The 230686-nt window shown below is 50.4% G+C and carries 219 protein-coding genes and 4 tRNA genes (2 of these 223 cut by a window edge); 127 read left to right on the top strand and 96 right to left on the bottom strand.

All coding sequences use genetic code 11. The features are described from left to right. Window positions 1-13, top strand: the 3' end of a protein-coding gene (gene dnaJ, locus GQ52_RS02575) for a molecular chaperone DnaJ (protein WP_024929426.1). 1112 nt of this gene lie to the left of the window's left edge; 13 of the gene's 1125 nt are visible here — the last part of the coding sequence; its start codon lies off the left edge, out of view; the stop codon is at window positions 11-13. Window positions 14-469: 456 nt separating this feature from the next. Beyond that, on the top strand, window positions 470-1261 hold the full coding sequence (locus tag GQ52_RS02570; RefSeq protein WP_047514886.1) for a ParA family protein: 792 nt from the start codon (window positions 470-472) through the stop codon (window positions 1259-1261). Between the two features lie 4 nt (window positions 1262-1265). Here GQ52_RS02570 and corA read toward each other — a convergent pair whose 3' ends face one another. After that, window positions 1266-2357, bottom strand: coding sequence for a magnesium/cobalt transporter CorA (gene corA / locus GQ52_RS02565; protein ID WP_047514883.1), 1092 nt, complete (start codon window positions 2355-2357; stop codon window positions 1266-1268). A 120-nt stretch (window positions 2358-2477) separates the two neighbouring features. On the opposite strand from corA, the gene aroC reads away from it, so the two are divergent. Together aroC and GQ52_RS02555 are read left to right on the top strand one after the other, a co-directional pair. Next, on the top strand, window positions 2478-3569 hold the full coding sequence (gene aroC / locus GQ52_RS02560; protein WP_047514880.1) for a chorismate synthase: 1092 nt from the start codon (window positions 2478-2480) through the stop codon (window positions 3567-3569). Window positions 3570-3626: 57 nt separating this feature from the next. Beyond that, window positions 3627-4799 (top strand): MFS transporter, encoded by a 1173-nt coding sequence (locus GQ52_RS02555; RefSeq protein WP_047514877.1) that lies wholly within the window; start codon window positions 3627-3629, stop codon window positions 4797-4799. A gap of 65 nt (window positions 4800-4864) precedes the next feature. Here GQ52_RS02555 and folE2 read toward each other — a convergent pair whose 3' ends face one another. The 9 genes from folE2 to GQ52_RS02510 form a co-directional block, all read right to left on the bottom strand. Next, window positions 4865-5671 (bottom strand): GTP cyclohydrolase FolE2, encoded by an 807-nt coding sequence (gene folE2, locus GQ52_RS02550; RefSeq protein ID WP_019881342.1) that lies wholly within the window; start codon window positions 5669-5671, stop codon window positions 4865-4867. Between the two features lie 49 nt (window positions 5672-5720). Continuing rightward, on the bottom strand, window positions 5721-7565 hold the full coding sequence (gene dxs / locus GQ52_RS02545) for a 1-deoxy-D-xylulose-5-phosphate synthase (RefSeq protein WP_047514873.1): 1845 nt from the start codon (window positions 7563-7565) through the stop codon (window positions 5721-5723). A 2-nt stretch (window positions 7566-7567) separates the two neighbouring features. After that, window positions 7568-8458 (bottom strand): polyprenyl synthetase family protein, encoded by an 891-nt coding sequence (locus GQ52_RS02540; protein WP_047514870.1) that lies wholly within the window; start codon window positions 8456-8458, stop codon window positions 7568-7570. A gap of 27 nt (window positions 8459-8485) precedes the next feature. Continuing rightward, window positions 8486-8731, bottom strand: a complete 246-nt coding sequence (xseB, locus tag GQ52_RS02535; protein WP_024929433.1) for an exodeoxyribonuclease VII small subunit — start codon at window positions 8729-8731, stop codon at window positions 8486-8488. A gap of 83 nt (window positions 8732-8814) precedes the next feature. Continuing rightward, complete coding sequence (locus GQ52_RS02530) at window positions 8815-9465, bottom strand: alpha/beta hydrolase (RefSeq protein WP_047514867.1); 651 nt, start codon at window positions 9463-9465, stop codon at window positions 8815-8817. Window positions 9466-9541: 76 nt separating this feature from the next. Next, window positions 9542-9895, bottom strand: coding sequence for a prepilin-type N-terminal cleavage/methylation domain-containing protein (locus GQ52_RS14300; RefSeq protein WP_047514864.1), 354 nt, complete (start codon window positions 9893-9895; stop codon window positions 9542-9544). Between the two features lie 94 nt (window positions 9896-9989). Next, window positions 9990-10346: a type IV pilin protein gene (locus tag GQ52_RS14295; protein ID WP_047518481.1), complete on the bottom strand. Its 357-nt coding sequence runs from the start codon at window positions 10344-10346 to the stop codon at window positions 9990-9992. A gap of 459 nt (window positions 10347-10805) precedes the next feature. Then, entirely contained in the window at window positions 10806-11351 is a 546-nt protein-coding gene (locus tag GQ52_RS02515) for an SRPBCC family protein (RefSeq protein ID WP_024929436.1), read from the bottom strand. A gap of 157 nt (window positions 11352-11508) precedes the next feature. Next, complete coding sequence (locus tag GQ52_RS02510) at window positions 11509-12495, bottom strand: beta-propeller fold lactonase family protein (RefSeq protein WP_047514861.1); 987 nt, start codon at window positions 12493-12495, stop codon at window positions 11509-11511. Between the two features lie 229 nt (window positions 12496-12724). Here GQ52_RS02510 and GQ52_RS02505 point away from each other — a divergent pair, with 229 nt between their 5' ends. Continuing rightward, on the top strand, window positions 12725-13447 hold the full coding sequence (locus tag GQ52_RS02505; protein WP_047514859.1) for a hypothetical protein: 723 nt from the start codon (window positions 12725-12727) through the stop codon (window positions 13445-13447). A gap of 152 nt (window positions 13448-13599) precedes the next feature. Further along, the gene (locus GQ52_RS02500) at window positions 13600-14148 is read left to right on the top strand and encodes an RNA pyrophosphohydrolase (protein ID WP_024929439.1); all 549 of its coding nucleotides are present in this window, start codon (window positions 13600-13602) and stop codon (window positions 14146-14148) included. 1 nt (window position 14149) lies between these two features. On the opposite strand, the gene msrA is transcribed toward GQ52_RS02500, so the two are convergent. Further along, window positions 14150-14665, bottom strand: a complete 516-nt coding sequence (msrA, locus tag GQ52_RS02495) for a peptide-methionine (S)-S-oxide reductase MsrA (protein WP_047514856.1) — start codon at window positions 14663-14665, stop codon at window positions 14150-14152. 163 nt (window positions 14666-14828) lie between these two features. Here msrA and gap (GQ52_RS02490) point away from each other — a divergent pair, with 163 nt between their 5' ends. Both gap (GQ52_RS02490) and GQ52_RS02485 read left to right on the top strand, forming a co-directional pair. Next, window positions 14829-15830, top strand: a complete 1002-nt coding sequence (gap, locus tag GQ52_RS02490; RefSeq protein WP_019881355.1) for a type I glyceraldehyde-3-phosphate dehydrogenase — start codon at window positions 14829-14831, stop codon at window positions 15828-15830. 99 nt (window positions 15831-15929) lie between these two features. After that, window positions 15930-17123, top strand: coding sequence for a phosphoglycerate kinase (locus tag GQ52_RS02485; protein WP_047514853.1), 1194 nt, complete (start codon window positions 15930-15932; stop codon window positions 17121-17123). A 39-nt stretch (window positions 17124-17162) separates the two neighbouring features. Here GQ52_RS02485 and GQ52_RS02480 read toward each other — a convergent pair whose 3' ends face one another. Next, a complete protein-coding gene (locus GQ52_RS02480) occupies window positions 17163-18152 on the bottom strand; it encodes a sensor domain-containing diguanylate cyclase (protein ID WP_024929442.1) in 990 nt (329 codons plus the stop codon). 146 nt (window positions 18153-18298) lie between these two features. Between GQ52_RS02480 and gap (GQ52_RS02475) the strand changes: the two genes are divergently transcribed. From gap (GQ52_RS02475) to ppa, 4 genes are all read left to right on the top strand, one after another. Continuing rightward, complete coding sequence (gene gap / locus GQ52_RS02475) at window positions 18299-19360, top strand: type I glyceraldehyde-3-phosphate dehydrogenase (protein ID WP_047514850.1); 1062 nt, start codon at window positions 18299-18301, stop codon at window positions 19358-19360. A 102-nt stretch (window positions 19361-19462) separates the two neighbouring features. Continuing rightward, entirely contained in the window at window positions 19463-20362 is a 900-nt protein-coding gene (locus GQ52_RS02470; RefSeq protein WP_047514847.1) for a phosphoribosylaminoimidazolesuccinocarboxamide synthase, read from the top strand. 27 nt (window positions 20363-20389) lie between these two features. Continuing rightward, the gene (locus GQ52_RS02465; RefSeq protein WP_024929444.1) at window positions 20390-20686 is read left to right on the top strand and encodes a YkvA family protein; all 297 of its coding nucleotides are present in this window, start codon (window positions 20390-20392) and stop codon (window positions 20684-20686) included. Window positions 20687-20757: 71 nt separating this feature from the next. Next, window positions 20758-21306, top strand: coding sequence for an inorganic diphosphatase (gene ppa / locus GQ52_RS02460; RefSeq protein WP_019881361.1), 549 nt, complete (start codon window positions 20758-20760; stop codon window positions 21304-21306). A 65-nt stretch (window positions 21307-21371) separates the two neighbouring features. On the opposite strand, the gene GQ52_RS02455 is transcribed toward ppa, so the two are convergent. Together GQ52_RS02455 and GQ52_RS02450 are read right to left on the bottom strand one after the other, a co-directional pair. Beyond that, window positions 21372-23402 carry a sodium-translocating pyrophosphatase gene (locus tag GQ52_RS02455; protein WP_047514844.1) on the bottom strand — a complete coding sequence of 677 codons (2031 nt, stop codon included), beginning with the start codon at window positions 23400-23402 and terminating at the stop codon, window positions 21372-21374. A gap of 163 nt (window positions 23403-23565) precedes the next feature. After that, complete coding sequence (locus GQ52_RS02450; RefSeq protein ID WP_024929446.1) at window positions 23566-24012, bottom strand: DUF721 domain-containing protein; 447 nt, start codon at window positions 24010-24012, stop codon at window positions 23566-23568. Window positions 24013-24108: 96 nt separating this feature from the next. Here GQ52_RS02450 and GQ52_RS02445 point away from each other — a divergent pair, with 96 nt between their 5' ends. The 3 genes from GQ52_RS02445 to GQ52_RS02435 all read left to right on the top strand — a co-directional run bounded on the left by GQ52_RS02445 (window position 24109) and on the right by GQ52_RS02435 (window position 28147). Further along, window positions 24109-25041: a M23 family metallopeptidase gene (locus tag GQ52_RS02445; RefSeq protein ID WP_047514840.1), complete on the top strand. Its 933-nt coding sequence runs from the start codon at window positions 24109-24111 to the stop codon at window positions 25039-25041. A 135-nt stretch (window positions 25042-25176) separates the two neighbouring features. Further along, the gene (gene secA / locus GQ52_RS02440) at window positions 25177-27909 is read left to right on the top strand and encodes a preprotein translocase subunit SecA (RefSeq protein WP_047514838.1); all 2733 of its coding nucleotides are present in this window, start codon (window positions 25177-25179) and stop codon (window positions 27907-27909) included. A 52-nt stretch (window positions 27910-27961) separates the two neighbouring features. Beyond that, a complete protein-coding gene (locus GQ52_RS02435) occupies window positions 27962-28147 on the top strand; it encodes a DUF1289 domain-containing protein (RefSeq protein ID WP_019881368.1) in 186 nt (61 codons plus the stop codon). 64 nt (window positions 28148-28211) lie between these two features. Here GQ52_RS02435 and GQ52_RS02430 read toward each other — a convergent pair whose 3' ends face one another. The 9 genes from GQ52_RS02430 to GQ52_RS02390 all read right to left on the bottom strand — a co-directional run bounded on the left by GQ52_RS02430 (window position 28212) and on the right by GQ52_RS02390 (window position 33548). Next, the gene (locus GQ52_RS02430) at window positions 28212-28679 is read right to left on the bottom strand and encodes a MarR family winged helix-turn-helix transcriptional regulator (protein ID WP_029512308.1); all 468 of its coding nucleotides are present in this window, start codon (window positions 28677-28679) and stop codon (window positions 28212-28214) included. A 176-nt stretch (window positions 28680-28855) separates the two neighbouring features. Further along, window positions 28856-29617: a DUF2063 domain-containing protein gene (locus tag GQ52_RS02425; protein WP_047514836.1), complete on the bottom strand. Its 762-nt coding sequence runs from the start codon at window positions 29615-29617 to the stop codon at window positions 28856-28858. Continuing rightward, the gene (locus GQ52_RS02420; RefSeq protein WP_047514834.1) at window positions 29617-30495 is read right to left on the bottom strand and encodes a DUF692 domain-containing protein; all 879 of its coding nucleotides are present in this window, start codon (window positions 30493-30495) and stop codon (window positions 29617-29619) included. The genes GQ52_RS02425 and GQ52_RS02420 overlap by 1 nt, the downstream gene beginning before the upstream one ends. A gap of 18 nt (window positions 30496-30513) precedes the next feature. Continuing rightward, window positions 30514-30855, bottom strand: a complete 342-nt coding sequence (locus GQ52_RS02415; protein ID WP_047514832.1) for a hypothetical protein — start codon at window positions 30853-30855, stop codon at window positions 30514-30516. A 37-nt stretch (window positions 30856-30892) separates the two neighbouring features. Beyond that, window positions 30893-31141 (bottom strand): zf-HC2 domain-containing protein, encoded by a 249-nt coding sequence (locus GQ52_RS02410; RefSeq protein WP_024929453.1) that lies wholly within the window; start codon window positions 31139-31141, stop codon window positions 30893-30895. A 25-nt stretch (window positions 31142-31166) separates the two neighbouring features. Then, the gene (locus tag GQ52_RS02405; protein ID WP_019881374.1) at window positions 31167-31709 is read right to left on the bottom strand and encodes a sigma-70 family RNA polymerase sigma factor; all 543 of its coding nucleotides are present in this window, start codon (window positions 31707-31709) and stop codon (window positions 31167-31169) included. Between the two features lie 20 nt (window positions 31710-31729). Further along, window positions 31730-32179, bottom strand: a complete 450-nt coding sequence (locus GQ52_RS02400) for a DUF1841 family protein (protein WP_047514829.1) — start codon at window positions 32177-32179, stop codon at window positions 31730-31732. A 2-nt stretch (window positions 32180-32181) separates the two neighbouring features. Further along, the gene (nth, locus tag GQ52_RS02395) at window positions 32182-32841 is read right to left on the bottom strand and encodes an endonuclease III (RefSeq protein WP_047514826.1); all 660 of its coding nucleotides are present in this window, start codon (window positions 32839-32841) and stop codon (window positions 32182-32184) included. A 29-nt stretch (window positions 32842-32870) separates the two neighbouring features. After that, complete coding sequence (locus GQ52_RS02390) at window positions 32871-33548, bottom strand: RnfABCDGE type electron transport complex subunit B (RefSeq protein WP_047514823.1); 678 nt, start codon at window positions 33546-33548, stop codon at window positions 32871-32873. A 169-nt stretch (window positions 33549-33717) separates the two neighbouring features. Between GQ52_RS02390 and dapA the strand changes: the two genes are divergently transcribed. Genes dapA through GQ52_RS02375 form a run of 3 tightly spaced genes read left to right on the top strand, consistent with a single transcriptional unit; the run spans window position 33718 to window position 36673 of the window. Continuing rightward, a complete protein-coding gene (gene dapA, locus GQ52_RS02385) occupies window positions 33718-34596 on the top strand; it encodes a 4-hydroxy-tetrahydrodipicolinate synthase (protein WP_047518479.1) in 879 nt (292 codons plus the stop codon). Between the two features lie 40 nt (window positions 34597-34636). After that, a complete protein-coding gene (gene bamC, locus GQ52_RS02380) occupies window positions 34637-35893 on the top strand; it encodes an outer membrane protein assembly factor BamC (RefSeq protein WP_047514821.1) in 1257 nt (418 codons plus the stop codon). Between the two features lie 12 nt (window positions 35894-35905). Beyond that, the gene (locus GQ52_RS02375) at window positions 35906-36673 is read left to right on the top strand and encodes an MBL fold metallo-hydrolase (RefSeq protein ID WP_047514819.1); all 768 of its coding nucleotides are present in this window, start codon (window positions 35906-35908) and stop codon (window positions 36671-36673) included. Window positions 36674-36686: 13 nt separating this feature from the next. Here the strand turns inward: GQ52_RS02375 and GQ52_RS02370 are convergent, their stop codons facing one another. From GQ52_RS02370 to yajC, 11 genes are all read right to left on the bottom strand, one after another. After that, window positions 36687-37019 carry a P-II family nitrogen regulator gene (locus GQ52_RS02370; RefSeq protein WP_019881385.1) on the bottom strand — a complete coding sequence of 111 codons (333 nt, stop codon included), beginning with the start codon at window positions 37017-37019 and terminating at the stop codon, window positions 36687-36689. Between the two features lie 38 nt (window positions 37020-37057). Next, complete coding sequence (locus GQ52_RS02365) at window positions 37058-40159, bottom strand: efflux RND transporter permease subunit (protein WP_019881386.1); 3102 nt, start codon at window positions 40157-40159, stop codon at window positions 37058-37060. 3 nt (window positions 40160-40162) lie between these two features. Beyond that, window positions 40163-41314: an efflux RND transporter periplasmic adaptor subunit gene (locus GQ52_RS02360; protein WP_024929460.1), complete on the bottom strand. Its 1152-nt coding sequence runs from the start codon at window positions 41312-41314 to the stop codon at window positions 40163-40165. Window positions 41315-41324: 10 nt separating this feature from the next. Then, a complete protein-coding gene (locus GQ52_RS02355; RefSeq protein WP_235272930.1) occupies window positions 41325-42575 on the bottom strand; it encodes a TolC family protein in 1251 nt (416 codons plus the stop codon). A 106-nt stretch (window positions 42576-42681) separates the two neighbouring features. Next, the gene (locus GQ52_RS02350) at window positions 42682-43017 is read right to left on the bottom strand and encodes a hypothetical protein (protein ID WP_024929462.1); all 336 of its coding nucleotides are present in this window, start codon (window positions 43015-43017) and stop codon (window positions 42682-42684) included. Window positions 43018-43222: 205 nt separating this feature from the next. Continuing rightward, window positions 43223-45478, bottom strand: a complete 2256-nt coding sequence (clpA, locus tag GQ52_RS02345; protein WP_019881390.1) for an ATP-dependent Clp protease ATP-binding subunit ClpA — start codon at window positions 45476-45478, stop codon at window positions 43223-43225. 327 nt (window positions 45479-45805) lie between these two features. Beyond that, the gene (clpS, locus tag GQ52_RS02340; RefSeq protein WP_019881392.1) at window positions 45806-46117 is read right to left on the bottom strand and encodes an ATP-dependent Clp protease adapter ClpS; all 312 of its coding nucleotides are present in this window, start codon (window positions 46115-46117) and stop codon (window positions 45806-45808) included. Between the two features lie 82 nt (window positions 46118-46199). Continuing rightward, a complete protein-coding gene (locus GQ52_RS02335) occupies window positions 46200-47471 on the bottom strand; it encodes an HlyC/CorC family transporter (RefSeq protein ID WP_019881393.1) in 1272 nt (423 codons plus the stop codon). Window positions 47472-47569: 98 nt separating this feature from the next. Beyond that, window positions 47570-48514, bottom strand: coding sequence for a protein translocase subunit SecF (gene secF, locus GQ52_RS02330; RefSeq protein WP_047514816.1), 945 nt, complete (start codon window positions 48512-48514; stop codon window positions 47570-47572). A 44-nt stretch (window positions 48515-48558) separates the two neighbouring features. Continuing rightward, window positions 48559-50388: a protein translocase subunit SecD gene (gene secD, locus GQ52_RS02325; RefSeq protein ID WP_019881395.1), complete on the bottom strand. Its 1830-nt coding sequence runs from the start codon at window positions 50386-50388 to the stop codon at window positions 48559-48561. 45 nt (window positions 50389-50433) lie between these two features. Continuing rightward, window positions 50434-50748, bottom strand: coding sequence for a preprotein translocase subunit YajC (gene yajC / locus GQ52_RS02320; protein ID WP_019881396.1), 315 nt, complete (start codon window positions 50746-50748; stop codon window positions 50434-50436). Window positions 50749-50938: 190 nt separating this feature from the next. On the opposite strand from yajC, the gene GQ52_RS02315 reads away from it, so the two are divergent. Then, entirely contained in the window at window positions 50939-51586 is a 648-nt protein-coding gene (locus tag GQ52_RS02315; RefSeq protein WP_047514814.1) for a hypothetical protein, read from the top strand. A 726-nt stretch (window positions 51587-52312) separates the two neighbouring features. Here GQ52_RS02315 and GQ52_RS02310 read toward each other — a convergent pair. Beyond that, window positions 52313-53503, bottom strand: coding sequence for a tRNA guanosine transglycosylase (locus tag GQ52_RS02310; protein ID WP_047514811.1), 1191 nt, complete (start codon window positions 53501-53503; stop codon window positions 52313-52315). Window positions 53504-53660: 157 nt separating this feature from the next. On the opposite strand from GQ52_RS02310, the gene pssA reads away from it, so the two are divergent. From pssA to GQ52_RS02290, 4 genes are all read left to right on the top strand, one after another. Further along, window positions 53661-54449 (top strand): CDP-diacylglycerol--serine O-phosphatidyltransferase, encoded by a 789-nt coding sequence (pssA, locus tag GQ52_RS02305; protein ID WP_019881400.1) that lies wholly within the window; start codon window positions 53661-53663, stop codon window positions 54447-54449. Window positions 54450-54588: 139 nt separating this feature from the next. Next, window positions 54589-56121 carry a 2-isopropylmalate synthase gene (locus tag GQ52_RS02300; protein ID WP_024929466.1) on the top strand — a complete coding sequence of 511 codons (1533 nt, stop codon included), beginning with the start codon at window positions 54589-54591 and terminating at the stop codon, window positions 56119-56121. A gap of 91 nt (window positions 56122-56212) precedes the next feature. After that, on the top strand, window positions 56213-57106 hold the full coding sequence (gene yedA, locus GQ52_RS02295; protein ID WP_024929467.1) for a drug/metabolite exporter YedA: 894 nt from the start codon (window positions 56213-56215) through the stop codon (window positions 57104-57106). A gap of 39 nt (window positions 57107-57145) precedes the next feature. Further along, a complete protein-coding gene (locus GQ52_RS02290) occupies window positions 57146-57814 on the top strand; it encodes an HAD family phosphatase (protein WP_047514808.1) in 669 nt (222 codons plus the stop codon). Window positions 57815-57819: 5 nt separating this feature from the next. On the opposite strand, the gene GQ52_RS02285 is transcribed toward GQ52_RS02290, so the two are convergent. Together GQ52_RS02285 and GQ52_RS02280 are read right to left on the bottom strand one after the other, a co-directional pair. Next, complete coding sequence (locus GQ52_RS02285; RefSeq protein WP_235272929.1) at window positions 57820-58914, bottom strand: porin; 1095 nt, start codon at window positions 58912-58914, stop codon at window positions 57820-57822. Between the two features lie 149 nt (window positions 58915-59063). Continuing rightward, entirely contained in the window at window positions 59064-59897 is an 834-nt protein-coding gene (locus GQ52_RS02280) for an inner membrane protein YpjD (protein ID WP_019881405.1), read from the bottom strand. Window positions 59898-60038: 141 nt separating this feature from the next. Here GQ52_RS02280 and ffh point away from each other — a divergent pair, with 141 nt between their 5' ends. Continuing rightward, entirely contained in the window at window positions 60039-61400 is a 1362-nt protein-coding gene (gene ffh, locus GQ52_RS02275; protein WP_019881406.1) for a signal recognition particle protein, read from the top strand. Between the two features lie 138 nt (window positions 61401-61538). After that, window positions 61539-61614: transfer RNA gene (locus tag GQ52_RS02270), tRNA-Lys, on the top strand. 45 nt (window positions 61615-61659) lie between these two features. Here GQ52_RS02270 and GQ52_RS02265 read toward each other — a convergent pair. Together GQ52_RS02265 and GQ52_RS02260 are read right to left on the bottom strand one after the other, a co-directional pair. Next, window positions 61660-62205, bottom strand: a complete 546-nt coding sequence (locus GQ52_RS02265; protein ID WP_047514801.1) for a hypothetical protein — start codon at window positions 62203-62205, stop codon at window positions 61660-61662. A 400-nt stretch (window positions 62206-62605) separates the two neighbouring features. After that, window positions 62606-63928, bottom strand: coding sequence for a DUF5623 domain-containing protein (locus GQ52_RS02260; protein WP_047514796.1), 1323 nt, complete (start codon window positions 63926-63928; stop codon window positions 62606-62608). 378 nt (window positions 63929-64306) lie between these two features. Between GQ52_RS02260 and GQ52_RS02255 the strand changes: the two genes are divergently transcribed. From GQ52_RS02255 to GQ52_RS02240, 4 genes are all read left to right on the top strand, one after another. After that, window positions 64307-64996 carry a PEP-CTERM sorting domain-containing protein gene (locus GQ52_RS02255; RefSeq protein ID WP_047514791.1) on the top strand — a complete coding sequence of 230 codons (690 nt, stop codon included), beginning with the start codon at window positions 64307-64309 and terminating at the stop codon, window positions 64994-64996. Between the two features lie 394 nt (window positions 64997-65390). Further along, the gene (locus tag GQ52_RS02250) at window positions 65391-66389 is read left to right on the top strand and encodes an alpha/beta fold hydrolase (protein ID WP_047514790.1); all 999 of its coding nucleotides are present in this window, start codon (window positions 65391-65393) and stop codon (window positions 66387-66389) included. Between the two features lie 108 nt (window positions 66390-66497). Further along, window positions 66498-66971 (top strand): hypothetical protein, encoded by a 474-nt coding sequence (locus tag GQ52_RS02245; protein ID WP_047514787.1) that lies wholly within the window; start codon window positions 66498-66500, stop codon window positions 66969-66971. 415 nt (window positions 66972-67386) lie between these two features. Continuing rightward, window positions 67387-68025 (top strand): PEP-CTERM sorting domain-containing protein, encoded by a 639-nt coding sequence (locus tag GQ52_RS02240; protein ID WP_047514784.1) that lies wholly within the window; start codon window positions 67387-67389, stop codon window positions 68023-68025. Window positions 68026-68166: 141 nt separating this feature from the next. Here GQ52_RS02240 and GQ52_RS02235 read toward each other — a convergent pair whose 3' ends face one another. Next, entirely contained in the window at window positions 68167-68598 is a 432-nt protein-coding gene (locus GQ52_RS02235) for a lysozyme inhibitor LprI family protein (protein ID WP_047514781.1), read from the bottom strand. A gap of 59 nt (window positions 68599-68657) precedes the next feature. After that, window positions 68658-68816 carry a hypothetical protein gene (locus tag GQ52_RS14150; RefSeq protein ID WP_200884038.1) on the bottom strand — a complete coding sequence of 53 codons (159 nt, stop codon included), beginning with the start codon at window positions 68814-68816 and terminating at the stop codon, window positions 68658-68660. A gap of 215 nt (window positions 68817-69031) precedes the next feature. Here GQ52_RS14150 and rlmF point away from each other — a divergent pair, with 215 nt between their 5' ends. From rlmF to GQ52_RS02170, 12 genes are all read left to right on the top strand, one after another. Further along, a complete protein-coding gene (rlmF, locus tag GQ52_RS02225) occupies window positions 69032-69949 on the top strand; it encodes a 23S rRNA (adenine(1618)-N(6))-methyltransferase RlmF (RefSeq protein WP_047514776.1) in 918 nt (305 codons plus the stop codon). An 89-nt stretch (window positions 69950-70038) separates the two neighbouring features. After that, window positions 70039-72237 (top strand): OsmC domain/YcaO domain-containing protein, encoded by a 2199-nt coding sequence (locus GQ52_RS02220; protein ID WP_047514774.1) that lies wholly within the window; start codon window positions 70039-70041, stop codon window positions 72235-72237. Between the two features lie 226 nt (window positions 72238-72463). Next, window positions 72464-73966 (top strand): DEAD/DEAH box helicase, encoded by a 1503-nt coding sequence (locus tag GQ52_RS02215; protein WP_047514771.1) that lies wholly within the window; start codon window positions 72464-72466, stop codon window positions 73964-73966. Beyond that, on the top strand, window positions 73966-74451 hold the full coding sequence (locus tag GQ52_RS02210) for a YaiI/YqxD family protein (protein ID WP_019881433.1): 486 nt from the start codon (window positions 73966-73968) through the stop codon (window positions 74449-74451). The genes GQ52_RS02215 and GQ52_RS02210 overlap by 1 nt, the downstream gene beginning before the upstream one ends. A 237-nt stretch (window positions 74452-74688) precedes the next feature. Next, window positions 74689-75279 carry a PEP-CTERM sorting domain-containing protein gene (locus GQ52_RS02205; RefSeq protein WP_047514768.1) on the top strand — a complete coding sequence of 197 codons (591 nt, stop codon included), beginning with the start codon at window positions 74689-74691 and terminating at the stop codon, window positions 75277-75279. A gap of 244 nt (window positions 75280-75523) precedes the next feature. Continuing rightward, entirely contained in the window at window positions 75524-76669 is a 1146-nt protein-coding gene (locus GQ52_RS02200; RefSeq protein WP_047514766.1) for a GGDEF domain-containing protein, read from the top strand. A gap of 140 nt (window positions 76670-76809) precedes the next feature. Then, window positions 76810-77625, top strand: a complete 816-nt coding sequence (locus GQ52_RS02195; protein ID WP_047514764.1) for an HD-GYP domain-containing protein — start codon at window positions 76810-76812, stop codon at window positions 77623-77625. A 145-nt stretch (window positions 77626-77770) separates the two neighbouring features. Further along, window positions 77771-80386: a bifunctional diguanylate cyclase/phosphodiesterase gene (locus tag GQ52_RS02190; RefSeq protein WP_047514760.1), complete on the top strand. Its 2616-nt coding sequence runs from the start codon at window positions 77771-77773 to the stop codon at window positions 80384-80386. Window positions 80387-80588: 202 nt separating this feature from the next. Next, window positions 80589-81809 carry a nidogen-like domain-containing protein gene (locus GQ52_RS02185; protein ID WP_047514756.1) on the top strand — a complete coding sequence of 407 codons (1221 nt, stop codon included), beginning with the start codon at window positions 80589-80591 and terminating at the stop codon, window positions 81807-81809. A gap of 193 nt (window positions 81810-82002) precedes the next feature. Further along, window positions 82003-82215 (top strand): hypothetical protein, encoded by a 213-nt coding sequence (locus GQ52_RS02180; protein ID WP_232410995.1) that lies wholly within the window; start codon window positions 82003-82005, stop codon window positions 82213-82215. Between the two features lie 13 nt (window positions 82216-82228). Beyond that, window positions 82229-82498 carry a hypothetical protein gene (locus GQ52_RS02175; protein ID WP_051502152.1) on the top strand — a complete coding sequence of 90 codons (270 nt, stop codon included), beginning with the start codon at window positions 82229-82231 and terminating at the stop codon, window positions 82496-82498. Window positions 82499-82538: 40 nt separating this feature from the next. Continuing rightward, on the top strand, window positions 82539-82766 hold the full coding sequence (locus tag GQ52_RS02170) for a hypothetical protein (RefSeq protein ID WP_228519697.1): 228 nt from the start codon (window positions 82539-82541) through the stop codon (window positions 82764-82766). Window positions 82767-82829: 63 nt separating this feature from the next. Here GQ52_RS02170 and ppk2 read toward each other — a convergent pair whose 3' ends face one another. Then, window positions 82830-83804 (bottom strand): polyphosphate kinase 2, encoded by a 975-nt coding sequence (ppk2, locus tag GQ52_RS02165; protein ID WP_047514753.1) that lies wholly within the window; start codon window positions 83802-83804, stop codon window positions 82830-82832. A gap of 153 nt (window positions 83805-83957) precedes the next feature. Here ppk2 and GQ52_RS02160 point away from each other — a divergent pair, with 153 nt between their 5' ends. Continuing rightward, window positions 83958-85586, top strand: a complete 1629-nt coding sequence (locus GQ52_RS02160; protein ID WP_047514750.1) for an inorganic phosphate transporter — start codon at window positions 83958-83960, stop codon at window positions 85584-85586. A gap of 118 nt (window positions 85587-85704) precedes the next feature. Here GQ52_RS02160 and GQ52_RS02155 read toward each other — a convergent pair whose 3' ends face one another. Further along, complete coding sequence (locus GQ52_RS02155) at window positions 85705-86142, bottom strand: MarR family winged helix-turn-helix transcriptional regulator (RefSeq protein WP_019881447.1); 438 nt, start codon at window positions 86140-86142, stop codon at window positions 85705-85707. Between the two features lie 279 nt (window positions 86143-86421). On the opposite strand from GQ52_RS02155, the gene GQ52_RS02150 reads away from it, so the two are divergent. After that, complete coding sequence (locus tag GQ52_RS02150) at window positions 86422-87813, top strand: 3'-5' exonuclease family protein (RefSeq protein ID WP_047514747.1); 1392 nt, start codon at window positions 86422-86424, stop codon at window positions 87811-87813. Between the two features lie 46 nt (window positions 87814-87859). Here the strand turns inward: GQ52_RS02150 and ccoG are convergent, their stop codons facing one another. Together ccoG and GQ52_RS02140 are read right to left on the bottom strand one after the other, a co-directional pair. Beyond that, window positions 87860-89284 carry a cytochrome c oxidase accessory protein CcoG gene (gene ccoG, locus GQ52_RS02145; protein WP_047514744.1) on the bottom strand — a complete coding sequence of 475 codons (1425 nt, stop codon included), beginning with the start codon at window positions 89282-89284 and terminating at the stop codon, window positions 87860-87862. A 101-nt stretch (window positions 89285-89385) separates the two neighbouring features. Continuing rightward, entirely contained in the window at window positions 89386-90795 is a 1410-nt protein-coding gene (locus GQ52_RS02140; RefSeq protein WP_047514739.1) for a PLP-dependent aminotransferase family protein, read from the bottom strand. 116 nt (window positions 90796-90911) lie between these two features. Here GQ52_RS02140 and GQ52_RS02135 point away from each other — a divergent pair, with 116 nt between their 5' ends. The 7 genes from GQ52_RS02135 to GQ52_RS02105 all read left to right on the top strand — a co-directional run bounded on the left by GQ52_RS02135 (window position 90912) and on the right by GQ52_RS02105 (window position 95965). Further along, entirely contained in the window at window positions 90912-91256 is a 345-nt protein-coding gene (locus GQ52_RS02135; protein ID WP_047514737.1) for a hypothetical protein, read from the top strand. A gap of 135 nt (window positions 91257-91391) precedes the next feature. After that, window positions 91392-91706 carry a 50S ribosomal protein L21 gene (rplU, locus tag GQ52_RS02130; RefSeq protein WP_019881452.1) on the top strand — a complete coding sequence of 105 codons (315 nt, stop codon included), beginning with the start codon at window positions 91392-91394 and terminating at the stop codon, window positions 91704-91706. 28 nt (window positions 91707-91734) lie between these two features. Beyond that, window positions 91735-91992 (top strand): 50S ribosomal protein L27, encoded by a 258-nt coding sequence (gene rpmA / locus GQ52_RS02125; protein ID WP_019881453.1) that lies wholly within the window; start codon window positions 91735-91737, stop codon window positions 91990-91992. Window positions 91993-92110: 118 nt separating this feature from the next. Then, on the top strand, window positions 92111-93163 hold the full coding sequence (gene cgtA / locus GQ52_RS02120) for an Obg family GTPase CgtA (RefSeq protein ID WP_047514734.1): 1053 nt from the start codon (window positions 92111-92113) through the stop codon (window positions 93161-93163). Window positions 93164-93168: 5 nt separating this feature from the next. Next, window positions 93169-94290, top strand: coding sequence for a glutamate 5-kinase (proB, locus tag GQ52_RS02115; RefSeq protein WP_047514731.1), 1122 nt, complete (start codon window positions 93169-93171; stop codon window positions 94288-94290). Between the two features lie 35 nt (window positions 94291-94325). Then, on the top strand, window positions 94326-94820 hold the full coding sequence (purE, locus tag GQ52_RS02110) for a 5-(carboxyamino)imidazole ribonucleotide mutase (RefSeq protein WP_047514728.1): 495 nt from the start codon (window positions 94326-94328) through the stop codon (window positions 94818-94820). After that, window positions 94817-95965 carry a 5-(carboxyamino)imidazole ribonucleotide synthase gene (locus GQ52_RS02105; RefSeq protein WP_019881457.1) on the top strand — a complete coding sequence of 383 codons (1149 nt, stop codon included), beginning with the start codon at window positions 94817-94819 and terminating at the stop codon, window positions 95963-95965. Before purE ends, GQ52_RS02105 begins: the two co-directional genes overlap by 4 nt. A gap of 135 nt (window positions 95966-96100) precedes the next feature. On the opposite strand, the gene rpsT is transcribed toward GQ52_RS02105, so the two are convergent. Then, window positions 96101-96472 carry a 30S ribosomal protein S20 gene (gene rpsT, locus GQ52_RS02100; protein WP_019881458.1) on the bottom strand — a complete coding sequence of 124 codons (372 nt, stop codon included), beginning with the start codon at window positions 96470-96472 and terminating at the stop codon, window positions 96101-96103. A gap of 207 nt (window positions 96473-96679) precedes the next feature. Here rpsT and murJ point away from each other — a divergent pair, with 207 nt between their 5' ends. Genes murJ through GQ52_RS02075 form a run of 5 tightly spaced genes read left to right on the top strand, consistent with a single transcriptional unit; the run spans window position 96680 to window position 102852 of the window. Then, window positions 96680-98224 carry a murein biosynthesis integral membrane protein MurJ gene (gene murJ, locus GQ52_RS02095; RefSeq protein WP_019881460.1) on the top strand — a complete coding sequence of 515 codons (1545 nt, stop codon included), beginning with the start codon at window positions 96680-96682 and terminating at the stop codon, window positions 98222-98224. Between the two features lie 16 nt (window positions 98225-98240). After that, window positions 98241-99134: a bifunctional riboflavin kinase/FAD synthetase gene (locus GQ52_RS02090; protein WP_019881461.1), complete on the top strand. Its 894-nt coding sequence runs from the start codon at window positions 98241-98243 to the stop codon at window positions 99132-99134. Between the two features lie 52 nt (window positions 99135-99186). After that, window positions 99187-102045, top strand: coding sequence for an isoleucine--tRNA ligase (ileS, locus tag GQ52_RS02085; protein WP_047514725.1), 2859 nt, complete (start codon window positions 99187-99189; stop codon window positions 102043-102045). Further along, complete coding sequence (gene lspA / locus GQ52_RS02080; RefSeq protein ID WP_047514722.1) at window positions 102038-102520, top strand: signal peptidase II; 483 nt, start codon at window positions 102038-102040, stop codon at window positions 102518-102520. The genes ileS and lspA overlap by 8 nt, the downstream gene beginning before the upstream one ends. Before the next feature lie 14 nt (window positions 102521-102534). Beyond that, window positions 102535-102852 carry a DUF1905 domain-containing protein gene (locus tag GQ52_RS02075; protein WP_047514720.1) on the top strand — a complete coding sequence of 106 codons (318 nt, stop codon included), beginning with the start codon at window positions 102535-102537 and terminating at the stop codon, window positions 102850-102852. Here the strand turns inward: GQ52_RS02075 and GQ52_RS02070 are convergent. Then, window positions 102824-105157 carry a bifunctional diguanylate cyclase/phosphodiesterase gene (locus GQ52_RS02070; protein WP_235272927.1) on the bottom strand — a complete coding sequence of 778 codons (2334 nt, stop codon included), beginning with the start codon at window positions 105155-105157 and terminating at the stop codon, window positions 102824-102826. The two genes, GQ52_RS02075 and GQ52_RS02070, sit on opposite strands and share 29 nt — an antisense overlap. Before the next feature lie 47 nt (window positions 105158-105204). After that, the gene (locus GQ52_RS02065; protein ID WP_047514714.1) at window positions 105205-106101 is read right to left on the bottom strand and encodes a DUF808 domain-containing protein; all 897 of its coding nucleotides are present in this window, start codon (window positions 106099-106101) and stop codon (window positions 105205-105207) included. A 62-nt stretch (window positions 106102-106163) separates the two neighbouring features. Between GQ52_RS02065 and GQ52_RS02060 the strand changes: the two genes are divergently transcribed. From GQ52_RS02060 to GQ52_RS02045, 4 genes are all read left to right on the top strand, one after another. Further along, the gene (locus GQ52_RS02060) at window positions 106164-106598 is read left to right on the top strand and encodes a DUF2946 family protein (protein WP_235272924.1); all 435 of its coding nucleotides are present in this window, start codon (window positions 106164-106166) and stop codon (window positions 106596-106598) included. Window positions 106599-106661: 63 nt separating this feature from the next. Next, window positions 106662-106910: a helix-turn-helix transcriptional regulator gene (locus tag GQ52_RS02055; RefSeq protein ID WP_019881469.1), complete on the top strand. Its 249-nt coding sequence runs from the start codon at window positions 106662-106664 to the stop codon at window positions 106908-106910. 72 nt (window positions 106911-106982) lie between these two features. Further along, on the top strand, window positions 106983-109049 hold the full coding sequence (locus tag GQ52_RS02050) for a TonB-dependent receptor (RefSeq protein ID WP_047514710.1): 2067 nt from the start codon (window positions 106983-106985) through the stop codon (window positions 109047-109049). Between the two features lie 78 nt (window positions 109050-109127). Then, entirely contained in the window at window positions 109128-110645 is a 1518-nt protein-coding gene (locus tag GQ52_RS02045; RefSeq protein WP_047514707.1) for a PepSY domain-containing protein, read from the top strand. 60 nt (window positions 110646-110705) lie between these two features. On the opposite strand, the gene GQ52_RS02040 is transcribed toward GQ52_RS02045, so the two are convergent. Together GQ52_RS02040 and GQ52_RS02035 are read right to left on the bottom strand one after the other, a co-directional pair. Next, on the bottom strand, window positions 110706-111989 hold the full coding sequence (locus GQ52_RS02040; RefSeq protein ID WP_019881472.1) for an HD-GYP domain-containing protein: 1284 nt from the start codon (window positions 111987-111989) through the stop codon (window positions 110706-110708). Further along, window positions 111982-114924 (bottom strand): EAL domain-containing protein, encoded by a 2943-nt coding sequence (locus tag GQ52_RS02035; RefSeq protein WP_047514704.1) that lies wholly within the window; start codon window positions 114922-114924, stop codon window positions 111982-111984. The genes GQ52_RS02040 and GQ52_RS02035 overlap by 8 nt, the downstream gene beginning before the upstream one ends. A gap of 144 nt (window positions 114925-115068) precedes the next feature. Between GQ52_RS02035 and GQ52_RS02030 the strand changes: the two genes are divergently transcribed. The 5 genes from GQ52_RS02030 to GQ52_RS02010 all read left to right on the top strand — a co-directional run bounded on the left by GQ52_RS02030 (window position 115069) and on the right by GQ52_RS02010 (window position 120335). After that, window positions 115069-116244, top strand: a complete 1176-nt coding sequence (locus GQ52_RS02030; RefSeq protein WP_047518470.1) for a sialidase family protein — start codon at window positions 115069-115071, stop codon at window positions 116242-116244. 120 nt (window positions 116245-116364) lie between these two features. Next, window positions 116365-118947, top strand: a complete 2583-nt coding sequence (gene clpB, locus GQ52_RS02025; RefSeq protein WP_047514701.1) for an ATP-dependent chaperone ClpB — start codon at window positions 116365-116367, stop codon at window positions 118945-118947. A 91-nt stretch (window positions 118948-119038) separates the two neighbouring features. Next, window positions 119039-119560 carry a hypothetical protein gene (locus GQ52_RS02020; protein ID WP_019881476.1) on the top strand — a complete coding sequence of 174 codons (522 nt, stop codon included), beginning with the start codon at window positions 119039-119041 and terminating at the stop codon, window positions 119558-119560. A 62-nt stretch (window positions 119561-119622) separates the two neighbouring features. After that, window positions 119623-120042 carry a secondary thiamine-phosphate synthase enzyme YjbQ gene (locus GQ52_RS02015; RefSeq protein ID WP_019881477.1) on the top strand — a complete coding sequence of 140 codons (420 nt, stop codon included), beginning with the start codon at window positions 119623-119625 and terminating at the stop codon, window positions 120040-120042. Between the two features lie 29 nt (window positions 120043-120071). Continuing rightward, window positions 120072-120335, top strand: coding sequence for a hypothetical protein (locus GQ52_RS02010; RefSeq protein ID WP_047514698.1), 264 nt, complete (start codon window positions 120072-120074; stop codon window positions 120333-120335). Window positions 120336-120344: 9 nt separating this feature from the next. Here GQ52_RS02010 and GQ52_RS02005 read toward each other — a convergent pair whose 3' ends face one another. The 4 genes from GQ52_RS02005 to gpmI all read right to left on the bottom strand — a co-directional run bounded on the left by GQ52_RS02005 (window position 120345) and on the right by gpmI (window position 125336). Beyond that, on the bottom strand, window positions 120345-120773 hold the full coding sequence (locus GQ52_RS02005) for a hypothetical protein (RefSeq protein ID WP_047518468.1): 429 nt from the start codon (window positions 120771-120773) through the stop codon (window positions 120345-120347). Window positions 120774-120916: 143 nt separating this feature from the next. Continuing rightward, window positions 120917-122125, bottom strand: a complete 1209-nt coding sequence (locus GQ52_RS02000) for a C2 family cysteine protease (RefSeq protein WP_047514695.1) — start codon at window positions 122123-122125, stop codon at window positions 120917-120919. Between the two features lie 260 nt (window positions 122126-122385). Beyond that, a complete protein-coding gene (locus tag GQ52_RS01995; RefSeq protein ID WP_235272921.1) occupies window positions 122386-123675 on the bottom strand; it encodes a murein hydrolase activator EnvC in 1290 nt (429 codons plus the stop codon). Window positions 123676-123785: 110 nt separating this feature from the next. After that, window positions 123786-125336 carry a 2,3-bisphosphoglycerate-independent phosphoglycerate mutase gene (gpmI, locus tag GQ52_RS01990; RefSeq protein ID WP_047514689.1) on the bottom strand — a complete coding sequence of 517 codons (1551 nt, stop codon included), beginning with the start codon at window positions 125334-125336 and terminating at the stop codon, window positions 123786-123788. 146 nt (window positions 125337-125482) lie between these two features. Between gpmI and GQ52_RS01985 the strand changes: the two genes are divergently transcribed. The 4 genes from GQ52_RS01985 (at window position 125483) to GQ52_RS01970 (ending at window position 127818) form a co-directional block, all read left to right on the top strand. Further along, window positions 125483-125893, top strand: coding sequence for a rhodanese-like domain-containing protein (locus GQ52_RS01985; RefSeq protein ID WP_047514686.1), 411 nt, complete (start codon window positions 125483-125485; stop codon window positions 125891-125893). Window positions 125894-125931: 38 nt separating this feature from the next. After that, window positions 125932-126189 carry a glutaredoxin 3 gene (gene grxC, locus GQ52_RS01980; protein WP_047514683.1) on the top strand — a complete coding sequence of 86 codons (258 nt, stop codon included), beginning with the start codon at window positions 125932-125934 and terminating at the stop codon, window positions 126187-126189. A gap of 96 nt (window positions 126190-126285) precedes the next feature. Beyond that, window positions 126286-126762: a protein-export chaperone SecB gene (gene secB / locus GQ52_RS01975; RefSeq protein ID WP_019881488.1), complete on the top strand. Its 477-nt coding sequence runs from the start codon at window positions 126286-126288 to the stop codon at window positions 126760-126762. A 63-nt stretch (window positions 126763-126825) separates the two neighbouring features. Next, window positions 126826-127818, top strand: a complete 993-nt coding sequence (locus GQ52_RS01970) for an NAD(P)H-dependent glycerol-3-phosphate dehydrogenase (RefSeq protein ID WP_047514681.1) — start codon at window positions 126826-126828, stop codon at window positions 127816-127818. A gap of 63 nt (window positions 127819-127881) precedes the next feature. Here the strand turns inward: GQ52_RS01970 and GQ52_RS01965 are convergent, their stop codons facing one another. From GQ52_RS01965 to groES, 3 genes are all read right to left on the bottom strand, one after another. After that, a complete protein-coding gene (locus GQ52_RS01965; protein ID WP_047514678.1) occupies window positions 127882-128496 on the bottom strand; it encodes an FKBP-type peptidyl-prolyl cis-trans isomerase in 615 nt (204 codons plus the stop codon). A gap of 241 nt (window positions 128497-128737) precedes the next feature. Further along, the gene (gene groL / locus GQ52_RS01960; RefSeq protein WP_019881495.1) at window positions 128738-130375 is read right to left on the bottom strand and encodes a chaperonin GroEL; all 1638 of its coding nucleotides are present in this window, start codon (window positions 130373-130375) and stop codon (window positions 128738-128740) included. A gap of 46 nt (window positions 130376-130421) precedes the next feature. Then, window positions 130422-130709 (bottom strand): co-chaperone GroES, encoded by a 288-nt coding sequence (gene groES / locus GQ52_RS01955; RefSeq protein ID WP_019881496.1) that lies wholly within the window; start codon window positions 130707-130709, stop codon window positions 130422-130424. Between the two features lie 450 nt (window positions 130710-131159). Between groES and GQ52_RS01950 the strand changes: the two genes are divergently transcribed. The 7 genes from GQ52_RS01950 to ada all read left to right on the top strand — a co-directional run bounded on the left by GQ52_RS01950 (window position 131160) and on the right by ada (window position 141278). Next, window positions 131160-131834, top strand: a complete 675-nt coding sequence (locus GQ52_RS01950; protein WP_047514675.1) for a response regulator transcription factor — start codon at window positions 131160-131162, stop codon at window positions 131832-131834. Next, window positions 131827-133089 (top strand): HAMP domain-containing sensor histidine kinase, encoded by a 1263-nt coding sequence (locus GQ52_RS01945; protein ID WP_047514672.1) that lies wholly within the window; start codon window positions 131827-131829, stop codon window positions 133087-133089. Before GQ52_RS01950 ends, GQ52_RS01945 begins: the two co-directional genes overlap by 8 nt. Before the next feature lie 110 nt (window positions 133090-133199). Next, a complete protein-coding gene (locus GQ52_RS01940; protein WP_047514669.1) occupies window positions 133200-135368 on the top strand; it encodes a TonB-dependent siderophore receptor in 2169 nt (722 codons plus the stop codon). Window positions 135369-135930: 562 nt separating this feature from the next. Next, window positions 135931-138255, top strand: coding sequence for an FdhF/YdeP family oxidoreductase (locus tag GQ52_RS01935; protein WP_047514666.1), 2325 nt, complete (start codon window positions 135931-135933; stop codon window positions 138253-138255). Window positions 138256-138331: 76 nt separating this feature from the next. Next, window positions 138332-138559: a hypothetical protein gene (locus GQ52_RS01930; RefSeq protein WP_235272920.1), complete on the top strand. Its 228-nt coding sequence runs from the start codon at window positions 138332-138334 to the stop codon at window positions 138557-138559. Window positions 138560-138642: 83 nt separating this feature from the next. After that, window positions 138643-140097, top strand: coding sequence for a PLP-dependent aminotransferase family protein (locus GQ52_RS01925; protein ID WP_024929523.1), 1455 nt, complete (start codon window positions 138643-138645; stop codon window positions 140095-140097). 107 nt (window positions 140098-140204) lie between these two features. Continuing rightward, entirely contained in the window at window positions 140205-141278 is a 1074-nt protein-coding gene (gene ada / locus GQ52_RS01920) for a bifunctional DNA-binding transcriptional regulator/O6-methylguanine-DNA methyltransferase Ada (protein ID WP_047514659.1), read from the top strand. A 38-nt stretch (window positions 141279-141316) separates the two neighbouring features. Here ada and GQ52_RS01915 read toward each other — a convergent pair whose 3' ends face one another. Together GQ52_RS01915 and GQ52_RS01910 are read right to left on the bottom strand one after the other, a co-directional pair. Then, complete coding sequence (locus GQ52_RS01915) at window positions 141317-142501, bottom strand: EAL domain-containing protein (protein ID WP_047514657.1); 1185 nt, start codon at window positions 142499-142501, stop codon at window positions 141317-141319. Window positions 142502-142773: 272 nt separating this feature from the next. Then, the gene (locus tag GQ52_RS01910; protein ID WP_047514655.1) at window positions 142774-144684 is read right to left on the bottom strand and encodes a bifunctional diguanylate cyclase/phosphodiesterase; all 1911 of its coding nucleotides are present in this window, start codon (window positions 144682-144684) and stop codon (window positions 142774-142776) included. A gap of 369 nt (window positions 144685-145053) precedes the next feature. On the opposite strand from GQ52_RS01910, the gene GQ52_RS01905 reads away from it, so the two are divergent. The 19 genes from GQ52_RS01905 to GQ52_RS01815 all read left to right on the top strand — a co-directional run bounded on the left by GQ52_RS01905 (window position 145054) and on the right by GQ52_RS01815 (window position 163736). Beyond that, window positions 145054-145554 carry an RNA polymerase sigma factor gene (locus tag GQ52_RS01905; protein WP_047514652.1) on the top strand — a complete coding sequence of 167 codons (501 nt, stop codon included), beginning with the start codon at window positions 145054-145056 and terminating at the stop codon, window positions 145552-145554. Between the two features lie 11 nt (window positions 145555-145565). After that, window positions 145566-146606 (top strand): FecR domain-containing protein, encoded by a 1041-nt coding sequence (locus tag GQ52_RS01900; RefSeq protein ID WP_235272919.1) that lies wholly within the window; start codon window positions 145566-145568, stop codon window positions 146604-146606. A 155-nt stretch (window positions 146607-146761) separates the two neighbouring features. Continuing rightward, window positions 146762-150454, top strand: coding sequence for a TonB-dependent receptor domain-containing protein (locus GQ52_RS01895; RefSeq protein WP_047514646.1), 3693 nt, complete (start codon window positions 146762-146764; stop codon window positions 150452-150454). Window positions 150455-150646: 192 nt separating this feature from the next. Then, window positions 150647-151630, top strand: a complete 984-nt coding sequence (locus GQ52_RS13735; protein WP_052178999.1) for a hypothetical protein — start codon at window positions 150647-150649, stop codon at window positions 151628-151630. 91 nt (window positions 151631-151721) lie between these two features. After that, entirely contained in the window at window positions 151722-152537 is an 816-nt protein-coding gene (locus GQ52_RS01885; protein WP_152604409.1) for a hypothetical protein, read from the top strand. A gap of 45 nt (window positions 152538-152582) precedes the next feature. Further along, on the top strand, window positions 152583-153002 hold the full coding sequence (gene gspG / locus GQ52_RS01880; protein WP_047514640.1) for a type II secretion system major pseudopilin GspG: 420 nt from the start codon (window positions 152583-152585) through the stop codon (window positions 153000-153002). 19 nt (window positions 153003-153021) lie between these two features. Beyond that, a complete protein-coding gene (locus GQ52_RS01875; protein ID WP_047514637.1) occupies window positions 153022-154212 on the top strand; it encodes a type II secretion system F family protein in 1191 nt (396 codons plus the stop codon). 13 nt (window positions 154213-154225) lie between these two features. Then, window positions 154226-155941 (top strand): GspE/PulE family protein, encoded by a 1716-nt coding sequence (locus GQ52_RS01870; protein WP_047514635.1) that lies wholly within the window; start codon window positions 154226-154228, stop codon window positions 155939-155941. Next, window positions 155922-156824 carry a hypothetical protein gene (locus GQ52_RS01865; RefSeq protein WP_047514632.1) on the top strand — a complete coding sequence of 301 codons (903 nt, stop codon included), beginning with the start codon at window positions 155922-155924 and terminating at the stop codon, window positions 156822-156824. Before GQ52_RS01870 ends, GQ52_RS01865 begins: the two co-directional genes overlap by 20 nt. Then, on the top strand, window positions 156824-157339 hold the full coding sequence (locus tag GQ52_RS01860) for a hypothetical protein (RefSeq protein WP_047514630.1): 516 nt from the start codon (window positions 156824-156826) through the stop codon (window positions 157337-157339). The genes GQ52_RS01865 and GQ52_RS01860 overlap by 1 nt, the downstream gene beginning before the upstream one ends. After that, a complete protein-coding gene (locus tag GQ52_RS01855) occupies window positions 157327-157875 on the top strand; it encodes a hypothetical protein (RefSeq protein WP_235272916.1) in 549 nt (182 codons plus the stop codon). The genes GQ52_RS01860 and GQ52_RS01855 overlap by 13 nt, the downstream gene beginning before the upstream one ends. After that, entirely contained in the window at window positions 157875-158357 is a 483-nt protein-coding gene (locus tag GQ52_RS01850; protein WP_235272914.1) for a hypothetical protein, read from the top strand. Before GQ52_RS01855 ends, GQ52_RS01850 begins: the two co-directional genes overlap by 1 nt. After that, window positions 158354-160342, top strand: coding sequence for a tetratricopeptide repeat protein (locus GQ52_RS01845; protein WP_052178996.1), 1989 nt, complete (start codon window positions 158354-158356; stop codon window positions 160340-160342). The genes GQ52_RS01850 and GQ52_RS01845 overlap by 4 nt, the downstream gene beginning before the upstream one ends. 1 nt (window position 160343) lies before the next feature. Continuing rightward, window positions 160344-160823, top strand: a complete 480-nt coding sequence (locus tag GQ52_RS01840; protein WP_047514622.1) for a type II secretion system protein — start codon at window positions 160344-160346, stop codon at window positions 160821-160823. Then, on the top strand, window positions 160813-161199 hold the full coding sequence (locus tag GQ52_RS01835) for a type II secretion system protein (protein WP_019881525.1): 387 nt from the start codon (window positions 160813-160815) through the stop codon (window positions 161197-161199). Before GQ52_RS01840 ends, GQ52_RS01835 begins: the two co-directional genes overlap by 11 nt. After that, window positions 161186-161680, top strand: a complete 495-nt coding sequence (locus GQ52_RS01830) for a type II secretion system protein (RefSeq protein ID WP_047514619.1) — start codon at window positions 161186-161188, stop codon at window positions 161678-161680. Before GQ52_RS01835 ends, GQ52_RS01830 begins: the two co-directional genes overlap by 14 nt. A 195-nt stretch (window positions 161681-161875) precedes the next feature. Continuing rightward, window positions 161876-162514: a MotA/TolQ/ExbB proton channel family protein gene (locus GQ52_RS01825; protein WP_304413259.1), complete on the top strand. Its 639-nt coding sequence runs from the start codon at window positions 161876-161878 to the stop codon at window positions 162512-162514. Window positions 162515-162518: 4 nt separating this feature from the next. Beyond that, on the top strand, window positions 162519-162932 hold the full coding sequence (locus GQ52_RS01820) for a biopolymer transporter ExbD (protein WP_024929551.1): 414 nt from the start codon (window positions 162519-162521) through the stop codon (window positions 162930-162932). Between the two features lie 3 nt (window positions 162933-162935). Beyond that, a complete protein-coding gene (locus GQ52_RS01815; protein WP_047514613.1) occupies window positions 162936-163736 on the top strand; it encodes a TonB family protein in 801 nt (266 codons plus the stop codon). A gap of 150 nt (window positions 163737-163886) precedes the next feature. Here the strand turns inward: GQ52_RS01815 and GQ52_RS01810 are convergent, their stop codons facing one another. Further along, window positions 163887-164795, bottom strand: a complete 909-nt coding sequence (locus GQ52_RS01810) for a LysR family transcriptional regulator (RefSeq protein WP_047514610.1) — start codon at window positions 164793-164795, stop codon at window positions 163887-163889. Window positions 164796-164913: 118 nt separating this feature from the next. Here GQ52_RS01810 and GQ52_RS01805 point away from each other — a divergent pair, with 118 nt between their 5' ends. After that, window positions 164914-165672, top strand: a complete 759-nt coding sequence (locus GQ52_RS01805; protein ID WP_047514608.1) for an SDR family NAD(P)-dependent oxidoreductase — start codon at window positions 164914-164916, stop codon at window positions 165670-165672. 52 nt (window positions 165673-165724) lie between these two features. Here GQ52_RS01805 and GQ52_RS01800 read toward each other — a convergent pair whose 3' ends face one another. Both GQ52_RS01800 and GQ52_RS01795 read right to left on the bottom strand, forming a co-directional pair. Further along, entirely contained in the window at window positions 165725-166255 is a 531-nt protein-coding gene (locus GQ52_RS01800) for a YMGG-like glycine zipper-containing protein (protein WP_235272913.1), read from the bottom strand. Window positions 166256-166265: 10 nt separating this feature from the next. Beyond that, window positions 166266-166739, bottom strand: a complete 474-nt coding sequence (locus tag GQ52_RS01795; RefSeq protein WP_047514605.1) for a hypothetical protein — start codon at window positions 166737-166739, stop codon at window positions 166266-166268. A 197-nt stretch (window positions 166740-166936) separates the two neighbouring features. Between GQ52_RS01795 and GQ52_RS01790 the strand changes: the two genes are divergently transcribed. The 6 genes from GQ52_RS01790 to GQ52_RS01770 all read left to right on the top strand — a co-directional run bounded on the left by GQ52_RS01790 (window position 166937) and on the right by GQ52_RS01770 (window position 171661). After that, a complete protein-coding gene (locus GQ52_RS01790) occupies window positions 166937-167512 on the top strand; it encodes a hypothetical protein (protein ID WP_047514602.1) in 576 nt (191 codons plus the stop codon). Continuing rightward, the gene (locus GQ52_RS01785; protein ID WP_047514599.1) at window positions 167512-168570 is read left to right on the top strand and encodes an aldo/keto reductase; all 1059 of its coding nucleotides are present in this window, start codon (window positions 167512-167514) and stop codon (window positions 168568-168570) included. Before GQ52_RS01790 ends, GQ52_RS01785 begins: the two co-directional genes overlap by 1 nt. Before the next feature lie 33 nt (window positions 168571-168603). Next, window positions 168604-169701, top strand: coding sequence for a phospholipase A (locus GQ52_RS01780; protein WP_235272908.1), 1098 nt, complete (start codon window positions 168604-168606; stop codon window positions 169699-169701). 39 nt (window positions 169702-169740) lie between these two features. Next, window positions 169741-170916, top strand: coding sequence for a Na+/H+ antiporter NhaA (gene nhaA, locus GQ52_RS01775; RefSeq protein ID WP_047514593.1), 1176 nt, complete (start codon window positions 169741-169743; stop codon window positions 170914-170916). Window positions 170917-171016: 100 nt separating this feature from the next. Next, window positions 171017-171088 carry a pyrroloquinoline quinone precursor peptide PqqA gene (pqqA, locus tag GQ52_RS14290; RefSeq protein ID WP_081624291.1) on the top strand — a complete coding sequence of 24 codons (72 nt, stop codon included), beginning with the start codon at window positions 171017-171019 and terminating at the stop codon, window positions 171086-171088. A gap of 345 nt (window positions 171089-171433) precedes the next feature. Beyond that, window positions 171434-171661, top strand: coding sequence for a DUF2171 domain-containing protein (locus tag GQ52_RS01770; protein WP_019881543.1), 228 nt, complete (start codon window positions 171434-171436; stop codon window positions 171659-171661). A 42-nt stretch (window positions 171662-171703) separates the two neighbouring features. Here the strand turns inward: GQ52_RS01770 and GQ52_RS01765 are convergent, their stop codons facing one another. Together GQ52_RS01765 and GQ52_RS01760 are read right to left on the bottom strand one after the other, a co-directional pair. Then, the gene (locus tag GQ52_RS01765; protein WP_019881544.1) at window positions 171704-171958 is read right to left on the bottom strand and encodes a hypothetical protein; all 255 of its coding nucleotides are present in this window, start codon (window positions 171956-171958) and stop codon (window positions 171704-171706) included. A gap of 125 nt (window positions 171959-172083) precedes the next feature. Next, window positions 172084-172548 (bottom strand): PA2169 family four-helix-bundle protein, encoded by a 465-nt coding sequence (locus tag GQ52_RS01760; protein ID WP_019881545.1) that lies wholly within the window; start codon window positions 172546-172548, stop codon window positions 172084-172086. Window positions 172549-172796: 248 nt separating this feature from the next. On the opposite strand from GQ52_RS01760, the gene GQ52_RS01755 reads away from it, so the two are divergent. Further along, window positions 172797-173402: a YIP1 family protein gene (locus GQ52_RS01755; protein WP_047514591.1), complete on the top strand. Its 606-nt coding sequence runs from the start codon at window positions 172797-172799 to the stop codon at window positions 173400-173402. Here the strand turns inward: GQ52_RS01755 and GQ52_RS01750 are convergent, their stop codons facing one another. From GQ52_RS01750 to GQ52_RS01740, 3 genes are read right to left on the bottom strand one after another with little or no spacing between them, the layout of a single operon-like run. Then, a complete protein-coding gene (locus GQ52_RS01750) occupies window positions 173403-174059 on the bottom strand; it encodes a response regulator transcription factor (RefSeq protein WP_047514587.1) in 657 nt (218 codons plus the stop codon). A gap of 30 nt (window positions 174060-174089) precedes the next feature. Next, window positions 174090-174899 carry a hypothetical protein gene (locus tag GQ52_RS01745; protein WP_235272905.1) on the bottom strand — a complete coding sequence of 270 codons (810 nt, stop codon included), beginning with the start codon at window positions 174897-174899 and terminating at the stop codon, window positions 174090-174092. A 25-nt stretch (window positions 174900-174924) separates the two neighbouring features. Further along, window positions 174925-176214: a cyclopropane-fatty-acyl-phospholipid synthase family protein gene (locus GQ52_RS01740; RefSeq protein WP_047514581.1), complete on the bottom strand. Its 1290-nt coding sequence runs from the start codon at window positions 176212-176214 to the stop codon at window positions 174925-174927. 302 nt (window positions 176215-176516) lie between these two features. On the opposite strand from GQ52_RS01740, the gene GQ52_RS01735 reads away from it, so the two are divergent. The 5 genes from GQ52_RS01735 (at window position 176517) to GQ52_RS01715 (ending at window position 179353) form a co-directional block, all read left to right on the top strand. Then, window positions 176517-176840: a hypothetical protein gene (locus GQ52_RS01735; protein WP_019881551.1), complete on the top strand. Its 324-nt coding sequence runs from the start codon at window positions 176517-176519 to the stop codon at window positions 176838-176840. A 41-nt stretch (window positions 176841-176881) separates the two neighbouring features. Then, window positions 176882-177745, top strand: a complete 864-nt coding sequence (locus GQ52_RS01730; protein ID WP_047518460.1) for an SDR family oxidoreductase — start codon at window positions 176882-176884, stop codon at window positions 177743-177745. A 188-nt stretch (window positions 177746-177933) separates the two neighbouring features. Further along, window positions 177934-178485: a c-type cytochrome gene (locus GQ52_RS01725; protein WP_047514578.1), complete on the top strand. Its 552-nt coding sequence runs from the start codon at window positions 177934-177936 to the stop codon at window positions 178483-178485. A 114-nt stretch (window positions 178486-178599) separates the two neighbouring features. Then, on the top strand, window positions 178600-178905 hold the full coding sequence (locus GQ52_RS01720; RefSeq protein WP_235272904.1) for a hypothetical protein: 306 nt from the start codon (window positions 178600-178602) through the stop codon (window positions 178903-178905). Window positions 178906-179014: 109 nt separating this feature from the next. After that, the gene (locus GQ52_RS01715) at window positions 179015-179353 is read left to right on the top strand and encodes a four-helix bundle copper-binding protein (protein WP_047514572.1); all 339 of its coding nucleotides are present in this window, start codon (window positions 179015-179017) and stop codon (window positions 179351-179353) included. Between the two features lie 75 nt (window positions 179354-179428). Here the strand turns inward: GQ52_RS01715 and GQ52_RS01710 are convergent, their stop codons facing one another. From GQ52_RS01710 to GQ52_RS01700, 3 genes are all read right to left on the bottom strand, one after another. After that, a complete protein-coding gene (locus GQ52_RS01710; RefSeq protein WP_047514570.1) occupies window positions 179429-180880 on the bottom strand; it encodes a phage tail sheath C-terminal domain-containing protein in 1452 nt (483 codons plus the stop codon). Window positions 180881-181040: 160 nt separating this feature from the next. Continuing rightward, window positions 181041-181349: a BON domain-containing protein gene (locus tag GQ52_RS01705; protein ID WP_019881558.1), complete on the bottom strand. Its 309-nt coding sequence runs from the start codon at window positions 181347-181349 to the stop codon at window positions 181041-181043. 124 nt (window positions 181350-181473) lie between these two features. Next, a complete protein-coding gene (locus GQ52_RS01700) occupies window positions 181474-182382 on the bottom strand; it encodes a nuclease-related domain-containing protein (RefSeq protein ID WP_235272903.1) in 909 nt (302 codons plus the stop codon). Window positions 182383-182514: 132 nt separating this feature from the next. Here GQ52_RS01700 and GQ52_RS01695 point away from each other — a divergent pair, with 132 nt between their 5' ends. After that, window positions 182515-183264 carry an alpha/beta fold hydrolase gene (locus GQ52_RS01695; protein ID WP_047514564.1) on the top strand — a complete coding sequence of 250 codons (750 nt, stop codon included), beginning with the start codon at window positions 182515-182517 and terminating at the stop codon, window positions 183262-183264. A gap of 55 nt (window positions 183265-183319) precedes the next feature. Here GQ52_RS01695 and GQ52_RS01690 read toward each other — a convergent pair whose 3' ends face one another. Further along, on the bottom strand, window positions 183320-183853 hold the full coding sequence (locus tag GQ52_RS01690; protein ID WP_047514562.1) for a carboxymuconolactone decarboxylase family protein: 534 nt from the start codon (window positions 183851-183853) through the stop codon (window positions 183320-183322). Between the two features lie 103 nt (window positions 183854-183956). On the opposite strand from GQ52_RS01690, the gene GQ52_RS01685 reads away from it, so the two are divergent. The 3 genes from GQ52_RS01685 to GQ52_RS13820 all read left to right on the top strand — a co-directional run bounded on the left by GQ52_RS01685 (window position 183957) and on the right by GQ52_RS13820 (window position 185770). Then, window positions 183957-184766: an AraC family transcriptional regulator gene (locus tag GQ52_RS01685; RefSeq protein ID WP_047514559.1), complete on the top strand. Its 810-nt coding sequence runs from the start codon at window positions 183957-183959 to the stop codon at window positions 184764-184766. 75 nt (window positions 184767-184841) lie between these two features. Further along, entirely contained in the window at window positions 184842-185429 is a 588-nt protein-coding gene (locus GQ52_RS01680; protein WP_047514556.1) for an RNA polymerase sigma factor, read from the top strand. A 32-nt stretch (window positions 185430-185461) separates the two neighbouring features. Continuing rightward, window positions 185462-185770, top strand: coding sequence for a hypothetical protein (locus tag GQ52_RS13820; protein WP_081979302.1), 309 nt, complete (start codon window positions 185462-185464; stop codon window positions 185768-185770). A gap of 82 nt (window positions 185771-185852) precedes the next feature. Here the strand turns inward: GQ52_RS13820 and GQ52_RS01675 are convergent, their stop codons facing one another. Next, window positions 185853-186752 carry a LysR family transcriptional regulator gene (locus tag GQ52_RS01675; RefSeq protein ID WP_047514553.1) on the bottom strand — a complete coding sequence of 300 codons (900 nt, stop codon included), beginning with the start codon at window positions 186750-186752 and terminating at the stop codon, window positions 185853-185855. Between the two features lie 116 nt (window positions 186753-186868). Here GQ52_RS01675 and GQ52_RS01670 point away from each other — a divergent pair, with 116 nt between their 5' ends. Beyond that, a complete protein-coding gene (locus GQ52_RS01670) occupies window positions 186869-187624 on the top strand; it encodes an SDR family NAD(P)-dependent oxidoreductase (protein WP_047514551.1) in 756 nt (251 codons plus the stop codon). 290 nt (window positions 187625-187914) lie between these two features. Here GQ52_RS01670 and GQ52_RS01660 read toward each other — a convergent pair whose 3' ends face one another. From GQ52_RS01660 to ychF, 6 genes are all read right to left on the bottom strand, one after another. Next, window positions 187915-188571: a hypothetical protein gene (locus GQ52_RS01660; protein ID WP_047514545.1), complete on the bottom strand. Its 657-nt coding sequence runs from the start codon at window positions 188569-188571 to the stop codon at window positions 187915-187917. Between the two features lie 12 nt (window positions 188572-188583). Then, window positions 188584-189771, bottom strand: a complete 1188-nt coding sequence (locus GQ52_RS01655) for a hypothetical protein (RefSeq protein WP_161792007.1) — start codon at window positions 189769-189771, stop codon at window positions 188584-188586. 186 nt (window positions 189772-189957) lie between these two features. Next, window positions 189958-190030, bottom strand: a tRNA-Ile gene (locus GQ52_RS01650). 65 nt (window positions 190031-190095) lie between these two features. Then, window positions 190096-191292, bottom strand: a complete 1197-nt coding sequence (locus tag GQ52_RS01645) for an MFS transporter (RefSeq protein WP_047514540.1) — start codon at window positions 191290-191292, stop codon at window positions 190096-190098. A gap of 149 nt (window positions 191293-191441) precedes the next feature. Further along, a tRNA-Met gene (locus GQ52_RS01640) sits at window positions 191442-191518 on the bottom strand. Between the two features lie 98 nt (window positions 191519-191616). Continuing rightward, the gene (gene ychF / locus GQ52_RS01635; protein WP_019881573.1) at window positions 191617-192702 is read right to left on the bottom strand and encodes a redox-regulated ATPase YchF; all 1086 of its coding nucleotides are present in this window, start codon (window positions 192700-192702) and stop codon (window positions 191617-191619) included. 216 nt (window positions 192703-192918) lie between these two features. Here ychF and GQ52_RS01630 point away from each other — a divergent pair, with 216 nt between their 5' ends. After that, the gene (locus GQ52_RS01630) at window positions 192919-195687 is read left to right on the top strand and encodes an EAL domain-containing protein (RefSeq protein WP_047514537.1); all 2769 of its coding nucleotides are present in this window, start codon (window positions 192919-192921) and stop codon (window positions 195685-195687) included. A 3-nt stretch (window positions 195688-195690) separates the two neighbouring features. Here the strand turns inward: GQ52_RS01630 and pth are convergent, their stop codons facing one another. From pth to GQ52_RS01590, 8 genes are all read right to left on the bottom strand, one after another. Continuing rightward, window positions 195691-196263 (bottom strand): aminoacyl-tRNA hydrolase, encoded by a 573-nt coding sequence (pth, locus tag GQ52_RS01625; protein ID WP_024929587.1) that lies wholly within the window; start codon window positions 196261-196263, stop codon window positions 195691-195693. 107 nt (window positions 196264-196370) lie between these two features. Continuing rightward, the gene (locus GQ52_RS01620; protein WP_019881576.1) at window positions 196371-196979 is read right to left on the bottom strand and encodes a 50S ribosomal protein L25/general stress protein Ctc; all 609 of its coding nucleotides are present in this window, start codon (window positions 196977-196979) and stop codon (window positions 196371-196373) included. A gap of 111 nt (window positions 196980-197090) precedes the next feature. After that, window positions 197091-198026, bottom strand: a complete 936-nt coding sequence (locus GQ52_RS01615; protein WP_019881577.1) for a ribose-phosphate pyrophosphokinase — start codon at window positions 198024-198026, stop codon at window positions 197091-197093. A 127-nt stretch (window positions 198027-198153) separates the two neighbouring features. Further along, window positions 198154-198230, bottom strand: a tRNA-Gln gene (locus tag GQ52_RS01610). 14 nt (window positions 198231-198244) lie between these two features. Beyond that, the gene (ispE, locus tag GQ52_RS01605; protein ID WP_047514533.1) at window positions 198245-199144 is read right to left on the bottom strand and encodes a 4-(cytidine 5'-diphospho)-2-C-methyl-D-erythritol kinase; all 900 of its coding nucleotides are present in this window, start codon (window positions 199142-199144) and stop codon (window positions 198245-198247) included. Between the two features lie 40 nt (window positions 199145-199184). After that, the gene (locus tag GQ52_RS01600; protein ID WP_235272901.1) at window positions 199185-200591 is read right to left on the bottom strand and encodes a carbonic anhydrase; all 1407 of its coding nucleotides are present in this window, start codon (window positions 200589-200591) and stop codon (window positions 199185-199187) included. A gap of 73 nt (window positions 200592-200664) precedes the next feature. Then, window positions 200665-201306, bottom strand: a complete 642-nt coding sequence (gene lolB / locus GQ52_RS01595) for a lipoprotein insertase outer membrane protein LolB (RefSeq protein WP_047514527.1) — start codon at window positions 201304-201306, stop codon at window positions 200665-200667. Next, the gene (locus tag GQ52_RS01590; RefSeq protein WP_235272899.1) at window positions 201306-203012 is read right to left on the bottom strand and encodes a tetratricopeptide repeat protein; all 1707 of its coding nucleotides are present in this window, start codon (window positions 203010-203012) and stop codon (window positions 201306-201308) included. Before GQ52_RS01590 ends, lolB begins: the two co-directional genes overlap by 1 nt. 297 nt (window positions 203013-203309) lie before the next feature. Here GQ52_RS01590 and GQ52_RS01585 point away from each other — a divergent pair, with 297 nt between their 5' ends. The 5 genes from GQ52_RS01585 to mutM are packed head-to-tail and all read left to right on the top strand — an operon-like array spanning window position 203310 to window position 208264. Continuing rightward, window positions 203310-204260: an ATP-binding cassette domain-containing protein gene (locus GQ52_RS01585; protein ID WP_047514521.1), complete on the top strand. Its 951-nt coding sequence runs from the start codon at window positions 203310-203312 to the stop codon at window positions 204258-204260. 35 nt (window positions 204261-204295) lie between these two features. Next, window positions 204296-205039, top strand: a complete 744-nt coding sequence (locus GQ52_RS01580) for an ABC transporter permease (RefSeq protein ID WP_024929594.1) — start codon at window positions 204296-204298, stop codon at window positions 205037-205039. Window positions 205040-205069: 30 nt separating this feature from the next. After that, the gene (locus GQ52_RS01575; RefSeq protein ID WP_047514518.1) at window positions 205070-206464 is read left to right on the top strand and encodes a GldG family protein; all 1395 of its coding nucleotides are present in this window, start codon (window positions 205070-205072) and stop codon (window positions 206462-206464) included. Window positions 206465-206495: 31 nt separating this feature from the next. Beyond that, a complete protein-coding gene (locus tag GQ52_RS01570; protein ID WP_047514515.1) occupies window positions 206496-207404 on the top strand; it encodes a DUF4340 domain-containing protein in 909 nt (302 codons plus the stop codon). Between the two features lie 5 nt (window positions 207405-207409). Beyond that, window positions 207410-208264 (top strand): bifunctional DNA-formamidopyrimidine glycosylase/DNA-(apurinic or apyrimidinic site) lyase, encoded by an 855-nt coding sequence (mutM, locus tag GQ52_RS01565; protein WP_047514512.1) that lies wholly within the window; start codon window positions 207410-207412, stop codon window positions 208262-208264. Between the two features lie 20 nt (window positions 208265-208284). Here mutM and GQ52_RS01560 read toward each other — a convergent pair whose 3' ends face one another. The 7 genes from GQ52_RS01560 to GQ52_RS01530 all read right to left on the bottom strand — a co-directional run bounded on the left by GQ52_RS01560 (window position 208285) and on the right by GQ52_RS01530 (window position 215203). Then, window positions 208285-209742 carry a sensor domain-containing diguanylate cyclase gene (locus GQ52_RS01560; protein WP_047514509.1) on the bottom strand — a complete coding sequence of 486 codons (1458 nt, stop codon included), beginning with the start codon at window positions 209740-209742 and terminating at the stop codon, window positions 208285-208287. Window positions 209743-209859: 117 nt separating this feature from the next. Then, window positions 209860-211329, bottom strand: a complete 1470-nt coding sequence (locus GQ52_RS01555) for a sodium:solute symporter family protein (protein WP_047518456.1) — start codon at window positions 211327-211329, stop codon at window positions 209860-209862. A 128-nt stretch (window positions 211330-211457) separates the two neighbouring features. Then, the gene (locus GQ52_RS01550) at window positions 211458-211901 is read right to left on the bottom strand and encodes a DUF2147 domain-containing protein (RefSeq protein ID WP_047514506.1); all 444 of its coding nucleotides are present in this window, start codon (window positions 211899-211901) and stop codon (window positions 211458-211460) included. A gap of 12 nt (window positions 211902-211913) precedes the next feature. Further along, on the bottom strand, window positions 211914-213461 hold the full coding sequence (gene ubiB / locus GQ52_RS01545) for a ubiquinone biosynthesis regulatory protein kinase UbiB (protein WP_047514503.1): 1548 nt from the start codon (window positions 213459-213461) through the stop codon (window positions 211914-211916). A gap of 3 nt (window positions 213462-213464) precedes the next feature. Further along, window positions 213465-214052: an SCP2 domain-containing protein gene (locus GQ52_RS01540; RefSeq protein ID WP_047514501.1), complete on the bottom strand. Its 588-nt coding sequence runs from the start codon at window positions 214050-214052 to the stop codon at window positions 213465-213467. Window positions 214053-214056: 4 nt separating this feature from the next. Continuing rightward, window positions 214057-214824, bottom strand: coding sequence for a bifunctional demethylmenaquinone methyltransferase/2-methoxy-6-polyprenyl-1,4-benzoquinol methylase UbiE (gene ubiE, locus GQ52_RS01535; protein WP_047514499.1), 768 nt, complete (start codon window positions 214822-214824; stop codon window positions 214057-214059). Then, window positions 214808-215203, bottom strand: a complete 396-nt coding sequence (locus tag GQ52_RS01530) for a gamma-butyrobetaine hydroxylase-like domain-containing protein (protein ID WP_024929603.1) — start codon at window positions 215201-215203, stop codon at window positions 214808-214810. Before GQ52_RS01530 ends, ubiE begins: the two co-directional genes overlap by 17 nt. Before the next feature lie 234 nt (window positions 215204-215437). On the opposite strand from GQ52_RS01530, the gene GQ52_RS01525 reads away from it, so the two are divergent. Beyond that, the gene (locus tag GQ52_RS01525; protein WP_019881594.1) at window positions 215438-217393 is read left to right on the top strand and encodes a dynamin family protein; all 1956 of its coding nucleotides are present in this window, start codon (window positions 215438-215440) and stop codon (window positions 217391-217393) included. 46 nt (window positions 217394-217439) lie between these two features. Here GQ52_RS01525 and rpoH read toward each other — a convergent pair whose 3' ends face one another. Beyond that, window positions 217440-218297: an RNA polymerase sigma factor RpoH gene (gene rpoH, locus GQ52_RS01520; RefSeq protein ID WP_081979301.1), complete on the bottom strand. Its 858-nt coding sequence runs from the start codon at window positions 218295-218297 to the stop codon at window positions 217440-217442. Window positions 218298-218670: 373 nt separating this feature from the next. Here rpoH and GQ52_RS01515 point away from each other — a divergent pair, with 373 nt between their 5' ends. Next, a complete protein-coding gene (locus tag GQ52_RS01515) occupies window positions 218671-219318 on the top strand; it encodes a hypothetical protein (protein ID WP_047514493.1) in 648 nt (215 codons plus the stop codon). Window positions 219319-219452: 134 nt separating this feature from the next. Here the strand turns inward: GQ52_RS01515 and GQ52_RS01510 are convergent, their stop codons facing one another. Continuing rightward, window positions 219453-220205 carry an IclR family transcriptional regulator gene (locus GQ52_RS01510; protein ID WP_047514490.1) on the bottom strand — a complete coding sequence of 251 codons (753 nt, stop codon included), beginning with the start codon at window positions 220203-220205 and terminating at the stop codon, window positions 219453-219455. 267 nt (window positions 220206-220472) lie between these two features. Between GQ52_RS01510 and GQ52_RS01505 the strand changes: the two genes are divergently transcribed. The 6 genes from GQ52_RS01505 to GQ52_RS01480 all read left to right on the top strand — a co-directional run bounded on the left by GQ52_RS01505 (window position 220473) and on the right by GQ52_RS01480 (window position 228939). Further along, entirely contained in the window at window positions 220473-220946 is a 474-nt protein-coding gene (locus GQ52_RS01505) for a helix-turn-helix domain-containing protein (protein WP_047514487.1), read from the top strand. A 157-nt stretch (window positions 220947-221103) separates the two neighbouring features. Further along, on the top strand, window positions 221104-223410 hold the full coding sequence (locus GQ52_RS01500; protein WP_047514485.1) for a TonB-dependent receptor: 2307 nt from the start codon (window positions 221104-221106) through the stop codon (window positions 223408-223410). A gap of 113 nt (window positions 223411-223523) precedes the next feature. Then, complete coding sequence (locus tag GQ52_RS01495; RefSeq protein WP_304413257.1) at window positions 223524-225122, top strand: GMC family oxidoreductase; 1599 nt, start codon at window positions 223524-223526, stop codon at window positions 225120-225122. 10 nt (window positions 225123-225132) lie between these two features. After that, window positions 225133-226542, top strand: a complete 1410-nt coding sequence (locus GQ52_RS01490; protein ID WP_047514479.1) for an aldehyde dehydrogenase family protein — start codon at window positions 225133-225135, stop codon at window positions 226540-226542. Between the two features lie 29 nt (window positions 226543-226571). Further along, window positions 226572-227759, top strand: coding sequence for an MFS transporter (locus GQ52_RS01485; protein WP_047514476.1), 1188 nt, complete (start codon window positions 226572-226574; stop codon window positions 227757-227759). A gap of 340 nt (window positions 227760-228099) precedes the next feature. Beyond that, window positions 228100-228939 carry an energy transducer TonB gene (locus GQ52_RS01480; protein ID WP_369798298.1) on the top strand — a complete coding sequence of 280 codons (840 nt, stop codon included), beginning with the start codon at window positions 228100-228102 and terminating at the stop codon, window positions 228937-228939. A 253-nt stretch (window positions 228940-229192) separates the two neighbouring features. On the opposite strand, the gene GQ52_RS01475 is transcribed toward GQ52_RS01480, so the two are convergent. Beyond that, complete coding sequence (locus GQ52_RS01475) at window positions 229193-229849, bottom strand: SDR family oxidoreductase (protein ID WP_047514470.1); 657 nt, start codon at window positions 229847-229849, stop codon at window positions 229193-229195. Window positions 229850-230011: 162 nt separating this feature from the next. On the opposite strand from GQ52_RS01475, the gene GQ52_RS01470 reads away from it, so the two are divergent. Further along, on the top strand, window positions 230012-230686 hold the 5' portion of the coding sequence (locus tag GQ52_RS01470) for a LysR family transcriptional regulator (RefSeq protein ID WP_047514467.1). The gene runs 207 nt beyond the window's last position; only the first 675 of its 882 coding nucleotides appear in the window; it begins with the start codon at window positions 230012-230014; its stop codon lies off the right edge, out of view.

Genomic DNA, 230686 nt, shown 5'->3' with positions numbered 1-230686 from the left:
CTTTTTCAGTTAATCAATTTGTCACAGGGTGGCCGATAGTCTGGCGGGTAAAACCCTGCTAAACTATCGGCCACTTATTTTTTACCGTTTTGCGTTAAACGGTGTCTGCAAGTTGTTGTTTTTATTAAAGTTACAATTTAATAACAATTGAATTTTGCCTTTTACAATTCAGTTACAGCTTGGTCAAATTACTGCAATAACTCCTCCCTATACTGGACTCATCTTTAAACGAAACACAAAATGTTTTGTTTGATGGCTGGTTTAGTTGATCTTCAACGACTAGCATTGATTTCCTCCTGATCCAAACCCCCTTTTAACCCGCATTAGCGGGTTTCTTTTTTTCTACCTGCACATTCTCCATGCACAAGCTCGCCGCGAGCGGGGTGGTCTCTGCTGTCAACATCGTTTATGATGACATGCATCGCTTGCAACATTTTGATGTTTAACACCGTGCCGAGCAAACTTGATCATGTTGAAAATTGCTATTTTTAATCAGAAAGCCGGAGTGGGTGCGACCACCACTGCACTTAATCTGGCCGCTGCCAGTTATCGTAAAAAGCGTCAGGTCGCCTTGCTGGACATGGACCCGCAAGCCAGGCTCACCGAGATGTATAAGCACACCGGCCTGGATGTACAACAGCACTTGTTCAGGTTTTATCAGGATGCGACACCGCTGGATACTTTGTGCCAGCCTTTACGTAATGGCCTGCAATTGATTCCGGCCAACTCTGAATTAATGAAGGTCGATTCACAGTTTGGTCGTGGCCCGGCGACATTAGGCAGGCTGGGCCAAGGCTTGCGCGTTCTCGAAGACGCACAACCGGCGCTGGAAGTCTTTATGGATTGTTGCCCGTGTGTGGGGGTGATTTCACTGAGTGCAGTATTTGCCAGTGATCTGGTGCTGGTGCCGGTATCCACCGATTATCTGTCTATCAATTCTGCCGTCAAAATGGATAAGGCGCTGAATGCCTTACAACCGGTGTTAAAACGCAAAATACAGCGCCGCTATTTACTCACGCGTGCCGATAAACACAAGGCGATGGCCACTGAGGTAGAGCAGGAAATGCGCCGCCTGTTTGGCAGCGAGGTGCTGATCAGCAAGATACATGAGCATGCTGCATTGGCCGAGAGTGCGCGCATGGGGCAACACGTGTTTGAGTATGATGCCGACAGTGCTGCCGCGCAAGATTACATGGCGTTGTATTACGAGTTGCAGGATGTGATCAAGCAATTGCCACGCCCTGAACTGCTGGCCGCTTAAGCGACTAAGAATCCCGGCGGCTACTCAGCCATTGCCGTCGCCAGAACACCAGCAACATCGCCACCGCAATCAGTAACATCATCAATATTGCCCACCAAAAGCCATCGGGGTCTTTTAACCACGGCATTTCGTTAAAGTTCATGCCAAAGATCCCCGCGATCAGAGTGGCCGGCATAAACAGCATGGCGACGACGGTCAGCGCACGTACCTCCAGATTCACGCGCTGGCTGAGGCTGGTCATGTATATATCCATCAGGCCACTTAAGGTGTCGCGAATCGCTTCCAGTGATTCTGTGAAATGCACGGTATGGTCATACAGGTCACGCAAATAAGGCACCGTTTGCGGACTAAAAAATCCGTGTTCATTACGAATCAGGCTATTCAGTACTTCACGCAATGGCCACACCGCGCGCCGCAGCTGTATCGTGACATGTTTGAGGCGGTGGATATTCTGCAAGTCTTCCGGGCTGGGACGATCCAGTAATTGGTTTTCAAGTTGCTCGGCATCTTCATTAATGGCTTCCAGCACCTGAAAGTAACGTTCCATCAGGCTATCCAGCAAGGCGTAGCATAAATAGTCAGGACTGCTCTGGCGCAGTAAGGCCTGGCCCTGGCGCAAGCGTTCGCGTACTGGCTCAAAGCTGCCGGAAGGCCTTTCCTGGAAAGTGAGCAGCCACTCACGTCCCAAAGCCATGCTGATTTGCTCAGAGCTGACGCTCATGCTTTCTGTATCATAGTAAAACAGGCGTGTTTCCAGAAACAGGTAGTCCGGATAGGTGTCGAGTTTAGGCCGCTGCTCGGTATTTAAAATATCATCCAGTACCAGCGGGTGCAATTTGAACCGGCGGGCGACCGCTTGTAACAAGGGAATATCAAGTACGCCATGCACATTGATCCAGGCGACATGCCCGGCGGGTGGCTGCCAATTGACGATCTCCTGCATGGTGAGTTGGGCTGACAGGATATCTTGCGCGTTGTAGCAAATTTTATGGATACAGGCAGCAGGTAGGGGCGGACCTGCAGGGTTCTCGATGAGTGCCGGGTTATCGGCGCCCAGCAGTCTGTGCTTGCGGTGCGTATGTTTACGTTTTGCCATTGTCATCCCAGGTAAAATTGCCGTTCCAGCATAAGCGTTCACCGGCTGGAAATCAACCCGCGAACAGGTGGCTGGCCAGTCTATGCTAAAATAAAGAAAATTATTCAGTGGGAAAATCGCATGTCTGGCAATACCATCGGCACCTTGTTTACCTTGACCTCGTTTGGCGAGTCACATGGCCCTGGCATTGGCGGCATTGTCGATGGTTGCCCACCTGGGCTGGAGCTGAGTGCGGCAGATTTACAAGTCGACCTCGACCGCCGCAAACCGGGGACGTCGCGCCATGTGACCCAGCGCGCAGAAGCTGACGAAGTGGAAATTTTGTCTGGGGTGTTTGAAGGTAAAACGACTGGCACGCCGATTGGCTTGTTGATCCGCAATACTGACCAGCGTTCGCAAGATTACAGCAAAATCATGGATACTTTCCGTCCCGGCCATGCGGACTATACCTATACGCAAAAGTACGGCATTCGTGATTACCGTGGCGGTGGCCGTTCCAGCGCACGCGAAACCGCTGTGCGCGTGGCGGCGGGTGCGATTGCCAAAAAATGGCTCAAGCAGCAATACGGCGTGCAGATTCGCGGTTATTTAAGTCAGATTGGCGAAATCAAGATTCCTTTTGTGAGCTGGGATGCACTGGCGCAAGAAGGTAATGCCTTCTTCTCGCCCAATGTCGACATCTTGCCTCAACTGGAAGCTTATATGGACCAGATCCGCAGTGAGCGCGACTCAGTAGGTGCTCAGATTACAGTCGTGGCCGAGAAAGTACCGGTCGGCTTGGGCGAGCCTGTATTTGACCGTCTGGATGCCGATATTGCACACGCCATGATGGGCATTAACGCCGTGAAAGGCGTAGAAATTGGTGCTGGTTTTGCTTCAATTGCCCAGCGTGGTAGCGTGCACAGCGATGAACTGACACCTCAAGGCTTTGCTACCAACCATGCCGGTGGCATTTTGGGTGGCATCTCCAGTGGTCAGGACATTGTCGTCAATGTCGCGTTCAAGCCAACGTCCAGCATCCCGCAACAAAGGCATTCTATCAACCAGGCAGGTGAGGCGGTGATGATGCAAACTACTGGTCGCCACGACCCATGTGTCGGCATCCGTGCGACGCCTATCGTGGAAGCCATGCTGGCGCTGGTGCTGATGGATCATGCCTTGCGCAACCGTGGCCAGAATGCAGACGTGCATTCCAAGGTGCCGACGCTGTAATGTCTTTCAACGCCCAGGCACAGTCTTGGGCGATATTTACCAACGCGCGAGTATGTTATGAGTCACGCCTTACACTTTAATCTCTCGCGTTTCTATTTTATCTATTACTTCTTTGTCGGCGCGTTTGTTCCTTACTGGGGCTTGTACCTGACCGCAGAATCCTTTTCCCCGGCCGATATTGGCATTCTGATGTCCTTGTTCCAGCTGAGCCGTATTGTGGCGCCTAATTTGTGGGGCTGGCTGGCGGATCACACGCGACAGCGTGTGCGCTGGATACGCACCACTGCCTTTCTTGGCTTGCTCGGATTTATCGCCATTTTCTGGGCGCATGATTTCACCACCATGTTTGTAGTGATGATCGCCCTCAGTTTGTTTACCAGCTCGACCTTGCCATTGTCAGAGTCATTGGTACTAGCACATTTGGCCAGCACTAACGGCCATTACAGCAAAATCCGCTTGTGGGGCTCGTGGGGCTTTATTTTTGCCTCGGTGATGTTGGGATATCTGACTGACTGGTTTGGTATTGGTAGCCTGCTCTGGTTTATTTTACTGGTGCAATGTATCTTGTTTGGACTGACGTGGAAGTTGCCTGAAGCGCATGTGCCGCCGCATGCACATGACGATTTCTCCGTGTGGCAAATATTGAAGCAGCCTGCCGTGATTTCGTTGTTAGTGGGTTGCGCCATGATGGTGACAGCGCATGGTCTGATGTACAATTTTTACTCTATCTACCTGGCTGAGCATGGCTACAGCAAAGGCATGATAGGCTGGTTATGGGGACTGGGCGTGATTTGCGAAATTGGCATTTTTATCAAGATGCCTTGGATCATGACACACTTTAAACTCAAAACCATTTTGCTGGCGAGCCTGCTGATTGGCGTGGTGCGTTTTACCATGATGGGCCTGGTGCCGGATCACTTATGGTTATTGTTGCTGGCGCAAACCATGCATGCCTTCACTTTTGGCAGCTTCCATGCGGCATCAGTAGAAGTCGTGACGCAATATTTTAATGGACGCCACCAGGCCAAAGGGCAGGCCATTTATAACAGTGTGGCGTATGGCATCGGCGGGGCGCTGGGTGGTTTGCTGGGCGGGTTTGCCTTGCAATACCTGGGTGGGCAACTGACGTTTACCCTGGCGGCTTTATTTCCGCTACTCGGTGCCATTATTGTGGCACTTGGCTTGCATCTATCGCAACCCTATGCCCGTAAAGGCATGTTTAGCCATTGATGCAATGACAGCCGATCAAAGTAAAACAGCCCGCATGCGGGCTGTTTTTATTTCTACTGCGACGATTAATTGACGCGTTTATCGCGCTCAATCAGAGCGTACGCGCTGTGGTTGTGGATAGATTCAAAGTTCTCTGATTCGACCACATATTTCACAATGCGTTTCTCATCATTAAGCTGTGCCGCGACGTCGCGCACCATATCTTCAACGAATTTTGGATTGTCATAAGCACGCTCGGTCACAAACTTTTCATCCGGGCGTTTGAGCAAACCATACAGCTGGCAAGAGGCCTGATCTTCAATCAGTGTCACCAGGTCTTCCAGCCACATAAAGTCATTCAAGAGGGCTGTCACTGTGACATGCGAGCGCTGATTGTGTGCGCCATAGTCGGAGATTTTTTTACTGCATGGACACAGGCTGGTGACTGGCACCATGACTTTGACGGTGATTTCAAAATTACCTTGTTTGATCTCACCAATAAAGGTCACATCATAATCCAGCAAGCTTTTGACGCCGGAAACCGGCGCGGCTTTATTGATGAAATAAGGGAAACGCATTTCCACATAACCGGATTCAGCTTCCAGCCGTTCTACCATTTGACGCAAAATGGTTTCGAATGAGTCGATCGAAATGGCGTGCTCATTCATGTTCAAAATCTCGACAAAGCGAGACATATGCGTGCCTTTGAAGTTATGTGGCAAATGCACATACATATCAAACAGGGCCACAGTATGTTGCTCACCACCAGATTTGTCTTTGACAATCACCGGGTGGCGAATAGATTTGATACCGACTTTGTTGATATCCAGTCTACGCACGTCTGGCGTATTCTGTACATCTTCGATCGTTGTGGGGATCACGGGTTGATTCATCAGGGTTCCATCGCGGGCATTCCCGCCTGTTAATTAATAGTTGAGTTTACTACTCGGAAATTAATTTCTCAATAGCAGACTTGATACCGTTATGGTCTAGACCACATTCGGCCAGCATAGTTTCGTGGCTGCCATGCTCGATGAATTGGTCTGGCAAGCCGAGGCAGCGTATCGGTTTGACCAGGCCATGTGCTTGCAAACATTCCATCACAGCCGCGCCAGCGCCACCCATCACGGCATTTTCTTCCACAGTGAGCAGGTAATCGTGCGTGCGCGCCATTTCCAGCACCATGGCTTCATCTAGTGGTTTGATAAAACGCATATTGACTACGCTGGCATCGAAGGCTTCTGCTGCTTGTAGCGCTGGTTGCAGCATGCTGCCAAAAGCCAGAATGGCGACTTTTTTACCGTGGCGCACCAAGTGTGCTTTGCCGATAGGCAGTGATTCTAAGGCTGGCGAAATACTCGCGCCTATGCCACTGCCGCGAGGGTAACGCACGGCGGCAGTGCCCGGATACTGGTAGCCTGTCGTCAGCATTTGGCGGCACTCGTTTTCATCGCTAGGCGCCATGATGACGATATTGGGGATGCAACGCAAAAAGCTTAAATCAAAGCTGCCAGCATGTGTCGGGCCATCGGCGCCAACCAGGCCAGCACGGTCAATCGCCAGTAATACGTCCAGGTCTTGCAAGGCGATATCATGAATCAATTGGTCATACGCGCGTTGCAAAAATGTCGAATAAATCGCCACCACCGGTTTCAGGCCGTCACAGGCCATGCCCGCAGCAAATGTCAGGGCATGTTGCTCGGCAATGCCCACATCAAAATAGCGTTGTGGATAGGCTTCAGCAAAACGGTTGAGGCCGGAACCATCACACATGGCAGGCGTGATGCCGACCAGTTTGTCATCTGCTGCGGCCATGTCGACCAGCCAGTCGCCGAATATTTGCGTATAACTTGGTCGCTCGCTATGGCTCAGGCTATGTCCGTTTTGCGGGTCAAACTTGCTCACGCCATGGTATTTGTTCGGATTCGCTTCGGCCGGGCTGTAGCCTTTGCCTTTTTGTGTCACGACATGCAAAAATTGCGGGCCTTGCAGCTGGCGGATATTGCCCAGCGTATCGATCAGGGTGTCGATATCGTGGCCGTCAATCGGGCCAATATAGTTGAAACCGAATTCTTCAAATAGCGTGCCTGGCGTCACCATGCCTTTGGCATGTTCTTCGGCACGTCGCGCAAATTCCTTCACCGGCGGCATGATGTCCAGCACTTTTTTGCCGCTGCGGCGCACGCTGTCATACAGTTTGCCGGACATTAAACGCGCAAGGTAATTGTTGAGCGCGCCGACGTTGTTGGAGATGCTCATGTCGTTATCATTGAGGATCACCAAAATGTTGGTATCCATATCGCCAGCATTGTTCAACGCTTCAAATGCCATGCCAGCAGTCATGGCGCCATCGCCAATGATCGCCACGCTACGGCGATTAGAGCCTTGCGCTTTCGCTGCTACTGCCATGCCTAATGCGGCCGAAATCGAGGTGCTGGAATGGCCGGTGCCAAACGTGTCGTACTCACTCTCATCACGCTTGGGAAAGCCAGCAATGCCTCCCGCTTTGCGCAAATTAGCCATGGCTTCGCGGCGGCCAGTTAAAATTTTGTGCGGGTAGGTTTGGTGGCCAACATCCCACACCAGGCGGTCGTCCGGGGTGTTGTAGATGTAATGTAATGCGATGGTGAGTTCAACCACGCCCAGGTTAGAGGCCAGATGGCCGCCCGTTTGTGACACGCTTTGAATCAGGAATGCGCGCAGTTCTGCGGCCAGCACTTTGAGCTGCGAGCGCTCCAGCGTGCGGAGGTCGGTAGGGGAGTCAATGCGGGACAGCAGCGAAGTCATGATTAAAATGGGCGCTCACAAATAAATTTGGCAATGCCGCGTAGCGGGTCTGCCTGCGGGCCGAAGCTCGCCAGTAACTGCAATGTTTGCGCGTACAGGGTGTTTACCAGCGCTTTCGCCTCTTCCAAACCAAGCAGGCTGACGTAGGTCGATTTTTCCTGTAAAGCATCTTTGCCTGCGGTTTTGCCCAGTGTCTGTGTATCTGCGGTGGCGTCGAGAATATCATCGACCACCTGGAATGCCAGCCCCATATGCTGACTATATTGCTCTAAGGTCGTGATGAGTTGCTGATGCGTGTGATCCGCCGCATAAGCGCCCAATAACGCCGCCGCTTCAATCAGGGCGCCCGTTTTGTACTGGTGCATAGTTTGCAATGCCTCACGTGACAGCAATTTGCCGGTGCTTTGCAAGTCTATGCTCTGGCCGCCACACATGCCGCGCGAACCGGTCGCTGTTGCCAATACCTGCACTTGTTTTAAAGCTTGCGGTGCACTGGTGCTGGCCAGGCATTCAAAGGCCTGGCTTTGTAATGCATCGCCCACCAGTAAGGCGGTCGCATCGTCATATTGTTTGTGGCAGCTAGGCTTGCCACGGCGCAGGTCGTCATCGTCCATGCACGGCATATCATCATGCACCAGTGAAAAGGCGTGGATCAGTTCCACTGCCGCTGCTGATGCATCCGCCGCGTTTGGTGTCGCCCCAGCCAGTTCTGCCGCAGCATAACTTAACAAGGCGCGCACACGCTTGCCCCCGCCTAGCACCGCATAACGCATGGCCTCATGCAGGCGGCCAGGCAACGTGCCCTCACTTGGCAGTGTACGTGACAATACCTCTTCAACGCGTTGCTGATGTGCGTTGGCCCAATGATCAAAAACAAATGGAGGCTGAGTCATGACGAAAGACAAAAGAAAGCAGGCGCGTTAATTGGCCTCAAAAGGAGTTAGCTGTTGCTGCTGGTTCAAGATCATCACGGTTTGTTCGGCTTGCTGCAGTGATTCCTGGCACACTTGTAATAGTTGCATGCCCTCAGTGTAAGCCGTTAATGCGGCTTCCAGTGGCAGTTCGCCAGACTCCATACTTTTAACGATGGACTCCAATGCTGCCAGTCGCTCAGCAAAAGTTTGTTGATCATTCACCGTAGACGGTGACTTTTTGGAAGCACTCATGAAAATTAGCCTGTGAAAACGCCAGCTATTTTAACAAAACTCCCCAAGCTTGCGGGATTATTCTCATGTGTCCGAGGGATAGATCAGGCAGGTAAAACGCGCAGCAGAAATTGGCGAATATAGTTGATTTCTTCTTCACATACACTGTGCGGCATGTCGTATTCGTGCCATTCCACTGCGTAACCTGCTGCTTCTAGTGTTTGTCGCGAAGATTGCGCGGTGGCTAGGGTAATGACACTGTCTTGTCGTCCATGTGCCATCCAGATCGGTAATCGCTGGTTTGCTGGATGCTGTTTTTCTTTGAGTTGCTTCTTTAAGGGCAAGTAAGTGGAGAGCGCCAATACGCCAGCCAACGGTTGATCAAAGCGCGTTGCTGTGTGCAAAGCCATTGCGCCACCCTGTGAAAAGCCCGCCAACAAAATACGTTGCGACGGAATGCCCCGTGCAATCTCTGCTTCAATCATGGCGTTGATTGTGAGTTGCATATTGTTGATGCCAACTTCATCTTGAGTGCTTTCTGACTGCAACCCAAAAATGTCATACCAGGCACGCATTTCGTAACCGTTATTGAGGGTAACAGGCCTATAAGGCGCATGTGGCAGGATAAATTTAATGTGTGGCAGATTGAGCATTTGAACCACGGGCTCAAAGTCATGGCCGTCAGCGCCTAGGCCGTGCATCCAAATGATGCATGCGTCTTTCGCTTGCGGATGTTTGATGATGCTTTCTAACACTCGATCTACCTAGTTTTATGACCGCTGAAGTTTAGCAAAAAAAGAGTGGTTATTCGAGTTGAGGTTAAATTAAAAGTCAGGACTTGGTACAAAGGCCGTTGTTGGTTAGGTCGCAAGTGATTGCTTTTCCAGTACCTATTCTTATTGGGATGGCTTGTAAACTAGTGGCGATTGGACTGGGGATTGTTATTTGTTGGCAGGCTGATGCGATGTGGGTAGGTAAGTCAGGATGATGTGTAGAAATGGCAATAGAAACAGATTGTGCGTAGTTTTGGGCTTCGGCGAGGCACGCGTTGTCCGCTGCTTCATGAGTGTATTCTTGATAGTTTGGAATAGCGATAGCAGCAAGAATTCCAATAATGGCGATCGCAATCACCAACTCGATTAATGTAAAGCCTGACTGCCGAATAAGTGCTTTTTGATTAAGCATTCCTAATCCCGTCGGTTCTAAATAAAGAGCCCCTGCTAGGCAGGGGCTCTTTATTGATTTAGCAGGGTGCAAAACTGCAACCAGCAGAGTTCAGTTAAGGTTTAACAACTGTGCAAGCGCCTGCGTTAGACATTAAGCAAGAAACTGTAGCGCCAGTCCCGCTTCTAGGAGTAAAGACTAATGCAGTAGCACTAGCAGGGTCAGTTGGTTTGGCTGGTGCAGCGGAGCAATTACCAGTAGTCGTGTTGTAATCAGGCACTGTATTGCCTAACACTAATTGTGCATAAGCACGTTTAGACCATGCTGTGGCCTCTTCCATACATGCGCCATCATGTGCGGACTCTACGTAGTCTGTATAGGCTGGAATCGCCACTGAAGCCAAAATACCAATAATTGCAACAACGATCATCAATTCAATCAGAGTAAAACCTTGTTGTACGTGTTTTTTCATTATGTTTTCCTTTTGAGTCAAGTTTAAAGTGAACATCTTCTGTTTCATTCACTGCTTTTCCAACAGTGTTCGCTAAACCCTAAAGCAACAGCTGTGCCAGCTCCTAATTTCTGTTGTTAACTTGTTGAAAAATATGAATTAAAGGGTTTTTATGCTTTATTTCTTCGAATTGAATTCAAGATCTTTTGGCTAGGCGGGCAAAATAAAAGATGACGTAAAGTGACAGCGATCGCCAATCTTTGGCAATGCAGGTGATGTTTTTGGTCAGGGGGGGGCAGAGCGGGTGCTTCAGATGCAAAAAAGGGATTGTGTGGTACACAATCCCTTTATTTGGTGTCAGTGTTTAGCTTTTGACCAAACACTGCATTTGCAAAAACTGTTGTTTACAACGTAAGACTTACCAGAACTTCCACCAGGGTTTACTGTTGCCTTGCGTGCGCTTACCAGAACCCTGGCTAATTACTTTCCCGATTCGGCAACCTTTTTCAGACTTTCCAGACCAGCATCAAAATAATCGTTGACTGCTTTGGTTGCAGCGTCGTCATTTTGTTCAGGTTTTGGGATGTTTGAAGAGTCGGCACGTGTGTAGCTGCCTTTAACCGTTACCACTGCTTCGTTGCCGCTGCCGGTCACAGTGATGCTTGGGTAAAAGTTAGACACTTGCAAGGTGCTTTTTTCAATCACGTATTCATATTTCAAGCGCATGCCTGCATCGTCGGCAGAGCGCAGTTTTTCGTACATCACGCCGCCGTTTTTCAGTTTAACGGTGCGGTAAGTGGCGTCATCACCGTTTTCATCTTTTTTCTGCTCGACAGTGGTTGATTCAACGCCTGCGTGCCAAGCTTGTACATTGCCAAAGTCTTTGAGCAATGCCCAGACTTTTGCCGGTGCTGCCTTGATGGTGACGGTTTTTTCAAAACGTAACGCAGCCGCACCGTGTGCGCCAGCAGTCAGAGGGATCAGCGGCAATAAAGAAACAGCAATAATGCCTAGAATTTTTTTCATTACATTTCTCCTGATATTTACAGACTTTCAAAACTAAAAGTAAGCGGTACTTGATAAAAGTAGGCAGTCTTGGAGTTTCAAAAACAACCCGTGACTTTACCTAAAAAAAAGCTTCTTTGCGACTAATTCATGGGTCATCCTGTGAAAAAAACAAATTTTATTTGGCCTGGAGTATAAATTGTCCAAATGACCGGCATAGTTTGGGGCTGGCAATGGTGTGGGTGACGGTATTTGTCTGAGCGTCAATCATTGAAACGCTGTCTGATCCCCAATTGGCGACGACGATTTGATTGGTCGCTTTGTCATACTCAATCCCTTCAGGGAACTCGCCGACGGTAACCGTTTTCACGGTTTTGCCTGTGTTTAAATCAATCACCGAAACGCTTTCTGCATGATTGTTGCTGACATAGGCCCAGCGACTGTCCGGGCTAATGGCCACGCCATAAGGGTGTTGCCCGGTTTTCACTGTGCTTGATTGATAGGTATCCACATTCAGTAAGGTGAGTGTGTTGCTGACCACATTGACGACGAACAGTGTGCGGCCATCAGGACTGAGCGTTAACGCGAACGGGTGCAAGCCGACCTGGATTTGCGCCAGCGTTTTCAGCGTATTGGTGTCGACAACGGTAATGTCGTTGCTATCGCGGTTGGCAATAAACAATTTTTTGTTGTCTGCGCTGACCAGCATGCCTGACGGTGTTTTGCCCGCCTTGAAGGCCTTTTGTTTTTCGGGGTGTGCCGTGTCTACGGCAATCACCTGCTCGCCACCCCAGTCGGCCACATATAAGGTGCGTTCATCTCGGCTGAGTGTGATGCCAACGGCTTGTACTGGCACCGGGATGTCTTGCACCTTTTGCTGGGTATGGCTGTTGATGACGGAGACGCTTTGGCTATTGGCATTGCTGATGTAAACGCGTTGCTGTTTTGCCGCAATCGCTACACCCACTGGCGCTTTACCAACGTCTATCGTCTGTATGACCTGTTTTTTTTGCGTGTCGACTACCGATACTGTGTCACTGCCCTGGTTGGTGATGTAGGCTAAATTACCTGCGTGACTGAGTGCGCTCCACGCGAATAGCAAGAGCAGGCTACTGCACTGTTGGTGCAGCCGATGTTGTTTGGGTGCGTGAGAGGTGTGTGTCATTGGCAGGTGCATAAAGATAAAACGGTTGTGAGTGTATCGGGTTGACAGACGTATTAATTATATGACCATAAATGCACTGTGGGAATTTGGCATTTTATTTGTAAATGTATGAAAAGAAACAAAATATTCGCCTTTGACCCTAACGGACTATTTTATACATTCAGTCCGCTGACTTAAAATAGCAAAGAATTTTTTAATCCTAAATTGTTTAATTTATAAGGAAGTCACAATGAAAAAAATATTTTATGCTGGCCTTAAGTTGCTGCTGTCGGTGTCGCTACTGGCAACCGCGCAATCTGCCTCTGCCTTGACTACGGGCACCGTGGTAGGTTCCAATTTCGTGAATGGGCAATCTAGCTACCTGACGACATTTGCGGATGGTACCACTGCGACTTTTGCCGGTAGCAGCGCGTTCCAGAAGAAATCGCAAGCTGGTATTACTGGTGTTGGTATTGCTGGCGGTAGAACCGCTGGTGAAATCGATATCGGTGAAACATTGACCGGTACATTTTCTAAAGAAGTCATCGTGTCTTCCATCAACCTGGCATTGCTGTTTGATGGTCCTGAGTATAACGATGTAAAAGAAGTGGCAAAAATGCTGGTCAGTTTTGCTGACGGTGGCACAGGCGTTTATTATTTGACAGCCACTGGCGTGCACACTGCAGCCTGGACTGGCGAAGGTAGTGTGGTGTCCATCGGTAGTGGTGCAGTAGATGGCGGTACAGGTGCCTGGCAATTAAACAACCCGTTTGGTTTCCGTTCAGTAGACAGCATCGTTTTCACGGCTGCAAAAGGATATCCGAACTCTCATTGTAAAAACTGTGATAACCAGTCTGATTACACTTTCGTCAACATGACTGTGATTCCAGTACCAGAAGCAGATAAGTCTGCCATGATGTTTGCTGGGCTGTTGGTTGTGGGTGGTTTGGCTGCGCGCCGTATGAAATCCTGAGTATTTCAGGATTGAAGTAAAAAAGCTCACAGCCTGTGAGCTTTTTTTTTTGCGTCAAGCAGGCAGGGTTTTATGGCAGGCGCATGATGGTTGTCCTTTCATTAAAGGACAAAGTGTGAAAAAATTGCAGGAAATATTGAAGGCAGTTTTTTATGTTAGATCGTGATGGATACCGTCCGAACGTTGGGATTGTGCTTTGCAATGCACATAACCAGGTGTTTTGGGGCAAGCGTATCAGAGAGCATGCGTGGCAGTTTCCGCAAGGCGGCATCAAATATGGTGAAACGCCGGAACAAGCGATGTATCGTGAGCTGATGGAAGAGGTGGGCCTCAAGCCCGAGCACGTCAAAATTCTGGGCCGTACCCGTGACTGGCTGCGCTATGAAGTACCGACCAGCTGGATAAAACGCGAGTGGCGCGGCAGTTATAAAGGTCAAAAACAAATCTGGTTTTTATTACGGCTGACCGGCCGCGACTCAGATGTGTCGTTACGTGCGACTGAGCACCCCGAGTTTGATGCCTGGCGCTGGAGTGAATACTGGGTACCACTTGAAGATGTGATTGAGTTCAAGCGCGAGGTTTATCAATTAGCACTTAACGAACTGGCGACCTTTTTGCACCATTCTGGCCGACGTCCCGGCGGCAAGCCACGCAAGCCTGCCGCGGCAAACAAGTTGCCACCCACCGTCACCCCTGAATAATCTATAGCCACACGGCCGCTGTGCGGTCTTGTGGCAAAATCCACTCCGGCCGCAAACCATGGCAGGTATAGCCGGTGGGATATTTGACTAAATAATCCTGGTGCTCAGGCTCGGCCAGCCAAAAGTCGCTGGCAGGTGTGACTTCTGTGACGACCTTCCCGGGCCAGATCTGCGTGGCATTCATGTCGGCGATCAGTTGTTCTGCCTCGGCTTTTTGTGCCGCATTGGCATAATAAATGGCCGAGCGGTAAGACGGCCCCAAATCATTGCCCTGGCGGTTCAAGGTGGTCGGGTCGTGAATCTGGAAAAAGAATACCAGTAACTGCCGCAGGCTGATCAGTGATGCATCAAACTCCACCTCTATGGCCTCTGCATGGTTGCCATGATTGCGGTAGGTGGCATGGGCAATGTCGCCGCCAGTATAGCCAACGCGTGTGGAAATGACGCCGGGCAGGCGTCGGAACAGGTCCTGCATGCCCCAAAAACAGCCGCCAGCGAGAATAATGGTGTCTTGCATCAGGTCCTCTTTCTATCAGTTGGATGCTTCATGCAGACATGAAGCCGTGTTTGAATGATTTTTATGCTTTGTCGTGTATCAAATCAAATACTTACAATCTGTCCAGTATAGGTGGTTTAGGTTAAAATACTGAGTTTTAGTTCTAAGCAATGTTGGGGAGCATATGTCAGTCAAGGTAGGCATTAACGGGTTTGGACGAATTGGCCGTATGGCGTTACGCGCGGCAATTGAGCAGCAAGAGTTCAGCAACATCGAAGTGGTAGCGATTAATAGTTCATATGATGTTGAATACATGATGTATTTGCTCAAGTATGACTCGGTCCATGGCCGTTTTAATGCCAAGGTAGAAACTGATAATGGTGCACTGGTGGTAAATGGCAAACGCATTCATTTGACCGCAGAACGTGACCCTAGCAAGATTGACTGGCGTATTGGTGGTGCAGATATCATCATCGAATCTACCGGCGCGTTCCTGACACAGGACAACTGCCATCCGCACATTAGTGGCGGTGCGAAAAAAGTGGTGCAATCAGCGCCAGGTAAAGATGACACGCCTATGTTTGTGTTTGGCGTAAACCATAACGAATATGCAGGCCAGGCGATTATTTCTGCCGCGTCTTGTACCACCAATGGCCTGGCACCATTGGCAAAAGTATTGCATGACACCTTTGGTATCAAGCGTGGCTTGATGACCACTATTCATGCCGCGACAGCCTCACAACTGACTGTCGATGGCACCTCCAAAAAAGACTGGCGCGGTGGCCGCAGCGTGTTTGAAAACATTATTCCTTCCAGCACGGGCGCTGCCAAGGCGGTAGGTAAAGTGATTCCATCCCTCAACAAAAAGCTGACCGGTATGGCCATGCGCGTCCCTTCAGCCGATGTGTCTGTGGTGGATTTAACCGTAGAACTGAATAACGAAACAACCTATGAAGCGATTTGCGCTGCCATGCAAAAAGCGGCCGACGGTGAGTTAAAAGGTGTACTGGAATTTACCAACGAAAAAGTGGTTTCCAGTGACTTCCGCAGCAGTGCAGCCGCCAGCGTGTTTGATGCCGATGCCGGTATTATGCTGGACCCGACTTTTGTCAAAGTCGTTGGCTGGTACGACAACGAATACGGTTACACCTGTAACCTGCTGCGCCTGGTTCAACACATTGCTTAATCATGCACGGGGCTTTATGCCCCGTTTGCTTTTGTCACTGATATTTTTATCCTTACCAGTTTATATTCAAGCGGCGGCGACCGCTCAAGGGAGACCTTCATGAAATTCATCAAAATGACCGACCTCGACTTGCGTGGCAAGCGTGTGTTTATCCGTGCCGACCTCAATGTGCCGGTGAAAGACGGCGTGGTGACCAGTGATGCCAGGATTGTAGCCAGCATGCCCACCATTGAGTTTGCCTTAAAGGCAGGCGCCAAAGTGATGGTGACTTCGCATTTGGGTCGCCCGGAAGAAGGTGTGTACAGTGAAGAGAATTCATTGCAGCCGGTAGCCGATGTGATGAGTAAGTTGTTGGGGCAGCCGGTGCGTCTGGTCAAAAACTGGCTGGCGCCAAATGCGCCTGAAGACAGCCTGACCACGCAAGATGGCCAGCTGATTTTGCTGGAAAACTGTCGTTTCAATGTGGGTGAAAAGAAAAACAACGATGAACTGGCGAAGAAATACGCCGCGTTGTGCGATGTGTTTGTGATGGATGCCTTTGGCACTGCACACCGTGCCGAAGCTTCTACGCATGGTATCGCCAAGTTTGCACCAGTGGCTTGTGCCGGTATTTTACTGACGCAAGAGCTGGATGCGCTGAGCAAAGCCTTGCTGGCGCCTGCACGTCCACTGGTGGCAATTGTTGGCGGCTCCAAAGTGTCGACCAAGTTGACCGTGCTCGAAAGCTTGTCCGACAAGGTAGACCAGTTGGTGGTTGGTGGCGGTATCGCCAATACCTTCCTTAAAGCCTCTGGTCAGGAAGTGGGCAAATCGTTATGCGAGAATGACCTCATTGAAACCGCGAAATGCCTGATGGGCAAAATGGAAGCGCGCGGCGCCTGTGTACCGATTGCCAAGGATGTAGTGGTGGGCAAGCAATTTGATGCCAATGAACCTGCCATGAAAAAGCCAGCGACCGACGTGGCTGCCGACGAAATGATTTTTGATATTGGCGCGCAATCTGCGGCTGAACTGGTCGATATCATCATGAGAGCAGGTACGGTGGTGTGGAACGGCCCGGTGGGTGTATTTGAGTTTGACCAGTTTGGCGAAGGCACCAAAACGATTGCCAAAGCGATTGCCGAAACCAAGGCCTTTACGCTGGCGGGTGGTGGCGACACCATTGCTGCCATCCAGAAGTATGATATTTATGACAAAGTGTCTTATATTTCTACGGCCGGTGGCGCCTTTCTGGAGTTTCTGGAAGGCAAAACATTGCCAGCAGTGGCTATTCTCGAAGAACGCGCAGCTTAATCTTCAAGCCTGGTGACGGTCTGCGCGCTACGTTGTTGGTTAAACGGAGAGCGGGACCGTCAGTCTATGGTGTTTATCGTAGACTTCAACGCGATTGCGGCCCTGTTTTTTGGCCACATATAAAGCCTTATCGGCCTGTTCAATCAGCAAGTTGCCATCTTCACTGAAATTAAGCCACTGGTTACGTGCATGCTGCTCTTTGTGTGACTGCGATTGCTGAAGGCCCAGTGAGGCAACGCCGATGCTCACGGTCATCAGGCGATGACCGGCGAAGCGGATATCCAGCGCCATGACTTTCTGCCGGATGCGCTCGGCAATTTTAGCGGCTTCCTGCTGTGTGGTTTGCCCCAGTACCAAGACAAACTCTTCCCCGCCGTAACGCGCGGCCAAGTCCCCCGGGCGGTTACTGTAACGTTTTAATATGCCCGCCAATTGGCGCAGGCAATCATCCCCCGCGCCATGTCCCATACTGTCATTGAGTTGTTTGAAGTGGTCGGCATCGACCATCATCACGCTCAGGCTGGACTGATGGCGGATGGCGCGCGACCATTCATCACGCATGAATTGTTCCAGGCGGCGGCGATTGGCCAGGCCGGTGAGCGGGTCGGTTAAGGTGAGGGCCGAGATGCGGTCTTCAGTCTGTTTGTGGTGGGTGATGTTGGTCAGTGATAGTAAAAATAACTTGCCGTCCGCCAGCGTGGTTTGCATGGGTTGCAAATTGAGTGTCAACCAGGTAGGTTCCTGGGTCGGCGTGTGACACAAATAGTCAGTCGTGAAGTGCTCGATTGAGCCGCTGAGTACGCGCTCAATACCATCCACTAATAGTGGCTGATTGGTGTCTTCATTGGCCCGACAGAGATCGAGGTAAGCGATACCAAACCAGTCTGTTTCCAGGTCCAGGCCGTAAAGTAGCCCGAATTTCCGCCAGGCCTGATTGACGTAAATAATGCTGCTGGTCTCATCAATCACTGCAATTTGCAGCGGTAATGTGTCCAGGATACCACTCAGTAATTGTTCTGCGATGTTCACAAAATATCCGATGGCCAGTTGCTTGCAACATTCAAAAGATTCAACTCTATTCTATTCAAGGCTTTCGCGCCTGTCTAATGCTAATTGGTGAAAATTAGCATCAAAATTGCTTGTTTTTTTCCTATCCAGAGACGAAGGAGTCAAAAATGGGCATTAGGGTGGGGATTAACGGCTTTGGCCGCATTGGTCGTATGGTGTTGCGCGCCGCATTAAATCAGGCAGAGTTCAAGGATATGGAGGTCGTGGCCATTAACGGCATCGAAGAACCTGACCATATGTTGTATATGCTCAAATATGACTCCGTGCACGGCAGGCTGGCACAGGACGCACATTTAGAGGGCGATTTTCTGGTCATTAATGGCAAGAAAATACGCCTCACCGCGCATACCAAACCGGCAGACATTGACTGGGGGGCGGAAGCGGTCGATGTGGTGATCGAGTGCACTGGCGTCTTCCTGACCCAGGAAACCTGCGCGGCGCATATTGCGGGTGGCGCGCGCATTGTGGTGCAATCTGCACCCGGCAAAGACGATACGCCCATGTATGTCTACGGCGTCAATCACTATCATTATCACGGTGAAGATGTCGTCTCGGCGGCGTCTTGTACGACTAATGGGCTGGCGCCGATCGTCAAGGTGTTGCATGACCATTTTGGTGTCAAGCGTGGCTTGATGACGACCATTCATGCGGCGACCGCTACCCAGAAAACGGTGGATGGTACCTCCAACAAAGACTGGCGCGGCGGACGCGGCGTATTTGAAAACATTATTCCTTCAAGTACCGGGGCGGCCAAAGCGGTGGGTAAAGTGATTCCGGCGCTCAATAAGAAACTCACTGGCATGTCCATGCGGATTCCATCGGCCGATGTGTCTGTGGTCGATTTGACCGTGGAGTTGCAGCAAAAAACCACTTACGAAGACATTTGCGCCGTAATGAAATATGCCTCGGAGCGTGATTTGAAAGGCGTTCTTGGTTATACCGAAGAGCCCGTGGTTTCCAGCGATTTCCGCGGTTTCCCGGCTGCCAGTGTGTTCGATGCGGGGGCTGGCATCATGCTGGATCCGACCTTCGTCAAATTGATCGGCTGGTATGACAATGAATATGGCTATACCTGCAACTTGTTACGTTTAACCCGCTACGTGAGCTATGCAAAATTGTCGATGACAGATTTGCCAGCGGCGGAAGAAGAGGTGGCTGAGGCCGCTTGATCCTGAGTGTGGAATTGGGCAGTTTGGAGTTGATAGACAATTTACTCGCCTGCAACGGCGTCGCGCATTTATAATGCTATTTTTACTTGTGTGATAGACATTATGCGTGCGCCTTTGCTCGAAACCTCCATCAAAAGCCTGAAAAAACTGCACCAGGGCAAGGTGCGTGATATTTACGATATCGACGCCCACACCATGTTGCTGGTGAGTACCGATCGTTTAAGCGCTTTTGATGTGATTTTGCCCACCGGCATTGCGCACAAAGGGGCCATGTTGACGCAAATGGCTAATTTCTGGTTTGAGCAATTGCAGGATGTGGTGCCTAACCATTTGACTGGCATTGCGCCTGAGTCTGTGGTCGCGCCGGATGAAGTCGAGCAGGTCAAAGGTCGTGCCGTGGTGGTGAAGAAACTCAAAGCCTTGCCGCTGGAGGCGATTGTGCGTGGCTACCTGGTCGGTAGTGGCTGGAAAGAGTACAAAGCCAAAGGCACTGTTTGCGACATTCCTTTACCAGCCGGTCTGCAATTGGCGCAACAATTACCTAAACCGCTATTCACGCCTTCAAGCAAGGCCGCAGTTGGCGAGCACGATGAAAACATCAGTGTCGCGCAGGTGGAAGCGCTGATAGGCAAAGACCTGACGGCACAGGTGGAAAAAGCCGCCATTGCCTTGTACACACGTGCGGCGGAATATGCGCGCACCAAGGGTATTATCATTGCTGATACCAAGTTTGAATTCGGCGTCGACGCGCATGGCGTGTTGCATGTGATGGATGAAGCCTTAACGCCGGATTCTTCCCGTTTCTGGCCGGCGGACCAATACCAGATTGGTAGCAATCCGCCCAGTTATGACAAACAGTATGTGCGTGACTGGCTGGAGGGCTGCGGCTGGAACAAAGTCGCACCGGGCCCTGAGTTACCGGCAGATGTAGCGCAACGTACTTCTGATAAATATATGGAAGCGTTTGCCAAGTTGACTGGGCGTACCTTGCTGGTCGATTAATCACGGCAACCATTACTCACTGCAACTATGGGCTTTCGCGCACAATTAGCGACACTCGCCAGCCGGTTCAAGCAGGAGGTTGCGTTTTACCGCGCACTGCATGCGCATCCGCAGACGCCCACGTTGGCCAAAGGCTTGTTATGGCTGGCGTTGGCTTATCTGGTGTTACCGTTTGACCTGATTCCGGACTTTATTCCGGTGATCGGCCAGTTGGATGAGTTAGTGATTATTCCATTATTGCTTTACTTGGCACTCAAGTTGACGCCAGTCGCGGTGCGGCAGGCGTGTCGCGATTCTGTGCCGCTTGTGCCGGATCAAAAATAGTGCTGTTTGACAGCAAATGTTCATATTATTCGCCTATAATGGCGCTTTTTTGTTGAAATGGGTTTGAGAAGATGTCTTTGAATTTGGTGCCAAGCGGCAAGGATTTGCCCCACGACTTTAACGTCATTATCGAAATTCCGGCTAACGGCGACCCGGTTAAATACGAAGTAGATAAAGAAAGTGGTGCGCTGTTTGTGGATCGTTTCATGGGTACATCCATGCAATATCCATGTAACTACGGCTATATTCCACACACCCTGGGCGATGATGGAGACCCGGTAGATGTGCTGGTGATTACGCCAGTGCCATTATTGCCAGGCGTCGTTGTACGTTGCCGTGCTTTAGGCATGTTGAAAATGACCGACGAAGCCGGTGGTGATGCTAAAGTGCTGGCAGTGCCGATTGAAAAAGTATGTGGCCTGTATGCCTACCAGAAAACATTGAGCGATGTTTCGCCTTGGCGTTTGGACATGATTGCCCACTTCTTTGAGCACTATAAAGACCTGGACAAAGGTAAATGGGTGAAGATCGAGGGTTGGGTCGGCATTGAAGATGCACATCAGGAAATTAATGATGGCGTGGTACGTTACAACGAAGCAGAAGTGAAGCCAGCGTTTTAATGTGAGCGCTGCGTCAAAAAAGTCGGCCTAGGCCGACTTTTTTATTTGCTGAAGCATAGCTTCTGTTAATGAAGCAGTGGGACAATCAACAGTGCCACGATATTGATAATTTTGATTAATGGGTTGACTGCCGGGCCAGCCGTGTCCTTGTAAGGGTCGCCGACGGTGTCACCTGTGACGGCAGCCTTATGGGCGTCAGAGCCTTTGCCACCGTGATGGCCGTCCTCAATATACTTCTTGGCGTTGTCCCAGGCGCCACCGCCAGTACACATCGAAATCGCGACAAACAGGCCAGTGACAATCGTGCCCATAAGCAAGCCACCTAGTGCGACCGGGCCCAGAAATAATCCCACCAGAATGGGGGCAGCGACGGGGAGCAATGAAGGCAGCATCATTTCTTTGATCGCCGCGCTGGTCAGCATATCCACTGCTTTGCCATATTCCGGTTTGGCCGTACCCTCCATAATGCCTTTGATTTCGCGGAACTGGCGGCGCACTTCTTCAACCACGCTGCCTGCGGCACGACCAACGGCTTCCATCGCCATGGCGGCAAACAGGAAGGGAATCAGGCCGCCAAGAAACAGGCCGATAATCACTTTCGGGTCGCTTAAATCAAAGCTGGCGGTAATGCCTGCGCTTTCCAGTTTGTGTGTGTAATCGGCAAACAGCACCAATGAAGCCAGCCCAGCTGAGCCAATGGCATAGCCTTTGGTCACGGCTTTGGTGGTATTGCCCACAGCATCCAATGGATCGGTGACATCACGCACGCTACTCGGTAACTCGGCCATCTCGGCGATGCCGCCAGCATTGTCGGTAATCGGGCCATATGCATCCAGCGCGACCACAATGCCTGCCATGCTCAACATGGCCATGGCAGCAATCGCTACGCCATAAAGACCGGCCAGGTGAAATGCCACATAGATAGCGATACAGACCGAAATGACCGGCAGGGCAGTCGACTTCATGGACACGCCTATGCCTGCAATAATGTTGGTGGCGTGGCCGGTGGTTGAGGCTTGTGCCACGTGTTTCACTGGCGCGTAATCGGTGCCGGTATAGTATTCGGTGATCCATACCAGGGCAGCAGTTAAGACCAAACCTACCGCGCACGCGCCAAATAATGCCTGGCTGGAGACGGTCACTTCGCCATGGGTGTAGCCTTGCGGAAACACATATTGCGTGACAAAGTAAAACGCGATCAGTGACAGCAAGCCAGCGACGGCCAGGCCTTTGTACAGTGCAGGCATGACGTTTTTCATGCCGGGTGAGGCTTTGACGAAGAAGCAGCCAATAATGGAGGCAACGATGGAGACCGCACCTAGCAGCAAGGGGTAAATCACACCATTAGCCCCTGCTTCTGCGGCCATCAGCCCGCCGAGCACCATGGTGGCGATCAGCGTCACGGCATAGGTTTCAAACAGGTCGGCGGCCATACCGGCACAGTCGCCGACATTGTCACCGACGTTATCGGCAATCACGGCCGGATTGCGCGGGTCATCTTCCGGGATACCGGCTTCAACCTTGCCCACCAGGTCAGCGCCGACATCTGCGCCTTTGGTGAAAATGCCGCCACCCAGTCGTGCAAAGATGGAGATTAACGAAGAGCCAAAAGCCAGGCCGATGAGTGGGTTGAGGTCGGTCGCTTGTTCTGCACCCAGGTAACTGTAAAAGCCAGCGACGCCCAGCAGGCCCAAGCCGACCACCAGCATGCCAGTAATCGCACCGCCTTTAAAGGCCACATCCAGGGCTGCACCTATACCTTGGGTGGCTGCCTGGGCTGTGCGCACATTGGCTTTGACCGACACATTCATGCCAATAAAGCCGCAAGCGCCTGATAAGATCGCACCGACTAAAAAACCGATAGCGGTTTGCAGGCTTAAAAATAAGCCGATCAAGATAGCCAGTATGATGCCGACCAGTGTGATGGCTTTATATTGCCGGGATAAATAGGCGGCTGCGCCCTGTTGAATAGCCCCGGCAATTTCCTGCATGCGGGCATTGCCTGCGGGTAACCCTGAAATCCATTGACTCATTACTACGCCATAGAGCACCGCCAACACTGCAGCACCGAGCGCTAACATTAATGCGACTGACATGACTTCTCCTGTTCCTGATGAAACTGCGTTAAACGTAATGACTGCTTAAAACCCTGCTACTCAATTTGTAAATAAAATGTAACAGGTTGAGCCATTATTGCACTATTAAAGTGCGTCTACAAGCGCGTTTTCAGGGCTATTTTGAGGGCGGAAAAAGCGTCACTCAGTCGTCGCGTTGCTGGTCAATAAAGTGGCGTAAAGCAGCTTCCAGAGCCGGATTGTTGGCTTCGTTAGCATAGGCTTCGAGTGTGTTTAAAGCGCGATTTGAAGGGGCTTTGATGCGTTTATGCTTGCTTTGCGGGCGAGATTTTACTTGCACTTTGACCTTAATTGCGTTAAGGTTTAAGCCTTTGATTTTCCTGGAATTTTGACAAAAATCCCGGATTTTTTGCAGGAGTTGGGTTTCCATTAACTTGATTCTGCTGGCCGCTGCGCCTGATTGTACGGCAATCGTCAGTGCACCATCATGTAGCGCCAGTACATGCGAAAACCTGGAGAATTCCGGGGCAACTGCTGACCAGCATTGCTGTAATTGCTGCCTATCATCCGCTTCTTGTAACAGCGGCTTGAGATCGTGATGATGCTTGAAAATCTGATTGATTTTGAACATGGCGGATTGTCCACAGAATGCGTGAATATTGTACACCACCAGGCCAGAAAGCGTTGGGTCATCATTGCTAGCCGGTGAATAGCGAGAGTTCTTAGCATGATTAATATCATTATTGTTTCAGAAAAAATGGCCAAGCCAAAAACACTGGGTGTGTTTGAAAGTCTTGGCTTGCTCCTGGCGCTGATCCTGGTGCCTGTTGTATTGATCTTATTGTTTATTACGCCGCAGCAAGTGATCAAGTCGCAAGGCGTGAAAGCCATGTTGCCACCGCATTTGCGTGGCGCCATGTTGTCTACCCAGAATCACCTTGATGCCTATGCCAAGCAAATTGGCGAGTTGCAGGCGCGCATTTTGCGTCTGGATGCGCAGAACCAGCGCTTGTCAAAATTGGCCGGGGTTAAATCGACCGCAGAGCCAATTAATGAAAGAACGCCAGTGAATGAAGTGCCCGCGACTGAACCACCGGTCAGTGATTCATTGGGCCAGGGCGGACCGCTGGTCAAGGACTCGCCGTTAAGCGAAGAGGACTTGAAAGCCACGATTGAGCAAATGTCTGCGGACCTGGATTTCAGGGATGAGTATCAAGGCAAGATTGAAGCGAAATTGTTGCAAAAGAGTGTGCTGCGCGAAATGTTGCCTAACAGTAGCCCGGTTGCTGCGGCTTACAGTTCATCCAGCTACGGCTGGCGGATTGATCCTTTAAATGGGCATCGCGCTTTTCATGAAGGGCTGGATTTCCCCGCTTCTGTTGGCATGCCAGTGTATGCGGCGGCGGATGGCATTGTGACCACGGCTGTGCAAACACCCGATTACGGTAACCTGCTTAAAATTGATCATGGATCAGGCCTGGAAACCCGTTACGCGCACAATTCCAGATTGCTGGTGAAATCCGGTGAGCGCGTGATGAAGGGGCAGAAAATTGCCTTGATTGGCAGTACGGGGCGTTCAACTGGTCCGCATTTGCATTATGAAATTCGTCTCAATGGCAATCCGCTAGATCCGCGTGAATATCTCAGAAGCCATTCCTGAAGCAAGCCGCTGGAGTAGTCAATGCGTAAGGGAATGTTTGCCGACGTGCAATAATTGAGACAATTCCCCTCTATATCTTATACAATCTCGGTCTATTTCAATTTAACGCCGCACATGCGGAAATCGGTGTGACTCATGTTAGCCTCGTTGTTTAAAAAAGTTTTTGGCAGTCGTAACGATCGACTGGTCAAGCAGTATCAGCAAACCGTCAAACAAATCAATGCGTTAGAGCCAGAGACTCAAGCCTTGAGCGACGAGCAGCTACGTGCAAAAACCGAAGAGTTTAAACAGCGGTATAGCAATGGCGAGTCTCTGGAAAAATTGTTGCCAGAGGCATTTGCCGTGGTGCGCGAAGGCAGCAAGCGTGCGTTGGGCATGCGCCACTTTGACGTACAGCTGATCGGCGGTATGGTGCTGAATGCGGGCAAGATTGCCGAAATGCGCACCGGTGAGGGTAAAACCCTGGTAGCGACACTGCCAACGTATCTGAATGCCTTGACTGGCAAAGGCGTGCATGTGGTGACGGTCAACGATTACCTGGCCAAACGTGACGCGGAGTGGATGGGGCAGCTTTACAACTTTTTGGGCTTAAGCGTCGGCATCAATCTGTCACAAATGCCACACGATGCCAAGCAGCAAGCTTATGCTTCTGACATCACCTACGGTACCAATAACGAATTCGGCTTTGACTACCTGCGTGACAACATGGTGTTTAGTAAAGAGGAACGCGTACAGCGTCCTTTGCACTATGCGCTGGTGGATGAAGTCGACTCCATTCTGATTGATGAAGCACGTACGCCACTGATTATTTCTGGCCAGGCTGAGCACAGCGTTGATTTATACGGCGCCATCAACGAAGTCGCCAAACAACTGGTTCGCCAGCAAGTGGAAGACGGCGAAGGCGATTTCTGGGTCGATGAAAAAGCGCAAAGCGTGACCATGAGTGAAGCGGGCCATGAGCACGCGGAACAATTGCTGGAGCAAACAGGTTTGCTAACCGCAGGTTCCAGCTTGTATGAGCCGGCCAATATTACCCTGGTGCATCATTTGTATGCGTCCCTGCGTGCGCAAAATCTTTACCACCGTGACCAGCACTACGTGGTGCGCAATAATGAAATCGTGATTGTGGATGAGTTTTCTGGCCGTATGATGCCGGGCCGTCGCTGGTCCGATGGTTTGCATCAGGCAGTGGAAGCCAAAGAAGGCGTGGCGATCCAGAAAGAAAACCAGACACTGGCGTCCATCACGTTCCAGAACTACTTCCGCATGTACCAGAAGCTGAGTGGTATGACCGGTACGGCGGATACCGAAGCGTATGAGTTTAACCAGATCTACGCACTGGAAACCGTGGTGATTCCTACGCACAGACCGGTGCAGCGTTTGGATGCGATGGACAAAGTCTATCGCACCGGCATAGAAAAATATAAAGCGGTGATTGAAGATATCAAACAGTGCCAGGCCAAAGGCCAGCCAGTGTTGGTCGGTACGACTTCGATTGAAAACTCTGAACTGATTTCGCAATTGCTCACGCAAGCCAAGCTGGAACACCAGGTGTTAAACGCCAAACAGCATGAGCGCGAAGCAACCATCGTTGCTGAAGCAGGCCGTCCAGGCATGATCACGATTGCGACCAATATGGCCGGTCGTGGTACCGACATTGTGTTGGGCGGTAACTCAGAAGGTGAGATTCATGCGATTCGCAATGATGCCAATTTGAGCGATGCTGACAAAGAAAGCAAAATCGCCCTGCTGAAAGCAGAGTGGCAACAGCGCCACGATGCCGTGCTGGCTGCAGGCGGCTTGCATATTATTGGTACTGAGCGCCATGAGTCTCGCCGCGTCGACAACCAGTTGCGTGGTCGTTCTGGCCGCCAGGGCGACCCAGGCTCCAGCCGTTTTTACTTGTCTTTAGAAGACCAATTGCTGCGCATTTTCTCTGGTGAGCGTGTGGCGGCGATCATGACCCGCCTCAATATGCCGGAAGGCGAAGCGATTGAGCATGCCATGGTGACGCGTGCGATTGAAAACGCCCAGCGCAAGGTCGAAGGCCGTAACTTTGATATCCGTAAGCAGCTGCTAGAATACGATGATGTGTCTAACGACCAGCGCAAGGTGATTTACGAGCAGCGTAATGAATTGCTGGAGTCGGTCGATGTGGGTCAAACCATACGTGCCATGCGTGAGGATGTGATTAACAGTCTGTTTAATACCCATGTGCCACCAGGCAGCGTGGAAGAGCAGTGGGAAGTGCCTGCGCTGGAACAAGCATTACAGGATGAGTTGAGCATCGGCTTGCCGGTCGCTGAGTGGTTGGAAAACAACCCTGACTTGCATGAAGAAACCTTGCGTGAGCGCATTCTGGATGCGGCTAACGAAAGCTATGGCTCAAAAGAAGCCCTGGCTGGCAATGACAATATGCGCAATTTTGAACGTGCAGTCATGTTGCAAAGCCTGGATAACCATTGGCGTGAACATCTGGCAGCGTTGGATCATCTGCGTCAGGGTATCCATTTGCGCTCCTATGCGCAGAAGAACCCCAAGCAAGAGTACAAGCGTGAAGCGTTTGAGTTGTTTGAGTCGTTACTGAATACCGTCAAGAGCGAAGTCACCAAGATTACCATGCAGGTGCAGGTGCGTTCTCGCGAAGAGCTGGAAGAGGAAGAGCGCCGTGCCGAAGAGGCCATGCGTGCGGCGGATGTGGGCAACTTGCAATATCAGCACACAGATTATGACTCTGCATTAACCAATAGCGGGGATGCAGCACAGCCAGCACAGGGCTTGCCAGAAGGCGTGCGTGTTGGCCGTAATGATCCTTGTCCGTGCGGATCAGGCAAGCGTTTTAAAAACTGCCATGGCGCATTAAGCTAACCATTGTATTGAACTAACATTGCATTGAACTAGGCAGCGAAAGGGATTCAATATGTCAGATCAGGAAATTCCATCCCCGTGTGTCGGGGTATGCAGTATTGATGACAGTAACGGTTTTTGCCAGGGCTGTTTTAGAACCATAGACGAAATCCGCCAGTGGTGGGATCTTGATCGCGCGGGTAAAGCGGAAGTGATCAAACTGGCTAATGCGCGTGAAGCTGCGGTATTTGGTGAATAGTGACTCGCCTCAAGTAACAAAGTAAAAAGCCGGCAATCGCCGGCTTTTTTATATTCGGATGTTGCTATAGATCTGCGAGTGGCTGATCACCCAAGGTATTCGATTGTGCGTCCAGTTTACCGATCACCATTTTGAGTGAGGCGTTCAGGCTTTGTAAAGAATCGGTGTCCAGGGTGGCCAGTACTTGCGGCAAAATACCATCGACCGGTTTGGGTGCTTTGGACAGCACAGCGTGGCCCGCTTCGGTCACAATCAGCCCGACTTTGCGTTGATCCTGGCTCAGACGCTGTTTTTCGACCAATTGTCTTTTGACCAGTTTTTCTACCAGTAAGCTACAGGTGGATTGATGAATGGCAAGGTTTTCTGCCAGGCGGGAGACCCCTAATTCTGGATGAGTAGCGATTTCATGCAAGAGCCAAAGCTGTGAACCTGAGATGCCGCACGAAGCTTCAATTTCTCTAAAATGTTGTCTGACGGTACCGAAAATAATTCGAAATTGTTTTAAAGCTTCTTTTGCGAGTGAGTTTTGCATGATTAATTTAATGTAAATATTTATGTTCATTTTACCAGTTTCCACCAGATAACATGGCTTCGCTATGTTTATCGCGATAAAAATTCCCGTTTCTATCGGTGGTTTTAGACAAAAAAGTCGTTTTTAGCCACAAACGCTAGCCCAGTTTGGCAGACCGGTCTGTCTTATTTTTGTGACTATTTCGATCGCAGGCTATCGGTTGTGATAGCTTGTTGCTGATGAAGAGAGAGTAACGTTTCTAAGCCGAATTCGATGACAGCCTCGGAGGAAAAATGCGGGATTGTTTGCGCTAATTGCAGCAGATGGTGATGTGAGGTGGCCGTTTGTGTTTGCAACTGTTGCAATAGTTGGTAGGTGATCGCATTGAGCTGGATAAAACAGACTTTAAACTCGGGCGTACGATACACCAGTAAAAACGTAGGTATTGTCTCAACCGTATTCTGTTTTTTTGAGAGCAGGTGTACCGCATAATCGTAATGCAACAATTGGTGCACACCACACAACTGCACAACGCGATGCAACAGTGCATGCCCTTGCGTAAAGTGTTCGACAGTTGAATCAGCCGGCGCGGCATCCACTTGCTGACCAAGTAGCAGCTCTATCCATTCGTAGTGCGCCAGTTGCGCGGTGTAGGCGGGCAAGTCCGCTGGTATTTCTGCGTGCAGAAAAGCGACAAAACTGCCGGGAATATCCTTGAACAGCGGGCTGTTAAATTGCTGTGAAAAGAAACACTGCCGCACCAGTTTGCTAAAGCGGCGCTGTCCCAGAATGTCACGTAGCACCGGAAAACAGGCGCTGACGCTGGCCTCAAAGTTGTTGAACACGATTTCACGGTAGACACGCATGCGCTTATCGCTGACCCCTGTCGGTTTGGCATGCCGGGCCGGGTGCCGCAGGTGGGCAGTAAATGCCGCTTGGTATGTTTGAAATGCAGGCATCAGGCTACCTTATGCACGTTCTGTGTACGGGCGGGCTCTGCTTGCTGTTGCAAGATTGCGATGCGGTCGACTTCCTGCATCAGGGCAGGCAGCGGGGGAATATGACTATCACGCTCCAGCAAGGTCGGGAACACAGCCAGCTTGTTATAGGCATATGTTAAAAGCTGCCACACCGGGTCGATAATCGCTTCGCCATGTGTATCCACCAGTAAATCTGGTTCGACTTGCAAATGCCCTGCCATATGACCATACACAATACGCTCGGCCGGAATCTGCTCCAGGAAGGCATAGGCGTCAAAGCCAAAATTGACACTATTTACATAGACATTATTAATATCCAGATGTAAATCGCAGTCGGCTTCGGACAGTACAGCATTGATAAAGCTGATTTCATCCATCTCGGAGATAGGGGCTGCCACATAAAATGAGGCATTCTCTACTGCAATGCGGCGCTCCAGAATGTCTTGGGTTTGACGGATACGTTGCGCCACATATTTAACCGCCTCTGCGGTAAACGGGATGGGCAGTAAATCGTAAATATAGCCATTGGCAGTATCGCTGCAATAGCTTAAATGTTCGGTATAGAGGGGAATCTCAAAATCAGCCAGAAACTGTTTGACCTGCTTGAGAAAGCTGACATTGAGTGGGTCAGGCCCGCCCAACGATAAACATAAGCCATGGCAGGCTATCGGGTAATGCTGGGCCAACCAGTCCAGTTCGGCAGCATATTTACCACCGGCCTGAATCCAGTTTTCGGGGGCGATTTCCAGAAACTGCAACTGTGCAAGCAATGGCTGACCATATTGCTGCATCAGCTGGGGCAGCAGCTCACGCTTTAGCCCCAGGCCCGCACCGCGAATGTCCGATAGCTGTGCCATGAATATGGTTGCCGACGATTACTTGCTGGCGTGGCAGGCGCCTTCTTTCATTTTTTCAGCTGAGCAACTGCCTTGTTTCATCTTGTCTGCTGAACAAGAGCCTTCTTTGGCTTTGTCATGATGGCAAGAGCCCTCCTTCATTTTTTCGGCTGAACAGCTGCCTTCTTTCGCTTTCTGCTTGTTTGCCCCACATTTTCCGCTGCTACATTTACCTTCTTTGGCTTTGCTGTCAGTTGCATCTGCTACCTGGTAGCCTTGGCCCAGTGTTTTCAATTCAAACGGATTGCTGCCTGCATGGGCTGCTGCTGCAATGGATAACGCTACTGCACCAGTAATCACAGCCATTTTATGTGTCGTCATGTTGCTTCCTTTTTCAAACAGGGTTTAAAAGTGGACATCAGTAAAATTTGTCCAATTGTTGCGTAATGCGTTCCCGTGCTGCCTGTGACAACGCAATTTCGCTGTCATTCGTTACTTGCTGCTGCCAAACCTGCATGGCGTTGCGAATCCATTTAAGCTGTTGCGTAAAACGTCGGCAATAGATACAGATAGCCAGGTGCAACCTGACCGCCCAGCGCTCACGCCAGGTGAGCGGGCGGTCAAGTGATTGCGATACCAGCACGCTGGTTTGTTTGCAATTCAGCATCTCTTTGTCCGTTTCACATTACGTGTTACCAGTGCATTTCAAGACATTTCCGCAGTCCCATACGGGCACGGTATAACATTACCCATGCATTGGTCGCGGTGATATTCAATGCCTTACAAATTTCTTCGTTTTCCATTTCATCCACATCACGCATGGTGAAAATGGCGGCCAGCTTTTGCGGTAAACGCGCCATACATTGCTGTAATACCTGCAAAAACTGTTTTTGCTGCAAGGCGTCATGTGGCACATCCCAAGCTTGTGGTTTTTCTGCCCAATGGCCGGTTTCGTCAAAAAACTCATCCATATTGGCATCTTCTTCGGTCAGGAGTTCCGAGGCCGGGATTTCGCGTACCTGCTTGCGCATGCAGTCAATGATTTTGTGTTTCAGGATGCCCGTGAGCCAGGTGCGTGGGCTGGATTGCGCTGCATAGTTGGGATTTTTGATCGCAGCCAGCAAGGTCTCCTGCACCACGTCTTCTGCCTGATGCGGATCGCGTAGCCGCGTTAGCGCAAAGCGATACAAATAATTGCCATGTTCGTTAAGCCAGTCGTGCGGATTAGATTTCATGACGGCTATTGAAGCATAATTCAGGCAGACGGAGCAATGCTGGCGCGTTGCTCGATCAGGCTTAAATAATGCGCAGCATCCAGCCCTGTCTGGTTGCGTTGTGCCAGCCAGATGGTTTCGGCCAGGCATTCGAGCAGGGCATGCTGCGCTTCATGTTCTTCTTGGAACTTTGTACACAGTTTGCCGTAGGCTTGTGTAATGCCGATGGGCTGGTTGATGCTGATTTGCTCCTGGATGGACAGGTGTAGACTCATATGCAAGAACGGGTTGGTTTCGCCCATTTCCGGATAATAAGCTTGTTCCAGGTATTGCTCGGGATGGTCCAGAATCGCGTGGTATTCGGGATGCAGATGCATAATACCCACCGCCATTTTTTCGAGGTCGGTCAATATGTTTTGCTGTTTGAATTTGGCCCAGGCATCAAAGAAAAACTGGCGAACTTCATCGCGGCTGGGATTAAATAAGGCCATGATTAACTCTCTGCCGGTGGTTTCACCGGGTGTATTTGCTTGTCTTGGAATTCACATAAATCAGCAATGCAGCATTCACCGCATTTGGGGTTGCGTGCCGTGCAAGTATAGCGCCCATGCAAAATCAGCAGGTGATGGGCGTCTTGTAAAAACTGCTTTGGCGTCGTGCTCAAAAAGCGCTGCTCTACCTCAAGCACGTTTTTGCCCTGGGCCAGTTTGGTACGGTTGCCGACGCGGAACAAATGCGTGTCGACAGCAATGGTGGGTTGGCCAAATGCCGTGTTGAGGATGACATTGGCGGTTTTTCGGCCCACCCCAGCCAGCGCCTCTAGCGCTGCGCGGGTATCGGGCACTTCGCCGCCATGCAAGGTGAGCAGTTGCTGGCAGCATTTGAGCACATTATTGGCTTTGGCATGATAAAGGCCTATGGTTTTAATATAGCTTTCCAACCCTTCCAGGCCGAGATCCAGAATGGCTTGTGGTGTGTTGGCGACTTTGAATAGTTTGCGCGTGGCGATGTTCACGCCTTTGTCAGTGGCTTGCGCCGACAATATGACCGCAATCAATAATTCAAAGGTCGAGCCGTGTTCCAGTTCGGTGGTCGGGTTGGGGATGGCTTGTGCCAGTCTCTCGAAAATCGCCAGTCTTTTTTGGGCATTCATAACAAATATTTCGTTGATGACAGCAAGGGTTAACCTGCTTTTTGTGCTTTTACACGCGCTATCGCGGCGGAAAGGGCGGCTTGTTTGAGGGTGTCTGCTGAAGGAGCCGCTGCGCTGATGTCTGCCGTATCCGTTTGCGCGGTGCCAGCGTATGCAGCGGGGCGTTGATGATAGGTTTGGGCTTTGTTGTGTGTTTCAAATGCCTGTCGCTTGAGTCGCTGCTCGTGACGGCGTCTTGCCAGGTCGGACTCCTCTGTATTCATCGCCAATGCACGGCCAGCCACAGTTTGTATACTGATGCAATCGACCGGGCAGGGTGGCAGGCATAATTCACAGCCGGTACATTCCTGGCTGATCACGGTATGCATGAATTTGGCGGCACCAAGGATAGCATCGACCGGGCAGGCGGCGATACACAGTGTGCAGCCTATGCACGTCTCTTCATCAATCACCGCCACTGCTTTGGCTTTGGTCATGCCATGGGCGGGATTTAACGGCAGGTAAGGGCGCTGCAGTAAGTCGGCCAATGCCCGAACACCTGGCTCACCGCCTGGCGGACACTGGTTGATATTGGCCTCGCCATTGGCAATTGCTGCCGCATACGGTTTGCAGCCGTCATAACCACACTGGCGGCATTGTGTTTGCGGCAGCAGAGCATCAATCTGCGCAATCAATGTGTGCTGCTTGAGTCGGCTCGTTGTCTGCATGTTACCTTGGCAAGAACGCTATTTAATCCCTGTTGCAAAGGCTGACATTATAACTGAAACCATGTTTGACGATGGCTTGGCAGGCCTTGTCTGGTGGCGAAGCGGGTTCTTTGGCGTTCAGGCGCATAATCAGTTAAAATATTCGCTTTATTATTGAATGGCGCTAGGTATGTTTACGGGCAGTTTGGTCGCAATCGTGACCCCGATGTTTGAAGATGGTCGTTTGGATCTGGACGCGCTCAAAAAGCTGATCGATTTTCATATCGACGCCGGTACAGATGGCATTGTCATCGTCGGTACTACCGGCGAATCCCCTACTGTCAATGTTGACGAACATTGCTTGCTGATTAAAACCACGGTTGAGTATGTGGCCAGGCGTGTGCATGTGATTGCAGGCACAGGGGCCAACTCGACTGCTGAAGCGATTGAGCTGACAGCGAAAGCAAAAAGCCTGGGTGCGGATGCTTGCCTGCTGGTTGCGCCTTACTATAACAAGCCTTCACAAGAGGGCTTGTACCAGCATTTTAAAGCGGTCGCCGAAGCGGTTAACATTCCACAGATTTTATACAATGTGCCAGGCCGTACCGGCTGTGATTTAAGCAATGATACGGTGGTGCGTTTGGCGCAAGTGCCTAATATTGTCGGCATTAAAGATGCGACGGGTGGCATTGAGCGCGGTACGGATTTGCTGTTGCGCGTGCCAGCCGACTTTGCCGTGTATAGCGGTGATGATGCGACATCGCTGGCGTTGATGTTACTGGGCGGCAAAGGCGTGATTTCGGTGACTGCCAATGTAGCACCGCAATTGATGCACGAGATGTGCGTGCATGCCTTGAATGGCAACATTGCTGCGGCCAAGGCGGCGAATGCCAAATTGTTCGCCCTGCATCAGAAATTGTTTGTAGAGGCGAACCCGATTCCGGTGAAATGGGTATTGCAGCAAATGGGCTTGATTGCCACCGGCATTCGTTTGCCGCTGGTGAATTTATCCAGCCAATATCATGAAGTATTACGCAGTGCCATGAAGCAGGCTGATATTGCCGCTTGATTGAGCGAAGACTAAATTTAGGGTGAAATAAGTGAAATACATGAATCATGTTTGGTTACAACGGGCCGTGCTGGTCAGCCTGGTGACAGTACTGGCTGCGTGCGACTCTATCCCGTTTATCGATAACAGCTCTGATTACAAAGGTGCAGGCCGTTCCAAACCACTGGAAGTTCCCCCTGACCTGACCGCCGTGCGCACCAGCAGCACTTATAACGTGCCTGGCAGCACCAGCTATTCTGCTTATAGCCAAAATCAGGATGCACAAGAGCAAAACGGCCCGCAGCCGGTGCTGGCCGATATGAAAAACGTGCGCATGGTTAAGGCTGGACAACAGCGCTGGTTGGTGGTGAATGCTCCGGCTGAAAAAATCTGGCCGATTGTGCGTGATTTCTGGCTGGATCAGGGCTTTGCGGTCAAAGTAGAAAATCCGGAACTCGGTGTGATTGAAACCGAGTGGTTGCGGTCGGATGCTATCAAGCCGAAAGAAGATAATCGTGGCTATGGCGAGAAGTTTGATGCCTGGTTGGATAAACTCTCCGGCTTTGCCGACAGACGTAAATTTCGCACCCGCATAGAGCGCGGTGAAAAAGACGGGACCACTGAGATTTATATGACGCATCGGACGGTGGCAGGTGCGCCGGATGATGGTAAGAATTACGTCAATACCCAGTTGGGTAAAATCGACACTGGTTATCGCGCCAATGCGGCAGACAATAAAAACAATGCCGGGCAGGAGTTTGATGCTGACCTCGATGCTGAATTATTGCGCCGCATGATGGTGAAACTGGGCCTGGATGAGCAGAAAGCCGATCAGGTCATGACACAAGTGGCTTCAGACAAGCGCGCTGACGTGATTAAAGAGCCTGACCAGAGCGTGACTTTGAAACTCAATGAGCCATTCGACCGCGCCTGGCGTCGTGTGGGGTTGGCGCTGGATCGTATTGGTTTTGTCACAGAAGATAAAAACCGTTCCGAAGGTATTTTCTATGTGCGTTATGCCGATACCGATGCAGAAGATCCTATCAAGCAGAAAAAAGGCTTGCTGGAGCGTCTGAAGTTCTGGGGCAGTGATGAAGACGAAAAATCGGCAGCACCGGTTGAAGTCAAACCTGGCGATAAAACCAAGTTCTGGAAAGGCACTTCAGACGGTGACAAGTCGAGCAAGCAGTATCGTATTCAGGTACTGGAAAATGCAGATGACACCACCGATGTGTATGTGTTGACGGTGGATAACAAGCGCAATACGTCGACCACGGCTAACCGTATTATTTCCCTGCTGTATGAGCAACTGAAATAACAGAGGCCAGGTGTGCGATTTGCATCTTTAGGCAGTGGCAGCGCAGGCAATGCCACTGTGGTAGAAGCCGGGGAAACCCGGCTTTTGCTTGACTGTGGCTTTAGCGTGAAAGAAACCGTGCAGCGCTTGGCGCGCCTGGATCTGCAACCCGAACAACTCTCGGGTATCCTGGTCACACACGAGCATGACGACCACGCGCGCGGGGCGTTCAAATTGGCAGCACGTTACCAGATTCCTGTCTGGTTGACGCATGGCACTTACAGCATGTGCCAGCGCTACCTGCCGACACAGGCGGTCACGATCAATATCATTGATGCGCATACGGTGTTTGCTTTACAAGAGATCGAAGTATTACCTTATCCGGTGCCGCACGATGCGCGCGAACCGGCGCAATTTGTGTTTGGTGATGGGGCCCGCAAATTTGGCGTGTTGACGGATGTCGGCAGCGTTACACCGCACATTGTGATGATTCTGCAAGGCTGTGATGGTTTGTTGCTTGAATGCAATCATGACCTGGACATGCTGCGAACCGGCCCTTATGCGCACTCACTGAAAAAACGGGTGGGCGGCTGGCTAGGGCACCTGGATAATCAATCCAGTGCGCAATTACTTGGTCAGCTGGATAACAGTAAGCTCAAACATCTGGTGGCTGCGCATCTGAGCGAGAAAAATAATACGCCTGCTTTGGCGAAGCAGGCGTTGAGTGCAGTACTAAACTGCGCCAGTGATTGGGTACAGATTGCCCATCAGCACGATGGGCTGGGCTGGCGTGATTTATAGTTGATCTATGTTGCTAATCCAGCACCATGATCTGTTCTGACAAGCGGATCATGCGCTCAACCGGCGTCACCCAGACGATGCCATCGCCGACATTGCCGGTATGGGCGACTTCAACGATGGTCTGCAAAACGCCTTCCACCAGTTCATCTGGCACCACCATATATATATAGACTTTGGGGCTGTAATCGGTCAGCTCTTCACGCACACCCACACTCGGTTTTTGCAAGTGTGGGCCACAACCTTCCATCTTGTTGACTGACATGCCGGGAAAGCCTTTGATATTCCGCAGTGCAGAGCGTATCTTTGCCAATCTCGCCGGTTGTATGACTGCTTTGATTTCTTTCATAAAAATATCCTTTAGAGCATAGACTCACTGGGGCAGCATTATGCCTCTATTTTACTTTCTTCAAACTTACGATAGAGGGTAGGCACCACAATCAGCGTGAGCAGGGTAGAGGTAATCAAGCCACCAATCACTACAATCGCCAACGGTCGCTGTACCTCGGCGCCTGGGCCTGTCGCAAACAGGAATGGCACCAGCCCCAGCATGGCCACCGTGGCGGTCATCATCACCGGCCTGAAGCGCTGGGCGCAGCCTTTGCGGATAGCTTCGAGTTGACTCAGGCCTTCTTCACGCAGGGTGCGGATATACGATACCAGTACCACCGCGTTGAGCACTGCGATCCCCCACAAGGCAATAAAACCTACTGATGCCGGAACTGACAAGTACTCACCTGTGACAAACAAGGCAATCACGCCACCAATTGAGGCAAAGGGTAGCACCAGAATAATCATGGTGGCAAACCGCAAAGACTGGAACAACAGGAACAGCAGGAAGAAAATGGCCGCAATGGTCACCGGGATAATGATCATCAAATGGCCCATGGCGCGTTCCATGTTCTGGAACTGGCCACCGTACTCCAGATAATACCCATCCGGCAACTGCAGTTTTTGCCCCAGCACCTGTTGCAACTCAGCCACAAAGCCACCGAGGTCGCGGTCTTTGACATTGACGCCAATCACGATACGGCGTTTGGCCAATTCACGACTGATTTGCGCCGGGCCATCCTTGATCTCGATATCGGCCAGATCTTCCAGCGCGACACGTGAGCCATTGGGCGAAGTCAGCATAATGTTGCGGATGGCTTCTTCATTATTGCGGAAGGATTCCGGATAACGCACCGCCGCTGAGAAACGGCGCTGGCCTTCAAAAATCTCAGTCGCAATTTTGCCGCCTATGGCGGTTTCAATCACATCATGGACATCAGATGCATTGATACCATGACGGGCAATGGCCTGACGGTCAATCGTGATATTCAGGTATTGCTGCCCTGAGACTTTCTCTACCTTGATTTCAGTGGCGCCTGTCACCGAGCCTGCAATTTTGGCGATCTCATCTGCTTTTTGCTTGAGTGCATCCAGGTCTTCACCAAAAATCTTCACCGCTACGTCGGCACGCACACCGGTCAGCAGCTCATCGACGCGGTCAGAGATCGGTTGTGCCATGATGATTTGTACACCCGGAATATACTTCTCCAGTACTTGACGCATTTTTTCAGCAATATCATCCTGGGTCCATCCCTCGGGCCACTGATCACGCGGCTTGAGGCTAATAATCGGCGTAGATTCGTTTTGTGCCTGTGCATCGGCCGGGCTTTCACCGCGACCCAGTCCGGAGATGGCCGATTTGATACCAGGCACTTGCTCCATGATCAGCTTCATCGCCTTGCTCTCCATTTTCATGGATTCTTCCAGAGAGATATTAGGCACGCGGTTAATGCCGGGGACGATAGAGCCTTCTTTCATTTCCGGGATAAATGAGGTGCCCAAAAATGGAAACAGCGCAATCGTGCCAACAAAGACCAGGGCCGAGGCCAGGATGGTTTTCTTCTCATTATCAAGCACCCAGTTCAGTGCTGATAAATATGGTCGTTTAATGGCTTGTATCAGCTTGGTATCGTCGCCACTGCCGCCTTTGAGCATATAGGAGCACAGGGCTGGTGTCAGGGTCAGCGACAATACCAGCGACACAAACAGCGCAATGGCAATGGTGTAGGCCAAAGGCGCAAACATTTTGCCTTCCATGCCTTCCAGTGTCATTAGGGGCAAGAACACCAGGATAATGATGCCGACGCCAAACAATACCGGTGTAGCCACTTCCGTCGCCGCTTCCAGGGCGACGCGGATTCTGCTTTCATCTTTGCGATGTCCCAAATGGTGAAAGGTATTCTCCACCACCACGACAGAGCCATCGACCATCAGGCCAATGGCGATGGCCAGGCCACCCAATGACATGAGGTTGGCAGAAATACCGTAATGGTTCATGACCATAAAGGTGATCAAAGGCGTCAGGATCAAGGTGCCGACCACAATCAGGCTGGAGCGTACATCGCCCAGGAACAGGAACAGAATCACAATCACCAGGATAATGCCTTCAATCAGCACTTTGGTGACGGTGTGCAAGGCCGCATCAACTAACTCGCTGCGATCATAGTAGGGCACAATCTGCAGGCCATGTGGCAACATGCCTTTGCTGTTGATTTCTTCCACACGGGCTTTGATGCGGCTTACTACTTCCTTGGCGTTGCCGCCACGCATCATGATGACAATGCCACCGACGGATTCCGTATCGCCATTTTTGAGCACCACACCCACACGTACCTCATGGCCGATGGTGACTTCTGCGACGTCGCGGATATAGACCGGCGTGCCATTTTCTTCTTTTAGCACCATGTTACGGATATCGTCCAGGTTTTGCACCAGGCCGACACCACGAATCAGATACTGTTCGGCATAATGCGGCAAAATGCCGCCGCCGCTGTTGGCGTTATTACGCGCCAGTGCTTCATACACATCTTTGAGTTTGATCGAAAAATGCGTCATGCGGTCCGGGTTGACCAGCACCTGGTACTGCTTGACGTAGCCGCCTTGCGAGTTGATTTCAGCCACGCCTGGGATGCCGCGTAGCAATGGGCGTACCACCCAGTCCTGAATCGCTCTACGCTCTGTCAGATCAGCTTGCGTCAATGCCTTTTTACCGTCATCCGGTTTATCCAGCGTGAATTGATAGACCTCGCCCAGGCCAGTAGACACAGGTCCGAGGATAGGTGTTACGCCTTGTGGCATGCGCTCCATCACTTCCATCAGCCGTTCCATCACCAGTTGCCGGGCAAAGTAGACGTCGGTGCTGTCGGTAAATACCAGCGTGATCAGGGATAAGGCATTTTTATTCACCGAGCGCATTTCGGTCAGGCCGGGCAAGCCCGTCATGGCGATTTCCAGCGGTACGGTGATGAAGCGTTCGACTTCTTCCGGCGACTTGCCGGTGGCCTGTGTGGCAATCATGACCTGAACGTTAGTCACATCCGGGAAAGCATCGACAGACAGTTTTTTAACTGCAAACAGGCCAGCAAGGATAAATCCGACAGCCAGGACCAGCACAATCAGGCGCTGCTTAAGCGCGCCTCGAATTAGGGATTCAATCATGCCTTACTCCATTTCTTTGCGCTTGCGTTCATTGTTGACATGAAACGCGCCATCGAGCACGATTTGATCGCCTGGTTGCAAGCCTTGCAGTACTTCTCTGTTGCCTTGATAAGTCCGGCCCAGGGTGACTGGCAGCAATTTATACTGGGTGGATTTTAGGGTTTGTACAAACACATGGTCGGCATTGTTTTCACGCACCACAGCGGTGGACGGAATCGCAATGACTTTCTCCGGTTTGGCTTCCAGCAAAATGGTAATCAGCATATCCGGCTTTAACAGCATTTTTTCGTTGCTGATATTGGCGCGCGCCATCACGGTACGCGTGGCCGGATTTACGATATCACCTACAAATGCCAGCGTACCCGTCAGTTCAGCATCATCCAGTGCCGGTACTTCAATATCCAGCGACTGGCCTTCTCTAATGTGTGCAATTTGCTGCTCCGGGATTTCTGCCACTGCCCATACATGCGACAAGTCAGCAATCACAAACAGTTCTTCTGCCGGTGCTACCACCTGGCCCAGCCTGGCTTTACGTGCAATCACCGTGCCGGTGATTTTAGAGTTCACCTGGCTGGTTGACATGCCACTGTTATGCAAACCCAACTGGGAAATGCTGGCAGGCGGCATGCCGAGTACCAGTAACTGGTCACGGGCGGCATTCAATTCGGCATTGGCGGCATTGAGTTCACCTTCACGGCGCTGCAATTCCGCCAGGCTGATCACATCAGCTTCCAGCAATTGTTTGGCGCGGTCGACCGCTTTGGTTTGTAATTGCATCTGCTGGCTGGCTTTGATGTAACTTAGTTGATATTGCGCTAGCTCTGTACTCTTAATCACGGCCAGTCGCTGGCCCGCTTTCACTTCATCGCCCAGATTGACATCCAGCGTGCTGATACGGCCGGTGATAGATGCGCCAGCTCTGGATTCATATTGTTCATCGACCTGGATGCGACCAGGAATACGCAAGGTATCGACAAAATCGAGTTCGGCGACCGGGCCGATGCTGACGTTAGCAGCCAGTTCTTTGGTCAGCATGACCAGGCTTGGGTCCACGACCTCTTTGGTTTCTGGGGCCGGGGCAGCTTTTTCTGTGCACGCGGTAGACATGACAGCCAGCGCGGCAGCTAGCAAAGTTGAAAATAAAACACGAGACATGACCATCCCCTTAAGGTTGAACCAAATCCGAACCGATGAAGCGTTCGATTTGCAATACACTGAAAAAATAATCGAATTTGGCAATCAGATAGTCACGTTTGACATCACGATTGACGCGTTGCGCATCCAGGTATTCCAGGATGCCGCGTTCTCCGAATTTATAAGCGGCTTCTGCGCGACTGAGGGTCGCTTCTGATTGTTGCAGCAAGCCATTTTCAAATACTTTGAGCTGGTTGCTGGCGATCACGGTACGTTGGTAGGCACTATCAATCTCTTTACGCAGCAACTGGTGTTGCAACTTGATATTGGCATCTGCCTCCTCAATGCCGGCGGCGGCTTGTGCAATCTGGCCGTCACGGCGGTTCCAGACGGGTAATGGCACCACGACACCGACTCTGAATGTGTTGAGGTCAGGATCTTGGGTAAAGTCGGATTTCAAGGTGAGGCCAGGAAAGCGTAAGGATTGCTCCAGTTTGAGTTTGGCTTCCGCACTGTCTTTTGCCGTGATCAGCTGTTGCAGGTAAGGGTTGTTTTCGGCAGACTTGCGTAAGTCGATGATACTGGGCAGGGTTGAGATCGTGGGTAGTTCAGATTTGACTTCGAACGTGTCTGGCATATTGCCTATCATGCCGCGCAAAATCGCTTTGGCTTCATCAATACGGGTTTGTGCACTGGCATAATCACGTTCTGCTGCCAGCACCTCAGTATCCGCCTTGATCAGCTCATATCTTGCGGCCTCACCCACATCTACCTTGCGTTTTATTTTGGTCTGGATTTCCTGCAAGATGCTGAGGTTCGCACCCAGCATATGCAGAATCTGCTGGCGCAAGAGCACCGTCAGATAGGCCTGTTTGATCAGGTTGCGCAGATCAAAGCTCGTGGTCTGGATGCCTTTTTCAGCGTAAGTCAGTTGCTGTTCAGCCAGTTCACGGCGCGAGCTACGTGTACCGGGAAAGTCCAGCGGTTGCGAAATGGTGACGCCATAGTTTCTTTCGCTGGCACCTGGCGTTGGCACACCACGGTATCTGGCTGGTCCTGCCATCACTTCCAGGTCCGGGTTATAGAAAGATCTTGCAACGGTGATGCCTGCCGCAGCGGCTTCAATTTGTGCTTTGCTGACAGCCATCATCGGGTTTTCGGCCACGGCTTTATCCAGCAGGGTTTTCAGGTCAAAAGTGGTTTCTGCAAATGCAACGGGGGTAATGCAGCAATATAGCCACAATAGCCTGCATGCTTTCCGCCAGCGGGTCGAACTTAACATAACGATCCTTTTTCAGGTGACTGTTCATATCATAATGTCACAGCCACCTTAACTAATAATTAAAATGACGCTTTCAGCCAATAAAGCTAAAAGGTTGGGAAAGTTGTTAAGCGAGTTGGGGCGGCCGGTCAAGCCAGAAGCCGAGTTGCAGGTGATAGGAGGATAGATGATGCTCAGGGGCGAGGTAGGTGGTTTTATGCAGCGGGTAGCTAAACCCAGGTAGCAGGATTTTGTCGACATCTACTTCGGCGATTTCCAGCATGTCGACGCAACAACTGCCTTGGCCAAAGTCGGCGGATAAACTGTCATCAATGGCATTGGAGAGGCTTGCCGCCGAGATGCCGGTTTCTAATAGCGAAGTCGTGACCGCCGGTTCGGCAGCCGTTGTCTGCAAAGCAAACAGCAAACACAACACATGTAGAAAATAAAATATCTTTTGCATTACAACATCATATCTGTCAGGCAATACATTTACAGCAATAACTATACCATCAATATGGGAACACCTAACGTATTGATTTTATGTCATCCGTGACCTAAATAGGCAGATATGGTAGTGCGTTGGGGATTTTTTGCACCAAACTGGTGCGGGAAAGCCACGGCGACATTGTAGTAGATGTCACCGTGGTATCAAAGTTCCAGCCAGATTAGGCTGAAATGGTTTCTTCTTTAAAAATCAGTTTAATCTGATCGTTGTCATCAATGTCGATATGGACAAGACCACCGTCGTTCAGGCGACCGAACAGCAGCTCATCCGCCAGTGCCTTGCGTATCGTATCCTGAATCAGTCTTGCCATTGGGCGTGCACCCATCAACGGGTCGAAGCCTTTTTTACCCAGGTAGGCCTTGAGCTCATCACTAAAGGTGACATCCACTTTCTTCTCATGCAATTGATCTTCCAGCTGCATGAGGAACTTGTCGACCACACGCAGAATGACATCCTGATTCAGTGCGCTGAATGATACCGTCGCATCCAGACGGTTACGGAATTCAGGGCTGAAGAAACGCTTGAGGTCAGCCGCTTCATCGGTACTGTCTTTACTGTTGGTAAAGCCTATGCTCGATTTAGACAGGTTTTCCGCACCTGCATTGGTGGTCATGATAATCGTCACATTGCGGAAATCTGCTTTGCGGCCATTATTATCAGTCAAGGTGCCATGATCCATCACTTGCAGCAGGATATTGAAAATATCCGGATGCGCTTTCTCAATTTCGTCCAGTAACAGCACGCAGTAAGGTTGCTTGGTCACGGCTTCGGTCAGCAGGCCACCCTGGTCAAAACCAACATAGCCCGGAGGCGCACCAATCAGGCGCGACACTGCGTGACGCTCCATATATTCCGACATGTCAAAACGCAGCAATTCAATGCCGAGCACATAAGCCAATTGCTTGGCCACCTCGGTTTTACCCACCCCGGTCGGGCCCGCAAACAGGAAGCTACCAATCGGTTTGCTGCTGTTACCCAAGCCGCTACGCGCCATTTTGACGGCAGAAGACAGCACTTCAATCGCTTTGTCCTGGCCGAATACGACTGCTTTCAGGTCGCGCTCCAGTGTTTTCAGCGCATTGCGGTCATCGCTGGAAATGTTTTTGGGCGGAATACGCGCAATTTTGGCAATGATTTCTTCAATCTCTTTATTGCCAATAATTTTCTTCTGTTTGCTCTTTGGCAGAATACGCTGCGCAGCACCGGCTTCATCAATCACGTCAATCGCCTTATCTGGCAGATGGCGGTCGTTAATGTACTTGGCTGATAACTCAGCTGCCACTGTTAAAGCACTGGCGCTGTATTTCACGCTATGGTGCTCTTCAAATTTGGTTTTCAGGCCTTTGAGAATCTCAATGGTTTCGGCCACGCTAGGTTCTTGCACGTCGATCTTCTGGAAACGACGTGACAAGGCATGGTCTTTTTCAAAGATGCCGCGATATTCCTGATAAGTCGTGGCGCCTATGCATTTGAGTGAGCCATTGGACAAGGCTGGTTTCAGCAGGTTGCTGGCATCCAGCGTACCACCACTGGCCGAACCTGCGCCAATCAGGGTATGGATTTCGTCAATAAACAGAATTGCATCAGGCTTCTCGGCCAGCTGTTTCATGACGGCTTTCAGACGCTGCTCAAAGTCACCACGGTATTTGGTGCCAGCCAGCAGGGCGCCCATATCCAGTGAGTAAACCGTGGCATTTTCCAGTACTTCCGGAATGTCATTGCTGACGATACGCGACGCCAGGCCTTCCGCAATGGCGGTTTTACCCACACCAGCTTCGCCTACCAGTAAAGGATTGTTCTTGCGACGACGGCACAAGGTCTGGATCACACGTTCCAGCTCCTGACTGCGACCGATCAATGGGTCGATTTTGCCAGCAATCACTTGTGCGTTCAGGTTGAGGGTAAAGCTTTCCAGTGCGCCGGTGCTGACGCTTTCGCCTTCAGTTTCCTGCTCAGTGCTGGATGCCTTGGGTTCATTTTCCTGGATTTTAGCCACGCCATGCGAAATAAAGTTAACCACATCCAGGCGAGTGACGCCTTGCTGATGCAGGAAAAATACGGCATGGGAATCTTTTTCACCATAGATCGCAACCAGCACATTGGCGCCGGTGACTTCTTTTTTGCCGGAAGACTGTACGTGCAGCATGGCACGCTGAATCACCCGTTGAAAGCCCAGGGTCGGTTGCGTGTCAACCTCTTCAGTCCCGGCCACTGTCGGGGTGTGTTCTTCGATATATTGACTCAGTTCACTGCGCAGTGTGTCAAATTTGGCACCGCAAGCGCGCAGGACTTCTGCGGCGGTTGGGTTGTCCAACATAGCCAGTAACAGATGCTCAACCGTAATTAATTCGTGACGCTTTTGTCGCGCGTCCATAAACGCCATGTGCAGGCTAACTTCAAGTTCTTGAGCAATCATGATGACTTTCCTTAATACACTACACTACAAAAAACGCCTCATTCACAGACGTAACTTCATGCAATACCGGTAAAACCTGTCTGTTTATTGTTATCGTGCTTTTTTCCAAAAAATTCAATGTGTCGTCGCTGCTTTTTGCTCACTTTTATATGAGTCAAGCTCGCCAGAATCACCTCATTACCATGCTACCACTGTGCAATCTGACTTTAACCGCAAGTATGTCAGTGTATTTGCCCGATATTCTCAGGATGCTACGACTGGACATCACCGTGAGCCATCCGATTGGAACCGTTTCATCTCGCATCTTTGGCATCTGGCGGTCGCGTTTCAAGCGGCTTCAATCACACATTGCAAAGGGTGTTGTGCTTCGCGGGCAGATTCCAAGACCTGATGCATTTTGGTTTCTGCAATATCCTGTGGGTAAACGCCACATACGCCCATGCCCTCTGTATGTACTTGGAGCATGATTTGTGTCGCTTGTTCACGAGACTTGTTAAAAAAACGTTCAATGACGGCGACGACAAACTCCATGGGGGTGTAGTCGTCGTTGAGCAACAACACCTTATATAACTCTGGAGGCTTGGGTTTGGCAACCTGGGATTCAAGAGCCAGATCACCTTCACGCTTGGGTCGTACCATAGTTTTGTATACCTGTCTTAGAACCTATTTTGCGCCTTGTATTGAAAAATTCAAGGGCCTGATGCAGGAGAAGTCCGGCTTTTTAAAGATAAATTTTGACGCGCTTGACGATACGGTCCTGTACGTCGAGGATTTCCAGCTTATGTTCACCGATTTTAAAGCTGGTGTCGGGCTCCGGAATGCCTTCAAAGTGCTCAAGAATTAAACCATTCAATGTGCGTGGACCGTCGGTAGGCAGGGAGAGTTTCAATTTACGGTTGAGATCTCGCAGCAGGCTGCCGCCATCGACCAGCCAGCTGCCGTCTTCATGTTGATGGAAGTGGCTGGCATGCTCGGGTGACTGGGTGGTGAATTCCCCCACCACTTCTTCCAGAATATCTTCCAGTGTCAGCAAGCCCTTGAACTCACCATATTCATCGACGACCAGCGCAATGCGTTCATGTCGCTTCTGAAACTGTTGCAATTGCGTGTAAAGCGGAGTGCCGGACGGAATATAGTAAGGCAGGCTCATGGCCGCCTGTAGCAGTGCTTTGGTTGGTGCTTTGCCGATGTGAAAATCACGCAGCAGAGGCAGCACCTTGCGTACATGCAAAATACCGACGATATCTTCGTGGTCACCTTGCCTCACCGGCAGGCGCGAATGATGGCTGCGCGCCAGTTGTTCCATGATCTGGTCTATCGTATGGTCGAGGTCAATAAATTCAACCATGGTATGCGCGGTCATCGCGTCGTCAACAATAATGTCTTCGAGGTCTAGCAGGTTCAGCAGAATGGTGCGGCTTTGCGAAGGAATATATTGCCCGGCATCGCTGACAATGCTGCGTAATTCCTCGGTGGTGACTGATTGCGCCTGCTCGTCAAAATTGACGCGTACACCCAGCAATTTAAGGAAGGCTTTGACGAATAAGTTGACAAACCAGACCACCGGCGTGAACAGCCAGAGAATGGGGTAGAGTAAATAGCTGCTGGCAAAACCAAGTTTTTCGGCATGGGCGGCGGCGATGACTTTAGGCGATATTTCACTGAAGACGAGGATGGCAAAGGTGATGGCCAACGAGCCAAACATCAGGACGTAATCGCCTTCGCCAAACAGGCGTTCTGAAATCACGACTTCTAAGGTAGAGGAGCCAACGATACAAAAGGTATTGCCTAATAGAATGGCGCCCAGTGTTTTATCGGTTTGTGCAATGAGGCGGCTGGCCAGTTTGGCGCCGCGATGACCTTCTTTGGCGAGGTGCCGCATCCGGTAACGGTTGAGCGACATCAGGCTGGTTTCGGCGATGGAGAAAAAGGCTGTCAGTGACAGCAACAGCAAGAGCAGACCAATCTGCCAGCTTAATGGGATGTTGTCCAAAAGAGTGGAGTTAAAAACAAGAAGCCACTAGTGTACCCACCAGTGGCTAAAAATCAAGCATCGTGACAGTTTATCGATGCCGCTTAAAAGGCAATCACTTAAGGCGCAACGGCTGCCTCATCTTCTTTCGGTTTTTTCTCGGTGTCGCCAATCAGGTTGGCGCGGCTCACGCCCAGCCACATAGCAATCGGGCAGGCGACCAGTACTGACGAGTAAATACCAAACAAAATGCCGATGGTCAGTGCCAGTGAGAAGTTGTGCAAGGTTTCGCCACCAAAGAACAGCATGGAACAGACCATGGTCTGCGTCATCATGTGGGTAATGATGGTGCGTGACATGGTGCGTGTAATCGCATTGTCGATCACCTGCACCGCGCTTGCTTTACGCATCTTTTTGAAGTTCTCACGCACGCGGTCAAACACCACCACGGATTCGTTCACTGAGTAACCCAATACCGCGAGAATCGCCGCCAGTACCGTGAGGTTAAACTCCCATTGGAAGAAGGCGAAGAAGCCGAGGATAATAATGACGTCGTGCATATTGGCGATAATCGCGGCTACCGCAAAACGCCATTCAAAGCGCAGTGCCAGATAGCCCATGATGCCCGCACACACCAGCAGCAAGGCCAGTGCGCCGTTTTCATATAGCTCTTCACCAACTTGTGAGCCTACTGATTCAACGCGACGAATTTCTGCCCCTGCATCTGCCGCCTTTAATGCGCTGGAGATTTTTTCGGATAATTGCGCGATTGACAGCTCTTTTTTCACCGGCAGGCGGATCAGTACATCCTGGCTAGAGCCAAAGTTTTGTACGGTGACATCTTTCAAGCCAACACCATCCATCACCTGGCGGATCTGCTCAATATTGGCCGCAGCCGAGTAGTGCACCTCCATGACCGTGCCGCCAGTAAAGTCGACGCCGTAATTCAGGCCGCGATGCAGCAGGAAAAAGATCGCCAATATAAAGGTAATCAGCGAAATCGAGGTGGTTAGACGCCCGTAACTCATGAACGGGATATCTTTTTTAATTCTGAATAATTCCATAATCTATTCTCTTTTATGCGTTGTCAGCGGCGATGCGATGGCGATTAACCAATCGGCAGATGCTCGATCTTGCGGCGGTAGCCGTACAACAAATTGACCAGTGCACGGGAGACCAGCACGGCGCTAAACATGGAAGTCATAATGCCTAACACGTGTACCACGGCAAAGCCCTTGATTGGGCCGGTACCAAACATAAATAAGGCCAGACCGGCAATTAGTGTGGTGACGTTGGAGTCCAGAATGGTATCGAATGCGCGGTCGTAACCCGCGTGGATACTGGCTTGTGGCGTGTTGCCGTTGCGCAGCTCTTCACGGATACGTTCGTTAATCAGCACGTTGGCATCAATCGCCATGCCCAGTGCCAGTGCAATCGCTGCCAGGCCTGGCAAGGTCAGTGTCGCTTGCAGCATGGAGAGAATTGCCACCAGCAACAACAGGTTGACGCCCAGTGCCATGACAGAAACACCACCAAAGACCATGTAGTAAACAATCATCATCACCGCAATCGCAGCAAAGCCCCACAACGTAGAATGCACGCCGCGTTTGATGTTTTCTTCACCCATGCTTGGGCCAACGGTACGTTCTTCGATGATTTCCATCGGTGCCGCCAGTGCACCCGCACGCAGCAGCAGTGAAATGTCGGTGGCTTCCTGGGCATTCGCCATGCCGGAAATCTGTACGCGACCGCCGCCAATTTCTTCGTTAATCACCGGTGCGGTGACCACTTCGGTGCTGCCTTTTTCAATCAGTAGAATCGCCATGCGTTTGCCGACGTTTTCACGGGTCACGTTTTTAAAGATGCCTGCACCACGGCCATCCAGCGTCACGTTGACCACGGAAGAACCATTCTGGCCATTCACGCCAGGGCCTGCATCGGTAATACGGTCACCGGTGAGCACCACGCTCTTTTTCACCAGTACCGGGCGGCCTTCACGATCAGAAAACAATTCGTCACCAAAGGGCACCTGGCCAGCTTGCGCCTTTTGTAGCGTTGCCATGTCGGATTTTTCTTCATCCACCATGCGGATTTCCAGCGTTGCCGTGCGACCTAGGATTTCCTTGGCTTTAGCCGTATCCTGTACGCCAGGTAATTGCACCACAATACGGTCCACGCCTTGTTGTTGCACGATAGGCTCAGCCACGCCCAATTCGTTAATCCGGTTATGCAGGGTTTGCAAGTTTTGCTTGAGCGCAAATTCCTGGATGCGTTTTTGTGCTACCGCGCTCATGCTGGCCGTGACGCTAAAGTCTTTATCGCTGCCTGCAATTTTGTAGGTCAGGTCAGAAAAATCTTTGGCTAACAGATTACGTGCTTTAGTTGCTTCCGCTTCTGATTCAAATTTAATCACCACCACCTGGCCTTGACGCTCAATGCCGTAGTAATTGATTTTTTCCTTGCGCAAAGACATGCGGAAGTCGCCAACCGTACTTTCTGCAGCTTTATCCAGCGCCGCTTTCATGTCCACTTGCAGCAGAAAGTGCACACCACCACGCAAGTCCAGGCCCAAATACATCGGCTTGGCGCCTATGCTTTGCAGCCAGTTTGGTGTTTGTGGTACCAGGTTGAGCGCCACGGTGTAGTCTTTACCCAGGTTGCCAACCAGTTTGTCTTTAGCCAGCAATTGCGTATCCGTATTGGCAAAACGCACTTTCACGCCGCTGGCATCCATAAACAAACCGTCAAACGGGATGTTGGCCAGTTTCAACGTGTCTTCCACTCTCTGTAGCAGGCTCTCATCTACTTTGAGTGAGGTTTTGGCCGGGCTGATTTGCACCGCTGGCGATTCACCAAAAAAGTTGGGGATCGTGTACAGCAGGCCAATGATAAACACTGTGCCGATCAGCACGAATTTCCATATCGGATAACGGTTCATAACAAACTCTAGTTCAGAATGAAAGACAGGCGTGTCTTGTGTGGGTTAAATGGACTTCAATGTGCCCGCTGGCAACAGGGTCTGCACCGTGTGTTTTTGCACATTGACCACTGTATTGGCCGCGATTTCAATGCTGACAAAGTTTTCGCTCACTTTAGTCACTTTGCCAACGATACCACCGGTGGTTGCCACTTCATCACCAGCCTTCAGGGTTTCCAGCATGGATTTATGCTGTTTTGCCTGTTTGATCTGCGGACGGATCAACATAAAGTAAAACAAGACAAAAATCACCACCATAGGCAAAAAGCTCATGATGTCGGTGGCTGGGGCGCCAGCTGCGTAGGCGTTGCTGATAAACATATCTATTCCTAAGTCATACTGAAAATAACGCATGATTCTATCATAGAGCCTTGTTAATCTGTCATCAGCGATCTGTATGACTGCGCAATAACGCTTGACTGTGAATTGTAAAAGTATTTTAATGATTGGTCGCCATTGTCATTGGCGATAAAAGCAGTTCACGACTATTTTTTTAAAATTGGAGGAGCGTATGCAACATTATATAAAGTGTTTGGCAGCAGTTTCTTTGGCGATGTCTTGCCAGTTGGCGCAAGCAGGGGTGATTGTGCAGCCAGCGACAGTGGGCGCGTCAACATCTGATTTTGGTGGCTCGTATGCACTGGTGAATCAGATCAACCAGTCGGGCTTATCTGCAGGCTATATTGCAGGTGTGACAGACTTTGACAGCTTTGTCGCCGGTACGACGCACGATGGCCTGTCCGCGTTGAATTCAGGTTTCAGTGTAGGCCCTTTTGGCAGCTTTAGTTATGACCTGGGTGCTGTGTACAATATCGATGCCATCGGGTTATGGGCGACCGCCAATACTGGCTCGGTATTGCAATTTAATTTATATGCCGATAATGACAATGACTTTAGCAATGGCAACAGCGGTTTACTGGGTGGCTTTACTGCGGTAGGTTCGAATTACACTGCGGCAGATCCTGGTCAGGCATTTACTTTCGGTGACGTTTCTACCCGTTACGTACACATGGAAATCCTGACCACTGATGGCGGTCCACAGCCTGGTTTAGGTGAAGTGATTTTCCGTACGGCGACCATGGTGCCCGAACCTGAGCCAATGGCCTTGTTTGCGGTTGGTCTGGTGCCGCTTTGGTTGCGTCTGCGCAAAAAAGCCTGATTTGCAATTTGGTTAGTGATGTCAGTCAACGTTTAAAAGCCAGCACCTGTTTGCGTGCTGGCTTTTTTATCGTGTGTTGATGCTGAGGTGGAGTGATTGCAATAAAAGGTTGTTCTTTGGTTTGACGGTTGCTTTTCGCCTTTTCGGCGAGTTACTTTTCTTTGCTTGCACAAAGAACAAGTAACCAAAAGAAAGTGCACCCCAACTTCCGCTTGTATCCTGTGCTACTCGGCTTGTCGGGCGGCAATCAAAAACTCGCTCCTACGGAGCTCAAACAGTTGCTTGCCGACTACTCCCGCCAATCCTGCGTTGCTCGGCGCGGCAGATGGGGACCCCGAAAACCTGCGAGCGCCATCGTTTAGCAGGTTTAATAAAAGAATCCGGTTTTTGAATCGTTCAGATTTCGACAATGTTAGTTTGGTGAGATCAATCCCATTCCATCACGCTGAGTAGCGGAGACAAAATAAGAGTAGAGGGAGCGACTGTCCGAATCCCGCAGCAGCTCACGTTTTGTGTGAGCTGCAAGGTTGAGTTTCGTGACCGTCTTATTTTGTTGAGCAACGCAAGGGAGCCGTAGGCCGTGATGGCTGGGTGCCCTCCTCTTTGGTTACTTTCTGAGGGGCAAGCATCAGAAAGTGACTCGCCGAGAGGCGAAAAAGAATTTTAAGTCAATCCACCAGCACGGCGAGAAGAGCGATCTTTTACATTAACGCTAAATGAGGAGGCTTAACGCTTCTCCGCTCGCTTCCGAGCAAACTCAGCCTTGAAAGCCTCAAAACGATTTTCTTCAATTGCTGCCCGCATGCCTTGCATTAACACTTGGTAATAATGCAAATTATGAATGGTATTTAATCGCGCGCCCAGAATCTCACCTATGCGGTATAAATGGTGCAGGTAAGCACGGCTGAAGTTCTGGCAGGTATAGCATTCACAGTCGGCATCCAGCGGACGTGTGTCGGTTTTATAACTGGCATTCTTGATTTTGACATCGCCGTATTGTGTGAACAACCAGCCATTCCGCGCGTTGCGCGTAGGCATCACGCAGTCAAACATATCAATCCCGTAACTGACAGCATCAACCAAATCTTCCGGTGTACCAACGCCCATTAAATAGCGCGGTTTGTCTTTGGGCATTTGCGGCGCGGTGTGCGCCAGAATACGCAGCATATCTTCTTTAGGTTCACCAACCGACAGGCCGCCGATGGCGTAGCCGTCAAAACCGATGGCTTCCAGGCCTTGCCGCGAAATATCGCGCAGGTCTTCGTACATGCCGCCCTGGATGATGCCAAACAATGCATTGCCATTGGTAGGTGTATTGTCTGAACGTAATTGCGCCACTTCTTCAGGGCCGCCGAGCATGGTGAGGGTGTGTGCTATGGTTTGCGTTTGGTAGACATTAAACGCATCACGGCTGCGTTGTGCCCAGCGCTGGCTGAGTTCCATCGATTTGCGTGCCTGGTCGTGGCTGGCCGGGTAGGGTGTACATTCGTCAAAAATCATGACGATGTCACTGTTGAGCACGCGCTGGATGCGCATGGATTCTTCAGGGGTGAGAAAACAGCTATCACCATTAATAGGGGATTTGAATTTAACGCCTGCTTCGCTGATTTTACGCAAGTCACCCAGGCTCCACACCTGAAAACCACCAGAGTCAGTCAGGAGTGGCTTATCCCAGCCCATGAATTTGTGCAGGCCTTCATGTGCGGCAATGACTTCCAAGCCCGGGCGTAGCCATAGGTGAAAAGTGTTGCCGAGTACAATGTGCGCCTGAATCTCGTTGAGTTCTTGCGGCGACATGGCTTTAACCGTGCCGTATGTGCCGACTGGCATAAATGCCGGGGTTTGTACCTCGCCATGTGGCAGGCTAACGGTGCCGCGTCTGGCAAGACCATCGGTATTGTGTAAGGAAAACTGCATGAAAGGGCGATAACTGGCTGAAATAAACGCCTATTTTACCACAGCTGCGTGACCAGCTTCTGACGCCGCGCGGGCGCCTGCAATCGCCAGATGCGCTTGCATTTTTTGTGATTGCCCGCAACAATGCTGCTATTCCGCAATTCTGAAAAAGTCCTTTATGGTTGACCCACAAAACCGCCTGTCACGTCGCGAGCAGCACACCAGTCTGCGCCAGCGTGGCATTTACCTGCTGCCTAACTTGTTTACGTCTGCCTCATTGTTTGGTGGTTTTTACGCCATTGTGCAGGCGATGAACCTGCATTTTGAGCAGTCAGCGATTGCGATTTTTATTGCCATGGTGATGGATGGCCTGGATGGTCGTGTTGCGCGCATGACGAACACGCAGAGTGCGTTTGGGGCTGAGTATGACAGCCTGGCCGATATGGTGTCGTTTGGCGTGGCACCTGCGCTGATTATGTATGTGTGGGCCTTGCAGCCCATGAACAAGCTGGGCTGGATTGCCGCCTTTATCTACTGCGCCTGTGCGGCCTTGCGTCTGGCGCGTTTCAATACCAAGCTGGACGACCCGTTTCAGGACAAACGCTACTTTCAGGGTTTGCCTAGTCCAGCTGCGGCAGCGCTCATTGCCGGATTTGTCTGGGTGTCTTATGAATACAATATCGATGGCCGTGAAATTTTCTTTGGCGCCTTGCAAGTGAAGTGGATCGCCTGGTTCCTGACCGTATTTGCTGCTGGTTCCATGGTGTCTGACCTCAAGTTTTATAGCGGTAAAGATATCAACCTCAGACACTCCGTACCGTTTGTCGCTATTTTGGCGGTGGTGCTGGCCTTTGTGCTGATTTCATACAGTCCGCCAGAAGTGTTATTCAGCGTGGTGTTTGTGTACGCTTTGTCTGGATATTACATGTGGGCGCGTGAACGGTTGGAAGCAAAGAACGCTGCTTAAGTGATTGTTAGGTTGATAAAAACGCGCTGTTTCTGGCGCGTTTTTTTATGGACGAGTCGCCAGGCGGTTGTGCCTCGCAGTATGATGGTCATTTGTAGGACAAGCGAGTAAAATTCGCTTGTTAGGTTTAGGAAAACTCATGGAACACATTATTATTTTTGATACCACGTTGCGTGATGGCGAGCAAAGCCCGGGCGCGGCGATGACCAAAGAAGAAAAAATCCGCATTGCGCGCCAGTTGGAAAAGCTGGGCGTAGATGTGATCGAAGCCGGTTTTGCGGCAGCCAGCCCAGGCGATTTTGATGCGATTTCAGAAATCGCCAAAGTTATCAAAAACTCTACGGTGTGTTCATTGGCGCGTGCCAGTGAAAATGACGTGCGCCGTGCCGGTGAGGCTATCAAGCATGCGGCTAAGGGCCGTATCCATACCTTTATTGCCACCAGCAAGATCCATATGGAAAACAAGCTGCGCATGAGCGAAGACCAGGTGGTCGAGCGCGCGGTGCAAGCGGTGAAATGGGCGCGCGAATATACCGAAGACGTAGAGTTTTCAGCCGAAGATGCTGTGCGCTCGGAGATTGATTTTCTGGTGCGTGTGTTTGAAGCAGTGATTGAGGCTGGTGCCAAAACCATCAATGTGCCGGATACCGTGGGCTACAGCATCCCCGAAGTGTGGGGCGAGCGTTTTGCCATTTTGCTCAAGCGCGTTAAGGGTGCCGACAAAGTCGTGTGGTCTACACACTGCCATAATGACTTGGGCATGGCAGTGGCCAACTCGCTATCAGCGGTGATGAATGGCGCACGTCAGGTCGAGTGCACCATCAATGGCCTGGGTGAGCGCGCAGGTAACGCCAGCCTGGAAGAAATTGTCATGGCGATTAAAACCCGCAGCGATATTTTCAACCTGAGTACGCGTATTGATACCACGCAAATCGTGCCGTCTTCCAAGCTGGTGTCTACCATTACCGGCTACCCGGTGCAGCCGAACAAGGCGATTGTCGGTGCCAATGCGTTTGCGCATGAGTCCGGCATTCATCAGGATGGCGTGCTCAAGCACCGTGAAACGTATGAAATCATGCGGGCCGAAGACGTGGGTTGGGGTGCCAATAAGCTCACATTGGGCAAATTGTCTGGCCGTAATGCTTTCCGCACTCGCCTGAAAGAGCTGGGCATTGAACTGGAAAGTGAAGATGCCTTGAACGCTGCTTTTGCCCGTTTTAAAGAGTTGGCCGATAAAAAGTCTGAAATCTTCGATGAAGACTTGCATGCGCTGGTGAGTGACGAGGTGGTGCAGGATACGCGCGAGATGTTCAAATTGTCTTACCTGCAAGTGGCGTCGCAAACTGGCGAGATTCCACATGCGATCCTGACGTTGAGTGTCGACGGGGTGGAGCAGCGCACAGAAGCCGATGGCGGTGGCCCGGTAGATGCAACCTTTAAAGCGATTGAAAATGTGGCGCAAAGTGACTCTGAGCTGTTGCTGTATTCGGTGAATAACATCACCAGCGGCACGGATGCACAGGGCGAGGTGACGGTGCGCTTGTCCAAAGGTGGCCGCATCGTTAATGGTCAGGGCGCGGATACCGATATTGTGGTCGCTTCAGCCAAAGCCTATTTGAACGGCTTGAACAAGCTGTATGCCAAAGCAGAAAAATTGAACCCGCAGGTGTAAGCAGGCTCTGAGTTAACGCTTGCTGCTGATGGGTGGCAAGCGTTTTCTTTTTGTATTTAATATTCGTGGATGAAAGGTTGGGCAAGTCGCAATGACGCAGAGAAATCATTGGTTGCTGGTGATCATTGCGCTGACCTGTACCTACTTTATCTGGGGCTCTACTTATCTCGCGATCAAATATGCGATTGAGAGCTTTCCACCATTTGCGATGGTGGGCATACGCTTTACGATTGCCGGGTCTTTGCTTTATATCATCTTGCGTGGTTTTGGCCATGCGGCGCCCACACGCATACAATGGCGTGGCGCGGCCTGGGTGGGGCTGCTATTACCGGTGCTGGGTAATGGTACGGTGTCACATGTGCAATTGCATGTCTCGTCCAGTGTTGCCGCCTTGGCCATTGCCACTGCACCAATCTGGATGGCGATTTTTTCTAGCGCGTGGGGGCACAAAATCAGCCGCCGCGAGTGGTTGGGGATTGGCATTGGCCTGGGTGGTATTTTATTGCTGAATACGCGTGGTAGCCTGCAAGGAGATTGGCTCAGTGCTGGCCTGCTGATGTTTGCCGCCGCTTCGTGGTCGCTGGGCTCGGTATGGAGCAAGCATATGGCAATGCCGCAAGGCCTGATGGGCGCGGCCAGCCAGATGTTGTGCGGCGGCCTGATTGCCTTGCTATTTAGCCTGGTATTTGGCGAGCAATGGCCAGCACAAGTCACGCCGCGGTCATGGGCAGCGATTGCTTTCCTGATCGTGCTTGGTTCCATGGTGGCGTTTTCTGCTTATCACTGGTTGCTACACCACGTGCGGCCCATGGTTGCCAGCAGTAATACCTTTGTTAATCCGATTGTGGCCTTTGTGGTCGGCGTCTGGTTTGCCGATGAGCAGATTCACCTGATGGAATATATTGCGCTGGCCGTGATTCTGGTCGGCGTGTTTCTGGTGCTAACCGCCACCAAAGAAGCGGTGCCCGACGAACAAATCGTTTAATCATTATTGTTTAATTATTTAAGTAAAGAAACTGATTGTATGAAGCAAAACTTGGCGTTATTTGATTTGGACAACACCCTGCTGGCGGGGGATAGTGACTATAACTGGAGCGTATTCCTGATCAGCGAAGGCCTGCTGGATGCTGAGCAACACAAGGCGCGCAACGAGCAGTTTTATGAAGACTATAAAAACGGTAACCTGGATATTTATGCTTTCCTCAAGTTCCAGTTGCAACCGTTGTCGCAACATCCCAAGGCGTTTCTGGACGAATTGCACACAAAGTACATGGATACCGTAATTCGCCCAATGATGACGCAAAAAGCGCAAGACCTGGTCAACCAGCATAAAGCCAATGGCGATTTGTGCATGGTGATTACGGCCACCAATAGCTTTGTCACCAAGCCGATTGCCACTGCCTATGGCATTGAGAACCTGATTGGCACTGACCCGGAAATGGTCGACGGCCAATTTACTGGTGGCGTCAGTGGCACGCCCAGCTTCCAGCAAGGCAAAGTGACGCGTCTTAATGACTGGCTGGCGGTGCGCGGCCAAACCCTGGCAGATTTTGAAATCAGTTATTTTTATAGCGATTCACATAACGACTTGCCATTGATGAAGCTGGTGACCAATCCAGTCGCCGTGGATGCTGACCCGACATTGACCGCGTATGCCAGCGAGCATCGCTGGCCATTGATCAGCCTGCGTTAATATATCTAAAAGCTGATGGTTAATGCGGTCACTGCCATCAAGTTACTGTCCACCAGCCGCGAGCCGTTTTTATCGAAAATGGCGTCGCGGCTATTCAACTGGCGTAGTTCGTTGCGCCACACCATGCGTGTATTAAGTCGGTAATCTATATTGACTGAATAGCCGGTGGTCTGAAAACCGTTGTTGGTGCCTGTGCTGATGATCACGCCATGTTTGTCCCTGTAGTGCTCCAGCCGCGCTGCAAATTGCAGGCGGTCTGAGTAGCTATAGCGCAGCACCATATTCGGGCTAAACCACACATTGTAGCGATCACTGCCAGGCGCAGCCTGTTCGGCGCCGATATCCAATGCTGTGATCAATCCCCATTGCTCATTCAGCTGCCACTGCATATAAAAATCATGAAAATAGCGCATCTGGCGCTGTGCGTCTGATTTGTCATTGCCAATAAACGAGCTGCTGTTAATGGTGAGTTTATCGCTGGGCTTATAGGTGAGCTGGTGGCCGATGGCTAGCGTCGTGTTGCCATCCGGGCGGTGTATGCGCTGCCAACCCGTGAGCAGCAGACCACTGACCAGCCACTTGCCATCTTCGGTGGTGTAGCTCAGCTTAGCGCCCGTTTCAAAATAAGGCGAGTTATCTGCCATCAGGCTGCGCGTCAGCGTCCAGTTGTCTATGCCGATTGCACTCTCAAAACCAATATGGGATGGCATGACGCCGATATCCAGCCATAGATCGTGTTCGCTGGAAAGTTTGAGGCCCAGGTTAGCTTCATAAATATTGCGCAAGCCATGTGGCTCGGCGGCATAGTTGGCGCGCATATAGGTGCCGCTGCCCAGTGCCAGATTGCCGCGTATGCGGTCAGTCGTCAGTGCGGCTTTCAGCATGGCCAGGTTGATGCTGGGGCTGTCGGTGACGTTGTGGCTGTAGACGAATCCCGGCCGCCTGTTATTGGCCGGGTCGTTAAAGTCGTGGATCAGGTAGCTTTCAAGATAGGCACTTAGCTGTACCGGGCTATGGCTGGCAGGGGTTTGTACGTCGTCTGCCTGAGCAGTCAGTGCCAGGCAGAATAAAAGCGTAATCGATAATAAAGAGGGTTTCATGCTGAGCATCCAAACAACAGGTGCCAGTAGAATAAAGGGCTGCACCTATCAATCACATAAACATCGCGCCATAAATATAACGATAAATGCCGCCAGTGATTGTGCCGGAAAACAAGGGGAAAGCAGGGTAGTTCTGGTGGTGCAGCCGTTTAGCGGCCCAGCACCACGTGCAGCACAAAGCGGCTACCAATATAGGCCAGCAGTAATAAAGCAAAGCCCAGCAGCGTCCAGCGTGTGGCGACTTTGCCGCGCCAGCCGTATTTAAAGCGGCCAAACAATAGCCAGGCGTAAATCAGCCACGAGGCAATAGAGAAAATAGTTTTGTGATTAAACTGCAAGGGTTTGCCAAAAATCTCTTCGCTAAACAGCATGCCGCTAATCAGTGTGATGGTCAGCAACACAAAGCCAACATGCAATACTTTAAATAGCAGGGCATCCAGCACCATCAGTGGCGGAAAGTCAGGCAAGGCCAGCCAGCTGTTTTTTTGGTGCAGGGCACGCTCAGCCATGCGCATCAGGCAGGCATGCAACGCCGCAAAGGTAAACAGGCTATACGCCACGATAGCAATGAGGATGTGCAGGTTAAACAAGGTGAAGCCATGCGTATCTACATAGTAGTCTTTCACCGCAAAGCCAGGCATCAGCACAAACAGGGCGGCAGGGGGCAACACAAAGGCTTGCAGGCTACGCAGTGAGTGCTTTAAATCTGCCAGCCAGTAAATTAGCACGGTCAGCCATAGAATGGCAGAGAGCGCGTAGTAAACGCCAAGGTTCAGCGAGCCAATGGCAAAAATATCGCGGTACAGCAGCCCGCCATGCATGGCCAGGCCCAGCGCCACCATCGCGCTGTGTAGCTGAAACGGAAAGGCTTTTTCATCAACTGGTTTGCCCTGTGTGGCAATGCGCCAGTAATCCAGCGCCACCGCCATATAGACAAACGCGACAATCAGGTAAGGAAGCAGGTGTTGAGTCATGCCTGGCATTATGGCAAAACTCGCTGCATTCGACCAGCACGGTAACAGCGGTGCGCGCGATGTTTAGCATTAGTTTATTTTAGGGTTGGGCTGGCATGAGGTAAAATTCAGGTCATCGAATATTCACTTGTTGTGAAAGAAAGGCATTCCATGCTGGAAAACCTGACCGGCCGCTTGCAGGGCGTGATTAAAAACTTGCGCGGCCAAGCACGTTTGACTGAAGAAAATATTGCCGATGCCATGCGCGAAGTACGCATGGCTCTGCTCGAAGCCGATGTGGCGTTGCCGGTAGTGAAAGATTTTATTACCCGCGTTAAAGAGCGTGCCAATGGCCGCGATGTCTTGCAAAGCCTGACTCCGGGCCAGGCCGTGATTGAGGTGGTCAACCAGGAGCTGACCGCGCTCATGGGACAAGCCAACGAAGGCCTTAACCTGGCAGCGGTGCCACCGGTAGTGATTTTAATGGCAGGTTTGCAAGGGGCTGGTAAAACCACCACCTCCGGCAAACTGGCCAAACTGCTGAAAGAACAAAAGAAAAAAGTGTTACTGGCCAGTGCCGACGTCTATCGGCCGGCGGCGATCACGCAGTTGCAAGCCTTGGCCAAACAGCTGGAGATTGACTGCTTTGACAGCAACCCACAGCAAAAGCCGCTCGATATTGCCGCGCAGGTCATGGATCAAGCCAGAAAGAGTTACTACGATGTGGTGATTTTCGATACGGCGGGCCGTTTGGCGATTGATGAAGCCATGATGGCCGAAATCAAAGACCTGCATGCCTACCTCAAGCCGACTGAAACCCTGTTCGTGGTTGACGCCATGCAAGGCCAGGATGCCGTCAACACCGCCAAAGCCTTTGGCGAGACCTTGCCACTCACCGGTGTGATTGTCACCAAGCTGGATGGTGATGCGCGTGGCGGTGCTGCACTCTCTGTGCGCCACGTGACCGGCAAGCCAATCAAGTTTATCGGTGTCAGCGAAAAAGTTGATGGCCTGGAACCTTTCCATCCCGACCGTATGGCTGGCCGTATTCTCGGCATGGGCGATGTATTAAGCCTGATTGAAGAAGCGCATAAAAAGGTCGACATGGCCGAAGCGCAAAAAGTCGCCGATAAGATTAAGTCTGGCGCTAAGTTCGACCTCGAAGACTTTAAAGCGCAAATGATGCAAATGCAAAAAATGGGTGGCATGGCTTCGCTGATGGACAAGATGCCCTCGCAAATTTCCGGCATGGCGCAAAAGATCAATACCGACGACGTCGATAAATCACTGCGCCGCCTCGAAGGCATTATTAATAGCATGACGCCAGAAGAGCGCCGCAAACCCGAGTTGATCAAAGCCACGCGTAAGAAACGCATCGCGGCTGGTAGCGGCGTGCAAGTGCAAGAAGTGAACCGCCTGCTCAACCAGTTTGAAGAAACTCAAAAGATGATGAAGATGTTCAGCAAAGGCGGCATGGCAAAAATGATGCGCGGAATGGGCAGCATGATGGGCGGTAAATTCCCCGGAATGTAAAGTGAAAAAACGGGATGAATAAAAAAATAAACTTTTTATACAAAAAAAGCGAAAACAGCATTGACCAAATTTAATTCATCCCCCATAATCGCGTTCTTTCAAATTTGACGCAAAACAAGCGGCAGACAAGAAACAGATGGGGTGTTAGCTCAGCTGGTAGAGCAGCGGACTTTTAATCCGTTTGTCGTGGGTTCGATCCCCGCACACCCTACCAAAATACAAAAGACGGCTCGCAGAAATGTGAGCCGTTTTTCTTTTCTTAATGCTCTACTGAGAACTTAACTTGGCGGGTGAGTTTTTTAGTCAGTTTTTTGATTTTTGTTGTTTCAGTAATCAATTCCTCAGTTTTACCAAGATACCAATCACGTATTTTCTTTAGTGCTTCCACACCTTGTTCCAATGCACGTATGTCCGCAATCCCATCAACATGATTCAATCCAGTTTTAGACCTTAAAGAGCCTTTACTTCTCATCCAGACAATTTTCCTTTTTCCACTTACATACCAAAAAGAATGTACAACTGAATTCCTAAATTCTTCAGCGGCTACCAAAGAATTTTTGACCGCTTTGATATTCATTTCAGGCCAATTTTTCCATCGCCGAGTTGGATAAATTTCACAAAAGAAATCAACCTTCTGTTTAAAACTCATAGCAGCAGAAATCCGATGCACATCTTTATCTTCTTTGAGTAATAAAAGCTTACCAATGAAATAAGCAAGGTCGTTTTCAATAAACTGAAAGCTGATAACTGTCTCTCCAATAGCAATTTTTAATTTATCTGTTTTAATTAATTCATCGTTGTACATTCAGTCACCTAAGCATTCATCATAACTTTTCTAGTTTAAGTATTTGAACACAGCTTTTCAGTTTTCAGAATTTCACTATTTTCAAGTAGGTGTAGTTTTGCAGTTTTTCAGAATTCCGATATTTTTGAGATTTTCAGGCTGGTCACTCTCACGCCGACTCCGAAACTTCACCCGCCAGCAGCCCCTAACCCTGCCCATAGCCGCACGTCTTGAGTCATAGCCACGCAATCAGGGGTTGGTTGATGCGACGGTGATCCCGACGGAGATCGTTGGCCTTTATGTTGGCTTGGTGTGGAAAATCGGATTTTTACTGACGGAAGTGACTTAGTGTTAGGTTTATTATTTATATGAATTTAAGGTGCAATTAAAGTAAAAAAAGCGGCCGTAGCCGCTCTTCATACTAAATATTCCAGCTTTCCAGAGATGACTCTGCGCGTTTAACCAATTTGATTAATTTTCGCAGAGGCTCACAGTCTGGATAGTTTTCAGTAAGTAGTTTCTTGATTTCTTTTAACTTGACGAAATGTTCGAGTCTTAATTGCTCGTCATATTTTCTTCTATCAAGCTGCTTACTACTGGAATAGTACAGATTGTTGAAATCCTGCATCGACAGTTCTTCTGTACTTGGATATTCACATTGAACCCAATTATCAAGCTCGCAACGAACTGAATTAAGGGAGTTGTAAATGCCTTTACGTTCATAAGTACGCATTAGTATTGAGCTGATTCTCGAACCTATGCTTTTATGTACTTCTAAAGACACTTTGGTTTTAGGTCTACGCTTCAATCCAGTTAACGCTAAGCTATATTGCACTGTCTTTAAAGGCCCCGTTGTTGGCATAGCCCTAGGCTTTGCTTTCATTTCTTTGTCTTTAGCTATTGCGCCTGGGCTAATAAATGGTGGTAATGCGGGGATGGTTTCGCCATTCCATAATTCCGGTGTCATTGCAGTAGGTAAAGCATCTAATGCTTTAATGATTGGATCAAGAGGTACACCTTTGTCTAATGAGCTAATTAAAAACATGTGGCACATTTCAGGGTAGTACATGCCTCGCCATTTGGACTGTCTTATCACTTGCCCATGGCGTGCCGCCCATAAGTCTCTTTTGGCTTCTTCCTGCGCTGCAGCCGCTTCATATGGTTCATCAACAAGTACATAACCCTTTGAAATGCTGTCATACCATACGCTGGCGTGATCTTGACCGGGGATTGCATTGTTGTAGTCGCCTTTAGGTAGTACTTTTCGATGTGCAGAGGAGGGGCGTAATTTTGTTGCGTCTACAAATTGAAGTACTCGGATAGCTTTGCAAATTTTCTCTCTAGCCTCTGCTTGGCTCGGTACAGTAAATTTGTACTCCAGATGATCTGGGCCGGAATTTCGGAATGAAGAGATCGCATAACTATTAATTCTGTTTTGTGGGGAATGTAATACAGTTAAATCAACAGATAGCTGAACTGTAATTAACTCTTGCCCGCTGGTGCCATCTTTTTTATCTTTCCAATACGCAGAGAGATAAATATTCTTACCGGAGTGTGGTGATAAAGAGGGTATGTGTGGTTCAAGATTTTTCAGAGACTTTTGGGCATGTCTAAAGTTCTGAAATCCAGCAGCCTCTGCTGCTAAATTTAAGGCTTCATTATGAGAAGTCTGTTGAAGCTTCTTGAGTTGGGTTGCGTAACGCTTGATTCCGACTATTGTAGTCGGGTGTTGGGTATGTAACATGTTAGTCTCCTAAGCTTTGGCGACTCGTCATCCGTCTACCGTTTTGCCCAAGCTGAAACAAACATGTTTTTGGGAAAAGGTTTAAGAAGTAGCGCTGTTCAACAGCTTTGTATTGACGGATGACAGGCACCTACCCAGTGCACAAGACAATTATGTAGAAGAAAATATAGAAATGCAACAACTCGCTTTGATCGAGACTTAAGGTTAATCCCTTAGGTCGCGTTCAAGTTTTCACTGCGGATAAAATAATTTCCATAAATTTAATTGATGTGGAATACAATTGAGAATCAGTTGCACCCAATCATCAATGTAATATTGTTAAAACTGCATTAATAGTTCTCAGCTAGTCTATTTAAATAATTATTTGAGGAGAAGGTCATGAAGTGGATATTGGTTTTTGGCATGTTGTTGTCAGCGCAAGTAGGTCATGCTGACAGTGTGGTCTATCAATCGGCACCTTATGGCTCGACTCAAGCTTTTGGTGCAGTGTGTTCTAGCGCTAGTTGTTTAGATCCAACCCAATGGGATGATCCTTCTCAGTATATTGGAGAAACATTTTCACTCACTTCAGCCGCCACTATCAAGACAATTGATTTTTACAAAGGGCTGTTTTCTACGGATCCTATCTCTGAGCCTGTAGATATTCCATCTGATATTACGGTTGCTTTTTATGATGCTTCATCCTATAGCTTAGTTTATTCACAGACCTTTAATACCAGTGAGTACACTCAAACGGAGCGTTTCTTGGGGCCAGGCACAGGTCAAAATTATAATATTCATGCAGCTTTCACACCTTTTGACTTGGGTGCAGGTGATTATATTGTGTACTACTTTGGCGATCATTTGGGACTGCCTCTCTATGGTGGATACGGAGATACTGTCGTAGTGGTTTCACCTTCGCAAGGGGGCTATACTTTCGACAATCCTTACTATGCATTCGGCGCTACGGCAGTAAAACTCTCTGGCAGTTTTTTAACAACGGTGCCTGAGCCTGAATCTTTTGCCTTGATGTTAACCGGGTTCGGTTTAATTGCATTTGCGCAAAAAAGGAAAAAGAAAGCTTTGTAAATCGGTTGCAAGGTTCGACTCTGAACCCTACCAAAATATAAAAGACGGCTTGCAGAAATGTGAGCCGTCTTTCTTTTCTCTATGCCATTCATCCAATCGGGTGCTTTACTCGCCTGAGGTCCCAAATTCCCTCACCCGCATCGCACGCACTGAGCCGTCCTTAGCCAATCAAGACTGGCTGATGCGAGGCCCGGTCGCAATCGTTGGTCGTCATGTTGGCTGGGCTTGGCACGGAGGTCTGGAAGATTATTGCTGCAATCGAAATAATCAATTGCAGTCAGCGCCAATTCTCAACAAATTATCAATCAGTTAAATTTAAGTCACTCCGCAAGTTGACGGATCAGATGAGATAGATGGCTTGATTCACTTTTAATATTCAATAAAGGACTGACTGATGAAGAACGCGACTGTTAGATTGATGGTAAATATTCCAATTCTGCTGGGTGCAGTAGTTTCGGCATTCGCACTCACACCCTTGGAGATTTTAGCTGCGCCACCCGTTTCAAGCACAAGCATCCAGTATGAAACAGCTGTGTCGTATCATACGGTAGCTATTGATGGCGTGAAGGTTTTTTACAGGGAGGCTGGGCCTAAAAACGCGCCAACGGTATTGCTACTGCACGGTTTCCCAACGTCGTCACATATGTTTAGAAATCTGATACCCAAGCTTGCTGATCGTTACCATGTGATAGCTCCTGACTACCCAGGTTATGGGCAAAGTGATCAGCCGGCAATGGATAAATTTACCTACAGCTTCGACAACTTGGCGGCAGTGGTTGATAAATTCACAACACAAATCGGATTAACTAAATATGCGTTGTATGTGCAGGACTATGGCGCACCTATTGGCTATCGTTTAGCTTCTGCGCATCCAGAAAAGATTAGTGCAGTCGTTGTGCAGAATGGCAATGCGTATGTTGAAGGTATTGATAATCCGTTTTGGGATCCCGTTAAAGCATTCTGGAAAGATAAATCTGAAGCTAATGCTGCAAAAGTGCGGCCGGTCCTGGAATTGAATGCCACCAAATGGCAATATACTGAAGGTTATCGTGACCCTGTGGAGCATGTCAGCCCAGATACATGGATGCTTGATCAGGCTTATCTGGATCGCCCCGGTAATAAGGATATCCAGGTGGAGTTGTTTTACAGCTATGGTACCAATCCGCCACTGTATCCAAAATGGCAAGAATACTTCCGTAAGCACCAGCCACCTATGTTGATCGTTTGGGGTAAAAACGACAAAATATTCCCTGGTGAAGGCGCTACACCGTATCTGCGCGATCTGCCAAAAGCTGAACTGCACTTGCTAGATACTGGGCACTTCGCACTCGAGGAGGATGGCGACCTGATTGCGAAGTTGATGCATGATTTCTTGGATCGTAAAGTTAAATAGTAATGACAGAGCCGACCATTATTTAAACAAGTGTTGGTGGGCTCTTTTAGAAGTATGAAGTGTCGGTATTCACGGCTCGATGATTGATCAACAATTTGGGAGGGTGTCATGACTACAGTTTCAAATACTTTTGTGCTTATTCACGTTGTATTAAGTTTGGTTGGAATCATTTCAGGCTTGATCATGGCAGGTGGATTAATGTCGGGCCATTATTACAGTCGCTGGATAAACACTTTTATGTTTACGACCATTCTTACCAACGTGACTGGATTTGGCTTTCCATTTACAACGATTCTGCCTGCACACATTATTGGTGCAATTTCATTAGCCGTTTTAGTCGTTGCTAGTATTGCCCTTTATCTGAAGGGGCTTGCTGGTGGTTGGCGAAAGCTTTTTGTAGCGACCAGTATTCTGGCATTGTACTTAAATGTATTTGTGCTGATTGCACAGCTTTTAGCCAAAACACCTCCTTTAGCAATACTTGCGCCCACACCCGCTGCGCCAGCTTTTGCTGCAACGCAAACGATTGTACTTGTGATCTTCGCCATTCTGGGATGGGTTTCATTTAATAGAAGCAAGTAGGGCTTGAGGGCGAGTGTTTATAGAATTAGCCATAGCCTATATTCAGTCGCTCGCTTACGGCCTAGATAGCAATAATCGCAGTGCCTGGTCTTATTATTCGGCTTGGGCGTACGCAGAAGACTACTATTTATATTTGAGACTCAAGAAGTACTTGGGTCTTTTTTGTTTTGGGGAGGCTTTTGTATCTTGCAACTAGGCAAGCGGACTGTTAATCCGTTTTTCGTGGGTTTTGTTCCCATGTGCCCTATCGAACTCTTGCCAGGCGATGTTCAAGCGCCATTTTGACTTCTCGAGCGCCGTCAGAGTCGTCATGTATGCCAAGGAATAGCCCGTAATTACTATTGATGGGGTAAGTGCTTGGTGATAATCTGCGAAAACTAAAAAATTCTTTAATGTTTACAAGGCTACTATGAGCATGAAATCAGTATTTATTGCGGGCTTGCTATCTTTTGCAGCAAACTCTGCCTTTGCCGCCACAACTGAGTACGCAGACTTCTCAAGTTGGTCTGATGATGTTGCTGGGATTATTACGACTGAAACTTACAACGAGTATGACTTTACTGGCGGTGGTGCTAATAATGTCTTTTATGGCAGTGGTACGACGCTAGGAGGGATCACTTACAAGCTTGATAATGATGGTCAGTTGTACGGTGTCAATAAAAACTTAGATTACGATGCGGCTTATCACAAATCAAATTACCTTGAGTGGCAATCGGGCATCCCAACCAACACTTTGACCATTACTTTGGCCTCTTACACTAACGCTGTCGGGTTTAATTTTGGGCAGTTTTATGGTGATGCGGAAACCTTTACGGTAAAGCTGGGCAATGGTGACACTTTCACGCTGCTTGGTAGTACGACCTATTCGTTTTTTGGTGCAATCTCCACTGCAGCTTTCAACACGGTTTCTATTACCGGGCTACCTTATCCAACGCTGGATAATTTATCTGTAGCTCCTGCTGTGGCTGCACCTGTGCCTGAGCCTGAAACTTACGGTATGTTGTTGGCTGGTTTATTCTTGGCAGGACTTTCAGTCCGCCGTAATCGCCAGTAATTTGAATCACCCAGTTAAGAAGCCGACTTTATGGTCGGCTTTTTTGTTGATGCTTCCATCATCATATCTCCGGTGTCTGGCGATTTAAAGTTTAAAGCTCAGTGTTGTGTGATCTGTAGCAGAAAAAGTAAATGCGCTGAGTTACTTTTCAAGCGCTTGTTCATATGCGATTAAATTCAAGGCCCGTGCCCGCACTAACTGCATGCCTAGGTTGGTGCCGGACAACTGATGAATCGTGCCTTGTTGTGATGAAACAATCTCACTGATCACTTTGCCTTCAGCATCTCTGTATTTAAGCCATTGTTGTTGGGCTTTGCGCAGCACAGCTTGTTGAGAGGGGCTCAACTTTTTCATCAAGCGTTTATACACAATGTTCATCTCTGCATCCCACTTCATCCGCGCTTGATTGGTAATATTGCGCATGTCTGCAGTAGAGTTCACGGTCTCTTCGGCCATTTTCTCTTCATACCATGCGTCAATGGCGTGTTGCGTTGGTTCGATTACCATGTCTGCAAAGACAGATACTGAAAAAATGCTAATCCATACGATGAGTAAGCGTTTTAATAAATGCATATGTACCTGGCTGATAGTCTGTTGAAGTAGCTGTGTATCTAATCTACAGCGATTTATGATTATTTCTGGCCCGAGCGCTCTTTTTCATATTCTTCATATGTTTTGGTATTCAGCCGCTCTAAGCATGGCTCAACTTCGCCTGGTGGCTGGCTGCGGCAGTTGTTTTTTGCGCCTTCTTTCACGCCTTCGTACCAGGCTTTGTTGGTGCAAGCAGTCATAGTGATGCTTAAAACAATAAACAGGATAAGCATTAAGGATGATGTTGTTTTCATGGTTAGTCGCTTTCGGCGTTGGCTGCCCAATCGATATTGAGTCCAGGATATTCTTGGCTAACAGTTCAAACAAGTATAACAACTAGGCATCCGTTTTATAACCTGGTGTGAAATAATGCCTGGTCTGCTACGCTATCCCACATTCTTTCTGCTCTGACTTCATGAAGCCTGACCACACCGCCTCTACCTTGCATCCGCGTAACCTGCATCGCGCGGGTTATGATTTTGCTGTGCTGGTGCAAGCGCATCCACCACTGGCTAGTTTTGTGCGGCCAAATGCTTACGGCGATGCGTCGATCGATTTTGCCAACCCGCAAGCAGTGAAGGCGCTGAATCAGGCTTTGCTCAAACAGTATTACGGCGTCGCTGAGTGGGATATTCCAAAGCATTACTTATGTCCGCCTATCCCGGGGCGGGCGGATTATGTGCATTATCTGGCGGATTTATTGGCAGAAAGCCATCCAGATTTAAACCCCGAACAAGTCCGCCTGTTGGATATCGGCACAGGTGCCAATCTGGTTTATCCGCTGATTGCGGCGCATGCTTATCATTGGGAATGCCTAGGCGTGGATATTGATGCAAAGGCTTTGCGTAATGCGCAGCAGATTGTTGAGGAAAATGGCTTGCAGCAACAGATCGCTTTGCGTCAGCAGCCTAACCCTGCATCAATCTTCAAGGGAGTGATTTTGCCGGGCGAGCAATTTACGCTCACTTTATGTAACCCGCCTTTTCATGCGTCAGCCGCAGAAGCACAGGCGGGGTCGCAGCGCAAATGGCGCGGGTTGGGCAAGCGGCCTCCGCAGGCACTGAATTTTGGCGGGCAATCGAATGAGTTGGTTTTTGAGGGTGGTGAGGCGGCATTTTTAAGCACCATGATTAGCGAGAGCAAGCAGTTTGCTAAACAGTGCCTGTGGTTCACCACGCTGGTTTCTAAAGCCAGCAATTTGCCGCTGGTCTACCGTGAGCTAAAGAAGGTGCAGGCGGTGACGGTGAAAACGGTGGAGATGGCGCAGGGCCAGAAACAAAGCCGGTTTGTGGCGTGGACGTTTCAGCCTATGCCTGCTAAAAAGCGCATTTAATCAGCAGCTTGCCATTTATTCTTAGGCGGCTTAGGCGTTGTGAGGGATAATAGCGCCCTTATCTTTTTTGCAGCATTTGGAGTTTCGCCATGGAAGTCAAAGTCAACTTTCTCGATAAGTTACGTCTTGAGGCCAAGTTCGATGACTTCACGGTGATTGCCGACCAGCCTATCCGCTATAAAGGCGATGGCTCGGCACCTGGCCCGTTCGATTACTTTCTGGCTTCTTCTGCGTTGTGTGCAGCTTATTTTGTGAAGTTGTATTGCAGCACACGCAATATTCCAACCGACAATATCCGCCTGTCGCACAACAATATCGTTGATCCCGAAGACCGCTACAAGCAGATTTTCAAAATCCAGATTGAGTTGCCGACCGATATTTCTGAAAAAGACCGTGTCGGTATTTTGCGTTCGATAGATCGCTGCACGGTGAAGAAGGTGGTGCAAGCTGGCCCTGAGTTCATCATTGAAGAAGTCGCGAACCTGGATGCTGATGCGCAGGCTTTGCTCACCGTTAATCCGGGCACAGAGTCACAGACTTATATCACTGGCAAAGATTTACCGTTGGAGCAAACCATCGCCAATATGTCTGGCTTGCTGGCGAGCCTGGGCATCAAAATTGAGATTGCGTCGTGGCGCAATATTATTCCCAATGTGTGGTCGTTGCATATCCGCGATGCGCATTCACCGATGTGCTTCACGAACGGAAAAGGCGCCACCAAGGAAAGCGCGCTGGCGTCGGCTTTGGGCGAGTATATCGAGCGGCTGAGTAACAACCACTTTTATGCTGGCTCGTACTGGGGTGAAGAGATTGCCAATGCTCCATTTGTGCATTACCCGAACGAGCGCTGGTTTAAGCCCGGCCGTAAAGATGCGCTGCCGAAAGAGATTCTCGACGACTACTGCCTGGAGATTTACAACCCGGATGGCGAGCTGCGCGGCTCGCACCTGATAGATACCAATTCCGGCAATGCTGAGCGCGGTATCTGTTCATTGCCTTTTGTGCGCCAGTCGGATGGCGAAACGGTGTATTTCCCAACTAACCTGGTGGAAAATCTGTTTGTCAGCAACGGCATGAGCGCGGGTAATACGCTGGTGGAGGCGCAGGTGCAATGTTTATCCGAGATTTTTGAGCGTGCAGTCAAACGCGAAATCATTGAGGGTGAAATTGCCTTGCCAGATGTGCCGCAGGACGTGCTGGCGAAATACCCTGGTGTGGTCGCTGGCATTAAAGGGCTGGAAGAGCAGGGCTTTCCGGTGCTGGTGAAAGACGCTTCTTTGGGCGGGCAATACCCGGTCATGTGCGTGACTTTAATGAATCCGCGTACTGGTGGTGTGTTCGCTTCGTTTGGCGCGCATCCAACCTTGGAAGTGGCGCTGGAACGCAGCCTGACCGAATTGCTGCAAGGCCGCAGTTTTGAAGGCCTGAATGATTTGCCGCAGCCGACGTTTGCCAGCGAAGCCGTGACTGAGCCGAATAACTTTGTTGAACACTTTATTGACTCCAGTGGCGTGGTGTCGTGGCGCTTTTTCAGTGCCAAAGCGGATTATGCGTTTGTGGAGTGGGATTTTTCCGGCCAGGGCGGAAACGCTAATACCGAAGAAGCCGCGACCATGTTTGGCATGCTGGCCGAGATGGGCAAAGAAACTTACGTAGCTGTGTATGACCAATTAGGCGCGACCGCTTGCCGCATCCTTGTGCCGGGGTATTCGGAAGTGTATCCGGTAGAAGATCTGGTCTGGGATAACACGAACAAGGCGTTGCTATTCCGCGAAGATATACTCAACTTGCATACCCTGGACGATGACTGCCTAGAGGCCTTGCTGGAGCGCCTGGAGAATAACGAGCTGGATGATTACGGCGACATTGCTACCCTGATTGGCATTGAGTTTGACGAGAACACTGACTGGGGCCAGCTCACAGTAATGGAGCTGAAGTTGCTGATTCAGCTCGCTTTACAGCAGTTTGAAGAAGCCCATGACCTGGTGGGTGCCTTTTTGCAATATAACGACAACTCACTGGCGCGCGGATTGTTTTACCAGGCCTTGAATGTGGTGCTGGAAGTATTGCTGGATGACGAACTGGAACTTGCCGATTACGAAACCAATTTCCGCCGCATGTTTGGCGATAGCCGCATGGATGCGGTGATCGGTTCGGTCGATGGCAGCGTGCGCTTTTATGGCCTGACGCCAACCAGTATGCAACTGGAAGGTCTGGACAGGCACCAGCGCCTGATCGACAGCTATAGAAAAATACATGCGGCACGGGCTAAAGTGGCAGCCGGGTGAGTAGTGGCAAATAGGCGTGAAAATCCAAATATATTCAATAGATTAGAAATAGTCGAATCACGCGTATAATAGCCATACCCTGCGCACTACCAATCAACGCAGCGGTTCTGAAATACCTCAAGTTGTTACCTCGTTAGTCCAGATTGGTGTTGCCGCAGGCAACAGACCAGCGCCTAATTAATTTATTGCATGGTGATGCCATGCAATTTCTATAAGTTGAATTACTTTGTCACAAGAAAATACCCCTGCAAACATCACGTTTGCTGATTTAAATTTATGCGCGCCTGTATTGCGCGCGATTGCCGATGCCGGCTATACCTCACCAACGCCGATTCAGGCACAGGCGATTCCTTATGTGCTGCGTGGTGGCGATTTGCTGGCTGGCGCACAAACAGGTACCGGCAAAACCGCCGGATTTACCTTGCCGATTTTGCACCGCTTGTCTGAAGCGCCATTGGTGCAGGCGGCAAAGGGCAAGCCGCGTTGTTTGATCTTATCACCGACACGTGAGTTGGCGGCGCAGATCGGCGAGTCTGTTACTACTTATGGCAAATATTTGCCGCTTAAAAGCATGGTGGTGTTTGGTGGCGTCAGCATCAATCCGCAAATCAACCGTTTGAGCAAGCCGCTGGATATCCTGGTGGCGACGCCTGGCCGTTTACTCGACCTGGTGCAGCAAAAAGCGCTCGATTTATCGGCCATTGAAATCCTGGTGCTGGACGAAGCCGACCGTATGCTGGACATGGGCTTTATCCACGACATTAAAAAAGTATTGGCCATGCTGCCTAAAAAACGCCAGAACCTGCTGTTCTCGGCCACTTTTTCTGATGACATCAAACGTCTGGCGGATAGTTTGCTCAACGCACCAGACCTGGTGGAAGTGGCACGCCGCAATGCATCCAATGCGCTGATTGAGCAGAGCGTGCACATGGTGCCGCAAGCGCACAAACGCGAAATGGTCAGCTATTTGATCAAGCATCATCAATGGCAACAAGTGCTGATTTTTACGCGCACCAAACATGGTGCCAACCGACTGGCAGAAAAACTGGTGAAAGATGGTATCCCGGCGATGGCAATTCATGGCAACAAGAGCCAGAATGCGCGTACAGCAGCGCTGGCACAGTTTAAAGCGGGCACCATCACGGCGCTGGTGGCGACAGATATTGCCGCACGCGGGCTGGATATTGACCAATTACCGCAAGTGGTGAATTTTGAATTGCCGAATGTACCTGAAGACTATGTGCACCGGATTGGCCGTACTGGCCGTGCCGGTGCCAGCGGCGCGGCTATTTCACTGGTAGACCGTGAAGAGTTTGGCATGCTCAAAGATATTGAAAAGCTGATTAAGCGCGATATCCCGCGGGTGCCGGTAGAAGGTTTTGTCGCGCCTGAGAAAAACAGCGAAGAGCCTGACCGCCCACCACGTGGGCAGAACCAGGGCCGTCAACGCCAGGGGCAGTCTCAGAAACAAGGACAGCCACAGAAACAGGGCCAGGCTCAGAAGCCGTCACAACCCCGCCAAGGACAAAGCCAGCCGCAAGCGCAGGCAGGCGCTAATAAGCCAGGTCAAGGCAAGCCGAATCCGCACAAGTCCGGGCATGCGAATCCTGGCCAACGCAACGGTCATCAGACGCAACATCGCCAGGGCGGCAACAAGCCTCAAGGCGCGTTGTTTACGCCTAAGCCAGGTGCGAATTCGGCCAATAAAACACCGCCGAAAGCGCGCTAATGCATATTTGGGTGGATGCAGATGCTTGCCCGGTCGTGATTAAAGAAATCCTGTTCCGGGCGGCAACGCGTTCTCTTATCACCACCACCTTTGTCGCCAACAAATTGCTGCGGGTGCCACCATCACCATATTTGCGTGCGATGCAGGTCGATAAAGGCTTTGACGTGGCAGATAATGCCATTGTTGCTGCGCTGGTGGCGGGGGATTTGGTGATTACGGCGGATATTCCCTTGGCCGCGCAAGTCATAGACAAAGGCGGCCATGCGCTGAATCCGCGCGGTGAGTTTTATTCGACTGAAAATATCAAAGAGCGGCTGGCAATGCGCGACTTTATGGAGTCGTTACGCGCCAGTGGCGTAGAAACGCAAGGCCCAAGTGCAATGCAGTCCTCTGATCGCCATACCTTTGCATCACAGCTTGACCAGTTTCTGGCGCGCCAGAAGCGCAAGGGTGCAAGCGTAAACATCGATTCGAGCCAGCCTTAAATCGATAGCAGATAAGTCAGCAGGGCTTGCAGCAAGTGTAAACGGCTGGCAGAGATGCCAGCCGTTTTTATTGGCATCAGCGTGATGCTAAGTTACTGTTTTATCACACATGTTAATCCTTGAAAATGGTCGGTGTGGGCTATTGGCGGCTGTTTTGTTTTTGCTAGAATGAACGCTGTAATAATAGATAATTCGCAAAAATATTATTGCGATAATCTAATTTAAAAGGATATGTAAATGCGCTTTTTTAAAACCTTAGTGCTTGCGATGACCATGCTGGTGTCAGTGTCCTCACAAGCGGCAGTTGAAAGTTATGGCACCTTGTTGTCTGGCAGTTACCAGCCGGCGACTGATTTTGCATCGCTTTCAGTCAGCGGCACAGGCAATGTGTACACTTTTACCTTAACCGCCTACGACCTGAATGCCTTGTTTACCAATAAAGCCTTTATTGGCTCAATTGCTGTCAAGGTCTCACCAGATGTGAAGGCAAACACAATTGCTGTGAGTGGTATTTCCGGCGGCGTGACCAATCTGGCAGCCAGCAATGGCGGTGGTCCTGGTGGCGATTGGGATTTCAGGTTTGTGCTTGGTCAAGGTGCTAACGACAGACTGTTGGCAAACGAGTCTGTCACCTGGACGGCAACATTTGCGTCTAATGTGAGCATTGATGATTATGCACTGCACGTGCAAGGATTGACCAAGGCGCAAGGTGACAGTGCCTGGTATCTGAATTCAGTCGTCACTACGCCTGTACCTGAACCTGCTTCATGGGCATTGTTGCTGGTAGGGTTAGGCGTTGTCAGCAGCATGCGTAAGCGTCGTGCGTAATCACGCTTAACGCTTAAGTGTTATCAACAAACGGCTTGCATTGATGCAGGCCGTTTTTGTTTGTGCACGCTGGTCAAGGCAGCTTTAAGAGCGACTATTATGCGCATCAAACGCTACGTTTTGATTGTAATGAATTGAAAACCCCTTTGATTTAACTGGTTATTTTTAAGGGCTTGCATTAGCATGAGTTAAAACAGCGTATATAAAGCTGTCTGTAAGAATAAAAAGAAGAGGTCATCAGTTAATGAGTTTGCAGACTCGGATTGACGAGGCGTTATTTCACAGGCTGTTATCGGGAGCACGCATTCCTTTAATCGGGAGTGCGTTCGGTGGCCTGTTGATTGCGTTTTCGCAACTCGGCTCTGAAAAAAGTGATCTGTTCCTACTTTGGTGCGGCGTGGTCTATGCGGTGATTGTGTTCCGCGTATTTTGCCTGAAACGTTGTCACCAGATGCTGGCCAAGCATGGCTTTAATTATTCTTTGGCGTATAGATATTGCCTGACCCTGGCGCTCTCCGGGTTGGCATGGGGCGCGCTGGGCTTTCTGGTGAAAGACGCGCCGCCCATGACGGTGATTATCGTCATCACGGCCATTCAGGCGATGGTGATGGGCGGCGTGGTCACCATGGCGTCCTGTATCCCGGCTTTTTTTGCCTTTAGTTTGCCGGCGATGTTGCCGACAGTGCTGGTGTTCTCGTTTAGTGAAAACTTGTCGAGCTTTATCATGGCCGTGTTTAGCGTGATTTTTTACTTGTTGATGATAGGCATCGCCTACCGTTTTAACCAGTCATTGCGGCAAGCCACACGCATCAGCTTTGAGAACGAAGATTTAATCGGTTCTTTAAAAGATGCTTATCACAAGATTTCTGCGCAGAATCAAGAGCTTAATCATGTGGCGCACCATGATACGCTCACTGGCTTGCCTAACCGAAAATTGTTGTCATTGCGCCTGCAGCAGGCGATAGAACTGGGGCGGGTGAAGAAAACCGGTACGGCGATCCTGTACCTGGATCTGGATGGTTTTAAAGCCGTGAACGACCAGTGGGGGCACGAGGCGGGCGACCTGGCCTTGATCGAAGTGTCGCAGCGCCTGAGCAAGGTGATCCGCGGTAGCGATACGCTGGCGCGCGTGGGGGGCGATGAGTTTGTGATCGTGCTGTCTGATTTGCCTGAACAGGGAAGGTCCTCGGTGGAAATGGTCGGTCAAAAATGCCTGATGGTGTTTGAACGGGATTTCCAGATTCAGGGCGTTGTTTGCCGTCTGGGAACGTCGATAGGCTTAACCGTGTGCAAAGACGGTCAGACCATAGACCAACTGCTGTCTGCGGCCGACAAGGCCATGTATCAGGCAAAGTTACTGGGTTGCGGGCAAATATCCTGGGCGGTTTAAGCCGTCGCGGGTTACATACAGCTTGAGGCGCAGAGGTGCCCAAGTCTGCCAGGATTGAAAATCTGTGCTGATTTTCAATTGCATAAATTAGCTTTTGCGATAAGAATTCATACTTTGATGATTGTCATGCGAGAGTAATCATGCGGCCGCAGTATAAGATTGTGATGGTGTATGTATTGGTGGGCGCCACCTGGATATTCTTTTCCGACAAGGTCGTTGCGCAGCTGTTCACGGACCCGCGTGAGCTGACCACGGTGCAGGATATCAAAGGCTGGCTGTTTATTCTGGTCACGGCCGTGTTGTTGTTTTTTCTGGTGAAGCGTGCGCTCGCAGATGCTGCACAAGACCAGCAAAAACTGATTCACAGTTATGACCAGACCATTCGTGGCTGGGTGCAAGTGCTCGATTTACGACACAAGGAAACCAAAGACCACACTTATCGCGTCGCGGCCATGACGGTGGCGCTGGCCAGCAAAATGGGCGTGACTGACGAAGCCTCTCTGAAGCTGATTGAGCGCAGCGCCATTTTGCACGATATAGGTAAAATCGGCATTCCCGATGCGGTGTTAATCAAGCCCGGCCAGCTGGATGAGGAAGAAATGCAGCTGATGCGCACACATCCGCAGATTGCACGCGACTTGCTGGCAAATATTGATTTTCTGCGTAACTGTATGGATATTCCCTATGGTCATCATGAGCGCTGGGATGGCCAAGGATATCCGCTCGGTTTACAAGGTGAGCAAATTCCATTTGCTGCGCGAATTTTTTCGATTGTTGATGTGTGGGATGCCTTGATGCACCCCAGGGTGTACAAGCCGGCCTGGCCGGAAGATAAGGTGCTGGACTATATTCGCAGTGAATCCAGTATCCGCTTCGATCCGGCCGCCGTGGATGCGTTTTTTGCCCATTATGATGTGATCAAGGACGCCGCCAGTGCGTCTTATAGTGAAAAATAGCTTGGGTGCAATGGCTTGGGTGAGGGGAAGGTAACCTGCTGGATGACGGTATCAGGTAATTTGCCGGGCATTTATACAGGTATTTGGGGATTTGATTTTAATCGCATCCCTTACAGTAGTGGACGGGGGCTTAGGCTAAACATCCATGTCTGCACAACAATTCATATCTGCAGGGCGGGGCAAGCTAATCAGACGTTTGTGGCTGATGGTCTTGTTTGCGCTATTAATTTGCCTCACGTTCACGCAGGCCAGCCTGCCTGTAACCACGCATCGCCTGATTGTTTTGATACTCGCCCTGGGGGTCGTCTTATGGGGGGTGTTAACCGTACTCATCTGGCAGCAACAACGCACCGCACTGGGCACGCAAGCCGCAGACCTGCAAACCTTTAACCGGGTGCTGGCAGATGTTTATGCCAGTGACACGTTTACCCCGGTGGTGTTTTCACCGACCGCATCTGCCAGCGTCGAGAGTGGCTGGCAACAACTGCGTACACAACTGGCGCAACTGGACAGCGATGGCGCCTCAGTCAAGCAACATCATCAACAACTGAATCAGCTCTACCTGGCCTTGAGCCAATGTAACCAGGCCATTGTGCAGAGCCAGGACAAGCATAGCCTGTTTGAACAGATTTGCCGGATTATCGTGAATCTGGGCCATGCCAATATGGCCTGGATTGGTGAGCTGGACAGAGACAGTAAACAGATTGTGGTCGCCAGTGCCTTTGGTTCTGGCATTAACTATCTGGACGAAGTATTGATTTCAGCAGACCCGGCCGCCGCAAGCGGCAGAGGGCCGTGCGGTTTAAGCATGCTGTCAGACCACCCGTACTGGGTACATGATTTCCAAACCAATCCTATTAGCGCGGTGTGGCATGACAAGGCCACCGAGTTCGCCTGGAAAGCCGCTGCTTTTTTGCCGCTGCATGCTGAAGGCAAAGTTATCGGCTGTTTGTCATTGTATGCAGAACATGAGCATGCATTTGAACCAGATATCCAGCGCTTACTGCAGGACATGGTCGCGAATATTGATTTCGCCCTTGGCCGCTTTGAGGTGCAAGCGCAGAACAGCCTGTTTCAAACCAATTTGCTGATGAGCGAGCAGCGCGCACAACTGGTGCTGGAAAACGCGCTGGATGCCATTGTGAATATCGACCTGCAAGGCTCGATTGTGGAGTGGAACCGTGCTGCGGCGCATATGTTTGGGTATACGCGGGCGGAGGTGCTTGGGCGCATGCTGGAAGATGTGATTGTGCCGCCTGCGTATCGTGAGGCGCATCATCAAGGCATGCAACGTTTGCAGCAATCCGGGCACTCGCGATTGTTAGGTAAGCTGATTGAAATTACTGCTTTGCGCCGGGATGGCAGCGAGTTTCCCATTGAACTGACGATTGTGGAAATCAAGCGCGACCATGAGCATTATTACAGCGCATTTATTCGCGATATCACTACCCGTAAAGAGGCAGAAGAGCGTATACGGTTTCTGGCCAATTATGATTCTTTAACTGGCCTGCCTAACCGTCACCTGCTGAATGAGCGCGTGATTGTCGAAATTGAGAAAGCCTGGGACCAGGATGGACAGTTTGCGTTGATGTTCCTCGATCTTGATCACTTTAAAGATGTGAATGATAGTTTGGGGCATCGCTACGGCGATAATCTGCTGATTGCATTGACGCATCGCTTTCAAAGCCTGGTGCGACCGCAGGATACGATTTGCCGCCTGGGTGGTGATGAGTTTGTGTTTTTACTGGCAGAGGCGGATCACACCATTGCCAAAGAGGTGGTAGAGCGCCTGCTAAAAGCCGTTGAGCAGCCATTTTTGATCGACCAGTACGAGCTGACCATTACCGCGTCGGTCGGCATTGCTATCTACCCGGATGACGGCCTGGATATGGAAAGTCTGCAACGCAATGCTGATGTCGCCATGTACCGCACCAAAAAAGAGAGTCGTAATAGTTACCGCTTCTTTAGTAACCATATGCAAGTGCAGACGGCGCGTAACCTGCAACTGGTGAATGCCTTGCGCCAGGCCATTGCGCTGGGACAGCTGGCGGTGTATTACCAGCCACAGGTCGCACTCGACTCCGGTCGCCTGGTCGGCGTAGAGGCCTTGCTGCGCTGGAAGCATCCGCAATTAGGTTTTATTTCGCCAGCCGAATTTATTCCGCTGGCGGAATCTAGCGGCCTGATTATTTCCATCGGCAGCTGGGTGCTGGAGCAGGCCACGCAGCAAATTCACACCTGGCAACTGGCGGGCATCCAAGATATTTCGGTATCGGTTAACTTGTCCAGTATCCAGTTCAGGGATCCAAAACTGCCTGCGCTGGTGAAGAGTATTCTCGAGCGTTATCAGGTGTCACCGCACTGCCTTGAACTGGAGCTGACTGAAGGCGTCGCACTGGAAAACCCGGAAGGGGCGGTGGCCATGATGGATGCCCTCAGCGGCTTGGGCGTACGTTTGTCGATTGACGATTTTGGCACCGGGTATTCTTCACTCAGTTACCTGAAAAAGTTTAAAGTCTACAAACTCAAGGTAGACCAGACGTTTGTCCGCGACATCACCACCGATGATGAAGACAAGGCCATTGTCATCGCGATTATTCAACTGGCGCGCAGCCTGGGCATGAAAACCATTGCCGAAGGGGTGGAAACCCCAGAGCAGAAAGCTTTCTTGCAAGCACAAGGCTGTGACGAGATGCAAGGCTATCTGCTGAGTAAACCCATGAGCAGTGATGACGCCACGACTTTCCTGCTGTCTTATTAATTCACTTCGGTTGTTTATTTCCCAATCTCTGACCGCACACGGTGGGCCGCGGCATTGCTGACGGTGGTGTTTTTTCGCATACGCATCACAATATTTTAATGTTAATAAAATATAAACATTGTTAAAATAACTCACGAATACATCTTAATAAATCAAAGTGAGGAGTTACACAATGTATAGCAAGGGAGTCGTTTTATCCGGAATGAAGAAAATCAGTCTGGCCGTGATGCTGGCTGGTTTGTCCGCGAATCTGCACGCGATTGAGTTGTTGAACGGGTTTGGCGGCGATGCCGGTTTTGGTGAGCTGGCCATGTTAGCCAATGATGATGATTCAAGCAACGCGTTAAATTTGCCGTTTGGTATTAATTTCTTTGGCCAGGAATTCAATCGTTTTTTTATTAACAATAACGGCAATATCAGCTTTTTGAGCGATTTGTCTACATTTACACCAGAAGCTTTCCCGGTGGCGACGCAGCCCATGATCGCCCCTTACTGGGCAGATGTAGATACGCGTGTTGGGCAAACACCGACTGCTTTCGGCAGTAATAGTGTGTATGTGGCCTCGCCCAGCGCAGAGACCGTCGTGGTGACTTGGCATAACGTCGGTTACTATCCAGCGCAAAACGATAAACAGAATAACTTTCAATTAGTGCTGCAAAAAACACCAGGCACTTCTAATGGTAGTTTCAGTGCCGAGTTTCGCTATGACCGACTGGAGTGGACGACAGGCGATGCCAGTGGCGGCGTCAATGGTTTGGGCGGCACACCTGCGCAAGCTGGCTATGATGCCGGTGATAATATCAATTACGAAACCCTGCCTGGCTCTCGTTCTAACGAGGTGCTGAACCTGGTCAATTTGAGTAATGTTTCTACGGCGACGCCTGGTTTATGGCGATTCTCGTTTAATAACGGCGCCTTGCCAGGACAAACGGCCGAAAATGCTTTTTTACCGGTGGTGGTCGATGGCGCGTATCAATTCGAGTTTAATGTGCAATTGAATCAACGTGTGTTTATTGACCCGCTGGTGGCTGTTGGCTATGACTACGAAGTCACAGGCGGTAATCAGTTTACGTCTGTATTGTTACCGCTTCTGGCAGCTGACACAGATGGTTACGCAATTTATGCTTTAGGTAACCTGACACCAGGTGGCCTGTTAGGCACCGTAACTGGTGGCACCGTGTTTAACTTTGCGACGCCACTGACAGGTTTCACGGTGGCTGGTATTGATGCTGCGGCCATGCTGGATCCGGCGAATACGACCGCATTTGTTACCGGGCTGACTTTTTTGAATGCAGGTGTGGTGCAGATGTCGCAAACACCAATCACCACATTGGTGGCACAAGTGCCTGAGCCATCCTCCTATGCCATGCTGTTATGTGGTCTGGCGGGATTGATTGTTGTGCGCAGAAAAACGCGCGCCTAAGTCTTTATTAGGCTGATCTCAAAAACCCTGCTTTTGCAGGGTTTTTGCATTCATGACACAGGCAACAGTGTGGTGCCTCACAATCGTTGTGGGCACACATATTTCTTTAAAGCCTTTTCATTGATGCATTATTTCCCTTGACACTGTAAATGATAATTATTATCATTTGAAAACAGTTTAGCCAAGGAGAGTCATGATGAAACGTCATACGGTGGTTGGAAAAACCATGCTGGCTGGAAAAACCGCCTGCAAAGTGCTTTATCACCAGTCCTCAGACACGGTGGAGCTGGAAGTCGGCGGGACCACACTCAAGTTTGAGGCCGACAGCTTTATCGTGATTAACGAAATGCTACGCAAGGCGGCGGCCCGTATTGTGATGCAGACTGAAATCGAGATGAGTGTTTGAAAGAGAGATTGCCATGAATACAATGAATATCCACGCGATGCGTTATGACCCCAGCTTGCCCGATGCTGAATCGGTGATGGCGTCATTGCTCTATATTGCCACCTTGTATATCAAGAAACCAACCTATGATCTGGCCAAGCAGGCCTTGCGCCTGGCCGAAACACTGACTGCGCCCGAGTATGCGGATTCAGACCTGATTTGCAGTGTGTCGCGCCGCATGTGTGTGCAGTGGACCCTGCTGGTCAATGAGCATGAGCAGGCTGAAGCGCCACTGGCAATATAAAAACAACCGTGTTTAGGGCTTGAGTATGAGTGAGGAAAGTATGTGTAAGAAAATTCTGTTGTCCGGCCAGGCCGGTTTTCGTGTGCATTATTGTGAAACACACCGCACGATAGAGCTTGAGATTGGTGCCATGAGTTTGCGGCTGGATGAAGACGCGCTGGAAGTGATGAGTGATGCTTTGGATGAGTCTGTGAGCAAGTTGCAGGCTTTGCATGCGACCAAAGGGTCTTTTCAGGCATTTATGCGGCAATTGAATATGCCGGATTAAGGCGCTGGTCTAGAGCGTAAACTACACAGGCAGTGATGCTCGCATCACTGCCTGTTTTCAGTTTCAATATTTGGCGGGTACGAACATTTCTTTGGGGACAGGTTCGCGGATGTAGTCGGCGTTGTAGACGCGCTTGGGTAGTACGACAGGTGCGTGGGCCACTTCTCCGTAGTTAATCTGGCTCAACAGGTGGCTGATGCAGTTAAGGCGCGCCTTCTTTTTATCGACGGCCTCTATGACCCACCACGGTGCTTCGGGGATATGCGTACGTTCCAGCATGACCTCCTTGGCTTTGGTGTATTGCTCCCACAGGCGGCGGGATTCCAGATCCATCGGGCTCAGTTTCCATTGCTTGAGCGGATCGTGAATACGCGTCATAAAGCGCAAATGCTGTTCGTCGTCGGTGATCGAGAACCAGTATTTAATTAAAATAATGCCGGAACGTACCAGCATCTTTTCAAACTCCGGCACTGAGCGGAAAAACTCTTCATATTCGTCGTCGTTACAAAAGCCCATGACTTTTTCGACCCCGGCACGGTTATACCAGCTGCGGTCAAACAACACGATTTCACCACCTGCCGGCAGGTGCGAAATATAGCGCTGAAAATACCACTGTGAGCGCTCACGTTCACTGGGGGCAGGCAGTGCAGCCACACGACAAACGCGCGGGTTCAGGCGCTGCGTGACACGTTTAATGACGCCGCCTTTACCGGCGGCATCGCGACCCTCAAATAGCACCACCACTTTCAGTTTGTTGCGCACGACCCAGTCTTGCAATTTGACCAGCTCACCTTGCAGCCGAAACAGCTCTTTAAAGTAGGTTTGTCGATCCGAGAGGGTGGATTGACTGCGCGCTGATTGCAGGCCATCGATATTAGTTGCCCCCGCAAATTCGGCCAGAATCTGCTCCATACGTTCGTCGTCTAGTTCCATTTCCAGCTCTTCATCAAAACTATCCAGCATTTCATTGTTGAAGCGTTCATCCATAGACAAACGTTCATCAATAGATTCAATTTCAGCAGATTTTTCTGTGGTCATGGAGTGTTCCGGTATGGATATGCAGAACTCTAATTTAGAGTTGCAGCATGACAATTTGATGACTATTGCGCGCTTGCCACGTCTTTTTGTCATCAATGTGACATATTTCAAAACAATACTCTGAGTTCTTAATAGAACATCCGGAGAATATTGATGGATACTTCAGCGGCTAGTCATTCGACGCTGTTACATACTGCGTCTTCCTCTAAACCTAATCTCGATAAGAAATCTGGTGCGCTGACCATGGCGGTATTTGTTGGCCTATTGCTGATTGGCCTGGTGTATACCGGCTTTAGCCTGATGCACGATGTGACGGATACCGGCGCGCAGACAACCACCTGGGTGCCATTTATTTTGCTCGGTGTAGCACTGGTAATTGCGCTCGGTTTTGAGTTTGTGAATGGTTTTCACGATACGGCGAATGCGGTGGCCACCGTCATTTATACCCATTCATTGCCTGCTAACTTTGCGGTGATCTGGTCGGGCACCTTTAACTTTCTGGGCGTGTTGGTGTCTAGCGGTGCCGTGGCTTTCGGCATTATTTCCCTGTTGCCCGTCGAGCTGATTTTACAAGTGGGTTCGGGCGCCGGGTTTGCCATGGTGTTTGCCTTGTTAATCGCTGCCATTATGTGGAATTTAGGCACCTGGTTGCTGGGCTTGCCTGCCTCTTCATCGCATACCTTGATTGGTTCTATTATCGGCGTGGGGGTTGCCAACGCGTTGATGCATGGTCGTGATGGCACCAGTGGTGTCGATTGGGCGCAGGCGACTAAAATCGGTTATTCCTTGTTGCTTTCACCGTTAATCGGCTTCTTTTTTGCGGCTTTATTGTTGCTTGCCCTGAAAGCATTTGTCAAAAGCAAAGAGCTGTATCAAGAACCTAAAGGCAATAAACCACCGCCACTGTGGATACGCGGCTTGTTGATTTTGACCTGTACCGGTGTCTCGTTTGCGCATGGCTCCAATGATGGCCAAAAAGGCATGGGCCTCATTATGTTGATTCTGGTGGGGACGGTGCCTATGGCCTACGCTTTGAACCGCGCTATGCCGGTGGATCAAATGACGCAGTTTGTTGCCGTGGCACAAGTCACTCAGCAATCCCTGGCGCACAGCACCAGTTTAACGCCGCCGGCCAGCAACGAAGCTGCGCGCTATGTGCTCACTGAGTATGTGCGCACAAAGGCCGTTACCTCTGAAGTGGTGCCTGCCTTGGCCGCCATGACTGGCAGCATAGGTGAGCAGGTGAAATCGCATGGTACCTTTGCTGAAGTGCCTGCCGAGCAGGTAGGTAACGTGCGTAACGATATGTACCTGGTTTCTGAGGCCATTCGTTTTCTGGACAAAGATGAAAGCGTTAAATTTGACGCTGATACCAAAGCCAATGTGACAGCGTTCAAAAAGGAAATTGATGGCGCAACCAAATTTATTCCGCTGTGGGTAAAAGTGGCGGTTGCGATTGCCCTGGGCCTGGGCACCATGGTGGGCTGGAAACGCATTGTGGTCACGGTGGGTGAGAAAATTGGTAAAACGCACCTCACTTACGGCCAGGGTGCATCGGCCGAGCTGGTCGCCATGACCATGATAGGCGCCGCGGATATGTATGGCCTGCCGGTATCGACCACCCATGTATTGTCCTCAGGCGTGGCGGGGACCATGGCCGCAAACAAATCAGGCCTGCAAATGTCTACCATCCGCAACCTGCTGATGGCCTGGGTGCTGACTTTGCCTATGGCGATGGTGCTGTCAGGCAGTTTGTACTGGCTGTTTACACATTTGTTTTAAATGTGTTTAAGCGGATGCTAATGACAAAAGAAATGTACAAGCGCTAATACGCTACATTTCTTTTGTCTGGCTGAGGCTGCTTGTGACTGCGGCGAGAGTCGCTTGGAATGACCAACGGCTAGTCAGGGATTTTAGCCGTTACATTCTTGGTCAGGGTATTCAGTGTTTGATTCAGGGTATCAAACGCACTGTTGTTGAGCCCGGTATCACAGGCCACACGTTTTTGTACATCTGACAGCTTGCTGCGCAAGGCCTGGCCTTCTTCGGTCAGGCTGACAATCACTACGCGCTCATCATCTTTCTGGCGGGTGCGTTTGGTCAGTTTTTTCACTTCCAGGCGTTTGACCACCGGCGTGATAGTGGCTGGTTCCAGCATCAGTTTTTCGGCGATTTGTTTAATCGACAATTGTTTGTATTGCCAGAGGGCGACCAATACCAGATATTGCGGATAAGTCAGGTTGAGTTTGTCCAGATCGGGCTTGTAAGAGCGCAGCAAGGCATGGGTTGCCGAGTAGAGCGAAAAGCACAATTGGTTTTCCAAATAGAGGTTAGGCATGAGCTTTAAAAATTATATTGTCATTAATAGGAATCATTAATCATTACAGCATCAATCGGGGTGAGTGTCTATAGCTGTTTTGTAGGAGAAACACTGGTTTTGTATAAGATATGAGACCTCACAGTGTAAATCTGGGTATTCATAGCCATTTTGAGGTGAAAGACCCTGATATGAAGCGGGGAATGGCTGTGTTTGAGGATGGCGGCGAATAGATTAAAGTGCGTTAAAATGGATGGATATTCCAGCCCAATTGATGTGCAGTAGAAAGCCTTCCGCGTTATGTTGCCTTCCGTGACTTTTCTTGACCTCGAGACCACCGGGGCGACCCCTTTACGTGACCGTATCACCGAGATTGCGCTGGTGCGCTTTGACAACGGCGTTGAAACGCTGCGCTGGCAAACCTTGGTCAACCCGCAACAGCCTATCCCGCCGTTTATTCAATCATTGACTGGTATTAACGACGCCATGGTGGCCGATGCGCCACTTTTTGCCGAAGTGGCGGATCAGTTGTTAGCGTTTTTGGAAGGCTCCGTGCTGGCTGCGCATAATGTGCGTTTTGACCATGGCTTTTTAAAATCGGAATTCAAACGCCTGAATATTACTTTGCAGCAACAAGTGCTGTGTACGGTCAAACTCTCGCGCCTGCTATACCCGCAGCATTATAGTCACGGTATAGATGCCATTGTCGCCCGTCACCAGATCACTGGCCTGGCACGTCACCGCGCCATGGGTGATGTCGAGGCGATATTGATTATGTTGAATGATGCCAGGCGTGACCTCGGCGCAGAGGTGGTGCAGGCCGCTGCGCTCAAATTAATGGCCGCACCGACCTTGCCGCCACATATCGATGCCAGCCTGGTCGGTGAGTTGCCTGAGGCGCCAGGTGTTTACCTGTTTTATGGCGAGAACGACTTGCCTTTATATATAGGTAAAAGCGTTAATGTGCGCGCACGCGTGCTATCGCACTTCAGTAGTGATCATGCCTCCAGCAAAGAGATGCGCATGACACAGGAAATGAAACGCTTTGAATGGATACCCGCCGCAGGCGAATTTAGCGCCTTGTTACTGGAGTCACGGCTGGTGAAAGAGCGCATGCCGATTTATAACCGGCAGTTGCGGCGCGAGCGTCAGTTGTGCAGCTGGCAGTTAGTGGCTGGTGCACAACCGATAGTCAGACTGGTGAATGAGGATGAGATTGACCCTAGCCAAATGGCACATTTGTTCGGTACGTTTAGGAGCAAGCGGCAAGCTGTTGAGACCTTGCGCAAGATTGCTGACCTGAGCCATTTGTGTGCCAAAACGCTGGGGCTGGAAACCGGGCGTGACGGGCCATGTTTTGCTTATCAACTGAAACGCTGTAAAGGCGTCTGTTGCGGGCAGGAATCTGCCGAGATGCATGCCTTGCGTGTGCAGCAAGCACTGATGGCACATAAGCTCAAAGCCTGGCCGTATCGTGGCAAAATAGGCATAGAAGAATACAACCTCGAAAATGATTTACGCCAGATTCACGTGTTTGAGCACTGGGTGTATGTAGGCGTGGCGGTGGATGACGAGAGTTTGCTGGCTTTACGCGAGCAAACAACAGCGCTCAAGTTTGACCTCGATAGCTACAAATTACTGTTGAAGATGCTGTCACAGAAAAAGACCCGTGTACTGGATCTGGCTGGTTAGGAAAGCGTTCACCAACCGTGTACACGGGTAAGGGGTAGGGTACGTATCAGGGCAGGTAAAAAGTGCTATTGGTGGATACTTGCTCGCCATTCGCTTTTCCATCATTCGAGAGCATCGTGACCTCAATCTGGATGCGATGGCTGCCCTGCAGATCGCTTGCAGGCACAGACAAGCTTAAAGGTACTAATATTTCCTCAGTAGAAGCGGCTGTGAGTATCTGCTCACTTTCCACACGCAAGCCGTCTATGCCGCGGGCACGCACCTGGTAGCGCTGATTGTGCTCGGTGGCATTGGTGAGGTGCAACTGGTAAGGGTTTTCAATGCCATGGCCGGTTTCGCGGTACATGATATTGCGGTCACGCATGATGTCGACCTTGAAATCGGGTTTATGCAACAGCCCGTAGCCTAACCAGGCGGTCATCAATACAAATAATCCGCTATAGATCAGTACGCGTGGCCGCAGCAGATGTTGCCGCAGTTTGTGTTGCCCGCTGAGGCCAGCCGCGGAAAAGCGGATTAAGTCGCGTGGGTACTGCATTTTGTCCATGACGTCATTACAGGCATCAATACACAAGCCGCAGCTGATGCACTCATATTGCAAACCATTGCGGATATCGATGCCGACCGGACACACTTGTACGCAGATATTGCAGTCTATGCATGAGCCCAGGCCGTCTGCCTGGTAATCCTGGTTTTTACTGCGGCCACCACGCGGTTCGCCACGTGCGCTGTCATAGGCCACAATCAAGGTGTGATTATCAAACATCGCACTTTGAAAGCGCGCATAGGGGCACATATGTTTGCACACTTGTTCACGCAGAAAACCGGCGTTGCCATAGGTGGCCAGCCCGTAAAAGCCTAGCCAGAAACAGGACCAGCCGCCCATTTGCCATTGCAGCATGTCGCTGCATAATTCGCGTATCGGCGTGAAGTAACCGACAAAGGTAAAGCCGGTGACCAATGAAAAAGCCAGCCAGGCGGAGTGCTTGCTCACTTTAATGCCGATTTTGTGTGCGCCCCAAGGCTGGCCATCCAGTTTTTGCCTGGCCATGCGGTCACCTTCTATCGTGCGCTCCATCCACAAAAAGATCTCGGTATACACCGATTGCGGACAGGAGAACCCGCACCAGAGACGGCCTGCTACTGCAGTAAATAAAAACAGGCCCAGGGCGCTAATGATCAGTAGCAGTGCCAGGTAAAACAAATCCTGCGGAAAAATCACCAGGCCAAACAGGTAAAAGCGATGGGTGTCGATATCCAGCAACAGTGCCTGGCGGCCGCCGTATTGCAGCCAGGGCATGCCGTAAAACACTAATTGTGTCAGCCAGATCATCAGCCAGCGCCAATTTTTAAAATAGCCGCTGACTGAGCGTGGATAGACCTTGGGTGTTTTCTGGTAAAGCGAAATAGTTTGCCCGGCGACAGGGGCTGCCACAATCGGGATCACAGGTTTGCTGCGTGAAGATGTCATACAAGCACTCGGTATCAATAAGACGAGTGCAGTGTAAAAGAGAAGACTAATTTAAAACAGATTCAGTTTTTTGTTAAAAAACCATATCAGATGCACAATGTTCACGCCTGCTTGATCAGTTGCCCCAGGCGTTCAATGGCCTGCAAATGTACGTGATTGACGGTATGCCCGTAATTGAGCCGGATATAACTGGCGTATTGCTGTTGTGATGAAAACATATGGCCGGGGGCGAGGCTGATATTCTCGGCAATCGCTTGTTGAAACAGCTGCAAACTATTGCGTTGATCGGGCAACTGTAGCCATAAGAAATAGCCGCCTTGCGGCAAGGTAAAGCGTACTTGTGGCGGCAGGTGCTGGTGGATGGCTTGCGAGAATTGTAATTGCTGTAACATGAGTTGGTGCCGCAGCTGGCGCAGGTGTTTGTCATAGCCGCCTTTGGCCAGGTAGCTCGCTAATGCCAGTTGTGCCGGAATCGAGGTGGCCAGGGTAGTGGATATTTTTAAGCGGGTGATTTTTTCGGCAAAGCGCCCGGCGGATACCCAGCCGACGCGGTATCCTGGTGCCAGCGCTTTTGAAAAAGAGCTGCAATGCATCACCCAGCCTTCTTTGTCCCAGGTGTTGGCAGGTAGTGGACGCTGTTTGCCAAAATATAATTCGCGGTATACATCATCTTCTATCATGGGCAATTGATAGCGCGTGATTAACTCGACCAAGGCCTGCTTTTTTTGCTCCGGCATCAGGCTGCCGGTCGGGTTCTGAAAGTTGGTCATCAACCAGCAGGCTTTGGGTTGGTGCTGAATAATGGCGCGCTCCAGTGCCGCCAGGTCTATGCCTTGCTCGGGGTGGCTGGGCACCTCAATTGCGCGCAAGCCCATGCGCTCAATTGCCTGTAAAGCCGCATAAAAACTGGGCGACTCGATAATCACGCTATCGCCAGGCTGGGTCACGGCGGCCAGGCAGAGGTTGAGTGCTTCCAGTGCGCCATTGGTTATCACAATGTCACTGAGGTCGGTGGGTTTGCCATCCAGTTGGTAGCGCAATGCAATCTGGCGCCGGAGGGCGATATCGCCCTGACCAATGTCACTGACCGTATCTTGCGGTTGCATACGGCGCACGGTGCTGGCCATATGGTCGGCCAGTTTTGACAGCGGGAATAGCAACGGACTGGGAAAGGCTGAGCCAAACGGAATCTGCTGCGGGTCTTTAATGCGCTCCAGCAGGTTGAACACCAGGTCGCTGACTTGCAATGTGGTAGGCGTGCCTTCATCGCTGGCGGTGTGTGGTAACAGGCGTTCGCTACGCAGCGGCCCGGCGACGTAATAGCCGGAGCGCGGCCGCGTCACAATCAGGCCGCGAGCTTCCAGTAGATAGTAAGCCTGGAATACGGTAGATGCATTGACCTGCTTGCTGGTTTGGATCTGGCGGATAGAGGGCAGTTTGTCACCGCGCTTGAGCAGGCCTTGCTGAATCGCACTGGCGATTTCTTCGGCGATGATTTCGTATTTCTTCACAACTAGCCTTGCTGCCGCTAAGCACATAATCTGATATGGTTAATTTAATCTAAACTGCCGCTGTTCGGCAATGCCGGGCGGCGATAAGCTGCTATCTTTTGTGAAAAAGGCTAGGCATGCATATCTCTGAATTGCTGATGTCGGCAGTGAAAAGCGTGGCGCAACAGAATAAAAAACACTATGCATTAACCATGCACGACGGGCAGGCGCTGCAGCTAAAGGTCGCAGATATGTTTAACGTGCACTTGTTGCAGCAGGATCATCCGCTTGCCTGTGTGCATTTTCAACCGCTGAGCTCATTGAATAATATTGAAATGCAGCCAATGTACCGCGTGGCTTCGCTACGCACGGCGACGGGCGAGGATACCCAGCTCTCTGCCGAATTACTGGAATGCGTGTTTGCGGTGTATCGTTATTACACCAATGGCAGTATCCGGCCCTGGCGAAACGCTGTAAAATAAGGTGTTGGATGGCAAGTCAGGCTGTTAATCCAGTGGGCTGGGCAGCCGTGAAAAACATGCGCAAATATATTTGCATTCTGCAATAAATTGCGTATAATTGCGGGTTCTTTAAAAGGCGACGTTTAAGGCATCATTATGTACGCAGTGATTAAAACAGGTGGCAAACAGTACAAAGTAGCCGCTGGTGACAAATTAAAAGTAGAAAAATTGGTTGGTGACGTTGGTTCTACTGTTGTGATCGACAAAGTGTTGTTGATTGCTAACGGCGAGTCAACTACGATTGGTGCACCTTTGGTGGCCGGTGCTAAAGTGAGTGCGACTGTGGTATCACATGGCCGTGGCGACAAAGTGATGATTTTTAAAATGCGTCGTCGTAAGCACTACCGTAAGACTCAAGGTCATCGCCAGAGCTATACCGAAATTCAAATCGACACTATTTCTGCTAAATAATTAAGCAGATTGCTAGAGGGAATCAAACATGGCACACAAAAAAGCAGGCGGTAGTTCACGTAACGGCCGCGACTCACAAGCAAAACGCCTGGGCGTTAAAGCTTTCGGTGAAACAGTAGTTAACGCTGGCAGCATCATCGTTCGCCAACGTGGTACTAGAATGCACGCTGGCGAAAACGTCGGCATGGGTAAAGACCACACGCTGTATGCATTGGTAGAAGGCAAAGTTAAATTTGCAATCAAAGGCGCGTTGAAGCGTCATACCGTGAGCATCGAAGCGGTTTAATCAAAGTTGTATGTAAAAAGCCCTGTCGCTTGACGGGGCTTTTTACTTTATAGTTCGCAGATTGCATGCAGCCTTGTTCACCATAACGCAGCCATGCGCTTAAAAGGCAAATTGAATCATGAAGTTTATTGACGAAGCTACTATCAAAGTTTACGCCGGTGACGGTGGCAACGGCGTTGCCACGTTCCGCCGCGAAAAGTATGAGCCTATGGGCGGCCCCAACGGTGGTGATGGTGGTCGCGGCGGCTCTATTTTCGTGGTGGCCGATCGTAATATCAATACGCTGGTGGATTACCGCTATACGCGTACCTTTAAAGCCGAGCGTGGTGAAAACGGCAGCGGTTCCGATTGCTACGGTAAAGGTGGCGATGACATGATCCTGCGCGTGCCCGTCGGCACCACTATTAGTGACAAAGCCACCGGACAGATGATGGTGGACTTGAGTGCGGATGGCCAAAAAGTGATGATGGCCAAAGGCGGCAATGGTGGCCTGGGTAATATCCACTTTAAAACCAGTACTAACCGCTCCCCGCGTCAATGTACCAAGGGTGATCCAGGTGAGGCGTTCGAGCTGTATCTGGAGTTGAAAGTTTTGGCGGACGTCGGCTTGCTCGGCATGCCTAACGCCGGTAAATCTACCTTTATCCGCTCAGTGTCTGCGGCTAAACCAAAGGTGGCCGATTATCCGTTTACCACGCTGCATCCTAACCTGGGGGTGGTGCGTGTCGACAGCAATCGTAGCTTCGTCATTGCCGATGTGCCTGGTTTGATCGAGGGCGCCGCTGAAGGGGCTGGCCTGGGCCATCAGTTTTTGCGCCATTTGCAGCGTACTTCTTTGCTGTTGCATTTGGTTGACCTGGCGCCGTTTGATGATGCGGTTGATCCGGTGCAGGAAGCCAAAGCCATCGTGAATGAACTGAAAAAATACGACCAGGAACTTTACGATAAGCCGCGCTGGCTGGTATTGAACAAGATTGATATGTTGGAAGACAGCGCGCAGAAAGTGGCTGATTTTGTGAAAGCCTATGGCTGGAAGGGCCCGGTATTCCCGATTTCTGCGATTAGTGGTATCGGTTGCCAGACGCTGACTTACGCTATCATGGACCATATTGAACAAGCGCGTGCACAACGCGAATTAGAAGAAGCGCAACCTCAGCCCGCGGCAGAATAAGTTTTATGAGTGTCTCTCTCATACAAGACAGTAAAACCCTGATTGTGAAGGTGGGTTCCAGCCTGGTCACCAATAATGGTCAGGGCTTGGATAAAGCTGCCATTGCCGCCTGGGCAGAGCAAATCAGTGCGCTGGTCAAGCAGGGCAAGCAAGTGGTGCTGGTTTCCAGTGGTGCAGTCGCCGAAGGCATGCAGCGCCTCGGTTGGAAAAAGCGCCCGGTAGAAGTGAATGAATTGCAAGCCGCTGCCGCCGTTGGCCAGATGGGCCTGGTACAGATGTATGAGCAGTGCTTCTCGCAGCACGGCTTACACACTGCGCAATTGCTGCTGACGCATGAAGACCTGGCAGACCGTAAGCGCTACTTGAATGCGCGGACGACGCTGCGTACGCTGCTCGATTTAAACGTGATTCCTATCATCAACGAAAATGACACGGTGGTGACCGAAGAGATCCGCTTTGGGGATAACGATACCTTGGGTGCGCTGGTAGCAAACCTGATCGAAGCCGATGCGCTGATTATCCTCACTGACCAGCAAGGCCTGTATTCGGCTGATCCGCGCAAAGACCCTGCTGCGGTATTTATCAATTTTGAAACTGCTGGTAACCCGGCGCTGGAAAGCATGGCTGGCGGTGCTGGTAGTGCGGTGGGCACGGGCGGTATGCTGACCAAAATTCTGGCGGCCAAGCGCGCGGCCAGTAGTGGTGCGCACACCGTGATTGCGTCTGGCCGTGAGCCGCAGGTGCTGATGCGTTTAAGCCAGGGTGAAGCTATCGGTACACATTTAAAAGCGGGCAAAATGAAAACGCTGGCCAAAAAACAATGGTTGGCCGATCATTTGCGCGTGGGCGGAAAGTTGGTGCTGGATGATGGTGCTGTCAATGTGCTGAGCAAAGATGGCAAGAGTTTACTGCCGATTGGTGTGGTGGATGTGCTGGGCCAGTTTGAGCGTGGCGATGTGGTTGCCTGTGTCGATGCACAAGGGAAAGAGTGGGCGCGTGGCATTGTCAATTACAATGCCAATGAAGTGCGCAGAATTAAGCGTAAACCCAGTAACGAGATTGAAAGTGTACTGGGATATGTGGAAGAAAAAGAGTTGATACACAGAGATAATCTGGTATTGGTTTAATTGCCAACAAGACGAAGAGAGTGCAAGGCAACGTGATGAGTAAACCTTTGGTAGCCATTATTATGGGGTCGGACAGTGACTGGCCGGTGATGAAAAATGCCGCGCAAATGCTGGCAGATTTTGGGGTGGCTTATGAAGCGCGCGTCGTATCTGCGCATCGCACACCGGATCTGATGTTCCAGTTTGCCGAGTCAGCTGCAAGCAATGGTTTTCAGGTGATTATCGCCGGTGCTGGTGGTGCTGCGCACCTGCCAGGCATGGTGGCGGCGAAAACCACCTTGCCGGTATTGGGTGTGCCTGTGCCTTCCAAGCATCTGCAAGGGCAAGATTCATTGCTGTCTATCGTACAAATGCCTAAGGGTATCCCGGTGGCTACGTTTGCCATTGGTGACGCAGGGGCTGCCAATGCCGGGTTGTTTGCCGTGGCCGTGCTGGCGAACCAGGATGCTGGCTTGGCTGAGAAATTAGCGACTTTCCGCAAAAAACAAGCCGAAAAAGTCCATGCAATGGTGTTGAGCGAACAACCATGACATCATTCGTGATTCAACCTTCTGCCATGTTGGGTATGTTGGGCGGCGGCCAGCTAGGTCGTTTCTTTGTCATTGCTGCGCATGAAATGGGCTACAAAGTCACGGTGCTGGACCCGGACAAAAATAGCCCGGCGGGCATGATTGCTGATGTGCATTTGTGTGCGGCATACGACGATGCAGCCGCTTTGAAAACCATGGCTGACACCTGCCAGGCAATTTCGACTGAATTTGAAAATGTGCCCGCTGAAACGCTGGCGACCTTGGCAAAATCAACCATCGTTCATCCAAGCGCAGATGCCGTAGCGATTGCGCAGCACCGTATCAAAGAGAAAACCTTCTTTAAAGATTCTGGCTTGCCGATAGGTCCGTTTGTGCCGGTGACGGCTGAAAGCGATTTGCCGCAAGATGGTGATATGTATCCGGCGGTGCTCAAGGTAGCGCGCTTTGGTTACGATGGTAAAGGTCAGGCACGTGTCGCCAACCGCGAACAAGCTGTGGCCGCTTTCCAGGGCTTTAAGCAGGAAACCTGCGTGCTGGAAAAAATGTTACCGCTGGACCTGGAAGTGTCCGTGGTGCTGGCGCGCGATGTGCATGGCAATATTGCTGCATTCCCCACTGCTGAAAATAGCCATTTGAACGGTATTCTTGATATCAGCATTGCTCCGGCGCGCTGCTCCGAAGTGATTAAAGCCAATGCGCAAGAATTGGCGAAAAAACTGGCCAATAGCCTGAATTATGTCGGTGTATTGGGCGTGGAGTTTTTTGTGGTCGGCAACCAGTTGCTGGTTAATGAAATTGCGCCGCGTCCGCATAATTCCGGTCATTACACGCTGGATGCTTGTGTGACCAACCAGTTTGAACAGCAGGTGCGTGTGATTACCGGTCAGGCATTGGGCAGTCCGCATTTGCACAGCAATGCAGTCATGGTGAATATTCTGGGTGATAGCTGGCTGTATAGCGGCAAACAGGTTGAGCCTGCGTGGGATAAAGCCTTTGCGCATGGTAACCTCAAAATGCACTTGTACGGCAAGCATGAGCCGCGCAAAGCGCGCAAAATGGGGCATTTCACGGTGATTGGTGAGGACGCGCAAGCTGTGCTTAATGCCGCTAAAGTGGCGCGCAGTGAATTGCATATTGGTGAGTAAGAAGGTGTAACGCTTAAAGAGAAAAGCCCGGCATGTCCGGGCTTTTTTGTGTCTGGTTTTTGCTGTGTGGCAGATGTTAGGCAATAAAAAAGCCGGACATTCGTCCGGCTTTTTTAGTATGCACCCCTACTGAAATTATTCAGCAGCTTTTTTCGCGCGAGGCTTAGCAGCTTTTTTAGCTGGTGCCGCTTCGGCTTTAGGTGCAGCTGCTTTTTTCACAGAAGCCAAAGTCGCAGGTGTGTCACCGGACAATGCTTTGATCGCAGCAGTCAAACGGCTCTTATGACGAGCAGCTTTGTTTTTGTGGATGATTTTTTTGTCAGCGATGCGGTCGATCACGCTTACGTTTTCTTGGTAAGAAGCGACTGCAGCAGCTTTATCACCAGTTTGAATCGCTTTGATTACTTTTTTGATCGCAGTACGCAAAGTAGAACGCAACGCAGCATTGTGCGCGTTTACTTTGACGGATTGGCGCGCGCGTTTGCGAGCTTGTGCGGTATTTGCCATATTCGTTTTATCCTGTAACTTTCAAAAGGGGTGTGATACGAAACCGTGCATCATACTGTTTTTGCTTTGTTTTTGCAAGATTAAAAACGCATTTAGTCGATTGATTGTTGCTGCATGGTAAAATCGGCCAACTTTTCAATCTGCTGACAGTCCGCTGCTAGCGATAAGCTGCCAAAAATAGACTAAGGCGCGTATTTTCCATCATTTATGAATTTGCTCAAAGCTCTGGCCACTGTGGGTGGCATGACGTTTATTTCGCGCCTGCTCGGCTTTGTACGTGACACGCTGATCGCCCGTATTTTTGGCGCGGGCATGGCCACCGATGCGTTTTTTGTGGCGTTTAAAATCCCTAACCTGTTGCGCCGTATTTCTGGCGAAGGCGCGTTTAGCCAGGCCTTTGTGCCTATCCTTTCCGAGTATCGCAAGCAGCGTACGCCGGAGGCGACCAAGGCGCTGATTAACCATGTGGCCAGTTTGCTTGGCCTGTTTCTGGTGGCGATTACTATTGTCGGCATGTTGGCGGCACCGCTGATTGTGCGCCTGACCTCACCGGGCTTTGTGCATGACCCGGCCAAGTTTGCGTTGACCACTGAGCTGTTGCGAATCACCTTTCCTTACATCCTGTTTATTTCGCTGGTATCGATGGCAGGCGGGGTGCTCAATGCTTTTAGCAAGTTCCAGGTGCCTGCCTTTACGCCGGTCTGGCTCAATTTGAGTTTTATCACGGCGGCGATTTTTATTGCGCCGCATTTCCACAACTCCGTCTATGTCTTGGCCTGGGCAGTATTTGTTGGCGGTATTATCCAGTTGCTGTATCAGTTGCCTTACCTGCAAGAGATAGGCATGTTGCCGCGCTATGCGCTTAACTTTGAGGACGAAGGCGTGCGCCGTATTCTCAAGTTGATGGGGCCGGCTATTTTTGGCGTGTCTGTGGCGCAGATTTCCATCGTGCTGAATAATATTTTTGCTTCATTTATGCCTACCGGTAGCGTGTCCTGGTTATATTACGCTGATCGCCTGATGGAGTTTCCGACCGGTGTATTGGGCGTGGCATTAGGCACGATTTTGTTGCCGAGTTTATCCAAGGCGCACGTCGATAAATCCAGCGCCGAGTTTTCACTGTTGCTGGACTGGGGCTTGCGCCTGACCTTTATGCTGGCCATTCCGGCAGCGGTGGCGATGGCCGTGCTTTCCAAGCCTTTGGTTGCCAGCCTGTTTTATTACGGTAAATTCACCGCTATGGACGTGTTGCAAACCGAGCGCGCACTCATTGCCTATAGCCTCAGCCTGTTGGGCTTGATTATGGTCAAGGTCCTTGCGCCGGGGTTTTATGCGCGCCAGAACGTGAAAACGCCGGTTAAGATCGCCATCTTTACCTTGGTTGTGACGCAAGTCATGAACGTGGCTTTCTTACAGTTGACGCCTTTGCAGCATGCCGGATTGGCGCTGTCTGTTGGTCTTGGTGCTTGTCTCAATGCGACCTTGCTATGGGTTACTTTGCAGAAAACGGATGCTTATCAGCCGCAGCCTGGCTGGCTATTATTCCTGCTTAAACTGCTGATTGCGGTGACGGTGATGGCGCTGGTGTTACATGCGGCGGCGACCTGGTCCGGCGATTGGCTGGCGATGGCGACATTAACGCGTATGTCGCATCTGGCGGGTATCGTGGTGCTGGGCATGAGTGTTTACTTCGCCGCACTCGGCTTGCTCGGTTTCAGGCCAAGAGACTTTATGAAACGGGTGGCTAAATGAAACGGATGACTAGGTAATGCAGATATTTCGCCATATTCCAGCTGCGTCCTCGCCGCAAGCGATTGCCATCGGTAATTTTGATGGCATGCATTTGGGGCACCAGGCTTTGTTGCGCCAACTGGTCGCTTATGCACACACCTACAAAATCACACCCGCAGTGATGACTTTTGAACCGCATCCGCGTGAGTTCTTCATGCCACAAAAGGCGCCTGCCCGTTTGGCGTCGATGCGCGAAAAACTGGAGTATTTTGCCGAATGCGGCGTGCAGCATGTGTATGTGCAGCGCTTCAATCAGGCATTTGCAGCACAAAGCCCGGCCACGTTCATGCAGGTGTTGCGTCAGCAACTGAATGCCAATGTGGTCATGGTCGGCGAAGATTTCTGCTTTGGTGCCAAGCGCGCAGGCACGGTGCAAACGCTGATTGAACACGGCTTCAACGTGATCCCGCTGCCTGAAGTGCAATTGCATGGCGAGCGCGTTTCCAGCACCCTGGTACGTAATGCGCTGTCGGCAGGCGAACTGGTCAAGGCGCATACTTTGCTTGATCGCCCATACAGCATTAGCGGCAAGGTGGTACATGGCGCCAAGCTCGGACGCCAGTTAGGTTACCCGACAGCCAATGTACATATGCGCCACGAACGGCCTGCACTGACCGGGGTTTATGCGGTAAAATTGAACAATTTACCGGCGGTTGCCAATTTGGGTAACCGGCCGACTCTGGAAGGCATCCCCAAACTCAAGCTTGAAGTGCATGTGTTTGATTTTAATGGTGATCTTTACGATCAGCATGTGCATGTGCAGTTTTTTCATAAACTGCGTGACGAACAAAAGTTTGCCGGGCTGGATGCATTGAAGGCGCAAATTGCGCTGGATGCCTTGCAGGCGAAACAATATTTTAGCCACGGATAAACGCTGAACATCAATCAGCCATCAATCTGTGGCTGATTTTTTGGATATTTAAATGACTGACCAAACCAAAGATTCAAAATATAAACTGAATTTACCTGAAACCAGTTTTCCCATGCGCGGTGATTTGTCCAAGCGCGAACCCGCCTGGTTAAAAAGCTGGCAAGAGCGCAAGGTGTACGAGCGCATCCGTGCCAAACGTAAAGGCGCGCCAGCCTTTATCCTGCATGATGGCCCGCCGTACGCCAACGGTGATATTCACATTGGTCATGCCGTCAATAAAATCCTCAAGGACATCATCATCAAGGCCAAAACCATGGGTGGTTTTGACGCGCCTTATGTGCCGGGCTGGGATTGCCACGGCCTGCCGATCGAGCTGGTGGTAGAGAAAAATCACGGCAAGAATATTGATCCGGCCAAGTTCCGCGAGCTGTGCCGTGCCTACGCTGCCGAGCAGGTCGAGAAGCAGAAAAAAGACTTTATCCGCCTGGGCGTATTGGGTGACTGGGATCATCCTTACCTGACCATGGCGTTTAATACCGAGGCCGATATCATGCGCGCCCTGGGTGATATCTACCAGAATGGATATCTGTATCAAGGCTCCAAGCCGGTGCACTGGTGTGTAGACTGCGGCTCTGCCCTGGCTGAAGCAGAGGTGGAATACGAAGACGTCAATTCGCCGGCGATTGATGTCGGTTTCAAGGTGGTGGATAACGCTGCATTGAGCAAAGCATTCGGTACGGCCGTGAATGGTGATGCTTATGCCGTGATCTGGACCACAACGCCATGGACGCTACCTGCTAACCAGGCGGTAAGCGTGAATGCCGAGCTTGATTATGACCTGATTCAAACCAGCAAAGGTTTGCTGATCCTGGTACGTGACCTGGCAGAAAAAACCTTGGCCAGATATACCGAAGAAAACACTTCTGTCATCGCCAGTTGCAAGGGCGACGCTTTGCGCGGCTTATTGTTGCAACATCCGTTCGACAACCGTCGGGTGCCAGTGATTACCGGTGACCATGTAACCACCGATGCCGGTACCGGCCTGGTGCATACCGCTGCCGCGCACGGTAACGATGACTGGCTGGTGATGCGCGCTAATTTCCCTAACGAGAAACCGCGCGTCCTTATTGGTGGTGATGGCAAGTTTTTTAGCAGTGAGTTGGTTGAGCTGGCAGAGATTCGTGGCTTGAGCCGTCAGGATGCTAACAAGATCATTTTGGCTAAATTGCAGGAAAACGCTGTGCTTTTTGCCTCTGCGCGCTTGAACCACAGCTTCCCGCATTGCTGGCGTCATAAAACGCCACTGATGCAATTGGCGACGCACCAGTGGTTTATCGGCATGAACTCTGTCGGCCCAGATGGCAAGGCCTTGCGTGAGCACGCGAATACCGCCGTGGATGCGACCCAGTTCTTCCCGAGCTGGGGCCGTGCACGCCTGGAAGCCATGATCAAGAATCGTCCGGACTGGTGCGTGTCACGTCAGCGTAACTGGGGCGTGCCGATGCCGTTTTTTGTGCATAAAGAAACCGGTGAGCCGCACCCTGACACTGCGCAATTGCTGGAAACCGTGTGCAAACAAGTGGAACAACAGGGCATCGAAGCCTGGTTTAGCTTAGATGGTGCTGCTTTCCTGGCACAACACGCACCGGCGAATGCCGAGCGGTATAAAAAAGTGACTGACACGCTGGACGTCTGGTTTGACTCTGGTGCGACACATTATGCTGTGGTGCGCTCGGAGCAGCATCCTACTTTGTCCGCTACCGCCAAACTGCGTGAGGCTCAGCACCAGCCAGTGGCTGACTTGTACCTCGAAGGCTCAGACCAGCACCGAGGCTGGTTCCAGTCCAGTTTATTGACCGGTTGCGCGATTGACGGCAACGCGCCATACAAAGCCTTGCTGACGCATGGTTTTGTGGTCGATGGCGCGGGTCATAAAATGAGTAAATCCAAAGGTAACGTCGTCGCGCCACAAAAGGTCATGGATACCTATGGCGCCGATATTCTGCGTCTGTGGGTAGCGTCGACCGATTATTCCGGCGAGCTGACCATCAGCGACGAGATCCTCAAGCGCGTGGCCGATGGCTATCGTCGTATCCGTAATACCTTGCGCTTTTTACTCTCAAACCTGGCTGATTTTGATGTCAGCAAAGACCTGCTGCCCGTCGATCAATGGCTGGAGATTGACCGCTATGCACTGCACCTGACGCAGCAATTGCAAAACGGCATTCTGGCAGATTACGATAGGTACGAATTTCACTTGGCAGTGCAGAAATTCGTTGGATTCTGCTCTGAAGATTTAGGTGGTTTTTACCTCGATATCCTCAAGGACCGCCTGTATACCAGCGGTGAAACTTCGCATGCACGCCGTGGGGCACAAAGCGCCTTGCATCACATCACACATGCCATGATGCGCCTGATGGCGCCGATTTTGAGTTTCACGGCCGATGAAATCTGGCAGACACTGGGCCTGGATAGCGTTGCTACAGTGTTTGAAGAAGACTGGTATGGCTTGCCGGAGTGTGGTTTGAGCGACAGCCAACTGCAACACTGGCAAACCGTGATTGCCTTGCGCGCGCAAGCTGCTAAGGAAATTGAGGTGTTGCGTGGTGAGGGCAAAGTTGGCTCTTCATTGCAAGCGGAGCTGGAGTTTCATGTCGCCACTGAAGCATTCGACGCATTGAGCAGTCTGCAGGATGATTTGCGGTTTGTCATGATCACCTCCAGCGCGATTACTTATAAAGTGGCCGATGCAACTGCGCAGAAAATCGTGGTTAAACCTAGTACACACCAGAAATGTGACCGCTGCTGGCATTACCGTGCCGATGTCGGCAGTGATGCGGCGCATCCGACCATTTGTGGCCGTTGCGTAAGCAACCTGTTTGGCAGTGGTGAAGTACGCAAATATGCTTAAACTGCGTTCGGCTTTGCCTTGGTTGATATTGAGCGCGGTTGTGATCGTTCTCGACCTGTACACCAAGCATTTGGTGCAGCAGGCTTTTGTCTACGGCGAACACCTACCGGTCACGGGCTTTTTTGACCTGGTGCGTTACCACAACACTGGCGCGGCCTTCAGCTTTCTGGCCAATGCCGGTGGCTGGCAGCATGGTTTTTTTACGGCGGTTTCTACGCTGGCCTCTGCAGTGATGGTGTATTTGTTGGTCAAGCATCCGCAGAAAAAATTGTTCTGCTTTGGCTTGGCGCTGGTATTGGGTGGTGCCTTGGGTAATTTGTATGACCGTTTAACGCTGGGCTATGTGGTGGATTTTTTGTTGTTCTATTATCAGCAATGGGCCTGGCCGGCATTTAATGTCGCCGATAGCGCTATCTGTATCGGGGTGGGCTTGTTGATGCTGGATAGTTTTAAACAGCCAAACACATCGTTGTAGCTAGAAGCGAGGCCATGATGGATGGGCTGCAATATACCTTTAGCGATATCATCAAACAGTGGTTAGGCAGTAAAAGCACCTGGCACTATGTCAGCTTACCGGCGGCCATGTCAGATGAAATTCACACGCTGAGTCAATATCACCAGACCAAGCGCCGTGGCTGGGGGGCGGTGAAAGTGGAGGTGAGTATGGGGAACCAGCAATGGCAAACCTCCATATTTCCGGCGTTTGAAGGTAAGCGCTATGCGCTGTTTTTAAAGGCAGATGTGCGTAAGCAGCTGGCTGTGACGGTGGGCAGCGAAGTTACCGTGTCATTAACAGTTCTGTTTTAGACGTCAACCCGCCGCCTGGCTGGCTGGCGGTCAATAGTTTGTGTATGTCCTCTATGGGCATCGGCCTGCCCAGCAAAAATCCCTGAATGCAGTCGCAGCCGGTATCGCGTAAGAAGTCGAGTTGGGCCTGGGTTTCTATACCTTCAACCACCACCGAAATCCCCAGGATGCCCGCTGTTTTCACAATGGTGCTGACAATCTCACTGTCAGCGGTGCTGTCTGGCACATCAACCATAAATGCACGGTCTATCTTCAGTTCATCAATCGGCAAGTGTTTCAGCTTGAACAGCGACGAATTGCCGACACCAAAATCATCCAGTGACACACGCACGCCGAGCTCTTTGAGTTGCTTGAGAATTTCCAGCGCCTGTTCCTCGTGTTCAAAAACGGCACTCTCGGTGATTTCTAGGGTAATGAGCGCAGGTGGGATTGCGTATTGTTGCAACAGTTGGCTAATACGCAAAGGCAGGCTATGGTCGCGGAACTGGCGTGGTGAAATATTGATGGATAAGCCGACGGTTTGACCGCTTTGCTGCATCAATACGGATAAATGACGAAAAGCCTCGCTGATGACCCATTCACCAATATGCAAAATCAGCCCGGATTGCTCGGCATAAGGGATAAATTCGGCCGGGGAAATAATATCGCCTTTGTTGTTTCGCCAGCGGATCAGGGCTTCAATATTGGCGATGCGCGGTTGCGCCTGTTGGTTCAGGTTGAAGATAGGCTGAAACTGTAAAAAGAACTCCTGTTTTCTGATGGCTTTGCGTAGTTGCACATCTAGCCGGAAACGGTTTTGCGCCAGTTTGGTTTGTTCTTTGCAATAAAACAAAAACAGGTGTTGGGTCGAGCGTTTGGCGTGGGCAAGAGCGGTATTGGCATTACGCGCAAGCTGGTCTGCATTGTTGGCATCGCGCGGATAAATACTGATACCAATGCAGGCGTCGAGAATTAATTCATGGCCTTCTGCCAATACGGGTTTATGCACGATTTTGCATAGGTTGTGTGCCAGGTGCACGAGCTCGGCGTCGGTTTTGTGGCGCGTGACGATTAGCGCAAATTTGTCACCATGCACACGACCGAGTTCACCGCATTCATTGGTGATGTATTGCAGGCGCTGGGCGACTTCGAGCAGGAACAGGTCGCCGGTGCGGTGGCCAAAGCTGTCATTAATACTTTGAAAGTGCTTTAAATCAACCATCAGCAGGGCCACCATGCCGCTGTCGTTAGCGGCGTTAATGATGGCATGTTCGAGCAGGTTGAGCATGGCCAGCCGGTTGGGCAGGCGCGTGAGCGGGTCACTGCGCGATAGTTGCAGGTACTCCATCTCTTTTTCGGCCAGGCGTTTTTCGGCGCGTAGCAGTTTCTCGCTTTCGCGCAATAAAATGCTTTGCCTGACGGCGGAGAAAATCAGTATCGATGTCACCGAGCCGATTGCAATATGGTAAGCATACGGGTGCGGGCCACTTTGCCACCAGATCTGCAGCAGGGTGCTGATACTGAATACCACGGCAATCACCGGAATCCAGCTGCGTAAGCGGCGGCATTGGCGATGGAATGCGGTTTTTTTGGCGATACGCACTTGCCAGCCGTAAAGCCCGCTGCCGATCAGCAGGTCGGCGACGGAAAATCCATAGTTAATCCAGAGGCTGGTTTGCGGGCGGTGATTGAGTGCATTCAGGTTCCATTGCATCCAGCAGATGCCTAGCAGGGCGAGCCCGGCACTGAGTAGCAGCCAGGGCATCATCCAGGCCGGTCTTAAATAAGGAATGAGTAGCAGCGAAACCAGGGCGGCGCTGAGCATGCTGGCCGGGTAGGCGGTGAGCACTGCCAGTTGTAGCAGGCTGACATCTGCCGACTGTGGTAAATAAGAAATCAGCACATAGCCGAGGATGGCAATGCTGAATGAAGCGGCGTCGATGGTGAATGCCCAGGTTTTTGAGCGCGAGAGCTGGCTGCGCAGGGCAGTGATAAAGCCAATGATGAGGCAGGGGCCCAATAATGGGTAAAAAATATCCGATTGTGCCGGGAAGGCGGTTTGATGCGTCAGGACTTGAAATATCCATAATACGCCGCCGGTAAAGTAGGCGATGGCACCAATGACAAACCAGCGTTTACAGGCGCGATGTGCGGGGTTGGCGCGGAAATAACCCAGGAGGGCAAGCATGAGGCAGGCACTGATGGTCGACATCCAGTGGACGTTGTCCAGCCATAGCGCTGTTTTAGGCGTCGCGTTGAAGGAGGCCGCTAGGCAAAGCAGTAAAACAGATACAGCAACAACAATAACTTTACGCGAAAGTGTCATGCAGCCCCCTTGTTTTTTGTCAATTCTAACAAGGGGTTAGAAAAAAACTAGTCCCTGCCGATAATTAGTTTCACGATATGCATTAATCCAACACACAGTGCGCCAGCAAGTACGCCAACGGCGGCGTTCATCAGCCATGACCATTGTGAAAACTGCTCAACCAGCGCGTGTAGTGGGTGTATGCCATGCACGATGATGCCGCCGCCCACCAGAAACATGGCCGCCGTGCCCAGCACGCTGAGTAAGCGCATTAAATGCGGCACGATTTGCACCATGCCCCAGCCGAGTTTACGCGTCGCTTGCGACGGCAGGTGTGTACCTGGGCGTTGCATCAGCCATAAACCAATATCATCCATTTTGACGATGAGGGCCACCAGGCCATAGACACCGATGGTCATGACCACCGCAATCAGAGACAACACCAGGATGCGTTGCGTCAGCGCAGCATCGGCCACCACGCCTAAGGCAATGACGATAATTTCGGCCGACAGGATAAAGTCAGTGCGCACTGCGCCTTTGATTTTTTCTTGCTCCAGCGCCACCAGGTCAGTCTGCGGTTGCTGCATGGCGGCATGTAAGGCTTGTGCATGTGCGTCTTCTTTGGTGTTGTGACGCAGTTTGTGCCAGACTTTTTCAAAGCCTTCAAAACACAAAAAAGCACCGCCAAGCATGAGTAAGGGCGTAATCAGCCAGGGTAAAAAGGCGCTGATCAGTAAAGCCGCAGGCACCAGGATCAGCTTGTTAATAAATGAGCCGCGGGCTACGGCCCATACCACAGGTAACTCACGGTTTGCCGCAATACCGGTGACTTGCTGTGCATTCAGTGCCAGGTCATCGCCCAGCACGCCGGCCGTTTTTTTTGCTGCTAACTGGCTCATCACCGACACGTCGTCGAGCATGGTGGTGATGTCATCGAGTAATGCCAGCAGGCTGGATCCGGCCATGGTTTGTCCTGTATCAATGGGAATAGTTGTTTATTCTAAAGGATTCCCGTTAGAATAGCGGCATGGTAACGCGCAGATTTCAACAGTGGATGGCACGCATGGCCTTGATGGCAATCATGCTGGCAGCGCTCGTCCCCAGTTTGAGTTTGGCTTTCCCCATGCAGAGCGGTAAAACCTTTGTGCAGGAAGTATGTTCTTCGCAGGGCGGCAAGTTGGTAATTCAGGTGCTCACTACGCAAGGCAAGTTACGCGCCACGCTGATAGACTACCAGCCGTCGCAAAAGCCGGTGTCCCTTAGCCATCACCTCAATCATTGCCCATTCTGTCATATGGCAATGGATGATGTGGTCGTGCCATCACCCAGCCCGGCCTATATCCTGTTTCAGCAAGCCCAGGCCGATATCGCCCTCAGCGAGTATCACGCCCCGGTTGTTTCCAATTTTTACCCCACTGCGCACACCAGTCGCGCGCCCCCTCTGACTCCACGCGCAATCTAGTTCCGTCAATTATTTGACGGGTTTAGCGTCTGCCTGTGTCCCAGGCATGAATGGAGTCATCTCATGATTATTATCAACCTACAGGCAATGATATTTGCCAAGCAGGTGGAGTGGAAACGCCACATCACCCTCAAAGAAATTGCCGAGTCCACTGGCATCAGCCGCATGACTTTGCACCGCATGGTCAAAAACCCTACCTACAACGCATGCACCGAGCATTTGGGCAAGCTATGCACTTATTTCGCTTGCGACATCAGCGCCTTGATCCGCTGGCAGCCAGAAAGTGCTGTCAGGCAAGTGTTTGCAGCTTGATCTTTAGGAAGATTGCACTGCTTGCCTGATTGCAGGCAGTGCACATTGCGTAGAAAAATAAGGGAATACAATATGAACAAAACAAAAATCTGCCTGGCTATTTTGGCCGCTGTGCCTTATCTGGCACAGGCCGAGCATGAGGGCACGGTCCATCTTGATGAAGTCAAAGTGGTGGCAAAGAAAAACAAAGCGTCACTGACACAGCCGGATATAGAAACGGCAAAAGAAAACCTGTCAAAAACCGCAGGCGGCACCACCGTGGTCAATATGGAAACCGTGCGTGAAGGGCGTACCAGCAATATGCAGGATACGCTGGGTATGGCGACGGGTGTATTGGCACAGTCACGCTTTGGTGCCGAAGAAACCCGCTTGTCGATTCGCGGCTCCGGCGTGCAGCGTACCTTTCATGGCCGTGGCTTGAAACTGATGCAAGATGGTATTGCCGTTAACCTGGCCGATGGTGGCTTTGATTTTCCGGCCATTGACCCGATGGCAACGGATTATATTGAGGTCTATCGTGGCGCCAATGCCTTGCAGTATGGTTCGACCAACCTGGGCGGTAGCATCAACTTTATTTCCCGCACCGGTTACACGGCGCCCGCGCTGGAAGTGCGCTCAGAAGGTGGCAGTTACGGCTATTATCGACTCGGTGTTAGCACGGGCGGCGTCAAAGATAACGTGGACTACTTTGTCAGTGCCAGCAAATACCATTCGGACAGTTTCCGCGACAACGCACAGCAAGGTGCAGACCGCCTGACCGGGAATGTGGGCATCCGGCTCAATGAGCAGGTGGAAACCCGCTTCTTCTTTGGCTACGTCAATAATGATTCACAACTTTCAAGTAGCCTGACCAAAGCGCAGTTAAAAGATGATCCTAAACAGGCGACCGTGACTGCTGGTCAAGGCATTAACCAACGTAATATCAATGTCACCCGCGTGGCAAACAAGACCACTATTTTGTTTGACCAGAGCAAGCTGGAACTGGGGGCTTATTATGCGCGCAAGGGCTTGTTCCACCCGATTGGCAACTTTGGTGACACCACCGGCGTGATTGATCAAGAGTCATACGATATTGGTTTGACTGCGCGCTGGGCTTACCAGGGCGAGTTGTTCGGCCTCAAAAACGAGTTTGTGGCCGGGCTGTCGCCTACACGTGGACGCACTGATGCAAAAAACTATTTAAACGTCAATGCCAGACGCGGTGCCTTGCTCAATGATTTCGACCAGAAAGCCACTAACTTCGAAACCTATCTCGAAGATCGCCTGAGCCTGGATGAGCAATGGACGGTGATTGCCGGGTTGCAGTATGCAAAATCCAAGCGCGACTCTCAAGACCAGATGATCACTGCCAGCGGTGACCAGAGCGTGGATAAAACCTATAGCCAGACTAGCCCGAAACTGGGCGTGCTGTATCAGTTGCAGCCACAGGTGCAAGTGTTTGCCAATGCCTCGCGTAGTTTTGAGCCGCCGAGTTTTGGCGAGCTGAACAGCCTGGTAGTGAGCAGCCTCAAGGCACAAAAAGGCACTACCTTTGAAATTGGCTCACGCGGTAATAGTGAATTTGTTGACTGGGATGTGGCGTTTTATCAGGCACGCTTGCAGGATGAGTTGCTACAGGTCGGCGCAGCCGGTTCGCCATTTGCCAGCCAAACCATTAATGCGGGAAAAACCATCCATCGAGGCCTCGAATTCGGCCTGACAGCCCGTTTGCCTTACAGTTTGCAATGGCGTTCCAGCTTGCTGATTAACGATTTCAAACTGGATAATGACCCGACTTTCGGCAGCAATCGCCTGCCAGGTATTCAGCGCTCTTTGCTGCGTGCCGAGTTGGTTTACCGTGGCAGTGATGTACTAGAAAACTTCTACATCGGCCCGACCATAGAGTGGTCGCCACAGCGCTATAACGTCGACTTTGCAGAAACCCTGTATGCCGACAGTTATTTCCTGTGGGGGATGAAGGCCGGTCAGAAAATCAACCAGCACTGGTCATGGTTTATTGAAGGACGTAATCTGGCTAACCAGAAATATGCGGCGACAACCGGGGTCGTTGCCGATGCAACGCGTGCCTTTACCAGCCAAGCCCAGTTTTTCCCAGGCGATGGCCGCACGGCTTACCTGGGGGTGACCTGGACTTATTAACGAGTGTGCCCGGCAATGGTTTGCCGGGCTGTCCGGCATGATTAAAGCATCGTGTGTAGCGGCAATATGGAAACAGAGATGAGTAATCAACAGAGAAAGATCCAGCGTGGCTGGTTGTTTTGGCATCAATGGATAGGGGTGATCGCCTGTATCGGTATGGTGTTGTGGGGCCTCTCTGGGGCTTCGCATCCGATGATGAGCCGCTTGCAGCCGGCGCCCCGCCAATTTATGCCGCCGTTGCAAGCGGTGGATCTCCGTCAGGCAGTGCCGTTGCCCGCGATTTTACAGCAACAGGCGATCACGCAATTTCAGCACATTAGTCTGGTTTCGTTAGCTGGGCAGGGCTATTACCGTATTGCCTTGCCAAATGCGGATCCTCGATACTTTTCTGTGACCAGTGGTGCAGAGCGTGTCGGCGCCGAACAGGCCGCGGCAAAGAGCCTGGCTACTTACTATACCGGGCTGCAGGCGCAATCCATCCGTGCAGTGCAGGCCGTGATCGAGTTTGAGCCGGATTATCATCCGGTCAATCGTTTACTGCCAGTATGGAAAGTCGCCTACGCGGACGCTGCAGGTTTGCGCGCCTATGTGGATACCGAGCAATCCAGGCTGGCGACGCTGGTGGATGACCGGCGTGCATTCTTGACTAAAGTGTTTCAGTTCGGCCATAACTGGTCATTTTTGCAGGCCTGTTCTACGCTGCAACTGGCCGTGGCGACCCTGGTGCTGGCGTTAATTCTGGCGTCGGCGGTGACCGGTATCATTCTTTACATCAAGCAACGCAAAACGGCACCTTATCGCTTAAAACGCTGGGGCTTGCAATGGTGGCACCGCGAATTCGGCTTATGGGTGTCTTTGGTGATTCTGTTGCTCGCCAGTACAGGTTTATTTCATTTGTGGATGTCTGATATTCAACAGCGCCGGCCAATATTGCACACGGTGTTTGCCAGCGACAGCGCCGCGCTCAGTGAAACTGCCTGGTCACAGCTGGCAACCGGCCCGGTATTGAAACTGGATATTTATGGCCGTGGGTCAACACTGTTCTGGCAAATCATTCCCGTGTCTTCTGGCACGCAAGGCTTGCCTTCTGCGCAGGTGGCGGCCATGCATCAGCATCACCAGCAACAAGGTCAACACCAGCATGACCAACATCATGCAGCCATGTCACATGCCCCGGCTGCGCCTGCATTATGGCTGACCGGGCCGCATGAGGTGACGGCGCTGACGCCCGAGGCATATGCATCGGCATGGCTAACCATCATGGCCGAAAACACATTACCAGCGATTGCATCAGTGCAGTGGATCACCACCTTTGCCAATGAATATGGGTTTATTTTTAAACGCCTGCCCGTGTTAAAAGTACAAACCACACAGGCACATCACGCGCGATTCTACCTGGAGCCTGCCACAGGAGCGCTGGCGGCCAATATAGATGACACGGATGGCATGGAAGGTTTTATTTTTGCCTATCTGCACAAATGGAGTTTTCAGTCTGTGAATAAAGATGTGCGCGACTTGCTAGCGATCTTTGCTGCATTGGCCGTGAGCCTGACCGGCTTGCTAGGCGCTTACCTGTTTGCCAGAAAACGCAGCTAATAGGTCGCTATGCGACTGGAAGCGGATGCCCAGCGGGCATCTCCTCCAGGGCGCAGCGCTTTAAGACGTGGCGTAAATCTTGTCCAGGAAGTAGCTGGTACGCTGTTTTAAACGCAGTCTGTTTTGCAGGATAGTGGGCAACTGCTCTGGTTTCAGGCACTGGATAATATTGATATCCAGCGCTTCCCGCAGGTCGATAATATCGCCTTCTTCTTCGCGGTCATCACTTAGCATTTGAATAAACGGGCGTAAAGGTTGTTGCGGATTGGTCGACAGCACCGTAGCCAGCTTCTGGTCTGACAGGCGAACCACGCTGCCAGGTGGGTAAATGCCCAGGCATTTGATAAAGCGCCGCAGGATGGTTTGGTCAAACTGGTGTCGTTGTTGCGCAAACATCACACTCAAGGCTTCGTAAGGCGTTTTGGTGAATGCCGGGTTGGACGGATTGCACAGGTTGTCGTACATATTGGCAATGATGAGGATATGCGATAACGGATCAATCTGGTCGCAATGCAGGCCTTTCGGGTAGCCTGTGCCATCCGCAAACTCATGGTGCTGTGAAATCAGTGTCAGTATCTTTTTAGGGACGGCGACGTCGCGCAGCATATTCATGCCCAGCAACACGTGCGTTTGGTAAATAGCGGTTTCACGCACGCTGAGCGGGTCTTTTTTCAGCAGAATTTTGTCACTGATCTGGCGTTTGCCAATGTCGTGCAGTATGGCCGACATGCCTAAAATGACGACATCTTCATCAGTGATATCCAGGTTTTTAGCCAGCAACATCGCCACCACCAGCGTGTTCAATTCATGCTGGAAGTGCTGGTCACTGACGCGGTGGCCATTCATGGCATGAATCGCAATGTCGCTCTCGGTCAGGGTGCTGGTGACTAGGTCTTCTACCAGCCTGGAGGCGATGCCATAGGCCTGCTCGGGATGTTCCGTCGACAGCTTCTGAATGTTTCTCACTTCAGTGCTGGTTTTCATGAACTTCTGTTCGCTTTCCGCAATTGCCTGCCTCAGCGCCAGTTGTTTCTTCTGCGCGGCGCTCAACTCCGGTGCGGCATCAATGATTTCCACTTTGGGTGAGGCGGCTTTTTTCAGCGGAAACTCAACCACATTCTGCTGAGGCGCGATCCTCAGTGGCATGCTGGAGCTGCGTCTGGGGTCATAACGTAGCTGCTTTAATCCCAAGGACTTGATGGTCTCAATCTGCGATTCATCCGTGATCTTGAAGTTGCTCACCGAAAATGGATGATCCATCCAGCCCAGGTCTAGGTGGATGTAGAGACCGATCTGAAGCTGGTCTATGTCGATATAGTAGGTATCTGAGGCGTGATTAGGCATGGCGTTTTATTTTTCTTTGATTATTTAACACTAGTAACTGTAAAAAGTCGTCCGAGTTCACCGGATAAGCATACAGATAGCCCTGTGCTGTCTGGCAGCCCAGTCGCTGTAAAAACTTTTCCTGCTCTTCGGTTTCGACCCCTTCGGCAACAACGGTGAATCCTAACTGTGTCGCCATCGCGTAGATCGCGCTGGTAATGGCGGCATCGTCTTTATCATCTGGCAGGTCTTTGACAAAACTGCGGTCAATCTTGATCTGGTCCAGCGGTAAGCGTTTCAGGTGCGAGAGCGAGGAGTAGCCGGTGCCAAAGTCGTCAATGGCAATGCTGACCCCCAGCAGTTTTAACTGGTTAAAGGTGTCGACTACATGCTGGGTATGTTGCATCAGCGTGCTCTCGGTGATTTCCAGCTCAATAATAGAAGGGTCGCACTCGCTTTCCATCAAGATGCCATACACGGTGTCGGCAAACTTGCTCTTCATGATTTGCACACCAGAGACATTGATGGCAATTTTCTTGAATTCAGGATGCTTCTTGTGCCAGGCGTGTGCCTGGCGCACTGCTTGTGCCAATGCCCATTCACCTATGCTTAAAATCAAGCCGGTTTCTTCTGCCAGCGGGATAAATTTCGCTGGTGAAATAATGCCCTGCACCGGATGTATCCAGCGTATCAATGCCTCGGCGCCAATAATCATGCCGGTATTTAAATCGATCTGTGCCTGGTAGAACATCTTGAGCTGGTTTTTGGTCAGCGCCTGGCGTAACTCGGTTTCCAGCTGGAAGTGCTCTACGGCATCGCGGCTGAGGGCCACGTCATAAAACGAGACGTGGTTTTTACCGTTATTTTTCACCTGGTACATCGCCAGATCAGCCGCTTTAATCAGGCTTTCTACATCGTTACCATCGTGTGGATACATGGAGATGCCGATGCTGGCGCCAACAAAAATTTCATGGTGGTCGATCATGAACTCGCGTCTCAGCGCGTCCAGGATGTCATGTGCTTTTTGCGCGGCATCGGCTTTGCCATGCAGGTTTTCCAGCAGGATAATAAATTCGTCGCCACCCAGGCGACCTACAATATCAGACTCACGCAAGGTGGCGCGCAGGCGCTCGGTGACGCCCAGTAATAACTGGTCGCCGGTGTAGTGACCCAGGCTGTCATTAATATTTTTAAAGCGGTCCAGGTCAATAAACAGTACGGCTGCCTGTTGTTCATTGCGGTTGGCGCGCTGAATCGCATGCGTAAACAAATGGTTAATCAGCCTGCGGTTAGGCAGCCCGGTCAGCGGGTCATGATTGACCAGTGAGTTCAACTGCGTTTGCGAACGCTTCATTTCGCTGATGTCTGCGAACACGCCCACATAGTTGGTGATGGCATTGGCATGGTTGCGCACGGCGGTAATGGTCATCCACTCGGTATAAGTGTCGCCGTTCTTGCGCATGTTCTCAATTTCGCCTGACCATTTGCCATGGCGTTTGAGCGCACCAAACAGACCTCGTGGACGCTGCCTGAAAATCTGCGGCTTGGTGCCCAGCACTTCCGCTTCTTCAAAACCGGTGATCAGGGTATAGCCCTGGTTGATACCGACCAGCTCGCCCGCCGGGTTCACAATCATGATGCCTTCGGTGGTGCTGTCGAAGGCGATTTTGGCCAGCTTGAGATGTTTGCCGGTTTGTTCACGGTCAATCGCCACACTTAATGTACGGCCAATCGCCATTAACGAGCCCAGCTCTTGTGAGCTGGTATTTTCGGCATCGAAACAACGTTCAATCACCATCGAGCCCCACCACTCATCATCAATCATGAGCGGCACAATCACCAGGTTGACGGTGTCATGCGATTTAAGCAAGGCGCGTTCTGACGCTGGCAGCGTGAGCGCGTCACACATCACCGGCTGGCCTTTGGACAGCAGGCTATACCAGCGTTGCAGTTCAGGCGACAGGAAAGAAATTTTTTCCCAATGCTCGTAGGTGGCATGAAAGCCGTTCATTGCCCAGTGGAACAATGCTTTGGAGCGAATGTCGGTTTTCTTGCGGCTGGAAATGGTTTCGTGTTGCAGCAATACGGCACGGCTAAAGCGGAAAGACAGGCAGCATTGCTGCAAGACATTTTCCGCCACACTCTGCCAGCGTTCGGCCGAGTGCAACATCCAGTCGCAGGAAATCAGCGTGTCCAATACCGCGCTGCGGTTAAGCAACTGCGTTTGAATGAATTTCTGTTCGCTGACATCACGCGCGACGGTAATCAGATGGCTGGGTTGATCTTTCTGGTCGTGGTAGGCGACTTTATTCACTTCAAGCGTTTTGTAACCACCCTGCGGCAAATGCACCAGTTCTTCGTTATGGTACGCCTGGCGCGATTTCCAGACCTGCTGGTCAGATTTTTCGTGATGTTCGAAGCTATTGCGGAACACCGGATGCAAGGTATCCGCAATTTGCAAATTGTTTAAGAACTGATAGTCAAAACTATCGATCTGAAAGGTGTTCAGCATGTGCTGGTTGGCCATCATCCAGCGATTGTCGTTATCTTTAATGCAAATCAGGTCCGGGCTCATCTCGATCAGTGAGTGCACAATTGATTGCATGTGCAGCAATTGATCGACCAGCGTGCGTTCTTCCTCCTCCAGCATCAGGCCAATGGCGCGGCGGCCCGATTGTGGGTAGAAGACGCGGCATTTGAAATCGCGTTTCGCGCCATGAATCTGCGTGCTGATACTTAATTCAGTTTTGCCTTCGCGTATGGCCTCAACCAGCATCTGGCGAATCTCTTTGGGCAACTCGTCGGCGAGTTCGCCCAGCAGGTTTTTTGCTGCGGCGCTGATGGCGAGACACTGGGCACGGCGATTGATGGCCAGCATAGGCGTATCCGGCATGGTGACGGCCAGGGGCTGCAACCATGCTGTGCTATGATGATCAAAAACGGTTGGTAATGACATAGTTAAATCTGTTTCGGTCCGGTGTGCGTTGTAGTGCGGATAAGTGGTTATCGGCGCGAATGCAAGCAAACTTTAGCGACATTAACGCTTGATAATTAAGGTAAATTTAAGGGTGCTTCTGATTAAGCGATGGGTTGGCAATTGATGGTCAAACAGTGGGCAAATCTGGTGTGGGGGCTGGCTTTTTTTCTATCGATACAGGTGGTTCAAGCACATGAGTCCCATCACGAACCATCCGCAAGTCAATTGGCCGTCAGCGTGGCGGTAGACCATGCCGGGCGTGTGTTGCTGGCACAGGTCAGACAGGGGCAGGTCTGGGTGTCGGCCAGTGACGATACCGGCAAGCATTTTAGCACCGAAGTCGCTGTGAATCCTGCGCCGATGCAGATTGCGGCAGACGCAGAAGCGCGGCCAAATATTGCAGCAGATGCCAATGGCGCCGTCTATGTCAGCTGGACCGAGGCGCTGAAAAAGAACCATGCGGGCAATATCTGGTTTGCACGATCACTGGATGGCGGCAAAAGGTTTGAAACACCTTATATCGTGCATCAGCACCGTGAACAAATCACCCATCGTTATGATGCTTTGCAAGTGGCGGCAGATGGCACGATTACCGTTGCCTGGCGGGATATGCTGGCAGCCAAGGCCGCAGCTAAAGCCTATGACGGCGCAGCGATTTACTATGCCGTTTCACGCGATCAAGGCAAAAGCTTTAGCCCTGAGCAGAAGTTGGCCGATAACGGTTGTGAATGTTGCCGCATTGCCATGACCAGCAAGCCGGATGGTACTGTGGCCGTATTGTGGCGGCACGTATTTGAAGGGAACGAGCGCGATCATGCCATGGCCGAAATTGGCCCTGTGGGTAAGCCTGTGCTGGTGCGTGCCAGTTATGGCCATTGGAAAATAGAAGGTTGCCCGCATCATGGCGCGGCCCTGGCGGTGGGTGAAGGGTTTGGTTATCACCTGGCTTATTTTGATGGTGCGGGTGACAAACCTGGTTTGCGTATTGCGCGTATGGATGGCCAGGCCTGGGTGACTTCGCCGCCGAGACGCTTTGGTGACACGAAAAGGAATGCAGGTCATCCGGCATTATTGAGCGTCGGCGATCAGGTTTGGCTAGCCTGGCAAGAACATGATCATACTGGCGCTGATATTGTGGCGATGGCGTCATCAGATGGCGGTAGAACCTGGGGTGCACAGGTCGTGATCGTACACAGCAGCAAGCTCGATTATCCACACTGGCTTTATCTGCAAGGGCAAGCAACGCTGGCAGTGAACAGTAGCGATAAAGGCTTGCAGCTGGTGCCGTTTACGCATTAGAACCACTGACTAAAGTCGCGCCAATTTGATCTGCATCTATTGAAAACGCAAAAACCCGCCGCATTATAGGGTTATCCAGCCGCGCGCTGCGGCATGACTTTAAATAATGAAAGGGTTTGCATGCGTTTTGATAAACTCACCACCAAATTCCAACAGGCACTGGCCGATGCCCAGAGCATGGCTGTGGGTGCCGACCACCCTACTATTGAAGCGCCACATTTGTTGCTGGCGATGCTCAACCAGGACGATAGCGGTGTTGCAGCCTTATTGTCACGCGCGGGTGCGCAAGTCAGTGCAATGAAGTCCGGCTTGCAACAAGCAATTGACGCCTTGCCAAAAATCAGTGAAAACAGCGGCGATGTCGCGGTTTCGCGTGACCTTAACAACCTGTTAAATGTCACCGACAAACTGGCCCAAAAGAGTGGCGATAGCTATATTGCCAGCGAGATGTTTTTGCTGGCCCTGGCCGAGGACAAAGGCAACACTGGCAAATTGCTTAAGCAGCACGGCGTGAATAAGACTGCGCTGGAGCAGGCGATTAAGGCGGTGCGCGGAAATGATTCCGTCAACAGCCAGGAAGCGGAGGGCCAGCGTGAAGCATTGAAAAAATACACCCTGGACCTGACCGAGCGTGCGCGTGCCGGCAAGCTGGATCCGGTGATTGGCCGTGACGATGAAATTCGCCGCGCGATCCAGGTATTGCAACGTCGTACCAAAAACAACCCGGTGCTGATCGGTGAGCCTGGTGTCGGTAAAACGGCTATCGTCGAAGGCCTGGCGCAACGGATTGTGAATGGCGAAGTGCCAGATTCGCTCAAAAACAAAAAAGTACTGAGCCTGGATATGGCCGCCTTGCTGGCCGGAGCCAAATACCGCGGTGAATTTGAAGAGCGTTTAAAGTCTGTGCTCAAAGAATTGGCGCAAGACGAAGGCCAGACCATTGTCTTTATTGATGAAATTCACACCATGGTCGGCGCGGGTAAGTCCGAGGGGGCGATGGATGCGGGCAATATGCTGAAACCGGCGCTGGCGCGTGGTGAGCTGCACTGTGTGGGTGCGACCACGCTGGATGAATACCGCAAATACATCGAAAAAGATGCGGCGCTGGAGCGTCGCTTCCAGAAGGTATTGGTCGATGAACCGAGTGTTGAGGCGACGATTGCCATTTTGCGCGGCTTGCAGGAAAAATACGAGCTGCACCATGGCGTAGAGATCACTGACCCGGCCATTGTGGCGGCAGCTGAGTTATCTAATCGTTATATCACTGACCGTTTCTTGCCGGATAAAGCCATTGACCTGATTGACGAGGCGGCTTCACGCATCAAGATGGAAATCGACTCCAAGCCAGAGGTGATGGATAAGCTCGACCGCCGCCTGATTCAGCTCAAAATCGAGCGTGAAGCGGTGCGTCGCGAAAAGGATGAAGCCAGCCAGAAACGCTTTGGCCTGATTGAAGACGAAATCAACAAGCTGGAAAAAGAGTACGCTGACCTGGAAGAAGTATGGAAAGCAGAAAAAGCAGCGGTGCAAGGCTCGGCTGGCGTTAAAGAGGCGATCGAAAAGATCAAGTTGGATATGGAAGCGGCCAAGCGCAAGGGCGATTGGCAAAAAGTCTCTGAGTTGCAGTATGGCAAATTGCCACAATTGGAAGCACAGTTAAAGCATGCTTCAACGGCCGAAGCCAATGGTGCAGTCAAACATAAAATGCTGCGCACTGAAGTGGGCGCTGACGAGATTGCCGAAGTGGTCAGCCGCGCGACGGGCATTCCTGTGAGCAAAATGATGACTGGTGAGCGTGAAAAGTTGCTTAATATGGAGAGCCGCTTGCATGAGCGCGTGGTCGGCCAGGATGAAGCGGTACGCCTGGTGTCGGACGCGATTCGTCGTTCGCGTAGTGGCTTGAGTGATCCTAACCGCCCATATGGCAGCTTCTTGTTTTTGGGGCCTACCGGCGTGGGTAAAACCGAGTTGTGCAAAGCGCTGGCTAACTTTCTGTTTGATAGCCCGGATCACTTGGTGCGTATTGATATGAGTGAGTTTATGGAGAAGCATTCAGTCTCCCGCCTGATTGGCGCGCCGCCTGGCTACGTCGGTTACGAAGAAGGTGGTACGCTGACCGAAGCCGTCCGTCGCAAGCCTTACTCTGTAGTGTTGCTGGATGAGGTGGAAAAAGCGCACCCGGATGTGTTTAACGTCTTGTTGCAAGTGCTGGATGATGGTCGCCTGACCGATGGCCAGGGGCGCACGGTGGACTTTAAAAACACGGTAATTATCATGACCTCCAACCTGGGCAGCCAGATGATACAAAGCATGGCCGACCAGGATTACCAAGTGGTGAAACTGGCCGTGATGGGCGAAGTGAAAACGCATTTCCGTCCTGAGTTCATCAACCGTATCGATGAGGTCGTGGTGTTCCATTCCCTGGGCGAAACACATGTGAAATCGATTGCCAGTATCCAGTTGCAATTGCTGGCCAAACGGGTGGCCGCGATGGATATGCAGTTGGAGATCGGTGATGCCGCCTTGGCTGAAATTGCCAATGCCGGCTTTGACCCGGTATACGGCGCGCGGCCGTTAAAACGGGCTATTCAGAGCGAAATCGAAAATCCGCTGGCACGTGAAATTCTGGCTGGGCAGTTTGCCGCCAAAGACACGATTCGCGTCGATTTCCAGGCCGGGAAGATGCAGTTTCGCAAAGGCTAAGCAGCGAATGAGGTGACTGAACCTTGATTGCAATAAAAGGGTCATACCGGGTGTGACCCTTTACTTTTATCGGGTGTAGAATGGAAGCACTATGCGTTATTCACAATCTTTGCGTTTAATCTCTGCGACTTTTTTGCTGGGGGTGCTGGCTGGCTGCGCTTCGCAGCCGCCACAGCCTTTGCAAATTGACCGCATTTCGCCTGAGCAGCTCGCTGCGCTGGTGCCACCTGCCCAATCCACGTTGACCCTGGAGCAGATTGTGGCGATGAGCAAGCAAGGCAAAACCGATGCCGAGATTATTGAGGCGATCAAACAATCGCAGTCACGCTATTCACTGACGCCGTCTGATGTGCTGGACTGGCATCAAAAAGGCATCTCCAAAGGCGTGCTCAATTACATGCAGCAGGCCAATGCACTGGCTGAACAGAATGCCATTGCTGACGAAATTAACAAGCGCGAAAAAGCGCGCGTGGAGTCTGAGGCAAAACTGAAGCGCGAGCGTGACATGGCGAGGTTGCGTAGCATGGACCCCTGGTTTTATGGTGGCCCAGGCTTCTACGGTGGCCCTTGGGGTTACCGACCTTATTGGGGCGGTGGCTGGCGCTACTGGTAATACTGGCCCGTGACCTGAACCCGGTATAATGCAGCTTTAGTTCTTTGTTCCGGGAATCCGTTATGCGACAGCATCACGAAACACTTTCTATCGATGCGCAAGGGCGGCGTTTGTACGATATCACGCCACAAGTCTTGCAATGGGTACAGCAGTCCGGCATCGGGAGCGGATTGCTCACGCTCTATATTCAACACACTTCTGCCAGCCTATTGATCAATGAAAATTATGACCGTGATGTACTGGTTGATTTGGAAGCGTTTTTTAATCGACTAGTGCCTGATGGTGATGATTTGTTTATACATACCGTGGAAGGCCCGGATGATATGCCTGCGCATGTGCGTACGGCGCTTACGCAAACCAGCCTGTCCATCCCGGTGTTACAGGGTCGGGTTGCCCTTGGCCAGTGGCAAGGTATTTTCCTGTTTGAGCACCGTCATTTGCCCGCCCGCCGTCGCGTGTTGATGCATGTGATGGGTGAGTAATTCGTTTTTATTGTGTTAGAAATGTTGTGATGAAATATTGTTCTATCGTTGTCTTATCTTTTTTGTGTGCTGTTTGCCTGGTGGGTTGTGAGCATGAAGCTTCAACAACCGAGCAGCCTGTGAAGCCGTCAGCAAATACCAATGCAGCCGAAACTCCCTCGGCTGGCGGCTATGAGCCTAGCGCAGATGAGCGCGTCCCTGGTATCACCATGTCGCAAGAAGAACTGGATCAAATTTATGCCGAAGCCAGACGTAACATGCCATTGCCGGTGATCCCTGAGGATGCGCGCTAGGCATCCATATCAGGGCGTGTGCATATAGGTTTCATAGTGGTCGACGCATTGCGTGAGTTGCCTGGCGAAAGACTCCACATCCCCGGTCAATATTGCAGTTGTGCTGTCAGCGTGTTTAGCCGTACTGGCATCCATGATCTTTTGCTGCCCGGCATAGAGCATCAATGAATGGATGCCTGCGCCGGTATCTGCAGATAGCGCTGGGCGGATGGCCTGCCGTGGCATGGCCACCAGGTGGTAGTCTTGAATCCATTGTGCCAGTTGCAGCATGATGTCTGCTGCTGGCTCCTGCTCTACGTCGGCTAGTGTCTCGTCATAGCTGGTGATAACCAAATGGATCCTTTCGGCATCAACCGTCAGCGCGAAGCTGCGATGGTAAGGTGGTGGCACGGATGCGCCCTGATAGCGGTAAATCAAGCGTGTAATTTTCGGTGTCATTGACGGCTTCCTTTCGCTACCCGGCAGCAATGGCAGTGTTAGCAGTAACAGGATGGTTACGATTCGCAAAATGATGGTCTGGCGATGATGGCCTTTACCAGCCACGCTGGTTGCACGTGGCTGGTAAAGACATGCCTCATTATTTATACCACGACACCTGAGCCGGCAAAATATTGCTGGAAGGTACTCGCCTTCATGGCAAACACACCGTTGCTATTGAGGGGGATACTGGCCGAGAACGATATCTGGTAGGCAGACCAGTTACCTGACAGCGTATCCAGCACGGCATGATGCGTGCCCCACGGATTGCGCAAGACGATGTATTTTTCACCGTCAACATATTGCCAGCCCAAAATCGAATACGCATGATTGCCGACCACTTTGGCTGTGCTGTAATTGGTCCCGGCGGGGGAGGAGCCATAGGTCCAGGCTACCATCGGGTTAACCGTACGTCTGCTGAGCGAATGGCTACGGACAAATGTCCACAAATCATCGCCGGTTTTGCCACTATGACTGACATAAGTCTTTTCACCGCTGATGATTTCGGCACAGGCATTCACCGGATCGCCGCCGGCGATGGCCGGATAGTTGGGAAAGTCTGTACTATTACTGGTCCGCCATTTTGCGTAGGCTTTTTCCATCACAGCTGGCCAGGTTTCGCCTGCATCCAGTGAGCGCGCGTAGATCCAGTTGTGCGCAGGCTTGCTGACTGGCACCAACTCTGTCACTTCCACGGCTTGTGCCTCCCCGGCCCCGTTTTTATAAAAATTGACCTTGTGTATCGGCTGTTCCTCATTGCCCCAGGCTGAAGGGCGGGTCATATTGACGATGGCATATGGTCTGGCCCAGGCGACCGACGCCATGGCGGCTATGAAATAGCAGTCGCCCAATACGCCTTGTATTGGGTCGTTGAGCTCGGCCACATCTTCAAAGTAGTCGCCCATATCTACCCAGTCTTTGTCTGGAGGTGTCCATGGCGTACTGGCAATGGCCGTGCGTAACACGGCGGTATTAATCATGATCTCAGAAAGCACCACCGATTTTCTGATGGTGCCCAGGCGCAAACGTTGTGCACCGATAGATCTGGTGGCAACAGGACTTTGGGTTTGATAGAAACGGTTAATCCTGTCTGCAGTTTGTGCTTCAGATAGCACCTTCAGACTACCGTCGGCGGAAAGTTCAGCATCTGGCCTGAGGATGGGGTTACGCAGGTCAAAGATTTTTTCTGCGCTGACGCCTAAAATCTCCGCCAGCATGACTTCAGGTTCGGCGACTTGCTCCCAGTTGATTTTCTTTTGCGCAATCACTTCTGCGGCGGCATACGGATTAATGACTCCAATATTCACTTCCATGGCTATTCTCCTAAACGACTGTTTGTATAAACGAACGAGGTTAAGTTGATTGCTAGGGTCATGAGCGCTGGTGCGCCCATTGCCTTCCGGATGTTTTCCGGACATTTGATGGTATATGAATACGTTAATAAATAATAATTAAATTTAAATTAATTTATCATTTTTGGGTTGAGTATTTAGCTGGAGACAAAAATAAACCACCTCTTATCTCAGGTGGTCATTTACGTGGGTGCTGGTTTGCGAGTGAAGAGTGCGCGGTGCTAGCGCACAGTGCTCCATTGCAGGGGATCAAAAGGAATACTGTTGCGGCGCAGTTCGTAGTAGACGCCGTTTTCGGCATTGCCGCCGCTGTTGCCGACGGCGGCAATAGTGTCGCCGGATTTGACGCTTTGTCCAGAAGACTTATACAAAGCCTCATTATTGCCATACAAACTCATATAGCCGTTGCCGTGATCGACCACGATCAGGTTGCCAAAGCCGCGCATCCAGTCGGCAAAGACTACTTGGCCGCCCGCCACGGATTTGACCTCGCTGCCTTCTTTGGCGCGGATGAAAATGCCTTTCCAGCTGACGCCCGTGTCTGCGCGTGCAGTGCCGAAACGGTTAATAACATCGCCACGTACCGGCAAGCGCAAGCGACCGCGCAATTGCGAGAAGTTTTCTTTATTGGCGTTGTATTCGGGTAAGGTTTCATTTTTAGCAACGACTGTGTTGTTTGGTGTATTGCTTTCGCTGTCATCGACATTGGTCTGGGGAGCGCGTTCAAAGGTGCGTCCGCCAGATTTTTTCTTGCTGCGTGCCAGTTCAGCGGCTTTTTTCGCGGCCGCTTCTTTTTCGCGTTTGGCTTTGGCCAGTGCTTCCTGCTCGCGCTTTTTCGCTTCGGCCAGCAGGCGCTGGAACAATTGTGACAAGGCTTCTTCGTCTTTTTTCAGACGCACCATTTGCTGTTCTTGCGTTTCAATTTGCTTGGAAAGCTCGTTCAGTGCCTCAGTCCGGCGTGATTTTTCACCTTCCAGTTTTTGCGTCGTTTCACTGTATTGATTCGCCAGGCGCTCGGTTTCATGCAGTTGCTCTGTGGTGGCCGAGCGTACGCGGTCTATCGCTTCCTGGTTATCTTGCAATGACTGAATTTGCTGCTGGTGAGCCGCCGTCAGGTAGCCCAGGTATTTGAGGTTGCGCGTGGTGTTAGCCGGGTCTTGTTGCTGTAATAACATTTGCAGCGGACTGTTATTGCCATGGCGGTATTGCTGATTAAGCTGTTCGCTCAGCGTGTGGCGCTGCTGATTGACCTGGCGCTGCAGTAATGACAATTGCTTTTGCAAGTCTTGCAGTTTGCCACGATTGTCCTGTTGCGCATCCTGAATTTCGCGCAGCTTTTTACGTGAGCTGCTGATGGCGGTTTCTGAGGCTTTTAACGCCTCATGTGCATCCTGCTTGGCCACGCGTGAGGCTTTGAGTGCATTGGCTAATTGCTGGATTTTCTCTTTGACTTGCTCCAGATCGCCCTTGGTGGTTTCGGTTTTGTCATTGGCCGCTGCGTGCACAGGCATAGGTAAGCTGCTTGCACACAAGACAAGGCACGCAGCCAAGGCTGCACACAGTCGTTTGGGCTGTGGGTAAGCAATCATGCTGAAATCAGGCATGCACCAGGCGAGCCAGTTTAGGCTGCTGCATTGAGGGTGATCAGGTTTTTACCGGTCATTTCGGCCGGTTGCGGTACCCCCATTAATGACAACAAGGTCGGTGCAATATCAGACAGCGCCCCTTCTGGGGTAATGTGCCCGGCACGGCCAATGTAAATAAACGGCACCAGGTTGGTAGTGTGTTGGGTGTGTGCCTGGTCGCTGGCGTGGTCAAACATGCTTTCGGCATTGCCATGATCAGCGGTAATAATGACTTCTGCGCCCATTTTTTGTGCCGCAGCGACTACGCGCCCAACACAGGTGTCCAGGGTTTCTACCGCTTTAATCGCTGCCTGCAGGTTGCCGGTATGGCCTACCATATCGCCGTTGGCATAATTACAAATGACTGCCTGGTATTGCTGGGATTCAATCGCCGTCACCAGTTTGTCGGTGAGCTCGTAAGCGCTCATTTCCGGTTGCAGGTCATAAGTCGCGACTTTAGGCGACGGCACCAGGATGCGGTCTTCGCCGGTAAACACGGTTTCTTCGCCGCCATTAAAGAAAAATGTCACGTGCGGATATTTTTCAGTCTCGGCGATACGCAGCTGTTTTAGCCCAAGATTAGACACGTATTCGCCAAAGGTATTAGGCACCGTAAACGGTGCAAATACTGGTTCGGCCAAGGTTTGGTTTTTGTCATATTGTGTCAGCGTAAAATAGTGGCTGAAGCGCGGCACACGGCTACGTTCGAAACCGCTAAATTGTGGGTTGAGCAGGGCATCTGTCAACTGGCGGGCACGGTCACTCCTGAAGTTCATAAACACCAGGCAGTCACCATCTTCCATCCGGACCGGTGCTGCATCCACTGCACGGATGGCGGTGCATTTTACAAACTCATCGCTTTCTTCACGTGCGTAGGCTTGCTGCAAAGCCGTCAGGCTGTCAGGCGCGACATAGTCAGAAGTGCCATTGACCAGCAGCTCATAAGCCACTGATACACGCTCCCAGCGCTTGTCCCTGTCCATGCCATAAAAACGGCCGCCAACGGTGGCGACTTTGCCCACACCCAGTGCGCTCAGGTGGTCTTCCAGTGCTTGCAGATAGGGTTGCGCACTCTTTGGCGGCGTGTCGCGGCCATCAAGGAAGGCATGTACATAGACCTTGCTCAGACCTTGTTGCTTGGCCATGTCGAGCATGGCATGAATATGTGGCTGATAGCTATGTACACCACCGTCAGACAGCAACCCTAGAATGTGCAAGGCTTTGTCATTTGCTTTGAGTGCCTGCATGGCATTCACCAGGGCAGGCAATTTGAAAAACTCACCGCTGCTGATGCTGTTATTAATGCGTTCAAAGTCTTGAAAGACGATACGTCCCGCCCCAATATTCAAGTGACCGACCTCAGAGTTGCCCATCTGGCCATCTGGCAAGCCGACGTAATGCTCCGAGGCATTGATCAGCCCGTGCGGGTAAGTGGCCTTTAATCTGTCCAGGTTCGGGGTGTTGGCTTGTAACACGGCATTGAATTCAGTGGTCTCGCTGTGACCAAAACCATCGAGGATAAGCAAAATGACAGGTTTGATTGACATGGCTAACAGTCTTTAAAGTGGTGACGGAACGTCGAATTGATGAATTCGTCTATTATAATCGCAACCGCAGGCGACGCATACCCGAAGGGGCTGGTGCTTTATTCAATCGTGCTGCTAATCATTAAGCTAAGAGGGCGAGTGTACAAGTGGAGTTTTTAAAACAAAATGTATTGTTGATCGGTCTGGCAATCGGTTCGGGCCTGGCCTTGCTATTGCCGATGTTGAGTCGCTCTGTGGCTGGTATCACTTCGCTCTCGGTAACTGAAGCCGTGATACTGATGAACCGTAAGTCTGCGCTGGTGCTGGACGTGCGAGAGCCTGACGAATTTGCCCAAGGCCATTTGCAAGGGGCGCGCAATGTGCCGTTATCGCAATTGTCTGAGCGCCTCAAAGAGCTGGAAAAGTTTCGCGATAAACCTGTGCTGGTTGTTTGCCAGCGTGGCAGGCGTGCGCATACCGCCGCCAAATTGCTCAAAGCGCAACAGTTTACGACTTTGAATGTACTCAAGGGTGGCATGCTGGCCTGGATAGAGGCCAAGATGCCGAGCAGTAAATAAACAGCATTGCAAGCAGGCATGTTTTTAAAAGGAATTGTATGGCTAAAGTCGTGATGTATACCTCCGCAGTATGCCCTTATTGCATCAATGCGGAGCGCTTGTTGAAGAACAAGGGCGTGACCGAGATTGAAAAAATCCGCGTCGATTTACAGCCGGAATTACGGGTTGAAATGATGGAAAAAACCGGTCGCCGTACCGTGCCGCAGATTTTTATTGGCGAGCAGCATGTAGGTGGCTTTGATGACTTGCATGCGCTTGATGTACAAGGCGGCCTGGACCCATTGCTGGCTGCTTGAAACACATTGTTTTTTGTCACAAAAAACACATAGTCATGCCGGGGATGTCCGGTTAGAATAGCGGCTTTGTGTATTGATAATTATTAAGGATAATTCATGGCTCAGGATTCACAGAACCAAACAGAACAAAACGCAGCGCCGATTTTCAGCATTGAAAAGCTGTATGTACACGATGCTTCGATTGAAGTGCCAAATGCGCCTGCTATTTTCACTGAGCGTGCTACTCCGCAAATCAATGTAGAGTTGGGCAATAATGCACAGCAAGTCGAAGAAGGCATTTTCAATGTCTCTATCAAAGTGACCGTGACCGCCAAAATCGAAGACAAAACAGCTTTCCTGGTGGAAGTTAACCAGTCTGGTATTTTTGCGATTCGTAACGTGCCGCAAGAAAACATGGAGCCTATCCTGGCCGTGGCTTGCCCGAACATTCTGTTCCCATATGCCCGTGAAGCGATTTCTGACATGGTGACACGCGCCGGCTTTATGCCTGTGTTGTTGAACCCGATCAACTTCGAAGCGCTTTACCTGCAACAGCAGCAACAAGCAGCCCAGGCTGCTGGCGCACCTAACTAATTTTTTATCTTAAAAAGTAAGTTACCTGTGACTTACTTTTGTCTTTTATCTGGATAAAGCCAAATGAGTAAGGTCGCCGTTCTTGGTGCTGGTGCCTGGGGCACAGCGCTCGCCATGCATATCGCCTTACAGCACGACGTCGTGCTGTGGGCGCGTAATAGCGGGCATGTCTCCGGTATGCGCAAGGCGCGTGCTAATCCGCTCTATCTGGGCGACTTTGCTTTTCCTGAAAAGCTTACGGTTGAAGACGACCTGGCTGCAGCTGTGGCAGGATCTGACCTGATTTTATCTGTCGTGCCTACAGCTGGCTTCCGGCCAATCTTGCAACAGCTTAAGGCCTTGGGTATCACGCAGCCGCTGATCTGGGCCAATAAAGGGCTGGAGCCACAAACGGCAAAATTGCCATTTGAAGTGGCACAAGAGGAGCTGGGTGCGGATTATCCATGGGGCGTGTTAAGCGGTCCCAGTTTTGCCGCTGAGCTGGTTCGTGGCTTGCCCACAGCCATTACGCTGGCGGCGAATCACCGGGAGCTGGCACAACAGGCTGCGCAACTCATACACGGTGGTTGCTTGCGCGTGTATGACAGTGTGGATGTGGTGGGTGCTTCTGTCGGTGGGGCGGTCAAAAATGTGATGGCGATCGCCGCAGGGATCTCGGATGGCATGGGCTTTGGTAACAATGCACGTGCCGCCATGATTACGCGCGGCCTGGCTGAAATTACCCGTTTTGGTATGGCCTTGGGTGCCAAAGCGGAAACGTTTATGGGGTTAGCAGGCGCTGGCGACCTGATCCTGACCTGTACCGGTCAATATTCACGTAACCGTGAAGTTGGCTTGCAACTCGCTTCTGGCAAGTCACTTGAAAGCATACTGGCAGGTTTAGGGCACGTGGCTGAAGGCGTGAATACTGCGCGCGAAGTGATGCGTCGTGCTGAGACGATAGGCGTTGAAATGCCGATTACCTTTGAAGTCAATCAATTACTGACCAACCATAAATCTGCACAGGAAGCTGTGACGGCTTTATTGGGTAGAGGGCAACGCCAGGAGTCGGTTTAGTCCCTTTTCTTCGCACAAATAAAAAAACCAGACCCAAGAGGTCTGGTTTTTTTATCGTAAAACTTACTCAATATCTAACAATTCTACTTCGAACACCAAGGTCGCATCCGGACCAATCACCGGGCCGCTGCCATTTGCGCCATAGGCGAGGTTGGATGGGATTGTCAGCTCAAACTTGCTGCCTACATTCATCAATTGCAAGCCTTCTACCCAGCCTGCGATCACGCCAGTCACCGGGAAAACAATCGGTTCACCGCGGTCATAAGAACTATCAAACACCGTGCCGTCGATCAGCGTGCCTCTGTAATGCACTTTGACGCGGTCGCTGGTGGTTGGTTTTGCGCCACTACCAGTCACCAATGATTTATATTGCAGACCACTGGCCGTCGTTGTCACGCCTTCTTTTTTTGCGTTGTCTGCCAGATAGGCTTCGCCCTCGGCCTTGTTTTTCGCATGCGCAGCCATTTGCCTTGCCTGGCTCTCTTGTTGTACCTGCTCGACTGCGCTTCTTTTTTCGTCATCAGTTAAGCGGGACGCCTGACCGGACATGACATCTTTCACTGCGAGTGCGACCACTTCTGCGTCCAGTTCGAGGCCATCATTTTTAAGTTGATGTGCCAGGTTTTCACCGACGATATAGCTTAAGCGTTGGGTGAGTGAGTCTAATTGAGTTGCCATGATGTGTTCTTTCGTTATTTAAATAGCACGCGTGGATGCGTGTGTGAAACAGTGATTTAATCCATCATTATGACGGAGAGTCGTTGATAAAACAAAACCCGCTTTTGCGGGTTTTGTTTTAATGCTGCTTAGGGCATTTCAGCAAGTTAAAGCGATGAGTGCAAGGCGCGTATCCGCAGGCAGTACAATAAGTACGACAAGGATATGCAACGCAGCAATCACCGCTTTAGCGACGCTGAAATTACATCATGCCGCCCATGCCACCCATCCCGCCCATATCCGGTGCAGATGGTGCATCTTCTTTAGGCAGCTCAGCAACCATGCAGTCAGTCGTCAGCATCAAGCCAGCGACTGAAGCTGCATTTTGCAGTGCAGAACGTGTCACTTTGGTTGGATCCAATACGCCCATTTCAACCATGTCGCCATAGGTTTCGTTAGCCGCGTTGTAACCGTAGTTGCCTTTACCAGCAGCTACGTTGTTTACGACTACAGATGGTTCAACGCCAGCGTTTTGAGTGATTTGGCGCAATGGCTCTTCAACTGCACGCAGAACGATTTTGATACCAGCATCTTGATCCAGGTTGTCACCTTTCACTTTAGCAATCGCGTCACGGGCACGGATCAGTGCAACACCACCGCCAGCCACAATGCCTTCTTCAACGGCAGCGCGGGTTGCGTGCAATGCATCTTCAACGCGGGCTTTTTTCTCTTTCATTTCGATTTCAGTCGTTGCACCAACCTTGATCACAGCCACACCGCCAGCCAGTTTGGCTACGCGCTCTTGCAGTTTTTCACGGTCGTAGTCGCTAGACGCTTCTTCGATTTGTGTTTTGATCTGGCCGATACGGGCTTTGATGGCTTCTTCGTTACCTGCGCCGTCGATAATGATAGTGTTTTCTTTACCCACTTCGATGCGTTTTGCCTGGCCCAGGTCATGCAATTGTACCGCTTCCAGTTTCAGGCCCACTTCTTCAGAGATCACAGTACCACCGGTCAAGATCGCGATGTCTTCCAGCATGGCTTTACGACGGTCACCGAAACCAGGCGCTTTAACAGCGGTCGTTTTCAGGATGCCGCGGATGTTGTTCACCACCAGGGTTGCCAATGCTTCGCCATCAACATCTTCAGCGATGATCAACAATGGACGGCCCGCTTTCGCTACTTGCTCCAATGTTGGCAGCAGGTCACGGATGTTGGATACTTTTTTGTCGTGCAATAACACGAAAGGATTGTCCAGCAACGCGATTTGGCGCTCTGGATTGTTGATGAAGTATGGAGACAGGTAACCACGGTCAAACTGCATACCTTCAACCACATCCAGCTCGTTGGTCAGGCCTGAACCATCTTCAACAGTGATCACGCCTTCTTTACCCACTTTGTCCATGGCATCAGCAATGATCTGGCCAACGGAGGTGTCGGAGTTAGCAGAAATAGCACCTACTTGTGCGATTTCTTTGCTGGTTGTACATGGTTTGGATTGTGCTGCCAGATCTGCAACGGCTGCTTCAACCGCTTTGTCGATGCCGCGTTTCAGGTCCATTGGGTTCATACCGGCGGCAACAGATTTCATGCCTTCACGGATAATGGCTTGTGCCAATACAGTTGCAGTCGTTGTACCGTCACCAGCGATGTCATTGGTTTTAGAAGCAACTTCTTTCACCATTTGTGCGCCCATGTTTTCGAATTTGTCTTTTAATTCGATTTCTTTAGCGACTGATACACCATCTTTAGTGATGGTAGGTGCGCCGAAAGAACGCTCCAACACCACGTTGCGGCCTTTAGGGCCTAAAGTCACGCGTACTGCGTTAGCCAATACGTTGACACCATTTACCATTTTTTGGCGAACGTCATCACCAAATCTTACGTCTTTAGCTGCCATTTAAATTCTCCTAATTCAATATTAGATAAGGGTGGTTGTGAGTCAATTACTCAACAATCGCCATGATGTCTTCTTCACGCATCACCAGCAGCTCTTCGCCGTCGACTTTAACAGTCTGGCCGGAGTATTTGCCGAACAACACTTTGTCGCCGACTTTTACGTCCAAAGGAATTGCTTTGCCGTTGTCGTCTTTTTTACCATTGCCTACTGCCTGCACCACACCTTGATCTGGTTTTTCGGTAGCGCTGTCTGGAATCACAATGCCAGAAGCGGTTGTGCGCTCTTCAGCGGCGCGTTTAACGATCACTCGATCATGCAATGGACGAATACTCATGAATGTCTCCTTGGAGTTTTCTTAAAGTGTTATAAGGGTGAAATTAAAACGAATTTTTAATCAATGCGGTACGCATTTTAGCACTCACGTACCTTGATTGCTAATTGGGGATAGAGTTTTTTGATTTCAAGAGTAATCACGTAAATTTTTTACGGATTTGCAAGCTTTGCTCAATGTCGATGCGTTGATGGCAATTACACGTCAGTTTCTACACTTTTAAGAATGTGGCAGAAGTAGGTTTTCTATTGAGCATTTTGCAATTTAAGTCTTATTCTCAATTATACTAATATGTCATTAATCAATATGACCGATGCCATGATTGCGCGAGTCGGTCAAAGGATGTAGTCACTTTTGAACTGCATAAACATCTATTCTGAATTTTCTTCGATTATGTGCATCCCTGGATCTTGCAAAGAAAATGAACTTGCCTCAAGGGCCTGAAGGTGAAATATGCGCATATTAGTGATTGAAGACAACAAAGATATTTTGGTCAATATCGTAGATTATTTCGCCAAAAACCATAAGGTTGATTGTGCCCAGGATGGGCTGACTGGATTGCACCTGGCTGTTACTCAGGAGTTCGATTTAATTATTCTTGATGTGATGCTGCCTGGTATCGACGGTATACAACTCACCAAACGTTTGCGCCAAGATGGTAATCGTATGACGCCGATTATCATGCTGACGGCGCGTGATACCTTGGATGACCGTCTCAAAGGCTTTGAATCCGGGGTGGATGATTACTTGGTCAAACCCTTTTCACTATCAGAGCTGGAAGCCAGGGCGCTTGCCATTTATAAAAGAGCAAATGGGCTGGTGCGTACCAAATTAGTCGTAGATGACCTCATTCTTGATCTTGAAACCCTGACCGTTAAACGGGCTGGTGTCACCCTGAAAATTCCTCCGCTTGGATTAAAGCTTTTAGAGCTTTTGATGCAGCATAGTCCGAACGCGGTAAAGCGTAGCTATTTAGAGGAGCATTTTTGGAATGATGTTTCTACGCGTGGGGACAACCTGCGGGCGCATATCCATCAACTGCGCTCCGAAATCGATAAGCCATTTGATCGCTCTTTGGTGCATACGATTCATGGGATTGGATACCGCATTGGTTTAGCCAATGAGTAAAATTTCAATCAGATCACGTATTGTGATCGCATTTACCTTGATTGCCTTGTTTGTTGGTGGGGCCTTTACCCTGGGAATTCATAGCATTTTCGACTCAACGGAAGATAAGTTGATGTCGATTGCCATGGATACCAAGCTTAGACTGATTGTTACCAATTCATCTCACTCTAATGAAACCTTAAAAGAGCTAGGTTTGCATCTATATTCATCGGAGTATCCGGATCCGGCCATCCCGAAATATCTGAGTAGTGTGCCGGATGGATTTAGCGAGATCAAGAAAAAGCCTGTCACCTACTTTGTCTATCGCCAAACGATCAATGGTCATGATTACATCCTGGTGCAAGACCAAAGCCTGTTTGAAAATGAGTTTGAATATAATGTGTTTTTTGCCTTGCGTTCAGGGTTCTTGTTCACTGTGCTAGTGGGTGGTTTGTTCGGATGGCTGTTAGCCCGTCAAATTCTTTCCCCCATCGTCAAACTGTCTCACGTTTTTTCTCAAAGAAAACAACAGCCATTAGGCGAGCGCATCATTGCCGAAGAGTTCTCTGATGATGAAATTGGCAGTCTTGCCCAGTCTTTTGAAGACGCGTATACCAAGATTAAAGATGCTTTATGGCGGGAACGCTTGTTTACCAGCGATGTTAGCCACGAGTTCCGCAGTGGCTTAATGATTATTTCGTCCAGTTGTGAGTTGCTATTGCAGCACCGCAGCAAAGAGGACGCTGATTATGAAATGATTGATAGAATTGCGCGTGCGAGTTCAGAAATGCAGCAATTACTGCAATCCCTGCTCATGATTGCGCGTGCAGAGCGTACGGTTGTGAATCCCAGCAGCACGCAAACGCTGGCGCAAATTAGCCAGGAGGCATTTAATCGCTGGCAGCTCGACTTCTCAAGAAAGAAGATTGCGTTTAGCCTGGTGAAAAAAGGCGCGCTGTCTGATGAAAAGGTTAATGCAGATTTATTGTTAGCCGTGCTGTCTAATCTGCTCAGAAATGCCTTGAATTATACAGAAAGCGGTAACGTAAGGATTGTCCTGAACGAGTCCTCAATCTCGGTGGTGGATACCGGGGTTGGCATTGACCTCGATCAGCAACATCAGGTATTAAAGCCTTTTGTGCGTGGCAGTGCGCTGCCCCTGGATGGGTTGGGACTGGGGTTATCCTTGATTCAACGCATTTGTGAGAACCAGGGTTGGCGTCTTAGCCTGCATTCAGAGCCAGGCCGTGGATCAACATTCACGATCAGCTTTTAGAGTGTTCACAAAAAAATCACAAAATACCAACGGAAACTTCATTCCCAGTTAATTATTATTCAAGAAATGAGATTTATTCTCATTCCAGTATAATGATTAAGGGAATATAAATGCATCACACACAATCTTTCCGCATGCGGCCGCTAGCCGCCATCGTTGGAATCCTATTTGCGAGCACACAGCCTGTGTTAGCCGAAGAGGTACAAACACTGCCTGATGTTAATGTCTCAGGTGTTAAAGAGCAGCCAATCACCAATGGTTACGTCACCAAAAAGTCCAGTACATCGACTAAAACAGCAACCGATCTGATTGATATACCACAGTCGATCACTGTTTTTAATAAACAGCAGATGAAAGATCAGGCTGTACAGAATCTTGGCGATATCGTTCGCTACACCCCAGGCGTGGGAGCCGCTCAGGGTGAGGGGAACCGCGAAACCTTTATCTTCCGCGGTCTCGCATCTACGGCGGATTTCTTTCAAGATGGCGTGAGAGACGATACACAATACTATCGTGATCTTTACAACATTGAGCGCGTAGAGGTTTTAAAAGGCCCTAACGGCATGATTTTTGGTCGTGGCGGTGCTGGTGGCCTGATTAACCGTGTCACTAAAGAAGCCAATTGGGATACCCTGCGCGAAATAGGATTGCAATATGGTTCGTTTGATCAAGCACGTGGTACTGTTGATTTTAACCAGGCCATTAATGATGTTGCCGCCTTCCGACTCAATGCCATGTACGAGGATGGTAACAGTTATCGTGACGGTGTGAGTCTGGAGCGTAAGGCGATCAACCCAACGGTCACCATTAAACCGTCTGATAAGACTAAAGTCGTTGTCGGCCTTGAGTACTTCAAAGACGACCGGATTGCAGATCGCGGTGTTCCGTCACTGGGTAATCGTCCAGTAAGTACGAATAACTCAACATTTTTTGGTAGTGCGAAATTAAGCCCAACGCATACCGAATTGACCGCTTTCAATGTGTCATTCGAACACCTGTTTGATAATGGTATCACCTTGAAAAACCGTACTCGCTATGCCGATTACAATAAGTTTTATCAAAATGTGTTTGCAAATGGCCCAGTCACGGCTGCTGGCTTAGTCAGAATTGATGGTTACAACAATGCCACAGATCGTCAAAACCTGATTAACCAAACCGACCTGATTTTTAATTGGGATACAGGCTTTATCAAGCACGAGTCGGTTGTTGGCGTAGAGTTGGGGCGTCAGCGTACTTCAAATTACCGTGAAACTGCCTTCTTCAATAATACGAACGCGACTCAAACAAACGTCCCTGTTGGTAATCCAATTGTGACCGTGCCTGTGACATTCCGTCAAAATACTGCCACTACCAGTGATGCAGATAACTACGTGCAAAATGATACTTACGCAGCATATTTCCAGGATCAGATGAAATTTAATGATCAGTGGTCTGCCATCGCCGGTTTGAGATATGACCGTTTCAACACCGACTTCACGAACTACAGATTGGCTGCCACGAATGCTAACCACAATATCAAGACGCGCGATGACTTGTTTTCTCCACGTGTAGGGTTGATTTACAAGCCAGTAGAAAATCTGTCGGTGTATAGCAGCTATACCATCAGCTATGTGCCGCGTGCTGGCGAGCAGTTGGCCAGTTTGACGGCTGTGAACAAATCATTCGATCCTGAAAAATATAACAATGTTGAAGTGGGTGTGAAGTGGGATTATTCACCGGCATTGTCGTTGACTGCTGCGGTATATAAGCTGGAGCGTAACAAGATTGCAGTTGCAGATCCTGCCAACCCATCCACCAATCAAATTCTGGTCGATGGTCAACAGACCAAAGGGATTGAGCTGGGTATTAATGGTAAGTTGACTGACGCCTGGAGTGTTGCCGGTGGCTACGCATACCAGGATGCAGAGTTTACCAAGACGCAACCCAATGCCACTGCCGGCAATGTGATTCCTGCAGGTGCAGACGTTGCAATGGTGCCGCGTCACACCTTCTCGTTGTGGAACCGCTATGACTTCAATGAAGTTTGGGGCGCAGCATTGGGTGTGATCAGTCGCACAGAAATGTACGCAGCAGCACCGACTGTTTCAACGAGTGTGACATTGCCTGGGTATGTGCGTTTGGATGCGGCAGTGTTTGCGCAAGTGAATAAAGATTTGCGTGTGCAACTCAATATTGAGAACTTGCTGAACAAAGACTACTACCTCTATGCACACAATAACAACAATACGACGCCAGGTTCGCCATTGGCTGCACGTTTGTCAGTGATTGCCAATTTCTAAGTAAAGCAAGCACACCTCCCCAAGTTCACGCTTGGGGAGGCAATCAGGGCATTTCTGTCTTATGACAGGCACAGCGCTTCAACCTGCCATGATTGATCTGGTGCACTTATTTGGCCCTTCATCGGTAAGTATTTTCCACGCCCATCCCTCTTTGTAGTGGGGTGGGCGTCTTGTTTTTAGGTATTCAGGCAGTGCCTCAGCATTTAACACGTCCCGACCAGGCTGATGGTCGTTATTGTTTGGCGACACCAGCAATCTTGGCCGAATGACGTCTTTTAGTTAAATGACAGGCAAAAAAGTGCATGGTCATCCCTAAAGAACTGGATCGTGCTGACGAAATTAAGACGAAGGTCTTTAACGCACATGCTCTGTAAATGAAATGCGATGAAACAGTCCGCATCAATACTGGCATCTGTGCTTTTTTGGAGTACAACTGTACTCTAAAAATTACGCGTTTCTGTATCTGGTTTCCTGGTGTTGCTTGCCTTAGGATGGCAATCAACGTCATTCCGCATTCATACACTGGCAATGGTTCATCTGTGCCAGTTCACCGTTAGAGACTATGTCGCAACCAAAAGCTTCCATTAAGCCCTATCACCACCCAGCCGCCGGTTGGGGGGCGTTAAAGCAAGTCGCTGCGCAACTGGCGCTGCAAAAGATTCCTGTGAAAGGCATCATGACTTTGCTGGCCCAAAACCAGCCGGATGGCTTTGATTGCCCGGGTTGCGCCTGGCCAGACAAAGAGCACACGTCTACTTTTGAGTTTTGCGAAAATGGGGTGAAAGCCGTCGCGGCAGAGGCGACCAATAAGCGTACGCCACCAGCGTTTTTTGCCAAACACACGGTGACCGAGCTGATGGGCTGGGGCGATTTTGAGCTGGAAAACGAAGGTCGTTTGACGCACCCGATGCGTTATAACGCCACCACAGACAAGTACGAAGAAACTTCCTGGGATGACGCTTTTGCATTGATTGCCTCACATTTGAATGCGCTGGCCGACCCGAATGAGGCAATTTTTTATACTTCTGGCCGTGCCGCCAATGAAGCAGCGTTTTTGTATCAGTTGTTTGTGCGCGAGTTCGGCACCAATAATTTCCCGGATTGCTCCAATCTTTGCCACGAATCTACCAGCATGGCGTTGCCGCCAACCGTGGGGATCGGCAAGGGGTCGGTGACTTTACATGATTTTGAGCATACCGACACCATCCTGATTTTTGGCCAGAATCCGGCCACCAACCATCCGCGCATGCTGGGTGAGTTGCGCGAAGCCGCCAAGCGTGGCGCACGTATTGTGGCGATTAACCCGCTGAAAGAGCGTGGCCTTGAGCGTTTTGCCGACCCACAAAGTCCGTTTGATATGCTGTCTTTCAAAGGCAGCAAAATCAGTGATTTGTTTATTCAGCCTAAATTGGGTGGTGACCTGGCACTGATTAAAGGCATGATCAAGTTCGTGATCCAGTGGGATGACGAAGCGATCAAGCATGGTGCCGAGCGTGTAGTCGACCTGGAATTTATCCAGCAGCATACCAATAACTTTGAAGCGATTGCCGCAGATGCACGCGAGGAGAGTTGGGATGTGATTGTGGAAGAGTCCGGCGTGCCCTTGGCGCAGATTGAGGAAATCGCACGGATTTACGCTACAGGTGATCGCGTGATTGCTACCTGGGGCATGGGCATTACCCAGCACAAGCATGGCGTCGCCACGATTAAAACGCTGGTAAACCTCATGTTGTTGCGTGGCAATATCGGCAAAGAGGGCGCAGGCCTGTGTCCGGTGCGCGGCCATAGCAATGTACAGGGCAACCGCACTGTGGGCATTTATGAAAAGATGCCAGTGGAGTTTCTCGAAAGCCTGGAGCGCGTATTTGATATCAAGGTGCCGAAAACGCCAGGCTATGATGCCGTAGGCGCAATTCACGCCATGCTAGAAGGTAAAGGTAAAGTATTCTTTGGCCTGGGCGGTAATTTCTCGATTGCGACGCCAGATACAGACCGCACCTGGGAAGGCATGCGCAATTGCGATTTGACCGCGCATGTGACAACTAAGCTCAACCGTAGCCACCTGGTGCATGGCAAGGAAGCGCTGATCTTGCCATGCCTGGGCCGTACCGAGATCGACACGCAGGAAACTGGTGCACAGGGTGTGACGGTGGAAGACTCCATGAGCATGGTGCATATCTCTTATGGCATGAACAAGCCCGCCTCGCCGCAATTGCTCTCCGAGCCAGCCATCGTGGCGCGCTTGGCCCATGCCACGCTTAAGCGCAGCAAGACGCCATGGCTGGAGTACATCAAGGATTACAGCAAAATCCGTGATGTGATCGAGCAGACCATGCCGGTGGCATTCAGAGACTACAACGAGCGCATCAAGCACCCGGGTGGTTTCCGTATGCCGGTGCCTTCCAGCGAACGACTCTGGAACACGCCTTCTGGCAAGGCCGAGTTCACGCTACAGGCGATTCCGCGTCATTCACCTATCCATCAGGCCCGCGAGCAATATGGCGACCAATTGTTTGTACTGATGACCACGCGTTCGCATGACCAGTACAACACCACCATTTATGGCATGGATGACCGCTACCGTGGCGTATTTGGCCAGCGCCGCGTGATCTTTATGAACCCGGTAGATATTGCACGCATGGGCTTGCAGGTGGGTGACTGGATTAACCTGGTCAGCGTGTGGCAGGATGGTATCACCCGTCGGGCAGACAAGTTCCTGGTGGTGTCATACGATATTCCGCAAGGTTGCCTGAGCGGTTATTACCCGGAAACCAATAACCTGGTACCGCTGGAAAGTGTGGCCGATGATTCACGCACGCCAACCTCCAAGTCTATTCCGGTGATTATCGAAAAAACCACTGCACCAGAGGTCGCCAATGCTGCTTGAGCATGATGTGGATCACGTATCGGCGCCGGATGACGTGCTCTCGAATTGTGTCCCGTTGGACAGAAGCACAGTGTTGATGTTGAGTATCTTGGAGTTGTTGCATGCAGAGCAGGCGCAAGGCCGCACACAAGTTTCACTGGCCGTGATTTGCAAGCGCCTGGATATTCGTATGAGCACCCTGCAACGCCTGATGACCGCATTAAGCGAACAGGCGCTGGTGGAGGTGTTGATGCAAAAAGACCGCCTGGTGGCTAGCTTGACCAGCAGCGGTGAAGAAGTTTCCCTGGCGTTGCAAGCGGCCTGAATCTTAACACTTCCGCTCAGCCGCCTGCTACAGGCCTGACGTATAATGGCAAGCATCACAACTCCTTTCTCCGCTTGGCTACCATGAAGCTTTATGTCTCGTTTGCTGCCCGCATACGCGCAATGATCGATGAAGGCGTATTGCGGCCGGGAGACAAGGTGTTCTCGGTGCGGCAAGCCAGTCAGAAATACGGGCTCAGCATTAGCACGGTGTTGCGTGCCTATTTGCAACTGGAGCAGGATGGCATTATCAGCAGCCATCCACAATCAGGTTACTACGTCACGCCGCGCAAGCGCTTGCAGCAAAAACAGGCGTCGCCATTGGCGAAAGACCTCAATTTATCTGAGGTAGATGCCAGCAAGCTGGTGCTCACTACGCTTAAATCTATTCGCGAATTCGGTACCGTACCTTTGGGCTCGCCGTTTCCGGATCCGCAGCTATTTCCACTCAAACGTATCCACCAATATGAAAAAGCCCTCACTGATGACGAGGGGGAATGGGGCGTGCTCAGCGATTTGCCGCCTGGCAACGAGATGTTGCGCCAGCAGATTGCCCGCCGTTACCTGGCTAATGGTATGGATGTATCGCCGGACGACATCGTGATTACGCATGGCGCGACTGAAGCCATTACCTTATGCCTGCAGGCCGTGGCCAAGGCGGGTGACACGATTGCGCTGGAATCGCCAGGCTATTATGCGCTGGCGCATACTGTCGAGCGGCTGGGCATGAAAGTGGCCGAAATCCGTACTGATGCAGCGTCTGGCATCGATTTGGATGCCTTGCGTGCCGTGGCTGACAATGTACGTCTTTCAGCGGTAATCCTCACCACCAACTTCCAGAATCCGCTGGGATTTGTGATGCCTGACGAGAAAAAACAGGCGTTAGTCGCATTTCTGGCGGAGCAGAATATTCCGTTGATTGAAGATGATGTGTATGGCGAGTTGTACTTCAGTGACGAGCCCCCTTTGCCTGCCAAAGCCTTTGATCGCGCGGGCATGGTGTTGCATTGTTCGTCATTTTCCAAATCGCTGGCGCCAGGTTATCGCGTGGGTTGGACGGCGGCTGGCCGTTATCGGCAGGAAGTGGAGCGCCTGATGTTCCTCAATAGCCTGTCACTGACATCGGCACCGCAGATCGCGATTGCCAAGTTTATGCAGCGCGACAGTTTTGAACAGCACCTCAGGCAATTGCGCCATACACTGCGCTCGCAATATGTACTTATCCGCAATGTGATAGAGCAGAGTTTTCCGGCGGGCACGCAGTTGTCTGTGCCCAAAGGCGGTTATGTCATCTGGGTGAAATTGCCACCAGCACTGGATGCACTGGAGTTGTATCGTGCCGCGATCAACAATGGCATCACTGTGGCACCCGGGACGATTTTCTCCCGTAAGAAAGAGCTTACCCACTATATCCGTCTTAATTTTAGCCATTTATGGACATTGGCGATTGAGCAGGCCGTGCGCGATGTTGGCGCACTTGCGCGCGACATGCTGGCTGCGGAGAAGCCGGGCCCAGATAACATGCGGGGGAGTGAATAGCCTGTCGTGAGTGTTGATCTTGATGCAATCAAATTCAACCGCAAGCGCCGGAGTGTTTAGCGCTGCATGATGGTATATCGTTGAGGTCTCGAGTGGAGACGGCAAGCATGGCAATTTCAAGCAGCATACAAGCACAGCAAACCCTGAGTGACCCACGTTGGCAGCAGGTCGTGGCACGCGACGCACAGGCAGATGGCAGCTTCTTTTATTCGGTTAAAACCACTGGTGTCTATTGTCGCCCATCTTGTGGCGCCAGGCAGGCGCGTCCGGAAAATGTGGCATTTCACGCCACCATCGCTGCCGCTGAGGCTGCCGGGTTCAGGCCATGCAAACGCTGCAAGCCGAACCAGGCTGCGCTGGCAGATATTTATGCCGAAAAAGTAGCGGTGGCCTGTCGCTTGATAGACGCGGCCGAGACCAGTCCCACTTTAACGCAATTGGCTGAGCATGCCGGTTTAAGCCGGTTCCACTTTCATCGCATGTTTAAAGCCGTCACTGGCTTGACGCCCAAGGCCTATGTTGCAGCACACAAGGTGCAACGATTGCGCCAGCAGCTTGATGCCAACATGAAGGTGACCGATGCGATTTACGAAGCAGGCTATGGGTCAAGCAGCCGTTTTTATGAAGCCTCTAGCCAGGCACTGGGCATGCAGCCTACGCAATATGTGCAAGGTGGCAAGCAGGTACAAATCCATTTCGCTTTGGCGCAGTGTTCCCTGGGCGCGGTGCTGGTGGCCAGGAGTGCCAAAGGCGTGTGTGCAATCTCTATGGGCGATGACGCCGGGTTGTTGTTAAATGCGTTGCAAGATAGGTTTCCTGCTGCAGTCTTGATAGGTGGCGATGCGGATTTTGAGGCCATGATTGCCAGCGTACTGGCTTTTATCGAGTCACCCAAACTCGGGTTGAATTTGCCGCTGGATATTCAGGGAACGGTGTTTCAGCGGCGTGTCTGGCAGGCTTTACGCGAGATTCCCAGTGGGGAGACGGTGACCTATAGCATGCTTGCTGAGCGTATCGGTATGCCAAAAGCGGTACGGGCGGTGGCCAGTGCTTGCGCCGCGAATACGCTGGCTGTGGCGATTCCTTGTCATCGTGTCATTCGCCAGGACGGCTCGCTGTCTGGCTATCGTTGGGGCGTGGTGCGTAAACAGGCCCTGCTTGCAAAAGAGGCTGCTGACTGAAGACTGTTTGGGTGGGTTGGAGGATGCTTTTTCCCAGTCTAAAACTGATTATTCCACTGTGTTAACCAGGTATTGGCCGTCGCCTGGTCCATCGGTCTGGCAAAGTAGTAACCTTGGGCATAGCGGCAGCCAAGCTCGCGCAAACCAATGGCGGCCAACGTATTTTCTACACCTTCGGCAATGGTTTCCAGCCCCAGGCTTTCTGCCAGTTTGAGCGTGGAGGCGACTACCTTTCTCGATTTTGACGAGGTTTCCATGGTGGTAACAAAGGATTTATCAATCTTGAGCTCGGTAAATGGCAGTTTGGCCAATTGCGCCATCGAGGAGTAACCGGTACCGAAATCATCAATGCTCAGCTTGAAACCTTCGGTCCTGAGTTGAGAGAGGATTTGCTGCGCCTCTTCCGGGTCGTGCATGGTGGCGGTTTCTGTGAGTTCGAGAATGATTCTTTCCGGTGCTACCTCCAAAGATTGGCTGGCGTTGACCAATGCATTGGTGAGTAAGTGGTTTTTAAGGCTTTTTGCTGAGATGTTGAGTGAAAATGACAGCGTTTTGCTGAGTGATCGAATAAAATTGAATCCTGTTCCAATCACAATCTGCGTCAGCTGGTCAATTTGCCCGGTTTTTTCAGCCACTGGAATAAACAATTCGGGCAGCTTGATTCCCAGGGTCGGGTGTTTCCAGCGCAACAAACCTTCAAAGCCAATCACTTTACCGCTGAGCAATTCAATTTGTGGCTGATAAAACAAGGTGAATTGGTCGTTGCGGATGGCGTCATCAATGGTCGCAGCATCGACAATAAATGATTGGGCGCTCATATCACTACTGGTATGCGCATGCAGGTCGACCGATACCTGATCTGTCAGCAGGTTTCTCAATATGTGCTGGTGAAATGGCTGGTAGAGAATGCCGCGGATATTCAGGTTGTGCTCAATCGCCGCAAGTTGCGCGGCAGGCAGCGTGTCTGTCCCAACGCCGCTACTTAAAATAATGGCTGACTGGCAATCCAGCTGGGCCAGGGTTTTTAATATCTCGATGCCATTGATGCTGGGCATGACGATATCAATCGCCAGATGTGTCGGCTTCCAGGCTAAAAATGCATCAATAAACAGCGAGGCGTCGGCCAATATCCTGACTTCAAATCCCAGGCTTTGAGCTTCGCTGGCAATGATATTGGCATCCTGAGTATCATCATCCAGGATTAAAAGCGTGCTTGTACGCATTGCGCAACCTCCTTTGTGATCTATTTAAATACTGATGGATAGATCCCTGTTTGGTTCGATTGAGTATTGCAGGCGCTTAATGCAAAGCGCTTTCAGGCATGTGGTGCATGACATCGCAACGATGCATGCGATGGGTGGATGTGGCGATTAAAGAATTGATATTAATATAGTTTTTGTCAAACAGGTAATTCTTATCAACTTTTAAGAGCCGTGTGAGTTGAGCAGGCGTAAGGTGGTAGGCATTGAATGCCCGTAGAAGTGCTGGTTGCCGTTCAAGTGCTTGGGATGAGTTTAGCGTCGGCCAGATAGGCTTGCAACTGCGCTCTGGGCATGGGTTTGGCGAAGTAATAGCCTTGAATCAACTGGCAGCCCATGGCTTGTAAAAAGCGCACCTGGCTTTCTGTTTCTGCGCCTTCGGCCACGCATTCCATATGCATGCCCTGGCACAGCGTCAAAATCGAGCGCACGATGGTTTGGCTGGTGGTATTGGTTTCAATATCCTTGACAAAGCTACGGTCAATTTTCAGTTTGTCCAGCGGCAGGTGCTGTACATGACTTAAGCTGGAATAGCCGGTGCCAAAATCATCCAGCGCCACTTTGGCACCCGCCTTGCGCAGCAGGCCGATATTTTCCCGCGCTGTTTCAAAGTCTTGTAACAAGGCGGTTTCGGTGATTTCAAATACAAAACGGTCAGGGCTGATCTGGCTGGTGTGCATCATGCGGATCAGCTCTTTAATCACGGCCTGGTTGGTGACGTCGTAAGCGGATAGATTGAATGACAGCCGCATTGTTTCTGGCCAGGTCGTCATTTCTGCCATTGAGCGGCTGAACATCAGTTTGGTGATGTCGGCAATCATGCCCAGGCTTTCTGCCACCGGGATAAACATGGCTGGTGAAACTGCGCCTATGGTGGGACTTTGCCAGCGGGCCAGGCTTTCAAACGCACATACCTCGTCCGCATCAATATCAATAATCGGTTGAAATACCGGATATAGCTCGGCATGGATATCTGCCGTGCGCAAGGCCTGGTCTATGCGGTTCAAATGCATGCGCTCTTGTTCCAGCGTCGCTGAGTAGATTTCCAAGTTGCCACGGCCGGTGCGTTTAACGTGATACAAGGCAAAATCGGCATGCTCATACAGGGTTTGTGCCGAGATATAGTCGTCGCAAATAATGCAGGCTCCCATGGAGGCTTTAACGATAATGAGCAGGCCATCAATGCTGATAGGCTGTGAAATTGCCTGGTTAATCTCATGGGCGATTTGCTTGAGTGACGCGTGTTTATCGTCGGTGACCAGGTGGAAAGCGAACTCATCGCCACCCAGTCGGTAAAACTGCACCTGGCCGGGCCTGACCTGCGCCAGCCGTTTGCCGACCTCAATCAACACCAGGTCGCCGATATGGTGGCCGTGCACATCATTGACCGGTTTGAAGTTATCAAGGTCCAGAATCCCCACCGCAAAACAGTCTTGCGTTTGCCTGGCCAGCGCCAGTTGTTGCTCTACTTGTACAAAAAACTGGCGCCGATTGGGCAGCTGCGTCAGTACATCCTGATTGGCCAGGCGCTGATTTTCCTTTAATAATGTTTGTGTTTCAAACGTGGCATTGACCCATTTATCGAACATGGTGGTGCTGCCACGCATGGTGATTAACATGCCCACTTCAAACACCATAATCAGCAACGTCATCAAATGCGCGTGCTCAAAGTCGCCACGATAAATACAGGCGATGGCCGACGAAATCATCAGCAGGTTATAAGCGTAAGCGGCCGGGCCCAGCTTGCTTAAAATAAACGCAAAGCAAAAGCCGTAAAGCGTATTGTGGAAAATCAGGAAGTAGTGACCGAAGGTGTCGGTGAGCGGGTAGAGGTAAATGCTACGCCAGAAAGTGAAGAATCCAGCCAGGATAAAAACGATGGAGGCGATCTCCAGTCGTTTACGTATTTTGTCGATAGAAGGTTGTTCGTCGCGGTGCCAGAACCAGTACAGCAGCAGGCTGCAAACAATCAGCATCCTGATCAGGGGTGTCGCGATTGACAGCGACCAATGCACCTGGTCATTTAAAACGATCATTTGTATGCTGAGGGCACTAATCGCGGTGAAAAGTGCGACAGGCACATCTTCAAGCAGGCTGTTATAGCGCGCTCGCAATACTTCATGGCTGGTCGTTTTAAAAAATGACATTGATTTTTTAGACTAATTATTGTCTTTTAGTGATCCAATATTAAGCATGCGCAACCCATTTCGATCTGGCAAACACAGCGCAATAAGCTTTCCAATTGTGGATTTGGTCTAGCAGCAAACACTGGCAGCCATTTTTTTGGCGGTATTTTTGCGCAGACTGAGTCCGGCAGTGATTTTACTTTTATTTCAATATATTTAAATGGTTTATTGCAGCCATTTTTTATAAAGATGGTTGAAATGAACCGGGTGAATTTGCCAGTTTTTAAATGCATTGACATTTTTTAATTGAGAATCAATCTCTTATTGAATCTCGTGGTGATGGCATGTGTTTTGCAAACAACCAAACTATTCAAAGTAGGGTGGTGGAATATGAGCGAAACACTAGCTTGGTGCGGCATTGATTTAACGTGGGCCTATACCGACGTCTTGCGTCGGATTGGTCGTCGCACGGCGTGTGTGCAGCGCGCCAAGGATATCTTGCACGATGCACTGGTTTTCTTTGCCGTCTCCAGCCATCCGGCACGTGAAGAATCACCGCAAGCTTACTTGAATGGTATCGTCAACCATTTGCTGGTAGACGAGTTTCGCCACAGGACGCGGTTTGTCGACGAAGACCAGATTGATGAAGCCGCGCTGATTCTGGAATGCACGCCCGAGCAGTTGTATGAAACCCGGCAAAAGCTGCATCACTTGCAACGTGTGGTCGACTTGTTGCCAGAAAAATGCCGCCAGGTATTCTGGCTCTATCATGTGGATGAGATGAAGCAACGCGAAATTGCCGTGCAGCTCAATATCAGTACCAATATGGTTGAGAAACACCTGATTCGTGCCATGCTGGATATCCGGGCATTTCAACAGGCGATTCATTAAGCCTGCCACTTATGTCTAAACCGCTCACGTCCAAATCATCTACAGCCAAGTCGCTCACACTAAGTGAAATGGCTGCGCGCTGGTACTTGCGTATGCGTGAGCATGCGAACAATCAACGCGCTGCCGAGCATCAAGCGTTTGAGCAATGGCTGGCGGACGACCCGATTCACGCTGCCGAATATAACAGCTTCGCCCACGCCATGCGCCAGCTTGACTCAGCTGAGAGCTTGTCTAGCCTGGCAGATGCCGCTGAGCAGCAAGCGTTTCTGGCCAATGAAGCCCGCCGCAAAGCCAAACAACAACGTTTGGCACAGCTGATGGTCGTTTGTTTTATTTGTATTGCTGGCTTTTTCTCGCATCAGCAATACCAGGTCTGGCAAGCCAAGCCCGTCATGCAGTTGGCTGCACAAAACCCGGTGGGGCAAATTGTCACTAAAACACTGGATGACGGTACCAAAGTCACCCTGAGCGCCAGAAGTGATATGGAGGTCACATATTACCGCCACCAGCGCCATGTGCTGCTCAAAGAAGGCGAAGCTATTTTTGAAGTGACCAAAGACCCTGATCGGCCATTTGTGGTGGAAACAGACACCGCAAGAGTGACGGTATTAGGGACGCGCTTTGCCGTCAACCGGCTGGAGCAGCTAGTGCGTGTGAGTGTTGATCACGGCCGTGTCAAAGTCGAGCCCAAGCTTGAGGGGGATGCGATGCAAGCTGAAAATCAGTCACTGATTTCGCGTGAAATTACCAATGGCCAAGTGGCTGAAGTGTATCCTAACCATGCCATGGTGCTGGTCAACCGCCCGGCTTCTGATGCCTTTGCTTTTCTCAAAGGGCGCCTGGTATTTGACCGTGCCGATACCAGCGAAATTGCCTACACCGTTTCACGCTATCGTCAGAAGCCGGTGCAGTCTAAAGGCAAGCAGGCGCGCAATATTTCGGCTGATATTAATATTCAGGATATAGATCAGTTCCTGCACGGCTTACCTAATATCGCCCCGGTCAAACTGCAAGACACCCCGCAGTACACACTGCTTCATTCCCAGCATTAATTTCACCCATCAAAAGCGCCTTCATGGGCGCTTTTCTTATTGATCTCAGCGATTACATTTTCTTTGCAAACCGCTTTTAGTTTTAAATGTAAAGTTAGGTTAACAACATCAGGTTTTTGCTGTGCTCACAGATGAGTCTTAGACAGGAGAAATCTGTGAAGACATATAAGAAAATAAATAGAAGAGGAATCCACACTGCGTTGACTGCCTTGAGCTTGATGGCAACGCAACTGGTGTGGGCAGAAGCATTAAATACGCAATTGCCCAGGCAGCAAGAGGAGGTCTTTGGTGTGCCAGTGAACCTGGATATTCCGGCACAGCCATTAGCCAACTCATTGCACGATCTGGGCAAAGCCACGGGCATGAATATTTCATTCCCCAATGACGTCGTTTCCGGCAAAACTGCACCCGAAGTGCGTGGCCGCATGACGCGTAAAGAGGCTTTGTTGCGTGTGCTGAGTGAAAGCGGTCTCGAACCTAAGGTGGAAGGCAATAATATCTTTATTCAAAAGCCACCGAAACAAGACAAAAAGGACATTCAACTCGACAAAGTCGAAGTCCGCGCCAAGCGTAGCTACGACATTGGCCCTTTGCGAGGTTTGGCACTCACCAAAGAAGAAATTCCTGGCAACGTGCAAAGCATTACCGCCAAAGAGATCAAAGAATCCAAAGCGGTGAGTTTGACTGACTTAATGAACAGCAAGCTACAGTCAGTGAACGTTAACGACTACCAAAGCAACCCTTTCCAGATGGACGTCACCTATCGTGGCTTTACCGCCAGCCCGCAGTTAGGCACTTCCCAAGGCTTAAGCGTGTTTCTCGATGGCATACGCGTCAACGAACCGTTTGGCGATGTGGTGAACTGGGACATGATTCCCATGAATGCCTTAAACAGTCTAGACGTATTCCCCGGATCCAATCCGCTATTTGGTTTGGGCACCTTGGGTGGCGCTATCAGCATGAAAACCAAAAGTGGTTTTGATAGCAGCGAAGGCTCGGTGGAGTACCTCGGTGGCTCCTTCAAGCGCAACCAGTTTCAAGGTTCTGTGGGAGGCAATAACGGTGTTATTGCCGGTTTTGCTGCGGCCAATATTTTCAGGGAAGATGGCTGGCGGGTGAATTCGCCCAGCGAGGTAAACCAAATTTTTGGTAAGGCTGAATGGCGTAACGACAGTGTGCAGCTTGGCCTAAGTATGCTCTACGCAGGCAACAAACTCATCGGTAACGGTTTGCTGCCCACTGAAATGGCTAAGCAGGATGGCAGCCAGATTTTTACCAGTCCGGACGAAACCAAAAACCGCTTATTGCAATTTCAGCTTAATGGCATTTGGGATGTGAGCGACACTTTCAATATCACTGGCCAAGTTTACAGACGTAAGAGCCGCAGAAATGCGAGCAATGGTGATGTAAACCAGAACTTTGGTGGTAGTGCAACAAGAAGACCAGTGGCTGGTGAGCAACTGGCCAATGGTTCACCTGACTTTAATGGTGATGGGTTGCCGGATATTGAGCCAGCAAATGGCGTAGCTATTGAGAATGTGGCTGCAACCTCAGTACCAGATGGCAGTGGTGGATTTATTAAGGCGATGTTAGATATTAATGGAGAGCCAGAATATTTCGGAGTTGATTCGAATGGAAACGTTTTGTTGAATTCGGCATTCTCAGCCTATGACGCCTCCTCTCCATCCGGGTATGACTTAAGTAAGCTTGCTATTGGTTCAAATGTCGCTAGCACAGCAGTGACTGGGCAATCAGTCGATTCGAATGGCAGTCCGCTTTGGACGCTGAATCCGCAGAACCTAACTACGGCACCAGCATTCAGTCCGGAGTTTTACCAATATGCGCTAAAAGTTTGGGCAGGTAGAGGTTTAGCTGATGACGGGCGTGGAAGTTTGCCGGGTCAGTTTTTTAATCCTGATGATCTCACTTATCAATATAAGGATGCCAATGGATTCTTAGTTGCTGGTTCATCTTATTCTATCGATGCACGTGATCCAGTCACCGGTGCATCTTTGATTAGGTTGTTTTCAGGTAGTAATCCTGGTCTAGGCAAACCATTAGGGCTGCTTGTGACCGATGCTGTTGGTATTCCAATAGATCGCAACGGGGCAGACTGTTCCTATACGCCAGCTGATCCTCGAAATGGAAAATGTGCTGGATATATCGAGGGGACGCCGACCGCACTGATTACTCAAACCGAGATAGATCAGACCACAGATGGAGCGTCACTTCAACTGAACTGGAACCTGGAAAATCATAAGTTTATGATGGGGGCGTCGATTGATGCTGCTGATGCCACTTATGAGAGTGGTCAGTATGTAGGGTTGTTTGATAGTAAACGCAGAGCATATCTTGATCCGAGTCAAGTGGGCTATGAATTTTATGCTTCTGACCATCGCATTGATTTAAATAACTTTGCTGGTAATAGCACGACAAAGAGCGTGTATTTCAGTGAAACCTGGACACCAAAAAAAGAATGGGCTTTTACCGCAGCAGGGCGCTTTAATTACACCAATATCAAAAATGAGCTTGCAACTAATAATATTTTAGGTTTACTGGGCCCGACGGCATTTAAAAATTTCTATCAGAACACTGTAGTGTGCCCAGATAGCAATGGTAATGGCACCCTGGAGTTGGAGGAGTGTCCAGCGGGTACTCTTTTGCCATTCAGCCCAGAGCGGGCCTTGGGTCAAGGTGTCCTTGGCAAAGGCGAGATTGAGAAGTTTACTTACCGTTCGTTCAATCCTAGTTTAGGCGCCACATGGCAGCCTACAGAGTCACTCAATTTATATGGTAACTGGAACCGGGGCGCACGTACACCTAGTGTGATTGAGTTGGGATGCGCATTTGATGATACCCCTGTGTATGACAAAGATCCTGTTACCGGAGAACTTATCTTTGTTGGCCCGCGTTCTCTGGCCGAGCGCCGATTCTGCAGTTTGCCTAGCACCCTCTCTGGTGACCCTTATTTAAAACAAGTGCGTTCTGAAACGGTTGAATTTGGTGGTCGGGGTTATTTGACTCCAACCATACAGTGGAATGCCACTGCCTATCAAACTGACCTGACTGACGATATTTACTTTGTGTCCTTTACCGCTGACCGAAGCTTTTTCCAGAACATTGGCGACACACGTCGTCGCGGCATTGAGCTCGGTTTACAAGGTAGGGCTGACAATTGGGGTTTCCGAGTTAACTACTCTTTGACTGATGCGACATTTCAAGAGCGTTTTATGATGGCGAGCCCCAACAATAGTAGTGCTGGGAACGTTTCTGGACGCGGAAACGGCTATGAGCAAATTACAGTTTCTCCTGGTAATCGTATTCCAGGTGTACCACTGCATAACCTCAATGCCACGGTTAGTTACGACATCACCCCATACTGGACCGTGAGCCTGACAGGGATACTGCATTCAGAAAGTTTTGTGCGCGGTAACGAGAACAACAAGCATCAAGCAGGTGCTGCTAACTCTCGTTACCTAAGCTGTACTGCACCGACCGTGATTGATGGCATTCAGTACGGGAATGACACTTGCGCGACCAAAATAGAAAGCCCTAATTTTCGCTATCCAGGCAAGGTGCCAGGCTATGCAGTTTGGAACCTCAAGACCAGTTACAAACTAAACAAGAGCTGGACAGCTGGTTTGATGATTAACAACCTTTTTGATCGCGAATACTACAGCGCGGGCCGGTTAGGCATTAACCCATTCTCGCCATCTATCAACGGTGCGATTGGTCCTGGTGGTTTCAATTACAACAGCAACGATTGGTTAGCCAGTACCTTTTTGGCTCCCGGAGCACCGAGATCGGCATTTTTTACCCTGACTTATGACTTTGATGTGGGCAAGTAGAGTTGATGGAGAGTTAGCCGAATGATTTTTATGGAGGGGGCATTTGTGAACTGGAATGCCTAAAGCCATCAGTATTCAACCGCATTCAGATTAGAACTCACAAGGCGCTAACAGAGTGTGGTGAATTGGTGAAGCAGTACGCAGGCAGCCACAAATGCCTGCTCATTTTAACCTTTTTATTAGGAGCATGTAATGAGAAATCAATTACTAAAGTTGGCCTTGATGACTGCATTTGGCTTATCCGCTAATGCATTTGCAACAGGGTTGGAAAGCTTGCCTGCTGCAGGCTTCACGGTGACTGCGGGAACAAATCAGGCAGCCGGTACAACAGGTTGGCGTGAATGCAATACCACAGGTTTGTATGGCAGCCAGAATTACACAGCCCCAACAACTGGTGCCAATAATATCTGCGCAGTATTTCCATCGGGCGGCAATAATCCGGGTACTCCAGTTTCTGGTTTCACTAGTGTGACGCTGTCAACAGCGAAGCAAAGTGTAACCATTACCGCAAACGGCGAAACTTTGGCCACCATGCGTCAACGGGTTTATCGAAACTCCGCTGCAACAGAGTGCGTGTTTGAAAAGCGCTTTGTGATGGCAACTACAGGCACTTTCGATTACAACCCGCAGTTGTCTGGTAGTCAGCGCCTGGAAGTCAACGATTACGTATTGGGTGGTTTTAGCGGCACCACGGATGTGAGCGCAGGCTATTATCACTCAGCAAATACTGATTCTCCAGTATTTAGAATGGGGCGTTCATTTACTTCAGTTCAAATTCAAGGTGACGATTTTGATGCAGCGACAGTCTTGAATACTGGGTATGTGCGTCGTCCGGTAGACAGCCCTGCACCTGCCTCAGGTACAGAAATTAATGGTGTTGGTCAAACATTGGTTAGCCCAGGCACACCAACAGCAGCACAACAAACTGCTGAGATTCGTACCAACTGGGTGGACTTTACTGTAGATGTGACCGGTGGCGTGGATGAAGACGGTACAACAGCAAAAGATAGTCCATTCTTGTATGTTCAAGCAGGTTGCGGATCAGGTGCTGAAGCAACTGCTTTCCCAACAACCAACAACACCGTGCGTATTCGCCAGACTGGCCAAGAGTCCCAGCCATGGGTCACTGTGGTCACCAATGGTGTGACTCGTAGTAGTGCTAACGCAAACTTCTAATTTCAGTATTCATTAGTTTGTTAAGCATGTAAAAAATTGCCAGCGGTGTTGTTGCCGCTGGCAATCCCCCCGACTTTATGGGAGCGATGAAGTGTTAAAAACAAAGCGTTTTAAATTAATACCATTGTTAGGATTGTGTTTTTCTTTGATTTGCCAGGCTGAGTTTGTTGATTTACAGCCTAACAAGCGCTCTGCTTATGTGGCATGTAATACCACGGGGGAGTTTGGCTTGAAAGAAAGCGCTGCGCCAGAGATGGCACAGAAAAAGAATACCGCATGTGCGGTAGTTAATGACCTGTTGCTGGCTAGTCCAATGAATGCGCCGCTGGCCGGTTTTAATATGGTGGGCATGATTTCGCGTGGGATCGCGCCACCGGCACCTGAAGGCAACGATAGTGAGGAGTTCGCTACGCTGACCGATACGATCTGGTGGAATAAAGACACCAAAGAATGCATTTTTGGCACACATATATTAATGAAAGAGCCCAAGTTAAGTCATGGCGAACAGTGGGAAATTAATGACATTTTGCGTGGTGGTTTTTCTGGCCGCCCCGTGTCTGTGGCCTATTTTATGAATCCAAATCCTACTGCCAGCTACGGTATGCCAGAAGCGTTATACCGAGTTGGACGCAGCATGACATCAGTCAAGCAACCTGGTTTACCAGATTTGAACACTGCGCCCTATCACGATGGTTGGGTGGACTTCACCACGGATGTGAGTTTTGCTGACCAGGATGGTTCGACACGCAAAATGACGTCCATGTTGTATATCAAAAGCCATTGCGATAGCAAAGAGCCAGATGAGAAAGAAGGGGCGATTCGTTTGCGTACCACGGGTCAAAACGGACAAAAAGCATTTGAAGTCGTGCTGCCCGGATTGTTGCCAGCAGGTGCAAGCCTGGATTAAAAGACCTCTATCTTTTCGCAAGGTTAATTTTAGAAAGTGACGACGATGAAAATGGCGAAATTTAAGCAGGCAGGGTTTACCTTGTTGGAGTTGCTGGTAGTGATGGTGATTATCGGCTTGCTGGCGGGCTATGTCGGCCCCAAGTATTTTGCCCAGATTGGCAAATCAGAAACCAAAACGGCCAAGGCACAAATTGAGGCATTATCGCGCGCGCTGGATACCTATCGGCTGGATACTGGTCATTATCCAGCGACTGAGCAAGGCCTGGCGGCACTCAATCGCCAGCCGGATGGCGAGACCAAATGGCAAGGCCCATACCTGGCCAAAGGTGTACCCGCCGACCCGTGGGGCAGGCAGTATCTGTATCGTTACCCCGGCGAGCATGGCGACTATGACGTGTGGACGCTGGGCAGTGATGGCGCCGCTGGTGGCCAGGATGCTGATAGCGATGTCGGTAACTGGTAGCGCTTAAACGTCAGCCATCATGAAGTTTGAGTTAAAAGTGTTGCAGGGGGCGCAGGTGAGTTGGTTATCGCTGGATGCCACGGATCGCCAGGCTGCGCTGCTACAGGCGCAGGCACAAGGCTATGGTGTGTTACAGGTGCGGTCTGCGCGGGTATCAGGCTGGCCGCAATGGCCGCTCAAAACGCACACCTTTAATCTCAGCCTGTTTAGCCAGGAGTTGCTGACACTGCTTGAATCCGGACTGAGCCTGATTGAAGCCATTGAGGGCCTGGCCGAGAAGGAGCAACAAGACCACGCACGTGCCGTGTTAACCCAATTACGCACCAGCCTGTTTGAAGGCTTGCCTTTGTCTCAGGCACTGGCCTTGCAGCCTTCGGTATTCAGCCAGTTATATATCGCGCTGATTCGGGCCAGTGAACGTACGGGCGATATGGTGCAGGCGTTGCGGCGGCATGTGGCTTACCAGACGCAGGTAGAGGCGATTCGCAAGAAAATTATTGCGGCCTCAATCTACCCGGTATTGCTGATTGTCGTTGGCGGCCTGGTGGTGCTGTTTTTGCTCGGTTATGTGGTGCCACGTTTCAGCACGATTTATGAAAGTGGCGGCGACAATTTGCCCTGGGCCAGCCAAATACTGTTGCGCTGGGGGCAATTGTTGCAAGGGCATGGCGAGTGGGTGCTACTGGCAACCCTGGCTATGGCGGCATCGCTGTGGCTGGTGTTTTCGCGCCCGGCCAGCAAGGCCTGGTTGATGCAACGCGTGTGGCAAATCCCCAGCTTGGGTGAGGCTTTGCGTATTTACCAGCTGGCGCGTTTTTACCGCACGCTGGGGATGCTGTTACAGGGAGGAATTCCCTTGCTGACGGCACTGGGTATGGTGCAATCTTTGTTGCCGCAAGAGTTGCAACTGGCCTTGCAACGCGTGATTACTGAAGTACGTGAAGGCAAGGCCTTGTCAGGTGCCATGGAGTCGCATGGCCTCACGACCTCCATTGCCAACCGCATGCTACGCGTGGGCGAGCGTAGTGGACAACTCGATGAGATGTTAGGACGTATAGGCGTGTTTTACGACGAAGAAACGGCGCGCCGTGTGGAGTGGTTGAGCAAGTTATTGGAGCCCGCACTGATGGTGCTGATCGGCTTGATTGTAGGTTTGGTGGTGGTGTTGATGTATATGCCGATTTTTGAACTGGCGGGCGCCATAGAATGAGGAATGCCATCGCATGAATATGCAGGATTTACCACTGACTGGGCATGTCCCCCCGTTAGATGCCGGGTTATTGCCGCAGGCACGCCAGTTGTCCCAGCAAACCGGCCGCCCATTCATGGAGGTGTTGGAGGAGCTGTCTGGCCTGACGCCAGATGTGTTTGTGCTGGCATTAGGGCAGTGCATGCATTACCCGACGCTGACCGCACTAGACTTGCATGCCATGCAGCCCATGTTTGACCTGTTGCGCTTTAATGATGCCAGCACTTTGCATGCGGTATTAATGCAAAAATCCGACCAGTCGCTGTACCCAGATCAATCGTTATACCTAGTGCTGGCCGACCCGTTTGACGAGCCACTGCAATTACGCTTGCAGAGCATGGTGCGCGTGCCGGTACAGTGGTGCCTGGCGCATCGTAACGATATCGCCGCTTGCCTGCAATTTCATGAAACGCAAATGCGCGCGATGGATCAGGTACATGCCAGTGACAGCCTCAGCAACGAAGAGGAAACGCCGGTAGAAGAGTTGTCGCTGAAGTCCATTAGCGAAGACAGCAGTCCGGTGGTGCGTTTTGTACGCTCGACCTTATACGATGCCCTCAAGGCCGGGGCCAGTGATATTCACCTTGAATCTACCCTGCAAGGCTTGCGTGTCAAATACCGCATCGATGGCGTGCTGACAGAGGCAGGTGGCCTCAGTGGCGTCATGCAGGCCGAGCAGGCGGTGTCGCGTATCAAGGTCATGTCTGAACTGGATATTGCCGAGCGACGTATTCCGCAAGATGGCCGCTGCAAAGTGCATGCTTTGGGCCGTGAAATAGATTTGCGTGTCTCTATCATGCCCAGTGTGGTGGGTGAGGATGCCGTGCTACGCGTGCTGGACCGTAAAGCGCTCAGTGAAGCGCAAGGCATCAGCCTCGAAGTGCTGGGCTTCGCGCCCGCTTTGTTGGCGCAAATCCGGGCGCAGGCCGAAGCGCCTTATGGCATGTTGCTGGTGACCGGGCCCACTGGTAGCGGCAAAACCACCACCCTCTACGGCATGATTTCCGAGATCAACCAGGGCCAGGACAAAATTATCACTATTGAAGACCCGGTTGAATATCAACTGCCTGGCGTGCTGCAAATCCCTGTCAATGAGAAAAAAGGCCTGACGTTTGCACGTGGCTTGCGCTCCATTTTGCGCCATGACCCCGACAAAATTATGGTGGGCGAAATCCGCGATGGCGAAACTGCACAAATTGCCGTGCAGTCCGCGCTGACCGGGCATTTGGTGCTCACCACCGTGCACGCCAATAACGTATTTGACGTGATCGGCCGTTTCACCAATATGGGCGTCGACGCCTATAGTTTTGTGTCGGCAGTCAACGTGATCCTGGCGCAGCGGCTGGTGCGGGTGATTTGCCCGTTTTGCAAAGTGGATGATATGCCAGATGCCGCATTGCTAGTGAAGTCCGGCCTGAGTGTAGAAACGACCCAACACTACCAGTTTAAAAAAGGCCAAGGCTGTGGTCAATGCCACGGTAGCGGTTACAAGGGCCGCAAAGGCATTGCTGAGTTATTGCTGTTTGATGACCGCATGCGTGAACTCATTGTATCTAAAGCACCCATCAGCCAAATTAAGGCATTAGCCGCCACGACCGGTACACGTGCCATGCGTGATGCGGGCCTGGCACTGGTGGCTACGGGCGAAACGACTTTGCAGGAGATTAACCGTGTTACAGCGCTTTCCTGATCCTGGTGTAGATTGCCGCGTGGCCGACAGCCGTCGCTGGTGGCAGGCGCTGACTGCGCCGGAATTGCGCCTAGTCATTACTTGTGATGCGCTAGAAGTATTCCAGTTTCAACGTGCGTGGTTGCCGGGCAGGCGTCCGCAGATGATCGGCCATCAACGTCATACTTTGCCTGGCAGTACGCAGGATATATTACCGCCAAAGGCGTTGTGGCAGACCTTGCATGACGTCTTGGCACCCTTAGCAGGCCAACGTTGGCATGTGGTCGTGGTGCTTTCCAATCAGTATGCGCGCTGGCTGGTATTGCCGTGGCAGGCTGAGGTACGCACCCAGGCGGATAAAGCGGCTTATTACCTCCACGGCTTGCAGCAGGCCTTTACCAGCGATGGGCAAGATTGGCAAATTCGGGCGCAGCCGGGTGCTTATGGCCAGCATACCTTGCTGAATGCACTGCCTGCTGCACTACTGGAAAAGTTACAGGCGGCGCTGGCCAAGCATCGATTGCCGCCAGGCATCATCACTCCCGCGTGGGCGCTGGCAGCCAACCAGGCTTTACATACCATGCGCCAGCAAGGCTTTTCGGCCAATGGCTGGATTGTCTGCCGAGAGTCCAGCCACTTAACGGTGGCATGCCTGATGCAGGGGGACTGGCTACAGATTCGCCAGCTACCTGTTGATGAACAATGGCGACTGACCTTGATGCAGTTATTGTCGCGCGAGCAGGTCATACATCCCGAACGGGCCGCTTTGCCAATCTTTTTGTCACAGGCAGAATCTAGCGGCGTTACACGCCAGTCCATGCAGCCGTTTCAGGTGGTGGATGTGCAGCCTTCCCATGGCTTGGATAAGCCGTCTCGACAGGTAGCCGAAAGAAGGGTGGCTTAATGCACGTGCGCTTAAATCATGCGCCCGGTCGCTTGCCTGGGCCTGCGGCCACGGTGATTGGCCTGATATTACTCGCTAGCCTGGTATGGCTGGCCGCTGTTTATCATCAGATTACCGAGGAAAATATTGCCCTGCAGCAGCAATGGCAAGCGCGCCAATTGGCCTTGACCGCCAGTCAGCAGGCCGGCAATAAACCGCCTGTCGTGAATCAGGCCTTGGCGGCTGACATGGCCGAGGCGCAGTTACAGATAGTCACGCCGTGGTTAGCTTTGTTGGGTGATCTTGAACATGCCCAGCAAGCCCACTTGTACTGGCTGCAACTCTCCCCCGATGCCAAGCGTAAACAGATACGCATGACGGTGCTGGCACAACAGCGTCAGCAAGGCTGGGCGCTGGTAGAGCGGCTGAAAAAACAGCCTGCTTTGGTGGATGTGAAACTGAAGGCCAGCGAAGCGACCGAGGTGAACGGTTTGCGCATGACGACCTTGCATGTGGAGGCTGGATGGCAGTTCTAAGTCACTTTATGCAACGTGTGTGCTTTGTCTGCCAGCAAACGCTGCGGGCACATCGCTGGCTGGCAGTCATGCTGTTAGTAGCCATTTTGCTGTCCGGGCTGGTGGCGCATGCTTGGTGGCGCGGTCATACCTTGCAACATGTATTGCAACAATTACCTGCATTCACCAAGCCGACATCGCCTGTCACTGAGGCCAAGCCTCACGTCGTGAATGTGTTGCAAAGCTGGCCCAGTGAAGACGAAGCTGACCGTATCAGTGCCGAGATACTGGCGACGGCGGATGCCATGGGCATGTTGTTTGAGCGCGCAGAATTTCAGTCTTTAGCCGTTGAGCATTCGAGTTTGCAGGTGCAGCGCATCAAGTTGCCACTCAAAGGGGATTATTTGCAGGTACGGCATTTTTTGCAGCAGGTGTTGCAGACCTATCCTAGCCTGGCCTTAAGCCAGTTTAAATTACAACGCAGTGATGTGTTGCAGCCCGACCTCGAGGCCTATGTGGAGTTTAGTTTGTACACGCGCAAGCGAGGGCAGACATGATGCGACGTGGAATAGTATGGGTGGCACTGGCTTGCACCTTGCTGGCATGCTGGTGGGTAGAGCAAACCGAGCAGACGCCGGTTGCTGCTGTGAAACAAGCCCCTTCGCGTCGCGTGAGCTTGGCGCAGGTTTTGCCTTTGCCTAATACGGCCTTACCGCAAAGCATCTCAGCGCCTGCAAACATGAGTGCAGGCGCCGATGATAGCGCGATTAACCTGTTTGCCGTGCTAGAAATGTCGGCAGCCGACACCGCGGTGCCTGTCGTTCCAGAGGCAGTGAATCCTTATACCTATGCTGGTCGATTGCAGGAAGACGGGCGCTGGACCGTGTTTTTAACCGATGGCCAGCAACAATACGTCGTACATGCAGGCGACCATTTTGCCGATGGGTGGCAGGTGAGCCTGCTCGACCAACAAAAAATCGTGCTGCAACATGCGGCCAAGCGCTTTGAAATCAGGCTGGATAACGGGGTGGTATTTTGAACAAGCAAGTGAATCAAACGTATAGTCATTGGGCCTGGTTGTTGGGCTGCCCGCTGTTATTAGCCAGTTGCAGCAACCTATTGCCTGCACAACAAAATGGTGATGCCACGCTGGAGCAGGCCAGAGTCTATGCGGCGCGTGGCCAGGACGAGGAAGCGATTCAACTGTTGCAACCCTTGGTCGATGCGCATCCACGCCAACCGCAATATAAAAACTGGCTGACCCTGTTGCAGGAAAAGAAACTGCAAAAGCAATTGCAGCAAGCGGATAGTTTATTGCTCACCCAACAATATGATGCGGCGATTGAGGGTTACCAGCAAGTGTTACAGCTTGCACCTAACAACCGTGCTGCCAGTGACGGCATGCAAAAAGTACAACTGGCGCGTCAGCATTCGATACAACTGGAACAGGTGAAGGTAGCGATTGCGGCTGAGGATTTGGCTGGTGCCGAGTTTGGCTTGCGCAGTATCCTGGCCGAGCAGCCCGCGCATGCCGGGGCGCGGCAATTGTTCGAGCATCTGGAGCAAAAGAAAAACGAACGGACCAGTGTGGTGCGACCCTTGCAGTCTTCGTTGAGAAAGAAAGTCACGCTGGAGCTTAAAAATGCGCCGATTAAAAATGCTTTCGAATATCTAGGCAAGGCCGGAGATTTGAATTTCTCGTTTGACCAGGAACTCAACGAAGGCATACGCGTGAATGTGTTGCTGCGTGATACGCCGATAGAACAGGCGCTGGACGTGATTCTCACCAGCCATCAGTTAGGCAAGAAAGTGCTCAACAGCAATACCTTGCTAATTTATCCGCAAGCACGCGCGGCGCAGTATGAAGAATTATTTGTGCGCAGTTTTTACCTGACGCATATGGACGCCAAACGTGCGCTCAATATGATGAAAACCGTGTTGCGTGCCAGCGATGTCTATATTGATGAAAAGCTCAATACGCTGGTGATGCGCGATACCATGGACCGCATTAAAGTCGCAGAGAAGCTGATTGCCTCACAAGACCTCAATGAACCCGAGGTGATGCTCGAAGTTGAGGTGATGGAAATCAACCGCCGTAACCTGGAAAACCTCGGTATCCAGTATCCAACCCAGATTGGCGTCGGCGTGCAGGGCAACGCAGCCGGTAGCAGCAGCGGTACGCAACCGCAAGCAGGCAAACTGACGCTGACCGAATTGCGTAATTTCAACGGCAACCTGGGCGTGTTTTCGATCAATGATCCCGCTATTGTGCTCAATTTGCTGCATCAGGATACCGATACCAATTTGCTGGCCAGCCCCAAAATCCGGGTCAAGAACCGTGACCGCGCCAAGATTCATGTCGGCGATAAAATCCCGGTGCTGACCAGCGTCGCCAGTGCGCAGGGTTTTGTCAGCCAGAATGTGAATTATATTGAGGTCGGTATCAAGCTCGATGTCGAGCCGGTGATCCAGATGCAAGACCAGGTCAGTATCAAAGTCGGCATGGAAGTGAGTAATATCACCGACCAGGTCACCACCAGTTCTGGGGTGCTGGCGTATACCATCGGCAGCCGCAATGCGAATACCACCTTGCAGTTGCGCAATAACGAAACGCAGATTCTGGCCGGATTATTCCGTGACGACGAACAGAAAACGCGGCGTAAAGTGCCTGGCCTGGGCAATTTGCCGCTGATTGGCAAGTTTTTCAGCAGTAATAATGAAGACAAGCGTAAAAATGAAATTGTATTGCTGATTACACCTCGCATCATGCATAACCTGAGCCCGGCCAGTTCGGTCTATAGCCTGATTCCTTCTGGCATTGCAGCCACGGCAAACCCGTTAGGTACAACGGGTGCACGAGCAGTACAAGCCTCAGACGCGATGGCATCCAGCCCAGTGGCCATGCCGCAAAATACCGCAGCTGACCGCGCGAAAGTAGATACCAATTTTGCCGATCAATTGATCAACTCGGCACCTCCCAACCCTGCAGCCAGTCCCAACACCATGATTATTCAAGGGCAATAACATGCTTGTTGCAAACCGACGATCACGCGGCTTTACTCTGATCGAGCTTTTGGTCACGCTGGCATTACTCGCCTTGCTGGTGACCTCGGCTAGCCCGGTGTTGCAACTGAATACCAAGCGCGACAAAGAGCGGGAACTCAAACGCGCCTTGTGGCAAATACGGGATGCGCTGGATGCCTACAAAGGTGCGGTGGATCAGGGCCTGATCAAAAAAACGGCTGATGGCAGCGGATATCCGGCCAATTTGGCCATCCTGGTGACCGGGGTTGAAAATACGCAGGATCCCAAAAAGAAAAAACTGTTTTTTTTAAGACGTATCCCGCGTGACCCGTTTGCAGCAGACACCGAACAAAGTAATGCGGGCACCTGGCGTATCCGCGCTTATGACGGTGCAATTGATGAGATGGCGCAGGATGTGTATGACGTCTCTTCGCGTTCGCCCGCTATCGGCATTAACCAACAACCTTACAGTGAGTGGTAAAGCCATGAAACGTGGGTTTACCCTAATTGAAATGCTGGTGGTGCTGGCGATTCTGGCCATGTTGCTAACCATTGTGACGCCAAAATTCATGCATATGTTGCAGCGCTCGAAAGAGACCAGTTTGCGGCATGACTTGCTCACCATGCGTGATGCCATTGATAAGTTTTACAGCGATAAAAACCGCTATCCGGAAACCCTGGATGAACTGGTTGAGCGCCAATACCTGAAAGCTATCCCGCCTGATCCGATCACCGAACGTATGGATACCTGGGTGATTACCTTGCCGCCCAATATTGACGAGCAGGGTAGTGTCTTTGATGTGCATAGCGGTTCTGCGCTGGTGGCCGCAGATGGTACGCCCTATGCGCTGTGGTAAGGCCCTCACCACCGGCTTTGTGCTGATTGGCATGTTTATGCTCATTATGCTCAGTGGCCTGGTCATGGTACAAGCCAGCATGCGCTGGCAAACTCAGGTGCTGCGTGAAAGAGAGCAGGAACTGATCAAGGTGGGCCTGGCCTATCGCGATGCCATTGGCCGTTATTACAACCAGACGCCAGGCGTAGTGAAAATCTTCCCACCGACTTTGCAGGCGCTGCAAGAAGATACCCGCTTCCCGACTGCGCGCCGGCATTTGCGCAAAGGCTATTTTGATCCCATCACACAGCGCGAGGGCTGGGGCCTGGTCACCGCCCCCAGCGGCGGCATCATGGGGGTTTACAGTTTGTCTGATAAGGCAGTGTTTAAAACCAAAGGCTACCGTGGTGAGTTGCAGCATTTGAATGACAAGCGTTATTACGGTGAGTGGTACTTCATTTATTTGCCGCAGCCGGTCGCAGTCAATGCTGGCACTATGTGATGAATCATTTTAATGTAAAGTTTTGTTAATGACGTCAGGCTTTTGGCGATCCCAGCGATTAAACATATGAAGGGATGTAAATGTGAAAAATTCCCGATATTGGCGGGGTTTTTTCCTGGTTTGCGTTTTTAATATTGTGAGCGCAACAAGCATCCAGATTATTTTCTCGTATGTATTTTGATAATGGAGCTCGCTGTGGATTTGGTGCCTGATATTGTTGATCTCGTGTTGTACTTACTGGGCGTGCTGTCGGTGCTGGTGTGGTCCATCATCCTGATGAAAAGCTGGGCCTGGTATAAGTCCCGTAGTGCATCGAATAATTTTCTATCCGAGTGGCAGCAGGTAAAAACGATTTACGAACTGCCCAAAATTATTGCTAACAGCAATAGCAGCTTTGCGCGTTTGTGTGATGCGGGCATGCGTGCGATGAACGAAGTCATGGCGAACTCAGTGTTGCGCAGAAACGAGCGTCAGGAGGTTATTTTACTCTCGCTCAAACAACAGGCCTACCTGGAGCAAAAACGCATGGATGGCGGTGTGGCACTATTGGCCAGCATAGGCTCTACCGCGCCGTTTATCGGCTTGTTTGGCACGGTGTGGGGCATTATGAATGCGTTGCGTACCATCACTGCGACCGGTTCTGCAGGGCTGGATGTAGTGGCCGGGCCGATCGGCGAGGCGCTGATTGCGACGGCGATTGGTATTGCGACGGCGGTGCCTGCGGTGTTGGCGTACAACTACTTTATGCGCAAGCAAAAGGTGCATAGAGCCGATATGGAGCAAGTCGCCAGCCGCTTTCAGTCTTTGCTGACGCAGTCAGGTGCGGAGGGGTAATAACATGGCGATTTTAGGGGACAGTGAAAACGAAGAACTGGTGAGTGAAATCAATGTGACGCCGCTGGTGGATGTGATGCTGGTATTGCTCACAGTATTTATTGTCACCGCACCTTTGCTCATGAATGCGGTGAAGGTCAAGTTGCCGCAGGCCAGTGCCGAGGTAGCGATCACGGTGCCTAAAACAGCACATATCAGTGTCACCGATGCAGGTGATGTGTTTCTCGACCAACAGCGACTGGCGCTGGAGGTGTTGACCACAGAGTTGGGTGTACTCAAAAAAAGCCATGATCCGGCGGTGGAGATTTATGCTGATGAACATGCGCAATATGGCGTGGTGGCCAAAGTGTTGGCGGCCATTCAGCGTGCGGGCATTAGCAAGTTTAGTTTTGTCATGTCGCCCGAGGCCGGGAAGTAAGGCATGAGCAGCCTGATTTATCCTGAACAGCAGAGTGATGCACTGTTGTGGCGTGCGGTTATGCTGTCTTTGGGCTTACACCTGCTGATAGTGGCGGTCTACCCTAGCTTAAGCCAGATTGCGTTACCCAACATGCCGGAAAGGCTGGAAATTGAGTTTTTCTCAATCAAAGCCTTGCCGCCGCGTGTGCAGCAAGTGACGGAAACGGCCACGCCGGTTGAGCCGCCCAAAGCGGCGCCAACGCCAGTGGTGAAGCCGCAAACGCCGGTAGAAACGCCTAAACAGATATTGGCTGCCCCGAGCAATCATGAGGCCGATTATCGTGTGCCAGAGCAAGCGGCGCCGACGAAAGTGGAACCTGCAGCTGTGAGCCCAGCGCCTGCAGCCCCCAGTGTAAGTGCAGAAAGTGCGCAGCATGCCCCGAATGACTCTGCTGCAAAAGATGCAAAACCCAGTGCGTCTGCGCCGAGTACGCAGGCAAATGTTGAGTCGGATGAATTAAGCGCTAGTGACTCTGATGCCTGGGGCGATTATGGCGAACAATTACGTGCGCTGGTCAGTAAGAGCAAACAATATCCAGCCATCGCTATTCGCCGACATCTAGAAGGTGAGGCCATGGTGGTCGCCCAGTTTGTGCGTGGCGAGTTGGTGCAAGTGTCGCTGGCGGATAGCAGCAAGCATGTGCCACTGGATGAAGAGGCTATGCGCATGGTGAAAAAAGCCATTGCACAGCTGGGCGTGAAAGACAGCCTGAGAAAGAAAAGTTTCAAAATTACTATCCCGGTGGCTTTTAAGCTGGAGTAGCTCACAACCACTTTCTTGTAGTCAGACGTCCTCAGAAAGTAAATCCCTCACTTTCCCAAAATGATGGCGCCTGTTCTCCTAACCCCTGTGGTTTGCCACCCTTCCTCCGGCAAACGCAGGGGATTTTTTTGCCTGCATATTGGTAAATGCTTAGCGAGGTGTTAACTGGCTTTGTACGATGTCACTCAGCCAATCCATGAAAATCCGCACGCGCTTAGACAAATTGCGACGATGCGGGAACAGCATGGAAACGGCCATGCTGGGTGCGGTCCAGGCTGGTAGGATTTCGACTAATAGTCCGCTGTTAAGCATCTCCATGGCGCCTAACTTAGGCGCTTGCATGATGCCGAGTCCGGCCACGCAGGCGGCGCGGTAGGCGTCGGTATTGTTGACGCAGATACGGCTGGGCATTTTGATACGATGTAATTCGCCCTCTAGCTGATATTCAAATGCATCAAACCGTTTGTTGCTGCTGGTTTGGTAATGAATCAAGGTGTGCTGTTGCAGGTCTGCGATCGCCCTGGGTTCACCGTAAGCGGCCAGATAGCCTGGGCTGACGAAGTTGGTTTGTTGCATTTCGCCTATTTTGCGCATCATCATGCCGGTTTCGGCCACTTCGCCGGTTCTCACCACGCAATCGTAGCCTTCGCGTACCAGGTCTACTTTGCGGTCTTCACTACTGATTTCAATATTGAGGTTAGGGTAACGTTGCAAAAAGTCCGGCAATGCGGGAATCAGCAGGTGTCGCGCCATGGGCTGTGACAGGTTGACCCTGATCACGCCCGAGATGTGTCTATCATCGCTGATGAACAAAGTTTCTAATTCTTCGATCTCACTCAAGACATCTTTGCTTTTTTCATAAAACAAGTGGCCGTCCGGCGTCAGTTGCACTTTGCGTGTGGTGCGGTGGAACAGCTGCGTGTGCAGTTTACTTTCCAGTTGCTGCACTGCCAGTGAGATGCTGGCTTTGGGCAGTCCCAGACTATCTGCCGCTTTGGTAAAGCTGCCGAGTTCGGCAACGCGCATAAAACGCTTCAGGCTTTCGGTGCTATCCAGCATGGCAATTTTCTTTCAATTGTTCATTAATTATGAACAGTATAATCACTTCATGCTTATTTATCGTATTTATGATTATCAATAAACTGCGTCTATCTTTCATCAACACAGGAGCACGCATATGACAAACAAGATTGCATTAATTACAGGTGGCAGCCGTGGTTTGGGTAAGAACACCGCGCTGGCAATGGCAAAACAGGGCATAGACGTGGTATTGACCTACCAAAGCAAACAGGCCGCGGCACAAGCAGTGGTGGATGAAATCACAGCGTTAGGGCGCAAGGCGGTGGCTTTACAGCTGGATGTGGCGCAGGTGAAAACATTTGCTGCATTTGCTTCGCAATTGAAGCAGGCCCTGCAAACACAGTGGCAAGCTACGCAGTTTGATTACCTGGTGAATAATGCAGGGACGGGTATCCATGCGCCATTTGCTGAAACTACGGAGCAGATGTTTGATGATATGGTGAATATCCATCTGAAATCCACTTTCTTTTTAACGCAAACCTTACTGCCAGTATTGCGTGATGGCGGCCGCATTGTGAATATTTCCAGCGGCCTGGCGCGGTTCAGCTTGCCTGGCTACAGCGCTTATGCGGCGATGAAGGGCGGCATTGAGGTACTGACGCGTTATATGGCCAAAGAGCTGGGTGCACGCCAGATTGCAGTGAATACGGTAGCGCCAGGTGCGATTGAAACGGATTTCGGCCAGGGTCTGGTGCGCGATAACAAAGAGGTCAACGCCTATATTGCTTCGCAAACTGCGTTGGGCCGCGTAGGGGTGGCAGATGATATCGGCCCGATGATTGCGAGCCTGTTGTCGGAGAACAATCGCTGGGTGAATGCACAGCGTATTGAGGCTTCTGGCGGCATGTTAATTTAATCGGCCAGGGTGATAGCAACAGGCCGCTTTCTACGGCTGCCTGTCGATTTGCCTAGCGAGGGCGGTTTGGCGGCGGAGGCGGTGGATAATAACCGGATGCAGCAGGCGAGGATGCTGTGCTAGAGGCATTGCCACCTTGCGAGTAGGTTCGCGCCATGCTGGCTGGTACCGGAATACGGTGTCCGGCCGCATACATGCATTGGAAGTAAGCGTTGTCGTATTTATCCTGCGCATTCATGCCGCTGACTGCCGCCGTATTTGTACCGATGGCGCCGCCGGATAAGGCACCCATGCCTGCGCCGATGGCTGCCCCTTCACCACCCCCTGCCGCAGCACCAAGGGCTGCGCCTACGACGGTGCCGACTGCGGTCGTGGTGGCCAGGCTGGCGTTATATTGCTGGTTCACCGTTTTGCCGCCAATTTGCGTCAAGGCAAAGTCACGGCAGGATAGGTCATCTGCCCTGAAAACATTAAAGTTTTTGCCCGTGCCCGGCAAAGCCATATTGCTTGGGCCGGTGGGGTTGGTAGCGCAGGCTGACAAGCTCAGTGCCGCGACCATGATCAGCATAGGTGTTGTTTTCATATGCTTAGGCCTATTTGCTTGGTGGCGAAGGCGTCACTTGTTTCCAGCCCGCCGGACACTCTTTGACGTAAGGATAATAGCTGTCAGATTGCTCGCAGTAATACCAGTAACCTTGGCCGTTGTTGCCGGCAGTGGCAGCAGGCGGCACGCTTTGTGCCGGGGCAGGCGCACTGGTGGCACCGCTACCTTGTTCGATATAAACCTGTGGTTGCGGTTGGGTCACAATGACTGGTGGTGGGCTATAAGCATATGGGTACGGATAGGCGTAAGGCGAATATGCATATGGAAAATAAGGATAGGGCGCGCCGAAATAAAAGCCGACGCCACCACCGCCATGCCAGCCTCCACCGTGCCAGCCGCCGTGGCCTGGTGGATGAGCCTGAGCAGCGCTGCTGGCGAGCATCAGTGCTGCCATCAGGCCGGTGAGTGCCATTGTTTTTAAGTGCATAGGTGTTTTTAAATGCGTCAGTTTTTGTTTGGACATATCGCCTCCTGTGACAGGCATGTTTACTTATATTTCTATGACCAAAGCATACGTAAATGTATCCGCGCAGGGCGTGGCGGTTTTGTATCGGAGTGTATCTTTAACCACCACATTCACCGTCAGCTGAGGATTGTGTTAGGCAGCAGGTGAGCAACTGCGGTATGCTAGTGATGACCCTTTGCAAAGCTACTAATCTCATGCAACAGCAATCCATCCAACAGATCAATCTTGCTTATGATCAGCAACAAGACCGCTTGCTGATGAAAGCCGCTGTCAGCCAGGCACAGGAAATCCGCGTATGGCTGTCTTATCGTATCGCGCGACAAATGTTTAAGGTGCTTAATCGTGAAGCGCATTTGCCCGTATCCGCATTGGCGCTGGGAAATGCTTCACCTTTGCCTGCGGCACAATCGCCGACTGAAGCCACGCGCCAGTTTGAAGAAGAGGCTGATGCCGTGCACCAGCTGGAAGACCTGGATTTTTCCACGGCTTACCAGCAACGCCCATCGGCCGTGAGTGAGCAGGAGTTATTGGTCGTTGACACACGCTTCGTGTCGATTAACGACCAGTTGAATCATATGCAGTTGGTATGCGCCAACGGCATGAACGTCAATATGAGTTTAAATCACCAACTGGTGCTGGCCATCAGCCGTATGTTGATGGTCGCCAGCCAGGACGCAGGCTGGACATTGCCCGCACATCAGGATAAGGAACCAGAAGCGGTTTCCAGTATCGTAATGCAGGTACCCACAGAAAAACAGGTATTACATTAATGGATCACACAACACTCGGGGACAGCGGTATTCGCGTCTCCAAAATTGCGCTGGGCACCATGACCTTTGGCGACCAGAATACCCAGCAAGACGCCGACAACCAGCTGGATTTTGCCCTCTCGCAAGGCATTAACTTTATCGACACGGCTGAGATGTATCCGGTGCCGCCACGGGCAGAAACCGTGACGCAGACGGAGACCATCCTCGGCCACTGGATTAAAAAGCAGGCGCGCGATAGCTTTGTGCTGGCCAGCAAAGTGGCGGGCCCCAGGCGTGGCATGCAGTGGATACGCGGCGGCCCGAGCGGCATGGATAGGGCGAATATCCGCCAGGCGGTGCATGATAGCCTGACACGTTTGCAAACTGACTACCTCGATGTATTGTATCTGCACTGGCCAGAACGCAATGTGCCCATGTTTGGCCAATACCAGTTTGACCCCCGTGCCGAACGCGATGCCAGTGGCCAACCTCTCAACTGGGTGCCGATTCAAACCCAGCTCGAAGTGTTGGACGAGTTAATCAGGGAAGGCAAGGTACGCGCGATCGGCTTGAGTAATGAGCAACCGTGGGGTGTGATGGAATTTTTGCGACTCGCCCGCGAACAAGGCTTGCCGCGCATTGCCGTGTTGCAAAACTGCTATAACCTGATGAACCGTGGCATGGAGTTTGGCATGGCCGAGGTGTTGTACCGCGAACGCATTAGCCTGGCTGCCTACTCTCCGCTGGCATTTGGCCATTTGACCGGCAAATATGTCGACGACCCTGCCACCCCTGGTCGCGTTACTTTGTTTCTGGGTTATGCACAGCGTTATAAAAAACCGGGCGTGCCGGCGGCGTCCAAAGCCTATGCCGAGCTGGCGCGTGCACATGGCCTCACACCAACGCAGTTGGCACTGAGTTTTGTCTATCACCGCTGGTTTGTTGGTAGCACCATCATCGGTGCCACCAGCATGAACCAGTTGCAGGAAAACGTCGCGGCTTATCAAGTAAAGCTTAGTGATGAGGTATTAAACGCAATCGAGCAACAGCATCTGATCATGATGAATCCGGCGCCTTAACGCAGGTGCCCGCTGAAGGGAATCCGTATGTTCATGCTTCACACCCTGCGCACTCTTTTTCTGCGCAGCTTCATTTTTTTTGCCGTCGTATTGAGTGGTCAGGCACAGGCCGAGGGTATGCAGGAGATGCAAAATGCCTTACGCACCTGTCAAACCGAGTTTGCCGCAGATGCTAGCCGTCGCCTGATTTGTTTTGATAAAGTCGCCGAGCAATATACGCCGACACGCGTGGTACCCCCAATATTGGCCCCTAGCCAACAGGAGCTAGTGAAAAGTGTGGGGGCCGAGACGGGTTACCTCTCACGCAAATGGCATTTAAACAGCCAGGATGAACTGCATTTTACCGATCTGGAAACCCATCAGCTCAATTACCTGGTGACCGCGTACTCGAATAATCCCAATGATGTTCCGACCTCGCCATCACGTCCTAATACGCAAGACCGTGGCCTGGGGCACAATGACCTGCATTTCCAGATTAGCCTGAAAACGCAGTTAATGAACCTGTCAGACTGGTTGCCTAAAAACCAGTGGGTGCAAAGTGCGCGTTTGTGGGGGGCTTATACCCAACAGTCATTCTGGCAGGTGTATAACGAAGAGCAGTCGCGCCCCATGCGGGATCACAATTATTCACCTGAGTTGATTTTATCGCTAGGCTTGAATAAACCAGCAGAAGAAAACAGTTGGCTCAATGCCATGCCCAATATGCTCAACGTGGGCCTGATGCATGAGTCTAATGGCCGCTCGCAACCACTATCGCGCAGCTGGAACCGCGTCTATTTGCAGGGCGGCTGGCAACTCAGTGAGCGCTATAGTTTGCTTGTTCGCCCGTGGTGGCGCATCCCTGAAAGCAAATCGGATAACGATAACCCGGATATCAGCAAATATATGGGTTATGGCGATGCGATTTTGCGCTGGGATAACGAGGCCAATACCACGGCTGCCAGTGTTACCTTGCGTAACAATATGCGTAGCGATAACAAAGGCTATGTGAAGTTTGATGTGCAGTACAAGCCGCTCAAAAGTGAAAGTGTGCGTTTCTACGCCATGCTGGCCAGTGGTTATGGCGTCTCGCTACTGGATTATAATCAGGCGCAAACCATGTTTGGCATCGGCTTTGCCGTTGGTGAATAATTAATTGAGTAATTCATTAGAGTCATCCGTCTTTACGATATGCGTCCGTTAACCGCCACTTTCCAACGCTTCCTGGCTTCTGAGCAGGCCAGCAGCATCCTGCTATTGCTGGTCACAGTGCTGGCGCTGGTCATTGCCAACAGTGTGCTGGCTGAGCACTACCATCATTTCTGGCATCACCAATGGTTGGCTTTAAGCCTTGAAGAGTGGGTCAATGATGGCCTGATGGCGATCTTCTTTTTGCTGATCGGGCTGGAGCTCAAACGCGAGTTGTATGTGGGCGAATTATCCAGCGTCAATAATGCCTTGTTGCCGACGATTGCTGCGATGGGCGGCATGATCGTGCCAGCCTGCATTTTCTGGCAATTCAACCACGGCACTGCCTACCAGGCAGGCGTCGGCATTCCGATGGCGACGGATATCGCCTTTGCACTGGGTGTATTGTCAATATTGGGCAAGCGCGTGCCTGCACCGCTCAAGGTGTTTCTGGTCGCATTTGCCGTGATTGATGATTTGGGCGCGGCTATCATGATTGCGGTGTTTTACACTGCCTCTATTTCATGGCCGCACCTGTTGGCCGCATTGGCTGTGCTGGCTTTCCTGTTTGCGCTCAACCGCTGGCGGGTGCTCAGCATGATTCCCTATGTGCTGGGCGGGGCATTCATGTGGTGGCTGACACTCAAGTCTGGTGTGCATGCCACGCTGGCAGGCATCGCATTGGCATTTGCCATTCCCTTTCACCATCATCCGGAGAATGAGGATTCGCCATCGCATCAATTGGAGCATGCTTTACACCTGCCGGTGGCTTTCTTGATCCTGCCGGTTTTTGCCTTTGCCAACACCGGCGTGCAGGTGGCGGCAAATAGCATGACTGCCGTATTTTCACATAGCAACAGTCTGGGGATTATTCTCGGTTTGCTGATTGGTAAACCGGTCGGGATTATGCTGGCCGTGGTAGCCGCTATTGTGACGGGTGTTTGCAAACTACATCCGCCTTTGCGTTTACCGCATGTGATTGGCGCAGGCATGCTGGGCGGTATCGGCTTTACCATGTCGATTTTTATCACCAACCTGGCTTTTAGCGAGATGGCGGATGCGATCAATCTCTCCAAAATGGCGATACTCACAGGCTCGCTGCTTTCCGGGTTGGCAGGCTGGTTATGGCTAAGCGTGGTGTTAAGGCAGGGTGCAGTGAATGAAGTTTCCACTAAGTAAAATCATGAGGTGCTTTTAGGGATGCTGCGCAAGCATTTCGTGGCTGGTCTGCGTATAGTTGTGTCTAACGAGATGTAACAACTTAACCAAGGAGACTATCATGTGGACTAAACCAGCTGCTACTGAAATGCGTTTTGGCTTTGAAGTGACAATGTACGTCATGAACAAGTAATTCAAGCGTTAACTTGCATATCAATAAACCCGACACTAGGTCGGGTTTATTGTTTCTGGCTGTTGCATTCAATGTTATGCATTGAGGTTAAAAGTTTAGACACTTATCGACTTTTCAACGCTGTCGCCCGTCGCCACCACTATGTAATTCTTCAAGTGTGTAATGCTTCAAAATGGTGTAGGCGCCAGCTAAGTTTATTGCCAGATAATCTAGAGCAGTGTTTACTGGCGCAGGCCACCTTCTGATTCCTACAGCAAACTCAGTCAGCGTGCGCTAGCCAGTGCCATTACAACACGGCAGACTGAAGTTTCATTGTTTGCCGCGTGAGCGGGATAAGGAAGCGCCATGATTGATGCTAAAGAAATTAAAGCCGATATGCCTGTCACTACCGCACAGGCGGAACACTTTGCCGTAGTCGACCATCTCGAAAGTGACGATGTCATCAAACTCAAAAAGGATGAAGCCGGTGTTCACCACTACATCCCTGTGAGCTGGGTGGTGTCTACTGAAGGCGGTATTGTGAAAATCAACCGTACGCTGGCGCAGATCACCAATGACTGGGAAGCAGATTAATTTTCGGGCATGGTGCGGCTGAGGTTTCAGATAGGGGCATCCCTATTGAGTCGCATCCGTTGTCGTGTAATTTTGCAGCACCACCTGGATAAACTGGTTTGTTCTGTTTCTGGCCTCTACATGCTGACGCCATAGTTCTTCAACGATTTTTAACTCCTCTGCCGTTGGCAGGCAACCATTCCCCCGTAAAAAAGAATGCATCTTGTCGTCAATAATCGCCTGCCGGACTTTTGCTTTTTTAAGGGATTCTGCCCATTCATTGGTTAACTGATCCCATTTGTCAGAACGATGGTTCACTTGGATCTCCTCTGATTATTCAGGCACGTGATATGCGTGATCAAAACGCGTAAACGAAGCCCCGTCAGTCAGACGAGGCTTCGTGGGTGGCTAGTAAAGTCGTTGAGTGGTACCGATATGACTAACTAGTGTGCGGCGGCTTCCGCACGTGCGGCATCGCGCAGTTGTTTTACTTGGTCATGATTACGCTTGGCACCTTCAAGCTGGCGTACTACCACAAAGCGTATATGTGTCGGCAAGTCTTTTTCAGCCGCTTTGCGATAAGCAGCCAAGGCGACATCTTCGCCACGCTCGGTTTCGTTTAAAACGGCCACGGTATCGTTACTGGTCAGCGCCGTTTTAATGGCAATCCAGCGTCTGTGCAAGGCACCACCTAGGCTAGTGGATGATGCAGGCTCACCACCCAGTGAGCGCACAAGCTCTTGTAACTCCTGTACGCTGGCAGCCACCTCTTGTGACCGACGCAAAAAGAATGTTTTAAGCTGCGGTTCATCCACATGCTCTGCCGAAGAGCGAAAGCCTTCTTCGCCATCTTTCGATACTTCGATCAAATCATTCAAGGTAGAAATTACATCGTCATTGTCTGCCATGGTAAGTCTCCAAATTGTGTATTAAATGTGTGGAAGTAAATGTATTCAGAAACTTTAGTATGCTCGTGGCTGTATGTCGGCAGCATCGGATGAATCCGCAAATATCTGTAGGAATTACTTTATCCATCGTTGGACCCAATGGCATTGCATCTTCCTACAGCCAAATCAGCCTAGGCCTTGTGGCGCAGTGTGATGGCCTGTTTTTTAATAGATAGATATTCACTCTCTTTCGTTTCAAGGAGCACCGCATGAATCCTATCCATTTATTTAATTACGTGTCACCGAAGCGGAGTGAGGCAAAATCTCTGCTGGCCGAAAAGCCTAGCGTATCGCAACTCATGCTGTTCTATGTCTTGCCGTTGTCGTTGATTCCCTGCGTGATGATGTATCTACGGCTATATCACAATTACCCAAAATTGTTTTTTGATAACCTGCCTGGTAACCGTTTGCTGATGGTGAGTGCCGAATTGCTGTTCTTGCAATTGGGCGTGTTGTTGGTGATGGCCTGGATTACGCAAAACCTGGCCGAGATGGTCAATATCAAGCCTGATTTTCGTGATTCCTTGCTCATTATGACGATTGCCACCACGCCGCTGTGGCTGACCTCGCTTTTTTATATTGTGCCCAGTTTAAGTTTCAATGTGATTGTGCATGGTGTAGCCGTATTGGCATCGGTGCTACTAGTGTATCGAGGTGTGCGCTATATTTTTGGTATCCGCGAACGCGGGGCGCTGGTCACACTCAGCATGGCAATTGTGTGTACCGCCGGGCTGGGATTTGCGGTGATTTTGATCGGTTCGCTGATTTCATGGGAAGCCATTGAGCAATTGCAGTTTGCCGTTAAAAAATTGTAATCAGGCCACTTCCCTGGCTGACTTGCTGGTAGCCCCCGCCACGGGGGCCAGATGGTATTTGAGCGCGTAGTAAATCAATGCCGCATTATTGAGCACGTGCATTTTTTTGAGGATCTTCGATCGAAACACACTGACAGAGCCTGGCGCAATTTCCAGTTCCATCGCGATTGAATTCACCGCCTGGCCTTTAATCAATTTGAAAAATACCTGCAGCTCGCGCAATGACAAACGTTCATGCAGCATGGGCTCGCTGTTGGCAGCCATTTGCTGATGCTGAGGCGAAACATAGGCTTGTCCGCGGGCGATGGCATTGATAGCCGGAATCACTTGCGCGCTGTCTGTCGTGTAAGACAAATAACCCGCGCAACCCAACCGGATAAAATGGATCATGCGCTCGACCCGTTCACTGCCGTTGATAATGAGGACAGGCAGGTCAGGAAAAGCTTGCTTGAGGTCGCAGAATATTTCCAGGCCATTGGTTTCCGCTGCGGACACATCCAAAATGATGACATCGTAGGTATGCTCGCGGATTTTCAACATGGCGTCATGCACACTGCCAGCCTCATCGGCCAGGTGCACGTTATGGTCGTCATTGACCAGTGCCTTTAATGCGCAATGGCTCAGCGCATGGCCGTAGATTAACAATATATTTTTCATGGCTTGTTATCCATTTCAAGCCTAATAAGGCTATTTTTGTGCGATTTTGCGATTGCCTTTCACGTGCCAGATCACATTGCCGACGTCATCTGCTACCAGCAGGTAGCCTCTTTTATCGAGTAGCACATTGGCAGGACGTCCTTGTGCGGCGCCATCCTCCTGCTGGATGTCAGTCAGCACATCCATTGGTGTTTTCGCCAGTTTTTCCTGCGCTGCCGATCGCATCAATATCGTTTGATCAGCCGTTTCAGGATCGGATGTTTGTGTCATCTGTGTTTGCCCTGCCTGGTAGGGGAACAGCAGCAGGGCCTCGGCATTGGCGACATAAAATGTGTCGCCCACCAGCGCCACGCCCAGCGGGGCAGCGATATCCTTGATAAACACATGGCGTTCGTCAGCGATGCCATCGCCATCATTGTCACGCAGCAGGGTAATCTGGTGTTGGCTACCTGCCAGCTCCTCGGCTTCATGCATCCATTTGCTGGCGATCCAGTTTTTCAGGCTAAACGCTGTATTTTTAGGCTGGGGATAACTCTCTGCCACCAGAATGTCGCCATTGGGCAAGGCATACAGCCAGCGCGGGTGATGCAAGTCATTGGCAAAAGCAACCACATTCGTGACTGGCGTTGAGATCGACTTTTTGCCTTCTGGTACGCGCATGGTTTCTGCCGCCTGCGTGGTTGGAAACCAGCCTGACTGGCTGATAGATGCGTTAGAGACGGTGCGCATTCCTGGCGATTGCAGTAGTTTTGATGGTTGCGAATAACTGCTGAATGCCAGCATACAAACCGCGGCAGTGAGTAGGCGTCGCTGAGGGGAGGTTGTGAGTATGTTGGGCATGTGGCTATTTCCTGGTCGGTTAAGATTATCTGCGTGTCGCCAGCATCTGGTGCATGCCGGTCACGCCCTGTTCAAACTGGATGGCGCTAGCAGTCATAGCCAGACGCCAAATACGGTAAGTACGCTCCCCCATGCTGGCAGCAATCGACGCATGTTGCGCCTCCAGGTTTGCCAGCCACTGGCGCAAGGTCATCACATAGTGTCGACGCAAGCCCTCAACATTAAATACGTCAAATCTGGCGCTATCCATGTGTTGTAACAGATGGGCGAAAGAGGTTAACTCGCCTGCCGGGTATAGCTGACGGTTGATAAAGGCGGTGGAGGCGTCTTGCTGGCCAGCCGGATTTTCCGCCGTGATCACATGGCTCAAAAATAACCCGCCGGGTTTGAGTGCTGCGTGTACCTTGGCTAGGAAGTCCGGATAATGCGCTGCGCCTAGATGGTCGGCAATGCTGATGCAAGCTGCTTTGTCGTAACTGCCCAGCGCAGGCAGTGTGCGATAATAGTCCGCCAGCTCTATCTTGACCAGATGCGTCAGGCCTTGTTGTTGCACTTGCTTGAGTGCATACGCATATTGCGTTGGGTTATGTGTGATGCCGTGTACAAATACCCCGTAATGCTTGGCCGCCCAGCAGGCCAGTGTGCCCCAGCCGCAAGCAATATCCAGTAGCGTGTCACCATGTTGCAAATGCAGTTTCTGGCAGATCAGTGTTAACTGTGTTTGCTGCGCTTGCGCCAGGGTGTGTGTTGGGCTTGCGAAATAAGCACACGAGTGCAGCATCTGTTCACCCAGCCAGCGCTGATAAAAGTCCTCAGGCACATCGTAACTGAGTGCAATGCCATGTGAGGAGGGAACGCTTGCGGATTGAGATTGTGTCGGGGACTGAGGTGTGTGGGCAGTGTGTTCGGGTAGCACCTGTTGGTTATTGGCCAGGGTCAGTGCCCGGAAGACCAGGCCTAGTTTTTCATGCAGCGGCAAAGATAGAGATTCGAAATGTTCACGCAACTGCATGGCGGCATGAAAGTCCCCCTGAATCTGTACTTCACCTGAGCAATAGGCCTCCACCAGGCGTTTAGGGTTGCTAAACCATACCATGTCACGTAATACCGATGCCTGTTCCAGGCAAAAGGTAAACGCTGGTGCGCCGTCGCCGATCGTCAGCATACTGCCGTTCCACAAGCGCACGGCAAAAGCCACTGGGTAGTCCTGAAACAAACGGTTCAGAATATAGTGCGCCTGAGTAGTGTCGCCACTTTCGGCTGCTTGCTCCGGCGACAATGGCATGGCTAAAGCATTAACGGGATAACTACTCATGGCGTACTCCTACTCAAAAAGCTTATTTTTAATATGGGCTGGCACCAGCATGCATATGGTTTGCTGATCCCAATGCGCGGCCCTGGCAGATGAATACCATCTGCCAGCAGTGTAAAAATGAAGCCGATGACCAAGTATCGGGCAGGGGCTGATTGTGTTGTCAGACCAGTCTGACACAGAGGGTTTTCACCCGTGGCAACTCCTACAGCCGAATCAGTTGACTGCCGACGGCGACGCGGTATTGGCGGCCATACAATGCATGATGCAGTTGTATCTTTCTTATATCTTAAGGAGAAGACAGTATGCAAAAGACACTTACCTGGATGTTATTGGCTGGCTCATTGTGTTGCAGTGTGTGGTCGGGAAACGCTTGGTCTGCGCCGCCAGTGAACAATGCCGTACCGCCTTGCGAAGATGCCGCCATTTCAAATAAACCGTCCTGCAATATCGATTCTGACAGCGTCAATGTGCCACCGAAAATGCCACATGAGCGTGGTGTCATCGTCCCGCCAGAGGTGCCAGCTGAAGGTTTGCCTAACCAGGATAAACGGCGCCAGAACAGTCAGCCGCGGCCCGATCCGCGCGAGCCTGTCCCACCCGCCACGGACAATCATTTAAAGAATTAATGTTGCTGAGGCCAGATTTGGTCACGACCAAGGAGAACGTTATGGAAGTTGTTGAAGATAAAATCAATCCGCCGCAGCACCAATATGTGCAGCCCGGCCGGGAAGAAGATATGCATCCCCAGCCCCAATATATTGAAGAGGCGTATGCCGGAAGCGATAAGCTCAAAGGCAAGGTGGCCATTATTACCGGTGGTGATAGCGGCATTGGCCGCGCCGTGGCGGTGCATTTTGCCGCAGAAGGTGCCGATCTTGTGATTGTTTATCTAGATGAACATGAAGATGCGGCAAAGACCCAGCAACTGGTGGAAGCCTATGGTAGCCAATGCTTGTTGATTCCAGGTGACGTGTCAGACGAGCGGTTCTGTGAGCAAGTTGTGCACGACACGCTGCTGCAGTTTGGCCAATTGGATATTGTCATCAACAATGCCGCCCAGCAGTTTCCGCAGACCAGTATTGTCGAAATCAGCCAACGGCAGTTGGAGCATACCTTCAGGACCAATATTTTCTCCATGTTTTATATGGTGAAGGCAGCCTTGCCGCATCTGCCGAAAAAAAGCCATATTATCAATACCGCGTCGGTGACGGCTTACCGGGGTAGCCCTGAGCTGCTGGATTATTCGGCCACCAAAGGCGCCGTGGTGTCATTTACACGCTCATTATCGCGACAACTGGTGCATAAGGATATTTACGTTAATGCGGTGGCACCGGGGCCAGTGTGGACACCGTTGATTCCCGCCAGTTTTGATGAAAAGAAAGTCAGCGAGTTCGGTAGTCAGGTGCCTTTAAAGCGACCTGCACAACCGAGTGAAATTGCGCCCGCCTATGTGTTCTTGGCCAGCCAGGCATCGTCATATATGACCGGACAGGTGATACACCCGAATGGTGGTGAAATTATTAACGGTTAATTGACCATTTTCTTGGTCGAATTAAGCCTGGTGTATGCCAGGCTTTTTTACGCCGACTATTTCCTGGCGCGATGTCCGAATTCTCCTACAGCAAATTCCGCCTTTGTTACATGGGCGCGCATTTTCCTTTTATTCATAATGGGTTGCGTCATCAATCGCGTGAATAACACAATCATTAGGAGAACGACATGAATCACAAGCTTGGCTTAGGCCTGTTGGTATTAGTTGCTGGACTCTCCGCCTGTGATAAACAGGCCTCGACTACTGGCGCCGCCGGAGAGTCTACTGCTGGAGCGTCTGCAAGTGGTGAGGCCATTAAGTTCGTTAAAACACAAGATGGTTCTCCGCTGGAAATCAAGGCCGAGTTGTTCGATACCCCTGCCGCCAAAGAATTTTTAGCCACCGGTAAAAACCCCTATGTGGGCAAGGAAGATGCGATTGCCCAGGGTAAAAAAACCTTCCAGCTTTATTCCTGTACGCAATGCCATGGTCCGGATGCCGGTGGGCAAGTCGGGCCAGCGCTGACCGGACCGAATTATAACTACGCCAAAGATGCCACGAATAAAGGCATGTTTGAGACAGTCTGGAATGGCACCAACGGTGGGATGGGCGCTAAAGGCAAGGGCTTAATGGACCCCTCAGACCCAAACAACGGCATTACCCCTGACGAGTTGCTGAAAGTCATTGCCTGGGTACGTAGCCATGGCAGCCTGACGGGCAATGAAGAGGCCGTTTCATAATTTATCCTACAGGTTTTTTGTAAAGACACTGACATACAGCTGTTAACCACATCATTAGCATGAGTCTAAGCCTGCCACATCTGGCAGGTGACTTTAAAACTTTATGAGGATGCGATGATGAAAAAATTACTTTCAATACTATTAGCCAGTACGTTTTTATGTTCAATGACGGTTGCTTTTGCGGCACCAGCAGACAACGCGCCGCCCGCACAGCAGCAAAAAAATCAGGTACCTGATACGCACCAGAACGGCGACTACCTGGAGCCGCAACCTGACAATAATAATGCGGCGACCACCGGTAGCAGTGATGCTCAGGGTCGGCAGGGCAGTGGTAATAAACCGTCCAAGCCGGGCAACGTTGAAAAAAGCAAACGTTTTCATGAAAAGCCCCAAGACGGCGGCACGGGCGTGAAACAGTAATGGCCCGCATCAGTCGATTGCCCTGCATGGCTTAAATTGTGTTTAAGTCTGGCAGGGCAGGGTGACTAAGTTCGGAGTATTCTTAAACGCTACTAAGCTGGAGAAAGCCATGACTGAAAAAGACCTGAAGTTATGTATGGAGCTGTGCAAAAAATGTGCAGACACGTGTGAAAGCTGTACAATCGCCTGTGAAACTGAGGCCAATCCCATGTTGCGAACCTGTATTGAACTGGATATGGACTGCGCGGATTTCTGTCGCCTGACGGCTTCATTTATTGCGCGTCGCAGCGACTTTGTTGAACTGGTTTGTCAGGACTGTGCGGAAATTTGTACCGCCTGTGCCGATCAATGCGAGCAACATGCCTCTGATCATTGCGGTGCGTGCGCCCGGGCCTGTCGCAGTTGCGCAGAAGCATGCCTGAAGGTGGGCGCTGCTGCATTCGCATAATATGCAAATGATCTCTCTTCGCTTCTATGAGCAGGTGGCGATGCCTGAGTGCAAGCCACCTTGCACGCAGTGTATTTAACCAGCTTGCTTAACCGTAAGTTTCAATATAATAAACTCGGCCGGTCGCACAACTGCCATACCCATTTCAATCCGCATCAACCCCTGCGCAATATCATTTGCCGTCATGGTTTTGCCCAGGCCGATATTCACAAAAAATGCCTGTTCCGGCTTGCTGCCCTGCAATGCACCTTGCCGCCACAACAAGATTAAAAAATTTTCTATCATGGCTTGTGCACGCACCCAGGTATTGGCGTCGTTAGGCTCAAATACCATCTGCTGCAAGCCTTGGCTGACAGATACCTCTACCCAGCTAAACAATCGCCGCACAGGAATATAACGCCATTCATTGTCGTTGCCAGCCAGTGTCCGTGCACCCCATATCTGCGTGCCTTTGCCCGTAAACTTGCGGATGATATTAATTGACTTGCCAGCGTTAACATCCACGTTGTAATCCTGTTGCTGTGCGCTGGTGAGGTTAAGCACCGGCCGTATGACCTGGTCGAGTGATTCGTTGGCTGGCGCTTTCCATACGCCACGCTTCTGGTCGACTGCGGCATACACACCTGCCACGGCCCCGCTGGCAGGTAAGGTATTCAAGGCAATATTCGCAGCGTCTATCCATTGCTTGGCCAGCACATACTGGGCGTATAACTTTTGGTTGAGCGATGCTAATTGTGCTTGGGATTCGGTTGTCATCTTGGCCAACCCGGCGGCGTGTATTTGCGCCATCAGTGCCTGCATGCCCTGGTCCTGGGTCAGGCTTTCTGCGCTCACCACACTGCCATCGCCTTTACGTTTAAACACCAACTGGTTAAAGTCCGTGGTTCTTGCCAGGCTGGTCACCAGCCACGGCCCATAGGCTGCACCATATTTCAGGTGATCCATGCCCAGGCTTTGCCTGAAACGCTCGGCTTCGGTGGCGAGGTCAGCCGGGTTATGTTGCAGACGTAAATCAAACAACGCAAACCGATTTTGTAACTGTGCACATTGTGCCAGCGCAGTCGCCTCTAGCGTATGTGTCTCACGGCATAGAGCAGTTTCGGGAATAGCGATCAGCGTTGGCAGCGGGTCTTTTTCTATGGCGTTTAAACCAGCTGCCAATGTGGCTGCTGAAACCTGGTCGTTGTAGTTGCCGACGGAGACGATCACGCACGAACCGCCGCCATTGGCAAAAAACAGCCGCACGCTGTCATAGAGATAAAACGGTTGATCAATCGTAGCGTCAATCACTTGGTCTTGCGCATCCAGCCACAGCGTTACCGCCGACCTGGCTGCGCCACCAAACAAGCTTTCATAATCCAGTAAGGAGTAGACTTTTGTGGCGACGAGCGATAATGACACACCTTGCCTATCCGCTTTTTCGGTATAGCCTATCAATGCCAGGATTGCCGTTTCCAGGGTTGGAATACTGGGCGGGAGCTTGCTCACTTCTTCAATATAAACGCCGGGCGTTTTATAAACAGCCATGATTGATATCCCCGAATGTGGCACACGTGATGACAACAGTGTTCAAGCCATTATAGGCTGTTTAGCGTAACAGGGGAGAGTGAGTCAAGAGGGGCGTTGAACGTAAAACTGCCCATAGGAATCGCGCTGATTCCTATGGGCAAGGTCATGTGCAGAACACTTATTGTGCAACCACAATATCGTCTTTCACGGCAGTCACGCCTTTCACATTTTTAGCCAACAGCACCGCTTTATCGGCTTCGGCTTTCGATTTCACCACACCAGACAATTGCACCAGGCCATTGCTGTCGGTTTCTACTTTAATGTCTGTCGCACTCACCGCTTTGTCTTTGGCAAACGCTGTTTTCACTTTGGCGGTGATCACAGAGTCTTCAACCTTGGTGCCAATCGAGTCACCATCCGCCGCAAAACCAGCCATAGGCAATGTCAAAGCACTTACTAATAACAGAGATTTGAATGTGTTTTTCATGATGATTCCTTGTTTGATTAATTTGTGGAGGTTTCATTATTCAGGCATCACGAAAAGTTAGGAATACAGCGCATTCTGATCCTGGCGTAGGAGTCCACTGACGATCACTTGGCGTTGAGTGTGTTTATGATTTTGGTTTGGTCAGCGCAATGGGCTCAATATCACGACAAATGTTTTCCAGTTGGTGTGCAATTTGGTGTATGAATTTTTCAGATGTGTTTTCTGGTCGTTGCGCATTAAAGTAGCGCTCGGGGTTCTTGCCATTGATGACGGCAATTTCTGAGCGTTGAGTATGCGTCACGTACCAACCAGGCAGGGCGATCACGGCCTTTACGGTCACAGCCTCACCAACGGCATGACTCAACCACTGTTGCAAAGATTGCGCTTGGCGTGTTGCCTGTTCAGCAGGCTTATCTTCGCTCCAACCGGGAAAGCGCAGTTGCTTTCCGTCGAAATTAACCCTATGTTGATGGCCGCCATTTTTGAACAGCGGCTTTGATCGCCCTTTAGTTTCAATCGCATATACGCCGGTTTTACCAACCACCACATGGTCAATATTAAAGCTGCTGATTGTATTTTTCAGCGTGACATCGTGAAAAACGTGATAACCATGCCGCATCAGCGTATTGAGCTCTTGGCCTACCGCCAGTTCAGCATCGTAGCCCAGTCGCAATTTTTCACGTAGTTTGATTAGCTTGATTAGTTTGAACAGGATATAGCCGAAGAGAATGATGCCACTGATGGCACCTAGTATCAAAGGATGTTTAACCGAAGGGAGGTTTGAATAATACGCGTAAATAAATAATGAAATCATCGGAGGCATCATAAGATACATCGCTAGTTCGCTATCTACATCAGATAATCGCGCCTTCACTGACTCCCCTGCACTTCGTAGCAGGTACTGGGTGATTGGATTTTTTCTTCTGGCCGAGGATCGTTTTTTTGAATAAATCACAATCATTAAAATAACCGAAAAAGGCGCCAGGCAAATCGCCATGGTGATTAAGGCTGTCGACAGGGAGGAAGTGAACATATTAAATATGATTGTTAAAAAAAGTTATCTTATCTGAAGGGCTTGCAAAAGTCGATTGGGCGTTGATCGATATTTACGATGGAGCACTTTGAGATACCATAGCGCTAAATTCAAACTACTTAATCGTTAAGCATGCAATTACATACTCAAACGCTAGGCCAGGGCCAACCACTGGTTTTATTACACGGGCTATTCGGTTCGGCAGACAATTGGGGCAGCATCGCCAAACATTTTGCACAGCATTACCAGGTCATCAGCGTCGATTTACGCAATCACGGCCGGTCGCCGCATCGTGATTCACAAACCTACGCCGAGATGGCCGATGACTTATTAGAAACACTCGATGCGCTGGGGGTAGATCAGGTGCATCTACTCGGCCACTCCCTCGGTGGCAAAGTCGCTATGCAATTTGCCACCCAGTATCCCGAAAAAGTAAGCAAACTCATCGTGGTGGATATGGCCATGCGTACTTATCCAGACAGATACACGCAGTTGATGGATCACATGCTGGCAGTCAACCTCAGCCAAATGGCATCACGTAATGAGGTGGATAATGCTTTAAAGGGCCCCATCGCTAATGTGAGGGTACGGCAGTTTTTACTCACTAACCTGGTCAAAAATGAGGATCAGTTACAGTGGCGGATTAACCTGCCAGCGCTCAAAGCCAATTACGCAAAACTCATAGCAGCGATTGCAGTACATTTTGACCAGCCGAGTTTATTTATTCGCGGTGAACGCAGTGATTATGTGCAAGGCAGTGACATCACCGAGCTTCAACAGCATTTCCCTCAGGCTGAGTTCGTCAGCTTGCCAACCGACCATTGGGTGCATGCCGAGCAACCGCAATTATTTATCCAGGCGGTTGAAGCCTTTCTTGCTTAAGTCGTAGGTATCCAGAAACCATCAGGCCACACTTTAGTGGCCTGATCTCGCCTATTTATAAAGTCACCACTGGGAAATCAATCTCCGTCTGGGCGATATGGTTGGTGTAGTTGGTCAAGGTGTTTAAAGCGACATGGGTAATCACCTCCAGAATCAGGCCATCATCCACACCCGCTAAATGCGCTTCAATAAAGTCCTGGTCAGAAAGCACGCCACGTTGCTGCACAATTTTCACTGCCAGTTTCAATAAGCCATCCGTCACTGCATCAGTTGCTTCAGCTTTACGTGCGGCCTGAATCGCTTCAGTGTTAAGTCCCGCCCCTCTGGCAATCAGGCTATGTGCCGACAAGCAATATTGGCAATTATTGGCCTGGCCAATCGCCAGCGCCAGTGACTCTCTTTGTTTGGCGCTTAAACGGCCTTTGGTCACACCCTCACTCAAACCCAGGTAAGCATTTAAGGCAACAGGTGCCTGTGCCAAAGTCGCAATCAAATTAGGCACTTTGCCCAGTTTTGTTTTCACTGCATCCAGTGTTGCATTGACTTCTGCGCTAGCAGTTTCACGGTTGATAGTTTGAATACGTGCCATGATGAATCTCCTTGTCTGGTTAATTAAGACGCTTTGTGCGTTGGAGATATCATGCAATACTCATGATTATCAAAGGTCTCGTTATGTTGATCAGGAGTATCGTTTGGATCCATTGTTACCACTGTTGAATCAAATCTCCCTCTCAGCGCAGGTGTTTTTTACCGGCGATCTTTGCCAGGTGGTGAATTTTGATGGGGCGGGGCAGGTGGGCCATATTCATTTGCTGCGCGCCGGACAGCTCGACCTGATGTTCAGGGGCAAGCCGCTCGCTCGCATAGATCAGCCCAGCGTAGTGTTCTTCCCCAAACCTACTATACATGTACTCACACCTGTGGCAGATGAACCATGTGAACTGGTCTGCGCCATGATTGATCTCGGTGCCAAAGTACGCAGCCCACTGGCGACTGCCTTACCTGAATTTGTGATTGTGCCCTTGAGCGATATGCAACAAATTGCGCCCACCTTGCAGCTATTGTTTCATGAAGCATTTGCGCAAGACTTGGGGCGGCAAGCTGCGTTGGACCGGTTGGCAGAGTATTTCCTGATCCAGATTTTGCGGCATGTCATTCAGCACGGCCAACTGCAGCAAAGTATTTTTGCCGCATTAGCTGATACAAGGCTAGCGCTGGCAGTCAAAGCCATGCATGAAAATCCATCCCATCCGTGGACTCTGGAAACCCTGGCCGATGTCTCCGGCATGTCACGCGCCAGGTTTGCCGCCAACTTTAAAGCCACGGTAGGCAACACGCCATTAGATTACCTCACCGACTGGCGGCTCTCGATTGCACAAAACCTGATCCGGCAGGGCAAGCCACTCAAAAGCATCGCCACACAAGTCGGTTACCAAAGCTCAGCCGCATTCAGCCGCGTATTTGCAAAACGGCTAGGCACCACGCCAACAGAGTGGCAATAACCATGCTGCTCAAACATTATTTAAAAATATTTCAGGGTTCATACAATATTTCCATTTGTGAAACGTCTTCACAGCATGGATATACATTTAGAAAACAATTTACTCACAACGCAGCACTATTTGGCACAGCGTGATATGGCCCAGCAAGATTCGGTGATCACAGAAACATTCAATAAAGAAAAAGCCAGGCTGCGCAATTTCATTCGCAAAAGCGTACCGAATGTCGGTGACGCGGATGATATTTTGCAGGATGTGTTCTATGAGTTTGTTTCAGCTTACCGTTTACCAGAGCCGCTGGAGCAAGTCGGCGCGTGGTTATACCGCGTGGCAAGAAACCGCATTATTGATCGCTTCAGAAAGCAAAAACAGGAAGTCGCGCTAGAGCATGACGAAGATGACGATGCGCTCTGGCTGGAGGCTATCCTTTCCATTGAAACCGAAACCCCGGCGTCAATTTACGAAAGAAAAATGCTGGTTGAGCACGTGATTGCGACGCTGAATCAATTACCAGTTGAACAACGGCAAGTGTTTATCGCACATGAGTTAGATGGCAAAAGCTTTAAACAAATTGCCGCAGAAACAGGTGTTGGCATCAACACTTTATTAGCAAGAAAACGGTATGCAGTGACTTTCCTCAGAGAGCAACTGCATGCCAGTGACTAATCGTATTAATGACTGAATTATTGGAGAGATGAATGAAAAATTGTAAAAGTAAATGTGCTGCATTCGCAGCGTTAGCCGTAGTCTGCATCGCGGCCTTATCTTATGTGGTCATGCTGTTATGGAACCACGTTGTCGTTTCATTGGCCGATGGTATTCATGTGATTGATTACTGCCACGCAGTCGGCTTGTTGATTCTGAGCAGAATTCTTTTTGGCGGATTCAGAGGTCGTCATGGGCATCACCATAGGCATTGCGGTAGCGAAGCCATGACAGCAGATGAACAAGAGAAAGTACGTTGTGGATTGTTCAGTCGCTTCAGATCTAAGAAAGATGCTGAGTAGGGACGCAATATATACTTAATCGATAAGAAATAAACAATGGCTTCCATGTTTGGGAAGCCATTGTTGTATTTGGCGACAGAAACTACACGTTGCCAGTGTGCTTAACCTGGCCCGCCAAGTGATCAATAAATGCACGCACCACTGGCGGCAGTCCGCGCCGTGTAGTAAATACAATGTGCAGAATGCCCAAGGTCGTTTTCCACTCTGGGAACACCCTGACCAATCTTCCACTTTTTAAGGCTTGGCTGCAGGTATGGTCAGGCAATAACGCCACCCCAATGCCAGCAATAGCGGCTTCTCTCACGGTTGAAAAATCCACACAACTCAATATGGGTTCATGCCAGATAGATTTTGACCCTAATGACGCATGATGGAATTGCCATTCGATGGCATGGTTCTGGTCTGAGGTCGCGATGGTTGGCAAGGCGGATAAATTGTCCAGACTGGATTGATCCAGCTTGTTCGCAAACGCAGGTGAAGCGACCAAAATGCGCTCGGAATGCCCAAGTGTTCTCATCACCAAAGAGCCGTCGGTATCCAATACCGTGCGCACCCTGATGGCGACGTCGATTCTATCCTCGATCAGGTTCACCGGATTGTCCCCGGCGACCAGTTGTAATCTGGCTTGCGGGTAAGCCAAAAGGAATGAAGAAAAAATGGGCGCCAGCGTTTCGTACAAGCCTAGCGGGCAACTGCATCTTACTAATCCTTTGGGTTCACTGAGCGATTCAGAAACGATGGAGTCCGCCTGTTCCACATCCAGCATAATGACTTTGCAACGTTCATAAAACGATTGCCCGATCTCAGTCACCCGGAATCGCCTGGTCGATCTTTCGATCAAGCGCACGCCCAGCCTTTCTTCTAACAGGCCAATTCTTCTGCTGATGGTGGATTTAGGAATGCGCACGCGTCTGCTGGCAGCTGCAAAACTGCCGCCACTCACCACCTCCGCAAACAGAATGTAATCATTGATATCACGCATATTGGCTCATTTTTGGAACAATTAAACTCACAAGAGCAGTCTAGTGCATTTATTGGCTCACTGGCAATATTTCATCCATGCAGTAAACGTTATTTAATTACTTAAGGAGAAACATCATGTCAGCAACATTTGAAAACAAAGTCGTCGTGGTTACTGGTGGTACTAGTGGTATTGGTCTTGCCACAGCAAAACACTTTGTAAACCAGGGCGCGCATGTCTATATCACAGGCCGTAGACAAGCCGAGTTAGAGGCCGCGATCAAAACCATAGGCGGTAAGGTGAAAGGGATTCAGGCCGATATGTCCAAACTGGTGGATATTGACCGCCTCTATGACGCAGTACAGCAAGATCACTCCCAGATTGACGTGATCTATGCCAACGCAGGTGGCGGTAATATGTTGCCGTTGGGCGCCATTACCGAAGATCACTACGAAGATATTTTTGGCAGAAATGTCAAAGGCGTGATTTTCACCGTGCAAAAAGCATTGCCCTTACTTAAAGATGGCGCGTCCATTGTATTGACTGGCTCAACCACCAGCGTCAAAGGCACCGCCGCATTTAGTATTTACAGCGCATCCAAAGCAGCCATTCGCAACCTCGCCCGCAGCTGGATTTTAGACCTCAAAGACCGCGGTATCCGCGTCAATGTCGTCAGCCCAGGCCCGATCAAAACACCAGGCTTGGTAGAATTGGCTGGTAACGACCCAGCACAACAACAAGGCCTGCTGGATTATTTAGGTTCTCAAGTACCTATGGGCAGAGTGGGTGACCCTGAAGAAGTGGCGAAAGCCGTAGCGTTTCTTTCATCGCCAGATGCAAGCTTTATCAACGGCATTGAGTTTTTTGTCGATGGTGGACAGGCGCAGATTTAGTTTTTAGTAGCAAACAAAGCCCTCTGCATAGAGGGCTTTGTTTGTTTATTGCAGTGAGTGGTTGCATTAGCTGACGGCATTCATGCGATAGATTACTGCCATGCAGTCGGGTTGTTGATTCTGAATCGAAGTTTATATATTACTGAAGCCAATGCACAGATGATCTTTTTCAGATATTTGCCTAATGAAAATAAACCGCTAAATATTCCATGCTGGAAGATCACGCCGACGGAGGAGGTGCGCGTGGAAGCGCGTGACGCCCGGCGGCGTGATGTCCTCCTAGACTAGATTTATTCTGTTAAAACCTTTTTAACTAAATCATATTCATATAAGTACTTTTCTTTGGTTTCATCTGATACTTTACTGTGCGTAAGTTTTTTAGGAACTGATTTGAGGAGCTCACTAAATTCATTTTTAATTAGAGTTTTATCTTCATAAATAGCCAATGAGCTAAGCAAGTTTTTTGTATCATTTTTAATGAGTCGTAGTCTCCTTACCATTATTGCCGCCCCTTTTTCGTTATCTGCATTATGAATAGAGGTAATAGAGTCAGTAAGTCTTTTGGTTTTTCCGACGATTCCTGGCCTAGCTTCCGTTCTTTCGATCGCGCCTAAGAATGAATGTGTCTGAAAAGCAACCTCCATAACTGTTGCATCAGATATGCGCTTTGAAAACCAAAAGAGGCGAGTAATTTCTTGGCTGAATGATTCATATGTCCCTAACGCATCTTTGAGGGAGCCTCGAACAGTTGCGTAAGCTTTTAATGAGCCAGCTTTAAACTTTATTTCTGTTTGGATTTTGTCACCGAGGAAGTGAACTGCTCTGTCACTAATGTAGTTATTTATAGCCTTTTTTGTAGCCTCAGTAGCATCGCTCTCTTCCTCGAAGTGCGCATCTATGTGCACATATGATTCGAAGAGAATACTAGTTTTTATATAATCCGCCATTATTATTCACCCTTATTTTTTGTTTTGAGTTGATAAGAACATCGATAAAGTTTGCTGAGTATGTAGAAGTGTTGAAACCGTTGACCAATTTATTTGAGTTAGGAACTCTTCAAAACTGAATTGGTTATAAAGTTCCTCAATAAAAGAGTCAAGCCAGGAGTAATATTGCCAATTCTTGAAGTTCAATAATGAGACTAAGTTAACTTCATTCTCAATTTCCAATTTCACTTTTTTTGTCGTAATTTCTGCTGGGGCGACGCCAATGTATGCTTGCTCAAACCCATCAGGTAGGTTGTAGTTATAGTTTTCATACTTAATTTTAATTTTTAATTTAAATCTTGCATTCTTAAGTTCAATGCAACCAAGTGCCGGTCGCTCTATGGTTGTTTCTCGAGGAAGTATTAATTTAAATTTTTTGTAATATGACCCATCAAATCCACGAATTTCAGTGACGTTACTATTTAAATTTTTTTTTGCGACCTCTGCGAAAATGTGTCTGTTCTCTAAAGAGGTAGAAAATAAGCTCAGAAACCTATTGTCCAGTAGCAATCGACTAAAGTCTGATCTATCGAATTCGGATATAAATTCTTTGGCTTTATCAGAATTATATTGCCTGAAGTAGTCGTTTAAGTGAATAGAAAGAAGCTCCAAGATCATGAACTCAATTCCTTCAACTAATAACGTTGAGGCTTTAGTTATTGGACTATATGCAGTAGAAACTTCCGTTTTTTGAATGAATTTAGCATCCTCACCTTTCTGAGATGCAATGCTTACAACATTATCAAAGTTTTCTAAATTGTTGGTCTTTCTGATAATTGGGTCGTCATCCCATAATTTTTTCCATGCAATATTTTCTATAAATCCAGCTTTAAATACATCACTTAAATTTGTTGAAAATTTGTAGCCTAGAATTTTTGTTAATACATTGTCATTGTTGTTTAAACAAAAAACTGTTTCTATCAAAGCTTTCCGTTTTCGATTAACACAAAGATTGAGAAACAAACTTAATAGAGGAAGGAGAGTGCAGGTAAGTCCGATGTAAAGGATTAATGGCGACTGCTGGGACGGTCCTGCTGTGAAATAAGTGCAAATAAGATTAATGCCGGTACTCAGTACCGCAACAGTAAGAATGACCTCGAGAAATCTCTTTCTATGCTCAAGTGTTTCTAGAATTGCTCTAGAGATGAAATTTTTTTTCATTTTTTGCCCGAAGTACCAAATTTCCAAGCTCAATTTATTCTGAATAGACTTTCATGGTCAAGCTTTTTATACTGAGATAGTTGGATTATTTGATTTTAGACTGTCTAGTTGGCTACTACGTGGCTATTAAATGTAAGGAAATGTATAAAATAAAACGGCTCCCATCTCTGGAAGCCGCTTGGTATTTGGTGGGAAGAGGGGGTTGAACCCTCGACCCCAGGATTATGAGTCCTGTGCTCTAACCAGTTGAGCTACATTGTCATTAAAACTAAATGACGTAACTTTATTGATTTGCGTGTGTTGTATCAAATAGAAATAACTACATTATTGTGATGCGTTTGCCTGAGCCAATTTGAACGAAATCATCCAAAGCAATAATCCAATCACTGAGGTAACGGCACCAATCGTTCCAAATACGTTGTAGCCTAATCCATGGTCAATCGCCATTCCTCCCAACCAAGGGCCTAAAGCATTCGCGGTATTTAATGCGGCTTGAATGGCGGCGGCAGATAATACCTGCGCATCTCCAGCAATTTCCATCAAATGCGTTTGCAGCGTGACTGGCAGTGCCATCATGGTGCCTACTGCGACTGCTGCGATGATAATCCCAGGTAGTGAGCCTGAAAGAAATGGAACCATCGCCAACACAAATATCGACCACACAATCAGCAGGCATGCGCCTTTGAATTTCATGGCATCTGCAATTTTGCCACCAGACAACATGCCGATGATTGAGCCTATGCCAAAGGCGACAACCAGCCAGGGCATATATGACTCGGAAACCTTGGTGACATTGACCAACACTGGTGCCATGTAGCTAAAGACAGTAAACATTCCGGTAAAACCGAATACGCCAATGAGCAGCACTAACCAAATCTGTAGCCGATTAAATGCTGCCAGTTCTTCCATCGGGCTGGATTTTTTCTCGTTCTCGTCTAAAGGTAACGACTTGTTAACCATCAACAATGTGATGAATGCCAGCACGCCAACTAAAGCAAAAGCTAATCGCCATGTAAATTGTTGCCCTAACCAAACAGCAAGCGGGTTGCCCACCAGTATGGCGACGGCCAGCCCAAGCATGACCTTGGTGACCGCCATACCCTTTTGTGAAGGCGGGCTGATAGACGCTGCGACTAATGAGGCAATGCCGAAATATGCGCCATGTGGCAGGCCTGAAATAAATCTGGCGACTAGCATCGTGCCGTAAGTGGGAGCAAGCGCGCTGGCAATGTTGGCGAGGGCATACATAAATGCGAGTGCAAGCAGCAGGTTTTTTCTTTTAAGGCCAGCGCCAAAAATCGCCAGTAGGGGTGCGCCCACCACAACGCCTAAAGCATAAACGCTGATAGAAACGCCAACCTGGGATTCCGATACGCCTAATCCGCGGCTGATTTCAAGCAGCAAACCCATGCTTGAGAATTCACTCACACCAATTGCAAATGCCCCGATGGAGAGCGCAAAAATAATCAGGTTTTGCCTGGCTTTAGATAGTTGGATCTGTGGAGCTGAGTGATTCGACATGGACTTACTTAAAGAGTGAGTTGAAATGCAATTGCCGACTTTATGATGGAAGTGGGCAGGCGTCAGGCCCCACCATTGTGTACTACCTCGTAGAACTTAGGCAAAAAATAAGCCATTGATCTATTCAATCAATGGCTTATTTAGTATTTTGGTGGTGAAAGAGGGACTTGAACCCTCGACCCCAGGATTATGAATCCTGTGCTCTAACCAGCTGAGCTACATCACCATTAAAACTGAAGGCGCAATTCTATTGATTTTGCGCTTGATTGTCAAAGTAAATCCACGCCAATTTACTTGTTTAGTGCATGTTGGCGCGGGCTTGCTTTAAACGTTGAAACGGAAATGCATCACATCGCCGTCTTGCACGATGTACTCTTTACCTTCCAGGCGCATTTTGCCAGCTTCTTGTGAACCTTTTTCGCCTTTAAATTGCACATAGTCGTTGTAAGCAATCACTTCGGCACGGATAAAGCCGCGTTCAAAGTCGGTGTGGATGACACCGGCAGCTTGTGGGGCAGTCGCGCCTTTTTTAACCGTCCAGGCGCGCACTTCTTGTACACCGGCGGTGAAGTAGGTTTGCAGGCCTAGCAAATCATAAGCGGCACGGATCACGCGGTTAAGGCCGGGTTCTTCCTGGCCCAGTTCTTCCAGGAACAGCAGTTTGTCTTCTTCGTCCAGCTCGGAGATTTCACCTTCGATTTTGGCGCAGATGGTGACCACAGGCGCGTTTTCGGTTTTGGCTAATGCCAGCACTTTGTCCAGGTGCGGGTTGTTCTCAAAACCGCCTTCAATCACGTTGGTGATGTACATCACTGGTTTCACAGTGATCAGGCACAATGGTTTGAGCAAGTTGAGTTCATCGGCATCCAGGCCCAGCGTACGCACGGCTTTGGCGTCGTTGAGGCAAGGCACGACTTTTTCGAGCACTTTGATCAGGGCGATGGCGTCTTTGTCGCCGCTTTTGGCTTTTTTGCCTTCGCGCTGCATGGTTTTTTCTACGGTTTCCATGTCGGCCAGTGCCAGCTCGGTGTTAATCACTTCGATGTCGGCCAATGGGTCTACCTTGCCTGATACGTGAATGACGTTACCGTCTTCAAAGCAGCGCACGACGTGGGCAATGGCATCAGTTTCGCGGATATTGGCCAGGAACTTGTTACCCAGGCCTTCACCTTTGGAGGCGCCCGCCACCAGACCGGCAATGTCGACAAACTCGACAATCGCAGGTTGTACCTTTTGCGGTTTAACGATGTCGATCAGCGGTTGCAGGCGTTGGTCTGGCACCTCGACGATGCCGACGTTAGGCTCGATGGTACAGAAAGGATAGTTTTCTGCCGCGATGCCTGCTTTGGTGATGGCGTTAAACAAGGTGGATTTGCCTACATTAGGCAGGCCGACAATACCGCATTTCATAGTGGATGAACCTTAGCGTGAATATTGCCGCACCATTAATTTGCGGCAAAGATTGAATAAAACCAATATTTTACCGTTAGTATGGAGATAGAGCCAGAATCAATCTTGATTTGACGCAAGTTGCATACAAGATTTAAGTTTTATTATAAATAAACAAATGCATGACTGCGGGGGCATAATCATATGCGTCATGCGCCTTCCTGACAAGGATGTGAAATGTTTCGTTTCAATATGGCATCATTACAACAAGTTTTATCGTCACGATGGATTGCAGCAGCAGTCCTGTTATGCGCATTGCAGACCACCTTTTTGCTGTGGATGAGTGAGCGCCATCATGCCGAGGCGTTGCAGGCGGTCAAGTTCAAGCAGTCTACAGTGTCTGCGTCTGAGGCGATTCAGCAACGGCTCAATGCTTACCGGCAAATCCTCAAGGGTGTGGAGCAGCTGTATATTTCTTCGCAGTTTGTCTCGGCCGAAGAGTTTAGACTCTATGTCGATGACTACCTCAAAAGTACCGAATACAACAGCCTGAATGCGCTGGGCTTTATCAAATATATCCACCTGCATCATCCGGAAACGTTTAAAGATCTGGATATGCCTTTGCCACAATTACTCAAGCAATTGGATTTCATCAAGGGCGATGACGAGATTGCGCCTGTGTTGTATGTGGAGCCGCGTAACGATGCCAACCGTGACACCCTGCTGAAAAACACTTTTCTGGATGCGCAATTACGCGCGGACTTGCTGGAAGCGGGCGACGGTGACCGTTTGGTGTTGTCTGGGCATTACGCGGCCAATACCAGCGTGCAGCCTTATAAGAACTATATTTTCCATGCGCCGGTGTACCGTCATCATGATGGCATGCAAACAGGTGATCGCCGCCATTGGTTAAATGGCTGGGTGTTTTTACGTTTTGATGTGGCTGCCCTGTTGGCGGAGGCCTTGCACCCGATGGAGCAGCGGCTGGTGCATTTTGATGTGTTTGACCAGGGGCGTGAAGAAGGGCAAGTGCCTTTGTATCACAGTGGCTCTGAGGATGCGCACGTGCATGACAGTGAGGCCGAGTTTACGGTCGCCTATACTTTAAATGTGAGTGGTCAGGTCTGGCGTTTGCAGGCACGTTCTACGCCTGCCTTTGAAGCGGCCACTGATTACCGTGATGCTAACGATATGGGTGTATTGGGCGTGGTGATCAGCCTGTTATTGGCTGGGCTGGTGCAATTCGCCGTGGTGCGTAATCGCACGCGTAACGCCTTGGAAAAATACAGCCTGGCACTCAACAGCAGCGAGCAGCGCTGGAAGTTTGCCATGGAGAGCACTGGGGATGGCGTGTGGGATTGGAATGTGCTCGAATCCAAAGTGGTGTTTTCTGATCATTGGAAGAAAATTCTGGGCTTTGCCGCGAATGAACTGGACCATAAACCGGCCACCTGGAACCAGCGCATACACCCGGATGATGCGCCGGTGGCGATGGATTTGCATCAGCAGGTGCTGGATGGTGAGCGTGAGCAATATGCGATTGAGTATCGCATGTTATGCAAGGATGGCAGCTGGAAGTGGGTGTTTGACCGCGGCATGGTGCTGATGCAGGACGAGCAGGGCAAGCCGACACGGATATTGGGCACGCTGGCGGATATTTCTAAAATCAAGCAGTCGGAAGAAGTGGTCTGGCAATATGCTAACGTCGATACGTTGACCGGCTTGCCTAACCGCCGCCTGTTTTTTGACCGGCTGGATCAGGCGCTACATGGCATTAAAAATAATAACCAGAAACTGGCGATTATCTTTTTAGACCTGGACCGGTTTAAAGAGGTGAATGATAGCCAGGGCCATGACCAGGGTGACAAGTTATTGTTGCAGGCAGGTAAACGCCTGACAGGCTGCGTGGGCAACAAAGACCTGGTTGCGCGGCTGGGAGGCGATGAGTTTGTGCTGATGCTGAGCGATGCCCATGCCAGCCATGTGGAAGCATTGGCGCAACGTATACTGGAAGCCTTGTCGCAGCCTTTTCAGCTGGATGATACGCATGCTTATGTCTCTGCCAGCCTTGGCATTGCGATCTTTCCTGATGATGCGGGCAATAAAGAAGACCTCATGAAGCGCGTGGACCAGGCGATGTATGCGTCCAAGCAAAAAAGCGGCAACTGCTTTACCTATTTCACGCCACGCATGCAGCAAAGTGCCGAGCACCGTATGCGTTTGTCGCAGGATTTGCGCCAGGCGATCAGCAATGACGAGTTTTTCCTCGAATATCAGCCGGTAGTGGATTTGCAAACCAATATGGTGGTGAAGGCAGAGGCCTTGTTACGCTGGCAGCACCCGGTCAAAGGCCTGATTCCGCCGATGGAGTTTGTCTGCATTGCCGAGGACAATTTACTGATTGTGCCCATTGGCGAGTGGGTGTTTAAAACGGCGATTGCACAGTGTCGGCAGTGGCGCCAGTCGTTGCATCCACTGTTCCAGGTGGCGGTGAATAAATCGCCGGTGCAGTTTGCCACCGAGCATAGAAAAAATGAAGACTGGCTGTTTGAAATGGCGAAAAACCATCATGAAGGCAATATGGTGGTGGTTGAAATCACCGAGCGCTTGTTGCTGGATGCCAGTTCGCATGTCAGTGAGCGCTTAGCGCAATATCAGCGGGCAGGCGTGCAAGTGGCGCTGGACGATTTTGGTACCGGTTATTCAGCCTTGTCTTACCTGAAAAAATTCCCGATTGATTACGTAAAGATTGACCGTTCATTTGTACGCGAGCTGGGCACCTCAGGTGAGGACGAAGCGTTGTGCCGCGCGATTATTGTGATGGCGCATAGCCTGGGTATGCAGGTGATTGCAGAAGGCATTGAGAACCAGCGCCAATTACGTATATTGCAGGAGATGGGCTGCGATTTCGGCCAGGGTTATTACTTCTCGCCACCGCTACGCCCCGAGGCATTTGTGAGCTGGCACCATGAGTGGCACCAGCATCCGGCGATTATTTCACGCTAATGGTTATTTGCTGTGCAGTTGCAGCATGGCTTTTTCAAATTGGCCTTGTGCCAGCAGGTCACTGACGGTGGTGGCTTTGATGATGCTGTCATCAATGGCTTGCTGTTCGTCTTTGCCCGCCGCTTTCAAGACAAAATTCACCACTTCAGCCTTATTGCCAGGATGGCCGATGCCGATGCGAAGACGCCAGTAATCCGGTGTGCCCAGCGCCGCGTGAATATCGCGCAGGCCGTTATGGCCACCGTGGCCACCGCCAAATTTCAGTTTGGCTTGTCCTGGCGGCAGATCCAGTTCGTCATGCACCACCAGTACTTCTGCGGGCTGGATTTTGTAGTAATTGGCAATGGCGGCCACCGACTTGCCGCTGGCATTCATAAAGGTGCTGGGTTTGAGTAGCCATTTATCGCTGTGAGGTTGCCATTTGCCCGCGATGCCAAACAGTTTGGCCTCCGCTGCCAGGCGGCTACCGGATTGTTCTGCCAGTAAATCCACCAGCCAGAACCCGGCATTGTGGCGGGTCATGGTGTATTTTTCACCCGGATTGCCCAGGCCAACGATTAGTTTTATTCCACTCATATTTGCGTATTTACGATCTAGCTTAGATTGGTGCACAAAAACGCACACCAAAAAAAACGCGCACAGGATTGTGCGCGTTTATTGTAGCGGATAACCGCCGGGCCTGCTTAGGCTGCTGGTGTTTCTTCAGCAGCTTCTTCGCTACCACCACGTGGTTTAGCAATTGAAACCACTGCAGCGTCATCGCCGTGTGCCAGTTGAACAAACTCAATGCCTTTTGGCAGTTTGATTTCGGACAAGTGGATAGAATGACCAGCTTCCAGTTTGGCCAGATCTACTTCGATAAACTCTGGCAAGTCTTTCGCCAGGCAGCTTACGTCAGCTTCAGTCTGGATGTGGGAGATGTTACCACCACCGGTTTTAACGCCAGGTGCCACATCTTCATTGATGAAGTGGAAAGGCACTTTCACGTGGATTTTCTCAGTCGCGGATACGCGCTGGAAATCGATGTGCTGAATCGTGTTGCGCACTGGGTGCAGTTGGTAGTCACGCAGCAAAACGCTCTCAGCTTTGCCATCCAGCACCAGGCTCAGGATAGATGCGTGAAAAGCTTCATGGCGGAATTCCATGAACAGTTCTTTGTGGTTCAACTCGATAGATACAGCGGCTTGATCACCACCGTAAACAACACCAGGCACGCTGCCAGCGCGACGCAGGCGGCGGCTCGCACCCGTACCTTGAACGTCACGTTTGACTGCTTTAATTTCGATACTCATTTTGAGGCTCCTAAAAACGCCACGAATGGCGGTACTGCACTAAAATCCACCTGCCGCGACCAGCAGGCGGTGTAAAACTTAATCCATACCTTCTATTTGATTTATGGATGGTTAATCCATAAATAAAGAAGACACTGACTCTTCCTGGCTGATGCGCTTGATGGTTTCTGCCAGCAAAGTGGCCGCGCTCAGTTGGCGGATTTTGCTGCAGGCCTGTGCGCCAGCATTTAATGCAATGGTGTTGGTGACCACTAACTCATCCAGTGCGGAAGCTGTAATGCGCTCACCGGCACCACCGGACAATACCGGGTGGGTGGCATAAGCAACCACTTTGGTCGCGCCACGGTCTTTCAGGGCGGCAGCGGCTTCACACAAGGTGTTGGCGGTATCCACCATGTCATCCATGATGACACAGGTGCGGCCTTCAACTTCACCGATAATATTCATGACCTTGGCAACGTTCGCTTTCGGGCGGCGTTTGTCGATAATGGCCAGGTCGGCATTCAATTGTTTGGCGGCTGCACGCGCACGCACCACACCACCAACGTCTGGTGAAACGACTACCAGATTTTCGTGACCTTGCTTGGCCAGGTCTTCCAGCAGAATCGGGGTCGCATAAATATTGTCGACCGGGATATCAAAAAAGCCCTGGATCTGATCTGAGTGCAAGTCCATGGTCAACAAGCGGTTCACACCGACGCTGGTCAGCATATTGGCGACCACTTTCGCTGTGATCGCTACACGGGCTGAGCGCGGACGTCTGTCCTGGCGAGAATAACCCAGGTAAGGGATGGCTGCGGTAATGCGGCCAGCAGAAGAGCGGCGCAGCGCATCGACCATGACCATGACTTCCATCAGGCTGTCATTGGTCGGGTAGCTGGTAGACTGCAATACAAACACGTCACGGCCGCGGACATTCTCCAGCAGCTCCAACATGATTTCACCGTCTGAAAATCGGCCAACATCGGCACGCCCTAATTCAATACCCAAATGCGTGGCAACTTCTTGTGCCAGTACCGGATTGGCATTGCCGGTAAATACCATCATGTTGGCGTTACTCAACGTTGTACCCTTTTTTAAGCGATGACGATGTCTTGGAACCTGATTCCAGCCACAGGTCCGGAATCTACAAAAAATTTAAGCGTGTAAATCGTTAAATCTACACGCTTATGTTTGGCTGAGGAGGAAGGATTCGAACCTTCGCATGCCGGAATCAAAATCCGGTGCCTTAACCAGCTTGGCGACTCCCCAATAACTTGTCTTAATCATACGCTTTTTGTTACCTGACCATCATCGGCGACCGAGGCAAAAAGCGGATGGTATTTTAACCCTTTTGACCAAAAACCGGAAGTGTTTTTTGGTCTATTTTTAATCAATTCATGCGCTTTTTTTTCACTATCCACAGCGACGAATACCGAAGCGCCTGAACCACTCATACGGGCATCGCCGTATTGTTTTAACCAGAGCAACGTATTTGCAACGTTGGGATATAACGCACAAACAACCGCTTCCATATCGTTTTTGGCTTGCTGCCAGAACGCGCTGGAATTAGCGCCGTTTGAAAAGTCCGCCATTCTCAATGGTTTCGAGTCTCTTGTCAATGCTTGATGCGCAAATATTTTTGCGGTTGGCACCTCTACCTGTGGTGTGATCACCACGTAGTATTTTTCCAGCATGTCAGCTGGCAGGGCAACGGCTGATAATTGTTCACCCACGCCTTCTGCCCAAGCCGTTTGGCCAAAGATAAATACGGGCACATCCGCCCCTAATGTGAGCCCAATCGCCATCAGTTGTTGCCTTGAATAGCCGAGTTGCCATTGCTGATTCAGTGCCATGAGTACCGTGGCAGCATCCGAACTGCCGCCGCCGAGGCCGCCGCCCATGGGCGTGCGCTTGATACATTCAATGTCTGCGCCCAGTGTGCATTGGCTGGTTTGCTGCAAGGCACGCGCGGCGCGTATGGTTAAATCTTTTTCTGGCGGCACGCCGGGTAACGGGTTCATGTGCACAATTTGCCCATCCTGGCGTACGCGTATGCGCAGTTCATCACCGTGATCCAGCAGCAAAAAGACGCTTTGCAGCGCATGGTAGCCGTCAGCACGGCGGCCGGTAATATGCAGAAACAGATTGATTTTACAGGGAGCGGGGTAGGTCAGCAGTTCCATACCCGTTATTGTAAAGCATGCCTGCAGCGTTCTGGCGTGCTTATTCCAGGATCATGCGGCCTTGACCATCCTGCACCGGGCGCTGGTTGGGCTCGCCGATGGCTTGCTGCAAGCTGCCTAGCTGGAATTTGGACACTTTGATGGCTTCTTTCATGATCACCCACTGCACGCCTTCGGTACATGGCGGTGCCGTCAGCGAACCGCTGTATCGATAATATGCAGGCTTGGCCGGCATCAGGTCGGCAGGTGTGACGCGTATCGCCAACGGTTTGCTTTGTTCTTTTTCTTTGGGCAAGCTGCCTAACAGTTTTTCCAGCCCGGCGTGTGTGCTACCTTCTTCCAGCATGACCGCGATAATCACACGGTGTCCGGCTTTATCTTCATGCACCATCTGCAGCTCTGCGGCATATGATTTCTGTTTGATTTGATGTTCGCTCGGCACATGCACACTGATATATTTCAGCTGGTATGGCTTTTGGTCCAGCACCATCATATTGCCGGTGCCCGCATCCAGGATCAGGCTGTGGTCCTTGAGGACAATATTTTTGAGCGGAAACTTCTGCAAGCGCTTAATTGGTTTAAGTGCGGCTGTGATCGTATTGTCGACGTTAATCGGCGATTGCTGGCTACCGGCATTGCACACTGCATAGTCCGGGTTCAGGCTGCCCCATTTGTCAGGCCCGCGCGGGCCGCTATAGGCCCAGGACTTATCATTGGCCTTGTCGGCTTTAGCGGTTTTTTCCTTGTCTTTATTGCTATCAGCGCCTTTGTCTGTTTTGCCGACGGCTGCTTGTTTGGTGGCTGCCGCTTTGTCTTCGGCAGGTTTGGCCGCAGGCTTGGCATCTGCCGGTTTTGCTTCAGCGGCTTTTTCTTCGGGTTTGGAGGCTGGTGGCGCAGCGGCAGGCTCGGCAATACTATCAGGCGCGACAGGTTTGTCTTTGCTATTGGCAACGGCAGGCACCACCGGGTTGGCGGCGCGTCTGGCGGCGGCTTCTATACGCTGTTTTTCCTTAGCTTGCCATTTGCACACATATTGCTGTGCGACTTCCACTTCGGACTCTGGCAGTGGCTCAATAAAATCTGCCTGTTTTGAGGTGGTGCCTGCTGAATAGACCAACTCTTCGTCATCGTATTGAAACACCTGGATGGTCGCGGCTTTGCGTTTGTCGCAATCAAAATACCATAAGGCCTTGGCATGGTTGTAGACACGGTCTACCGATTCCACATTTTTCTGCGGATTGCGGTAATCGACCTTGACCCAGGCTTTGATATAAGGTTTTTCTTCCAGCAGGGACTGCTTGTCTATCATGAGCTGGTTGTCATCGGTTTTTTTGATCGATAACCACTGCGAGGCATGGCCGTGGCCAGGCATCAGGCCCAGCACTAGCCATAAGCTAAATGCCAGCCAAAGTCGGTAATAAGTGGGGGTGAGAAGATAACAGCTCATAGTGCCATTATCGACGCCTTGCGCTGAATCTTTAATCAGCGCAAGGTCGGGTGATGCGTGTGTGAGTGACTGCTTACCAGTGCTGAATCACCAGTTTCAGGCGTACATCCTGCTGTTGCAGGCGCGTGGTGTAAGGCAGTTGTTCCAGTGCGCCATTGAGGGCTGTTTGCTGGTAATCATCATAGGTGATTTGCCATTGATCTTGCGTCAGGCTGGCCGGGGCGCCATTTTCAAGATAATTGGCCTGAAACGGGCTGTCGCGGTGAGGCGCACCTAAAATCCATTGGCTTAAACCGGAGAGTGGCAGTCGCCAGCCGAGCAGTCGCTCGGTCAGGCTGGCGACATCGGCCGCGGTGTGTTGTTTGCCACTTTGGTCGGTCAGTGTAACTGTTTGCGGTGTGCGGTGAATCAGGGCAACTTGCTGGCCCAGGGGGCTGAAAATGCGCATGGTATCTTCTTGCGCATCATGCTGCCATTCCAGGCGGGCAGTGTAGCCCTTGCCTGCATATTGCACCGCCAGTTTGGCCTCTAGCGCAAATGGCTGCCTGGCTTGCAATCGCTGTATGCGTTGCTGGGTTGCGGTGCTTGCCGTGGTCTGGGTCGGCGGCGCTGGCAAGGTGGAGCAACCGGCCAGCGCCACGCCCAGCAGGCCAGCCATGACTCGGTGGCCTGTGCGCGACTTCCAGCGCGCTAGCGTGGGCAGTGTGACCAGCATTACAGGGCAGATTTCAGTTTTTGCGCAGTGGCGACCAGCACTTCGTTGTCAGGGTTGGCGGAGAGTGCCTGATCCAGGATTTTCTGCGCTTCGTCACGTTGGCCCTGCTTCCATAATACTTCAGCCAGGTGGGCAGCAATTTCAGGGTCTTGTTGAATGGTGTATGCGCGACGCAACTCCTCAGTGGCATGGCCCAGGTCGCCGAGGCGGTAATACACCCAGCCCAGGCTGTCCATAATGTAGTGGTCTTCTGGTGACAGCTTGGTGGCGGTTTCAATCAGGCTCTTGGCTTCCATTAGCTTGATATTGCGATCCGCATAAGAATAGCCCAGCGCATTGTAGGCGGCAGCCATGTCTGGCTTCATTTTAATGACCTTGGATAAAGTCTCTTCCATGATGTCAAATTTGCCTTTGCGTTCCGCATTCAAGGCATAGTCGTACAACAGTTCCGGGCTCTCGGGGAAGCTTTGCACCGCCTTTTCCAGCAGGGTGTAGGCTTCATCGGTGCGTTTGGCCTGGTTAAGCATCAAGGCTTCATTCTGTACCACTAATGCTTGTTGTTCCGGTGTTAAACCATCGACATTGTCCAGCATGGTAATTGCTGCATCAATGCCGTCCCGGCGCGCGATGATGGCGGCTGATGCCAGGCGACCTGCCAGAAACTGCTCGCCTTCGCCGATTTTGTCAAACCACTGCAGGGCGCGTGCATCATCTTTTTGCTCGGCAGCCGAGCGGCCCAGGTTGAAATACACTTTGTTGGGCTCTTTAAAACCAACCTCAAGGCCGTGCTCCAGGTAGCGGTCAGCAAAACTGTACTCTTTGGCATCCAGTGCCAGCAGGCCAACGATGACATTCATTTCCGGGTTGTTTTTATGACGCTCGAGCAATTTGGTGAACTCTACCTTGGCATCCGTGGTGTTTTTTTGTACCAGCAAGGCACGCGCCAGCGCCAGGCGGATCTGGTCAGCTTCGGGGTAGGAATTTAAAAAATCACGATAAAACGCAATGCCTTTTTGCGGGTCTTGCTCACTCAGCATCTGGCCGCGGATTTGTGCTGGTGGCTCCCAGCCCGGGCGCAGTTTGGACGCTTCTTTGAGTTCGGCAACCATCAGGCTTTCGTTGTGAGCAAAATAAGCGGCTTGTGAAACCGCAAAGTGGGCTTCAGGCAGTTTGGGGTAAGGCTTGGCCAACTGCTGAATCGCCTCCAGCACACTGGTTTTGTCCGTCACGCGCATCATCAGGCTGTTCAATTCCATGAAGGCATTCGGGCGGATATTATCGTTGGCGAGTACTTTCTGGATTTGCGGAATGGCTTTTTTCAGGTTGCCGTTGGCAATGAATAACTGGCTCGCCGTTTGTGCGGCAGGAATCGAGTCTGGAGCCAGCTCTGACCATAGTTCGGCCGAAGGCAAGGCCAGTTGCGGCGTACGCGCAATCGTGGCGGCCTGGGTTGCACGTTCAGCCAGCAATGGGTCGCGTGTCTGTTTGGCTAAGTCGAGGAACAGCTGGCCTGCCAACACAAATTCGCCACGCTGAGCAGCGACTTCGCCCAGCAGGTATTTGTAGACAAACTCAGCAGTGGGTGTGGTGATCGTAGGGGAGCTGCTGGCTGACCAGGCCGGGGTTGTCAGCAATGCCAGGCAAAGCGCCAGGGCTGTGCGGCGCTTTGCAGTGGGTTTAAGCGTGAAACGGCTGGTTTGAGGCATACTGAATTCCTGTTTGGTTGGTCTGTTGATGAACAGTGTCATGGCGGCGATTTAAGCGGTCGTTGTGTGAGGCTGAATTGTTGTTTAGTCCGTGACAGTTGCTGCAAGTTCATCCATAATGTGCGATTTGTAACTGAATTGTAATTGGCGGTTTGGCTCGGGCTAAAACCGCATGCTACAACAGTAGTATTGGCACTATAACTTTTTGATGAAATCTTTGTCTAGGGATTTGCTGGTCAGCAGTGGTACTGTGGGCGCAATGCAGTTGTCTTTAGTCGGTAGGTGTGTGAAAGAATCATGGCAAATTTGACAGTTGAAGCAATCGAATTGACCCGTTTGTATGGTGGCCGCGCAGCGGTCAGTGACGTAACGTTTAGTCTGCAACAGGGGCAGGTATTAGGCTTTTTGGGGCCTAACGGTGCTGGTAAGTCGACCACCATGAAAATGTTGACCGGTAATCTGGCGCCTAGTGCCGGTAGCGTCAAAATCTGTGGCATCGATATGATGGAGCATCCGAAAGAAGCCAAAGCCCTGATTGGCTACTTGCCGGAAATGCGTCCCTTATATAAAGAATTCACGGTAGATGAGTATCTGACGATTGCTGCACGTTTGCATAATGTGGCGGGCAAGCATATTAAAAAAGCGGTTGAGCATGCCAAAGAGCGCTGTGGCTTGACGCATATGAGCAAACGCCTGATTGAAAACCTGTCTAACGGTTACCAGCAGCGCGTGGGGATTGCCCAGGCCATTATTCATAACCCTATGGTGGTGATTCTGGATGAACCGACGGTCGGCCTGGATCCGATCCAGATCCGTGATATCCGTGCCTTGATCAAAGAGATCGGCCAGGCGCATAGCGTGATTGTTTCTACGCATATTCTGCCGGAAGTGGAAATGGTGTGTGACCATGTGCAGATTATTGATAAAGGTAAGCTGGTGTTTAACGGCGGTATTGATGTGCTTAAACAGCAGCGCATCGGTAATAAATTGCTGGTCGGTTTGCGCAATGCCCCAGAAGCGGCGCAACTGGCTGCGATTGCCGGTGTGGCTGAAGTGGAGCCGGCGGATGGGCTGTGGCGCATTCGTTTTCATGAAGGCGCACAACCGCATGAAGCCATTGTGCAGGCCGCCGTGCAAAACGGCTGGGGCTTGTATCATATTGCCCCTGACCAGACCAGCCTGGAAGACGTGTTTGTACAGCTGACTTACCACGAGGCAGCAGGTACGGATGAGGCCAAAGCGGCTTAAGCCAGCAGATTGAGTGTAGACGGAAAGATTTAAGTATGTTGAATATTGCAAGAAAAGAACTCAAGAGTATGTTCGCCTCACCAATGGGGTGGATTATTCTGGCACTGCTGACCTTCTCCTTCGGCACCTATTACCTCAATGGAGTGAATAATTACTTTGAAGTCATGTCCGGCTCCATCCGCCCGGCCGAGCGTATTGGCGTGACGCAGTTTGTCGGCCAAACCGTCTATGGCCTGGCGTCTTTTATCATGCTGTTTGCCGTGCCCTTGCTCTCCATGCGCTTGATTTCAGAAGAGCGTCGCAGCCAAACCATGCCGTTTTTGTTCAGCGCGCCGTTGTCTATCAGCGAGATCGTGGTTGGCAAGTTTCTGGGCCTGGTGGTGTTTTTGAGCATATTGGTGGTCTATATTGCCGCCATGCTGTTTACGCTGAACATTTGGGCAGACATTGATTTCGGCTATATTTTTGCTAACTCGCTGGGTTTGCTGCTGCTGGTTTCCAGTTTTGCCGCGTTGGGCCTGTATTTCTCCAGCCTGACCGCGCAGCCGATTATTGCCGGTATCCTCAGTTTTATTGCCTTGTTTGTCCTGATGATCCTGGACCGTTTTTTTGCTGGTGACCCGACCAGCACCATGCTCAAGTTTTCGCTCATGCGCCATTTTCAGTCGTTTGCCGGTGGCTTGATGGATACGGCGGACCTGGCCTACTTCGGCTTGTTTATCCTCACTTTTATTACCCTGACGATTCGTCGTCTGGATGCGGATCGTTTACGCGGTTAGTCGCGACATTGTTTTTGAGCTGAATGCATTATGAAAATTAACCGTAAATTTAGATGGCAGTTATTGGCGCAAAACTGGATGTTTGTGCTGGTGTTTTTGGCGTTGGTGGTCATGCTGGGCTATTTGTCCAGCCAATACCGCTGGGCCAAGGATATTACCCAGGCTAACCGCAATATCCTGACCCAGGGCAGTGTCAATGTGCTCAAGCAAATGGATGGTGACGTCAATATCACGGTATTTGCCACCAACGATGACGCCAATAATGGCGATACTTTCCGTAAAGGCATGCTGGATTTTGTCGCCCGCTACCAGCGCGAAAAGAAAAACGTTTTTATCAAGTTCATCAATCCGTCCGAAGAGCCAAAACTGGCACAAGAAGCCGGTGTGAAGGTCGATGGCGAGACGATTGTGGAGTACAACAAGCGTTCCGAGCACATCACGCCACCGTTTGCTGAACAGGAAATGACCAACTTGCTGGTGCGTTTGTCACGTACCAATAACCAGCCCGTCATGTATCTGGATGGCCATGGCGAGCGTTTGTTGCAAGGCCTGAAAAACCATGACCTGGGTGAGTTCGGCAAACAGCTGGAAAGCAAAGGCTTTAAGTTTGCCAACCCTGACCTGACGATTGCACAACAGGTGCCTGCCAATGGCGCCATGCTGGTGATTGCGGCACCGCAAGTCGATATCAGTGCCGTCGAAGCGAAAAAGATCAAGGCCTATATTGAAGCAGGCGGTAATGTGCTGTGGCTGCTGGATGACGATAACCTGCATGGGTTGCAAGAAGTGGCTGAGTACCTGGGCATTAAAGTGTCTGCCGGTATCGTGGTTGACCGTGCGGCTGAACAATACGGCGCCGATCCGAAAATGGCGTTTGCCAGCCTGTATGGCGACCATGCCATTACACGTAACTTTATGCTGCGTACCGTGTTCCCTGAGGCACATCAGATCGATGGCCAGGCATCAGATGATCTGGGCTGGAAAGTGGGCCGCCTGATCGACGTGGCGCCGAATGGCTGGCTGGAGTCCGACAAGATTCCGGCGGGTGCGCAAAACCTTAAGGTCAGTTTTGACCAGGGTAAAGACAAAGCAGGCCCGATTAACGTCGGCGTGGCTTTGGAGCGCGAATACGGTAAAAAAGGCCAGCGCGTGGTGGTGATCGGTAATGCCAACTTCCTGGCCAATACCTTTATTACTAACGGCGGTAACCTGGATTTGGGCATTAATATCATCAACTGGCTGGCGGGTGATGATCGCCTGATTACGATACAGCCGATGCCACTGAAAGACATTAACGTCACGATCCCAGCCACCGATCAGGGCCGCCTGGTGGCCTGGATCGTATTCCATGCGTTCCAGTACCTGATTCCAGTCGGTTTGTTTGTTGCAGGCCTGTTCCTGTGGTGGAAACGCCGCAAGGCTTAATGTCTAACGGTCTGGTTGTCGGAGTGGTGTCATGAAAAAAAGATGGATATTGAATCTGTTGTTATTGGCTGTGGTGGTTGGCATAGCCGTGTTCCTGCATTTGAAACCGCAGGAACAGGCAACATCAGCCAGGTTTGAAGTTTCCAGCCTTAAAATGGCTGATTTCGATACCGTGAAAGCGGAGTTTCCGGCCAAGGCCCCGACCATTTTTGAAAAGCAGGATGGTTACTGGATGATGCGCAAGCCGTATGCGGCACGTGCAGACCAATCCTCTGTGCAGCGCGTGATGTCTATTATTGCCGCAACCACGGCGACCAGGCTGCCATTGCAAGATGCAGCTAAATACGGGCTGGATCAGCCGGTATTGAAGTTGACGCTATCTGGCGCCAAGGGTGAGCAAGTGTTCACGTTTGGCACTTACAATCCTGTTTCAGAAGAACAGTACGTCGGGTATGCGGGACAAGTGTATTTGTTGCCCGGGCAGTATAGCGAAGCAGCGTCTACGCAGCCGATCGAAATGGTGGATAAAACACCCTTGTCCCCGGTTGAGCGTAAACAGCTGGCTGGTTTCGACCTCGCGCATCTGGAGCAGTGGGAAGAGAATGCACTCAAGGTTGAGCTGTCTACCGAAGGCAAATGGTCAGCCAATGATCCTAAAGCCAAGCCGACCCAGAATGATATGAATGAGTGGATGGATTTCAGCTGGGTGCAGGCGCAAGCAACATCGGTTGAGTTTTATACACCAGATCGCAAGCAAACCTATCCTTCTTTTGAGGTGCTGTTGCGCAATGGCAAGAAGGTCCATTTTGACAAGCTGCAGGAGTCGCCAGAGTATCTGCTGGCGCGTCCGGATGAAGGGATTATTTATCACTTCAGCAACGACACCGGTTTTACCATGGTGAACCCGCCGGTGAATATCCAGGCACCTAAGAGCAAATAACCGGCATGCCTGAATTACCCGAGGTTGAGGTCACGCGGCGTGGGTTGCTGCCTGTAGAAGGGGCGCAGATCGCGCAAGTGACTATCCGCCATCATGGCTTGCGCTGGCCGATTCCGGCCGATTTGCCGCAACATTTGCAGGGCCGCCGCGTGCTCAAACTCACGCGCCGTGCCAAATATATCCTGGCCGAGATTGGCACCACTGAAGCAGAAGGCGTGTTGTTGCTGCATCTGGGCATGTCGGGCCGCCTGTGTTTGCTGGAGCGCGATTTCCCTGCCGAAAAGCATGATCACTTTGATATCCGCTTTGAAGATGGCCGCGTGATCCGCCTGCGCGATCCGCGCCGGTTCGGAGCCGTGTTGTGGCTGGATAAGCACCCATTGCAGCATGCGCTGCTCAGCAGCCTGGGCCCCGAGCCCTTAGAGGCTGGTTTTAACGCTGACTATTTATATCAACATATACGCACACGCAGCGCACCGATCAAAACGACCATCATGGATGCGCACCTGGTGGTGGGCGTGGGGAATATTTATGCCAGTGAGTCTTTATTCAGGGCGCGCATACACCCTGAAACGCCTGCCAAGGCCTTAACACTGGCGCAATGCGCATTGCTGGTGCAAGAGATCAAGTTGACCTTGCAAGCTGCGCTGGACGCTGGTGGCAGCAGTTTGCGTGATTTCTTTGGTGCTGATGGTAACCCTGGTTATTTTCAACAGACGTATACCGTGTATGGCCGCACTGGCGAGCCTTGCCGCGTGTGTACCAGGCCGATCCTGAATATCCGCCTGGGTCAGCGTTCCACGTTTTATTGTGAGCACTGCCAGCCGCGTGCTGCTGCTGGTAGCATACGCAAAAAATAGGCGTCACAGCAACGTCTGCGTTATGCCGTTTCGTCGTCGATGTCTGGCTTGATGCAGTTACGCCCGGCACGCTTGGCAGCATACAGGTGATGGTCTGCGCGTTCTACCACCTGGCCCAGTATTTCATCGGTCTGCATCTCGGCGATACCGGCGCTGACGGTGATTTGCACCACTTTATTGCTAAAGTGGAATTGCAGTCCGGCGACTGCCGAGCGTATGAGTTCGGTAATGTCCCGGGCATGTTGCATATTGCAGCCGGAAAGCAGAATCAAAAATTCTTCCCCGCCCCATCGACAAACCACATCTTCTTCGCGAACGTGCGACTTGATCAACTGCGCCACACGCGTGAGCACTCTGTCTCCGGCTTCGTGGCCATAAGTATCATTCACTAGCTTGAACAGGTCGATATCCAACAGCACCAGGGACAATGACTCGTCGCGGCGTTTGCCGCGTGCGACGGCTTGCTTGAAGTAGAACTCGAATACCTGGCGGCTGGTGACACCGGTCAATTTGTCCTGGGTCGCCATCATCTCCAACTTGTCGTGATAGCCACGCACGGCAAAATGCGCCAGTGCCAGTACGATCATGCTGATCACGACGGCCACGGCCAGGTTGATGAGGAAGGCGGTTTCGATGCGTTCTGAGCTTGGATCGTTGACCTGCTCGACGATTAAATACCAGTCAAATTCAGGCACCAGGCGACTATTGAGGTAGAGCATATTGCCGCTGCTGGTTTTAAACGACAGCGAAGAGCTAGGCGAGGTCAGCACTTGCAGAAACGCTTTATCCAGCCCGGATTTGTTTTGCAAATGCAGCTCAGAACGGTATTGGCTGCTTTGCAGCATGACCTCACCCTGGCGATTCACAAAGTAGATTTCGCGGCCATAGCGTTTCTGGTAGTTTTCAATCAGCTCAACCACGGTTTGCAGCGATAAGCCCACACCAATCACGCCAATAAACTTGCCGGATTTATCTTCAATGCGGTAATTTACAAAAATACTCAGGCGTTTTTTGTCTGCAGTATCGCGGTCAATATTGATAACGTAAGGGTTGCGTGAGTTTCTGGCATCAAAATACCAGTGATCCTCAGGATTTGCTGGCGATACGCGTTTTAAAACGCCAGACGGATGGTAGTAATTGCCTGAGCTTTCAGACACAAAAAAGGCGGTGATGGTGTTATATTTTTTCTGGATTTGCGCTAGGTAACTGGTCATTCTATTGGCGTCTTGCTCGCCATTATTGATCCAGTCAAATACAAAGACATCATTGGCCATCAGTGAGGAAATCAAGAGCGGCTGCAACAAGTCGCGCTGGATTTCAGAGTAGATATTGTCGCTGGTGAGCGGCAGCATTTCCTGCTGCAAGCGGTCAGTCAGCGAGTCTTTGGCGACAAAGTAACCAATCAGGCTGGTAGCCACAAAGCCAATGAGCACAATGGCGCTGAGGAGTAGGGTGTAGTAACGCTTGTTAACGGCCATAAATGTTCAATTATCTAAAGGCGGATCATGCTCAAAAAAGCATTATCATCAATATAAGGCGACTTTGTTTATTTGAATAGTCACTGTTTTAAAGCCGTATTCCCGCATTGACGAGGTTTAATGCGGGTGGCTGCTTGCCGCGTGCTCGTGTAAATAGCCGGAAGGGCTGTGCGGCGTACCGCCAATTTTCTGTGGTAGCAATGAGCCGATGATCATTGCCACAGCACTGATGAGTAGACCCACCAATTGCGCTGGTACCAGGCTGGCTTCGCCTACCAGTATCTCGATCAGCACCCAACTGCCGATGCCGAAGATAATCGCAGCCAGTGCGCCCTGGCTGCTTGCGCGCTTCCAGAAGGCGCCAAAGAACAAAGGCACAAAAGCACCTGCCAGCGTGACTTTATACGCGCTTTCTACCATACCGAAAATCGACAGCTCTGAGTTAAGCGCATAAAACAATACCATGGCGGCAAAGCCCACCAGACACAGTCGCATCACGCGCAAGAATGCATGGTCGTTCATGTGCGGCATAAAGCCTTTCACCACGTTTTCAGCAAAGGTGACAGAAGGGGCCAGCAGGGTCGCTGAGGAACAACTCATGATGGCTGATAGCACTGCGCCAAAGAAAATCGCTTGTGCGACCAGGGGGGTGTGCGTGAGCACCAGGGTGGGCAGCACGCGCTGTGAGTCGGTTTCGACCAGTGTGCCAAAGGTTGCCGGGTCGATGAGCGTAGCGGCATAGGCGATAAACATGGGCACAAAGGTAAAGCAAAAGTAGATACTCGCGCCCAGCAATGAGCCCCATAACGCGATTTTTGCTGTTTTGGCAGAGGTAATGCGCTGGAATACGTCCTGTTGCGGAATTGATCCCAGCATCATGGTCAGCCAGCCGCCGAGGAAAGTCAGCCATACGCTCCAGTTTGTAGATTGCGGAAAGAAATGCAGTTTGCCCGCGTTGCGCGCGTGCTCTATCACCGGTGCGACACCGCCGGTTTGGCCAGAGACGATATTGGCGATATAAAGCAGGCCGCCGATGACGACGATCATTTGCACAAAGTCGAGAATCGCCACCGAGAGCATGCCGCCCAGCGTGGTATAGGTAAGCACGATGGCGGTGCCGACGATCATGCCGGTGTGTTCTGAAATGGCGCCATGGCTGATCAGGTTGAAAATCAGGCCGAGTGCCTTGATTTGCGCGGCGACCCAGCCCATGTAAGAGATGACGATAGCAATGGTGGTCAGCACCTCAACCGAGCGGTTATAACGCATGCGGTAGAAGTCACCCAGCGTCAGGATGTTGAGTTTGTACAGGCGGCTGGAGAAGAAAATGCCAGCGATAATCAGGCACATGCTGGAGCCAAACGGGTCGGCGGCAACACCGGTCAGGCCTTCACGCACAAAGGTGGCGGAGACGCCAAACACGGCTTCGGCCCCAAACCAGGTGGCAAACACGGTTGCCATGACCACAGGCAGCGGCAAGTGACGGCCTGCCACGGCATAATCTTTGGTGCTGTGCACATTTCTGGCGGCAATCAGGCCGATGCCGATTGAAACCAGTAAATACGCCACGACAAACCAGATCAGCACAGTTTGTTTCCCTTTGAGATGATTGCAAAAGGCTGATTTTAAAACAAAACCATGCCTAAACATGGTTTTGTGATGGTTGCGAAAGCTAAAAAGGCCTGAAAATCAGGCCTTTTTACAATTCTGCACAATTACTCGACCCGCTTCCAGGTTTGCGAGCGCCCAAGCAGCGAGAAGCCGATAAATCCTCGCACTTCGAGTTCATTACCGTTTGCGCCTAGTGTCATTTTGCATTTGTAGGTTTTGCCATTTTCCGGGTCGAGAATCTCGCCGCTATCATAGACATTGCTATTGGCGCTTTTCTTTAAATGTTTGGCAATAGTCATGCCGACAATTTTCTGGCCTTTGCGCTCGTCCGTGCATTTGTCGCACACGGCATCGCCGGTGTCGGTGGCAAGCAGGCCTTTTTCGACAATCGCGCTATATTCACCTGCGTTTTCAACAATGCGCACCAGTGATCTGGGTTTGCCAGTTTTGTCGTCGGTGGTTTGCCACAGGCCGCCCAGGTCTGCCGCATGTAGTGCATAGGGCAACATGAGTAGCGTGGTCACCAGCAGTTGCTTGAATAATTGCATGGTCGATCTCCTTTAGTGGTTAAACAGCAGGAACAAACTTGCAAATTGCAGTAACACCAGCACGACGATAGCGGTCGTCGCCCATTTCTGCCAGGTGGCTTGTTGGTGCTGCAAGGTGAGCAGGGCGTCGATACGGCTTTGTTGCTTGCCAAGCTCGGTCTGGTTGCGCAGGTATTGCTCAAACAGACGCGGCATTTCTGCTGCGTGGGTCAAGATATAAGGCAGTTCACGTTTGGCTGATTTAAGCAGGCTGCGCCAGCCGATTTGCTCGCTCATCCAGCGTTTGAGGAAAGGTTTGGCGCTATGCCATAAATCAATATTCGGGTCGAGCTCGCGGCCCAGGCCTTCGATGTTTAACAGCGTTTTTTGCAGCATGATCAGCTGTGGCTGGATATTGACGCCAAAGCGGCGTGACATCTGGAACAGGCTGAGCAGGGTGCGGCCAAATGAAATATCCTTGAGCGGTTTTTCAAAAATCGGTTCGCAGATCGCGCGCACGGCGGTTTCCAGCGCCTCAACATTGGTATCTGCAGGCACCCAGCCGGATTCAATATGCGCCACGGCCACATCGCGGTAATCGCGGTTGAAAAACGCCAGGAAATTACGCGCCAGGTAGTATTGATCGGTAGGTGACAGGCTGCCCATGATGCCAAAATCGAGCGCGATAAATTTGCCCTTGTCCGGCCCCTCGGTCACAACCTGAATATTGCCAGGGTGCATGTCGGCATGGAAAAAGCCATCACGAAATACCTGGGTGAAAAAAATCTCCACACCTTCGTGCGCCAGTTGCGTCAGGTCTATGCCGTCGGCGCGCAAAGATTCGGTATCCCTGACCGGCGTGCCGAACATGCGCTGCATGGTCATGACGTGTTTGTGCGAATAGTCCCAGTAAACGGTGGGCACCAGCAGGCGGCGATCACTGAAGTTACGGCCTAGTTGCGCGCATTGTGCTGCTTCCAGGGTCAGGTCTAGCTCGTGTTCGGTATGGCGTGCAAATTCGTCGACCATTTCATCTGGTTTCAGGCGGCGGCCTTCGCGCGAGCATTTTTTTACCCACCAGGCCAGCGTGCGTAACAAGGCGATATCGCGATGGATGGTGGCGGCAATGCCTGGGCGTAATACCTTCACTGCCACTTGCTCGCCGCTATGCAGTTTGGCAAAGTGCACTTGCGCCACTGAAGCGCTGGCAACAGGGGTGATATTGAACTCTGCGTACACCGTGCTCAGTGGTGCAGCAAAGGCTTCTTGAATAATGGCCTCGACCTGCGCATAAGCAAATGGCGGTACCTGGTCTTGTAGCTTGGTGAGTTCGTCGGCAACGTCAGTTGGTAGTAGATCGCGGCGTGTTGACAGCATTTGGCCGAATTTGACGAAAATTGGCCCCAGCTTCTCTAGGGCGAGGCGTAAGCGTACGGCGCGTTGTTCAGGGGCATGGCGCCAGAAGAAAAACACATTCAACAGGCGATGCATCCAGCCAGGTTGTCCATCGCGGACGAAGAAAATATCCAGGCGATACCAGATCAGCACGCCGATAATATGAAAAAAACGTAACCAATGCATGTGTTACTGGCTTTCTGAAGCTGCTGCGAGGAGTTTGTCGACGCGTTGCTGTAATCGGTCGGTATCTTCGCGTAACTGATCCACCGACTGGTTAAATTGCGCGATGCGGGTTTTCTTGGCGATGATGGGTTGCTCTTCTTGCCAGTATTCCACCAGCATCTCGCCCAGATTTTTGGCCTGGCTTTGCCAGCGCTGTAACTTTTCCTGTCCGATTTGCACGACCTGGTAAGCGGCAATATCACCAACGACTTTGCTCAGATCATCTTCTATGTCCCAGCGCACGGCCGAGAGTATCTTGCCGACGGCTATGCCGAGCGCGGCGTCGCCTTCAATTTTAATCAGGCTATGTGCAAGCGGGTCCTGTCGTAACAGTCGCATGGCCAGACTGGGTGGTAAATGGATGGTGGCATCTGCTTCTGCCGTGTCTCCGGCCACCGCCAGTTCGCCATTATTTAGAATGGTGAGAGTGGCCTGGGCGACTTTAAAGTCTACACGCAGATTTTTGTGTGCATAAGGCTGTAGCAGCGGCGCTGTCCAGCTATTTTGCTGCATCAGGTGCTGCAACACGAATTGAATCAGGGGTTTAAACATGGGCTTAGATCTTGATGCCTTTGTGCAAGGCCACCACGCCAGCTGTCAGGTTGTAATAATCCACTTTGCCAAATCCTGCCTCATGCATCATTTGCTTCAGGGTTTCCTGATCTGGGTGCATGCGTATGCTTTCTGCCAGGTAACGGTAGCTGGGCTCGTCGTTGGCGATCCATTTGCCAAATTTTGGCAGCAGTTTAAATGAGTAGGTGTCGTACAGTTTTTCCAGCGGTTGCCAGACTTTAGAGAATTCGAGTACCAGCAAGCGGCCACCCGGCTTGAGCACGCGCTGCATTTCACGCAAGGCAACGTCTTTGTGCGTCATGTTGCGTAAGCCAAAGGCGACGATGACACAATTAAAAGTTTCGTCAGCAAATGGCAAAATCTCTGCATTGCATTGTGCCGCCGGAATGCTAAGCCCTGCATCAATCATGCGGTCACGGCCCACGCCCAGCATGGAGGCGTTGATGTCCGTCAGAATCACCGTGCCAGGATTGACGGCGGATTGCGTGCCAACTTTTTTGGCAAACAGGCGGGACAAGTCGCCGCTGCCACCGGCAATATCCAGCACCTTATCGCCTTGGCCTACGCCGCTAACGTCAATCGCAAAGCGCTTCCATAAACGGTGCATGCCTGCTGACATGACGTCGTTCATGATGTCGTATTTTTGCGCGACAGAATGAAACACCTCGCCAACTTTTTTCTGCTTGTCGGCTTCGGCGACGGTGTCAAAGCCAAAGTGGGTGGTTTTTTCCTGATCAGTGTTTTGCTGCATGTGTCGGTTCCTTGCGGGTATGGCCAGCCATAGACAGTTTAGTCACATAGTCTTGCCACAGGCTTTCATAGTGTTGTGCCAGATAATACAAATAATCCCATGAATACAGGCCAGTATCATGACCATCGTCAAATATCAGTTTGATGGCGTATCTGCCAACCGGTTCAATATCGTTAATATTGACGTTTTCTTTGTCCAGTTGCAGTACTTCTTGTCCGGCACCATGGCCGCGCACTTCGGCTGAGGGGGAATACACGCGCAAAAACTCGCAAGACAGCATGCACTCGGTATGGTTATCGAAGTGTATTTCAAGCAGGTGTGAGGCCTGATGCAGCTGTATCAGGGTCGGGGTCGGACAATCTGGGTGTAGACCGCTCATAAGATTGAAGAAAGTGGTGGATTGGGTCGTTAAGTTTAATTATGCGCATGATAGCAGATGCATGGTAGCCGCGCATGGGTAGTAATTGTTGTATCTTATGGTTGATAATTCATTTTATTTGTGAATTAATGGCTATACCTACATGATTTATTTGAACTTTTATTATTTCATGATAGATTACTAAAAAAACAAACCATCATGAATAGGTTACCTAACAATTCTTAAGCAGGTCCTATGGAAAATAACAGACTGGCACAACAATTTGATTTGTACACGCGATGGCGTCAATCGATTGCTGATGTTTTGGGGGATTATCGGCGCTGGTTGGCTGATAAACAGCTCAGCGATGTGCAAATAGAAGAACGGATACAGCAGCAACTAAACCGTTTGCGTGAGGACAAGTTAAACGTGGCATTTGTCGCCGAATTTTCGCGTGGCAAATCCGAGCTTATTAATGCGATCTTCTTTTCCGGCTATGGTCACCGTTTGCTGCCATCTGGCGCAGGGCGGACCACCATGTGTCCAACTGAATTGCGTTATGACACCGGCAAACCGGTCAGTTTGTCATTGTTGCCGATTGAAACCAGTACCCACCAGATTTCCATCAGCGAATACCGCCGTATGCCACAAGCCTGGTCCGCGGTCGAATTTGATGCACACTCACGCGAAAGCATGGTCGAGGCCTTTAAAGAGGTCAGCCGTACCCGCCGCGTCACCGTCGATGAAGCACAGTCCCTGGGCTTATATCACCCGGACCAGCCAGATGATGCCATGCTGATTGGTAACGATGGCCTACTGGAAATTCCCTGCTGGCGTTACGCGGTGATTAATTTTCCACACCCCTTGCTCAAGCAGGGCCTGGTGATTCTGGATACGCCAGGATTAAATGCCATTGGTGCCGAACCTGAGCTGACCATGAGCATGTTGCCGAATGCGCATGCGGTGTTGTTTATTTTAGGTGCCGATACCGGCGTCACCAAATCCGAGATGGAAGTCTGGCGCCGTTATATCAGCGGTGCACGCTGGAAGCAAAAAGGCCGTATAGCCGTACTTAACAAGATTGATGGTTTATGGGATCCACTGAAAACCGATGACGAAGTGGAAACAGAGCTTTATCGCCAGTTACAAAACACGGCTGAATTATTAGGTTTGCCGCGCGACCAGATTTTACCGACCTCCGCGCAAAAAGGCCTGTTGGCTAAAGTGAAGGGCGACCAGCAGTTGCTGCTCAAAAGCCGTTTGCTGCAACTGGAAAGAAACCTGTCTGATGAGCTGATCCCGGCCAAGCAGGAGATTGTGCGCGAAAGCATACAGGGCGAAATTGAAGACATGGTGCATCAGACGCGCATCACGCTGGAAACGCGTTTGCAAAGTGTGCTGGATCAAGCCGATGAATTACGTTGCTTGCAGGGCAAGAATGAAGACGTGATTGCGCAGATGATGCGCAAGGTCAAGCAAGACAAGGTCAATTTTGAAGTCGGTTTACAGCGTTATCAAGCCTTGCGTAGCGTGTTTTCGGCGCAGTCCAACCAGGTATTCCATCATCTAGGCATGCCTGCGCTTAAAAACAAGGTGCGTGAAACCCGCGATACCATGATGAAAGCCGCGTTTACCAAAACCATGCGGCAGGCCATGGATGACTTTTTCAGTGACCTCAAACGTCGCATGATGGATGCCGATGTGCATGTGCATGAAATCAAGAAAATGATGGAAGCCATGTATGAGAAGTTTTCCAAAGAGCACGGTTTGCTGCAAAAAGCGCCCCCCCCATTTTCTACCTCACGCTATTTAAAAGCGCTCAATAAACTGGAAGCCATTTACCGTGACCAGTTCAACACCACCTTCAATATGATCGCACACGAAAAACTGACGCTAACCAGCAAGTTTTTCGAAACCCTGGCCAGCCATGTGATTCTGGAATATGAGGCAGCTAATCGCGATACCGAGAGCTGGCTAAAAGCCGTCATCGCGCCGATGGAAAGCCAGATGCGCGAACACCATGTGCAATTGAAGCGCCGAGTGGAAAGCATCAAGCGCATTTACCAGGCAACCGATACCCTGGAAGAGCGTATTGCCGATTTAGAGCAGGTGGAATTATCCATTCGCCAGCAACTGGCTGAGCTGGATCAACTCAATGGCAAAGCCATGTTTGCGTTGGCACACGAAGAAGTCATCGTACAAGCGGCCTAAAATAGCTGCCATGAAAACAAAAACGGGAGCATTTGCTCCTGTTTTGTTATTTGCTTTCCAGCATATAGGTTTTGATTTTTTGCATCGCCTTCTGCTCAATCTGGCGGATACGTTCGGCAGACACATTAAACTCAGCAGCCAGTTCATGCAGGGTGGAGGCGCTGCCTTCGGTCAACCAGCGTGCTTGTAGCACACGGCGGCTACGCTCATCCAGTTGTTGCAAAGCCATGCTCAAACCTTCGGTTTGCAGATGCTCGTTTTGCAGGTTTTCCAGCAAAGTCGATGGCTCAGGGCCTTCATCTTCGAGGAACGCGATCGGGCTGTACACTTCTTCGCCGTCGTCATCCACCTGCGCATCCAGTGAAATCTCCTGACCATTGAGACGGTATTCCATCTCGGTCACTTCTTCCGGCTTCACATTCAGCTCGGTGGCGATACGGTGTACGTCATCCGGGCTCAGCGTTTCAAAGCCTTGCTTCATGCTGCGCAAATTAAAAAACAGTTTGCGCTGTGCTTTGGTGGTCGCGGTTTTCACCAGGCGCCAGTTACGCACGATGTATTCATGAATCTCGGCTTTAATCCAGTGCATGGCAAATGACACCAGGCGCACGCCACGGTCAGGGTCAAAGCGTTTCACCGCTTTCATCAAGCCAATATTGCCTTCCTGAATCAGGTCAGACTGTGGCAAACCATAACCGCTATAACCACGGGCAATGCTCGCGACCAGGCGCAGATGCGACACGATCAGTGCGCGCGCAGCCTCCAGGTCACCACTTTGTTTCAACTCAGTCGCATAGCTGTATTCTTCTTCAGCCGTGAGCACTGGAAACTGCTTGATGGTGCGCAGATATTTATCCAGGCTGTCAGCCGAGGAAACGACAGGTAAAGTTAACGCGTTGATAATAAACTCCTTATTGAAAGAAGATGTTTAAAATGATTTTAGCACTCAAAGCTTGAGAGTGCTAGCCCATTTAAAAGTTCAACGCGATTGGACTTGTTTGTGTACAGGTATTTGTAGGATGAGTGTCGGATTAGCCATAAATATCGCAATCGGTGCCATAAACTACTTTTTCATCTCAATTAAGAATAATCACTTAGCTTATTGGCCTGTAAAGGCAATATTTAAGCCAGTTTAATCAAAACCTTTATCTTCGGGTGCGCCGAAAACTGAAAGGCATGTGAGCGCTTTGTTCCGTGAAGATGTTTCTGATTTGAAAGACTTAAATGCTTTGATTGCTGGATGTTGAATTGCAAGCAGTTAATGTGTTCTTTTTTGCATGGAAATGTTGGGCAGTAAGCATCCATGGCTCCGCCTTTTTAAGGATGGCTTTAAATTTAAGCTGGCACAGATTCTGCTGAGTTACGTAAAAATCAAAAAAACTGTAAAGCCATCTATGAAGAAAATATTAATTTCTCTAATTGTAGCAATTCAATTTCTAATGCCTGTAGCAGCAGACACCCTTTCAGAAAGGGACAAAGTCGAAATTGCCGCACTTTTCGATAAAGTTAACCAAGCATTAGCTACTAGGGAACCAAAGGTAATTACAGAAACTACTTTTGGTCCGATTCTAGCCATCATGGGAGGGCAAGAAAAATATATTGAGCGGTTAGAAAATACGTTTAAAGATATGGATGCACAAAAGTTAAAACTCATCTCTTACACAAATAACATCCCAGACACTGCGGCAAAATCAAAACAATATTTAATTTGTACTATCAGAGAAGTCTCAATTCTGGAGAAGCCCGGTCTGAAACTTCAGGTCAATGGATTTACTTTGGCCGTGAGAAAGATTTCAGGTGGTGAGTGGAAGTTAATTGGAGGCAATGGTGTATCTAAAAATCCGAAAGTTCTGAATTTTTTATTTCCTGGATTAGATAAAAATTTCGAAGTGCCTGAGTATGTATCATTTAATTTAGACTCATAGGATGTTGTACATTTCTTTCTCTGGTAGTTTGTCGACTTTGCGTTTCATGTATTAGGTCGACATCCACGTTAGCTATCATTGATAGAGATAGATCTGGTGCATGATTGGACGCGCAAAGCGTGGCCATATTTTATTTATAAAGTGCGCCCAAGCCCTAGCAATACTCTATCTTTCACTGCAAGTAGCTCCGTTTTGAAGTTTTCCAGATCAGTGTCAAAACGACAACTTGGAGTGACGATTGCAATGACGTAATTTCCCATAAAGGTTTCTAGTGCGACACCTATTGCGCTGATGCCTATAATGTATTCATTGCGGTCAATCGCAAACCCTGTCTCCCTGGTTTGTTTCAAGTCTTCAAGAAGGCTTTGCAAGTCCTTCGTATGTTCCGTGTGTTTGGGGTATTTTTTCCCAATTCTTTGAACCACTTCTTTGTCAGATAGGCTTGCAAGAAGAAGCTTGCCATCTACTGCCGTATAAAGTGTATGTACCGCTCCCAGTGCGGCAACTACGCGTAACTCCCTTTCAGCGACAATTCGGTCAATTACATTGGTCTGTTGAGATGAAAAGGAAGATAAGACAACTGTCTCGTTGACCTTTTTCGATAGTTGCTCCAGTTGAGGCCGCATCACAGAGATGATATCAATTTGCGTCTCATGAATGAGTTGGCCAAAAGTCATACCCAATTTGAATCCTCTGCCGCCATCCATCATGGCAACCAGACCTTCATGCTCTAACGCTTTGACAATTCGTTGGACTGTTGAACGCGGCAGATCAACCAACTCTGAAATTTTCCCAAGACTAAGTCCGGCCGGATTTTTTGCCAGTACTCGAAGAATGGTTGAGGCGCGGTTGATTACCTGGATGCCATTAGTGGATTCACTATTCATTTCTATGATTTTTAAGAAAACAATACTGTGAATTATCCGCCTATATGCAACGCTATGCCATCTCTAAAATTTAACCGTATATTGGTATGTTGTATCGTTATGTGGTACATAATTTGCAGTCACTAATGATGATTGATATTTATTTATCGCTTCTGGCCGTACGCATGCATAAAAAAGTACACGATGTTTGATACGCAACTTTTACTGTTCGCTATCAAACATTTTTGTCGGACTGGCAGAAGCAATTTTCGGTGATTTTTCCAATTCATGAGTATGAAGCCAACACGAGAACTGATAAGAATTTCAGACAAGTCGGAGGATAGTCTTTTACGGGCTGTACAAATCATCCGTAAAACAAAAGACTTGTCTCAACTGAGGCAGGCACAAGCCTTTTTGTTGACTTGCGTTCATGGAATGACAGCAAGTGAAGCCTCCTCCTTATTAGGAATATCAGTCAATTGGGTCTATAAACTTCGTCAGAATTTCCTGAAAGGTAATCTGGTGCTTGGTAGGAGTGCTTCTGCATTGGGTGGGCGACGCCGCGAAAATATGACCGTGGTGCAGGAAAGTAGGTTTTTGCACCCATATTTCCAAGCCGCCAAGCATGGAGAGGCTATCAGGGTATCTGATGTTAAGACGGCTTTAGAAGAGTATTTAGGCCGGAAAGTAGCGTTGTCTTCAGTATATAACCTTTTAAAACGCCATAAGCTGATGCAGATATCCTCGAAAATTACCAAATAGTTTTTGAGCAACCTCTAATTTTTTCGATGTTCTTTTATTAATGAAATAGAAATTAACGCTAACGGATGGTTAGGCATGTATGTTGCCATTTGAAGCCCACAGAAATTAATAAAACATTAGTTTCGATTTTTTCATTAATTTTAAGGGTGAAGAAGGAATGTCTCACAACATTATTAAGAAGCCTGCCATCAAAAAGCTCACGCTGGCAGTCTACGGTGCCATGTTTCTCTCTGGGGCGGGAGTTGCTCTGGCGGAAGACGCTCAGGGTAACAGTGAGGAGTCGGCAGATTTGGGTGCTGTCGTTGTTCAAGGCAAGACTCAGCCACTTGTCGGTGATACACCTAAAGAAACCATCGCAGAATCTAGAGCAACTTTAAGTAAGTCCCAGCTTGAGAAGTTTGTCGGCCTGGATTCAGCTGTCACAGGCGCGTTGAAATATTTGCCCGGCATCCATTTTAGTGGTGGGGATACATCAGGGATCAGTGAAGGTAATTTATCTATTAGAGGGTTTTCTCAAGATCAAATTGGTGTAACCAGAAATGGTATTCCTTTGAATGACCCACTATACCTGACCCCTCACAGCGATTTCTTCGGAGATCCGGAGAATTACGAATCCATTAGCGTCATATACGGTGGTCAGTCGATTAATGCACCTACACTCACGGCGAGTGGCGGCAGTATAGAAATTCAAACTGTCAAACCTACCAAAGAGGCAGGCTTATTGGTCAAGCAAGGTTTCGGTAGTAATAATACTCGTCGTTCATTTGTCCGAGCGAATCTCGGCGAAAAAAATGGATTCTCTGCCTGGGTATCGGCCTCCAGAACAACGGCTGACTTATGGACAAGTGGCACAGGCGCAGTCGAATCGAACCGCTTCGAGGGCAACTTGCAATATGAATGGGGAAATAACAATAGCATCAATGCTATCTTTTCCATATTTAGTATGAGAAGTAACAGTTATTCTCACCCAACCCTTGCTCAATATAAGTCGCAGCCGTACGACGCGAATTATTCAAGTGCCATTAACTCCACCTATGGTGGAACGAATGGCGTTGCTGATATTTCTGCAGCAACATCTAATAGTGCGAAACTACAGCGAGCTGACTTCAAAATTCAGACCTACGGCCTTAATGGTTTATTCAACCTGACCGACAATGCGCATCTTCATGTCGACCCATACTTCGTTCGAGTAACAGACGGTACGGCAACAGTGTTCGCATCAGCGATTCCCGAGTCTGTGCTGAATGCTGATGTGAACGGGGATGGCGATCTTCTTGATATCAGGCCATTTGCTGGCGGTGTATTCCCAACGCAATATCGCGTAGGTTCATCTCAAAAGATCGACTTTGATCTGACTGATACGAATGTATTGCAGGTTGGTGCCTGGTTTGATTACACCCATGCAACTAACCAAATGGCGGCGATTCCCTTAAGAAGTGATGGTAAGCCTGTTGCTATTGATGGAAGCAAAATCATTCGAGATGTGAATGGTAAAGAGATCTTCTTCACCGATCAGAGAAGCAGGATGACAACCCAAAAACTCTGGGTACAGGACTCTTGGAACTTTGCTTCGCAATGGAATGCGAAAGGTGCGCTTGCGTGGCAGCATACCGAATATGAAGGTGAGAACATCGCTGGTGTGTTAAGTGGGTCAGCTTTCAAGCGATCGGCTGATTACTATAAGCTCCTCCCAAGTTTCAGCCTTGATTATCAGTATGATCAAAATAATCAGATTTACTACAACGCGACCACCAATATTCGTGTACCGGCTGTTGCTTCTATCTATGGTAACAACACGGGTGGTGATCAGAAAGCTGAAACTACCTTCAATCAGGAAATCGGCTGGCGCTACAGTACGCCTGATGTATTAGTGAGTGCTGCACTGTTCTACGACCAATTTAAGAATCGTCAGGTTTCATACACGTCGTTGGGAACTACGTCCTATATCAATGCCGGTGCCGTGACGACAAAAGGCCTTGAGTTGGCTTTGAATGGTAAGTTGCCACACAACTTTAACTATCGTGGTTCCTGGACATACGTAAAAGCAGAGCAGGAAGACAACTATGCTGCTGGAGGTCTGGAAGAAAATACCAAAGGCAATCAGCTATTCAACACGCCTAAGAATCTTTTATCCCTTGGTGTTGGATATGACGATGGTCGCTTATATAGCAATTTGCTAGCGCGCTACACCGGTAGCTTTTATGGCGATCTGGCGAATACAGAAAAGTTGAGCGGTTACACAGTTGTTGATCTTAATCTTGGTTACAAGTTTGATCTCGGCAGCAAGATCGTCAAGAAAAGTACCATTAGCCTGAACGTGAATAATCTGTTTGATAAAGAGGCACTTTCAGGGCTGTATGCAGGCACTGTTTCTGCTAATACATCAAGCGCATTCTTTGCCGCACCTACCTACAACAGACTTCAACCACGAAGTGTGTTCGCTAATCTGACGTTGGAATTCTAAAAGAATAGAAAACACAGGTAGTGAAATCTCTGATGACCTTGGGGATTTGACGTAGTTGATACCTGTCAGTTGGGAGCGTCTTTTCCTGACTGGCAGGCCTGACAAGGAAAGTGATGATGACAGTACAAACATATGATTATGTGATCGTTGGTGGTGGCACAGCTGGCAGTGTGTTAGCTAATAGACTATCAAAAGATCCATTAACCAAGGTGCTATTGATAGAGGCCGGTATTGATACGCCTGAAGATGGCATTCCGCCTGAGATAAATAATGGGTTACAGCCTTGGTTACCAAGGCTTGCTGGAGAGCGATTCTTTTGGCCTGGGCTGAATGTATATCGAACCGCTTTGCATCCTGATATTGATCGTGAATTACAGTTTATCGAACAAGGCCGGATTCTGGGTGGTGGCTCTAGTGTCAATATGGTCGTTTCTAATCGTGGCTTGCCGCGTGATTATGATGAGTGGGAGGCGCTTGGGGCTGAAGGGTGGAACTGGGATGGTGTATTGCCTTATTTTAAGAAAGCAGAAACCGATAAAACCTATGGATCTCATGAGCTACATGGCGACGATGGTCCTATCCCGATTGACCGTGTAGATCCCGATCATTGGACCGACTTCACGCTATCTGTGACAGAGGCTTTACAAAGTATCGGTCTCAAAAATATTCATGATCAGAATGCAAATTTTGAGGACGGTTACTTCCCTCCTGCATTCACCTTGAAAGGTGACGAACGATTCTCTGCTGCGCGTGGCTATCTTAGTCAGGACGTGAGGGCGCGCAGGAATCTCACATTATGGACTGACTCTCAAGCATTAGACCTGATATTGGATGCAGAGACTGTCAAAGGTGTAACGGTGGATCATGGCGGCAAGGTAGAAAAGGTTTTTGCCTCTGAAGTGATTCTGGCTGCCGGGGCATTACAGTCTCCGGCATTCCTTTTAAGGGCTGGGATAGGGCCAGCTGAAGACCTGAATAATCTTGGTATCGAAGTTATTGCGGATCGAGATGGTGTTGGCCAGAACCTTTGGGAACACTCTTCTATCGGAGTCGTTGCTGAGTTATCTGATAAAGCCAAAGCTGCCGCAAGAAACGAGTTCTCTACTGGTCGCCATCAATTAGGAGTCAGGCTCTCATCGGGGGTTGACCCAAATACGCCATCTGATCTTTTTCTGCATATCGGCGCTGATGCTAACTCTGGACTTGCATCTGCAGTCTTTTGGGTTAACAAACCCGATTCGATCGGGCATTTAAAGCTGAAGGGTAACGACGCCAGGACTTATCCTAAAGTCGACTTTAATCTTCTTTCTGATGAGCGTGACCTTGAAAGAGTCAAAGCAGGATTGCGAGTGATTGATCAATTATTCAAGCACCCATCCTTGGCCAAGTATGAACTGTCTTTGACGTTATCACGCTTTGCCGCCCCCCAGTCTGGAGGGCCTTTGTTATCCGAGCTTCTGAATGACAGCGCTGCATTGGAGCGTTACATTCGCGTCAATATTGGCGGGGTATGGCATCCAAGTGGCACGGCAAAAATCGGTTCTGAAGATGATCCACTAGCGGTGGTTGATCCCCATGGGAAAGTGTACGGCTTATCGGGTCTTCGAATTGCTGACGCGTCAATCATGCCGGTCGTGCCAACTGCCAATACCAACCTGCCGACACTCATGGTTGCAGAAAAAATAGCTGATTCCATCCTCAGTGGAAATTAAGGAGACATATATGTCTGAATATTCGTTGTACATCGATGGTGATCTTGTTTCTTCTGATCGCTATTACGATGTGATTAACCCTGCAACAGAAGAGATTGTTGCTCAGGCGCCATATGCCAGCAGCGCTCAGGTAGATGCCGCTATTCAAGCTGCACATAAAGCATTCCCTAGCTGGACCAAAGACGAGAGCTCACGAAGCGTCGCGCTTAAACTGGCGGCTGAGGCGATTCGGAAACGCAGTGAGGATATTGCAAAGCTCATCACGCTTGAGCAAGGACGGCCAATTCACTTCGCGATTGGTGAAGTTGCCGGGGCCGCTGCCACTTTAGAACACTATGCGAATTTCGATCTACCACCACTTTTACCACTACGTTCTGATAGCGAGAAATTTGTAGCTATTGAGCGTAGAGCATTGGGCGTAGTGGCTGCGATAACTCCCTGGAATGTGCCAATCATCCTGCTCATTCTGAAGGTTGCACCAGCACTCAAAGCGGGAAACACCGTGGTGATCAAACCATCAGAGTTTACCCCGCTATCAACATTATTGTTGGGCGAAGTCCTGAATGGAATATTCCCTGCTGGTGTGCTGAATATCATCTCCGGAGATGGTGAGGTGGGGGCACAGTTAAGCCAGCATCACCTGGTAAAGAAGATCACATTTACAGGCAGTGTGGCTACCGGTAAAAAGCTCTATGCAGGTGCAGCATCAGATGTTAAGCGGCTGACGCTTGAGCTTGGTGGTAATGATGCAGCAATTGTGCTTGATGATGCTGATCCTAAAACGATCGTCGAAAAGATCTTCTGGGGAGCATTCTGGAACAGTGGGCAAATTTGTTTTGCTATCAAGCGTGTGTATGTGCATGAGCGGATCTTCCCGCAATTGCTGGATGCATTGATTGAGCGAGCCAAAGCAGCAAAGGTGGGGAATGGGTTTGAAAAAGGTGTCGAGCTTGGTCCTATTACCAATGCTATCCAATTCGAGAAAGTGAAATATTTTGTAGCCGATGCGTTAAAGCATGGTGCAAAAATTCATACTGGTGGGGCCGCTCTCGCCGGTCCTGGCTACTTCTATCCTCCAACCATCGTCACGGGTGTTGGTGAAGGGGTTGCCTTGGTTGATGAAGAGCAGTTCGGTCCTGTTCTCCCTATCATTCCCTTTTCTGATGAAAAAGATGCCATCCGGCAGGCTAATGCAAGCCCCTTTGGCCTTGGCGCTTCTGTGTGGACTGCGGATGCGCAACGTGGGCTTGCTGTTGTGCGCCAATTAGATGTTGGGCTGGCTTGGGTGAATCAACATGGCGATATTCATCCAGGGGCACCAAAAGGTGGGTTCAAATGGAGCGGGCTTGGCTATGAAGGTGGGCTCAGAGGTTATGAAGAGTTCAGCGAGCTGCAAGTGGTAAATGCTGCGCTTAATTAATCAGAAAATTATTCAAAAAGGAAATAAAAATGCGTGCTGGAAGTTGGCCATCTATCGCTTTAACACTCGCTTTTGCAGTCATCATTGCTGCTTGTCACGGCAAAACCATTGTCTTGGTTGGTGATATTGCACGTGCTTTTTCAGTGACTCCTGCCCATGCAAGTTGGGTAGTTTCGGCAGTAGCATTGGTTGCTGCTTTAGCTTCTCCTATCGTGAATTGGGCAATTGCACATATCGGTGAGCGCAGATCAATTGTTCTGGGGTTGGTCGTAGCTGGGACATTCAGTTATCTGGATAGTCTGGCCACGACTTTTCAAGGCCTTTTAATCTTAAGGGTTCTTGAGGGGTTGGGTTATATCCTCGTTGTATTAGCTGCTTTGGCGTTGATTCTGCATACGACTGATGGCAAACGCAGAACCTCGGCGCTTGCGTTCTGGTCAGTTGCATCTCCATTAGGTGGAGCAATCGCTATCTTTTCTGTTTCACCTTATGTGGGAGTAGATTGGAGAATCGTTTTTTCTGGCCATGCGTACATCTTGTTCGGACTTGTATTGCTGACGCCATTACTTCCAGGCGGTAACCTAGTTCATAAAACAGAGCGAAAACCGTTGTCCAAAGTTTTTGACATTTATTCTGATCCTTCATTGATCAGACTGGCTGCAGCGGTAGGTGCGCCACTAACCTTGGCATTAGGCCTGGTTGCAATTGTGCCGGTATATTTCATTACAAAGCTGCATGTGGCTCCCACAACGATTGGTGTCATCTCTACTGTGGGCATTCTCTCTAGTGTATTGGCTGGGGTTTTTGCTGGATTTATCTTGAATATAAAACGGCTAGGCCCTTGGGTTGTGGTGTCGAGTGCTGTGATCGGTCTTGCGTTAGAGTTCGTTGTATTTCTTCCTGGGACAAGTCCATCAGTGGCTATCGTGGCAAAAATAGCGCAGGGATTCTTCGGAAGTTTCGTTGTTGCATGGATATTTACCAGTATCCCCAAAATGTCTACCCATGGAGATGTGATGGGGGCGGGGGGTATCGCGGAGCAGTTTTTATATATCTCCATGTTCTTGGGACCAGTTCTTTTGTTCCCACTGTTCGTTCTGCCAACATTGATTCCGTTTTTTGTCGTTGTGACAATCGCGCATTTGCTTCCGCTCTTCTTGCTACCTTTGGATATACCAATTCGGAGAATACTGAGATTGGGTGCTAAAACCGCGTGACATTTTCATCCTATGCATTCTTTTTTCAGGAATGATGATTACTTAACGAATTACTAGTCATTATTCAAACAGCAAGGAATCGGATTTCTAAATAAAGCAAGGAAGTATTGTGAGTTCTGCTTTGTTAGTCCGAGCGATTCCTTGCTGCCTGAATCTGTCAGTAGGAAATTCAATTTTTGTAGTATCAAGCATGTTGAAGATGCTTGTTGACATAGATGTTGAGCGCTGCTGCTCAACGATGTATTCCGCATCAGCCTCAAGCGACCTTGTGGTGATGTGCTAACAGATTGTATTTAGCTTGTATCAAAGTAAGCGTTTTCATTGAAAAGATAAAATGACCATGTCTAATCTTACTAATTATCCAGTATCTGAGCCTCTGCAGAATATCGAAGAGAACTTGAATATAGTAAAGTCTGCAGATTCAAAGGCAACTACCGGCAGTGGCGAGCAATTTGATTTTTTTCACAAGCATGCTCATCAACCATTTGATAGACCAAGTAGGTGGATCAGCCTCCGCAATGTCAGTATTGTTTTGCTTGTGATTGGATCACATGTTGTTGCATTTGTTACTTATTTGTATGCGCAGCATGATCTGGTTGTGATTCCCAAGAAAAAAGAAGTTTTGATCGAGTTTGTTCGGCCTGTGGTGCCAGAACAAAAAATAGAGCCGCTACCGCCTCCTCCACCTCGCAACGTGGAGCGTAAGCCTCAACCAGCGAAACCAACCCCTGCGCTAAAGACTCAGCTTGCGCAGCAAGATATTCGCCCTGATGATATTACCGTGCAGGAAAATACCACAGCCCAGCATACGCCAGAACCTGTGGCAGCAGCACCAACAAGACCGTCCGAACCTGTGGCAGCAGGGCCCGTAGCACCACCACCGGCACCTAAGGAAGAGCCTGTGACGGAGGCTACTGGCTATGCAGGATATCTAAATAATCCACCACCTGAATATCCTTTATTTGCACAGCGTCAAGGTTGGGGAGGTAAGGTAATTTTACGCGTTCGTGTACTTGCCAATGGTAAGGCCGGTTCAGTTGAGGTAAAACAGTCAAGTGGACGAAAAATTCTTGATGAAGCGGCTCAAGAGGTTGTGAAGACATGGATGTTTGCACCAGCTAGGCGTGGCAATACGCCTATTGATGGATGGGCTACTGTTCCGATTGAATTCCGAGTGTGAAAATAATTTTTGTGCAATTCAGTTTCCTTCGTAAAAGGTCTGGACCTTAATTCCTGCTCAGGAAAGTAGATACAAACTCACTATGTAATAAGCGTTTATCTGGGCTCATGGATCAGAAAGAGGAAGCATAAAATGATCTCCCCTCACATTGTTTGATATATTGCTGCCTCACTGGACATTAGGCCTGCACTAGCTTGCGGTGCATCATGAAGGGAGGGTTGCTCCTCCCCTCAAGATTGAGCTTGCTTAAGAATTAGCTTGCTGGATAGATTGCTTCTGCCGTCCACTGACCAGCAGGTTGAGCATGTAACTTCCAGAATTGTTCGGCGACGTCGTGAGACTCTTGTGAGCCTGGGTTCACAAAGGTGGCCACGGTGACAGTGGCAATATGGATATTGTGTTCTTTCAAGTTCTCAAAAAGCCCCAAAGCCAACGCGCGAATGCCTGCTTTACCGATGCTCAGAGAGAGATAGTCGGGGCTGGGATACAGCGCAAAGCCACCACCTGTGAGCAGGATAGAGCCTGATTTGGCTGCAGTCATTAACGGTACCACTGCTTTAACGGCCGATAATGCACCGCCAATATTAACGGCCAGATCACTGTTAAATGTGTCGTTGGCTTGACTGGCGATTGTGGCCTGGCGAAGGTTTGCCGCGTTGTAGTGCAGCACATCAATGTTACCTTCCTGATTTTTAACGGCGGCAATGAGTGCGGCTACCTGGCTTGCATCAGATGCATCCCCCACCTTGGCCTCGGCCTGGTAACCTTTGCTATTCAATTCGGCAACTAATTTGCCAGTGTTTTCGGCGTTACGGCTCGCCAAAATGATTTTGAACCCCTCTTTGGCGAAGCGCTCTGCCGTTGCAATGCCCATGCCTGGGCCGGAACCAATGCCTAAAAATACTTTCATGTGAAATCTCCTCTTCAATAATGACATTCAATGCTCGCCTATCAACATGGCATAGAAGCGCTTTTTAATAGGCGCGCTTTACTGCATGAACGCTATTCTGATGATTACAATCACTTTGATAAATAGCATAATATTAAAAATATTATTTACTGAGAGTGATGAATGGATAGATTCACCAGCATGCAGGTGTATACATCAGTGGTGGAGTTAGGCAGTTTTACCGCCGCAGCGAATGTGTTTCGAATGTCTCCTGGCATGGTGACCAAACACATCAACGCCATTGAAAAAAGGCTGGATGCGACGCTCATCAAACGCACCACACGCAGGCTGCAAGTGACCGAAGTTGGAAAAGCCTATTACGAAAGCTGTAAGGAGATTCTGAAGAAAGTCGAAGATTCAGAAGCCGGTACGGCCATTTTAAGCGGTAAACCCAAAGGCTTACTGAAAGTCACTGCCTCACTCTGGTTTGGGTCTATTACCCTGACGCCAATTGTGTGTGATTATTTAAATCAGTTTCCGGATGTCAGTGTGGAGTTATCCCTTTCAGACCGGTTTGTAGACATTATTGATGAACACTTCGATGTGGCAATCAGGATTGGCGAACTGTCAGATTCGTCACTCATCGCTCGTAGACTGTCTACGTTTGAATTGTCGATATGCGCCTCTCCTGTCTATCTGAGCAGGCATGGTACGCCAACAAAACCAGAAGATCTGAAAAATCATCAATGTTTGGGCTTTACCAATTGGCGCAGTCAAAGCGGCTGGAAGGTGGTTGAAAAAGCCCTGACTAACCAGAGTTTCAGTCACTCTAGATTTGACTCCAACAATGGGCAGGCA

The organism is Methylophilus sp. Q8 (genome assembly GCF_000800115.1).
Taxonomy (GTDB): Bacteria; Pseudomonadota; Gammaproteobacteria; order Burkholderiales; family Methylophilaceae; genus Methylophilus.
Note: the sequence above shows the minus strand (reverse complement) of the source record. Positions and strands in the feature narration are given on the sequence as shown.

Excerpts from the sequence above, each read along its gene's own strand:
- GQ52_RS02425 (WP_047514836.1), bottom strand. The coding sequence starts at position 29,617 with ATGCCTGCATTTCAAACATACCAAGCGGCATTTACTGCCCACCTGCGG.
- GQ52_RS02265 (WP_047514801.1), bottom strand. The coding sequence starts at position 62,205 with ATGTACAACGATGAATTAATTAAAACAGATAAATTAAAAATTGCTATT.
- nth (WP_047514826.1), bottom strand. The coding sequence starts at position 32,841 with ATGAATGCCCAAAAAAGACTGGCGATTTTCGAGAGACTGGCACAAGCC.
- clpS (WP_019881392.1), bottom strand. The coding sequence starts at position 46,117 with ATGGTACGACCCAAGCGTGAAGGTGATCTGGCTCTTGAATCCCAGGTT.
- GQ52_RS02310 (WP_047514811.1), bottom strand. The coding sequence starts at position 53,503 with ATGCAGTTTTCCTTACACAATACCGATGGTCTTGCCAGACGCGGCACC.
- GQ52_RS02430 (WP_029512308.1), bottom strand. The coding sequence starts at position 28,679 with ATGCAAAACTCACTCGCAAAAGAAGCTTTAAAACAATTTCGAATTATT.
- GQ52_RS01730 (WP_047518460.1), top strand. The coding sequence starts at position 176,882 with ATGGAAGTTGTTGAAGATAAAATCAATCCGCCGCAGCACCAATATGTG.
- GQ52_RS02240 (WP_047514784.1), top strand. The coding sequence starts at position 67,387 with ATGAAATCAGTATTTATTGCGGGCTTGCTATCTTTTGCAGCAAACTCT.
- rpmA (WP_019881453.1), top strand. The coding sequence starts at position 91,735 with ATGGCACACAAAAAAGCAGGCGGTAGTTCACGTAACGGCCGCGACTCA.
- gpmI (WP_047514689.1), bottom strand. The coding sequence starts at position 125,336 with ATGTCAATCAAACCTGTCATTTTGCTTATCCTCGATGGTTTTGGTCAC.
- gap (WP_019881355.1), top strand. The coding sequence starts at position 14,829 with ATGTCAGTCAAGGTAGGCATTAACGGGTTTGGACGAATTGGCCGTATG.
- GQ52_RS01850 (WP_235272914.1), top strand. The coding sequence starts at position 157,875 with ATGCGACGTGGAATAGTATGGGTGGCACTGGCTTGCACCTTGCTGGCA.
- GQ52_RS01855 (WP_235272916.1), top strand. The coding sequence starts at position 157,327 with ATGGCAGTTCTAAGTCACTTTATGCAACGTGTGTGCTTTGTCTGCCAG.
- GQ52_RS02105 (WP_019881457.1), top strand. The coding sequence starts at position 94,817 with ATGACATCATTCGTGATTCAACCTTCTGCCATGTTGGGTATGTTGGGC.
- GQ52_RS02450 (WP_024929446.1), bottom strand. The coding sequence starts at position 24,012 with ATGTTCAAAATCAATCAGATTTTCAAGCATCATCACGATCTCAAGCCG.
- corA (WP_047514883.1), bottom strand. The coding sequence starts at position 2,357 with ATGGCAAAACGTAAACATACGCACCGCAAGCACAGACTGCTGGGCGCC.
- GQ52_RS01970 (WP_047514681.1), top strand. The coding sequence starts at position 126,826 with ATGAGTAAGGTCGCCGTTCTTGGTGCTGGTGCCTGGGGCACAGCGCTC.
- GQ52_RS01945 (WP_047514672.1), top strand. The coding sequence starts at position 131,827 with ATGAGTAAAATTTCAATCAGATCACGTATTGTGATCGCATTTACCTTG.
- GQ52_RS01695 (WP_047514564.1), top strand. The coding sequence starts at position 182,515 with ATGCAATTACATACTCAAACGCTAGGCCAGGGCCAACCACTGGTTTTA.
- GQ52_RS02155 (WP_019881447.1), bottom strand. The coding sequence starts at position 86,142 with ATGCCTAACCTCTATTTGGAAAACCAATTGTGCTTTTCGCTCTACTCG.
- GQ52_RS13820 (WP_081979302.1), top strand. The coding sequence starts at position 185,462 with ATGAAAAATTGTAAAAGTAAATGTGCTGCATTCGCAGCGTTAGCCGTA.
- GQ52_RS01925 (WP_024929523.1), top strand. The coding sequence starts at position 138,643 with ATGAAGCTTTATGTCTCGTTTGCTGCCCGCATACGCGCAATGATCGAT.
- GQ52_RS02540 (WP_047514870.1), bottom strand. The coding sequence starts at position 8,458 with ATGACTCAGCCTCCATTTGTTTTTGATCATTGGGCCAACGCACATCAG.
- GQ52_RS01780 (WP_235272908.1), top strand. The coding sequence starts at position 168,604 with ATGCTTCACACCCTGCGCACTCTTTTTCTGCGCAGCTTCATTTTTTTT.
- GQ52_RS01560 (WP_047514509.1), bottom strand. The coding sequence starts at position 209,742 with ATGGCCGTTAACAAGCGTTACTACACCCTACTCCTCAGCGCCATTGTG.
- ispE (WP_047514533.1), bottom strand. The coding sequence starts at position 199,144 with ATGGAACTGCTGACCTACCCCGCTCCCTGTAAAATCAATCTGTTTCTG.
- ychF (WP_019881573.1), bottom strand. The coding sequence starts at position 192,702 with ATGAAATGCGGTATTGTCGGCCTGCCTAATGTAGGCAAATCCACCTTG.
- gspG (WP_047514640.1), top strand. The coding sequence starts at position 152,583 with ATGAAAATGGCGAAATTTAAGCAGGCAGGGTTTACCTTGTTGGAGTTG.
- GQ52_RS02035 (WP_047514704.1), bottom strand. The coding sequence starts at position 114,924 with ATGTCATTACCAACCGTTTTTGATCATCATAGCACAGCATGGTTGCAG.
- GQ52_RS02445 (WP_047514840.1), top strand. The coding sequence starts at position 24,109 with ATGATTAATATCATTATTGTTTCAGAAAAAATGGCCAAGCCAAAAACA.
- GQ52_RS01600 (WP_235272901.1), bottom strand. The coding sequence starts at position 200,591 with ATGAGCTGTTATCTTCTCACCCCCACTTATTACCGACTTTGGCTGGCA.
- GQ52_RS01790 (WP_047514602.1), top strand. The coding sequence starts at position 166,937 with ATGCAACAGCAATCCATCCAACAGATCAATCTTGCTTATGATCAGCAA.
- GQ52_RS02020 (WP_019881476.1), top strand. The coding sequence starts at position 119,039 with ATGCGTTATTCACAATCTTTGCGTTTAATCTCTGCGACTTTTTTGCTG.
- GQ52_RS01785 (WP_047514599.1), top strand. The coding sequence starts at position 167,512 with ATGGATCACACAACACTCGGGGACAGCGGTATTCGCGTCTCCAAAATT.
- GQ52_RS01655 (WP_161792007.1), bottom strand. The coding sequence starts at position 189,771 with ATGAAAAAAAATTTCATCTCTAGAGCAATTCTAGAAACACTTGAGCAT.
- GQ52_RS01505 (WP_047514487.1), top strand. The coding sequence starts at position 220,473 with ATGAGTATGAAGCCAACACGAGAACTGATAAGAATTTCAGACAAGTCG.
- purE (WP_047514728.1), top strand. The coding sequence starts at position 94,326 with ATGAGTAAACCTTTGGTAGCCATTATTATGGGGTCGGACAGTGACTGG.
- GQ52_RS02175 (WP_051502152.1), top strand. The coding sequence starts at position 82,229 with ATGAATACAATGAATATCCACGCGATGCGTTATGACCCCAGCTTGCCC.
- ppk2 (WP_047514753.1), bottom strand. The coding sequence starts at position 83,804 with ATGACCACAGAAAAATCTGCTGAAATTGAATCTATTGATGAACGTTTG.
- GQ52_RS01705 (WP_019881558.1), bottom strand. The coding sequence starts at position 181,349 with ATGAAAAACACATTCAAATCTCTGTTATTAGTAAGTGCTTTGACATTG.
- GQ52_RS01830 (WP_047514619.1), top strand. The coding sequence starts at position 161,186 with ATGCGCTGTGGTAAGGCCCTCACCACCGGCTTTGTGCTGATTGGCATG.
- GQ52_RS02005 (WP_047518468.1), bottom strand. The coding sequence starts at position 120,773 with ATGACACCGAAAATTACACGCTTGATTTACCGCTATCAGGGCGCATCC.
- GQ52_RS02250 (WP_047514790.1), top strand. The coding sequence starts at position 65,391 with ATGAAGAACGCGACTGTTAGATTGATGGTAAATATTCCAATTCTGCTG.
- GQ52_RS02290 (WP_047514808.1), top strand. The coding sequence starts at position 57,146 with ATGAAGCAAAACTTGGCGTTATTTGATTTGGACAACACCCTGCTGGCG.
- ccoG (WP_047514744.1), bottom strand. The coding sequence starts at position 89,284 with ATGACATCTTCACGCAGCAAACCTGTGATCCCGATTGTGGCAGCCCCT.
- dxs (WP_047514873.1), bottom strand. The coding sequence starts at position 7,565 with ATGACTTCGCTGCTGTCCCGCATTGACTCCCCTACCGACCTCCGCACG.
- ubiB (WP_047514503.1), bottom strand. The coding sequence starts at position 213,461 with ATGCATTGGTTACGTTTTTTTCATATTATCGGCGTGCTGATCTGGTAT.
- groL (WP_019881495.1), bottom strand. The coding sequence starts at position 130,375 with ATGGCAGCTAAAGACGTAAGATTTGGTGATGACGTTCGCCAAAAAATG.
- GQ52_RS01740 (WP_047514581.1), bottom strand. The coding sequence starts at position 176,214 with ATGAGTAGTTATCCCGTTAATGCTTTAGCCATGCCATTGTCGCCGGAG.
- GQ52_RS01510 (WP_047514490.1), bottom strand. The coding sequence starts at position 220,205 with ATGAATAGTGAATCCACTAATGGCATCCAGGTAATCAACCGCGCCTCA.
- GQ52_RS02285 (WP_235272929.1), bottom strand. The coding sequence starts at position 58,914 with ATGAAACCCTCTTTATTATCGATTACGCTTTTATTCTGCCTGGCACTG.
- GQ52_RS01745 (WP_235272905.1), bottom strand. The coding sequence starts at position 174,899 with ATGCCCAACATACTCACAACCTCCCCTCAGCGACGCCTACTCACTGCC.
- GQ52_RS01540 (WP_047514501.1), bottom strand. The coding sequence starts at position 214,052 with ATGTTTAAACCCCTGATTCAATTCGTGTTGCAGCACCTGATGCAGCAA.
- GQ52_RS01760 (WP_019881545.1), bottom strand. The coding sequence starts at position 172,548 with ATGGCAGACAATGACGATGTAATTTCTACCTTGAATGATTTGATCGAA.
- GQ52_RS01550 (WP_047514506.1), bottom strand. The coding sequence starts at position 211,901 with ATGCAATTATTCAAGCAACTGCTGGTGACCACGCTACTCATGTTGCCC.
- GQ52_RS02220 (WP_047514774.1), top strand. The coding sequence starts at position 70,039 with ATGGAAGTCAAAGTCAACTTTCTCGATAAGTTACGTCTTGAGGCCAAG.
- GQ52_RS02390 (WP_047514823.1), bottom strand. The coding sequence starts at position 33,548 with ATGCAGACAACGAGCCGACTCAAGCAGCACACATTGATTGCGCAGATT.
- GQ52_RS01915 (WP_047514657.1), bottom strand. The coding sequence starts at position 142,501 with ATGCGTACAAGCACGCTTTTAATCCTGGATGATGATACTCAGGATGCC.
- GQ52_RS02435 (WP_019881368.1), top strand. The coding sequence starts at position 27,962 with ATGTCAGATCAGGAAATTCCATCCCCGTGTGTCGGGGTATGCAGTATT.
- GQ52_RS02260 (WP_047514796.1), bottom strand. The coding sequence starts at position 63,928 with ATGTTACATACCCAACACCCGACTACAATAGTCGGAATCAAGCGTTAC.
- GQ52_RS02370 (WP_019881385.1), bottom strand. The coding sequence starts at position 37,019 with ATGAAAGAAATCAAAGCAGTCATACAACCGGCGAGATTGGCAAAGATA.
- GQ52_RS01910 (WP_047514655.1), bottom strand. The coding sequence starts at position 144,684 with ATGTCATTTTTTAAAACGACCAGCCATGAAGTATTGCGAGCGCGCTAT.
- GQ52_RS01815 (WP_047514613.1), top strand. The coding sequence starts at position 162,936 with ATGAGCAGCCTGATTTATCCTGAACAGCAGAGTGATGCACTGTTGTGG.
- GQ52_RS02465 (WP_024929444.1), top strand. The coding sequence starts at position 20,390 with ATGGGCTTTCGCGCACAATTAGCGACACTCGCCAGCCGGTTCAAGCAG.
- GQ52_RS02045 (WP_047514707.1), top strand. The coding sequence starts at position 109,128 with ATGAGTAATCAACAGAGAAAGATCCAGCGTGGCTGGTTGTTTTGGCAT.
- GQ52_RS02015 (WP_019881477.1), top strand. The coding sequence starts at position 119,623 with ATGCGACAGCATCACGAAACACTTTCTATCGATGCGCAAGGGCGGCGT.
- GQ52_RS01590 (WP_235272899.1), bottom strand. The coding sequence starts at position 203,012 with ATGCCTCAAACCAGCCGTTTCACGCTTAAACCCACTGCAAAGCGCCGC.
- GQ52_RS02570 (WP_047514886.1), top strand. The coding sequence starts at position 470 with ATGTTGAAAATTGCTATTTTTAATCAGAAAGCCGGAGTGGGTGCGACC.
- GQ52_RS01820 (WP_024929551.1), top strand. The coding sequence starts at position 162,519 with ATGGCGATTTTAGGGGACAGTGAAAACGAAGAACTGGTGAGTGAAATC.
- GQ52_RS01485 (WP_047514476.1), top strand. The coding sequence starts at position 226,572 with ATGCGTGCTGGAAGTTGGCCATCTATCGCTTTAACACTCGCTTTTGCA.
- GQ52_RS02185 (WP_047514756.1), top strand. The coding sequence starts at position 80,589 with ATGAAGAAAATCAGTCTGGCCGTGATGCTGGCTGGTTTGTCCGCGAAT.
- GQ52_RS01575 (WP_047514518.1), top strand. The coding sequence starts at position 205,070 with ATGAAAATTAACCGTAAATTTAGATGGCAGTTATTGGCGCAAAACTGG.
- GQ52_RS02355 (WP_235272930.1), bottom strand. The coding sequence starts at position 42,575 with ATGTTAAGTTCGACCCGCTGGCGGAAAGCATGCAGGCTATTGTGGCTA.
- yajC (WP_019881396.1), bottom strand. The coding sequence starts at position 50,748 with ATGTTTATCAGCAACGCCTACGCAGCTGGCGCCCCAGCCACCGACATC.
- ffh (WP_019881406.1), top strand. The coding sequence starts at position 60,039 with ATGCTGGAAAACCTGACCGGCCGCTTGCAGGGCGTGATTAAAAACTTG.
- GQ52_RS02485 (WP_047514853.1), top strand. The coding sequence starts at position 15,930 with ATGAAATTCATCAAAATGACCGACCTCGACTTGCGTGGCAAGCGTGTG.
- GQ52_RS01860 (WP_047514630.1), top strand. The coding sequence starts at position 156,824 with ATGCACGTGCGCTTAAATCATGCGCCCGGTCGCTTGCCTGGGCCTGCG.
- pssA (WP_019881400.1), top strand. The coding sequence starts at position 53,661 with ATGGTTGACCCACAAAACCGCCTGTCACGTCGCGAGCAGCACACCAGT.
- GQ52_RS01645 (WP_047514540.1), bottom strand. The coding sequence starts at position 191,292 with ATGTCGAATCACTCAGCTCCACAGATCCAACTATCTAAAGCCAGGCAA.
- GQ52_RS02205 (WP_047514768.1), top strand. The coding sequence starts at position 74,689 with ATGCGCTTTTTTAAAACCTTAGTGCTTGCGATGACCATGCTGGTGTCA.
- GQ52_RS02505 (WP_047514859.1), top strand. The coding sequence starts at position 12,725 with ATGAAAAAAATATTTTATGCTGGCCTTAAGTTGCTGCTGTCGGTGTCG.
- ada (WP_047514659.1), top strand. The coding sequence starts at position 140,205 with ATGGCAATTTCAAGCAGCATACAAGCACAGCAAACCCTGAGTGACCCA.
- GQ52_RS01965 (WP_047514678.1), bottom strand. The coding sequence starts at position 128,496 with ATGGCAACTCAATTAGACTCACTCACCCAACGCTTAAGCTATATCGTC.
- GQ52_RS02470 (WP_047514847.1), top strand. The coding sequence starts at position 19,463 with ATGCGTGCGCCTTTGCTCGAAACCTCCATCAAAAGCCTGAAAAAACTG.
- GQ52_RS13735 (WP_052178999.1), top strand. The coding sequence starts at position 150,647 with ATGAGAAATCAATTACTAAAGTTGGCCTTGATGACTGCATTTGGCTTA.
- GQ52_RS01515 (WP_047514493.1), top strand. The coding sequence starts at position 218,671 with ATGGAAATGTTGGGCAGTAAGCATCCATGGCTCCGCCTTTTTAAGGAT.
- GQ52_RS01940 (WP_047514669.1), top strand. The coding sequence starts at position 133,200 with ATGCATCACACACAATCTTTCCGCATGCGGCCGCTAGCCGCCATCGTT.
- GQ52_RS02245 (WP_047514787.1), top strand. The coding sequence starts at position 66,498 with ATGACTACAGTTTCAAATACTTTTGTGCTTATTCACGTTGTATTAAGT.
- GQ52_RS01875 (WP_047514637.1), top strand. The coding sequence starts at position 153,022 with ATGAAGTTTGAGTTAAAAGTGTTGCAGGGGGCGCAGGTGAGTTGGTTA.
- xseB (WP_024929433.1), bottom strand. The coding sequence starts at position 8,731 with ATGAGTGCTTCCAAAAAGTCACCGTCTACGGTGAATGATCAACAAACT.
- GQ52_RS02515 (WP_024929436.1), bottom strand. The coding sequence starts at position 11,351 with ATGAAAAAAATTCTAGGCATTATTGCTGTTTCTTTATTGCCGCTGATC.
- GQ52_RS01490 (WP_047514479.1), top strand. The coding sequence starts at position 225,133 with ATGTCTGAATATTCGTTGTACATCGATGGTGATCTTGTTTCTTCTGAT.
- GQ52_RS02280 (WP_019881405.1), bottom strand. The coding sequence starts at position 59,897 with ATGCCAGGCATGACTCAACACCTGCTTCCTTACCTGATTGTCGCGTTT.
- mutM (WP_047514512.1), top strand. The coding sequence starts at position 207,410 with ATGCCTGAATTACCCGAGGTTGAGGTCACGCGGCGTGGGTTGCTGCCT.
- rlmF (WP_047514776.1), top strand. The coding sequence starts at position 69,032 with ATGAAGCCTGACCACACCGCCTCTACCTTGCATCCGCGTAACCTGCAT.
- GQ52_RS01840 (WP_047514622.1), top strand. The coding sequence starts at position 160,344 with ATGCTTGTTGCAAACCGACGATCACGCGGCTTTACTCTGATCGAGCTT.
- cgtA (WP_047514734.1), top strand. The coding sequence starts at position 92,111 with ATGAAGTTTATTGACGAAGCTACTATCAAAGTTTACGCCGGTGACGGT.
- GQ52_RS02010 (WP_047514698.1), top strand. The coding sequence starts at position 120,072 with ATGAAATATTGTTCTATCGTTGTCTTATCTTTTTTGTGTGCTGTTTGC.
- GQ52_RS02150 (WP_047514747.1), top strand. The coding sequence starts at position 86,422 with ATGTTGCCTTCCGTGACTTTTCTTGACCTCGAGACCACCGGGGCGACC.
- GQ52_RS01630 (WP_047514537.1), top strand. The coding sequence starts at position 192,919 with ATGTTTCGTTTCAATATGGCATCATTACAACAAGTTTTATCGTCACGA.
- ileS (WP_047514725.1), top strand. The coding sequence starts at position 99,187 with ATGACTGACCAAACCAAAGATTCAAAATATAAACTGAATTTACCTGAA.
- GQ52_RS02405 (WP_019881374.1), bottom strand. The coding sequence starts at position 31,709 with ATGAAATCTAATCCGCACGACTGGCTTAACGAACATGGCAATTATTTG.
- GQ52_RS01530 (WP_024929603.1), bottom strand. The coding sequence starts at position 215,203 with ATGAGCGGTCTACACCCAGATTGTCCGACCCCGACCCTGATACAGCTG.
- GQ52_RS02360 (WP_024929460.1), bottom strand. The coding sequence starts at position 41,314 with ATGTCTCGTGTTTTATTTTCAACTTTGCTAGCTGCCGCGCTGGCTGTC.
- GQ52_RS02090 (WP_019881461.1), top strand. The coding sequence starts at position 98,241 with ATGCAGATATTTCGCCATATTCCAGCTGCGTCCTCGCCGCAAGCGATT.
- GQ52_RS01995 (WP_235272921.1), bottom strand. The coding sequence starts at position 123,675 with ATGCCTGTGCACGCAGCGGCCAATGACAAAACCGAAACCACCAAGGGC.
- GQ52_RS02050 (WP_047514710.1), top strand. The coding sequence starts at position 106,983 with ATGAACAAAACAAAAATCTGCCTGGCTATTTTGGCCGCTGTGCCTTAT.
- GQ52_RS01950 (WP_047514675.1), top strand. The coding sequence starts at position 131,160 with ATGCGCATATTAGTGATTGAAGACAACAAAGATATTTTGGTCAATATC.
- secB (WP_019881488.1), top strand. The coding sequence starts at position 126,286 with ATGGCTCAGGATTCACAGAACCAAACAGAACAAAACGCAGCGCCGATT.
- GQ52_RS01770 (WP_019881543.1), top strand. The coding sequence starts at position 171,434 with ATGATTGATGCTAAAGAAATTAAAGCCGATATGCCTGTCACTACCGCA.
- GQ52_RS02555 (WP_047514877.1), top strand. The coding sequence starts at position 3,627 with ATGAGTCACGCCTTACACTTTAATCTCTCGCGTTTCTATTTTATCTAT.
- GQ52_RS01500 (WP_047514485.1), top strand. The coding sequence starts at position 221,104 with ATGTCTCACAACATTATTAAGAAGCCTGCCATCAAAAAGCTCACGCTG.
- GQ52_RS02455 (WP_047514844.1), bottom strand. The coding sequence starts at position 23,402 with ATGTCAGTCGCATTAATGTTAGCGCTCGGTGCTGCAGTGTTGGCGGTG.
- GQ52_RS01570 (WP_047514515.1), top strand. The coding sequence starts at position 206,496 with ATGAAAAAAAGATGGATATTGAATCTGTTGTTATTGGCTGTGGTGGTT.
- ppa (WP_019881361.1), top strand. The coding sequence starts at position 20,758 with ATGTCTTTGAATTTGGTGCCAAGCGGCAAGGATTTGCCCCACGACTTT.
- GQ52_RS02415 (WP_047514832.1), bottom strand. The coding sequence starts at position 30,855 with ATGACGACACATAAAATGGCTGTGATTACTGGTGCAGTAGCGTTATCC.
- GQ52_RS02255 (WP_047514791.1), top strand. The coding sequence starts at position 64,307 with ATGAAGTGGATATTGGTTTTTGGCATGTTGTTGTCAGCGCAAGTAGGT.
- GQ52_RS01810 (WP_047514610.1), bottom strand. The coding sequence starts at position 164,795 with ATGCTGGATAGCACCGAAAGCCTGAAGCGTTTTATGCGCGTTGCCGAA.
- GQ52_RS02135 (WP_047514737.1), top strand. The coding sequence starts at position 90,912 with ATGCATATCTCTGAATTGCTGATGTCGGCAGTGAAAAGCGTGGCGCAA.
- GQ52_RS14300 (WP_047514864.1), bottom strand. The coding sequence starts at position 9,895 with ATGCTTAATCAAAAAGCACTTATTCGGCAGTCAGGCTTTACATTAATC.
- GQ52_RS01795 (WP_047514605.1), bottom strand. The coding sequence starts at position 166,739 with ATGTCCAAACAAAAACTGACGCATTTAAAAACACCTATGCACTTAAAA.
- GQ52_RS02235 (WP_047514781.1), bottom strand. The coding sequence starts at position 68,598 with ATGCATTTATTAAAACGCTTACTCATCGTATGGATTAGCATTTTTTCA.
- clpA (WP_019881390.1), bottom strand. The coding sequence starts at position 45,478 with ATGATTGCTCAAGAACTTGAAGTTAGCCTGCACATGGCGTTTATGGAC.
- GQ52_RS14295 (WP_047518481.1), bottom strand. The coding sequence starts at position 10,346 with ATGAAAAAACACGTACAACAAGGTTTTACTCTGATTGAATTGATGATC.
- GQ52_RS14150 (WP_200884038.1), bottom strand. The coding sequence starts at position 68,816 with ATGACTGCTTGCACCAACAAAGCCTGGTACGAAGGCGTGAAAGAAGGC.
- GQ52_RS01660 (WP_047514545.1), bottom strand. The coding sequence starts at position 188,571 with ATGGCGGATTATATAAAAACTAGTATTCTCTTCGAATCATATGTGCAC.
- rplU (WP_019881452.1), top strand. The coding sequence starts at position 91,392 with ATGTACGCAGTGATTAAAACAGGTGGCAAACAGTACAAAGTAGCCGCT.
- GQ52_RS01670 (WP_047514551.1), top strand. The coding sequence starts at position 186,869 with ATGTCAGCAACATTTGAAAACAAAGTCGTCGTGGTTACTGGTGGTACT.
- folE2 (WP_019881342.1), bottom strand. The coding sequence starts at position 5,671 with ATGAATCAACCCGTGATCCCCACAACGATCGAAGATGTACAGAATACG.
- GQ52_RS02160 (WP_047514750.1), top strand. The coding sequence starts at position 83,958 with ATGGATACTTCAGCGGCTAGTCATTCGACGCTGTTACATACTGCGTCT.
- lspA (WP_047514722.1), top strand. The coding sequence starts at position 102,038 with ATGCTTAAACTGCGTTCGGCTTTGCCTTGGTTGATATTGAGCGCGGTT.
- GQ52_RS02500 (WP_024929439.1), top strand. The coding sequence starts at position 13,600 with ATGTTAGATCGTGATGGATACCGTCCGAACGTTGGGATTGTGCTTTGC.
- GQ52_RS01930 (WP_235272920.1), top strand. The coding sequence starts at position 138,332 with ATGTTGAGTATCTTGGAGTTGTTGCATGCAGAGCAGGCGCAAGGCCGC.
- GQ52_RS01720 (WP_235272904.1), top strand. The coding sequence starts at position 178,600 with ATGATGAAAAAATTACTTTCAATACTATTAGCCAGTACGTTTTTATGT.
- GQ52_RS02030 (WP_047518470.1), top strand. The coding sequence starts at position 115,069 with ATGGTCAAACAGTGGGCAAATCTGGTGTGGGGGCTGGCTTTTTTTCTA.
- lolB (WP_047514527.1), bottom strand. The coding sequence starts at position 201,306 with ATGCTGGTCACACTGCCCACGCTAGCGCGCTGGAAGTCGCGCACAGGC.
- clpB (WP_047514701.1), top strand. The coding sequence starts at position 116,365 with ATGCGTTTTGATAAACTCACCACCAAATTCCAACAGGCACTGGCCGAT.
- GQ52_RS01905 (WP_047514652.1), top strand. The coding sequence starts at position 145,054 with ATGAGCGAAACACTAGCTTGGTGCGGCATTGATTTAACGTGGGCCTAT.
- GQ52_RS01725 (WP_047514578.1), top strand. The coding sequence starts at position 177,934 with ATGAATCACAAGCTTGGCTTAGGCCTGTTGGTATTAGTTGCTGGACTC.
- GQ52_RS02170 (WP_228519697.1), top strand. The coding sequence starts at position 82,539 with ATGTGTAAGAAAATTCTGTTGTCCGGCCAGGCCGGTTTTCGTGTGCAT.
- GQ52_RS02195 (WP_047514764.1), top strand. The coding sequence starts at position 76,810 with ATGCGGCCGCAGTATAAGATTGTGATGGTGTATGTATTGGTGGGCGCC.
- GQ52_RS01800 (WP_235272913.1), bottom strand. The coding sequence starts at position 166,255 with ATGAAAACAACACCTATGCTGATCATGGTCGCGGCACTGAGCTTGTCA.
- GQ52_RS01585 (WP_047514521.1), top strand. The coding sequence starts at position 203,310 with ATGGCAAATTTGACAGTTGAAGCAATCGAATTGACCCGTTTGTATGGT.
- GQ52_RS02065 (WP_047514714.1), bottom strand. The coding sequence starts at position 106,101 with ATGGCCGGATCCAGCCTGCTGGCATTACTCGATGACATCACCACCATG.
- GQ52_RS01475 (WP_047514470.1), bottom strand. The coding sequence starts at position 229,849 with ATGAAAGTATTTTTAGGCATTGGTTCCGGCCCAGGCATGGGCATTGCA.
- GQ52_RS01620 (WP_019881576.1), bottom strand. The coding sequence starts at position 196,979 with ATGAGTATCGAAATTAAAGCAGTCAAACGTGACGTTCAAGGTACGGGT.
- GQ52_RS02060 (WP_235272924.1), top strand. The coding sequence starts at position 106,164 with ATGGTAACGCGCAGATTTCAACAGTGGATGGCACGCATGGCCTTGATG.
- groES (WP_019881496.1), bottom strand. The coding sequence starts at position 130,709 with ATGAGTATTCGTCCATTGCATGATCGAGTGATCGTTAAACGCGCCGCT.
- aroC (WP_047514880.1), top strand. The coding sequence starts at position 2,478 with ATGTCTGGCAATACCATCGGCACCTTGTTTACCTTGACCTCGTTTGGC.
- GQ52_RS01750 (WP_047514587.1), bottom strand. The coding sequence starts at position 174,059 with ATGAAAAATATATTGTTAATCTACGGCCATGCGCTGAGCCATTGCGCA.
- GQ52_RS01870 (WP_047514635.1), top strand. The coding sequence starts at position 154,226 with ATGAATATGCAGGATTTACCACTGACTGGGCATGTCCCCCCGTTAGAT.
- GQ52_RS02055 (WP_019881469.1), top strand. The coding sequence starts at position 106,662 with ATGATTATTATCAACCTACAGGCAATGATATTTGCCAAGCAGGTGGAG.
- GQ52_RS02410 (WP_024929453.1), bottom strand. The coding sequence starts at position 31,141 with ATGCTGAATTGCAAACAAACCAGCGTGCTGGTATCGCAATCACTTGAC.
- secD (WP_019881395.1), bottom strand. The coding sequence starts at position 50,388 with ATGAACCGTTATCCGATATGGAAATTCGTGCTGATCGGCACAGTGTTT.
- murJ (WP_019881460.1), top strand. The coding sequence starts at position 96,680 with ATGAATTTGCTCAAAGCTCTGGCCACTGTGGGTGGCATGACGTTTATT.
- rpsT (WP_019881458.1), bottom strand. The coding sequence starts at position 96,472 with ATGGCAAATACCGCACAAGCTCGCAAACGCGCGCGCCAATCCGTCAAA.
- GQ52_RS02210 (WP_019881433.1), top strand. The coding sequence starts at position 73,966 with ATGCATATTTGGGTGGATGCAGATGCTTGCCCGGTCGTGATTAAAGAA.
- GQ52_RS01675 (WP_047514553.1), bottom strand. The coding sequence starts at position 186,752 with ATGCGTGATATCAATGATTACATTCTGTTTGCGGAGGTGGTGAGTGGC.
- GQ52_RS01615 (WP_019881577.1), bottom strand. The coding sequence starts at position 198,026 with ATGATGGTATTTACCGGCAATGCCAATCCGGTACTGGCACAAGAAGTT.
- GQ52_RS01690 (WP_047514562.1), bottom strand. The coding sequence starts at position 183,853 with ATGGCACGTATTCAAACTATCAACCGTGAAACTGCTAGCGCAGAAGTC.
- secF (WP_047514816.1), bottom strand. The coding sequence starts at position 48,514 with ATGGAATTATTCAGAATTAAAAAAGATATCCCGTTCATGAGTTACGGG.
- GQ52_RS02180 (WP_232410995.1), top strand. The coding sequence starts at position 82,003 with ATGATGAAACGTCATACGGTGGTTGGAAAAACCATGCTGGCTGGAAAA.
- GQ52_RS01805 (WP_047514608.1), top strand. The coding sequence starts at position 164,914 with ATGACAAACAAGATTGCATTAATTACAGGTGGCAGCCGTGGTTTGGGT.
- GQ52_RS01900 (WP_235272919.1), top strand. The coding sequence starts at position 145,566 with ATGTCTAAACCGCTCACGTCCAAATCATCTACAGCCAAGTCGCTCACA.
- GQ52_RS02510 (WP_047514861.1), bottom strand. The coding sequence starts at position 12,495 with ATGACACACACCTCTCACGCACCCAAACAACATCGGCTGCACCAACAG.
- GQ52_RS02075 (WP_047514720.1), top strand. The coding sequence starts at position 102,535 with ATGATGGATGGGCTGCAATATACCTTTAGCGATATCATCAAACAGTGG.
- GQ52_RS01480 (WP_369798298.1), top strand. The coding sequence starts at position 228,100 with ATGTCTAATCTTACTAATTATCCAGTATCTGAGCCTCTGCAGAATATC.
- GQ52_RS01710 (WP_047514570.1), bottom strand. The coding sequence starts at position 180,880 with ATGGCTGTTTATAAAACGCCCGGCGTTTATATTGAAGAAGTGAGCAAG.
- GQ52_RS01715 (WP_047514572.1), top strand. The coding sequence starts at position 179,015 with ATGACTGAAAAAGACCTGAAGTTATGTATGGAGCTGTGCAAAAAATGT.
- GQ52_RS01735 (WP_019881551.1), top strand. The coding sequence starts at position 176,517 with ATGCAAAAGACACTTACCTGGATGTTATTGGCTGGCTCATTGTGTTGC.
- GQ52_RS01700 (WP_235272903.1), bottom strand. The coding sequence starts at position 182,382 with ATGTTCACTTCCTCCCTGTCGACAGCCTTAATCACCATGGCGATTTGC.
- GQ52_RS02190 (WP_047514760.1), top strand. The coding sequence starts at position 77,771 with ATGTCTGCACAACAATTCATATCTGCAGGGCGGGGCAAGCTAATCAGA.
- GQ52_RS02300 (WP_024929466.1), top strand. The coding sequence starts at position 54,589 with ATGGAACACATTATTATTTTTGATACCACGTTGCGTGATGGCGAGCAA.
- nhaA (WP_047514593.1), top strand. The coding sequence starts at position 169,741 with ATGCGTCCGTTAACCGCCACTTTCCAACGCTTCCTGGCTTCTGAGCAG.
- GQ52_RS02000 (WP_047514695.1), bottom strand. The coding sequence starts at position 122,125 with ATGGAAGTGAATATTGGAGTCATTAATCCGTATGCCGCCGCAGAAGTG.
- ubiE (WP_047514499.1), bottom strand. The coding sequence starts at position 214,824 with ATGCAGCAAAACACTGATCAGGAAAAAACCACCCACTTTGGCTTTGAC.
- msrA (WP_047514856.1), bottom strand. The coding sequence starts at position 14,665 with ATGCAAGACACCATTATTCTCGCTGGCGGCTGTTTTTGGGGCATGCAG.
- GQ52_RS01680 (WP_047514556.1), top strand. The coding sequence starts at position 184,842 with ATGGATATACATTTAGAAAACAATTTACTCACAACGCAGCACTATTTG.
- GQ52_RS02420 (WP_047514834.1), bottom strand. The coding sequence starts at position 30,495 with ATGGCACAGCTATCGGACATTCGCGGTGCGGGCCTGGGGCTAAAGCGT.
- proB (WP_047514731.1), top strand. The coding sequence starts at position 93,169 with ATGAGTGTCTCTCTCATACAAGACAGTAAAACCCTGATTGTGAAGGTG.
- GQ52_RS01580 (WP_024929594.1), top strand. The coding sequence starts at position 204,296 with ATGTTGAATATTGCAAGAAAAGAACTCAAGAGTATGTTCGCCTCACCA.
- GQ52_RS01525 (WP_019881594.1), top strand. The coding sequence starts at position 215,438 with ATGGAAAATAACAGACTGGCACAACAATTTGATTTGTACACGCGATGG.
- GQ52_RS02040 (WP_019881472.1), bottom strand. The coding sequence starts at position 111,989 with ATGCCTAATCACGCCTCAGATACCTACTATATCGACATAGACCAGCTT.
- bamC (WP_047514821.1), top strand. The coding sequence starts at position 34,637 with ATGAATCATGTTTGGTTACAACGGGCCGTGCTGGTCAGCCTGGTGACA.
- GQ52_RS01495 (WP_304413257.1), top strand. The coding sequence starts at position 223,524 with ATGATGACAGTACAAACATATGATTATGTGATCGTTGGTGGTGGCACA.
- GQ52_RS01935 (WP_047514666.1), top strand. The coding sequence starts at position 135,931 with ATGTCGCAACCAAAAGCTTCCATTAAGCCCTATCACCACCCAGCCGCC.
- GQ52_RS02400 (WP_047514829.1), bottom strand. The coding sequence starts at position 32,179 with ATGGCCTTATTTAATCCCAGCCGCGATGAAGTTCGCCAGTTTTTCTTT.
- secA (WP_047514838.1), top strand. The coding sequence starts at position 25,177 with ATGTTAGCCTCGTTGTTTAAAAAAGTTTTTGGCAGTCGTAACGATCGA.
- GQ52_RS01755 (WP_047514591.1), top strand. The coding sequence starts at position 172,797 with ATGAATCCTATCCATTTATTTAATTACGTGTCACCGAAGCGGAGTGAG.
- GQ52_RS02200 (WP_047514766.1), top strand. The coding sequence starts at position 75,524 with ATGAGTTTGCAGACTCGGATTGACGAGGCGTTATTTCACAGGCTGTTA.
- dapA (WP_047518479.1), top strand. The coding sequence starts at position 33,718 with ATGTTTACGGGCAGTTTGGTCGCAATCGTGACCCCGATGTTTGAAGAT.
- GQ52_RS02070 (WP_235272927.1), bottom strand. The coding sequence starts at position 105,157 with ATGACACTTTCGCGTAAAGTTATTGTTGTTGCTGTATCTGTTTTACTG.
- GQ52_RS02350 (WP_024929462.1), bottom strand. The coding sequence starts at position 43,017 with ATGCAAAAGATATTTTATTTTCTACATGTGTTGTGTTTGCTGTTTGCT.
- gap (WP_047514850.1), top strand. The coding sequence starts at position 18,299 with ATGGGCATTAGGGTGGGGATTAACGGCTTTGGCCGCATTGGTCGTATG.
- pth (WP_024929587.1), bottom strand. The coding sequence starts at position 196,263 with ATGAGTGGAATAAAACTAATCGTTGGCCTGGGCAATCCGGGTGAAAAA.
- yedA (WP_024929467.1), top strand. The coding sequence starts at position 56,213 with ATGACGCAGAGAAATCATTGGTTGCTGGTGATCATTGCGCTGACCTGT.
- GQ52_RS02365 (WP_019881386.1), bottom strand. The coding sequence starts at position 40,159 with ATGATTGAATCCCTAATTCGAGGCGCGCTTAAGCAGCGCCTGATTGTG.
- GQ52_RS02315 (WP_047514814.1), top strand. The coding sequence starts at position 50,939 with ATGCAACATTATATAAAGTGTTTGGCAGCAGTTTCTTTGGCGATGTCT.
- grxC (WP_047514683.1), top strand. The coding sequence starts at position 125,932 with ATGGCTAAAGTCGTGATGTATACCTCCGCAGTATGCCCTTATTGCATC.